At 29.2% G+C, this 230,686-nt stretch carries 237 protein-coding genes, 1 other RNA gene, 2 pseudogenes, 2 riboswitches and 1 other annotated feature (1 of these 243 only partly in view); of the genes and pseudogenes, 141 read left to right on the top strand and 99 right to left on the bottom strand.

Annotation, left to right across the window (positions count from 1 at the left end; translation table 11 throughout):
• The first annotated feature begins 147 nt into the window (after positions 1 to 147).
• The 15 genes from B2S02_RS02015 (at position 148) to B2S02_RS01945 (ending at position 10,608) form a co-directional block, all read left to right on the top strand.
• Complete coding sequence (locus B2S02_RS02015) at positions 148 to 621, top strand: GNAT family N-acetyltransferase (RefSeq protein ID WP_346920186.1); 474 nt, start codon at positions 148 to 150, stop codon at positions 619 to 621.
• Between the two features lie 446 nt (positions 622 to 1,067).
• Positions 1,068 to 1,622, top strand: coding sequence for a flavodoxin family protein (locus B2S02_RS02010; protein WP_346876766.1), 555 nt, complete (start codon positions 1,068 to 1,070; stop codon positions 1,620 to 1,622).
• 150 nt (positions 1,623 to 1,772) lie between these two features.
• A complete protein-coding gene (locus tag B2S02_RS02005) occupies positions 1,773 to 2,252 on the top strand; it encodes an NUDIX domain-containing protein (RefSeq protein ID WP_346876765.1) in 480 nt (159 codons plus the stop codon).
• Positions 2,253 to 2,420: 168 nt separating this feature from the next.
• Positions 2,421 to 3,323, top strand: coding sequence for a YafY family protein (locus B2S02_RS02000; RefSeq protein WP_346920185.1), 903 nt, complete (start codon positions 2,421 to 2,423; stop codon positions 3,321 to 3,323).
• An 80-nt stretch (positions 3,324 to 3,403) separates the two neighbouring features.
• Positions 3,404 to 3,664, top strand: a complete 261-nt coding sequence (locus tag B2S02_RS01995; RefSeq protein WP_346878870.1) for a zinc ribbon domain-containing protein — start codon at positions 3,404 to 3,406, stop codon at positions 3,662 to 3,664.
• A 14-nt stretch (positions 3,665 to 3,678) separates the two neighbouring features.
• The gene (locus tag B2S02_RS01990) at positions 3,679 to 4,125 is read left to right on the top strand and encodes a VOC family protein (protein WP_346876762.1); all 447 of its coding nucleotides are present in this window, start codon (positions 3,679 to 3,681) and stop codon (positions 4,123 to 4,125) included.
• Positions 4,126 to 4,207: 82 nt separating this feature from the next.
• On the top strand, positions 4,208 to 5,152 hold the full coding sequence (locus B2S02_RS01985) for an alpha/beta hydrolase (protein WP_346876761.1): 945 nt from the start codon (positions 4,208 to 4,210) through the stop codon (positions 5,150 to 5,152).
• A 162-nt stretch (positions 5,153 to 5,314) separates the two neighbouring features.
• Positions 5,315 to 5,680 carry a hypothetical protein gene (locus B2S02_RS01980; RefSeq protein ID WP_346876760.1) on the top strand — a complete coding sequence of 122 codons (366 nt, stop codon included), beginning with the start codon at positions 5,315 to 5,317 and terminating at the stop codon, positions 5,678 to 5,680.
• Between the two features lie 196 nt (positions 5,681 to 5,876).
• Complete coding sequence (locus tag B2S02_RS01975; RefSeq protein WP_346876759.1) at positions 5,877 to 6,842, top strand: phosphotransferase; 966 nt, start codon at positions 5,877 to 5,879, stop codon at positions 6,840 to 6,842.
• 225 nt (positions 6,843 to 7,067) lie between these two features.
• Positions 7,068 to 7,739 (top strand): manganese catalase family protein, encoded by a 672-nt coding sequence (locus B2S02_RS01970; RefSeq protein ID WP_346846838.1) that lies wholly within the window; start codon positions 7,068 to 7,070, stop codon positions 7,737 to 7,739.
• Positions 7,740 to 7,984: 245 nt separating this feature from the next.
• Positions 7,985 to 8,395 carry a VOC family protein gene (locus B2S02_RS01965; RefSeq protein WP_346878867.1) on the top strand — a complete coding sequence of 137 codons (411 nt, stop codon included), beginning with the start codon at positions 7,985 to 7,987 and terminating at the stop codon, positions 8,393 to 8,395.
• A 164-nt stretch (positions 8,396 to 8,559) separates the two neighbouring features.
• Positions 8,560 to 9,132: an NUDIX hydrolase gene (locus B2S02_RS01960; protein ID WP_346920184.1), complete on the top strand. Its 573-nt coding sequence runs from the start codon at positions 8,560 to 8,562 to the stop codon at positions 9,130 to 9,132.
• Positions 9,133 to 9,293: 161 nt separating this feature from the next.
• Positions 9,294 to 9,713 (top strand): DUF3788 domain-containing protein, encoded by a 420-nt coding sequence (locus tag B2S02_RS01955; protein ID WP_346878865.1) that lies wholly within the window; start codon positions 9,294 to 9,296, stop codon positions 9,711 to 9,713.
• A gap of 5 nt (positions 9,714 to 9,718) precedes the next feature.
• Positions 9,719 to 10,126, top strand: coding sequence for a DUF3795 domain-containing protein (locus B2S02_RS01950; protein ID WP_346920183.1), 408 nt, complete (start codon positions 9,719 to 9,721; stop codon positions 10,124 to 10,126).
• A 23-nt stretch (positions 10,127 to 10,149) separates the two neighbouring features.
• On the top strand, positions 10,150 to 10,608 hold the full coding sequence (locus B2S02_RS01945) for an NUDIX hydrolase (RefSeq protein WP_346878863.1): 459 nt from the start codon (positions 10,150 to 10,152) through the stop codon (positions 10,606 to 10,608).
• Positions 10,609 to 10,995: 387 nt separating this feature from the next.
• On the opposite strand, the gene B2S02_RS01940 is transcribed toward B2S02_RS01945, so the two are convergent.
• Positions 10,996 to 11,139, bottom strand: coding sequence for a hypothetical protein (locus B2S02_RS01940; protein ID WP_346876753.1), 144 nt, complete (start codon positions 11,137 to 11,139; stop codon positions 10,996 to 10,998).
• Between the two features lie 453 nt (positions 11,140 to 11,592).
• Here B2S02_RS01940 and B2S02_RS01935 point away from each other — a divergent pair, with 453 nt between their 5' ends.
• The 15 genes and pseudogenes from B2S02_RS01935 to B2S02_RS01860 all read left to right on the top strand — a co-directional run bounded on the left by B2S02_RS01935 (position 11,593) and on the right by B2S02_RS01860 (position 21,126).
• The gene (locus B2S02_RS01935) at positions 11,593 to 11,787 is read left to right on the top strand and encodes a VOC family protein (RefSeq protein WP_346878862.1); all 195 of its coding nucleotides are present in this window, start codon (positions 11,593 to 11,595) and stop codon (positions 11,785 to 11,787) included.
• Between the two features lie 177 nt (positions 11,788 to 11,964).
• Positions 11,965 to 12,129: a helix-turn-helix transcriptional regulator gene (locus tag B2S02_RS01930; protein WP_346876751.1), complete on the top strand. Its 165-nt coding sequence runs from the start codon at positions 11,965 to 11,967 to the stop codon at positions 12,127 to 12,129.
• Between the two features lie 19 nt (positions 12,130 to 12,148).
• Entirely contained in the window at positions 12,149 to 12,577 is a 429-nt protein-coding gene (locus B2S02_RS01925; RefSeq protein ID WP_346878861.1) for a hypothetical protein, read from the top strand.
• Between the two features lie 356 nt (positions 12,578 to 12,933).
• Positions 12,934 to 13,523: pseudogene (locus tag B2S02_RS01920) on the top strand (arylamine N-acetyltransferase family protein).
• Between the two features lie 398 nt (positions 13,524 to 13,921).
• Positions 13,922 to 14,452 (top strand): VanZ family protein, encoded by a 531-nt coding sequence (locus B2S02_RS01915; protein WP_346876749.1) that lies wholly within the window; start codon positions 13,922 to 13,924, stop codon positions 14,450 to 14,452.
• Between the two features lie 635 nt (positions 14,453 to 15,087).
• Positions 15,088 to 15,504 carry an OsmC family protein gene (locus B2S02_RS01905; RefSeq protein WP_346846849.1) on the top strand — a complete coding sequence of 139 codons (417 nt, stop codon included), beginning with the start codon at positions 15,088 to 15,090 and terminating at the stop codon, positions 15,502 to 15,504.
• Positions 15,495 to 15,677, top strand: coding sequence for a hypothetical protein (locus tag B2S02_RS01900; protein ID WP_346846850.1), 183 nt, complete (start codon positions 15,495 to 15,497; stop codon positions 15,675 to 15,677). The genes B2S02_RS01905 and B2S02_RS01900 overlap by 10 nt, the downstream gene beginning before the upstream one ends.
• A 44-nt stretch (positions 15,678 to 15,721) precedes the next feature.
• Complete coding sequence (locus B2S02_RS01895; RefSeq protein WP_346846851.1) at positions 15,722 to 16,204, top strand: GNAT family N-acetyltransferase; 483 nt, start codon at positions 15,722 to 15,724, stop codon at positions 16,202 to 16,204.
• 134 nt (positions 16,205 to 16,338) lie between these two features.
• Positions 16,339 to 16,800: a GNAT family N-acetyltransferase gene (locus B2S02_RS01890; RefSeq protein ID WP_346876748.1), complete on the top strand. Its 462-nt coding sequence runs from the start codon at positions 16,339 to 16,341 to the stop codon at positions 16,798 to 16,800.
• Positions 16,801 to 17,018: 218 nt separating this feature from the next.
• Positions 17,019 to 17,447, top strand: a complete 429-nt coding sequence (locus B2S02_RS01885) for an N-acetyltransferase (RefSeq protein WP_346846853.1) — start codon at positions 17,019 to 17,021, stop codon at positions 17,445 to 17,447.
• A 213-nt stretch (positions 17,448 to 17,660) separates the two neighbouring features.
• Positions 17,661 to 18,470, top strand: coding sequence for an alpha/beta fold hydrolase (locus B2S02_RS01880; protein WP_346876746.1), 810 nt, complete (start codon positions 17,661 to 17,663; stop codon positions 18,468 to 18,470).
• Positions 18,471 to 18,593: 123 nt separating this feature from the next.
• The gene (locus B2S02_RS01875; protein ID WP_346876745.1) at positions 18,594 to 19,040 is read left to right on the top strand and encodes an NUDIX domain-containing protein; all 447 of its coding nucleotides are present in this window, start codon (positions 18,594 to 18,596) and stop codon (positions 19,038 to 19,040) included.
• Positions 19,041 to 19,304: 264 nt separating this feature from the next.
• Positions 19,305 to 19,796 carry a hypothetical protein gene (locus B2S02_RS01870; RefSeq protein ID WP_346876744.1) on the top strand — a complete coding sequence of 164 codons (492 nt, stop codon included), beginning with the start codon at positions 19,305 to 19,307 and terminating at the stop codon, positions 19,794 to 19,796.
• A gap of 176 nt (positions 19,797 to 19,972) precedes the next feature.
• Positions 19,973 to 20,449, top strand: coding sequence for a DUF4829 domain-containing protein (locus B2S02_RS01865; protein WP_346876743.1), 477 nt, complete (start codon positions 19,973 to 19,975; stop codon positions 20,447 to 20,449).
• Positions 20,450 to 20,613: 164 nt separating this feature from the next.
• The gene (locus tag B2S02_RS01860) at positions 20,614 to 21,126 is read left to right on the top strand and encodes a GNAT family N-acetyltransferase (RefSeq protein WP_346876742.1); all 513 of its coding nucleotides are present in this window, start codon (positions 20,614 to 20,616) and stop codon (positions 21,124 to 21,126) included.
• A gap of 849 nt (positions 21,127 to 21,975) precedes the next feature.
• On the opposite strand, the gene B2S02_RS01855 is transcribed toward B2S02_RS01860, so the two are convergent.
• Positions 21,976 to 22,419, bottom strand: a complete 444-nt coding sequence (locus B2S02_RS01855) for a hypothetical protein (RefSeq protein ID WP_346876739.1) — start codon at positions 22,417 to 22,419, stop codon at positions 21,976 to 21,978.
• 435 nt (positions 22,420 to 22,854) lie between these two features.
• Between B2S02_RS01855 and B2S02_RS01850 the strand changes: the two genes are divergently transcribed.
• From B2S02_RS01850 to B2S02_RS01790, 13 genes and pseudogenes are all read left to right on the top strand, one after another.
• Positions 22,855 to 23,355, top strand: a complete 501-nt coding sequence (locus tag B2S02_RS01850) for a GNAT family N-acetyltransferase (RefSeq protein WP_346878860.1) — start codon at positions 22,855 to 22,857, stop codon at positions 23,353 to 23,355.
• 75 nt (positions 23,356 to 23,430) lie between these two features.
• Entirely contained in the window at positions 23,431 to 24,177 is a 747-nt protein-coding gene (locus tag B2S02_RS01845; protein WP_346920182.1) for a GNAT family N-acetyltransferase, read from the top strand.
• A 128-nt stretch (positions 24,178 to 24,305) separates the two neighbouring features.
• Complete coding sequence (locus tag B2S02_RS01840; RefSeq protein WP_346876736.1) at positions 24,306 to 25,160, top strand: hypothetical protein; 855 nt, start codon at positions 24,306 to 24,308, stop codon at positions 25,158 to 25,160.
• A 104-nt stretch (positions 25,161 to 25,264) separates the two neighbouring features.
• On the top strand, positions 25,265 to 26,185 hold the full coding sequence (locus B2S02_RS01835) for a phosphotransferase enzyme family protein (RefSeq protein ID WP_346876735.1): 921 nt from the start codon (positions 25,265 to 25,267) through the stop codon (positions 26,183 to 26,185).
• Positions 26,186 to 26,336: 151 nt separating this feature from the next.
• Positions 26,337 to 26,534, top strand: a complete 198-nt coding sequence (locus tag B2S02_RS01830; protein ID WP_346920181.1) for a hypothetical protein — start codon at positions 26,337 to 26,339, stop codon at positions 26,532 to 26,534.
• 15 nt (positions 26,535 to 26,549) lie between these two features.
• A pseudogene (locus tag B2S02_RS01825) lies at positions 26,550 to 27,179 on the top strand (class I SAM-dependent methyltransferase); the annotation flags it as partial.
• A 321-nt stretch (positions 27,180 to 27,500) separates the two neighbouring features.
• Positions 27,501 to 27,797, top strand: coding sequence for a pyridoxamine 5'-phosphate oxidase family protein (locus tag B2S02_RS01820; protein WP_346876733.1), 297 nt, complete (start codon positions 27,501 to 27,503; stop codon positions 27,795 to 27,797).
• A gap of 5 nt (positions 27,798 to 27,802) precedes the next feature.
• Complete coding sequence (locus B2S02_RS01815; protein WP_346920180.1) at positions 27,803 to 28,252, top strand: GNAT family N-acetyltransferase; 450 nt, start codon at positions 27,803 to 27,805, stop codon at positions 28,250 to 28,252.
• Between the two features lie 364 nt (positions 28,253 to 28,616).
• The gene (locus tag B2S02_RS01810) at positions 28,617 to 29,648 is read left to right on the top strand and encodes a serine hydrolase (protein WP_346920179.1); all 1,032 of its coding nucleotides are present in this window, start codon (positions 28,617 to 28,619) and stop codon (positions 29,646 to 29,648) included.
• 415 nt (positions 29,649 to 30,063) lie between these two features.
• Complete coding sequence (locus tag B2S02_RS01805; RefSeq protein ID WP_346876730.1) at positions 30,064 to 31,272, top strand: SDR family NAD(P)-dependent oxidoreductase; 1,209 nt, start codon at positions 30,064 to 30,066, stop codon at positions 31,270 to 31,272.
• A gap of 117 nt (positions 31,273 to 31,389) precedes the next feature.
• The gene (locus tag B2S02_RS01800) at positions 31,390 to 32,019 is read left to right on the top strand and encodes a hypothetical protein (protein ID WP_346876729.1); all 630 of its coding nucleotides are present in this window, start codon (positions 31,390 to 31,392) and stop codon (positions 32,017 to 32,019) included.
• Positions 32,020 to 32,061: 42 nt separating this feature from the next.
• Positions 32,062 to 32,613, top strand: coding sequence for an AAA family ATPase (locus B2S02_RS01795; protein WP_346878853.1), 552 nt, complete (start codon positions 32,062 to 32,064; stop codon positions 32,611 to 32,613).
• 352 nt (positions 32,614 to 32,965) lie between these two features.
• Entirely contained in the window at positions 32,966 to 33,496 is a 531-nt protein-coding gene (locus B2S02_RS01790) for a dihydrofolate reductase family protein (RefSeq protein ID WP_346920178.1), read from the top strand.
• Positions 33,497 to 33,645: 149 nt separating this feature from the next.
• Here B2S02_RS01790 and B2S02_RS01785 read toward each other — a convergent pair whose 3' ends face one another.
• Positions 33,646 to 33,993, bottom strand: a complete 348-nt coding sequence (locus B2S02_RS01785) for a four-helix bundle copper-binding protein (RefSeq protein WP_346846876.1) — start codon at positions 33,991 to 33,993, stop codon at positions 33,646 to 33,648.
• A 241-nt stretch (positions 33,994 to 34,234) separates the two neighbouring features.
• Here B2S02_RS01785 and B2S02_RS01780 point away from each other — a divergent pair, with 241 nt between their 5' ends.
• From B2S02_RS01780 to B2S02_RS01715, 14 genes are all read left to right on the top strand, one after another.
• Complete coding sequence (locus B2S02_RS01780; RefSeq protein ID WP_346846877.1) at positions 34,235 to 34,525, top strand: cytochrome b5 domain-containing protein; 291 nt, start codon at positions 34,235 to 34,237, stop codon at positions 34,523 to 34,525.
• Between the two features lie 249 nt (positions 34,526 to 34,774).
• Positions 34,775 to 35,344, top strand: a complete 570-nt coding sequence (locus B2S02_RS01775; protein ID WP_346846878.1) for a hypothetical protein — start codon at positions 34,775 to 34,777, stop codon at positions 35,342 to 35,344.
• A 98-nt stretch (positions 35,345 to 35,442) separates the two neighbouring features.
• Positions 35,443 to 36,201: a DUF5694 domain-containing protein gene (locus B2S02_RS01770; protein WP_346920177.1), complete on the top strand. Its 759-nt coding sequence runs from the start codon at positions 35,443 to 35,445 to the stop codon at positions 36,199 to 36,201.
• 114 nt (positions 36,202 to 36,315) lie between these two features.
• Positions 36,316 to 37,227 (top strand): metallophosphoesterase family protein, encoded by a 912-nt coding sequence (locus B2S02_RS01765; protein WP_346876725.1) that lies wholly within the window; start codon positions 36,316 to 36,318, stop codon positions 37,225 to 37,227.
• Positions 37,228 to 37,543: 316 nt separating this feature from the next.
• Entirely contained in the window at positions 37,544 to 37,912 is a 369-nt protein-coding gene (locus B2S02_RS01760) for a metalloregulator ArsR/SmtB family transcription factor (protein WP_346846881.1), read from the top strand.
• Positions 37,913 to 38,019: 107 nt separating this feature from the next.
• Positions 38,020 to 40,422, top strand: a complete 2,403-nt coding sequence (locus tag B2S02_RS01755; protein WP_346920277.1) for a heavy metal translocating P-type ATPase — start codon at positions 38,020 to 38,022, stop codon at positions 40,420 to 40,422.
• Positions 40,423 to 40,953: 531 nt separating this feature from the next.
• Positions 40,954 to 41,223, top strand: coding sequence for a CD3324 family protein (locus tag B2S02_RS01750; protein WP_346876724.1), 270 nt, complete (start codon positions 40,954 to 40,956; stop codon positions 41,221 to 41,223).
• Positions 41,224 to 41,400: 177 nt separating this feature from the next.
• Positions 41,401 to 41,814 (top strand): RidA family protein, encoded by a 414-nt coding sequence (locus B2S02_RS01745; protein WP_346846883.1) that lies wholly within the window; start codon positions 41,401 to 41,403, stop codon positions 41,812 to 41,814.
• Positions 41,815 to 42,194: 380 nt separating this feature from the next.
• Positions 42,195 to 42,647 (top strand): GNAT family N-acetyltransferase, encoded by a 453-nt coding sequence (locus B2S02_RS01740; RefSeq protein ID WP_346876723.1) that lies wholly within the window; start codon positions 42,195 to 42,197, stop codon positions 42,645 to 42,647.
• Between the two features lie 209 nt (positions 42,648 to 42,856).
• Positions 42,857 to 43,306, top strand: coding sequence for a GNAT family N-acetyltransferase (locus tag B2S02_RS01735; protein WP_346920176.1), 450 nt, complete (start codon positions 42,857 to 42,859; stop codon positions 43,304 to 43,306).
• Between the two features lie 131 nt (positions 43,307 to 43,437).
• Entirely contained in the window at positions 43,438 to 43,995 is a 558-nt protein-coding gene (locus B2S02_RS01730; RefSeq protein ID WP_346920175.1) for a hypothetical protein, read from the top strand.
• A 147-nt stretch (positions 43,996 to 44,142) separates the two neighbouring features.
• Positions 44,143 to 44,799: an HAD family phosphatase gene (locus B2S02_RS01725; protein ID WP_346846887.1), complete on the top strand. Its 657-nt coding sequence runs from the start codon at positions 44,143 to 44,145 to the stop codon at positions 44,797 to 44,799.
• A gap of 169 nt (positions 44,800 to 44,968) precedes the next feature.
• Positions 44,969 to 45,109, top strand: a complete 141-nt coding sequence (locus B2S02_RS01720; protein ID WP_346878849.1) for a hypothetical protein — start codon at positions 44,969 to 44,971, stop codon at positions 45,107 to 45,109.
• 74 nt (positions 45,110 to 45,183) lie between these two features.
• Entirely contained in the window at positions 45,184 to 45,828 is a 645-nt protein-coding gene (locus tag B2S02_RS01715) for a hypothetical protein (RefSeq protein WP_346878848.1), read from the top strand.
• 510 nt (positions 45,829 to 46,338) lie between these two features.
• Here the strand turns inward: B2S02_RS01715 and B2S02_RS01710 are convergent.
• Positions 46,339 to 46,710 carry a pyridoxamine 5'-phosphate oxidase family protein gene (locus B2S02_RS01710; protein ID WP_346920174.1) on the bottom strand — a complete coding sequence of 124 codons (372 nt, stop codon included), beginning with the start codon at positions 46,708 to 46,710 and terminating at the stop codon, positions 46,339 to 46,341.
• A 206-nt stretch (positions 46,711 to 46,916) separates the two neighbouring features.
• Here B2S02_RS01710 and B2S02_RS01705 point away from each other — a divergent pair, with 206 nt between their 5' ends.
• The 4 genes from B2S02_RS01705 to abc-f all read left to right on the top strand — a co-directional run bounded on the left by B2S02_RS01705 (position 46,917) and on the right by abc-f (position 51,393).
• On the top strand, positions 46,917 to 47,420 hold the full coding sequence (locus B2S02_RS01705) for an Rrf2 family transcriptional regulator (RefSeq protein ID WP_346876717.1): 504 nt from the start codon (positions 46,917 to 46,919) through the stop codon (positions 47,418 to 47,420).
• Positions 47,421 to 47,595: 175 nt separating this feature from the next.
• Positions 47,596 to 48,165 (top strand): HD domain-containing protein, encoded by a 570-nt coding sequence (locus B2S02_RS01700; protein ID WP_346920173.1) that lies wholly within the window; start codon positions 47,596 to 47,598, stop codon positions 48,163 to 48,165.
• Between the two features lie 142 nt (positions 48,166 to 48,307).
• On the top strand, positions 48,308 to 48,883 hold the full coding sequence (locus B2S02_RS01695) for a GNAT family N-acetyltransferase (RefSeq protein WP_346878846.1): 576 nt from the start codon (positions 48,308 to 48,310) through the stop codon (positions 48,881 to 48,883).
• Between the two features lie 533 nt (positions 48,884 to 49,416).
• Entirely contained in the window at positions 49,417 to 51,393 is a 1,977-nt protein-coding gene (gene abc-f, locus B2S02_RS01690; protein WP_346920172.1) for a ribosomal protection-like ABC-F family protein, read from the top strand.
• Between the two features lie 170 nt (positions 51,394 to 51,563).
• Here the strand turns inward: abc-f and ssrS are convergent.
• Positions 51,564 to 51,756: non-coding RNA, 6S RNA (ssrS, locus tag B2S02_RS01685), on the bottom strand.
• A gap of 310 nt (positions 51,757 to 52,066) precedes the next feature.
• Between ssrS and B2S02_RS01680 the strand changes: the two genes are divergently transcribed.
• The gene (locus B2S02_RS01680; protein ID WP_346846894.1) at positions 52,067 to 53,080 is read left to right on the top strand and encodes a type II CAAX endopeptidase family protein; all 1,014 of its coding nucleotides are present in this window, start codon (positions 52,067 to 52,069) and stop codon (positions 53,078 to 53,080) included.
• A 214-nt stretch (positions 53,081 to 53,294) separates the two neighbouring features.
• Positions 53,295 to 54,554: a cytochrome P450 gene (locus B2S02_RS01675; RefSeq protein ID WP_346848210.1), complete on the top strand. Its 1,260-nt coding sequence runs from the start codon at positions 53,295 to 53,297 to the stop codon at positions 54,552 to 54,554.
• Positions 54,555 to 54,702: 148 nt separating this feature from the next.
• Here B2S02_RS01675 and B2S02_RS01670 read toward each other — a convergent pair whose 3' ends face one another.
• Positions 54,703 to 55,260: a hypothetical protein gene (locus tag B2S02_RS01670; protein ID WP_346848209.1), complete on the bottom strand. Its 558-nt coding sequence runs from the start codon at positions 55,258 to 55,260 to the stop codon at positions 54,703 to 54,705.
• 285 nt (positions 55,261 to 55,545) lie between these two features.
• Between B2S02_RS01670 and brxC the strand changes: the two genes are divergently transcribed.
• Positions 55,546 to 59,076, top strand: coding sequence for a BREX system P-loop protein BrxC (gene brxC, locus B2S02_RS01665; RefSeq protein ID WP_346920171.1), 3,531 nt, complete (start codon positions 55,546 to 55,548; stop codon positions 59,074 to 59,076).
• 133 nt (positions 59,077 to 59,209) lie between these two features.
• On the opposite strand, the gene B2S02_RS01660 is transcribed toward brxC, so the two are convergent.
• The 4 genes from B2S02_RS01660 to B2S02_RS01645 form a co-directional block, all read right to left on the bottom strand.
• A complete protein-coding gene (locus B2S02_RS01660; protein ID WP_150845475.1) occupies positions 59,210 to 59,350 on the bottom strand; it encodes a FeoB-associated Cys-rich membrane protein in 141 nt (46 codons plus the stop codon).
• A gap of 13 nt (positions 59,351 to 59,363) precedes the next feature.
• Positions 59,364 to 61,388 (bottom strand): ferrous iron transport protein B, encoded by a 2,025-nt coding sequence (gene feoB / locus B2S02_RS01655; protein ID WP_346876243.1) that lies wholly within the window; start codon positions 61,386 to 61,388, stop codon positions 59,364 to 59,366.
• An 88-nt stretch (positions 61,389 to 61,476) separates the two neighbouring features.
• On the bottom strand, positions 61,477 to 61,698 hold the full coding sequence (locus B2S02_RS01650) for a FeoA family protein (RefSeq protein WP_035131429.1): 222 nt from the start codon (positions 61,696 to 61,698) through the stop codon (positions 61,477 to 61,479).
• Positions 61,699 to 61,719: 21 nt separating this feature from the next.
• A complete protein-coding gene (locus B2S02_RS01645) occupies positions 61,720 to 61,929 on the bottom strand; it encodes a FeoA family protein (RefSeq protein WP_035131427.1) in 210 nt (69 codons plus the stop codon).
• A 230-nt stretch (positions 61,930 to 62,159) separates the two neighbouring features.
• On the opposite strand from B2S02_RS01645, the gene B2S02_RS01640 reads away from it, so the two are divergent.
• The gene (locus B2S02_RS01640) at positions 62,160 to 62,522 is read left to right on the top strand and encodes a metal-dependent transcriptional regulator (RefSeq protein WP_035131426.1); all 363 of its coding nucleotides are present in this window, start codon (positions 62,160 to 62,162) and stop codon (positions 62,520 to 62,522) included.
• A 91-nt stretch (positions 62,523 to 62,613) separates the two neighbouring features.
• On the opposite strand, the gene B2S02_RS01635 is transcribed toward B2S02_RS01640, so the two are convergent.
• Together B2S02_RS01635 and msrA are read right to left on the bottom strand one after the other, a co-directional pair.
• Positions 62,614 to 63,960 carry a [Fe-Fe] hydrogenase large subunit C-terminal domain-containing protein gene (locus tag B2S02_RS01635; protein WP_346848206.1) on the bottom strand — a complete coding sequence of 449 codons (1,347 nt, stop codon included), beginning with the start codon at positions 63,958 to 63,960 and terminating at the stop codon, positions 62,614 to 62,616.
• A 26-nt stretch (positions 63,961 to 63,986) separates the two neighbouring features.
• Complete coding sequence (msrA, locus tag B2S02_RS01630; protein ID WP_346920170.1) at positions 63,987 to 64,553, bottom strand: peptide-methionine (S)-S-oxide reductase MsrA; 567 nt, start codon at positions 64,551 to 64,553, stop codon at positions 63,987 to 63,989.
• A gap of 197 nt (positions 64,554 to 64,750) precedes the next feature.
• Here msrA and B2S02_RS01625 point away from each other — a divergent pair, with 197 nt between their 5' ends.
• The 3 genes from B2S02_RS01625 to nagB all read left to right on the top strand — a co-directional run bounded on the left by B2S02_RS01625 (position 64,751) and on the right by nagB (position 68,515).
• Positions 64,751 to 66,829, top strand: coding sequence for a hypothetical protein (locus B2S02_RS01625; RefSeq protein WP_346876240.1), 2,079 nt, complete (start codon positions 64,751 to 64,753; stop codon positions 66,827 to 66,829).
• A 182-nt stretch (positions 66,830 to 67,011) separates the two neighbouring features.
• Complete coding sequence (locus B2S02_RS01620) at positions 67,012 to 67,416, top strand: type II secretion system protein (RefSeq protein ID WP_346920169.1); 405 nt, start codon at positions 67,012 to 67,014, stop codon at positions 67,414 to 67,416.
• Between the two features lie 355 nt (positions 67,417 to 67,771).
• A complete protein-coding gene (gene nagB, locus B2S02_RS01615) occupies positions 67,772 to 68,515 on the top strand; it encodes a glucosamine-6-phosphate deaminase (protein WP_346891610.1) in 744 nt (247 codons plus the stop codon).
• Positions 68,516 to 68,582: 67 nt separating this feature from the next.
• Here nagB and B2S02_RS01610 read toward each other — a convergent pair whose 3' ends face one another.
• Entirely contained in the window at positions 68,583 to 69,800 is a 1,218-nt protein-coding gene (locus B2S02_RS01610) for a 6-phosphofructokinase (protein WP_346920168.1), read from the bottom strand.
• Between the two features lie 257 nt (positions 69,801 to 70,057).
• Here B2S02_RS01610 and B2S02_RS01605 point away from each other — a divergent pair, with 257 nt between their 5' ends.
• From B2S02_RS01605 to ppaX, 5 genes are all read left to right on the top strand, one after another.
• Positions 70,058 to 71,050 (top strand): WG repeat-containing protein, encoded by a 993-nt coding sequence (locus tag B2S02_RS01605; RefSeq protein WP_346848200.1) that lies wholly within the window; start codon positions 70,058 to 70,060, stop codon positions 71,048 to 71,050.
• 96 nt (positions 71,051 to 71,146) lie between these two features.
• On the top strand, positions 71,147 to 72,088 hold the full coding sequence (locus B2S02_RS01600) for a dipeptidase (RefSeq protein ID WP_346876236.1): 942 nt from the start codon (positions 71,147 to 71,149) through the stop codon (positions 72,086 to 72,088).
• A gap of 133 nt (positions 72,089 to 72,221) precedes the next feature.
• Positions 72,222 to 74,489: a VIT and VWA domain-containing protein gene (locus B2S02_RS01595; RefSeq protein ID WP_346848198.1), complete on the top strand. Its 2,268-nt coding sequence runs from the start codon at positions 72,222 to 72,224 to the stop codon at positions 74,487 to 74,489.
• Between the two features lie 117 nt (positions 74,490 to 74,606).
• Positions 74,607 to 75,338 (top strand): hypothetical protein, encoded by a 732-nt coding sequence (locus B2S02_RS01590; protein WP_346876235.1) that lies wholly within the window; start codon positions 74,607 to 74,609, stop codon positions 75,336 to 75,338.
• Positions 75,339 to 75,344: 6 nt separating this feature from the next.
• Positions 75,345 to 75,974, top strand: a complete 630-nt coding sequence (gene ppaX, locus B2S02_RS01585; protein WP_346878837.1) for a pyrophosphatase PpaX — start codon at positions 75,345 to 75,347, stop codon at positions 75,972 to 75,974.
• A gap of 209 nt (positions 75,975 to 76,183) precedes the next feature.
• On the opposite strand, the gene B2S02_RS01580 is transcribed toward ppaX, so the two are convergent.
• Positions 76,184 to 77,440 carry a D-alanyl-D-alanine carboxypeptidase family protein gene (locus tag B2S02_RS01580; protein ID WP_346876233.1) on the bottom strand — a complete coding sequence of 419 codons (1,257 nt, stop codon included), beginning with the start codon at positions 77,438 to 77,440 and terminating at the stop codon, positions 76,184 to 76,186.
• A 174-nt stretch (positions 77,441 to 77,614) separates the two neighbouring features.
• Between B2S02_RS01580 and B2S02_RS01575 the strand changes: the two genes are divergently transcribed.
• The 3 genes from B2S02_RS01575 (at position 77,615) to B2S02_RS01565 (ending at position 79,293) form a co-directional block, all read left to right on the top strand.
• Positions 77,615 to 78,226: an NUDIX hydrolase gene (locus tag B2S02_RS01575; RefSeq protein ID WP_035131399.1), complete on the top strand. Its 612-nt coding sequence runs from the start codon at positions 77,615 to 77,617 to the stop codon at positions 78,224 to 78,226.
• Positions 78,227 to 78,287: 61 nt separating this feature from the next.
• Positions 78,288 to 78,887, top strand: a complete 600-nt coding sequence (locus B2S02_RS01570) for a hypothetical protein (RefSeq protein ID WP_346876232.1) — start codon at positions 78,288 to 78,290, stop codon at positions 78,885 to 78,887.
• Between the two features lie 193 nt (positions 78,888 to 79,080).
• Complete coding sequence (locus tag B2S02_RS01565) at positions 79,081 to 79,293, top strand: hypothetical protein (RefSeq protein ID WP_346876231.1); 213 nt, start codon at positions 79,081 to 79,083, stop codon at positions 79,291 to 79,293.
• A 141-nt stretch (positions 79,294 to 79,434) separates the two neighbouring features.
• On the opposite strand, the gene B2S02_RS01560 is transcribed toward B2S02_RS01565, so the two are convergent.
• Together B2S02_RS01560 and B2S02_RS01555 are read right to left on the bottom strand one after the other, a co-directional pair.
• Entirely contained in the window at positions 79,435 to 79,812 is a 378-nt protein-coding gene (locus B2S02_RS01560) for a hypothetical protein (RefSeq protein ID WP_346878836.1), read from the bottom strand.
• 35 nt (positions 79,813 to 79,847) lie between these two features.
• Positions 79,848 to 81,326: a nicotinate phosphoribosyltransferase gene (locus B2S02_RS01555; protein WP_346848191.1), complete on the bottom strand. Its 1,479-nt coding sequence runs from the start codon at positions 81,324 to 81,326 to the stop codon at positions 79,848 to 79,850.
• Positions 81,327 to 81,495: 169 nt separating this feature from the next.
• Here B2S02_RS01555 and B2S02_RS01550 point away from each other — a divergent pair, with 169 nt between their 5' ends.
• From B2S02_RS01550 to B2S02_RS01535, 4 genes are all read left to right on the top strand, one after another.
• A complete protein-coding gene (locus tag B2S02_RS01550; protein WP_346920167.1) occupies positions 81,496 to 83,511 on the top strand; it encodes an ATP-dependent helicase in 2,016 nt (671 codons plus the stop codon).
• Between the two features lie 418 nt (positions 83,512 to 83,929).
• Positions 83,930 to 85,114: a M20 family metallopeptidase gene (locus B2S02_RS01545; protein WP_346891626.1), complete on the top strand. Its 1,185-nt coding sequence runs from the start codon at positions 83,930 to 83,932 to the stop codon at positions 85,112 to 85,114.
• Between the two features lie 22 nt (positions 85,115 to 85,136).
• Positions 85,137 to 86,093, top strand: coding sequence for an RluA family pseudouridine synthase (locus tag B2S02_RS01540; protein WP_346876226.1), 957 nt, complete (start codon positions 85,137 to 85,139; stop codon positions 86,091 to 86,093).
• 12 nt (positions 86,094 to 86,105) lie between these two features.
• Positions 86,106 to 87,731 (top strand): polysaccharide biosynthesis protein, encoded by a 1,626-nt coding sequence (locus tag B2S02_RS01535; protein WP_346876225.1) that lies wholly within the window; start codon positions 86,106 to 86,108, stop codon positions 87,729 to 87,731.
• A gap of 69 nt (positions 87,732 to 87,800) precedes the next feature.
• Here B2S02_RS01535 and spoVB read toward each other — a convergent pair whose 3' ends face one another.
• Entirely contained in the window at positions 87,801 to 89,303 is a 1,503-nt protein-coding gene (gene spoVB, locus B2S02_RS01530) for a stage V sporulation protein B (protein WP_346878833.1), read from the bottom strand.
• A gap of 314 nt (positions 89,304 to 89,617) precedes the next feature.
• Here spoVB and B2S02_RS01525 point away from each other — a divergent pair, with 314 nt between their 5' ends.
• The 13 genes from B2S02_RS01525 (at position 89,618) to B2S02_RS01465 (ending at position 102,833) form a co-directional block, all read left to right on the top strand.
• Positions 89,618 to 90,802, top strand: a complete 1,185-nt coding sequence (locus B2S02_RS01525; protein WP_346876224.1) for a hypothetical protein — start codon at positions 89,618 to 89,620, stop codon at positions 90,800 to 90,802.
• Positions 90,803 to 90,936: 134 nt separating this feature from the next.
• Entirely contained in the window at positions 90,937 to 91,653 is a 717-nt protein-coding gene (locus B2S02_RS01520; RefSeq protein WP_346848172.1) for a zinc dependent phospholipase C family protein, read from the top strand.
• 173 nt (positions 91,654 to 91,826) lie between these two features.
• Positions 91,827 to 92,330, top strand: a complete 504-nt coding sequence (locus B2S02_RS01515; protein WP_150845503.1) for a hypothetical protein — start codon at positions 91,827 to 91,829, stop codon at positions 92,328 to 92,330.
• A gap of 5 nt (positions 92,331 to 92,335) precedes the next feature.
• Positions 92,336 to 94,054, top strand: coding sequence for a B12-binding domain-containing radical SAM protein (locus B2S02_RS01510; protein ID WP_346848171.1), 1,719 nt, complete (start codon positions 92,336 to 92,338; stop codon positions 94,052 to 94,054).
• A gap of 238 nt (positions 94,055 to 94,292) precedes the next feature.
• Positions 94,293 to 94,619, top strand: coding sequence for an ATPase (locus tag B2S02_RS01505; protein ID WP_346848170.1), 327 nt, complete (start codon positions 94,293 to 94,295; stop codon positions 94,617 to 94,619).
• Complete coding sequence (locus tag B2S02_RS01500) at positions 94,606 to 96,567, top strand: V-type ATP synthase subunit I (protein WP_346848169.1); 1,962 nt, start codon at positions 94,606 to 94,608, stop codon at positions 96,565 to 96,567. The genes B2S02_RS01505 and B2S02_RS01500 overlap by 14 nt, the downstream gene beginning before the upstream one ends.
• Positions 96,568 to 96,590: 23 nt before the next feature.
• Positions 96,591 to 97,064, top strand: a complete 474-nt coding sequence (locus B2S02_RS01495) for a V-type ATP synthase subunit K (protein WP_156964299.1) — start codon at positions 96,591 to 96,593, stop codon at positions 97,062 to 97,064.
• Positions 97,065 to 97,081: 17 nt separating this feature from the next.
• Positions 97,082 to 97,684, top strand: coding sequence for a V-type ATP synthase subunit E (locus B2S02_RS01490; RefSeq protein ID WP_346920166.1), 603 nt, complete (start codon positions 97,082 to 97,084; stop codon positions 97,682 to 97,684).
• Between the two features lie 15 nt (positions 97,685 to 97,699).
• The gene (locus B2S02_RS01485; RefSeq protein WP_346848167.1) at positions 97,700 to 98,701 is read left to right on the top strand and encodes a V-type ATP synthase subunit C; all 1,002 of its coding nucleotides are present in this window, start codon (positions 97,700 to 97,702) and stop codon (positions 98,699 to 98,701) included.
• The gene (locus B2S02_RS01480) at positions 98,694 to 99,002 is read left to right on the top strand and encodes a V-type ATP synthase subunit F (RefSeq protein WP_035131363.1); all 309 of its coding nucleotides are present in this window, start codon (positions 98,694 to 98,696) and stop codon (positions 99,000 to 99,002) included. The genes B2S02_RS01485 and B2S02_RS01480 overlap by 8 nt, the downstream gene beginning before the upstream one ends.
• Positions 99,003 to 99,019: 17 nt before the next feature.
• Positions 99,020 to 100,795, top strand: a complete 1,776-nt coding sequence (locus tag B2S02_RS01475) for a V-type ATP synthase subunit A (RefSeq protein WP_035131361.1) — start codon at positions 99,020 to 99,022, stop codon at positions 100,793 to 100,795.
• Positions 100,788 to 102,170 (top strand): V-type ATP synthase subunit B, encoded by a 1,383-nt coding sequence (locus tag B2S02_RS01470; RefSeq protein ID WP_035131359.1) that lies wholly within the window; start codon positions 100,788 to 100,790, stop codon positions 102,168 to 102,170. The genes B2S02_RS01475 and B2S02_RS01470 overlap by 8 nt, the downstream gene beginning before the upstream one ends.
• 3 nt (positions 102,171 to 102,173) lie before the next feature.
• Positions 102,174 to 102,833, top strand: coding sequence for a V-type ATP synthase subunit D (locus tag B2S02_RS01465; protein ID WP_035131357.1), 660 nt, complete (start codon positions 102,174 to 102,176; stop codon positions 102,831 to 102,833).
• Positions 102,834 to 102,883: 50 nt separating this feature from the next.
• Here B2S02_RS01465 and B2S02_RS01460 read toward each other — a convergent pair whose 3' ends face one another.
• Positions 102,884 to 103,327, bottom strand: coding sequence for a bis(5'-nucleosyl)-tetraphosphatase (locus B2S02_RS01460; RefSeq protein WP_346848166.1), 444 nt, complete (start codon positions 103,325 to 103,327; stop codon positions 102,884 to 102,886).
• A gap of 212 nt (positions 103,328 to 103,539) precedes the next feature.
• On the opposite strand from B2S02_RS01460, the gene B2S02_RS01455 reads away from it, so the two are divergent.
• The 11 genes from B2S02_RS01455 (at position 103,540) to pdaA (ending at position 112,785) form a co-directional block, all read left to right on the top strand.
• On the top strand, positions 103,540 to 104,832 hold the full coding sequence (locus B2S02_RS01455; protein WP_346878832.1) for a GNAT family N-acetyltransferase: 1,293 nt from the start codon (positions 103,540 to 103,542) through the stop codon (positions 104,830 to 104,832).
• A gap of 17 nt (positions 104,833 to 104,849) precedes the next feature.
• Positions 104,850 to 105,620: an aminoglycoside adenylyltransferase domain-containing protein gene (locus B2S02_RS01450; protein WP_346878831.1), complete on the top strand. Its 771-nt coding sequence runs from the start codon at positions 104,850 to 104,852 to the stop codon at positions 105,618 to 105,620.
• Positions 105,620 to 106,021, top strand: a complete 402-nt coding sequence (locus B2S02_RS01445) for a DUF4440 domain-containing protein (RefSeq protein WP_346878830.1) — start codon at positions 105,620 to 105,622, stop codon at positions 106,019 to 106,021. The genes B2S02_RS01450 and B2S02_RS01445 overlap by 1 nt, the downstream gene beginning before the upstream one ends.
• Before the next feature lie 21 nt (positions 106,022 to 106,042).
• Positions 106,043 to 106,630, top strand: coding sequence for a hypothetical protein (locus B2S02_RS01440; protein ID WP_346878829.1), 588 nt, complete (start codon positions 106,043 to 106,045; stop codon positions 106,628 to 106,630).
• A 44-nt stretch (positions 106,631 to 106,674) separates the two neighbouring features.
• Complete coding sequence (locus B2S02_RS01435) at positions 106,675 to 107,190, top strand: GNAT family N-acetyltransferase (RefSeq protein WP_414632883.1); 516 nt, start codon at positions 106,675 to 106,677, stop codon at positions 107,188 to 107,190.
• 91 nt (positions 107,191 to 107,281) lie between these two features.
• Positions 107,282 to 107,935: a response regulator transcription factor gene (locus B2S02_RS01430; RefSeq protein ID WP_346920165.1), complete on the top strand. Its 654-nt coding sequence runs from the start codon at positions 107,282 to 107,284 to the stop codon at positions 107,933 to 107,935.
• Positions 107,936 to 107,938: 3 nt separating this feature from the next.
• Entirely contained in the window at positions 107,939 to 109,411 is a 1,473-nt protein-coding gene (locus tag B2S02_RS01425; RefSeq protein ID WP_346878827.1) for a HAMP domain-containing sensor histidine kinase, read from the top strand.
• A complete protein-coding gene (locus tag B2S02_RS01420) occupies positions 109,398 to 110,111 on the top strand; it encodes a hypothetical protein (protein ID WP_346920164.1) in 714 nt (237 codons plus the stop codon). Before B2S02_RS01425 ends, B2S02_RS01420 begins: the two co-directional genes overlap by 14 nt.
• Before the next feature lie 126 nt (positions 110,112 to 110,237).
• On the top strand, positions 110,238 to 111,032 hold the full coding sequence (locus B2S02_RS01415) for a M15 family metallopeptidase (protein WP_346878825.1): 795 nt from the start codon (positions 110,238 to 110,240) through the stop codon (positions 111,030 to 111,032).
• A 21-nt stretch (positions 111,033 to 111,053) separates the two neighbouring features.
• On the top strand, positions 111,054 to 111,833 hold the full coding sequence (locus B2S02_RS01410; RefSeq protein ID WP_346878824.1) for an N-acetylmuramoyl-L-alanine amidase: 780 nt from the start codon (positions 111,054 to 111,056) through the stop codon (positions 111,831 to 111,833).
• 70 nt (positions 111,834 to 111,903) lie between these two features.
• On the top strand, positions 111,904 to 112,785 hold the full coding sequence (pdaA, locus tag B2S02_RS01405; protein ID WP_346876212.1) for a delta-lactam-biosynthetic de-N-acetylase: 882 nt from the start codon (positions 111,904 to 111,906) through the stop codon (positions 112,783 to 112,785).
• 150 nt (positions 112,786 to 112,935) lie between these two features.
• Here the strand turns inward: pdaA and B2S02_RS01400 are convergent, their stop codons facing one another.
• Together B2S02_RS01400 and B2S02_RS01395 are read right to left on the bottom strand one after the other, a co-directional pair.
• The gene (locus tag B2S02_RS01400) at positions 112,936 to 113,430 is read right to left on the bottom strand and encodes a metallophosphoesterase (protein ID WP_346878823.1); all 495 of its coding nucleotides are present in this window, start codon (positions 113,428 to 113,430) and stop codon (positions 112,936 to 112,938) included.
• Positions 113,431 to 113,670: 240 nt separating this feature from the next.
• Positions 113,671 to 113,877 carry a DUF378 domain-containing protein gene (locus tag B2S02_RS01395; RefSeq protein ID WP_150845516.1) on the bottom strand — a complete coding sequence of 69 codons (207 nt, stop codon included), beginning with the start codon at positions 113,875 to 113,877 and terminating at the stop codon, positions 113,671 to 113,673.
• A gap of 213 nt (positions 113,878 to 114,090) precedes the next feature.
• On the opposite strand from B2S02_RS01395, the gene purB reads away from it, so the two are divergent.
• Positions 114,091 to 115,521, top strand: a complete 1,431-nt coding sequence (purB, locus tag B2S02_RS01390) for an adenylosuccinate lyase (RefSeq protein ID WP_346920163.1) — start codon at positions 114,091 to 114,093, stop codon at positions 115,519 to 115,521.
• Positions 115,522 to 115,548: 27 nt separating this feature from the next.
• On the opposite strand, the gene B2S02_RS01385 is transcribed toward purB, so the two are convergent.
• The gene (locus B2S02_RS01385; RefSeq protein ID WP_346848157.1) at positions 115,549 to 116,235 is read right to left on the bottom strand and encodes a type II CAAX endopeptidase family protein; all 687 of its coding nucleotides are present in this window, start codon (positions 116,233 to 116,235) and stop codon (positions 115,549 to 115,551) included.
• 141 nt (positions 116,236 to 116,376) lie between these two features.
• Positions 116,377 to 116,478: riboswitch (TPP riboswitch) on the top strand.
• 94 nt (positions 116,479 to 116,572) lie between these two features.
• On the opposite strand from B2S02_RS01385, the gene thiW reads away from it, so the two are divergent.
• The 3 genes from thiW (at position 116,573) to B2S02_RS01370 (ending at position 119,049) form a co-directional block, all read left to right on the top strand.
• The gene (gene thiW, locus B2S02_RS01380) at positions 116,573 to 117,076 is read left to right on the top strand and encodes an energy coupling factor transporter S component ThiW (protein WP_346848156.1); all 504 of its coding nucleotides are present in this window, start codon (positions 116,573 to 116,575) and stop codon (positions 117,074 to 117,076) included.
• A gap of 49 nt (positions 117,077 to 117,125) precedes the next feature.
• Entirely contained in the window at positions 117,126 to 117,959 is an 834-nt protein-coding gene (gene thiM, locus B2S02_RS01375) for a hydroxyethylthiazole kinase (RefSeq protein WP_346848155.1), read from the top strand.
• Positions 117,960 to 118,050: 91 nt separating this feature from the next.
• Positions 118,051 to 119,049, top strand: a complete 999-nt coding sequence (locus tag B2S02_RS01370; RefSeq protein ID WP_346848154.1) for a tyrosine recombinase XerC — start codon at positions 118,051 to 118,053, stop codon at positions 119,047 to 119,049.
• A 49-nt stretch (positions 119,050 to 119,098) separates the two neighbouring features.
• Here B2S02_RS01370 and B2S02_RS01365 read toward each other — a convergent pair whose 3' ends face one another.
• Together B2S02_RS01365 and B2S02_RS01360 are read right to left on the bottom strand one after the other, a co-directional pair.
• Entirely contained in the window at positions 119,099 to 120,700 is a 1,602-nt protein-coding gene (locus B2S02_RS01365; RefSeq protein ID WP_346920162.1) for an ABC-F family ATP-binding cassette domain-containing protein, read from the bottom strand.
• 418 nt (positions 120,701 to 121,118) lie between these two features.
• Positions 121,119 to 121,538, bottom strand: coding sequence for a hypothetical protein (locus B2S02_RS01360; protein WP_346848152.1), 420 nt, complete (start codon positions 121,536 to 121,538; stop codon positions 121,119 to 121,121).
• 180 nt (positions 121,539 to 121,718) lie between these two features.
• Between B2S02_RS01360 and B2S02_RS01355 the strand changes: the two genes are divergently transcribed.
• The 3 genes from B2S02_RS01355 (at position 121,719) to B2S02_RS01345 (ending at position 123,304) form a co-directional block, all read left to right on the top strand.
• Positions 121,719 to 122,210, top strand: a complete 492-nt coding sequence (locus B2S02_RS01355) for a YajQ family cyclic di-GMP-binding protein (RefSeq protein WP_346920161.1) — start codon at positions 121,719 to 121,721, stop codon at positions 122,208 to 122,210.
• A 217-nt stretch (positions 122,211 to 122,427) separates the two neighbouring features.
• On the top strand, positions 122,428 to 122,676 hold the full coding sequence (locus B2S02_RS01350; protein ID WP_035135880.1) for an AbrB/MazE/SpoVT family DNA-binding domain-containing protein: 249 nt from the start codon (positions 122,428 to 122,430) through the stop codon (positions 122,674 to 122,676).
• Between the two features lie 184 nt (positions 122,677 to 122,860).
• The gene (locus B2S02_RS01345) at positions 122,861 to 123,304 is read left to right on the top strand and encodes a MarR family winged helix-turn-helix transcriptional regulator (RefSeq protein WP_035135877.1); all 444 of its coding nucleotides are present in this window, start codon (positions 122,861 to 122,863) and stop codon (positions 123,302 to 123,304) included.
• Positions 123,305 to 123,373: 69 nt separating this feature from the next.
• Here B2S02_RS01345 and B2S02_RS01340 read toward each other — a convergent pair whose 3' ends face one another.
• The 4 genes from B2S02_RS01340 to B2S02_RS01325 form a co-directional block, all read right to left on the bottom strand.
• Positions 123,374 to 124,237, bottom strand: a complete 864-nt coding sequence (locus B2S02_RS01340) for a hypothetical protein (RefSeq protein WP_346876204.1) — start codon at positions 124,235 to 124,237, stop codon at positions 123,374 to 123,376.
• 448 nt (positions 124,238 to 124,685) lie between these two features.
• Positions 124,686 to 125,372: a peptidylprolyl isomerase gene (locus B2S02_RS01335; RefSeq protein WP_346920160.1), complete on the bottom strand. Its 687-nt coding sequence runs from the start codon at positions 125,370 to 125,372 to the stop codon at positions 124,686 to 124,688.
• A 138-nt stretch (positions 125,373 to 125,510) separates the two neighbouring features.
• Positions 125,511 to 126,113, bottom strand: a complete 603-nt coding sequence (locus tag B2S02_RS01330; protein ID WP_346876202.1) for a protein kinase — start codon at positions 126,111 to 126,113, stop codon at positions 125,511 to 125,513.
• A 66-nt stretch (positions 126,114 to 126,179) separates the two neighbouring features.
• Entirely contained in the window at positions 126,180 to 127,436 is a 1,257-nt protein-coding gene (locus B2S02_RS01325) for a DEAD/DEAH box helicase (protein WP_346920159.1), read from the bottom strand.
• 114 nt (positions 127,437 to 127,550) lie between these two features.
• Between B2S02_RS01325 and lexA the strand changes: the two genes are divergently transcribed.
• The gene (gene lexA, locus B2S02_RS01320; protein WP_035132284.1) at positions 127,551 to 128,159 is read left to right on the top strand and encodes a transcriptional repressor LexA; all 609 of its coding nucleotides are present in this window, start codon (positions 127,551 to 127,553) and stop codon (positions 128,157 to 128,159) included.
• Positions 128,160 to 128,234: 75 nt separating this feature from the next.
• Here the strand turns inward: lexA and B2S02_RS01315 are convergent, their stop codons facing one another.
• From B2S02_RS01315 to B2S02_RS01280, 8 genes are all read right to left on the bottom strand, one after another.
• Positions 128,235 to 129,518, bottom strand: coding sequence for a methionine gamma-lyase family protein (locus B2S02_RS01315; protein ID WP_346876200.1), 1,284 nt, complete (start codon positions 129,516 to 129,518; stop codon positions 128,235 to 128,237).
• 120 nt (positions 129,519 to 129,638) lie between these two features.
• Positions 129,639 to 130,580, bottom strand: coding sequence for a tRNA (adenosine(37)-N6)-dimethylallyltransferase MiaA (miaA, locus tag B2S02_RS01310; RefSeq protein ID WP_346920158.1), 942 nt, complete (start codon positions 130,578 to 130,580; stop codon positions 129,639 to 129,641).
• A gap of 18 nt (positions 130,581 to 130,598) precedes the next feature.
• Entirely contained in the window at positions 130,599 to 132,452 is a 1,854-nt protein-coding gene (gene mutL, locus B2S02_RS01305; RefSeq protein WP_346920157.1) for a DNA mismatch repair endonuclease MutL, read from the bottom strand.
• A 29-nt stretch (positions 132,453 to 132,481) separates the two neighbouring features.
• A complete protein-coding gene (gene mutS, locus B2S02_RS01300) occupies positions 132,482 to 135,106 on the bottom strand; it encodes a DNA mismatch repair protein MutS (protein ID WP_346848143.1) in 2,625 nt (874 codons plus the stop codon).
• A gap of 47 nt (positions 135,107 to 135,153) precedes the next feature.
• On the bottom strand, positions 135,154 to 136,509 hold the full coding sequence (miaB, locus tag B2S02_RS01295; RefSeq protein WP_346848142.1) for a tRNA (N6-isopentenyl adenosine(37)-C2)-methylthiotransferase MiaB: 1,356 nt from the start codon (positions 136,507 to 136,509) through the stop codon (positions 135,154 to 135,156).
• A gap of 339 nt (positions 136,510 to 136,848) precedes the next feature.
• Positions 136,849 to 136,971 (bottom strand): hypothetical protein, encoded by a 123-nt coding sequence (locus B2S02_RS01290; RefSeq protein WP_346920156.1) that lies wholly within the window; start codon positions 136,969 to 136,971, stop codon positions 136,849 to 136,851.
• A gap of 269 nt (positions 136,972 to 137,240) precedes the next feature.
• A complete protein-coding gene (locus B2S02_RS01285; RefSeq protein WP_346920155.1) occupies positions 137,241 to 137,753 on the bottom strand; it encodes a hypothetical protein in 513 nt (170 codons plus the stop codon).
• A complete protein-coding gene (locus tag B2S02_RS01280) occupies positions 137,723 to 138,163 on the bottom strand; it encodes a hypothetical protein (protein ID WP_346920154.1) in 441 nt (146 codons plus the stop codon). The genes B2S02_RS01285 and B2S02_RS01280 overlap by 31 nt, the downstream gene beginning before the upstream one ends.
• Before the next feature lie 171 nt (positions 138,164 to 138,334).
• On the opposite strand from B2S02_RS01280, the gene B2S02_RS01275 reads away from it, so the two are divergent.
• Positions 138,335 to 138,634 (top strand): hypothetical protein, encoded by a 300-nt coding sequence (locus tag B2S02_RS01275; protein ID WP_346848139.1) that lies wholly within the window; start codon positions 138,335 to 138,337, stop codon positions 138,632 to 138,634.
• A gap of 736 nt (positions 138,635 to 139,370) precedes the next feature.
• Here B2S02_RS01275 and B2S02_RS01270 read toward each other — a convergent pair.
• From B2S02_RS01270 to B2S02_RS01240, 7 genes are all read right to left on the bottom strand, one after another.
• Positions 139,371 to 139,544: a hypothetical protein gene (locus B2S02_RS01270; RefSeq protein WP_346848138.1), complete on the bottom strand. Its 174-nt coding sequence runs from the start codon at positions 139,542 to 139,544 to the stop codon at positions 139,371 to 139,373.
• 72 nt (positions 139,545 to 139,616) lie between these two features.
• Entirely contained in the window at positions 139,617 to 139,988 is a 372-nt protein-coding gene (locus B2S02_RS01265; RefSeq protein WP_346848137.1) for a hypothetical protein, read from the bottom strand.
• An 11-nt stretch (positions 139,989 to 139,999) separates the two neighbouring features.
• Positions 140,000 to 140,149 carry a hypothetical protein gene (locus B2S02_RS01260; RefSeq protein ID WP_346920153.1) on the bottom strand — a complete coding sequence of 50 codons (150 nt, stop codon included), beginning with the start codon at positions 140,147 to 140,149 and terminating at the stop codon, positions 140,000 to 140,002.
• 39 nt (positions 140,150 to 140,188) lie between these two features.
• Positions 140,189 to 140,386 (bottom strand): hypothetical protein, encoded by a 198-nt coding sequence (locus B2S02_RS01255; RefSeq protein ID WP_346848135.1) that lies wholly within the window; start codon positions 140,384 to 140,386, stop codon positions 140,189 to 140,191.
• A gap of 9 nt (positions 140,387 to 140,395) precedes the next feature.
• Positions 140,396 to 140,599 (bottom strand): BhlA/UviB family holin-like peptide, encoded by a 204-nt coding sequence (locus B2S02_RS01250; protein WP_346920152.1) that lies wholly within the window; start codon positions 140,597 to 140,599, stop codon positions 140,396 to 140,398.
• 72 nt (positions 140,600 to 140,671) lie between these two features.
• Positions 140,672 to 141,211 (bottom strand): hypothetical protein, encoded by a 540-nt coding sequence (locus B2S02_RS01245; RefSeq protein ID WP_346920151.1) that lies wholly within the window; start codon positions 141,209 to 141,211, stop codon positions 140,672 to 140,674.
• Positions 141,212 to 141,403: 192 nt separating this feature from the next.
• Positions 141,404 to 141,880, bottom strand: coding sequence for a hypothetical protein (locus B2S02_RS01240; protein WP_346920150.1), 477 nt, complete (start codon positions 141,878 to 141,880; stop codon positions 141,404 to 141,406).
• Between the two features lie 76 nt (positions 141,881 to 141,956).
• Between B2S02_RS01240 and B2S02_RS01235 the strand changes: the two genes are divergently transcribed.
• The gene (locus B2S02_RS01235; protein ID WP_346848131.1) at positions 141,957 to 142,214 is read left to right on the top strand and encodes a hypothetical protein; all 258 of its coding nucleotides are present in this window, start codon (positions 141,957 to 141,959) and stop codon (positions 142,212 to 142,214) included.
• 104 nt (positions 142,215 to 142,318) lie between these two features.
• On the opposite strand, the gene B2S02_RS01230 is transcribed toward B2S02_RS01235, so the two are convergent.
• The 6 genes from B2S02_RS01230 to B2S02_RS01205 form a co-directional block, all read right to left on the bottom strand.
• The gene (locus B2S02_RS01230) at positions 142,319 to 142,441 is read right to left on the bottom strand and encodes a hypothetical protein (protein WP_346848130.1); all 123 of its coding nucleotides are present in this window, start codon (positions 142,439 to 142,441) and stop codon (positions 142,319 to 142,321) included.
• Between the two features lie 53 nt (positions 142,442 to 142,494).
• Entirely contained in the window at positions 142,495 to 142,896 is a 402-nt protein-coding gene (locus B2S02_RS01225; protein ID WP_346893166.1) for a hypothetical protein, read from the bottom strand.
• 72 nt (positions 142,897 to 142,968) lie between these two features.
• Positions 142,969 to 143,229: a hypothetical protein gene (locus tag B2S02_RS01220; protein ID WP_346920149.1), complete on the bottom strand. Its 261-nt coding sequence runs from the start codon at positions 143,227 to 143,229 to the stop codon at positions 142,969 to 142,971.
• A gap of 101 nt (positions 143,230 to 143,330) precedes the next feature.
• The gene (locus tag B2S02_RS01215) at positions 143,331 to 143,501 is read right to left on the bottom strand and encodes a hypothetical protein (protein ID WP_346920148.1); all 171 of its coding nucleotides are present in this window, start codon (positions 143,499 to 143,501) and stop codon (positions 143,331 to 143,333) included.
• A 717-nt stretch (positions 143,502 to 144,218) separates the two neighbouring features.
• Entirely contained in the window at positions 144,219 to 144,548 is a 330-nt protein-coding gene (locus B2S02_RS01210; protein WP_035132274.1) for a HesB-like protein, read from the bottom strand.
• A 195-nt stretch (positions 144,549 to 144,743) separates the two neighbouring features.
• Positions 144,744 to 145,310: an MEDS domain-containing protein gene (locus B2S02_RS01205; RefSeq protein ID WP_035132272.1), complete on the bottom strand. Its 567-nt coding sequence runs from the start codon at positions 145,308 to 145,310 to the stop codon at positions 144,744 to 144,746.
• A 307-nt stretch (positions 145,311 to 145,617) separates the two neighbouring features.
• Here B2S02_RS01205 and asnB point away from each other — a divergent pair, with 307 nt between their 5' ends.
• Positions 145,618 to 147,483: an asparagine synthase (glutamine-hydrolyzing) gene (gene asnB / locus B2S02_RS01200; protein WP_035132270.1), complete on the top strand. Its 1,866-nt coding sequence runs from the start codon at positions 145,618 to 145,620 to the stop codon at positions 147,481 to 147,483.
• Between the two features lie 57 nt (positions 147,484 to 147,540).
• On the opposite strand, the gene B2S02_RS01195 is transcribed toward asnB, so the two are convergent.
• The 12 genes from B2S02_RS01195 to glyA form a co-directional block, all read right to left on the bottom strand.
• Positions 147,541 to 148,014: a hypothetical protein gene (locus B2S02_RS01195; protein ID WP_346848128.1), complete on the bottom strand. Its 474-nt coding sequence runs from the start codon at positions 148,012 to 148,014 to the stop codon at positions 147,541 to 147,543.
• A 188-nt stretch (positions 148,015 to 148,202) separates the two neighbouring features.
• The gene (locus B2S02_RS01190; protein WP_035132267.1) at positions 148,203 to 149,144 is read right to left on the bottom strand and encodes an SPFH domain-containing protein; all 942 of its coding nucleotides are present in this window, start codon (positions 149,142 to 149,144) and stop codon (positions 148,203 to 148,205) included.
• Entirely contained in the window at positions 149,145 to 149,576 is a 432-nt protein-coding gene (locus B2S02_RS01185; RefSeq protein ID WP_346876195.1) for an NfeD family protein, read from the bottom strand. It abuts the gene before it with no gap.
• Between the two features lie 366 nt (positions 149,577 to 149,942).
• Positions 149,943 to 151,721 (bottom strand): aminopeptidase P family protein, encoded by a 1,779-nt coding sequence (locus B2S02_RS01180; RefSeq protein ID WP_346848127.1) that lies wholly within the window; start codon positions 151,719 to 151,721, stop codon positions 149,943 to 149,945.
• A 202-nt stretch (positions 151,722 to 151,923) separates the two neighbouring features.
• Positions 151,924 to 152,889 carry a porphobilinogen synthase gene (gene hemB / locus B2S02_RS01175; protein WP_346876193.1) on the bottom strand — a complete coding sequence of 322 codons (966 nt, stop codon included), beginning with the start codon at positions 152,887 to 152,889 and terminating at the stop codon, positions 151,924 to 151,926.
• A gap of 61 nt (positions 152,890 to 152,950) precedes the next feature.
• Positions 152,951 to 154,405 carry a uroporphyrinogen-III C-methyltransferase gene (gene cobA, locus B2S02_RS01170; protein WP_346920147.1) on the bottom strand — a complete coding sequence of 485 codons (1,455 nt, stop codon included), beginning with the start codon at positions 154,403 to 154,405 and terminating at the stop codon, positions 152,951 to 152,953.
• Between the two features lie 19 nt (positions 154,406 to 154,424).
• The gene (hemC, locus tag B2S02_RS01165) at positions 154,425 to 155,297 is read right to left on the bottom strand and encodes a hydroxymethylbilane synthase (protein ID WP_035132259.1); all 873 of its coding nucleotides are present in this window, start codon (positions 155,295 to 155,297) and stop codon (positions 154,425 to 154,427) included.
• Positions 155,298 to 155,329: 32 nt separating this feature from the next.
• Complete coding sequence (locus B2S02_RS01160; protein WP_346876191.1) at positions 155,330 to 155,968, bottom strand: NAD(P)-dependent oxidoreductase; 639 nt, start codon at positions 155,966 to 155,968, stop codon at positions 155,330 to 155,332.
• Positions 155,969 to 155,998: 30 nt separating this feature from the next.
• Complete coding sequence (locus B2S02_RS01155) at positions 155,999 to 157,123, bottom strand: pyridoxal phosphate-dependent aminotransferase (RefSeq protein ID WP_414632446.1); 1,125 nt, start codon at positions 157,121 to 157,123, stop codon at positions 155,999 to 156,001.
• 38 nt (positions 157,124 to 157,161) lie between these two features.
• Positions 157,162 to 158,127 (bottom strand): adenosylcobinamide-phosphate synthase CbiB, encoded by a 966-nt coding sequence (cbiB, locus tag B2S02_RS01150; RefSeq protein WP_414632278.1) that lies wholly within the window; start codon positions 158,125 to 158,127, stop codon positions 157,162 to 157,164.
• A gap of 14 nt (positions 158,128 to 158,141) precedes the next feature.
• The gene (locus B2S02_RS01145; RefSeq protein ID WP_346876190.1) at positions 158,142 to 159,638 is read right to left on the bottom strand and encodes a cobyric acid synthase; all 1,497 of its coding nucleotides are present in this window, start codon (positions 159,636 to 159,638) and stop codon (positions 158,142 to 158,144) included.
• Positions 159,639 to 159,898: 260 nt separating this feature from the next.
• A riboswitch (cobalamin riboswitch) is annotated at positions 159,899 to 160,071 on the bottom strand.
• Positions 160,072 to 160,206: 135 nt separating this feature from the next.
• The gene (gene glyA / locus B2S02_RS01140) at positions 160,207 to 161,439 is read right to left on the bottom strand and encodes a serine hydroxymethyltransferase (RefSeq protein WP_346848120.1); all 1,233 of its coding nucleotides are present in this window, start codon (positions 161,437 to 161,439) and stop codon (positions 160,207 to 160,209) included.
• A 379-nt stretch (positions 161,440 to 161,818) separates the two neighbouring features.
• Here glyA and B2S02_RS01135 point away from each other — a divergent pair, with 379 nt between their 5' ends.
• The gene (locus B2S02_RS01135; RefSeq protein WP_150845548.1) at positions 161,819 to 162,001 is read left to right on the top strand and encodes a hypothetical protein; all 183 of its coding nucleotides are present in this window, start codon (positions 161,819 to 161,821) and stop codon (positions 161,999 to 162,001) included.
• A 36-nt stretch (positions 162,002 to 162,037) separates the two neighbouring features.
• On the opposite strand, the gene yfcE is transcribed toward B2S02_RS01135, so the two are convergent.
• Positions 162,038 to 162,583, bottom strand: coding sequence for a phosphodiesterase (yfcE, locus tag B2S02_RS01130; RefSeq protein WP_346876189.1), 546 nt, complete (start codon positions 162,581 to 162,583; stop codon positions 162,038 to 162,040).
• Between the two features lie 150 nt (positions 162,584 to 162,733).
• Here yfcE and B2S02_RS01125 point away from each other — a divergent pair, with 150 nt between their 5' ends.
• From B2S02_RS01125 to B2S02_RS01115, 3 genes are read left to right on the top strand one after another with little or no spacing between them, the layout of a single operon-like run.
• Positions 162,734 to 162,985 carry an NAD(P)H-dependent oxidoreductase subunit E gene (locus B2S02_RS01125; protein ID WP_346848118.1) on the top strand — a complete coding sequence of 84 codons (252 nt, stop codon included), beginning with the start codon at positions 162,734 to 162,736 and terminating at the stop codon, positions 162,983 to 162,985.
• Positions 162,976 to 164,682, top strand: coding sequence for a [Fe-Fe] hydrogenase large subunit C-terminal domain-containing protein (locus B2S02_RS01120; RefSeq protein ID WP_346876188.1), 1,707 nt, complete (start codon positions 162,976 to 162,978; stop codon positions 164,680 to 164,682). The genes B2S02_RS01125 and B2S02_RS01120 overlap by 10 nt, the downstream gene beginning before the upstream one ends.
• 1 nt (position 164,683) lies before the next feature.
• Entirely contained in the window at positions 164,684 to 165,859 is a 1,176-nt protein-coding gene (locus B2S02_RS01115) for a SpoIIE family protein phosphatase (protein WP_346848116.1), read from the top strand.
• Positions 165,860 to 165,883: 24 nt separating this feature from the next.
• Here the strand turns inward: B2S02_RS01115 and B2S02_RS01110 are convergent, their stop codons facing one another.
• Entirely contained in the window at positions 165,884 to 166,531 is a 648-nt protein-coding gene (locus tag B2S02_RS01110; protein ID WP_346848115.1) for a TIGR01906 family membrane protein, read from the bottom strand.
• A 199-nt stretch (positions 166,532 to 166,730) separates the two neighbouring features.
• Between B2S02_RS01110 and hemA the strand changes: the two genes are divergently transcribed.
• The 4 genes from hemA to B2S02_RS01090 all read left to right on the top strand — a co-directional run bounded on the left by hemA (position 166,731) and on the right by B2S02_RS01090 (position 171,542).
• Positions 166,731 to 167,972 (top strand): glutamyl-tRNA reductase, encoded by a 1,242-nt coding sequence (hemA, locus tag B2S02_RS01105; protein WP_346848114.1) that lies wholly within the window; start codon positions 166,731 to 166,733, stop codon positions 167,970 to 167,972.
• Positions 167,973 to 167,985: 13 nt separating this feature from the next.
• Positions 167,986 to 169,260, top strand: coding sequence for a glutamate-1-semialdehyde 2,1-aminomutase (gene hemL / locus B2S02_RS01100; protein WP_346848113.1), 1,275 nt, complete (start codon positions 167,986 to 167,988; stop codon positions 169,258 to 169,260).
• Between the two features lie 268 nt (positions 169,261 to 169,528).
• Positions 169,529 to 170,974 (top strand): Na+/H+ antiporter NhaC, encoded by a 1,446-nt coding sequence (gene nhaC / locus B2S02_RS01095; protein WP_346848112.1) that lies wholly within the window; start codon positions 169,529 to 169,531, stop codon positions 170,972 to 170,974.
• Positions 170,975 to 171,098: 124 nt separating this feature from the next.
• Positions 171,099 to 171,542 (top strand): ferritin-like domain-containing protein, encoded by a 444-nt coding sequence (locus tag B2S02_RS01090; protein WP_346848111.1) that lies wholly within the window; start codon positions 171,099 to 171,101, stop codon positions 171,540 to 171,542.
• Positions 171,543 to 171,642: 100 nt separating this feature from the next.
• On the opposite strand, the gene B2S02_RS01085 is transcribed toward B2S02_RS01090, so the two are convergent.
• Positions 171,643 to 172,101, bottom strand: coding sequence for a hypothetical protein (locus tag B2S02_RS01085; protein WP_035132239.1), 459 nt, complete (start codon positions 172,099 to 172,101; stop codon positions 171,643 to 171,645).
• A gap of 271 nt (positions 172,102 to 172,372) precedes the next feature.
• Between B2S02_RS01085 and B2S02_RS01080 the strand changes: the two genes are divergently transcribed.
• Positions 172,373 to 173,614: a patatin-like phospholipase family protein gene (locus B2S02_RS01080; protein ID WP_346848110.1), complete on the top strand. Its 1,242-nt coding sequence runs from the start codon at positions 172,373 to 172,375 to the stop codon at positions 173,612 to 173,614.
• Positions 173,615 to 173,735: 121 nt separating this feature from the next.
• Positions 173,736 to 174,191 (top strand): CBS domain-containing protein, encoded by a 456-nt coding sequence (locus B2S02_RS01075; RefSeq protein WP_035135753.1) that lies wholly within the window; start codon positions 173,736 to 173,738, stop codon positions 174,189 to 174,191.
• Between the two features lie 101 nt (positions 174,192 to 174,292).
• On the opposite strand, the gene B2S02_RS01070 is transcribed toward B2S02_RS01075, so the two are convergent.
• The 3 genes from B2S02_RS01070 to B2S02_RS01060 all read right to left on the bottom strand — a co-directional run bounded on the left by B2S02_RS01070 (position 174,293) and on the right by B2S02_RS01060 (position 177,711).
• Entirely contained in the window at positions 174,293 to 176,539 is a 2,247-nt protein-coding gene (locus B2S02_RS01070; RefSeq protein ID WP_346892055.1) for a heavy metal translocating P-type ATPase, read from the bottom strand.
• A 24-nt stretch (positions 176,540 to 176,563) separates the two neighbouring features.
• Entirely contained in the window at positions 176,564 to 176,917 is a 354-nt protein-coding gene (locus B2S02_RS01065; protein ID WP_035135755.1) for an ArsR/SmtB family transcription factor, read from the bottom strand.
• 203 nt (positions 176,918 to 177,120) lie between these two features.
• Positions 177,121 to 177,711 carry a DUF1836 domain-containing protein gene (locus tag B2S02_RS01060; RefSeq protein WP_346876186.1) on the bottom strand — a complete coding sequence of 197 codons (591 nt, stop codon included), beginning with the start codon at positions 177,709 to 177,711 and terminating at the stop codon, positions 177,121 to 177,123.
• Positions 177,712 to 177,953: 242 nt separating this feature from the next.
• Here B2S02_RS01060 and trhA point away from each other — a divergent pair, with 242 nt between their 5' ends.
• Entirely contained in the window at positions 177,954 to 178,610 is a 657-nt protein-coding gene (gene trhA / locus B2S02_RS01055) for a PAQR family membrane homeostasis protein TrhA (protein ID WP_346848108.1), read from the top strand.
• 74 nt (positions 178,611 to 178,684) lie between these two features.
• On the opposite strand, the gene B2S02_RS01050 is transcribed toward trhA, so the two are convergent.
• The 3 genes from B2S02_RS01050 to B2S02_RS01040 form a co-directional block, all read right to left on the bottom strand.
• Positions 178,685 to 179,257 (bottom strand): FUSC family protein, encoded by a 573-nt coding sequence (locus tag B2S02_RS01050; RefSeq protein WP_346848107.1) that lies wholly within the window; start codon positions 179,255 to 179,257, stop codon positions 178,685 to 178,687.
• Positions 179,258 to 179,346: 89 nt separating this feature from the next.
• Complete coding sequence (gene ade / locus B2S02_RS01045; protein WP_346920146.1) at positions 179,347 to 181,044, bottom strand: adenine deaminase; 1,698 nt, start codon at positions 181,042 to 181,044, stop codon at positions 179,347 to 179,349.
• A gap of 202 nt (positions 181,045 to 181,246) precedes the next feature.
• Complete coding sequence (locus B2S02_RS01040; RefSeq protein ID WP_150845565.1) at positions 181,247 to 181,912, bottom strand: ribonuclease H-like domain-containing protein; 666 nt, start codon at positions 181,910 to 181,912, stop codon at positions 181,247 to 181,249.
• Positions 181,913 to 182,130: 218 nt separating this feature from the next.
• On the opposite strand from B2S02_RS01040, the gene B2S02_RS01035 reads away from it, so the two are divergent.
• Genes B2S02_RS01035 through B2S02_RS01025 form a run of 3 tightly spaced genes read left to right on the top strand, consistent with a single transcriptional unit; the run spans position 182,131 to position 184,309 of the window.
• A complete protein-coding gene (locus B2S02_RS01035; RefSeq protein ID WP_035133006.1) occupies positions 182,131 to 182,358 on the top strand; it encodes a FeoA family protein in 228 nt (75 codons plus the stop codon).
• A gap of 1 nt (position 182,359) precedes the next feature.
• Positions 182,360 to 184,138 carry a ferrous iron transport protein B gene (feoB, locus tag B2S02_RS01030; protein ID WP_346848105.1) on the top strand — a complete coding sequence of 593 codons (1,779 nt, stop codon included), beginning with the start codon at positions 182,360 to 182,362 and terminating at the stop codon, positions 184,136 to 184,138.
• Positions 184,139 to 184,153: 15 nt separating this feature from the next.
• The gene (locus B2S02_RS01025; protein ID WP_346848104.1) at positions 184,154 to 184,309 is read left to right on the top strand and encodes a FeoB-associated Cys-rich membrane protein; all 156 of its coding nucleotides are present in this window, start codon (positions 184,154 to 184,156) and stop codon (positions 184,307 to 184,309) included.
• 68 nt (positions 184,310 to 184,377) lie between these two features.
• On the opposite strand, the gene argS is transcribed toward B2S02_RS01025, so the two are convergent.
• The 5 genes from argS to B2S02_RS01000 form a co-directional block, all read right to left on the bottom strand.
• Positions 184,378 to 186,072, bottom strand: a complete 1,695-nt coding sequence (argS, locus tag B2S02_RS01020; protein ID WP_346848103.1) for an arginine--tRNA ligase — start codon at positions 186,070 to 186,072, stop codon at positions 184,378 to 184,380.
• An 80-nt stretch (positions 186,073 to 186,152) separates the two neighbouring features.
• Positions 186,153 to 186,411, bottom strand: a binding site (T-box leader).
• Between the two features lie 143 nt (positions 186,412 to 186,554).
• Complete coding sequence (locus tag B2S02_RS01015) at positions 186,555 to 188,135, bottom strand: ABC-F family ATP-binding cassette domain-containing protein (protein WP_346876246.1); 1,581 nt, start codon at positions 188,133 to 188,135, stop codon at positions 186,555 to 186,557.
• Between the two features lie 120 nt (positions 188,136 to 188,255).
• Positions 188,256 to 188,507, bottom strand: a complete 252-nt coding sequence (locus tag B2S02_RS01010; protein WP_035132998.1) for a DUF1653 domain-containing protein — start codon at positions 188,505 to 188,507, stop codon at positions 188,256 to 188,258.
• A 64-nt stretch (positions 188,508 to 188,571) separates the two neighbouring features.
• On the bottom strand, positions 188,572 to 188,934 hold the full coding sequence (locus tag B2S02_RS01005; protein WP_346848102.1) for a YccF domain-containing protein: 363 nt from the start codon (positions 188,932 to 188,934) through the stop codon (positions 188,572 to 188,574).
• Between the two features lie 133 nt (positions 188,935 to 189,067).
• Entirely contained in the window at positions 189,068 to 189,241 is a 174-nt protein-coding gene (locus tag B2S02_RS01000; RefSeq protein ID WP_346848101.1) for a hypothetical protein, read from the bottom strand.
• Between the two features lie 337 nt (positions 189,242 to 189,578).
• On the opposite strand from B2S02_RS01000, the gene B2S02_RS00995 reads away from it, so the two are divergent.
• Positions 189,579 to 190,628, top strand: coding sequence for a carbamoyl phosphate synthase small subunit (locus B2S02_RS00995; RefSeq protein ID WP_346876245.1), 1,050 nt, complete (start codon positions 189,579 to 189,581; stop codon positions 190,626 to 190,628).
• Positions 190,629 to 190,674: 46 nt separating this feature from the next.
• The gene (carB, locus tag B2S02_RS00990; RefSeq protein ID WP_346876185.1) at positions 190,675 to 193,881 is read left to right on the top strand and encodes a carbamoyl-phosphate synthase large subunit; all 3,207 of its coding nucleotides are present in this window, start codon (positions 190,675 to 190,677) and stop codon (positions 193,879 to 193,881) included.
• Between the two features lie 94 nt (positions 193,882 to 193,975).
• On the opposite strand, the gene B2S02_RS00985 is transcribed toward carB, so the two are convergent.
• From B2S02_RS00985 to B2S02_RS00960, 6 genes are all read right to left on the bottom strand, one after another.
• The gene (locus B2S02_RS00985) at positions 193,976 to 194,167 is read right to left on the bottom strand and encodes a hypothetical protein (protein ID WP_150844223.1); all 192 of its coding nucleotides are present in this window, start codon (positions 194,165 to 194,167) and stop codon (positions 193,976 to 193,978) included.
• 183 nt (positions 194,168 to 194,350) lie between these two features.
• Positions 194,351 to 195,385 (bottom strand): pyruvate kinase, encoded by a 1,035-nt coding sequence (locus tag B2S02_RS00980; RefSeq protein WP_346848099.1) that lies wholly within the window; start codon positions 195,383 to 195,385, stop codon positions 194,351 to 194,353.
• Positions 195,386 to 195,758: 373 nt separating this feature from the next.
• Positions 195,759 to 196,598 (bottom strand): DUF975 family protein, encoded by an 840-nt coding sequence (locus B2S02_RS00975; protein WP_346848098.1) that lies wholly within the window; start codon positions 196,596 to 196,598, stop codon positions 195,759 to 195,761.
• A 165-nt stretch (positions 196,599 to 196,763) separates the two neighbouring features.
• A complete protein-coding gene (locus B2S02_RS00970) occupies positions 196,764 to 197,561 on the bottom strand; it encodes an XdhC family protein (RefSeq protein WP_346892063.1) in 798 nt (265 codons plus the stop codon).
• 13 nt (positions 197,562 to 197,574) lie between these two features.
• Positions 197,575 to 198,594, bottom strand: a complete 1,020-nt coding sequence (locus B2S02_RS00965; protein WP_346920145.1) for a molybdopterin-binding protein — start codon at positions 198,592 to 198,594, stop codon at positions 197,575 to 197,577.
• Between the two features lie 105 nt (positions 198,595 to 198,699).
• Entirely contained in the window at positions 198,700 to 199,995 is a 1,296-nt protein-coding gene (locus B2S02_RS00960) for a uracil-xanthine permease family protein (RefSeq protein WP_346848095.1), read from the bottom strand.
• A gap of 389 nt (positions 199,996 to 200,384) precedes the next feature.
• Between B2S02_RS00960 and B2S02_RS00955 the strand changes: the two genes are divergently transcribed.
• Together B2S02_RS00955 and B2S02_RS00950 are read left to right on the top strand one after the other, a co-directional pair.
• A complete protein-coding gene (locus B2S02_RS00955) occupies positions 200,385 to 201,578 on the top strand; it encodes a PLP-dependent aminotransferase family protein (protein ID WP_346920144.1) in 1,194 nt (397 codons plus the stop codon).
• Positions 201,579 to 201,661: 83 nt separating this feature from the next.
• Positions 201,662 to 202,858, top strand: a complete 1,197-nt coding sequence (locus B2S02_RS00950) for a pyridoxal phosphate-dependent aminotransferase (protein ID WP_346848093.1) — start codon at positions 201,662 to 201,664, stop codon at positions 202,856 to 202,858.
• A gap of 105 nt (positions 202,859 to 202,963) precedes the next feature.
• On the opposite strand, the gene B2S02_RS00945 is transcribed toward B2S02_RS00950, so the two are convergent.
• The 9 genes from B2S02_RS00945 to B2S02_RS00905 all read right to left on the bottom strand — a co-directional run bounded on the left by B2S02_RS00945 (position 202,964) and on the right by B2S02_RS00905 (position 212,401).
• Positions 202,964 to 203,827, bottom strand: coding sequence for a GNAT family N-acetyltransferase (locus tag B2S02_RS00945; protein ID WP_346848092.1), 864 nt, complete (start codon positions 203,825 to 203,827; stop codon positions 202,964 to 202,966).
• A gap of 133 nt (positions 203,828 to 203,960) precedes the next feature.
• Positions 203,961 to 205,880 (bottom strand): bifunctional 4-hydroxy-3-methylbut-2-enyl diphosphate reductase/30S ribosomal protein S1, encoded by a 1,920-nt coding sequence (locus tag B2S02_RS00940; protein WP_150844231.1) that lies wholly within the window; start codon positions 205,878 to 205,880, stop codon positions 203,961 to 203,963.
• Positions 205,881 to 205,938: 58 nt separating this feature from the next.
• Positions 205,939 to 206,601 carry a (d)CMP kinase gene (cmk, locus tag B2S02_RS00935; protein ID WP_346848091.1) on the bottom strand — a complete coding sequence of 221 codons (663 nt, stop codon included), beginning with the start codon at positions 206,599 to 206,601 and terminating at the stop codon, positions 205,939 to 205,941.
• A 95-nt stretch (positions 206,602 to 206,696) separates the two neighbouring features.
• Complete coding sequence (locus tag B2S02_RS00930; RefSeq protein WP_346876179.1) at positions 206,697 to 207,914, bottom strand: NAD(P)/FAD-dependent oxidoreductase; 1,218 nt, start codon at positions 207,912 to 207,914, stop codon at positions 206,697 to 206,699.
• Positions 207,915 to 208,147: 233 nt separating this feature from the next.
• A complete protein-coding gene (gene gdhA / locus B2S02_RS00925; RefSeq protein WP_207656739.1) occupies positions 208,148 to 209,500 on the bottom strand; it encodes an NADP-specific glutamate dehydrogenase in 1,353 nt (450 codons plus the stop codon).
• A 244-nt stretch (positions 209,501 to 209,744) separates the two neighbouring features.
• Entirely contained in the window at positions 209,745 to 210,632 is an 888-nt protein-coding gene (locus tag B2S02_RS00920) for a MurR/RpiR family transcriptional regulator (protein ID WP_035132970.1), read from the bottom strand.
• A gap of 216 nt (positions 210,633 to 210,848) precedes the next feature.
• Positions 210,849 to 211,391, bottom strand: a complete 543-nt coding sequence (locus tag B2S02_RS00915; protein WP_346920143.1) for a class I SAM-dependent methyltransferase — start codon at positions 211,389 to 211,391, stop codon at positions 210,849 to 210,851.
• The gene (locus B2S02_RS00910) at positions 211,384 to 212,112 is read right to left on the bottom strand and encodes a pseudouridine synthase (protein ID WP_346848088.1); all 729 of its coding nucleotides are present in this window, start codon (positions 212,110 to 212,112) and stop codon (positions 211,384 to 211,386) included. Before B2S02_RS00910 ends, B2S02_RS00915 begins: the two co-directional genes overlap by 8 nt.
• Before the next feature lie 136 nt (positions 212,113 to 212,248).
• Positions 212,249 to 212,401: a hypothetical protein gene (locus tag B2S02_RS00905; protein ID WP_156964331.1), complete on the bottom strand. Its 153-nt coding sequence runs from the start codon at positions 212,399 to 212,401 to the stop codon at positions 212,249 to 212,251.
• A 187-nt stretch (positions 212,402 to 212,588) separates the two neighbouring features.
• Between B2S02_RS00905 and B2S02_RS00900 the strand changes: the two genes are divergently transcribed.
• Positions 212,589 to 213,692, top strand: coding sequence for an iron-containing alcohol dehydrogenase family protein (locus tag B2S02_RS00900; protein ID WP_346848087.1), 1,104 nt, complete (start codon positions 212,589 to 212,591; stop codon positions 213,690 to 213,692).
• A 108-nt stretch (positions 213,693 to 213,800) separates the two neighbouring features.
• On the opposite strand, the gene B2S02_RS00895 is transcribed toward B2S02_RS00900, so the two are convergent.
• Positions 213,801 to 214,361: an N-acetylmuramoyl-L-alanine amidase gene (locus B2S02_RS00895; protein ID WP_346848086.1), complete on the bottom strand. Its 561-nt coding sequence runs from the start codon at positions 214,359 to 214,361 to the stop codon at positions 213,801 to 213,803.
• A gap of 109 nt (positions 214,362 to 214,470) precedes the next feature.
• Positions 214,471 to 214,848 (bottom strand): PadR family transcriptional regulator, encoded by a 378-nt coding sequence (locus B2S02_RS00890; RefSeq protein WP_346848085.1) that lies wholly within the window; start codon positions 214,846 to 214,848, stop codon positions 214,471 to 214,473.
• Positions 214,849 to 215,054: 206 nt separating this feature from the next.
• On the opposite strand from B2S02_RS00890, the gene B2S02_RS00885 reads away from it, so the two are divergent.
• The 4 genes from B2S02_RS00885 (at position 215,055) to B2S02_RS00870 (ending at position 218,923) form a co-directional block, all read left to right on the top strand.
• Positions 215,055 to 215,888, top strand: a complete 834-nt coding sequence (locus tag B2S02_RS00885) for a PHP domain-containing protein (RefSeq protein ID WP_346848084.1) — start codon at positions 215,055 to 215,057, stop codon at positions 215,886 to 215,888.
• A 45-nt stretch (positions 215,889 to 215,933) separates the two neighbouring features.
• On the top strand, positions 215,934 to 216,251 hold the full coding sequence (locus B2S02_RS00880) for a DUF1540 domain-containing protein (protein WP_346848083.1): 318 nt from the start codon (positions 215,934 to 215,936) through the stop codon (positions 216,249 to 216,251).
• Positions 216,252 to 216,611: 360 nt separating this feature from the next.
• Positions 216,612 to 217,976 (top strand): YjiH family protein, encoded by a 1,365-nt coding sequence (locus tag B2S02_RS00875; RefSeq protein ID WP_414632884.1) that lies wholly within the window; start codon positions 216,612 to 216,614, stop codon positions 217,974 to 217,976.
• Between the two features lie 182 nt (positions 217,977 to 218,158).
• On the top strand, positions 218,159 to 218,923 hold the full coding sequence (locus tag B2S02_RS00870; protein WP_346920142.1) for an alpha/beta hydrolase family protein: 765 nt from the start codon (positions 218,159 to 218,161) through the stop codon (positions 218,921 to 218,923).
• 33 nt (positions 218,924 to 218,956) lie between these two features.
• Here the strand turns inward: B2S02_RS00870 and B2S02_RS00865 are convergent, their stop codons facing one another.
• A complete protein-coding gene (locus B2S02_RS00865) occupies positions 218,957 to 219,589 on the bottom strand; it encodes an isochorismatase family cysteine hydrolase (RefSeq protein WP_346848080.1) in 633 nt (210 codons plus the stop codon).
• 60 nt (positions 219,590 to 219,649) lie between these two features.
• Positions 219,650 to 219,823 (bottom strand): hypothetical protein, encoded by a 174-nt coding sequence (locus tag B2S02_RS00860; protein WP_346880256.1) that lies wholly within the window; start codon positions 219,821 to 219,823, stop codon positions 219,650 to 219,652.
• Between the two features lie 187 nt (positions 219,824 to 220,010).
• On the opposite strand from B2S02_RS00860, the gene B2S02_RS00855 reads away from it, so the two are divergent.
• Positions 220,011 to 220,730 carry a lysophospholipid acyltransferase family protein gene (locus tag B2S02_RS00855; protein ID WP_346848079.1) on the top strand — a complete coding sequence of 240 codons (720 nt, stop codon included), beginning with the start codon at positions 220,011 to 220,013 and terminating at the stop codon, positions 220,728 to 220,730.
• A gap of 127 nt (positions 220,731 to 220,857) precedes the next feature.
• Entirely contained in the window at positions 220,858 to 221,103 is a 246-nt protein-coding gene (locus B2S02_RS00850; protein ID WP_346848078.1) for a TIGR03905 family TSCPD domain-containing protein, read from the top strand.
• 148 nt (positions 221,104 to 221,251) lie between these two features.
• Here the strand turns inward: B2S02_RS00850 and B2S02_RS00845 are convergent, their stop codons facing one another.
• Both B2S02_RS00845 and B2S02_RS00840 read right to left on the bottom strand, forming a co-directional pair.
• The gene (locus tag B2S02_RS00845; RefSeq protein ID WP_346920141.1) at positions 221,252 to 222,685 is read right to left on the bottom strand and encodes a methyl-accepting chemotaxis protein; all 1,434 of its coding nucleotides are present in this window, start codon (positions 222,683 to 222,685) and stop codon (positions 221,252 to 221,254) included.
• A gap of 79 nt (positions 222,686 to 222,764) precedes the next feature.
• A complete protein-coding gene (locus B2S02_RS00840) occupies positions 222,765 to 223,553 on the bottom strand; it encodes an SDR family oxidoreductase (RefSeq protein ID WP_346920140.1) in 789 nt (262 codons plus the stop codon).
• A gap of 237 nt (positions 223,554 to 223,790) precedes the next feature.
• On the opposite strand from B2S02_RS00840, the gene B2S02_RS00835 reads away from it, so the two are divergent.
• Positions 223,791 to 224,426, top strand: coding sequence for a DNA-3-methyladenine glycosylase (locus B2S02_RS00835; protein WP_346848075.1), 636 nt, complete (start codon positions 223,791 to 223,793; stop codon positions 224,424 to 224,426).
• Positions 224,427 to 224,459: 33 nt separating this feature from the next.
• On the opposite strand, the gene gltX is transcribed toward B2S02_RS00835, so the two are convergent.
• From gltX to nudC, 4 genes are all read right to left on the bottom strand, one after another.
• Positions 224,460 to 226,115 (bottom strand): glutamate--tRNA ligase, encoded by a 1,656-nt coding sequence (gene gltX, locus B2S02_RS00830; RefSeq protein WP_346848074.1) that lies wholly within the window; start codon positions 226,113 to 226,115, stop codon positions 224,460 to 224,462.
• Between the two features lie 226 nt (positions 226,116 to 226,341).
• Positions 226,342 to 230,034 (bottom strand): BREX-1 system adenine-specific DNA-methyltransferase PglX, encoded by a 3,693-nt coding sequence (gene pglX / locus B2S02_RS00825; RefSeq protein ID WP_346920139.1) that lies wholly within the window; start codon positions 230,032 to 230,034, stop codon positions 226,342 to 226,344.
• A 277-nt stretch (positions 230,035 to 230,311) separates the two neighbouring features.
• On the bottom strand, positions 230,312 to 230,509 hold the full coding sequence (locus B2S02_RS00820; RefSeq protein WP_035132938.1) for a hypothetical protein: 198 nt from the start codon (positions 230,507 to 230,509) through the stop codon (positions 230,312 to 230,314).
• A 118-nt stretch (positions 230,510 to 230,627) separates the two neighbouring features.
• Positions 230,628 to 230,686, bottom strand: the final stretch of a protein-coding gene (nudC, locus tag B2S02_RS00815; protein ID WP_346876171.1) for an NAD(+) diphosphatase. The gene runs 748 nt beyond the window's last position; the window shows 59 of its 807 coding nt (coding positions 749–807); its start codon lies off the right edge, out of view; its stop codon occupies positions 230,628 to 230,630.

Here is a 230,686-nt window from a genome sequence, read left to right as displayed (position 1 = left end):
TTCGTATTTTTCTCATTTAACGACTAAGCATAAATAGAATAATCTATGTGAATACCGTATTACTCAACGAGGATATGCGATATTTTTTATGTAGCAATTCAAAGGAAAGTACGAACTGAAGATTATAAATATAAGGTGGTGCAAAACATGAAAGTAAGAAAAATGGTTAAAGAGGATATTGACCTCCTCATAAATATTCGTATGGATTACCTGTTTGCAGAAAAAGGTGTGTATTCTTCGGAAGAGGTGCAAGATATTAGAATGAAGTTAGAAGAATATTTTACTCAACACCTTAACAAGGGATTTATTGCTATCATTGCCGAGAATGAAAATGAAGTATTAGCAACTGCATTTATGTCAATCGTGGAAAGACCTCCGATAATAGCGTTTTCATCATATCTTGTAGGTACGGTATACAATGTTTTTACATACCCTCAATATAGAGGAAAAGGCATTGCAACTAAAGTTATGACAGAACTTTTATCGGAAGCAAAGCTATTAGGCGTTGCCGCAGTTGATTTAATGGCGACTGAAAAAGGGAAACCATTATATGAAAATCTCGGATTTCGAGTATCAAAATATACATCAATGAATAAGTATCCTCTAACACTCGCAAAATAATCATAATCAGAAGTTATATTAATACACAATATTCTTATATTGATTATAAGTCATGTGAGATATTAAAATGAAAAAAATATCCTTGCCTAGTTTTAAATATAAATAGGTGTATATTTACCTATTTATATAGGTAAAAATGGATATAGAGAACTATTTAAATATAAAAATATGAACCTATTTAACTATGGATATATTTAACTATGGATATATTTAACTATAAAACTAGTTGTTGTGTTCATGCGGGTTTCAGGGGTTATCTATTTTTGAAAGCGACATGAAATTGTTTATCAATAAGTTAGTAGATTGAATTTACAAATGAATAATTGCAGGAGAATCCCCACAGAAAAACACAGACACATTCTTATCTATACTAAAATATAAAAATAAATAAGTTTATAGCAGTCATTTAACTGACTATAAACTTATTATACGAGGAGTATTGATTAATGAAAACTCTTATTTTTAGTGGCACACCTAGAAAAAATGGTGATACTATGGCTTTGATAAACGAGTTTATTAAATATTTAGATGGTGAATATAAAATAGTAGATGCATATGATTGCCATATTCATCCTTGTATTGATTGTAGATACTGTTGGCAAAATGATGGCTGCTGTATAAACGATGAGATGCAAGAAGTTTATAAATATATTCAAGAATGTGACAACATATTAATTGCATCACCACTTTACTTTTCTCAATTAACAGGTCAGTTACTGGCTATTACAAGCAGGTTACAAACATATTTTTGTGCAAGACATTTTCAAAATATAAAACCTATTAATAAAGAAAAAAAAGGTGGAGTTATAATTGTTGGAGGTGGGGATGGACGTATTGAAGATGCCTACACTACAGCATGTACAATTTTACATCATATGAACTCTAGGGATATTGCACCAATTATTTATAGCCATAATACAAATAATATATCATCTAAAGATGATATGAAAGCAATGGAAAGTTCAAAGAATTTAGCATTGTTTTTTAATGATGATGAATAGATCTTCAGCATAATCTAAAATTAAGTAATTCGTATTTTTCTTATATTGCTTATAAGTCATGCGAGATATTAAAATGAAAAGATGAAGTTCTTTTTAAGTGTCAGACAAAGAGTATTTTAACAACCAGTTAGTTTTTTTATGGAGGTAAAAATGAGCATTAGAAGTGCAGCAAAAGCAATTATTATAGATAACAATAAAATTTTATTAAACAAGTGCTTTGATGAGAATAATGGGAATTATTATTCATTGCCAGGTGGAGGACAAGATATATATGAAACTTTACATGAGGCTGTTATAAGAGAATGTCTTGAAGAAACAGGATACAATGTTGTACCAATAAGATTTTCTGCTTTATATGAAGAAATATGTGATAGCCCTAAAATACGAGAGTTATATCCTGAATATATTCATAAAATGTACCATATTTTTATATGTAAATTAAAAAATGACAAAACTATTAATCCTACAGAAATAGATGATATGCAACTTAAAAGTGAATGGATTGATATAAATAATTTAAAGGAAATATATTTATTACCTAGTTTTTTAAATGATAATATTTTTGAAATGATAAGTAGTGAGAATCCTAAGTTTTTCGGTTCAGAACATATAGCTTATAATCACGGTTAAAATATTTTTGTTATGACAAAATATATAGAGAAGATACCTTATACAAAGCTTACCATATAATTCTATTGTGGTAAGTTTTATTCAATTTATGTACAATATAGATATCCTGCAGGAGAGGATTTAATGTTGATAATTGATTAGTTGTACACCATTTTGGGGGGAGATTGATTGAAGCGATTATTTGAAATAATGTATTTGCTATCAGAAAAAAAATGTATAAAAGCTAGTGAATTAGCAGAACATTTTGAAGTATCTGTACGAACTATTTATCGTGATGTGGAAACGTTAAGTATGGCTGGAATTCCTATATACGCTAAAAAAGGAAAGTATGGAGGAATTGCAATACTTGATAATTTTGTTTTTGAAAAAAGTATTGTATCTGAAGATGAACAGATTCAAATTTTAGCAGCCATTCAAAGTATACAAAAGGTAGAAAAAGGCACTATTAATGATTTATTAGTTAAATTATCTGGGCTATTTCAAATAAAAAATCCAAATTGGATTTCGATAGATTTTTCTGATTGGAGTAATCAACATCAAGAATTATTTCAAAGAGTAAAATTTGCAATAGTGAAAAAACGTGTTTTAAAATTTGATTATTATGGTAGAATTGGAGATATTTCAACTCGTAAAGTGGAGCCAATACAACTTTGGTTTAAAGGACATGCATGGTATTTAAGAGGGTACTGTCAAGAAAAACAGGCTATTAGAGTATTTAAATTGTCAAGAATGAAAAGAGTTGAATGTCTTGATGAGTCTTTTAAAAAGAAGGAGCTTAACATAGAGGATAAAGAAGAAATTGATAAATATATAGATTCTCCGCAAAATAAAATTTCGTTTTCTATGAAAATAGATAGATGTATGGCATATCAAGTATTTGATTATTTTGAAGAACATGAAATAAAATCTAATGAGGATGGAACTTTTACTGTATCATTGAATTATCCTAAAGATGAGTGGCTTTATGGGATGATTATGTCATTTGGGAATCATGCTAAAGTTATTTCTCCTGAATCATTAAAAAGTGAAGTTGCAAATAGATTTAAAGAAGCTTATGAAAATTATTTTTAAAGTTGACATACAGGTGTCAATTTTAAAATGGTATAATAAGACAGAATTAACAATTTAAATATTGATAGGAGAGATTAACTATGGAGAAAAAAATATGTCAAAGTTGTGGTATGTCTTTAGAAGATGAGAAGGAGCTTGGAAAAAATTCAGATAGTTCAAGTAATGAAGACTATTGCTGTTATTGTTTTTCTAATGGTAGATTTATAAAAGATGAAACTTTGGAAGAAATGATTGAAAGCTGTATTCCGTTTATAATAAGCGACGATTGTCCAGATGCAGAAACTGCACGAGCTAAAATGATGAAGTATATGCCAAATTTGAAACGTTGGAAAAAGAAGTAGAGGAGGATTTTTTTATGTTACATTTAGGTTCCATTTATCTTGTTGTAGCAGATATTAATAAATCTATAGATTTCTACAGTAAATTGCTTGATATAGAAGTAAGTTGTAGAAATCAAAATAGGTTTGCAGAATTTCACTTTGAAGGACACAACATATCTATGCTTAATCCACACTTCGATGAAGAAAATCCTGATAAGATAATAAGTATAGGCAAATATAATAAAGAATTTGATTTTACTGGTGTAACAAGTGCACCTAATAAAAATAAGTTTGTTTTAAATTTTTGGATTGAAGATTTGCAAAAGGAATACGATAGGATTATAAGTTTAAATATATCAACGAAGATTACTAATATAAAATATTTTTATTCCAGAACACCATATTATTATTTTCAATTAAAAGACCCTGATGATAACATTATTGAAATTACTGGTGGATATAATGGTGAGGTAGTAAAATAAAATTTGTACAACTATAAGTAATAATGTTGAAATACCAGTATGTTCAGAAATAGAGATTATTTTTATAGAGGAGGTGTAAGTTATGAAAAAACAAAACGATTATTCTTCAGAATATATCAAAATCAATGGAATAGAACAATACTTGTTACACCACACCATCAGTGCTGAACTTCCTGTACTTTTGTTTTTACATGGTGGTCCAGGAATGCCAGAGTCAACATTCGCATATGCTTTTCAAAAAGAATTATCAAGTTTTTTTAACATTGTTCATTGGGATCAAAGAGGTGCAGGAAAAACATTAACCAAATCGAAAAGAAATAGTAACTATCCTTCTTGTGAAGAATTAATAGATGATTTATTTGAAATAGTTAATTATTTGAAAAAGAAATATAACAAGGAGAAGATTGTTATTTTAGGTCATTCTTGGGGAAGTGTACTGGGAACATTATTTGTGCTGAAATATCCTCAAGAGGTATTATACTACATCGGTGCAGGACAAGTAATAGATATAGTGGAGAATGAAAAGATTGGTTACGAAAAAGTAAGGGAATTAATAATAAAAGTGGGCAATAAAAAGGATTTAGACAGCCTTGAAAAAATAGGGGTTTATCCTGAAAAAAATTACGAAAAACCTATGATAAAGAAATTACAAAGAATTAGAATATTGCAAGGAAAGTATAAGGTTGGAATGAATTTTATTCCTATAATAAAAACATTACTTAAAAGCCCAATTTTCAGGTTGTCAGATATTGTGAGTTTATTTAAAGGGATGAGTAGTAATAAAAAACTTTGGGATTTTTTATTTTCACATAGTTTATATGAAGAAAGTCGTGATTATGAAATACCTGTTTTTTATATTCTTGGGGACAGAGATTTTCAAGCCCCGCATACAATAGCAAGTCGTTATTTTGATTCAATTAATGCACCAAACAAAAAAATGTTTATTATAAAAGAAGCTGGTCACTTTATGATGCTTGATCAACCGAAACTATTTACTAATGCTTTAGCTGATATTTGCAGATTATGAGTAAATACTAAGATTATGAAGTATAAATAAGAGGTAGTTAAGCCGTATTTTAAATATATTAGCTAATATAATCAAATATAAATACATATTATGAAAATTACCAAATATGGTTTAACCTCGTGAATCAAAATAATTAATAGACGAAAAAAGGAGAGCACTAACATGGAAAATATATCAGATGAATGTAAATTGGAATCAATAAAATCCTTCCAGTCAACTATCAGTAAATCCGAAAAGGCCTTGGCTCAGATGACAGAAAAAGGTTCAAATACTACATTAATAAAAAAACGGCTTAAAGCTCTTCACATTGGGTTGGCAATGCTAGAGAAAGTTTGGAATCAAATACCCCACCATTACAATGAGAAAGAATTAGTTGAAGCTGGAAATATTCTTACTGGTTTACTCCCATCAATTGAAAGAGTTTATGCTAAGTCTAAGGTTGGAAGTCCTCAAAGAACGCTTTTAGAAAGAAGGATTAAATCATTGGAGTTTGCTATTCAAGCCATTGACCATTATTCAAATGAATAAATCATCTATTTCTATAGGTAGTTTAGGTTTTATAGATTCAATTCATGGAAGAAAAAGGCCTTATTAATGAATAATTACTGATAATATTTGTTGTATAGATTAAATAAAATTGTAACAAAAATCGTAAATAACTAGGTAAAATAAATATAAATGTCTATTGTAAGAAATTGTTCACCATACAAAAGGGGGGTATCCAATGAAAGGGGTATATACAGAAAAAATAAGAGACATAAACCATATATATATGTTGAAGAGTGTTCTTCATGCAATTAATGTAACACTTTCACAGCAAATTTATATTGAACGTTTTCACGATAACGGAGAAGGTGTTGACAGGACATATAATGTCTATAAAATAATATCAGATGATAAGACATATATTTTGAAAAAGACAGATAAATATGAGGTGGAAGTTTATGAAAAATTTCTTGAGAATAAAAATCTACCTGTGCCAAAACTTGAGGGGTGGGCTTATTTTAACAACGTGAGGTGGATATTAATTGAATATATTGCTGGAACGGATTTACGAATGTTTAATGAAGACATGGCCTATGGATGTGCTGATAGTCTTTCTCGTATTTTTAATATGTACTGGCAGGAAAATGACTTTAAAGATAATGAGTTGGACAACCGATTTGAAAGATATTGGACAAGAATAAATAAAAGGTCAAAATGTCTTATAAATGAGCAGAAACTATTTTCTGCATATGATGTTTTTTTAGATAGACAGTTAGTATGTCCACGCACCTTATGTAATGGGGATTTCTTGCAGTGTAATGCAATAGAAAGCAATGAAGGTATTGTTTTAATAGACTGGGCATTTGCAGGTATTATGCCTTATTCTTTGGATATTGCGCGTTTAATATCCCACGGATCAGAGAAGTTTTTTCCTTTTCCATTTTATATGACAGATGAATATAGAGAGATTTTCCTAAAAAGCATATATAATAAATTGTTATATAAACCTGATTACAAACAGTTTCTTTGGGATGTGACACTTTCACGGCTAAATGAATGTATTGAATTTATTGAAAGAGAATTAAATGATGAATCTCTTGAAAGAGATGAAGGTTTCACTTATTATTATAAAAATGCAGAGGCTTTAGCTGATATCATTTTAAATGGCAAAGACCAATTTGAGAAAGAAGAACGAAATCATTGAAATCATAGGAATTAGATGTTCAAGCCATTGACCATCCTTCCAATTAATAAATCATCTATTTCTATAGGTAGTTTAGGGTTCGAAAGTAGATACTTTCAATGATGAATAAAGATATAATCAAATATTATTATTTTTAATACCATATTATGGTAAAGGTGTAGAATATTACACTGAAACTTTGCTAATAATAAATTTAATAAAAATATATTATTAGGAGGAAGTAGAATGTTTGAACATAAAAAGCAATTGTTGCATGAAGTTAAAGTAGAGAGACCAAATCCTCAGTATGCAGTACTAATGCAAGAACAACTAGGAGGAGGAAATGGTGAGTTAAAAGCAGCTATGCAGTATATTTCTCAGAGCTTTAGAATAAAAGATCCTGAAATAAAGGACTTATTCTTAGATATAGGAGCTGAGGAACTTAGCCATATGGAAATGGTTGCACAGACTATAAATCTTTTGAATGGTCATGATGTTAATAATACTGAAGTATGTAATGGAGAAATTCAAACACATGTACAATGTGGTTTATCACCTGTACTTATTAACTCATCAGGTGCTCCATGGACAGCAGATTATGTAACTGTTACGGGAGACTTAGTTGCAGATTTACTATCTAATATAGCATCTGAACAAAGAGCAAAGGTTGTTTATGAATATCTCTATAGACAGATAGAGGATAAAGAAGTAAGAGCAACAATAGATTTTTTACTTAATAGAGAAGAAGCTCATAACGCATTGTTTAGAGAGGCTTTAAATAAAGTTCAAAAGAGTGGTTCAAATAAGGATTTTGGAGTTACTGAAGATTCTAAGTTATATTTTGATTTATCAACTCCAGGACCTTCCCATGAAGCTCCAAACCCAACACCACCTTCCTTTGAAAACCCTAGAAGATAGTAGCATTTTAAATACCGTATTATTCAGAAGTGAATTATGCGGTATTTTTTATTTTGTGACTTAAATAATATGAAAAATTGATCATACGCTACTTAGAGCATATCTTTATAGAAGTAATTTTTACAAATATAAAAATACATTATATAGTATTTATGCTACAATAAGTATATAAAACTGTAAATGTAAGTGAATAATTATAATTTATGGTAAACTAAAAGATTATTTGAATTAACGGAGGTATAACAATGAGATTTGGAGCAATTGGATTATATGTCAATAACATGGAAACCATGGTTAAATTTTATGAAAATGTAATGGGATTAAATTTAAATTGGGATGGCAGTGGATTTACAGCTATTGAAATGGAAGGACAAATTCATCATTTTATTTTATGCATAAGAGAAGGTTTTGAAAAATCTATACCTGAGGTATACCATTGGAATAAAGGCATAAATGGCAATATGGAGCTTTGTTTTGATGTTCCTAACTATTCTGATGTAGATATAGAATTTCAACGTATTATAAATGCAGGAGCAAAGCCAGTTTATAAACCTACTACTGAATCTTATGGTATGCGAATCTGTTATGTTGCAGATCCAGAAGGAAATCTTATTGAAATATGCTCAGGTAATGACGATACTTACCATGTAGAATAATCATAATTTGAAGTGATGTTAGTGTGTAATTTGTAGATATTGCGAAGTGAAAATTTAAAAATGTTCTTTGAAAATTGAATAGTACGGTGTTTACAATATATGCTATAATTAACTCGTAATTGTAATTAAGTGCGCATCTTTTGGTGAAAGTCAAATGTGGTGTAATGTTGAGGAGAGCATATATGGAATATTTTAATGTATATAACAAATATGGAGAAAAAACAGGTGCAATAATTGAGCGAAACGAAGCTCATAAGAATGGGATATGCCATAGGGTAATACACTTATGGATTCTAAATTCTCGAAATGAGCTATTAATTCAGCAACGTAGTGCGGACAAAGATGCAGGCGCTAATTTGTGGTATGTATCAGTCGGTGGGCATATTGAGAGCAGTGAAAGCATTGAAAGTACGTTAATACGTGAAACAAAGGAAGAATTAGGGCTGGATATTTCACCTTTCATGAATTCTGTAGAATATCTTTATACGTTCAAGGAAACTATGATAGAAAAAAATGGAGCTTTTTTTGATAATGAATTTTATGATGTTTTTGTATTAAAGGCAAATTTTGATATTGACGAGGTCACTGTGCAGGAAGAAGAAGTACAGGCGGTAAAATACATAAGTTATGATGAATTTAAAAATATAGTAATGAATCAGAATAAATCATTTTGGCAGCATAAGACCGGATATAAAATGTTGCTCATTGCATTAGATGAATTTTGCAATTCACATTAATTCACTATGTATGGTATAAGCATAATCTAAAGTAAACTTATTACACAATATTAATGAATTGTGAACCTATCAAGGTAATAAATATACATAATTATCTATAGGAGACAATGATGATTATATAAGTTTCAATTATTCAAATTTATAAAAAGGGGGATATACTTATGCTTGAAAAAGTACCAACAGAAGAGGAATTGAATCAATTAATGGAAGAAGATGTATTTAAAACTTGGTGTTCTATCAATAACTTCATTAAGGATAATTATGATATGGATATGCTATGGGATAATGGCGGGAAAACAGGTGTTTTTGAATTAAAATATCGTAAGAGTGGAAAAACATTTTGTGCGTTGTATCCAAGAGAAAAAGGTATGAAAGTTTTAATTATATTGGGAAAGAATGAACGAGAAAAGTTTGAAACTTCAAGGAAAGACTTCTCTGAATATATTAATAATTTCTATGATAATACTCGCCAGTATCATGATGGGAAATGGTTATATTTAGATGTAATAAATAACACATTAATTGCAGATATAGAAAGATTATTATTTATAAAGAAAAAACCAAATAGAAAGAGAGCGTAACTATCATGAATATAACAAGATGTGGATATTGTTGCGACTTATGCAAAGCATTTGAACCAAATATAAAAGAAAATGATCAGCGAAAAGAACTTTCAAAAGCATGGAAGGATTATTATGAACTTGATATTTTAGCAGAAGATATACATTGTGATGGATGTAGATGTGAAAAAGAAAATCGAAAACTTATTGATACCAATTGTCCTGTAAGAAAATGCGTTATAGAAGAAAATTTAAATCATTGTGGAGAATGTAACAAATATCCCTGTTCCACTTTTAATCAAAGGCAAGGACTTTCAGCAAATGAAGCAAAAGAAAAATTAGGAGAAAACTATGATACTTCTAAATATAATGAGTATTTACTTGCTTATGATAATAAATCAAGAATTGACGAGTATAAGAAAAATAAATTTTAATAAATAATTTGAAGAGGTGAAAAATGGGAAAACATTTTAAGTCATTTTCAGCAATATTTCCAATTATTTTACAAGCGAAGGATGATACTATACAAATTTTATTGCATCGTAGAAAAAATACTGGTTATCAAGACGGGAAGTGGGATATAGCAGCAAGTGGACATGTGGATGAAGGTGAAACGGCTAAAATGGCTGTTGTAAGAGAGTGTGCAGAAGAGTTAGGGATTGATGTGAAAATTAAAGATTTATCTTTTGTTCATCTATCTCATCGTGTTAGCAATACTGGAGGAAGAACTTATTATGATATTTATTTTGTCGTTAATAAGTATCATGGTATACCTAAAGTCATAGAACCAGATAAGTGCTCAGAATTGAGATGGTTTAAAATAGATGATCTTCCAAATGAAATTATTGATATTAGAAAAATAGCTCTTGATAATTATAAAAATGATATTCAATATAGTGAAGTAATTGAAATGTAAAGCTGTGAAAAATATAAATAGCTCACTAAAAATAAAATCGAATAATTTATGAAAATACCGTATTGTTCAGAAATGAGTTGCACGGTATTTTACGTCGTAATTCAAGTATATCAGACCTAGTGTGTAGGACAACCATACATCCTTATATAAATTGTTCTTTGAAAATTGGATAGTATGGTACTAATAATAATTATATAATATATATATTCCAGTTTAACAAATAGATTTAAATGAATAATTTTAGCATATGCGAAGTAGAGATTAAATTATGTTCTTTGAGGGAGAGAGCCAACATTTTCGACAAAACCCCCTCTAAGAGCAAAAGTGGGTAAATTAATTCTATAAATTGGAATTTAGCTAACTTCCTGTTATTATCATAACAGGAAGTTATTGTTTTCTTGCAAGTTGTAAATCTATTATATCGTATATAGTAATAATACCACTGTTGTCATTAATTGTTTCTTTTATTTCATCAAAGAATTTCATTCTTGTGGTTTCTTCAATAGCAATGTGGTCTGAATAAGTACCCAATAATGATGTATATTCGTCAGCTGTAAAAGTTCTTGTTCTATGATAGAGTCTATAACTTACATCTATAAATCCATATTTGTAAGCTATATTTGCTATATTTTTAGCATTTTCCTCACTATATTCATCTCCACCTAATGAATCAGGCTATACTTTGCATATATATTTTCAAATGCAATATGTATGTTATTGCGTTTCTTATCTTTGTATGGGTGATTAGCAAATCGTGCAAAAATACCACCGCTTTTTAGTATGTCAAATACTTTGGTATATCCTATATCTTCAGGAATCTAGTGAAAGGCTGATGCTGAAAAGATGAGGTCAAATGAATTAGCAGGACACTCAAAATCCTGAAATGCAAAATTTTTAACATTAAATTTATCATAATCTTTAAACTTATGTTTTGAAAATTCTATACCTGAGGTATTTCATTGGAGTAAAGGCATAAACGGTAATATGGAGATTTGTTTTGATGTTCCTAAGTATTCTGATGTAGACATGGAATTTGAACGTGTTATAAATGCAGGAGCAAAACCAATTTATAGGCCTACTACTGAATCTTATGGTATGCGAATCTGCTATGTTGCAGACCCCGAAGGAAACCTTATTGAAATATGTTCAGGTAATGACGATACCAACCATACAGAATAATCATAATTTGAGTTTAGTTAGTTCATTATCTTCTTAAATGACGTGACAAGTATACTTATCTGGAAATAGCTTTGAATAAGACCTGCAACTGGCAGTTGCGAAAGTTCAAGGTCTCTTTGGTAGAATGCAACTGAGCAAAATGCTAAACTAAAAGCAAGAAAACAGGAGGTGGTCTTTATGACATTTGGGGAAAAACTACAATTATTAAGAAAATCAAAATGTATGTCGCAAGAACAACTTGCTACACAAATTAATGTATCAAGACAAGCTATTTCAAAATGGGAGCTCGGTGAATCAAATCCCGATATGGAAAAAAATTGTACAAATAAGCAATATTTTTGATGTAACAACAGATTATCTTTTGAAAGATGAACAAGAGATCAGCATAAGCAAAATTACACTTCAAGGGAACAAAAATGATGTTACCGCACAAATTTTATTAATATCTTCTGTAGCATTTTTAGCAATCGGTTTATTTTGCGCATTTGGCGGTTGGTATGAAGAGCAATCTGCTGAAGCTATTTGGGGTGGAATGATTATACAAATTGTCGGTATTGTAGGTTACTTCATTGGAAAGATATATTCTCAATCAAAAATACCACTTGTAATAAACTTCGCTAATTTAGCCATTGGTTTATTTATGCCAATTTCTATTGCGATTTCGTTATTATGCAGACAGGTAATTTCTCCTTATCCTACAGATATTTATGCCATTGCTGTATTTATTGTTGTATATATCATTACTTTGATTTTTAGTTATATCATTCTAAAAAATCAACAAAGAAAATGAGCATAATGCTAAGCTAACAAATTCCAATATATTTAATAGATTAGATAATATTTCAAGTTTTTTTGAATTGTACATCACTATGTTGTGGGAAATTGACGAGGCTTTTTTAGAGAACTTTTTAAAGACGACCATAAAAAAAGTACAACTTTAACTATGCCTCGCAAAGCTCACAAGGGAGGTCTTAAAGGTAGTAAAAGCAGTAAAATTATTGTTGCATGAAATTTATAACACTTTATGTAAAGATAATTTCCTATTATAAGCATCATTCATGGCAAAGAAATTCAGGATTAAAGGAGATTTTGAACTAAAATTATAAATTACAAATTGTTCACTTAAAAAATATTCCATATGAAAACTTGGATATTTTAAATCAAGTTCCGCTGTCTCTTAATGCAGAAGACTTATTCAAAAAATGATATTAAACCATAGGGGCGGGTATTGCTTTGAGTTAAACGGATTATATAGTAATTTGTTAAAAAGCCTTGGATTTAATGTTACAAATTTAGCAGGGCGTTTTGCGAATGATGAGACTACTATTAAGATGCGAAGCCATCGTATACTTAAAGTTACAACGAATGATGGTATCTATATATGTGATGTGTGGGTGAGAAGTGAATATATATTTGAGCATGATGACTTTTATGGACATACTTTTTGGCAGAAGGAGCAAGGTAAGAGTTGGAAAAGAGTTTATGGTTTTACAGAAGAACCTCAACTGGACATTGATTATGTCATGCCTTCTTTCTTCTGTGAAAAACATCAACAATCGCTTTTTACTGGTTATAAAAAGATATCAATTTTTACTGATACATCTAATATTACACTTGTAGGCAACACTTTAAAATTTTATGAAAATGCAAAAGTAATAAAGAAAGTCAAGTTAAAAAATGAAGAAGAAATTGATGACACACTTGAAAAGTATTTTAGGGTAAAAATAGATTATTAGTAAAATTATAGAACTAATAGCAGCTGTAATTATGTTACTTTTTTCTTAAATGACGTAACATATATGTAATTAGAAAATTGAACAGTACGGTATTTGAAAATATGCTATAATGTGGATAAAAACAGATGGAAAATATGTTAAAGGTTAAATACAATTTATTCTATTGTTGCAATGAAAGATAATGAAATTGTTGTTAGGTATTTTCACTTTTAGTTATAAAATATAATAAGCCATATTTAGAGCATTTCTTTATAGAGGTGCTTTTGTATTTTGATATAGTTTGTTATAATGTGCTATAATAAGTAATTGTAAATGAATAATTATAAAAAATGCGAACTAGTAGTTATTTATATAATCTTATGGTTAAACATGAATTTGCAAAACATTGGAGGAACAATATGAAAGATAATAATAAAACAAACAAGTTAACTAATGTATTATTTATAATTTATTTGATTGCATTATTTTGGATTATAGTATTTAAATTTAATGTACGATTACCTTCTTTGAGAAATATGAGAAGTATAAACTTAATTCCTTTTAGTGAACCTTTAATCTTAAATGGTAAAATTGCTTTTAGTGAAATCATTATGAATGTAGTGATTTTTGTACCACTTGGTATATATGCAGGAATTTTATTTAAAAGATGGAGTATTGGAAAAAAACTTTTCTTGTTTTTCTTAATTAGTTTAATATGTGAAGTATTCCAATTTATTTTAAATGTTGGGGCTTCTGATATTACAGATATAATTAATAATACTTTAGGCGGAATAATTGGATTAATGATATATAAAGGAATTGAAAAAGCATTTAAAAATAGTGTTAAGGCACAAAAATTCATAAATATAATTGCAACAATAGGAACTATCTTAGTGATTTTATTGTTATTATTACTAATGACAAACAACCTATGGATATTTAGACATTAATACTTTACATACTGATCCTATGTATGTTTTAGAGGATTGTCAGGATTATTTAGGAATAAAATTATTTAATGGCTTTGATTAAAAATTGAAGCCATTTATTTTAGAGCATCTCTTTATAGAGGTGCTTTTTTTATGTAAATACATTTTATTGTAATCATGCTATAATAAGTATTATAATTATGATTGTAAATAAATAGTTGCAAAATAATTAGAAGTATAAAATTTATATTTTATTCAGGGGATTATAATATGCAATGCAAGATATGTGAACAACAAAAGAATATTACAAATGATCCATATTTTATTATGGAACTTGAAACTGGATATGTTATCTTAGGATGGTATCAGAGGTTCAACACCTTGAAGAAATGTCGATAGTTGCAGAAGCTGTTTCTAATGTGTTTAAGCCAGATAAAATGAATTATGAGCTTAATCACTGGATTTTATGAAAGATATGATGAATAAAATAGACTTATAATAAACAATGCTAGAAAAATAGCATATATTACCAAATGTATGAAAAGTGTATGCAATAAAGTAGTAAATATATTGTACTTTTCTTGTGAGTTAATACATAGTTGTAAAAAAATAAAATATTATCAAATAGTATAAATGTAATTTTAGGAGGTTTTATTGTGAGTAATAATTTGACAGTAACAGCAGATCTTATAAATGACAAGGTGAAATTTTCAGGGGTATCACGTTATAATAAGGAGATAATCATTGATTCCGTGGATGGCGATGGGTATACTCCACTTGAGCTATTTCTTATGAGTCTGGCAACCTGCAGTGGGATGACCTTAGCTTTATTGCTTAGGAAGATGAACAAAACTGTATCTGAATTAAAAGTAATCGCTTCAGGTGAAAGAAGAGAAATCTATCCTACATATTTTAAAAGTATACATTTAATATTTGAAATTGCATCAAAGGACGTACAGACTGATGAGATCGAAAGGACTATAAAACTGATGGAAGAGTCGTTATGCCCTGTTTGGAACATGGTAAAAAGTAATGTTGACATAAGCTATGATTATAAGATAATATGCCACTAAAAAAGGTAATTGAACATAATTTGGATTTGATAAAAACCGCAGACTATATAATAGATATGGGCCAAGATACAGGAGAAAATGATGGTCAAATAGTAACAGCGGGAACCCCTGAGGATATTATAATGTGTGATGAATCCTATACAGGAAAATATCTAAGAAAATATATGAAATAAGGTATAAATCGAGAGGAATGTATTATAATTGGAGGAATGTAAAATTGGAAAATTTATCACTAAAACCTCGCAAACTTGAAAATGTAAAAATATTTTGGAGACAATCCCAGGACGAAGAAGTAGAAGCTATGTTTCCATTTGAAAGGAATACATTAGACCAAGCAGTTAAGATGTATGAGGAATCATTAAAGCCTGGTGCAAGGAGTTTTGGGAAGGTTATTTATTTTGATGATAAATACATAGGTGATATCTGGTGTTATGGAATCGATGAAGCTGATGAGAAACAGGCATTTGTAAGTATAGTTATATTTGATAAGACATATTGGGGTAAAGGGATTGGTAAGAATGCGTTAACACAATTTTGCCACATTGTATTTGAAAAATATAATGTCAGCAAGTTATGTGCATTCACATATAAAAATAACACAAGATCTAAAGGTGTCTTAGAAAGTGTGGGATTTAGGATGCTTGAGGAGTTTGAAGAGGATGGTGTGCCTTCATACTATTATGAATTATTGAACCAATAAAAAAGGAAAGTGTAATATAAAGAAAGTAGATTATGAATTAGTAGAAGCTAATAATAAGAATTGTAAAAGTAAAGTATAAAAGATAGAAGAAGTTTATTTTATAAAATAAAATTATAATTTATAAGGAGTGAAAAATGAGCAATTATAGAATTATAAAATTACAGGAATACCCTGAATTGAAAAACTACGCGGCAAATTGGTTTCATGAAAAGTGGAATATTCCCCTTGAAGCATATATTGAAAGCATAGATGAATGTATGAAAAATAAAACTGCTGTTCCACAATGGTATATAGTAATAATAGGAGATAAAATTGTAGGTGGACTTGGTGTAATAGAAAATGATTTTCACAACAGAAAAGATTTAACTCCTAATGTATGTGCTGTTTATGTGGAAGATGATTATCGCTGTCAAGGAATTGCTGGTAAAATGCTGAACTATGTATGTGATGATATGAAAGAAAAAAATGTTGATACACTTTATCTTGTTACAGACCACACGTCTTTTTATGAGCGTCATGGTTGGGAGTTTCTGTGTATGGTCCAAGCCGAGGGTGAAAAAAATCTGACAAGAATGTATATCCATAGAACAATATAAATTAAAGTTTATTGATTAGATTATTGAAGAAATAAGAAAAATATAATAAGAAATACTAAATAATATGATATGATGTAATATAGTTAATAGTATTTATTTAACTTAATAGAGTTTTCTAATAGTATAAAATATATTATTAGAAAAGCAATAGAAAGGGTGAACTTCATGAGTGTATTCTACTCTTACTTTTAATATTTTTAAAAATGAAGGAGAATAGAATGATTAAAAAATTTGATATAAGTAAATTAGATGATGTAATGGCAATCTGGCTTGAAACTAACATTAACGCTCACAGTTTTATACCGGAAGAATACTGGATTAAAAATTATGATATGGTGAAACAAATGTTGCCATCTGCTGATATTTATGTTTATGAAGAAAATAATATTATAAAGGGTTTTATAGGAATTGTAGAACAAAATTATATAGCAGGAATTTTTGTGAAAAAAGAATATCAAAAAGAAGGTATAGGACAGAAACTGATAGATCATTGTAAATCTAGGTATCCATATCTCCTATTAGATGTCTTTACAAAAAACAAAAGAGCAATAAACTTCTATGATAAAAACGATTTTATAGTTGTAGATGAACGTATTCATGAGGATACAAAAGAAATGGAATATACTATGTCTTTTGGTGAAAAATAGTTTAATATATAATCGACAGAAATAAGCGTGTTGCAAAAAATTCTGCAACACGCTTTAACAGTAGGAGGATTATTTGTGAATAAGAAAAAAATCATTTGGGGAATAGTTATTTAATATAAAGAATTAGTAAAAGGCGATATTTATAGCATCTCTTTATAGGGGTGCTTTTATTAAAATTACTTTAAAATAGGAATTTATGAAAGGGGTACTAATATGGACGATAGAGTAAAAGCATTGAGTGGAGGAAGTACGAATAGAGATTTGGCAAGTCAGGATGTTAATTGGAAACAGAATCAATGTCATTGGAATGTTGAAGATAATAGAAATAAATATAAATGTGAGGTAAAAGGAACGCCAACTGTGATATTTGAATCAGGTTTAGGCGATGATAATGGAGTTTGGAAGTTAGTTCAGCAAGAAATTTCAAAAACTACAATAACATTTTCTTATGATAGAGCACAGCTGAGAAATAGTGCTATAGGTGATTTATCAAGAACAAGTTTAGAGCAAGTTCACGAGTTACATACCCTTTTAAATAAAGCAAAGGTTAAAGCACCCTATATTATAGTTGCACACTCAATAGGAGGCTATAATGCAAGATTATTTGCTGGTACATATCCTAAAGAATTAGCTGGTATTATATTTATTGACTGTTCACATGAAAATCAATTTGAAGATAGGGTAAACCGTTCTTCTGCTGAAGAAATAGAAATGGTGAGAAAACAATTGATTGGAGAAGAGCAAACTTTTGATAAATTATTAATAAGTGCTAAGCAAGTAAAAGAAATAAGAAAAAAGGATGCTTTAAGGAATATTCCAATAATTGTACTTACTGCTGACCATAAAGGTGAAGAGTCTGCTGCCATTTCGGAAGAAACCTGGTTAAACTATCAAAATGACATAGTAACATTATCGGATTATAGTAAACACATCATGGTTAAAGATTGTTGTCATTATATACAGAAGGATAAGCCTCAGATAGTAATTGATGCTATAAATGAAATAGTTGATAGGATGCTTTAAATACGTACATTTTATTGTAATTCTGCTTCAATAAGTATATGTAACCATGTTTGCAAATGAAAAATTATAGGATAGAACCAAGTAAATATTATTTATATTTGTAGATATAAAAGGAGTAAGAGAATGGAAAGAAAAATACGTAATTCTGCAAAGGCATTGATTATTAAAGATGGGAAAATGTTAGCATCAAAAATCAATGATAACGGTGATATTTTTTATATAATGCCTGGAGGTGGTCAAGAATCTGAAGAAACTTTGGAAGAGGCTGTTAGAAGAGAAGTTAAAGAAGAGTTTGGATTGATTGTTGAACCCAAAACCCTTGAATTTGTAATTGAAGGAGTAACAGGGGAGTCATTTCATAGAGTTGATTTAGTATTTTTGTGTGAGTACATCAAAGAAATACCTGATGCTCAAATTACTGGTGATTATAATCAAATTGGATTTGATTGGTTACCTATTGAAAATCTTATGAATGAGCCATTATATCCTTCAAAATTAAGAAAACAGATAATGAATTTATATAATGCTGAAGAAACTGTAGTATATCTTGGAAATGAGAGTATAGAATAAATATTTGCTAATCCATATTGGACCTACTGATGCTGGTAAGAGTACTACGTTAAAATGTTTAATTGGAATACTGCAACCGACATTAGGAAGTGTAGAAATTGAAGTGCCTAATTGTGAGATAGAAAGTGTTATTTATAGTAGTAACTTTTATAAATATAAACATACATTATATAGCATTTATGCTATAATAAGTATACAATATTGAAACTATAAAATATAAGTGAAACATCTTTAAACTACCTTATAAAATTAGGAGGATTATTTGTGAATAAGAAAAAAATCATTTGGGGAATAGTTATTTTTATTTTCTTTGCTATAATTGTATGGATTGACATACCATATATTTTTCCTACAAATAACTTAATATCAAAAAATAATTATGATTACACCTATAAACAAGTAAATGCATATGACTATACCTATAGACAAGAAGATGAAATAGATTCAGATTTACTAGATAATTCAACTTGGATAGATAATACTGAAGATGACAAAGTAAATAAGTTAGTCAGTATAATTGATGAGTTATCTTATAAAAAAGCTAGGAGGCCTAAGGATTGGTCTAAATTTAGTCTTAATTTTATGGCAAGCTATGATGAAGATGAATACACTACTTATACTAAAGATGTATTTTCTATTACATTTTATGATGATAACGTAATTGGTTTTCGAGAACAAGATCAGCATAAGGAAAAATATTATAAAATCCAAGATAAGGATTTTGATATTAAAAGGATTATGGAAGAGTTAAAATAATTATTTAATGTAAGAAATAGTAAAAGACAATATTTAAAGCATCTCTTTATAGGGGTGCTTTTTTATATACATACATTTTATTGTAATTATGCTACAATAAGTATATACAACTATGTTTTCAAATGGGAATGTATTATAATGGGAAAAAGAAAAAGTTAATTCATAGGAGGGGTATTATGAAGAGAAATATAAGTTTCAATGTTATGCTTATTATTATTACTTTGATCCTTCTTGTCGGTTGCTCAAGTGAGAGCAATAGGTCAATTGATACTAAAGGTGATTCTGCTCAAACTGTAGTAGAGAATTATTTTAAGTATGAAAATGAAAAAAATAAAGATAAGTTATTAACTACTTTAACAGAGCATTTCAACGCTCCAAATGTAGTTTGGGGCTTTGATAATTTGGACAGCACTAAGATAATAAGCATTGAAGAGGAAATGAACGAAAAAGTTAAAGAAGGTTATTTGCATAATGGACGAGGTAGTACAAATGGAACAACAGAAAATAACCTTAAAGTTTACAAAGTAAAGTATGAAGTAAAGTATAAAAATGATGGAGCGAGTCCCCAAAATAGTGGGATATATGATTGGTGGTATTTTGTTATAAGAAAAGATGAAAATTCACCATGGCTTATAGATGATATGGGCGTATAATTAATTCACACTCTTCTTAAATAATATACTGTCTGTAAGAAGTAATTGGGAAGTGTAATTTTCATATTATACAAAACACTATAGAAACCTTAATATGCAAATAATTTATAAAATAAAAAGTGCATAAAACTTTACACTAATTTATCTAATATGGGGGAGCATAAATGGAAAATATCAAAGTGGAATTAAAGACACCTAAATTTGAAGAGTTAGATTATAGAAGAAAACTTTTATCAGATAGAGAAACAATGATTTACAATATAGGGTATGAAGACACTGATGGAACAGGATGTATAGATTTTAAGGAAAATACTTGGAGAGACTGGTTTTTTAGATGGGTTAATAATACTCCAGAAAGATATTATGCATATATTATTAAGACTGATGAAAATTTACCTGTTGGTGAGGTTGCTCTACGATATGTAAGTGAAAAAAAGTCTTACTGTGTTAATATAATAATCGAAGCAAGACATAGGGGCAATGGATTTAGTGAACAAGCCTTAAGATTATTAGTTGATGTTGCATTCAATGAGTTAGGAGCAGATAAGGTATTCTATGATTTTCCAAAATCCAGAATATCCGCAGAAAAAGTGTTTAATAAAGTAGGCTTTAAAAGAGTTTCAGATGAAATTGTTGAATTAACTAAACAAGATTATTTAAGTAAGCAGACGGTATAATACAATTGGAATAAAAAAGGTGAAAGACTAGACTTGAAAATAGATAATAATTTAAAAGAAACAAAAAGATTAATAAATAATTAGATGGATTGAAAATTATAGGTGGTATATTTATGTTATTAGACCAAATTCTTTGTATTATATTGATACTAATAAGTATATTTATAATTATAAAACCTTTGAAAATTATGAACACAATTAGAGTTATGTTTATCCTACAAGAATTAGATAAGGAGGACCCTAAGGTTTTTTTCTATAGATTTTCTGGTATAGCAGGAGTATTAATTTTTGGACTATTACTGCTGCAGACATTTTCATATTAGGAGATTTTAATTTTAGTTTGAAACTATAGCATATTCTTCACTCTTGGGAATGAAAATTAAAAAATTTAATTGTAGGAATTGTACTTGCTATTGCTTTAATGATCTTCACCACACTCTATATACTCGGTTAATAAACAATAATTTTAATGGTGCCTTGGGTGGTAAAATAGTTGTGGAAAAGATGAAGAAATAATGGCTCATAGAAGAAAGGTTTATAATATTACAAGAGAGAGGCATCCTTAAAGGTTTAATAGGGAAATTAGAAATTGGGCATCCCCTAGTGAGGTAGCACTTAATACTAGTGAAGAGGTTAATGAAAGGCTTAAGAATACAGACACCCTATTTTAAAATACCTAGTATTTTACAATAGGGTGTCTTTTTTTAAATGCAACTGTAAAAATTTTAAACATGAATTTCATATGAAAATATAAAAAGGTTATCCATCTACGTCCTAGCCAACAAGAATTTTACTATGTTCATATTGCGCTTCCATAAATTTTGATTTGCATTAATCTTAAATAATCGATTAATTTAAAAGGGCTTTCACTCTCAAATTTTTAAACTCGATTTTTATAGCTTCATCTTCTGCCTGAGGGTTTAAGCTTTTTTGCCAGGCAATGTAATATGTCATTATTTTATCTTCATATTTAGCCCAATCATCTTCATCAATTTTTAAAAATACACTGCTACCTACTTTTGCTTGCTGTTCTTGCGTGGTTTCTTCTACGCTTTTAGTTTCAATAATTTCAATAATTTCTTCAGACAAGGCTATTCCCTTTGATGCACTATTCCATGCACCTTGTACACCAATAAAAACCCCACCTGCCACAAGCAGCAAAGAAACAAGTAAAAGCAATAAACCGGTTTTAAAATTTCTTTTTTTAAAGTAAAGACATCCAAATAATATCCAAATTGCTACAATAAATCCCACTGCACCTATAACGGCTAATATAGTTCCAAAATTATTCATATTTTACTCCTTAATCTATACGTCATCTTTGAATCCATTCAATATGAAGCTCTATATTTATACTCCATTTTTAAAATTTCATTTTAAAACAATTATTTTCCATTAAAAATTTTATTCTTGCTATTCTTTCATTAATCCTAATAACTCCAAATACAAAAACATCCCACAGGGTAATTTAGGGACACAACCCCTTTGCAAATATTTTGCCTAGTGGTTATTTTTATATTTTATCATAGCAAGATCATTGCTTCAACCATTTAATTCAGTTCACTATCCAATCTATTTAAATTTTAATCATCCCTAAAATCTGATTTGAAAAGTTTAAAATCCTATCTTTAAAGGTATTTTTTTCAGCTATCCCTGGGTAATATATATATAATATTGTAAATCATGTTATAATTAGTATAATTAAAACTATACTTAAGGAGGAAGAACATGGAAGACTTCAATATAAAATTTAGAGAAATGAGTGATGCTGAGTTTGATAGATTTGCTCAGTGGGATATTCTAGATTATTCCAAAGATTTAATAAAGGCGGGTCTATCTAGTGAAGAAAATGCACTGGAGGATGCAAAAGAAAGTTTTAATGAATTGCTCCCACAAGGAAAGGGCACAAAAGATAATTATATTTATGTGATTGTAAATAAGGACAATGAAAGTTTGGGATTTATCTGGTATCAAAAGTATAAGGAAGATATAGGGTTTATTTGCGATTTCTTAATACTTGAGAAGTACCGTAAACAAGGTTATGGAAAACAGACCTTGCTTATGCTTGAAAAAGAAGCAATAGAAAAGGGGTTTAATAAAATATTACTCAATGTTTTTAAATACAATAAACCCGCTTATTCACTATATAAAAGTTTAGAATATGAAGTTAGAGATGAAAAAAATCAGAATATATCTATGTTGAAAAATTTGAAAATTAGGAATTATTAATTCACTGCGTGTAGGTAAGGTGAAGTAAAGATTATTAAATAATACATGGATAGATAAAACTTAGGAGATGGATAAATGAATAAGATGCAAATTAAAAAAATTGTGAAAGAAAATCTTGGAGAACACTTAAATTGTGAACAAGAAGTCTTTGATCATAACGGATTAATTTTTCATAAACCAATTAAATTAAATGAATTTCAACAAAATCCATTTTTGGAAATTACGAGCATTGAAAAAACAATTATTGTATCAGCTTCAGATGAAATTATGGAAAATGTGAAGACTTTATTAGTTGGGAAATCAAGAGATGAGGTATTTGAATGCCCTTTAATATATGGTCAATCAATTTATTATATTCCTGATATGAAAGAAATGAAGTTATGTGATTTATTACCACAATACGAATATTTCTATTTAGAAGGAAATGAGATAAATAAATTAAGAGAAATTAAAGGATTTAATAATTCATTAGAGTTTGATGAATGTGGAAATGCATCTACTGCAATTGTATTTTTTGCTATGAAGGATGGAGAAATCATAGGACTTGCTGGTGCATCTAAGGAATACAATAATATGTGGGAAATGGGTATAGATGTAAAAGGTAATTATAGAACAGGTGGTTTGGCTACAGTACTTGTAAATCATTTAATGCATAAAATATTAAGCAAAAACATTTTACCCATATACTGTGCATCATCATCTAATATTGCCTCACAAGCAGTAGCTCATAGAGCTGGGTTGATACCTTACTGGATAAGCACATATAAGAATATACTTGATGGTAGTTCATCTTATAATGAATTAGTGAAACTATTATATTAATATTACAAGTGAAGTAACAAGCAATTTACACCTCAATTTTTTATGTGACATTTTAATAGGAAATTAGAGTTTAGATTAATAAATATATTTAAATAGGATTTCAAAATAATTAATAATGGGGGATAAAAATGATAAAAAACGTTTATACATCTGAGGAAGTAATTGATTTTATATGGGAATTAAGTCAGGACAATATACATGCAAGTTATCCAAGGATAAACTCAATAGAGGAGCTTAAAGGAGAACTTGAAAAGGCTCTAAATGAGAAGAATCGTAATATAATAGCCTATTATCAAAATGATGTACTATGGGGCGTATGCACTTATTTTTGGATACCTGATGAAAAATATGCACAAACACTACAGTTTTTAATAAGAGACGATTATCAACAAGTTGCAGAAGAAATGATTCATTACATAAGTAAGGAATTGTCTGGATATAAGCTATTTATAGGTGTACCATTTTCTAACGAAAATGCAAACCAATATTTTAAGAAAAAGAATATAGAATGTATCGAATCTAGTATTGTGGCAAACTTATATAATTTAAAAACTCATTGGAATCAAAGGCATGATAACGTAGATAAAATTACTAAAGATAATTTTGAAGAATATGCTATATTTCATGATAAACATGCTATTCCATTAGGTATTTATTACAATAGCACAAATTTAAAAAATGATATGGATTATTTTCAAGTACTTGTCTTTAGAAAAGACGAAGAGATTCATGGAAGCATTTTTACTAAGGGTAACAAAGACTTATCAGACGTTGTTGGTTTATTTATTGATAATGAATATAAAAATAAAGGTATTGAAAGTATTTTAATCAATGAAATGCTCATGGAATTATATAATGAATTTGGTTCCGTAAAAGAAATATTATATTTTGTTGATGAAGATAATAGTGACGAACTAAATTTTGTGTTGAATGCAGGTTTTGAAATTAAAGAAAGATATAGATGCTATAGATGTATACTTTAGTTTACTAAATTATTATTTAATAAAGATTAGCAATATTCATACAACATTAAGCAATTATAAAATAATTAACGTCCTTAAATACTGAATATTCAGGAGAAAAAATTATGATTGAAGAAGCAATAGAAAAATACAATTTTGTAAATCCCACATCAAGATTTGTGCGTCATAATGAAAATATGACATATTGTATTACTGATGATAATGGACAATTTGTTCTCAGGATACATAAACCATCAAAGGGTTTTTCAGTGGATTTTTTGCGTCTTGGAGTTGCACAGAATAAGTTTGTAGAAAGTGAAATGGAAGTACTTACTTATCTGGAAAACACTTCTCAATTAGGGACACAAAAAGTATTTAGAAACAAAAGTGGAGAACCTATTACCACTTTAAGGGATGGAAGTCTGGTTACTGCTTTGGAATGGGTAAAGGGTAAGACTTTAGAAAATGTGGAAATTACCAATGAATTAGCCTTGAGGCTAGGAAGGATGATTGGTAGTGTTCATAAATCTATGAGTAAGGTAAAGATAGAAAATAGATATATATATGGAGCAGAAATGATTGATAAATTATTGGAAGAGGCCAGGTATGCAATAGCAGCTAAGCATTATGATAAGGAGCATGGGGCAATTATTATAGATACTTTATTAAAAATTAAGATGAAGATGGATAAAGATAAAAATAGATTTTCTTTTATTCATGCTGATCTTGGAAAATCAAATCTCCTTTTATGTAATGAAGCAATAGTTCCAATTGATTTCTCATTATCAGGATATTGCCTTCCAGAAATGGATTTAGCATCAATATTCAGTCATATCAATAATGACAAGTTAAATAAAGAAATTTTGAAGGGTTATGAATCCTATTGCAGTATAAAGGTTGATAAAAAAGCTATTCAAACATGTTTAAGCTTACAGGTACTATTATTTATCATCTGTCAACATGAAAAAATTTATAATCAGCCATGGATTGAGAAATCAATGGAACGTTGGTGTAATGACATATTTTTACCATATCTTAAAGATTAATAATTATACAAAAGGGTTTGTGGTAAAAGGAGAAAATACTGAAGAATTTCTGCAAGAAAAGCTTGAATATATTGGGTTAACATATAGTATGAGTTCATTATATTTAGTATTAAAAAATAATTGATTAACTTATTTGGTAGGAGAGAAATTTATGGAAGACAAAAGTATAGAAATAAAAAAAGATATAACTAATATATTTAATAAGGTATCAGCAGTTTTTGATGGTAGTGGTCCAAGATACTTTACATACTTTGGAGAGAGATTGGTTGAATTTGCAGATGTAAAGGAAGGCGAAAGAGTTTTAGATGTTGCATCAGGAAAAGGAGCTTCACTTTTTTCAGCAGTATAGAAAGTTGGGAAGAGTGGAGTTGTTACAGGTATTGATATAGCTGAAGGAATGGTTAATGAAATTGATTTAGAAATGCAACGCCGAGGTGTAAAAAATGTACATGCAATGGTAATGGATGCTGAAAAATTAGAATTTGCAAATGAAACTTTTCAGCATATACTCTGTGGATTTGGAGTATTCTTCTTACCAAATTATAAAGTTGCCTTTCATGAATTCATGAGAGTTCTAAAAAGTGGTGGTCGATTCTCATTAACTACATTTCTTAGAAAAAAAGATGAAAAATTTATGTGGCTAAATGAATTATTTGATAAATATTTACCTGTATTTGAAGATGAATTAGATGAGTATCAATCAGAGGATATCCCTGAATTTGATACAGAAGAAGGTTTATATAAAATTTTGAATCAAGCTGGATTTAAAAATATACGAGTTATAAGTGAAGAAAAAGTTTTTATATACAAAGATGAACAAGAATGGTGGGATAAACTTTGGACTCATGGCGCTATAAGCACACTAGAAAAGATACCAAAAGATATGCTTGAAGACTTTAAATCAGAAGTTTTTGAAAAACTTAGAGAAATGAAAGAAGCAGGAGGCATACCACATACAAAGTCTGTTTTATATGCCTTTGGTGAAAAATTATAAATTCTTAAAAAAATTTAGATACCGTATTATTCAGTAATATGTAAAAGCATAAAATTAGTTATATATTAGTTACGTTATAATTTATGAAAAAAGCGACATAACTAATTGAATTTAGAGTGATAATAATGTTCTTTGAAAACTAAATAATACGGTATTAAAGATAAAACTTAACATAAGCATATTGGGAATTAGTGCAATAAAACAGTTAGTATGATACACTTTTTTTATGAGTTAAGTCATAGTGGTATTATATGATGAATTAATGATTTATAAATAGTAATTTGTAGGGAAGATTATTTATATTTTGTGAGGTGAAAAGTAATGAGGAGTCTTGAATATACAGAGATGAGGGCTAAAATAATTGATCGATTGAAAGAACAAAAAAATGTTGTATTAGCAACCTGTGAAAATAGAAAAGTTACTGCTAGAACTGTTTACTGCACATCAAATGAATTGAAAATATATTTTATGACTTCGAAAGCCTATGCGAAATATAAACAAATTATTAAAAATACTTTAGTGGCAATGTGTTTTAATAATGTACAAATACAAGGAAGAGCAGTCATATTAGGACATCCATCAAGTGATGAAAATAAAGAAATTTTAGAGAGATGGTGAGTGAATTGGATATTAAGTTAGCGAGTCCAGAAGAAATCAAAATAGTAACCAATATTTCAAAGAGAGCTTTCGATACAGACGTAATGGTAGGTGCCGATGAGGTAGGAGGGCCACCCAATTATGATTCTGAAAAATGGCATAAAAAAATGATGTTAAGTCATAATTTATACACTATAAAGCAGGAGGATTATCTCATTGGGGGAGCCGTTTTATTTCAGGATAAAAGAAATAAGGAGATTATGTATGTGGGAAGAATATTCATAGATCCAAAAGAGTATAAAAAAGGTTTCGGATTAGAATCAATGAAATATATTGAAAATATGTTTCCCAAGATTACAACATGGCGCTTAGAAACTCCGATTTGGAATACAAGAGCAAATTCATTTTATAAAAAGCTTGGATATTTGGAAATGTACAGAGATAAGGAATCTGTTTATTATCAAAAAGAGGTATGAGTATAATGAGAAGTTCATCAAATTCCAATTTGTAGGGTTGATATAACATATTTTTTATTCAGTTATGTCGTACCTTTCTTAAATGGACAAACTAATATACAATTAAATAATTTATTCACAATACCGTACTATTCAAAATGAATATGCGGTATTTTTTATTTCGCAATTCAAAGACCTTCAGTACTAATAAAATTAAAAATCCTTATTTGTAAACTGGATGATATATTATTAGGAAATATTTATATTAACATAAATTGTTTTTCATAGTATAAATTTAATGGTAAAATTTATATATGGATAGGTGAGGTTGAACTGTAAAATACTATAAATATAATTGTAAAATTTGAAGTGGAGTGTGAAAATATTGGATGCTCATATTATTAAATCACAAATATTAAACAAGAACCCTGATTTTTCTGGAGTTATATTCCTCTCGATTAGTGGAAAAAAAATTATACAAGAAGCTATTGGGGAAGCTAATATAAGTGAACATATTAAAAATCATATAAATACGAGATTTCCAACAGCATCTGGATGTAAGATTTTTACTGCTATTGCCATATTAAAATTAATTGAAATGGGAAAACTGTCATTAGATGATTCGGTTACAGATTGTTTGCCGAACTTTTTCCCATATATGGATAATTCGGTGATAATTCGCCATCTACTTACCCATACATCGGGATTTAGCGACTATTTTGATGAAGAAGAAAATGAATCTGATGTTTACTATGCTAAGGTATGGGAGAATATTCCGATGTATGTCATGAAATCACCAAGTGATTTTTTGAGATTGCTTAAAAATAAAAAAATGGAGTTTGAACCTGGTTCTCGCTTCAAATATAATAACGGTGGATTTGTAATACTTTCTATGATTATAGAAAAAGTTTCAGGAGTGGATTTTCCACTTTTTATCCAGAAATACATTTTTGACAAATGCGGAATGAGTAATAGCGGTTATTTTTCGATGGACAATCTTCCATGTGATACTGCAATTGGTTATACAGATAATGGAAAGGGAGGCTTAAAGTCTAATATTTATTCTGTGCCTATCATTGGCGGTGGAGATGGAGGGGCATATACTACTGCAAGTGATATGTATTTATTCTGGGATGCTTTGATAAATGGAAAACTGCTATCGGTTCAGAATGTACAATCTATGTGTACTCCACAAATAAAAGCTGGAGAAAATGGTAGTGCCTATGGATATGGTGTATGGTTAGATACATGTAATAACATGGTTATGAAAATTCATGTTATGGGTGGTGACCCTGGAGTCTCTTTCAGAAGCGCTTATTATCCACATAACAAAAGTGTGTGTACTGTTTTATGCAATCGTGATGCAGGTAGTTATATGGCATTTAAGGTGTTTGAAGATATAACGATAGGGGTTTAAATCCTATATGTAAACAAAGGTGAAAATTATTTATATTTTATGAGGGGAAGTTAATGTGTATTATATTTAGTGTGACTACGGTGAGTGATGTTGAATTTATACGTTCTTTATTTACAAATGAGGAGTATGAACCATACTTTGCTGAAAACAATACGTCTGAAAACGAATGAAAAGAATGATTCGAACTTTTATCACGTAAGGAAAACTATATAATCTTGGATATCTAAACGGGCAATAATGTCGGCTGGATTATGTATCAAATCCATGAGAATGAATGCTATTTGGATTTGATTGTATTAAAATATGGACTCATTGGTAAACATAATATGAAGTCGAGTTAAGTTTCTTTCTTATTATAAAGATAAGTATTTAAAACCAAAAATGAAATTGGCTAACAATTATAAAGAAGGAGATTATGATGCTTATAGAAAAAAATATATCCTTTAAAAATAAATTGGAAGGTAAAGTTATACTTTTAACTGGTGCAGGGAGTGGTATAGGTTTTGAAACTGCAAAAGCACTAGTTTATATGGGCGCGAAGGTTATTGTGGCTGAAATAGATAAACGAAAAATATTATGTGCACAAAGCACTTTAGATAGTATATTTGGTAAAAACTCTGTAGAATTTTATGAAATTGATTTATCCTATGAAAATCAGATATATGCTCTAGTTTCTCATGTGAAAGATAAATATGGTGGCATAGATGTTTTATTTAATAATGCGACCATAGCTACTATGGGAACAGTAGAAGAAGTTTCTATTGATGTATGGGATAAGAGTTATGCCGTTAATTTCAAAGCCCCATTACTATTAACACAATTAGTTTTGCCACTCATGAAACAAAAGCGTTCTGGGACAATTGTTTTTGTTTCATCTTCTGGTGCAGCACCCTTTATGGGCGCATATGAAGTCTTTAAAACAGCACAGGTGGAATTGTCTAATACACTATATGGAGAATTGGAAAGTACAAATATAAAAGTATATACTATCGGTCCAGGACTCATTAAAACAGAAACCGCAATGAAGGGAATAGAGCTTGTGTCATCTCATATGGGAATAACAACAGAAGAATTTTATGAAATGAATAAAGATCACATAATTGGAGTTGAGGAAGCTGGCACTGGATTTGCTATATCAGTTTTAATGGCTGATAGGTATAACGGTCAAGAAATTGGTGCTATACAGGTTTTGTCTGATTCTGGCTTACTACTAAAATTAGATAGTAGTGAAAACACTAAAAGTAATGATTATCAAAACATTATTCCAACTGTTCTGAATGTGGTAAAAGTTTATAAAGAACAATATTATGGTTGGATGAAAAGAAATGTTTTTGAACGTCAATGGGTATTGCGTGATTTTAAGAAAACAGTAGGATATTCTGCTGACCAGTTTCTTGAAATTATGCAACACATTCAATACGTAGTTAATAATGAAAAGATTCAAGAGATAAGCAGCTATTCATCTAATTTTCAAAAATTGATGGAATATTATAAGCGACAATATACACTACTACAAGGATATGAAAAAAATCCTGAAAAACTCAAGGAATATTCTATAACACTTTTGCATTATATTGAGGATTTAAAAACTATTTGTGATATTTTACTTAATAATGAAAGATGAATATAAATTTATAATCAGCCATGGATTGAGAAATCAATGAAATGTTGGTGTAATGATATATTTTTACCATATCTTAAAAATTAATAATATAACAAAGAAAGTTTTTAGGGGGTTAATATGAAAACAAATAAAGCAAAATTTCTTATAATATTACTATCTCTTATTTTAATAACATTTACAGGTTGTACAAATAAAGATATGACTAAGAAACCTGTAATTTATTTGTATCCAACTTCAGAGCAATCAGTTAGCGTTAAACTAGATTATAATGGAGAGCTTACTTGTACTTATCCAGAGTACAAAGATGGTTGGAATGTAATAGCAGAACCTGATGGTACATTAACTAATATTGGAGATAAGAGGAAGTATTCTTATTTATATTGGGAAGGGATTTCAAAAAATCAATGGGATATGTCAAAAGGGTTTGTAGTAAAAGGAGAAGATACTGAAGAATTTCTGCAAGAAAAGCTTGAATACATGGGGTTAACTCCAAGGGAATATAACGAATTTATAGTGTATTGGCTACCAATTATGCAAGAGAATAAATACAACCTGATTACTTTTGCAGGGGAAGATTATGAAAATATAGCAGAGCTTAATATAACTCCAAAGCCAGATTCGATATTAAGGGTAATGATGCTCTTTAAATCATTAGATAAACCTATAGAAATAGAAGAACAAGAAGTTAAATCTTTTGAAAGAAAGGGATTTACCGTTATTGAATGGGGTGGAACAGAAGTGAAATAGGATAAAAAAAGATTATTTATATTTGATAAAAGAGGTGATATTTTGAAATTAGTACTTATAATCGGAGACAGTGCTGTTGGAAAAATGACAGTAGGACAAGAACTAGCTAAAATTACGGATTTACGTTTATTCCATAATCATATGATGATTGAACCTGTACTGGAGATATTCGGATATTTTAATGGAAAAGCTATCTCTGGCATGAGAGAAGTTATTTTTGAAGAGTTTGCAAAATCTGAACACTATGGATTAATTTTCACATATATGTGGGCATTTAATCAGCAATCTGATTGGGATTATGTTGAATATGTTTGTGATATTTTCAGAAAACATAATGCAGATATATGTTATGTGGAGCTTGTTGCTCCTCAAGCAATCAGATTAGAAAGAAATGCTACTGAAAATCGTCTGAAAAATAAAATCTCAAAACGAGATATAGAACTGTCAAATCAAAGGCTTATAAATGATGATAACAAGTATCGGTGTGTAAGTAATGATGGTGAGATTCCTTATGATAACTATATAAAAATTGACAATACCAATCTTTCGGCGGAAATTGTTGCACAGATAATAAAAGAGCAATTTGAGCTGTAATATCTGATTAGAATAACTATAAACTTTAATTCGTATTCTTCTGATATTGCTTATAAGTCATGTGACATATTAAAATGAAAAAAATATATTCTTGCCTAGTTTTAAATATAAATATCGATATAGAAAACTATTTAAATATAAAAATATGAACCTATTTAACTATGTATATATTTAACTATTAAACTATTTGTTGTGTTCATGCGGGTTTCAGGGGTTATCTATTTTGGAAAGTGATATGAAATTGTTTATAAATAAGTTAGTAGGTTGATTTTTCAAATGAATAATTGTAGAATATTGTTCACTAATTGTGTTTTAAAATTAGATTAAATTTTATAAATATGGAGGTTTATAGATGTACAACAATAGAAAATTAGTTCTATATATTGCAACAAGTTTAGATGGTTACATAGCTACAGAAGATGATTCCTTGGAATGGTTGTTTAAAACTGAAGGCGAAGGAGATAATGGATATTCTGAATTCTACAATACAGTTGATACTATTCTAATTGGTAGAAGAACTTATGACTGGATTATTGAAAAAGAAAAAGGTAAATTTCCTTATAAGAATAAAAAGTGTTATGTATTTTCTAAATCAGAAAAAGGTAAGAATGAGAATGTAGAATTTATTAATCAAGATGTAGTGGAATTTACAAATAAAATCAAAAGACTGGATGGAGGAAACATATGGCTTGTTGGCGGTGGTGTTCTTCTAAATTCTTTTATTAAAGAAATGCTAGTTGACGAATTTATTATTACTATATCACCTACACTAATAGGTCATGGAATACCTTTATTTAAAAGAAATGATTTTGAGTTAGAACTAAAGTTAAAGGGGATAAGGAGATTCAATCAATTTGTTGAACTTCATTACAAGATGAAATAAAACAATTGATATCTAGTTCACAATTTTCTTAAATGATGTACTATTTGTAAGATGGAGTTGAGAAGTGTAATAGACTTTTACCCTAAAGGTAATTTAAAATAGTACAAAAGCCAGTAGTATAACACTATTGGCTTCTATATTATGGGTTATTACATACTAGCCATGTTTCTACATTCAGTAGCACATTTTTTACATTCTTGAGCACATTTTTGACAATGGTCATCTTTAAACATTTCACATTCTTGAGCACATTTATCACAAACAGTAGCACAAAGTTGACAGTGTTCTTTTGTAAATTGGCCATTCATAGACATCATTGCTGATGACATTTGGCACATACATGCACATTCAGTAAGAATGCTTATACATTTCTTTCTTGCTGCAACATCTGGCTCATTTAAACATGCTGTAAAGCACTCATGACATGCCTGTGCACATTTGTTACATTCATCAATACATGGTTGAAATTTGTCTGTTGAATTAGTTACTATTCCCATTATATAGTCCTCCTTAAAATAGTTTTATGATACAAAAATTATTATTCGTAATAAGCTAATTATTATTCAAATATTGTTTGTAGAAATGATTTCCATAAGTAAATATCTACGGTTATTTCATTAGATAAATAAGCAATAAAAGTATATAAGGGGATTAGTTTCAAGTTTATAACATTAATTAATTGAACAACTTTCTATTATAATCATATGATATATATATATAAATATTTTAGAGGTATATATGGCACTTTATTTTGATTTAAAAACTATTGAAGAACTTATAGGACATAATTACTCTAGACAACAGAAAGAATTTACATTAGATGAATTAGCACAGTTTGATGGAAGTAATGGGAAACCTGTTTATGTGGCAATTGAAGGTATAGTATATGATGTGAGTAAGGTAGCAGAGTGGGCAGGTGGAAAACACTTTGGTAATACTGCAGGTCAAGATTTAACCAGTGAATTTAAGGCTTGTCATGTAATGACTAAACTTGATAAATTACCTAAAGTTGGGATACTTAAAGAATAAATTATTTAATGGCTTTGATTAAAAATCAAGGTCATTTTTGCTTTAATATACAATTTATACTAATTATGTTATAATGAATGGAGTTCTTTGTTCCACTTTGAAGGAGATGGAGTATTAAAAATTAATAGTCATGGGATAAATTGGCTACCTTTATGCTATATGTAATGAATTGTAAGTTTTAGGAACTAAAATTTAGCAAATGACATTTTAAGAATTCAGGACTATTTATTTTTAAAGAGGTGATTTTAAATGAGAAAAAAATATTTAATTGTCATGATAATTACGTTTATTCTTTGTATTACTGGTTGTAGTAATTCAAGTTCAAAAATTGATAATTATCTCAACACTGGGAAAACAATCGATTCAAATTCGAAAGATATTATGCCAGAGCTAGAGGACTTGCCTAAATATGAGGATATCAAATATAGATATACACATAAGTCCCTATTGATTTTTGAATCTGACTCTGTTGCATTAATTGTAAAATATGATGATAATACCTTTGAGAGTGAAAAGAAAAAAATAGATGAGCAATATACTTTTTTAGATGAAAAAATTAAGTCTAGTTTTGATGAAAGTAAATATTATATTCCAGAATATGAGTTTTCTTTGAAAAGCTATGATTTTAGAGTTGTAGACGAAAATGATACTTCAAATACAGAATTTCCTAAATCCTTTGGAATGATTGGAGTATCTGAAGATAAAAAAAGTATAGCTTATTTATATTTTTATGATTCGGATTTAGACTACATAGGAGATGAAGATGAAAAAAATCCTATGGCTAACTTCATTAGGGAATATTTTAAATATAAATTTTAGAAACACATTTAAAGTATAGTAATTGTAAATATATAATTGCAAGGAATTTCACCTGGTGATTATCACATAACTCTATATTGAGGTATGAAGGAGGATATATGAACAAAGCAAAAATTATGATTTTAGGTACATTTCATTTTAAAACTGAAGAGAGTACTAGCATTATTAAAATTCAAGATGACAAGCGCCAGAATGAATTAAAAGAAATTATAAAGAAAATATCTAAATTTAATCCAAATAAATTATGTGTTGAACTAAGACCTAGTGAAGAGGGGCAATATAATAAACTCTTTCAAGAATTTTTATATAAGTCTAATTTGGATTTAAGTAAGCAATTAGCTGAAATCGGTATAAGAGGAGCAGATTATAGCATTAATGATACCGTAGATGAACGTATTAAATTTGCTTTTGATATAGCGAAATATAATAAATTAAATTATATATATGGTATTGATTATTATGATGGTTGGACTCAACCTCTTGTATTTAAGAAAGCTAAAGAAAATCATGCTTTATACAAAAATCTTAATGAGTCATTTATGAAATTTGCAAATAAGTACTATGGATTATTTACAGAAGAAACAACCATTGAAGATATATATAAATCTTTTAATAGTAAAGAGTTTAATGAGTTCCAACATGTAACCTCCTTCCTACCTTTTAATGATATTGAAATAGGAGATGATTCTATAGGGATTAACTTCGTTGCTTCATGGTATAAAAGAAATCTTCACATTTTTTCTAACTTAAAGCATATTTGTAATGATGACGATCGTGTATTAGTTTTATATGGGGCGGGTCATTTAAAGCTCTTAAGAGATTTTATAAATGATTCTCTCGATTTAGAGTATACATAAGTTTTACCATATTTAATATAAAACATAATTCCTTTATTTTAATGAATAAAATAAGGTTAAATTTCTTAATTTATATTTAGAAATTTTATATTAACTATGAGAAGAGGTATATTGATGGATAGCGTTAAATTTGCAGTATTTACTGATTTACATTATGATCATATCCATGATGGTTATGAAAGGCTTGAAAACTTCATTACCAATGTAAAAAATCTAGATATAGATTTTGTTATCCAACTTGGGGATTTTTGTGTGCCTAAAGAAGAAAATCGATTTTTACTTGATATCCTTGATAGTATAGGGAAGCCTTATTATCATACCATTGGTAATCATGATTCTGATTCATTCCCAAGAGAAGAAGTTATGAAGTTTTTAAAAATGGACAATAGTTATTATTCATTTAAAATGGACAAGATTAAGTTCATTGTATTAGATACATGTTTTATAAAAACTGATAATGGATATATACCATATTGTAAGAGAAACTATGATAAAACACAGGACATATATCCAATTCTTCCAGATTATGAATTTAATTGGCTGGAGGAGCAGTTCAATGATGATAGTGAGTATTATATTATTTTTTCACACCATAGTTTTGAAAATGAATTTGCTAAAAGAGGAGTATATAACAAGGGTGAAGTTAGAGATTTGATAAACAGAATAAATGATACAGGAAAAAAGGTACTTTTATGCGTAAATGGTCATGACCATGGAGATTCTCTTGAAAAAATAGGACAAACATATTACTTTGGTCTTAATGCTATGTCATATATATGGGTTGGGCCTGAATATGAGCATTTCCCTTACTCAAAGGAAATACATGAAGATTACCCCTTTTTAAAAGACTTAGTATTATATAATGAGGGGCTATATGCCATTGTTACCATTAACAACGATGGTGGCATACATATACAAGGCATCAATGGAAGCTACCAAAATGTCACCCCAAAAGACTTGGGCATTGGCGATAGGTGGAATGGTCGCTCTATACTACCAAGGGTATCTTCTTTAAAGGATATATAGTATTTTTATGATTTGCTAAACTACCGTATTATTCAGAATTGAATTTTACGGTAGTTTTTTATTTCTCAATTTAGATATATTATTAAATTTGCAGATAATGCAAATCAATTAGTAAATATGATCTTTATAAATTGAATAATGCTGTATTAGAAATCTTTCATATAACATAAATATACAGCCTCTTTTATTTTAATAAATATTTAAAAATATTTTTAAAATTATAATAAAAATATTTGACAAATATGAAGAAGATACATATACTGAATATATAAACATATGAACATGTGTGCATACATTCTAATGAGGTGATATATAAATGAATAACGAAAATGAAATAATTAGTACCTGTAATTGTAATACTATCCATGAAGATGTGATTAAGAGAGTAAAGGAAACTATTCCAGATGAAGAAGATTTATATGAATTAGCAGATTTATTTAAGGTTTTTGGAGATAGTACAAGAATAAAAATAATTTGTGCATTATTCCAAGCAGAAATGTGTGTTTGTGATATTGCGGCACTACTTGGAATGAATCAATCAGCAATATCCCATCAGTTGAGAGTTCTTAAACAAACTAGGTTGGTTAAGAATAGAAAAGAAGGTAAGGTTGTATACTATTCCTTAGATGATGATCATGTTAAGGGGATATTTGATCAAGGATTAGAACATTTATATGAGAAATAAAGAATTTAGGGGGCATGGGAATGAGTAATAAAGTTTTAAAACCTAACGTTAAAGAAGATAAATCATTACAAATAAAATCTCAATCAAATAATAAATCAAATACTATTATGGAATTGAGAACAACGACAAAGAAAAACCCTGGAAAAGTAAGAAAGCAATTCATTTTGGAAGGGTTAGACTGCGCACATTGTGCATCAAAAATAGAGACAAAACTAAATAGTATTGATGGAATTGCCAATGCATCAGTAAATTTTGTCACTAAAACTTTAACTATGGAGTTAGAAGAAATAAGTAAAGTTAATGAGTTAATTGCTTCATCTATAGAGTCAATAAACAAAATAGAATCACATGTAAAAGTTAAAGAAAAGTCTGTAGGAAAGTCAAACAAATTAGTGATAATTCTTGAGGGGTTATGCTGTGCAAATTGCGCATCAAAAATTGAAAAAGAATCTCAAAATATTACTAATGTTAGTAGTGCTGTAGTTGATTTTGTAGCTCAAAAACTTATTCTAGAAGTGGAAAACAATAGCGATAAAGATAATATTATTGAATCAGTTAAACAAATTGTTAAAAGGATTGAACCTGATGTAAAAGTATATGCTGAAGAAGGAAATCAGAACAGAAAGCAAAGATCCCATGATCATAATCATGAGCATGAGCATGAAAATAGCAAAAAGGAATTTGTAAGACTTGGAGTTGGCGCAGCAATTTTTGCCATTGCTACAGCTTTTAAATTTAATTTTTATGTTGAGTTATCATTGTTTTTAGTTAGTTATCTCCTTGTTGGTGGAGAAGTTGTGTTAAGAGCATTGAAAAATATTAGAGGAGGTCAAATTTTTGATGAAAACTTCCTTATGAGTATAGCTACTATAGGAGCTTTTGCTATTGGTGAGTTCCCAGAAGGTGTGGCAGTTATGCTATTCTATCAATTAGGTGAAATATTCCAAGGTATGGCTGTAAATCGCTCAAGAAAATCCATAGCAGAATTAATGGATATAAGGCCGGATTTTGCGAACTTAAAAATTGGTAGTGATATTAAAAAGGTATCACCAGAAGAGGTTAATATAGGTGATATTATAGTTGTAAGACCTGGGGAAAAGGTTCCTCTAGATGGTAAAGTAATTGAAGGAATTTCTATGGTAGATACTTCTGCACTTACTGGTGAATCAGTTCCTAGAGAGGTAGAAATAGGAGATAATGTACTAGGCGGAGTTATTAATAAAAATGGACTATTAACTATAGAAGTAGAAAAAGAATTTGGAGATTCTACTATTGCTAAGATACTTGATTTAGTTCAAAATGCAAGTAGTAAAAAAGCTCCCACAGAAAACTTTATAACAAAATTTGCAAGATATTATACACCTGCTGTGGTTTTCTCAGCATTAGCATTAGCTGTATTACCACCACTATTTATAAGTGGAGCTACCTTCTCAGAGTGGATATATAGAGCATTAGCCTTTTTAGTAGTATCTTGCCCATGTGCTTTAGTTGTATCTATTCCTCTTGGTTTCTTTGGTGGTATAGGTGGAGCTTCAAAAAATGGAATACTTGTTAAAGGTGGAAACTACCTTGAGGCATTAAATAATGTAGAAGTTGTAGTATTTGATAAAACTGGAACATTAACTAAGGGTGTATTTAAGGTGACAGAAATACAACCTCAAGGCAATGTATCAAGAGACGAACTTATCATTTATGCAGCCTTTGCTGAGAGCTTTTCTAATCATCCAATAGCAACTTCTATTGTTAAAGCATATAGTAAGGAAATAGATAATGAATCAATTGAAAATTATGAAGAGATTTCAGGACATGGTATAAAAGCTACTGTTTTAGGTAAAGAAGTTTTAGCAGGTAATTACAAGTTAATGAGTAAAGAAAATATATCCTATGCACAAGTTGAAACAATAGGTACTGTAGTGCATGTTGCTGTTAATAAAGAGTATGCAGGATATATAGTTATCTCAGATGAAGTGAAAGAAGATTCAGCTAAGGCAATTAAAGCTTTAAAAGAAATTGGTGTTAGAAAAACTGTTATGCTTACAGGAGATAATAAAGTTGTTGGAACTAAAGTTGCCAAGCAATTAGGGTTAGATGAAGTATATTCAGAGTTATTACCAGATCAAAAGGTTGAAAAAGTAGAAGCATTAGATAAAGAAAAATCCTCTAAAGGCAAGTTAATATTTGTTGGTGATGGAATAAATGATGCTCCAGTTTTAGCAAGAGCAGATATTGGGATAGCTATGGGTGGTGTCGGTTCAGATGCAGCAATAGAAGCTGCTGACGTTGTAATAATGACTGATGAACCTTCAAAGATTGCATCTGCAATAAAAATAGCTAAGAAAACAAGAGCAATAGTTATGCAAAATATTGTCTTTGCTTTAGGTATTAAAGCAATAATATTAGTACTTGTAGCTCTTGGATTAGGAACTATGTGGGAGGCTGTATTTGGTGATGTAGGTGTAACACTAATTGCAGTATTAAACTCTATGAGAGCAATGAAAACAGCGCAATAAATTAATTCTTAGATCTCAATATTCTTAAATAGCGTAACAAATATTTAATTAAATAACGTATGTAAAATACCGTATTATTCAATATGAATATGCGGTATTTTTGTTTTGTAATTCAAATATATTATGCAATTTGTAGAAAATGCGAACTAGACAATAAATTATGTTCTTTGAGAATTGAATAATACAGTGTTAAGAAGTAAGATATTTGATTTTTGTTACAAAAATAACCATATAAGGCAGCGTAAATATGATATAATAATATAATTACCATTAATTAAGTTAAATTAGTAAAAAATTGCGTATCGTCTTAATAAATAATATAATTGACTTAATATAAATAGGGAGTGTGATATCATGAATATTAACCTCATGGATAGAAAAATGCTTAAAATACTCTGTGCAAAGTCTGTAAGTATGAGTTTGGGCGACAATTTGCACAGAGATAGATTTTAGTCGCTTTTCATAAATAAATTCATACATATACAGGCTTTGTTTCCTTAATTAAATAATAAATTTAAGGAAGTGAGCTTTATGAAATATGTAAGAATTGATAGAATATTACCAGATGATTTAGTTAAAGAAATTCAAAAGTATATTCAAGGTGAATATATATATGTGCCTTCCCCTCCTGAAAAGAGAAAAAGATGGGGTGAAAAATCTAAAAGCCGAGATTATATAAAAGCTAGAAATGCAAAGATATTAAACCAATATATAGGTGGGCAATCAATTAGCAATCTTGCTGAAGAATTCTTCCTTTCACATAGTAGTATTAAGAAAATTGTATATAAAAAAGATAACTAGTAAAAAGCTACCACTCTTGTAATGGGTGGTAGCTTTTGTATAAAAGATGATATAGAAACGATTATTATCTTTCATAAAAAATATAGAAGCTTTAAAATGATATTGAACATAAAATTCATTTTAAAAATGAATTTTTAATTATTCTCGTATATATTAGAACAAAAGGAGAGAGTCAAAATGAATAAAAAAATATCATTAATTCATTCTACAAATTTAGCTCCAGTAGATTATGCTTATGCTGGACGTATACCTTCAGGAATGGACTTATTATTTTTGGCGGGTGCATGTCCCATTAATAGAGATGGAGAAGTACCTAATTTGAGTGATTATGAGCTTCAGGCAAAACTTTGTGTAGAGAATTTGAAGGAAGCACTGAAGGACTGTGGGGCCACTTTGGAAGACGTTGTATATACCAGAGTTCTTGTAGCATCTCAAAATCAGTCAGATTTGGTAACTGCATGGGAAAAAATAATAAAAGAGTTTGGTGATCATGATGTTCCAAGCACCTTATTTGGAGTTACAGTATTAGGATATACAAATCAATTGGTAGAAATTGAAGCAGTAGCAGCAGTAGAAAATAATTCAAAATGATTGAAGTGATAGAGGTGAACTAATTTACACCATTCTTATTTAACGTAACAACTGAAAAGACGAGCGATTCATTAAAACACTGTATTATTCAAATTTGAATTTTACAGTGTTTTTTACGTCGCATTTGAAATAAATAATATGATAACCAAGAGACATACCAACCGTGCGTTCTTATATAATTGTTCTTTTACAATATATTAATATATGTTGTAAAATATATTACAATATAGGATATAAAATCAAATATAAGTATCTATTGTACAAAAATATGAACTTATTTTATAGTGATTGGAGTTAAAAATGGAAATTTTGATGATTGGAACATTAATAATCTTATAATACATAAGGCTAAAATTGATTAAAATAAAGGAGGAATATAGATGTTTGAGTTCAAAGATTTTGATTACTTAACTGATGGCGAGATTGATTTAAAAATTGTTGAAAAAACTCCAGCTAATGAGGAAAAAGGTTATGTACCTGCATATAAATATAGAATTACGCTACATGATTCAGATGATAGTATAGGTGCTATTGATATACGAATTGGGTATAATGAAAATTTATATTATGGTGGTCATATTGGTTATAGAGTTGAAGAAAACTATAGGGGAAATAATTATGCTTCAAAGGCTTGTAAAATTATCAAAGATGTAGCCATTGCACATGGAATGAATAGACTTATAATAACTTGCAATCCAGAGAACTACCCATCTCGAAAAACTTGCGAAAAAGCAGGACTTAAACTTAAAGAGATAGTAGATTTGCCACCATATAATGAACTGTATCTAGAGGGAGAACGACAAGAGTGCATATATGAATGGATTTTAAAATAGTTATTTATTATGCTTTTATACAGAAACGGTAATTATATTTGATTCTTAAGCATCTCTTTAATGAGGTGCTTTTTATATATGAACAAACACTTTATTGTAATTATGTTACAATAAGTTTGTAGTCTTAAAACTACAAATTAACCGTTTTAAGACAATATGTAACAATTTGCAAAGGCGGAGGGGATATTTTGAATTATGTTTTTATTCCTATGAATAAAGAATATGCAAATGAGATTGCATATAATTGGAAATATAATGGAGTATATTCATTCTATGACATGATAGCTGACGAAGAAGATTTAAAAGAATTTCTAAATGAAGATAATTGGGAAGGACATTATTTCGCAGTTCTTAATGATGAATGTGAGTTAATTGCTTATTACTCATACTACTTTGAAGGTGGTATTCTGTGGATAGGGTTTGGTCTAAAGCCTGAATTAACTGGAAGAGGGATCGGGGCTGAATTTGTAGTTGCTGGTATTAACTTTGGGATAAAAGAATTTGAGTATAAGAAAGATTATATTATGTTGGCAGTTGCCTCATTTAATAAGCGAGCAATAAAAGTATATGAGAACATAGGCTTCCAGTTTGTAGAGAAATATATGCAAAAAACAAATGGTGGAGAGTTTGAGTTTATTAAGATGAAAAAAATAATATAAATAACGCGGAAGAAAAGATTTGAAGTTATATTGTAACCTATTGAGAACTAGTGACCTTTTAAATTCGTATATAATTTATATTTATTTATGGTATAAGTTTAAATATTAGATATATGAAAGGGGTCAAATCAATGAAAAAAATTATTATAGGAATTTTAGCTCTATGCATTATTGGAGCTATAGCCGTAGCTATATATGTATCACATACAAAGACAAATATTTCTATTTGTAAGGAGACTACTAACCCAATACAGAATGATAATAGTCAGTACACTGAAGAAGAAGTTAAACGGGCTAAATTGTATGTTGCAGTTATGAGTGCAGCCTTTCAAATAGAGAATGGAGGAAACGGCTTCATTGCTGTACAAAAAGACACATTAGACGGACTTATAGAAGAAAAGGCAAAGGAAGATGTACTTGAAGGACTTAAAAGTCTAACAGAAAATGTATATTGGTATGAAGATGTTAAAGATGATAAATCACTTTTTGAATTTGATGACAATGGCATGATGTCAAGAACTTTAAATGGAACAATGCTTTCAATTAAAGTAGAGCAATTTAAGAATAATAAAGCTGTGGTTGAATCTACTTCCTGGTTTGGCAACTTAGGAGCAGTTTTCCCAAAATATAAAGCGGTCTATAAAAATGGTCAATGGGAATTAGAAGTTATAAGTATGGCTATATCATAACAATATTAATGAATAATTTTAATAGATACTGAATTAAAGCATCTCTTAAAGGAGGTGCTTTTTAATATATAGTCATACATATTATTGTAATTATGTTATAATAAGTTTACAATTGTATAACTTATATTTTAGGATGGTGTATTTAGAGTGAAAAATTTGAAACTTGTTTGTTTTGACTTGGATGATACTCTCATTAGAGAAATTCATTCCGTTATGTTGCCATGCATTTTAAATGGGAAAGAAAAAGAGCACTCTCTCATTCAAGAACAGGAAGAAAAAGGACTGCTTGACTATATATCAGCAGATTACCTTAGATCAGAATTGCTTTTAGGTCTTGAAGAACGTAAAATCGCTCAATCTTTTTTAGAGATTGCAAAACCTTTAAAAAATATCAAGAGTGTAGTTGAAGCATTACATGAACAAAATATTAAATGTATTGTTATTACTGTCGGTCCAAAGCAAGTAGCCAAAGTTGTATGTGATATTTGGGGATTTGATTATTATTATGGTAGTGATTATGAAGTAGTTGAAGGAGTATTTACTGGAAAAATCCTTAATTATATTGGGGCGGAACAAAAAATTGAGTGTTTACAAGATTTTTGTAGTAACAATAGTATTAAACCCGAAGAATGCATTGCTGTAGGTGATGGTTCAACAGATATTCCAATTTTTCAATACTGTGGAGGCTCTATCGCAATAAACAGCTCACCGAAAGTTAAAGAGAGTGCGATGTATGTAGTTGATACAGACGATTTAACGGACATTCTTAAGAGAATAGAGCTGGCAGATAGCTTTTATCACTAACATAGTTCTAATATAACAAACTAAATATTGTAATTATGTTACAATAAGTTTGTATAACTATATTTATAAATGAAAATTGTAAATTAGTACGAACATTATTCAATTAAATAAGAGCGATATACATTGAATAAACCCTAATATATATTGAAAATTTTAAGGTGGTAAAAGAATGAGGATGTTTCAAACATGTTTTTTTATAATTGGAATCATATTCTGGTTAATAATAGGACTTATAATAGCACTAAATTCTAATTGGCTTTTAGGCATTAAAAAAATGCAACGAAAGAAAAACATAGATATAATTATTTAGAAAGTTTTTCTAAAAGAAAAAGATGGGATATAAGTAAGGTTAGTCCATGGAAAGTTATTTGGTTTATAATCGTTATGGGCATAACAATTTACTTTCTTAAACCGAACTTTCTTGATATTCCTCAATTAATAACTGGAAAACTAAATTATGTCACTGGGGAAGTAGTAGAAATAAAACATTATAGCAAAGACCCAACAGACTATGTTTATCTGTCTACAGGAGAAGAGGTTGAATTTTTCTTTTCATCTGGTGTAAGTAAATATGATTTTTATAAAATAGGATATCTAACCCATACCCATAAAGCAATTTATTGTGAGAAAATCGTTTTGGGCAGTAATAATGAAAAGGCAGGAAAAGTTATAGGGTTTCCTTTTAAAGATATCTTGTTGTTCCTTGCTATACTAGGTGCAATATTCTTTTTAGCTTTTATTTCACAATTTATTAAATTGAAAGTATTCATACCAACAAATATAATTGCCATTCCGACATTTGCTTATTATTTTACAAAATATGGAATACAAAATGGTATTTGGTTTTCGTTTAAAAATGAAGGCATATTTGGTTTAATTATAGGAATTATATTTTCATTAATGATATTTTTTATATATTTACTTGAAAAACGACAGTCCGATGATTTCTATAAAACTTATTTTTGTGCTCAATTATTTTCGATTTGTGAAATAGGATTACTTATATGTGTAGTGTTTAATTTGGACTAAAATAAACTAATACTAAAAGAATATTTTTAAACTATATATCAGATAACTATTTCACAGTATTGCTCGGTTTTCAAATGACAAGTTAAAATCTAATTACTTCATATTTTTCTTATCTTGTCTATAAGTCAATTGATATATTAAAATAAAAAAAATTATACTTTTACCTAATTTAGAACACATCTAGGTATATACATAACTATTTACATGTGAAAGTAAAGGAGAATATTTGACAAACAGAGGGTAGCATTTATTATGAAAAGGGTGTAAAACACTAATTTCTATTTGATAAAAAATGCCAATAGTTAGCTATTGCTCATTTGACAACCCAGGTAGTATTTAGTTTTGGTAAAGGTTCAATTTTAATTAGATAATATTTTGTATGAAGCATTTTTTTATTTTTGAATTAAGAAGTTAGAAAGAAGATGTAAAATTATATAAAAAATAAGGCCTAGAACTAATTCTAGGCCTTATTTTTCTTAGCATAGTTTCTCAGATTGAGTTTAATATTCTTTACAGTGTTTGTTTGCATGAGGTAACTGTAACTTCTAATGTTCTTGTAAGAAATGGGCATTTTTCTTTCATCTTCTTAAAGTTATCTCCATCTTTTAGGAATTTGGCGGTTCCTTCAAGTAAAAATCCAGTTCCCATATATTTGTATCCCATTACTTCTTTACTACCAAGAGTCAATTTAACTTTAGGGTTAGCATTAATATTTTCTTCTGTTTTAATCATAGCTGCTGCAGGAATTAAGATTTTATTTTCTTCTACAACAATTAAATAACTGTTCCATGTATTAACGACATGAGCTGTATTATTTGCACAAGTAACAATAGAAACTACTCCTTCATGATTTAGTACCTCAAAAAATTTATCTGTAAACATTTCACATTCCTTCTTTCTTATAGATTATGGATAAGAATTATCGTGGACAATAGTTATCCTTAATAAGAATATAATTTTTTTTCCCTTTTGTCAATGGAGATATTTTGTAAGAGAGTACATATTTAATGGAACATGATTATCTTGAAGAAGAATAAATAATAGGATATTATTAATAAAAGACTATATATATCAAAGGAGTATGAAAAATGAAATTTTCAGTAGGAGTAGAATATGCAATACATTGTTTATTATATATGGTAAATTTAGAAGAAGGTAAATCTGTGGGAATAAAGGATTTGGCGACATTTCAAGGTATCTCAGAAACTTACTTATCAAAAGTATATGCAAAATTAAGTAAGTCAGGAATTGTAAAATCTATACCAGGTGTAAAAGGTGGTTATGCGCTAGCTCGTAGTGCAGAAGAAATAACATTTTGGGATGTTGTTGAAGCAGTAGAAGGAACTGAATCATTTTTTCAATGTGCAGAAATTAGACAAAAAAATATATTATTAGATAAAGAGAATTTGCCAGATACACATACCAAATGTCCTTGTTTAATAAAAGTTGTAATGTTAGAAGCAGAAGATGAAATGAAAAAATATTTAAATAATAAGACATTGGCATGGCTATATGATGAGGTATATAATAAAAAGCTTCCTAAAGAGGTGGAAAAAGTAACAATTGAATGGTTTAGTAATAGAAGGAAATAAAATAAGGTGAACTACACCTTAATAAGGTTCCATATTTTAGATCTTTTCATTATATTTTAGGAAATCGATAATTTAAATTAACTCGATGTATTTACTTTTAGCCAAATAGGCGTGGTCTTATTTATATGTATTTGTTATAATATTCCACAAATAAAAATTCTAGGGGGACCTTCGTATGAATACAGCAACATTTCTAGAAATATTAACAGTAGCAGAAAAACTAAAATGCAATACTAGGCACTCATGGACATCGAGCGGACGCCATGAAAGTGTAGCAGAACATAGCTGGCGTACTGCATTAATGGCATTATTAATGCGTGATGAATTTCCAGAGATTGATATGAACAAGGTAATTCGTATGTGTTTGATTCATGATTTAGGTGAAGCCTTTACTGGTGATATTCCTACATTTGAGAAGAAAGAAGAAGATAGTGAAAAAGAGGATGAGATGTTTTTCCAATGGATCGCAACCTTCCATACTCCTTATCGTGAGGAATTCACAGAACTTTTAAAGGAAATGAATGAACTTGAGACTGATGAAGCAAAGCTTTATAAAGCCTTAGACAATTTAGAAGCAGTCATTCAACATAACGAGGCGGATATTAGTACTTGGATTCCACTAGAATATGACTTGCAATTTACTTATGGTGCGGATAAGGTGGAATTCTCTCCTTATTTAAGAGAGCTGAAGAAAGAAATTGACCAAAGAACGAAAGAAAAAATAGCTCATAAGAATGAAGCTTAGTTTTTTAGAATAAATAACAGTGACTTATAGGGTGAATTTTTATTCACCCTATAAAATTATCATTGAACTTTTTATATATTGAGTTATAATTAGGTAAAGTTGTAATTTACCTAAAAATATAATTTTAAAAGGAGTAGTTGTTGTGAGAAAGCTTTTGTTAATAGGTGAAAGAATTTATTTAGAAACACTTACAACCAAAGTTAGTGCAAAAACCCTTCAAGAAAACATAAATGATTTTGATCAGACAAGATATATGCATGAAGTTCCATACCCATATACTTTAGAAGATGCTGAAAGCTATATAAAGTACTTAAATTCTATAAAAGATGATTCTTGCATTGAACTGGGTATTTTCAATAGAAATACAGATGACTTTATAGGAGTTGTTTCCTTAAGTAATATTAATTATCAATATGAAAATGGAGAAATTGGATATTGGATAAGAAAAAAATTTTGGAATAAGGGTTATACCAAAGAAGCAGCACAAATGCTTATTAGGTATGCATTTCAGGAACTAAAGTTAGCTAGGATATATGCAACTTTACAAAAGGAGAATACAGGCTCTTTAGCTTTATTAACCAGTTTAGGATTTCAAGTAGAAGGATTAATGAGAAAAAGTGTTAAAAATAAGGGGAAACTAGTTGATAGATATATGTGTTCACTACTTAGAGAAGAATATGATGATACCCATGAAAATGCACAGAAAATCATAGTATAGGTCTTAAATTGGTGGATTTAAATAGCTATGTTGATACAGTTTTTAAATGTATTTACATAATATATTAAAAATGGTATAATAAAAAAAAACGCCAAGAGGAGGAAGTAAGTTATGAAACCAGCTATTTGCTAATATTAATTTTAATTTAATAATTAATATATTTTATAATGAGTTTTAATTTACCTAATTATATTTAGGTTTTGTTGTTGTGCTCTTTATGGAATAAGGCATTTAGAAGGTAACTTACTTTATTGAAATTAAATACTATAATTTATAATATTTCAATAAGCTTTAACTATTAGAGAAAAAGCTTTGAAGAGTTATATAATGGGATATATAACATAATAATATGTTTTTAACCTATATCTTATTTAAGTAAATTATAATAGTATTAGAGTATTTCTGACTGTAAGAAGAAACCATCTTCTTACAGTTTTTTATTTTTAAATAATAAAAAGTTATAATAATTAAGGTGTTTTTGTGCCTATCCATGAAATGCATAATTAGAATTATTGATGGAAGAAGGAATTTTTATGTTCGAATTAACATTAAATGGTGTAAAAAAATATATGGATGCAACTCTTGTTCTTAAAAATATATCCTTTCAGATTTTTTCAGGAGAAAAAGTTGGTATAGTAGGGGTTAATGGAAGTGGAAAGAGTACTGTTCTTAAGTTAATAGCAGGAGTGTTACCAATGAATTATTGTATTGGGTATCCGGGAGCTACAAGTCCAGGATATGATGAAGGTTTCATTTGTAAGCCTAGAGAAGCTACTTGTGCATACCTTGAGCAAATTCCTAAGTATGAAGATGGCATAAAGGTTATTGATGTTCTAAAATTAGCTTTTGAAGAAGTTTATAGCATAGAGAATAAAATGCGTGAATTAGAAGATAGAATGAAGTTTTTAGAAGATAATAATTTAGAAAAAGCTCTGAAGCAGTATAGCCAATTAGTTGAATTATATGAAGTTAAAGATGGATACAATACAGAAGAAAAATTAAGTAGGATTTGTACTGGGTTAAAATTAGATGAAAGCTTTTTAAATAAAGAATTTAATTTATTAAGTGGTGGCGAAAAAACTACGGTTGTCCTTGGCAAACTGCTCATAGATAACCCAGATATATTACTACTAGATGAGCCTACAAATCATCTGGATATGGAGTCAACTGAATGGCTTGAAGCTTATCTTAAAAGCTACAATGGTATTGTAATTATTGTATCTCATGATAGATACTTTTTAGATAATGTGGTAACAAAGATTATAGAAATAGAGGATATGGAAAGTAAGACTTATAAAGGAAATTATTCTGATTTTTCAAAGCAAAAAGAAGAGAATATCCTTGAACAATTTCACCAATATAAGGAGCAGCAAAAGGAGATTAAGAATCTACAGAACGCTATAAAGGAGTTAAGGGATTGGGCAGCTAGGGTAGATAATAATAAATTCTTTAAACGAGCTGCTAGTCTACAAAAAAAGCTTGATAAAATGAAAAGTAGTGATACTGAAAGTGATAAATTTTATCGAACCAGGGGTCAATATGTAAGAACTGAAAAACCAAAGTTTGAAAGAAAGAATATGAAGCTTAACTTTAAAGATGGTGAACGATCTGGTAATGAGACAATTAAGGCTAAAGGGCTTTCTAAATCTTTTGATGATAAGGTTATTTTAAGAGATGTAGATTTATTGATTCATTTCGGTGAAAGAGCAGCATTAATTGGCCCAAACGGTAGTGGTAAAACTACTTTCTTGAAAATGCTTTTAGATGAAGAAAAGCCAGATTCTGGTGTAGTGGAATTAGGTGCTAATGTAATGGCTGCATATTTACCACAGAAAATCACCTTTAAAAATGAGGAGTTTACTGTACTAGAGTGCTTTAGAGAAGATATTTCAATACTTGAAGGTCAAGCACGTGAATATCTATCAAAATTCATGTTTTATGGGAATAGTGTATTTAAAAAAATAAAGCATTTATCTGGGGGAGAGAGAATAAGACTAAAACTAGGTAAGCTATTATATGAAGACGTGAATTTATTGATATTGGATGAGCCTACTAATCATCTTGATATTGACTCCATAGAAAACTTCGAAGAAGCTCTAGAAGATTTTAAAGGAACTATATTTTTCATATCCCACGATAGATATTTTATTAATAAAATAAGTGAAAGAGTAATTGCCATTGAAGATAATGGTTTTAAAAGCTATCCTGGAAATTATGATTATTATAAAAATGTAAAAGAACAGCTTAAGCTACAGGAGATCAAAGAGCCAGTGATAAAACAGGAAAAAGTTAAGAAACCTAAAAAGGTTGATGAGGATAAACAGAAGGAAGTGGAAAAGGCTAAGGTTGAAAGAATCATTGAAGTCCTTGAAAATGAAATAAAGGATATTGATGTTGCCATGACTGATGAAAAGTTGGATTATGAAAATCTTAATAAGTTATACTGCAAAAAAGAAGAGTTAAGTAGTAAGCGTGATGAAGCTATGGAATTGTGGGTAAGTTTAAATTAATACCTATGGGTAACTGTAATTAGATTAGTGGAAAGTTGTAGAAATCGTTATCTAGGGACGTAACTTCTCTTTACTACCATTTTGAAGAAGATGGAAGTATTAGAGCTGATATTCATCGGATAAAACAAAAAGCCAATGCTTAAGACTATAAGCTTGGCTTAAATTTTAATATAAAATCCAAAATACCGGTACTCTAATTTTGAAGCCTATCTCACGATAGGTGGGTGTCCTCACAGATGTCTCAATCGCCCTCAATGCCGTGAAAAGGACTCACAAGAAGGTACATTTCCTCATTTAAATATTGAACTCCCTAAAATTAAATGTAGGTTCAAAATAAGAGCTTAACGCATATTCCAGAAATTTAACTTTTTATTTATTAGTCATTTCCTTGGTGTGAGATTATAATATCATATTTTAGTTTAATGTACAATATATTTTTTTATGGTAAATTAATCCTTTGATGTTTTACTTTAATTTAACGTAAATACCATGATTTGTATATATTTAGTAATTTTGATATAATGAAATTGTTGAATATTTATGTTTTTTATTTATTATATTTTAAGGTAGCAACTTAGTTATATGAGGTAAAAACTTAGTTATATAATGAAATTACATAAATATTCATATAACTTGTCTTAGTATAACAGTAATAAATATAAGGAGAGTATTTATGGACAATTTGGATAAGCAACACAGTGGCAAAGGTACTGTTATTATATTCTTTATAGTATGTTTTGGAATGACAGCATTAATGGGATTTTTAATGGCTTTTGCATATTCTAAAGGGGCTGTAGGTGCATTTCCCCTCGTACAAATGTATTACCCATCCATGGGAGTTATGTTTGCATTCTTATGTAACAAGGAAATAAGAACAAGGGCACCTAAAAAGTTTTTTGGAGTATTTTTGATTTTCTCAATGGTATCAGTAATTATACTTTCTATACAGACCTTTACTGGATATGGTGAGCCAGAGATTGTAGCTGGAATATTAGTCACAGCAGGAAGTTTTCTGGGACTTATTATGCTAGGTATTGAAGATAGCAAAACCAGGGAAGAGTTTGGACTTAGCATAAAAAAGAATGGTAAGAAATCATTATTCTATATTCTTATTTTTGTTGTACTTTACTTATTAGCAAATTTAATATCCTGTGCTATAAGTGGATCCCTTGATGATTTTTTTACATACCTTAAGTATCCGACTATTTTTAAATTACTTCTGCTTTTACCATTAAATTTTTTATTTACTTATTTTCTTTTCTTTGGAGAGGAATACGGATGGAGGTATTTCTTACAACCAGTACTTCAGGACAAGTTTGGTAAAAGATGGGGTGTACTTTTACTTGGAGTAATTTGGGGACTTTGGCATTTCCCAATAAATTTATTTTATTATAGTCCAGAGACCTCTTTTTATAGCATAGTTACTCAGCTTATAGTTTGTATATGTTACTCTGTTTTCTTTGGCTATGTATATCTTAAGACGGAAAATATTTGGGCTGTGTCCATGATACATTATTTAAACAATAATCTTGGTTTTCTACTCTTTGGTGCAGATGGTTCAAATACTGTTATTAGGTGGCAAGATGTTCTTTTGTCCTTTGTGATTTTTAGTATTATTTATTTGCCATTTTTAGCTACAAAAGAATATAGAAAGAAAACTCATATTTCAGAAGAAATAAATGAATAGGAATATATAAAGATACCCACCCAAACTACATAGGTGTATATCTTTATATTTATCTTTAATGTACACTAATAGTTATAGTAAAAAGCCAGTGCTTATGATTTTAAATTAAGCATTGGCTTTATAATTTTTAAATAAAAATCTATTGAATTTGAGTTTCACGAATATTTTTAGATAGTGTGGGAAATATAGGTGGATAGAAAGGGGTAGATAGTAGATGATAATAGATGAAGTTGATAAAAAAGATAAAGATATAGAGAGTTTTTTTAATTTATCTCGGGAAGGATATATGTTTATAAAGAATAGAATGGACCAGTTTAAGACTAATATTTTTGAGACTCGACTATTAGGGAAAAAAGTTATTTGCATTAGTGGGGGAGAAGGAGCAAAAATATTTTATGACCAAGAACGATTTAAAAAAAATAATGCATTACCCAAACGAATCCAAAAAACATTATTTGGTATGAATGCCATTCAAACAATGGATGGAGAAGAACATCTTCATAGAAAGAAACTTTTCATGGCCTTAATGACACCATTTCATGGGGAACAATTAGCAAAACTTGTATCAGAGGATTTGGAAGCTAGTATTGATAAGTGGAAAGTCAATGATGAAGTCATACTTTTTCAAGAATCTAAAGAGATTTTATGTAGAGTTGCATGCAAGTGGGCTGGAGTTCCGCTAATAGAATCTGATGTTAAAGAGAGAGCTGAGGATTTTAGTGCAATGGTTGATGCATTTGGAGCAGTTGGACCACGTCACTGGAAAGGCAGAATTGCAAGAAACAAATCTGAAGAGTGGATAGTTGGTATAATAAAAGATGTACGATCTTACAAGCTAAAGGTAGAAGAAGATTCAGCACTTTATTCAATGGCTTTTCATAAAGATCTTCATGGTAAAGAACTTAGTGACGAAATGGCAGCAATAGAACTTATAAACGTACTAAGACCCATTGTTGCTATTTCAACTTTTATTACATTTACAGCTTTAGCTCTATATAAACATCCAGAATATAAAGAAAAGCTATTAAAAGGTGGTAGTGATTATCTTGAAATGTTCATACAAGAAGTGCGCCGCTACTATCCATTTACACCTTTTCTTGGTGGGATAGTAAAAAAGGATTTCAATTGGAGTAATTATGAATTTAAAGAAGGAATGCTTGTATTACTTGATGTATATGGCACGAATCACGATTCTAGAATTTGGGATAAACCCTATGAGTTTTGCCCAGAGCGTTTTAAGGAATGGGAGGATAACTTATTTAATTTCATACCTCAAGGTGGAGGTAATCCCTTTAAGGGACATCGCTGCCCTGGGGAGAATATCACTATGGAAATAATGAAAGCATACCTTGATTTTCTTGTTAACAAAATTGAGTTTGAAACTCCTGATCAAGATTTAACTTATAGTTTAGTAAGAATGCCTACATTACCTAAAAGTGGATTTGTAATTAAGAATGTGCGAAGAAAATCATAGGATTTTAATAAATATTGAGCATGTACTAGCAATAATACTAAATTACATGCTCAACACTTTATAAAGAATAGTGAATGATTTTAAGACTAAATATATAAGTTGTTTACAGATATCAAGGTGTTAACAAATACTTTTTTATTAAGAAATTTTATGAGGTAATAAAGCTATCTTTACAACTACTAAAATATTGCATGGTTTTTACTAAGAAAACTATACCAAAAATAAATAACCCTAACACATATAAGATATTTATTACAGGTATAAATATTACTATAAAAGCTAATATACTTGCAATAGTTAATGCTTTATATTGATTCCACCTATCATCAGCTTCTTCAGCTAACATATGTTTATCATGATTGTTAAGCATTTCTTTCATACCCATGAATAAATTGTATATTACATATAAGGTTAATATTAAGGAAGCTAATCCTACTAGAATACCAAATGGTCCTAAAATTCCAAAGGTGATACCACCGTTATTGTTTTTAACTTCATATATTGAAAAAATAGAAAGTATTAGGGTAAAGATATTTAATGTTGAAGCCTTTGAAAAATGCTCGCTATGCTCTTTAAGCTGACTAAATGCCATAGCAAATAGTATAAATCCAATTACATCGGGGAGTATATCAAAACCACAAATTCTAAAGTTTAAAGATATAAACAAGAATCCCCAAAAAAAATTATTTAATCCCTTTTCTATCATTTTATGCACCCCTTATTATTTCTTATTAACTATAGCTGTACCCCTTTCTATTTCCATAAGCATATGGAAATATTCTCTTACTTATATTAAATCATATGCAATATAGTATGTAAATAATGTTTAAGATTACATTATTAACCATAGAATTCGTATATGATTTATATTAATGTCTACAGCTAGTTGTAATATGGTATAATATTAAAGCAAGTTTACATAAGGCTTAAGTGAAAAGCCTGTTTATAACCTAGGTCTAGGAATAAGTTAATAGTAACCAGGGGGAACAAAATGAACATAAAGTTAAAGGATTTATTTGAGAAAGAAATTAATAGAGATATAAAAGGTGTAATTAAGGTAGGTCAATGTGACCAGGAGAATATAAAGCAGGAACTTGAAGAATACGTGATTACGGATGAGCTACGTAGTAATTTTAATGAGTTTTTTGAGGCATACAGCAGAGACATATTAGATAGTACTGATAGGATTGGAGTATGGATTTCAGGATTTTTCGGTAGCGGTAAATCTCATTTTTTAAAGATTTTATCCTATGTTTTATCTAATGAAACCATAGGAAATAAAAGTACTTTAGACTATTTTTATAGTAAGGAACTACAGGATTCTACCCTAAGGAATATGGAGCTTATAAATAACCAATCTACAGATACTATCCTTTTTAATATAGATTCTAAGTCTGACCGGGCTTCAGAATCCCATAGGGATGCTATTGTTAATGTACTTAATAGGGTTTTCAATGAAATGCAGGGTTTTTGTGGATCTATGCCTTGGATTGCTGATATGGAAAGACAGATGACTGAAGATGGGGTATATGAAGATTTTAAAGAAGTGTTTCATCATATATCAGGAAAACCTTGGACTCAGGGTAGGGAAGATTTTTATTATGAAGAGGATGCCTTAATAGAGGCTTTATCAAAGGCTACTAAGATGAGTGAAGATGCTGCAAGAAACTGGTATAGTAAATGTGAAGAAAATTATTCCTTAACTATAGATAAGTTTTCTTCTAGGGTTAGGGAGTATTGTGATTTAAAGGGAAATAATCATCATGTGGTATTTTTAATAGATGAAATTGGCCAATATTTAGGAGAAGATACTCAGCTTATGCTAAATCTTCAGACAGTGGTGGAGGATTTAGGTAGCAAATGTGAAGGTAGATGCTGGGTTATTGTTACATCTCAAGAGGATTTAGATGTGTTTACTTTAGGTAAAGGCAATGACTTTTCTAAGATTCAAGGAAGGTTTAATACAAGATTGTCATTATCTTCTGCTAATGTGGATGAAGTAATTAAAAAACGTATTTTGAGAAAAAAAACTCAGGCAATGGAGATGCTACAAAGTCTATATGAGGAGAGAGAATCTTTTATTAGAAATCTTTTAACCTTCACCACAGATACTGTGGACATGAAATTATATAAGGACATGGATAATTTTGCACAGGTTTATCCCTTTGTACCTTATCAGTTTAACTTATTACAACATGTTTTTAATGGCATAAGAAGCCATGGAGTAGCTGGAAGAAGCTTGTCTAAAGGCGAGAGAAGTTTACTGGGAGCGTATAAGCAAGTGGCAGTTGAGTATATGGACAAAAACATAGGAACCTTAATTCCATTCTCAGCTTTTTATAATACTATAGAGACTTTTTTAGACCCTTCTATTAGAACAGTTATTGGTTATGCTGAAAATAATGAAAAGCTAAATAGCTATGATGTTAAAGTCCTTAAATTACTATTCCTTATAAAATATGCTAGGGGAATAAAGGGTAATATTGAGAACTTATCTACTCTTTTAATAGATAATATAGAAGCCTCAAAGAAAGAAGTTAAGGAGCAGGTGCAAGAGTCATTAAGTAAACTTATCAGAGAAACTCTGGTTGAAAAAAATGGTGATGAATTTGTATTTTTAACAATTCAGGAACAAGAGGTAAATAAAGAGATAAAAAATATGACAATTGATAGTGGAGAGATTGCTCAAAGGATAGGTGAGATAGTTTTTGAACATATATATGAAAATTCTAAGTTTGCCTATTCTAAAATTTATTCTTTTAGTTTTAATAAGTTAATAGATGAAAAGGTAAGAGGGTCTAAAAAAAATCCTGTAGGAATTAGGATTATAACTGCTAATTATAATTTAGTAGAAGGGGTTAGTAAAAATTATCTTAAGGAATTATCTGATAGAGAAAATAATGTGATAATTGATATATCAAACCAGGATAATTATATAGAGGAAATTGAAAATATACTTAAAATAGAGGGTTATATAAGGCTTAAAGGTACCCTAATATCAACTATTCACATGGAGGATATTAAGATAAAAAAAACTAAGGAAAGAGAACTCAGGTTAAAAAGGGCTAAATTCTTAATAGAGGAAGCTTTAAGGTGGTCAGATATATATGTAAGTGGCTCTCTTTTAAACATTAAGGTAAAAGGTTTAGTGAGTAGAATCAATGAGGGATTAAGAACCCTTGTAGATTCAAGGTTTAACAAAATAAACTACATTACAGAGTTTATATATAATAGTAGGGAACTATATAATATAGTGGAAGCTGATACTCGTCAAAGAAGTATAGAAGATAATGAGGCAAATAAATTAGCCTTGGAGGAAGTAAATAATTATATATTAACTAGTACCATGAGAAGTATTAAATTAACGGTGAAAAGCATATTAGCTAGATTTACAAGTCCACCCTATGGTTGGAAGGACCTAGATATTCAAGGGATACTCCTGAAGCTATTTAAAAAGCAATATATAAGTATTATATATGCTAATGAGGTAGTGTCTTCTAATAGCAATGATATAGTAGATTACCTAGTTAAGGGAGAGTATGAAGAAAAGGTTATAGTTATTAGTAGAGAAAAGGTACCTAGTAAATATATAGATGCAGCTAGGGAGTTAATTAAAGAACTCTTTGGAGGAGGCTCTATACCTAATGATGAAGAACTTCTAATGAAGTATTTCAAAGAATTAGGCAAAGAAGAACTTAAGAAAATTAAGGATATGAATTTTAATTATTCAATAAATAAAGATTATCCTGGAAAAGAAATAGTATTTCTAGGTGAAAAGTTATTTGAAGGTCTACTTAATATAGATGACATCCAAGAATTTTTTAAGTATGTCTATGATTTAGAAGAAGAATTCCTAGACTATATAGATTATGTTGATAATATAAAGGGATTTTTTTATAGAAAAGAAAACAATACAGTTGACTTAAATGTAAGAGGAGAGCAGAGAATAATCTTTGATGCGGCTACAGACATCCTTAATTCCTTTGAAGAAAATAAGGAATTTATATATGATTCTGAAATAGAAGGACTAGTAGAAGAACTATATGGTATTTTAAGGATGAAAGAGCCATATAACAGGATTCCTCAGCTACCAACACTTATAGAAAAGTATAATAATAGGGTGTTAGATCTATTAAATAAAGATATAACTCCAGCAATAGAATTTATTAAAGCTTGTAAGGATGAAATTATAGAAAACTTGAAGGGCTATGATTTCTATAATGAATTTGAAGCTAAAATTAATGAAGACTTTGAAAACCTTACTAAGAAAACTCTATGTTCAAAGAGTTTTCCAGTTATATTATCAATGTATAAACTTGGAGAGAAACTAAAGTTAAGGTGGTTAAATGAAATTACTTTAGAAACTGGAAGAGAAACCATTGCTAAAGTACTTAGTGTGATGGAATTGGTTAAGGATGAAAAGGCTATAAAAAATCATGAGGACATAGAATTATTATTAGAAAACTTAAGAAAGCGATTAAAAGAAGAGTTGAAGGAAGATACAACAATAAGATTAGTTTAAACCATAATTTAAATAAAAGATTATATTTTCAGAAATATTTTCAATAAAAAAACTGAAATCAAATCTTGATTTCAGTTTTTTTGATAGGACAATCACAAAATAGAGTTATCTATTTTGCGAAAGCCCCTTTATTTTATCTATGACACTTGCTAGCCTGGGAGCAGCCTGAGCAACCACAGCCACAACCGTCACCTTTAGAGTGTTTTTTTAATTGTTTTACTGATACTAATATCATAGCACCTATAACTACAGCACCTATTAAAAATGTTGCCATAGTAACACCTCCTTTATAAAAAGATTAAGCGTCCAACTTGATATATTATTAAGGAAACCACATAGGCTAAACCTGTTTGATATCCTATAGCGATAAATGTCCATTTCCAAGAACCCATTTCACGTTTAATAGCGCCTATAGCCGCAAAGCATGGAGCAGCTAGTAGGGTGAATGCCATGAAAGAGTAAGCACTAACTACATTAAATAGTTGTCCCATAGTTGAAACTAGGTTAGGGTCACTTTCTGTTAGTTCAGCACCAAGTCCGAATAGGACACCAAAGGTAGCAACTACATTTTCTTTAGCTAAGAATCCTGTTACAGTAGCAACGGCAGATTGCCAGTTACCAAAGCCTAGAGGTGCAAATATCGGAGCTATTACATTTCCAATGGAAGCTAATATACTATCTTGTGCGTCTACCATTTGTAAAGACCAGCTAAAGGATTGTAAAAACCAGATAAGACCTGAAGCTACAAAGATAATGGTACCAGCTTTTATGATAAAGGCTTTTCCTCTGTCCCACATGTGGATAAGAAGTCCTTTTAAGCTAGGTATTCTGTATTGTGGCAGTTCCATAACAAAAGGAGCTGGATCACCTTTGAATAGCTTAGTTTTCTTAAGGATTATTCCTGAAAGTATAACCATGGCTATACCTAAGAAGTACATTGATGGTGCTGCCCAAGGTTGACTAGGGAAGAAGGCACCAGCTAGTAGTGCAAATACTGGTAGTTTAGCACTACATGGAATAAATGGAGTAAGCATTATAGTCATTTTTCTATCTCTATCATTTTCAATGGTTCTACTTGCCATAACAGCAGGAACACTACAACCAGAACCTATTAACATAGGTATAAAAGATTTACCGGAAAGTCCAAACCTACGGAAGATCCTGTCCATGATAAAAGCTACACGAGCCATATATCCACAGTCTTCTAGTAAAGATATTAAGAAGAATAATACCATTATTTGTGGTACAAATCCGAGAACTGCACCAACACCACCGATAATACCATCTACAATTAGTCCATGTAACCAGTCAGCTACCTGCATATTCATTAACCAGTTAGAAACATTTCCTTGAATGAGCTCGGCAAAAAGGGTGTCATTTACCCAATCAGTGGCTATGGTTCCAATGGTAGTAACGGCAATATAATATATACCTAGCATTACTAGTGCAAAAATCGGAAGGGCAAGCCATCTGTTAGTAACAACTTTGTCTATTTTATCTGAAGTAGATAAATTAGAATTATTTTTCTTCTTAACACAGGAGGTAATTATTTTACCTATGTAGTCATAACGTTCAGTGGTAATAATACTTTCCGCATCGTCATCAAGAGATTCCTCATAGTTATTAATTAAATTATCTAATTTATCTTTTGTATTGTTATCTAGTTTTAAATATTCTAGAACTTTTTCATCTCTTTCAAAGAGTTTAATATAAAACCAACGTGGATTTTTTATTAAAGAATTTCCTTTTAATAGTTTTTCTATGTTACTTATAACTTCTTCTGTATCCTTACTAAAGGTATTTAATAAGGTAACATTTGGAGTACTTTTACCAATTTCTACAGCCTTATCAGATAATTCCTTTAGACCTTTTCCCTTAAGGGCAGAGGTTTCTAATACTTCACATCCAAGTGACTTAGAAAGCTTTGAAGTGTTTATTATGTCTCCATTTTTATTTACTACGTCCATCATATTTAAGGCTATAACTACAGGAATTCCAAGTTCTACGAGTTGAGTTGTTAAATAAAGATTTCTTTCAATATTTGATCCATCAACTATATTAATAATCACATCTGGTCTTTCATCAATCAAGAAATTACGAGTTACAACTTCTTCTAAGGTATAAGGTGATAATGAATAAATCCCTGGTAAATCAACGATAGTTACATCCTTGTGTCCTTTTAATTTTCCTTCTTTCTTTTCTACAGTTACTCCAGGCCAGTTTCCTACATATTGGGAACTCCCTGTAAGTTCATTGAAAATTGTGGTCTTACCACAGTTTGGGTTTCCAGCAAGAGCTATTTTTATACCCATTTTAATCCCCCCTAAATGTTAGCCAATGCTAACTTACTAATGAAAAATATACAGAGATTTAACTCTATGAAAATTTTAGAATCAAAAACTATTCAACTAATATTTTTTCAGCATCAGATTTTCTAATAGAAAGTTCATATCCTCGAATAGTTATCTCAATAGGATCTCCTAAGGGAGCTATCTTCCTAAGATGAATAGAAGAGCCTTTAGTAACTCCCATGTCCATAATCCTACGTTTCACAGCACCTTCTCCTTGAATTTTAAGTACTGTAACAGTCTGTCCTGGCTTTACATCCTTTAATGTATTCATAATTACCTCCTAAAATAATTCCTATATAATAATCCTATTTGCCATAGATTTATCTATAGCAATACGGCTATCTTTAACATTAATAATTATATTTCCACCTAACTCTGAAATAAGAGTTATACTTTCACCTACAATAAATCCTAGGCTTTTTAAAAATCTCACCGTTTCTTCTTTACCATTAATTTTCTTTATAAAAACTTTTTCTCCAGATTTGGCCATAGTAAGTGGCATATAAATCCCTCCTTTAAGTATGCACAAGCTAACTAATATTGAAAAACATAAGTTAGCTTTAACTAACCTATATTTTGAGTTTACTATAAATGATTTATGATGTCAACTGAAAATGAGAATAATTTTCATATATTGGGTTATTTTAAATAAGTAAAGAATAATTTTGGAAAGTTGAATGAAAATTTAACCTATGATAAAATAGGTTAAAAGAAACTATACAGGAGATTATTATGAAAATACATGAATCCGGAGAAAATTATTTAGAAACTATTTTATTGCTTCAGAGAAAAAAGGGCTCTGTACGTTCTATAGATATAGCAAATGAATTAGGTTATACAAAGGCTAGCATTAGCAGAGCCATGGGCATACTGAAAAAAGCTGAGTTTATAACCATGGAACAAGGAGGGGAGATAACTCTCACAGAAAAAGGCATGAAAAAAGCCAGTGAAATATATGAAAGACATACTCTCATCACTAAATATCTCATGGACACTTTAAAAGTATCTAAAGAAGTAGCTGATGGAGATGCCTGCCGCATAGAACACATTCTAAGTAATGAAGCCTTTGAAAAAATGAAGGAATTATATAAATAAAAAAATTGAGCATCCACTTATATTAAAGTGCATGCTCAATTTTTGTGAGAGATAAATTAATCTAGTAGGAAGTTTCATAGAGATAGTGTTTTTAAAAGTCTCTATGAAATATTTCAGTTTTATTTTCATCTTTGTAATCTTCTATGGTGAATATGCCAATGGCATCTAAGATTCCATTCATTACTGGGCTATCGTAGGCAACTTTATATTTAGAGTTATCTGCAAAGGTATCTACGGCAATTTTAGAATTATCTTTAGGGACAATAGCTTTTGGCCCACCAACGCATCCACCTACACATCCCATTCCTTCAATGAAGTTTCCTTTTATAATACCTTTTTGAAGATCTTGTAATATTTCCTTACATTCTTTTATTCCGTTACCTTGAATAGGAGTTACAAGTTTATATTTTTCAGGGAACATTCTTTCTATGCAATCTTCAATGGCAATTGAAACTCCACCGGTACGTGCATAAAGCCTTCCACCTCGTGATGCATATTCCATGGAGGTAGTGCCTTCAAGGGTTTCTGGAACTACATTAAAGGCTTCAAAAATCTCTTGTAATTCTGCAAAAGTAAGAACAAAATCAATGTCACCAATCAAGTCAGGAGATTTAACTTCTGCCTTTTTTGCTACACATGGTCCTATAAATACTACCTTTACATCTGGGTTTAATTTTTTTAACACCCTACCAGCTGCAATCATTGGAGATACAGTAGGAGATGTATGTGGCAATAAATCCTTATATACTTTTTTTATCATGCCAACCCACATAGGACAGCAGCAAGATGTAATCATAAAATCTGATTTAGTTTTAACATGAGCATCAAATTCAATGGTTTCTTTAAGGGTAAGCATATCTGCAAAGAATGCTACTTCCACCATATCAGTAAATCCAAGAGATTTAAAGGCAGTTCTAAGTTGTTCAATGGTGCTATCTCCAAATTGACCCATTATAGCAGGGGCTACAGCAGCTACTACAGGAGTATTTTCCTTTAAAAGTTTAGCAAGAGGCATAAATTCAACAGTATCTAGAATGCTTCCAGTTGGACATCCTTCCACACAGAACCCACAATCAGTACATTTATCATTATCTATATAAGTACACTTAGTTTTTTCATCATATAAAATAGCATCAAAGGGGCAGCTTTCTTGACATTTTGTCTTTCCATCACAATCTACTTTACACTCCATTTTACATAGTTTAATTTTATTAACAATTTTATGATCTGATTCATAATTATTTATGGCTTTTTTTAAATCTTCTATGTAATTATTACTAAAGGACAAATTCACTCCACAGAGAGAAGAAATTTCTCCCGCTAAGGCTTCTTTATCAACTATATTATCCTTTAATAATTCTTCAATAACATTCTCTAATTTATCATTATAGTAGGCATTGATAAGGATTTTAAATAATTCACTATGTTGTTTTTTCATAACAGCACATCCAATCTTAAAATATTTTAGTCTTCATATATTTTATAATAATCATCACCCCAATATTTTGCTATAAACTCATCTCTTCCAGATATACTTCTATCCTTTTTATATTCTGTAGGATGGGTTTTATAAAATTCTTGATGATATTCTTCTGCTTCATAGAAGGTTGATGCCGGAAGAATCCTAGTAACTATTTCTTCAAGGAATCTACCTGAATCATTTAGAACTTTTTTAGATTTTTCAGCAATTATTCTTTGATTCTCATCCATGTAGAAGATAGCAGCAATATAGGAAGAACCTCTATCTTGAAATTGACCTTCATCATCCGTTGGATCTATCTGTCTCCAAAAGGCATCTAAGAGCTTTTCATAGGAGATGATAGTAGAATCATATATAATTTTAATAGCTTCATAATGACCTGTACCTTGAGATTTTACATCTTTATAGGTAGGGCTTTTAAGTTCACCTCCAGTATACCCAGAAGTAACACTTATAATTCCATCTAATACATCAAAAGGGGATACCATGCACCAAAAGCAGCCACCAGCAAATATAGCAGTTTTGTAATTTTCACTATTAATATTCTGCATTTTCAATTGCCTCCTAAATTTTGTTTTTAATTATATATTACCATATTTTAAAGAAATATATAGTAATTATAGTCCATATGAAATATAAATAATATGACAATATATGAAAGTTAATCATTTATTAATTTAGATTTATATCCATATATGGTAAAATTGAATATGGATGCGTAGGGCTTATCTTATGTTTAGGAGGGAATATGGATTACAACAAATTTAACATAGAAGAAAAATATGATAATTATAATAATATAACCAAGGTAGAAGCTGAAAAGATACTGTTAAAATTAGATAGTGTGATAGATCATGATAAAGGATATGATTATTACATATTAAAGGGAAAGATGCTCCTTAAGCTGGATAGAATGAAGGATGCTTTTCATACCTTAGAAAAGGCTATGACCTTTAATAAAACTGATGAAGTTTATGACCTTTTATCCTTTGCATATTACGAGGAGGAAGATTATGAAAAAGCACTTTATTATATAAATTTATCCTTTGGAATAACAGTAGATGAGTTTATTTATAATCATAAAGGAAAAACTTTAGAAAGATTAGATAGGTTTGAAGAAGCTTTCGAAACCTATTATGAAGGACTTAATTATGCTCTCTCTAGTTATAGTAGTTATGGAGATGTAGAGATATTTGGTGAAAATTTAGCTAGACTAGGGGGAATTTTAAAAAATCAATATTTAGATAACATAAAGAAATTTATAAATATAAGAGATTATTATAATCTTTATGAAAACTATATGAAACTTCTTCAAGTTATTCTTAAGGAGGAAGAAAATGATCACTATCATAGTAGTTCTGAATATGTAAGTGTAAAATATCTAGAGTTAGTTGAAGAAGGAAAATATATTTTAATTGATAATGATTACTTTTTAGGGATGATTAATATATATAAAATTCTATATCAAATAGAAAGCAATTCAGAGTATGAGGATAGGGAGTACATTAATAAAACCTATATAGATAATAAGGTGAGGGACTTTATTGATGCTGTTATGGAAAGAACTTCACTTACTAAGGATGTAGATATAATTTTAACGGTTTTAAATGAAGTTATAGGCATTAAAAATAGAGATTACTATGATTACTTGTATCATAAAGGTTTTATTTTTATGAAACTAAAAAGATATGATGAGGCATTAGAGGTATTAGATGGCATAACTAGAGATAAGAAATCACCTTATAATATAAAAGTTCAAAGCTATGAGTGTATAATTAAAAAAATGTATGAAGCTGAAGATATATATAAGGGAAATTATGATGAGTATAAAAAAAGTATGTCAGATCTCCTTAGAGATGAAATTCATAGGATAAAGGAAGATGAATATTTAACTTTAGATGATAGATGTGACAGAATAATACACAACTGTAAGAGGGCTATTAATTTAGAACTAGATAATGATTTTTGGTATGATTATATAGAAGTGTTATCTTTGGAATTAGGTGAGGAATATGAAGTTATTGTAAAAAACCAATCAGTATACAAAGTGATACAAAATTATAATAAAGCCATAAATATATATGATAGGCTCATTGAGGTGAAAAGTGATGGTCCCCATGGGTATTATAGAAAAGGAAGGGCAATTGTATTAGTGTTGAGACTTTTAAATAGTTCTAAAACCTCCTTAAAGGATTTAGTTGGAGTTCATAATTTAGACTGTTTTTCTTATTCAGAGGTTATATATAATCTTAATAAGGCTATTAGTTTAAAAAGTGACAATGGTAAATACTTTAACCTTTTAGCAAGAACTCATTTTGAGATTGGGGAATATGAGAAGTCCATGGGATATATCGAACAAGCACTTACCCTAGCACCTAATGATTTATATATGAATTTAAATAAGGTGTGTATTTATATTAGAAGATATAAGTACACAGAAGCAGTGGATTATTTATTTAAGATGTCCTATAAAGATATGAATAGAGGTACCGTAAGAAAAACTTTTCTTTCAAGAAAGGAAATTCTTAGTTTCTTAATGGGTATATTTAATTTATATACAAGGCAAGATAAAATTTACTATATAATAGCCTATTATTTTTATGCTATAGTTGATTTTCAATATGATAAAGCCTTAACCTTTATTAATAATGCTATTGAGATGTCTGATGATGAAAGATACTACTTGCTTAAAGCTAAAATATACTTTAAAGATGGAAAGTTTAAAGAATCATTAAAGTGTGCAGAAGAAGCTATAGTTATTGACGATCATTATGATGAAGCTTTTCTTATAAGAGAAAAATGTAATGAAAAATTAACAGATAATTAGTATATAAATATTGTAAACATCTAGGATTGAAATAAAGCCTAGGTGTTTTTATTTATGAAGAAAATATATTTATAATTATAAAAATATAAAATATTGTATAAAAATGTATTTAATGGATAACATAGTTTATGTACATAAATTGTTACATAAATTCTTAAATGAAAAAAGAAAGGAGGAATAGTGTGAATAAGAAAATTAATAGATCTAAGAAAAAGGGATTTACCTTAATTGAGTTACTAGTAGTTTTAGGGATAATAGGTGTATTAGCCTTAGCAGTAGCACCAACAATGGTATCTAAGGTTAGTGAAGCTAAAGAAAAAACAGATGTTTCAAATGCTAATGCCATAGCTATGGCAGTTAAAACCGAGATAATAGAGGGAGATATAAAAGCTTCAGGACCTATTGATGAAAGTGATATAACGGAAATAGGTAGTAAATATTTTGATGGTAAATTTCCAACATCACAATCTTTAAAAACTAATTTTACTGTAGCTTTAACTAATAATGTAATTACTGTTACAGCTGGAAAAGGAACACAATTTTACCCTGAGTATATATTAGGAGCGGATGATAAAGATACAGAATAATAGATATATAACCTAGTAAATTAATCTTAAAATATATCTAGATAATACATAATTAATGATCTGAACCTTAATAAAAAGATATATTTTACAAACTTCTATAATATATAAAATATAAGAGAGTGGATTTTAAACATTTTTCCTATTAGCTATTCCTGAAAGTAGTTCATAGGAAGGTGATGCAATTATTTTCCGCTCTTTTTTATTGGCATAAGTTACGAAATTAAATCTTTATATTAAAATTTATTTATGCAATATATGTTATAATAGAATATATATTCTACTATATACTAAATTAAACTTAAAGAGAGCATACAACCAATTTGTAATTGAACTTAAGCACAGAGGAGGAATAAAAATGAATATTATTAAAGCAGAAGATTATGAAAGTATGAGTAGAAAAGCTGCCAATATAATTTCTGCTCAAGTTATACTTTACCCAAACTCTGTATTAGGACTTGCCACTGGTTCTACTCCGTTAGGAGTATACAAGCAGTTAATTGATATATATAATGATAGAGAATTGGATTTTTCAAAGGTACATAGTGTAAATTTAGATGAATACTATGGTTTGGCACCAGACCATAATCAAAGTTACCATTCTTATATGAAGGAAAATTTCTTTAAACATATTAATATGCCGTCAAATAATATTAATATACCTAATGGACTCGCTTCTAATATTGATTTAGAGTGTAGTAGATATGATAAATTAATTTCAGATTTTGGAGGCATTGATCTTCAACTTTTAGGTATAGGTCATAATGGACATATAGGGTTTAATGAACCGGGAGAAGTCTTTGAAAAGAACACTTATAAGGTTAAGTTAAATAAAAGGACTATTGATGCTAATTCAAGATTCTTTAATAGTATTGAAGAAGTGCCTAAGTATGCTATTACTATGGGAATAAAGGCTATTATGCAGTCAAAAGGAATTCTTTTAGTAGTAAATGGAATTAGTAAGGCGGACATTTTGTATGAAGCTCTTTTAGGAGCAATTACACCAAAAGTTCCTGCTTCAATATTACAATTACATCCTAATTTAACTGTTATCGCAGATAAAGATGCTCTTTCTACCATTGAAAAAAAGGCGAAAATTTAATTTATAAAAGGAGTGATTTTTTATTTAAAATCACTCCTTTTAATATAGGCAAATTAAATTGTTAATACTATTTTGTTATGAAAGCATATTTTGGAAGACCGTTTTCGTATTGAATTTTTGGTTCTCCAATGATTAGAGGTAGTGTATACTCATAAGCTTCTTTAGTTACATTGTTACCTTCTTCATTGATCCATTCCTTAGGGAAATATTTTATTGAGTTTGCTACCTTTGAAGTGTGCACTGCAAAGGTTTCTGATTTATATGGATCATTAGAAACTCTCTCAATACCTATCATATAACCGCTTTCACCTTCTGCAGAGTATTTTAATGCAGCAAATCCACAATTAAAGGCTTCATCAATATCAGTTTGAGAAGCAAAGTGCATTGCGCAACGTTGCATAGTTGAAAGTTCTATGGCTCTTACTTTTTTGCAAACTCCATTTTCAGTGATTACATTTTTGATATAACTACAAACACCACCTAATTGAGCGTGACCAAATTTATCTAGACCAGTACCACCCATTTCACCAAGGAAAGTACCATCTGCAGTTCTTATTCCTTCAGAAACTACTATAATTACAGAATTTTTTTCTTCTAATTTTTTAGCCACATCTTTTAAAAACTTAGCTTCATCAAAGGCAACTTCAGGAAGATAAATTAAATCTACCACTGGTTCTCCATTTAATGTAGCAATACAAGAACTAGCAGCTAGCCATCCTGTATCACGTCCCATTGCCTCTATAACAAATACATTTTTTGCAGTATAAACACTAGCATCTAGTTTGTTTTCTAGAGCTATAGTTGATATAAACTTAGCAGCACTTCCAAAACCAGGAGTATGATCCATTACTGGAAGGTCATTATCTATAGTTTTAGGAACTCCAAAGAATTTTACAGGAAGGTTATGCTCCTTTGCATAGTTACTTAGTTTATGAACTGTATCCATGGAATCATTTCCGCCAATGTAGAAGAAAGTATCAATTTCATGCTTCTTAAAAATCTCAAAAAGTTTTATGTATTCTTCTTTGTTATCTTCATAGGTTTTTAATTTGTATCTACAAGATCCAAGTCCTGAAGATGGTGTATAAATTAATCTGTCAATAACCTCACTGTCAATCTGAGAAAGATCTATTATATTTTCATTTAAAATTCCCTCAATACCGTTAATTCCTGCATATGCATTGTCAAAATAGTGTAGTTCTTCATTTGCTTTAAATACTCCCATAGCGCTGGCATTTATTACAGATGTAGGACCACCAGATTGAGCTACTATACAATTTTTCATATATTTAACACTCCTTTGTATTGTGTAGAGATACCTACACTTATTATTACATCTTTTTAATTATAATATAAATTATAATTACTAACAATTAGTATAATTAAATAGACATTGTATTAATAATATATAAGGTATGAGATAATAGTTTTTAAATAGTTAAATATATAGAATAGGTTATCTTTAATTAGGTTAACATAAGACTTTTTATTCGTATAAATGGTATAATATTCATATATTTAAAAAGCAAAGGAGAAAAGATTATGAAAATGTATCCCGTTGAATTAGATAATAAATATGGTTATATAGATGAAAATGGAAAAACTATAGTTCCTTTTATTTTTGATTTTGCCGATGAATTTGAGGATGAAATGGGCTTTATAGAGGTGGATGGATTATGTGGTTTTATCAATAGACAAGGAGATTACATAATAGCTCCTAAATATGATGATATAAATTATTTTAATGAAGGCATGGCTTTAGTTGAGTTAAACCATAGATATGGATATATAGACTTACAAGGCAATGAGGTAATAAAAGTAAAATATGAAGAAGGAAAAGGATTCACTGAAGGACTTGCAGCAGTGAAAATATTAGGAAAGTGGGGATATATCAATAGACATGGCAAAATGATTATATCACCTACCTTTGATGAAGCTAATGAGTTTGAAGAGAATGGCCTCGCTATAGTTAGAAAAGGTGAGAACTATGGATATATAAATGGGGAAGGTCAGTGTATTAGCGGATTTATATATGAATATGCTAACAATTTTAATGAGGGTTTAGCCAATGTGGGATTAGAAGGTAAAAATGTATATGTGGATGAAACCTTTAATATAAAGATTGAAGGAAATTTTGATTTTACTAGCGAATTTCTTAATGGACTTGCAGCTGTATCCCAAGATAATATATGGGGATATATTAATAATTCTGGTGACTTTGTTATTGAAAAAACATATAGCTGGGCAGATAATTTCAATACAGATTATGCAGCAGTTTCCATAGAAGATAAATATGGATTTATAGATAGAAGTGGGAACATAATAATACCTATAGAGTATGATAATGTTTTAGAGTACAGTGAAGGTTTATTTTCTGTTGAAATTAACGAGAAGTGGGGTTTTGTAGATTTAAAAGGTCATATAGTTATAGAACCTAAATTTCATGAAGTAGATAACTTTTATAATGGAATATGTAAGGTTATAATAGATGAAAAAGAAGGATATATAAATAAAGAAGGAGAATTTATAATATAGATAATAGGGATAGAATTTTAATATTTATGGTTATAAATAACTTGTAAATTCGTAATTTAATAGAAGATATAGTCTTAGAATTAAGGGGGATATAGTATGAGTATAATTGATTTGCATTGTGATACAATTTGTCATTTAATAGATAATAAGGATATGGAATTAAAGAGAAATCATCTAGCTATTGATTTAGAAAAGTTAACAAAAGGTAATTCCTTAGCACAATTTTTTGCCTTGTTTATTGATCTTAATGAGCATCCTAAGGCATTTAATAGAGCCATGGATATGCTTAATAAATTTTATGAAGAGTTAGAAAAAAATAATCATGAAATATCTGTAGCAAAAAATTATGAGGATTTTGAAGTGAATAAGGAGGAGGATAAAATATCAGCTTTCTTGACCATTGAAGAAGGTGAAGCTATAGAAGGCTCTCTTAAGAATTTAAGAAATTTTTATGACCTAGGAGTTAGACTTATGACATTAACCTGGAATTATGAAAATAGTATAGGTTATCCAAATTGCAGAGAAGAGTTTCGAAATAAAGGGTTAAAAACCTTTGGATTAGAAACCCTCGAAGAAATGAATAGGCTAGGCATGATTATTGACGTTTCACACCTATCCGATGGAGGGTTCTATGATGTGGCAAGATATAGTAAGAAACCTTTTGTAGCATCACATTCAAACAGTAGAGCTGTATGTAATCACAGCAGAAATTTAACTGATGATATGATTAGAACTCTCAGTGAAAAGGGGGGCATAACTGGCATCAACTTTGAAAAATCTTTCTTAATAGAAGGCGGAAGTAAAAGTGCTGTTACAGATATGGTTAAACATATAAATCATATCTGTAATGTTGGGGGTATAGATGTATTATCCCTTGGTAGTGATTTTGATGGAATAAATCCTAAAAATCTAGAAATTAGTAACATGGGAGAGATAGATAAACTCATAACTGCATTACAAAAAGAAGGATATCATGAAAGTCATATAGAAAAAATATTATATAGGAATGCTTTGAGAGTAATAAAAGAAGTTATGTAGTACAATATAATTTATAGAAACCTTTATATTAAATTATATGACTATGGCTAAGTACCTAGATAATAATTTATCCTTCAGAGGGAGGTAAAACTCCTTCTGAAGCAAATGTAGATAACATAAAAGGAGTGAGGTTATGGAATATGAAAAGTTACAGAACAATATTTCTAAGGGAGAAATATTGTTAAAAAAGGTAGATATAGACGGTAATATTTGTGGAGAGTTTGTTGAATTTACAATTAGCCATGTTTATGAAAATATTGGTGAAGATGATGTAAAAGGAATTTATACCTTCCCTATACCAGATACTGCTGTTATATCAGGTTTTGAAGCTAATATAGGTGGCAGTGTTATAAAAGGTAAAGTAGAAGATAAAAAAGAAATAGAGAAAATTTATGAAAATATTGGAGAAGATTCAGGAAGTAAACTTATATTAGAAGAACTAAATAACAACTATTTTAAAATGTCAATTGGAACAATCTTAAAAGGTGAAACTGTAGTTATAAAGATTTCTTATATTGAAGAGCTAGTATATGAACATTCTAAGCTTAAGTTAATTATTCCTAAGATTGTACTTCCGGAAAATCCATATAATGAAGAACAAAGTCAACAAGAAGACTATAAATTATCTTTAAATCTATTAGTAGAGACCTTTGAAAGTGCTAAATTTTCTTGTAATACCCATAAAATTCAGGTAGAAGAAGAAGAGGATGATGAGAGCAATTTATACAAAATAACCCTTCATGGTGAAGAGCAAATCCTGGATAGTGCTATGACAATTTATTTAGAAGAAAATTCCAGCGAAACAAGTGGAATTATATATGAGAATTATAGCGAAGACAATGGAATTGTTTATTTGAGGTTTCTACCTGAAATTGAAGAGGATGTAGAAGAGAAAAGTGGTAACTATATATTCCTTATAGACATATCAGAATCTATGGAAGGAGATAAGTTAAAGGAGGCTAAAACTGCTTTACACTTATGTCTTAGAAATTTATATAAAGGTGATACCTTTAACATAGTTGCTATGGGTGACACCCTAAAGCATTTTTCAGAGAGTAGAAGAGTTGAATTTAATGATGAAAATTTAAAGGAAGCATCTAAGTGGATAGATAAGTTAACTTGTGAAAATGATGCTAATATATTTGATGGAATAAAATATGCCTTTTTAAATGAAGATAAGGGAGAAGAAAATACTATAATTTTATTTACTGATGACGTAGTGGATGATGAGAAAGATATCCTTGATTATGTAGAAAAAACTTGCGTAGGAAGCAGAATTTTTCCTTTTGGAATAGATGCCTCTGTTAATACCTATTTCATCAATAAAATAGCAAGAATTACCTTTGGAAAAGCAGAATTTATTAATAGAAGTATTAGAATAGAAGATGTAATCTTAAATCAGTTCAATAGAATAAGAGGACTACAAATAACAGATATTGAAATTGATTGGGGTGGAATGAAGGTTGAGAAAACTTACCCTAGAACCATAGAATATATGTATGATGGAGAACCATTTTCAATATTTGCTAAGATGGATGGGAATCTAGAAGGTATTGTTACTCTTAATGGTATGGTTGGAGATAGAAGAATACAACGAAGAATAGTTCTAACTAAATTAGACTTAGAGGTTAATGCAAATTTAATTGAAAAGGTTTGGTATAAGAAAAGGATAGAATCTTTAGAGAATAGAATCGTCTATGAACGTGGAGAAGTTCATGAGGCTATGAAAAATAAGATTATAGAGTTATCTACTGACATTGGAATTATAAGTGATGAGACATCATTTATTTTAATAGAAGAAATTTATGAACCTGTACTGGGAGGAGTTATGAGAAAATTCTTACCAGTTAACATAGATTTCAATAAGGGTGATACAAATATAATCTCTCCAAAGTTTTATTATAGTCAAAGTCTAGATGAATTGCAGTTAGAAAATTTAATGGATGAGGGTATAGATAAATCAGAGTTCTTACGTGTGCTAGCAACACAGCAATTAGCAAGTGGTGCCTTTGGTAAATCTGTAGAAGATGATAAAATAGATAAGGTTATATATACTGCTAGAAGTATAGTAGCCTTTACTCACCACGGTGAAGGTATAGAAATGTATAAAAATCTATTAACTAAAGCTGTAGTATATCTTGTGGAAAATTATGAAGAATTTGTAGAGAATGAAGATGTACTAATCTCCACATATGTTGCTCTTAAATCTTTTGCAGATAAGGTAATAGTTAAAGATAATAAAAAGACAAGGCTTTTAAATGCAATAAATTCCTTAGAAAGTCATATTGAAGAATTAAATATTGATATAAGTAAGATTAATGAGGAAATTTTAAGTAGTATAGAAGGCGCAAAAGAAAAAGATCAATTAAGCAGACTTATATATAAATCAATAAAATATTAAGTTAGTTTGTGTTAAAATGCTCTAAATATTAGATAAGCGCTGAGCATGTAATATAATTATAATGCATGCTCAGCATTTTTATAGAAAAATCTATTTAAGGAAGGTAGTACATACTTAATGATTGACACTGAAGTTAACAAAAATGATAAAGTGAATATGAGAGATTTTATAAAGAAAGATTTTTGCAGAAGACATAAACTTAATGTGCTAAATTCTCTAGATATTTTGACATTAGAAAACATTTCTAACCTTATAGATATATACGATGGTTATGTATTAAAGGGGTATTTAGTAAATGCTATACCAAAGGGTATTAAAGTATCCTTATCCAATAGGATGACTTCAAGTGGCGGAAAGACTATCTTTTCAAAAAGAGGAAGAGAATGTACCTATGAGATTAGAATAAGTAATAGAGTCATGAAAGAATATATAGAAGATAATAGAAGTAAAGTTGTATGTGGAATAGAAGCTAAGGATGCACTAGAAGCTCTTATGCTTATTTTAGAGCATGAGCTTTGCCATGTCATAGAATTTAGTGATTATGGAAGCTCTAATTGTAAAGGTGAAAGATTTAAGAATCTAGCCTTTAATTTATTTGGACATACAAGTAGTTATCATGAAATATTAAAGAGTAAAGATGCCTTCAATAAAACCATAAATAACTCATTTGTTAAAGGACAAGTTATTCAATTTAAATACAAAGGTGTATTGTATGAAGGAATAATTAGAAATATTAATAAAAGAGCTACAGTGATGGTGAAGGATATAAAGGGTGAATATAGAGATAACCATGGATTTAGTTATTCAAAATGGTACGTACCACTAAAATTACTTATAAATAAGGAGTAGAAAGATATGATTAAAGCAATACTGTTTGACCTAGATGGTACAATAATAGATACCAATGAATTAATATTGACTTCCTTTAATTATGTATTAAATAATTATTTAGGATTAAATATAGGAAAGGAGGAAATTGTAGAATCCTTTGGTATACCACTTAAAGATGTATTGAGTGAATATGATAAGGATAGAGCTGATGAATTAGTTGATGAATACATAAGATACTGTCTTAATTGCCATGATAAATACATAAAATCTTATGATCACGTGGAAGATGGACTATTAAAGCTGAAAGATAAGGGATTAAAATTAGCAATAGTTACATCTAAGAAAAGGGGAACGGCTTTAAGAGGACTTAATTGTTTTGACTTAGAGAAATATTTTGATGTAATAATTACTCCAGAAGATAGTAGGAAACATAAACCAGATGGTGAACCAGTGTTAAAAGCTTGTGAAGTCTTAAAAGTTAATCCTAATGAAACTATAATGGTAGGAGATAGCCATAATGATATATTATGCGGAAAGAATGCAGGAGCAAAAACTTGTCTAGTAAATTATACTGCACTAAATATAGAAAAGATTAAAGTACATAATCCTGATTATATAATAGATAAAATTGAAGACATTATAAAGTTTATTTAGTATTTTAGGTGTTTACCGAAAAAAAATTATCATAAGTATTATTGTCATAATTGAGAATGATAAAATAAAAAAGTATAAAATTTAAATTTAACTTATTATGATAAATAAAATTATTTAGTAAATAGAAAACACCTACATATATAAAATTACAAATATTTACACAAAAAAAGATTCCCTATGATTAATATTAACATAGGGAATCTTTAAAGCTATCTATATATACGATTTCTTTTTTTTCTACGTTTTTTGTTTATTTTAGATATTATTAGTATTACTAAAGATGCTATTATTATTAATACTAATAGAGCTAATACATAATAAAGGATATTACTTTTTATTATATCCATATTGGATAGTCCAGAATATATATCATATTGTTTTTCATATCCCTTTATATTAACAGTAGCTTTACCAATAGATTTATCTTTACTTAAAGTCCAAATATTTATCTTACCTACTTCAGAATTAAATTCTGGTTCTAAGTCTGTTGGATATAATGAAATATCCTCATGAATAGTAACTGGAACTTTAATTGCTTTTTTAGGTCCTATAAGAGGTAAAATTTTATATTCCATAGTAACTTCTGAAATTTCAGTGTTCTTAGCTTTGAAGACTTCTTTTTCTGCATTGAAGCCATAATTGGCTAAGTTTGTAGTATCTTCAAAAACCTGAGTGTCTACTGGAAAATTATAATCTGAGCCTAATACCACCGTTGCTAAAGTATGTCCATTCCTTTGATATAAAGCTGCTAAGCATCTTCCAGACTTTTCTGTATAACCAGTTTTTCCACCAATGTTTCCATCTACACCTATAAGTTTATTTCTATTTTCAACTATTGATGATGGTCCATTAGTAGATTTTACTTCTGATTCCTTTTTAGACATAGTTTCTCTAATCCACTCATTACCGTAAGCTGCATTTAATAATAGGGATAAATCATATGCTGTAGTATAGTGATCATCAGTGTTATCATCAAGGCCATTAGGTGTTACAAAATTAGTATTGGTCATACCTAAAGCTTTAGCTTTTTCATTCATCATTGTAATGAACTTTTCCTTTGTTCCACCAACATTTTCAGCAACCATATAAGCAATATCATTACCTGAATAAAGAAGTAGTATGTCCATAGCATCTTTACCGGTAAATGTATCTCCAGGAGTTACTGGATGAACATTAAGTCCATAAGAATAAGGCTCTTCTTTTAAGGCTGCAGCTGGATAAGTAAGTAAATCGGTTTTACTTTTATTTTCAGCTAATAGTAAAGCAGTCATCAGCTTAGTAATACTGGCTGGTTGTTTCTTTTCATCGATATTTTTAGAATAGATTATTTCCTTTGTTTCTAAGTCCATAACAATAGCAGAAGTACCAACGATTTCAGGTTGAGTTTCTGCAATGGCTATAGTTGAGAAAGAAAAGGTAAATACTAAAGTAAAAAATACCCATAATGATAAAATTCTCTTTTTCACAAGTCATCTCTCCAATTTTATATTTTAGAATTAAATAAGTCCTATCTAGTATAACATTTACTGTAATTTTCAACAAGGACAAAGAAAAAATATGTTATTAATAATATGTTATATTTTTATTATCTAATATTGTGGTATGCTATATATAAGATATTTAGAAGGAGCAGTGAACTGATGACAAATATAAATATTGATAGAATAAATGATATTTTTAAAGATAGGGAGTCCACATCTATACAACCTATGAAAAAAGCAGCAGTGATGATTCTTTTACAGGTTATAGACGATGAGGTTTATATAATTTTTCAAGTTAGAGCTAAAAAATTAAATAGTCAGCCTGGTGATGTTTGTCTACCTGGTGGAAAGGTTGAAGAAGGAGAGTCTTTTAGAGATGCTGCAATAAGAGAAACCATGGAAGAGATGAATATTAAAAAAGAAGATTTTGAAGTTATTGGTGAAATGGATTATTTCTTATCACCATACCTCATGATAATGCGTCCCTATATCGCTAAACTTAATACAAATAATATTAAGTTTAATACAAGTGAAGTTGATCATATATTTAAGGTACCAATAAAATTTTTTATTGATACAGAACCATTACTATATAAAATGGATATTGGCCCAATAAATCAAGATGGATTTCCCTTTCATTTAATAAACGGAGGTAAGGATTATAAATTTTCAAAGGGGGTATTAGATGAATACTTTTATCAGTGGAATAATTATGTAATTTGGGGTTTTACAGCTCATATTATAAAATCTTTCATTGATATCATAAAATAGTAATTACATCCATATAAATAAGTAAAGAAAATATTTAACTGCCTTAGGAGGTGTAATATGTATGGTAAATAGAACTTCTGTAAGCATATTAATACAAGATATGATGAATAAACTTGAGGAAATTGGTATTCACAGTATTCTTGTCAGATCTAAGGAAGAAGCTAAAAATTTTATTATGTATCATATAGATATTGGAACTCAAGTAAGAATAGATGATTGTTTAGAGTTAAATGATTTAAACTTAGAAAAAGCTGTCATAGAAAAAGGTGGTACCATATTAAACAAAGAAGTAGGGGCTTTAGATTTCAAAGAGGGCAAAAAAAGATCCTCAACTATATCCCAACTAGATTTATATGGTTGTAGCCACTTATTGGACGAGTTTACTGAATTTTCTCATTATATCACTGACAATGAAGATTTGTTAAGTTGTATTTATGGAATAAAAAAAATAGCAGTCATTAATATAGGCTTAAATAATAAGATTCCTAATGAGCTACTTCCTATATATGAAAAAATAATGAATATTGATAGTGAAAAGATTATTAACCTTAAAAATCATATAGCAAAAAAAGAAGATAGTAACTTGAATATCCATAATACTCAAAGAAATGTAGGACATAAAAATATAAGTATTGACATAAGTGTAGTTTTCATAGGATAAATTTATATATATATTTTAGTAATTGTAGTACAACTCCATCTTTTTTTAAAATATTATAATTATATTTTAAATATATTCGAAAATTCTTAAATATAGAAAACCTCTCAATAAATCCACTAAAAATACTTTATTTTGTGAAAATTCTCATTTATAATTTAGGGTATTAAATGTGTATTTATTGGGGGTGGTATGCTTGGTTAAGTGTGATTTTTTATCAACTTATGATGAGTATGTAGAGTGTTCAAAGGACTGTGTCCTTTATAATTGGGCTGAAAATAATAATAAGTGCCCCTTTAAAGAGCTTAGTAGCAAGGGGAGCAAAATAAAAAATCTCTATGATTATGATTTGTACAAGGAGGATAAGTCGTTGCCTATATCTCTTTTATACAAAGACAGCTACTTATAATTAAATTATTTTTAATATGGATTTTTTATAACATAATATCTATATTAAGCTCCAACCAGATTAAACTAATCCAAGTGTGTTATTAGTATATTTCAATAAACATATAAATCTCCCAGCCTAGGCTAGGAGATTTTTTATTAACTATTTTGATTTCATACTACACCCTGAACATGATGTGCAATCCTTTGACTTTGATCCACATCCACCACATCCCTTAGATTTATTAGTAAGCGAAGGTGTTGCCTTTAGGTAGAGAGAATCTTTCTTCAGTACAATAATTATTTCATTAAAGTTACTAGATAAATCTTCACTATAAGCAATATTTAACCCCTGTATATCTTCAATAACATTGTAATTAATGGTATTATCTAAAATTATATCAACCTTAGAATTTTTACAACATCCACCATTTTCAGGTTCTTTTAATGCTATACAATCATATTCATCATGAAATTCCAGTAGTTTAATAATAAAATCAAAGGCATCATTAGAAATTTTTATTTTAAGTTTCTTATTCAATAGATATCATACCCTTCATAGATAGTATATTAATATTATTCTTCATATATTGAAGAGTATTCGTGTAATAATGATTCTTTTAAATTCCATAAGTTTTTAGATAAGTCTACATAGTATTGATGAGGATTTTGTAATCTTCTTATCTCTGACCATAGACTAGCTTTTTCCTTACCACAAAATTCTCTTATCTCCATTACAGAAGGACTTTCATAAGTACATTTACCCTTATCAAATATTTGAACCATGAGATTTTTTATATTATAATTTTTAATTCTTTTTTTCTTCCAAGTGTAGTTAGGGTCAAACAACTGCAAAGGCTTATTATTATCAAAATTCTCATCATTTAAAGCAATTAAATCTGCAATAGCTTTATTTGTTTTCTTATCATAAACTCTATAAAGAGATTTAAACCCTGGATTTGTGATTTTTTCTACATTTTCACTTATCTTAATTTTAGGGATAATGGTTCCATTTTTTTCTATAGCAACAAGCTTATAAACGCCACCAAATACAGGTTCACTTCTTGCAGTTATCAATCTTTCACCAACACCAAAACTATCTATTTTAGCACCATTTTCTAGAACAGCTTTAATTATAAATTCATCTAAAGAGTTAGAAATTGTGATTTTTACATCCTCATAGCCAGCTTCATCTAACATTTTTCTAGTTTCTATAGAAAGATATGCAATATCGCCACTATCAATTCTTACAGCCTTAGGTCTTTTACCCATAGGTTTTAAGATTTCATCAAAAACCTTTATAGCATTTGGAATACCTGATTTTAGAACATTATATGTATCTACTAAAAGTACAGTATTATCTGGATAAGTTTTAGCCCATGCTGCAAAAGCTTCATATTCACTATCAAAAAGCTGAATCCAAGAGTGTGCCATAGTTCCAGTTACAGGCACATTGAATAATTCATCTGCCATAGTACAAGCAGTAGCATTACATCCACCAATAATTGCAGCTCTAGCTCCATACAATGCACCATCATAGCCTTGAGCTCGTCTAGAACCAAACTCCATTACAGGTCTACCACTAGCAGCTTCACAAATTCTTGCAGCTTTAGTAGCAATTAGAGTTTGATGATTTATTGTTAGTAGTATCATAGTTTCTATAAACTGAGCTTCCATCACTGGACCCCTTACAGTTACAAGTGGTTCATTAGGGAATACTGGGGTACCTTCTGGAATAGCCCATACATCACAACTAAACTTAAAGTTAGCTAAATAATTTAAAAATTCTTTACTAAATAAATCTTTACTTCTTAGATATTCTATATCTTCATCAGTAAATTTAAGATTAGTTAAATATTCAATCAATTGTTGAACTCCTGCCATTATGCAGTAGCCACCACCATCAGGAATTTTCCTAAAAAACATGTCAAAATAAGCTATGGTATCATCTGCTTCAGTATTTAAATAACCATTAGCCATTGTAAGCTCATAAAAATCTACTAACATGGTAAGATTTCTTTGGCTTCTTAGGTCAAGTCTAGTAATTGTATCCATTTTTAGTTCTCCTCACTTATATAAACCATAAAATTTTATAAAATCTCCATAGGTTAACATTTACATCCTATATATCGTACCATAAGAAAACTTTCATTTCTATAGTATATGGACAAATAATATGGTAATATTATTTAATTGAAAGTATGTAAAAGGAAAGATTTATATTATGATAAGAAACAAAAACAACACTTTAAGTGAAGAACAGTTAACAGCCATTAACTGTACAAATGAAAATATAATAGTCAGTGCAGGTCCTGGAAGTGGGAAAACTGTAGTTATTGTAAATAGAGTTTATGAGCTAATAAATCATAAAAACATATCGCCTAAAAATATAGTTATAATAACCTTTACCAAGGCAGCAGCAACTAATATGAGAAATAGGTTCCTAGCCATAGATAAAAATAAGGTAAGTCCTTTCTTTGGAACCTTTCATGGACTTTGCTATAAAATACTAAAGTCCTATTATGGAGAAATTAATATAATAGAGCCCTTTGAAAGTTATAGAGTAGTAAAAAACTTTTTAACTGCCTATGTGGAGGATGTTAGTGAAGATAGAGTTAAGGAATATGTAAATGCCATATCCATCTATAAATGCAAGGGAGAATATAATAGAGATGGAAATAATCAAATCGATAAAGAACTTTTAAAAAACTGTGTAAATTTCTATGAATCCTATAAAAAGGAAAAATCCCTCCTTGACTTTGAAGATCTACAGTTAATGTGTAGAGATTTATTTATTAAGAATAGCTCCATATTAAATTCATATCAAAATCAATTTAAACATATATTAGTTGATGAATTTCAAGATAGTGATGATGTACAAGTGGACATATTAAAGCTTTTAAATAAGGGGAATAACTTATTTGTAGTAGGGGATGAGGATCAATGCATCTATAGTTTTAGAGGAGCTAATCCAACCTATATAGTAAACTTTAAAGATATATTTAAAGAAGGTAAAACCTTATATCTATCTACAAATTATAGGTCAAAGCAGAATATAGTAAGATTATCTATGAAGTCTATAAAAAATAATAAGATTAGAACTTCAAAGAATATCAGAGCCAGTAAAACTGATGATGGAATAATAAAGGCTCAAGGGGTTCGTGATGAAACAGCTCAAGGTACATATATAAGTGATTATATTCTTAAGGTAAGGGAAAGTGAAGATAATAACTTTAATAACTTTGCAGTGCTTTATAGAACTAATATAGAAAGTAGAAGTATAATTGATAGTTTTATTAGAAAAAAAATTCCCTTTACCTTACTAGATAGACAATATAATTTTTTCTCTCACTTCATATGCCAAGACATATTAGCTTATCTAAAGTTAAGCATATATCCTCTAAACATGGATAGCTTTACTAGAATAATAAATAAACCCTATAGGTATATAAGTAAAAATAGTATAGAAGAAGTTAAAAAGAGCAATAGCTTAGGCAGTATCTTTACTAAATTAAAAAACTTAGATAGTACTCCAGTGTTTCAATTAAAAATATTAGATAAACTCGAAAGGGATATTTCTAGCTTAAATAGAATTTCACTACCTTCTGCCGTAGAATTTATTATAGGAGACTTAATGTATCATAAACATCTGGTGGAATATGCACAGAAATATAAATTTTCCATAGAAGATTTAGAAAATGTGTTAAATGAGTTTAAAGAAAGCGTGAAGGGATTTAAAACTATTAAAGACTTCTTAGAACATGTAAATACTGTAGAAGAGGAAACAAAGAAAGCTAGCTCCAGAAATAAGGATAAAAATGAAGGCGTAATTCTTAGTACTATTCACGGTGTTAAGGGAATGGAATTTGATACGGTATTTATGATTAACACAGTAGATGGAGCTATTCCCTATAAAAATAATGATATAGAGGAAGAGAGAAGACTATTTTATGTAGGAGTTACTAGAGCTATTAACAACTTAATATTTCTTTTCCCCCAATTTATAAGAGGTGAAAAGAAAAATAAATCTCAATTTCTATGTGAGTGCCAGCTAGAAGAAGAGATACTAGAAAGAGTTAAATTTAAGGTTGGAACAACTATAACCCATAAATTCTATGGAACAGGAACTATAACAGCCTTAGAAGAAAGTAATATCTCTATTAAATTTTCTGATTTGGAGAGAAAATTTGACTTTGATGTCCTTGTAACCAATGGGCTTATAGAGGTTTTGGAGGAATAGTTCATCCTTTTCTAATGTATATAGACATAGTTTCAGTGAAATGGATAGATTATGGTAATACACCCCAAAGCCTCACTATGAGTACAACTAGTTAACTAGTTAAATAATTATATAGTTTAATATTAATATAGGTATATATTTAACTAGTTTCCTAGTGAAAATTATCCATAGTCATATATATAATGTTACATATATTCATAGTTATAGACTATAAGAAGGATTACAAATATTATGGAGAATCACCTAGGAGGTTTTACACAGCTGAAACATATTTGACTATAATATTGAAAGGAAAGCTTTTCTGTTATATAATGGTTTGAAGTACAATATAGTTAAGACTTCTCTTAAATAGACTTCAAGTCTATTATTTTTTTGTATATTTGTATATAATATATAATTATCAGTAAGGAGGTTTCAGATGAACTTTATCCATGAAGCTAAACAAATAAGTGAAGAATTAATTTATATAAGAAGAGAATTCCATGAAAATCCAGAGTTAGATTTTGATTTATATAAAACTTCTGATAGAATAAAAAATTTCTTGAGAAATGAGAATATAGAATTTTATTCTTGCGCAGGTACAGGTGTTGTAGCTACTATATATGGAGAAGCAGGTAGTAGTAATGGAAAAACTATAGCTATAAGATGTGATATGGATGCACTACCTCTCCATGAAAAAAATAGTCACTGCTATATTTCTAAGATGGATGGAAAAATGCATGCCTGTGGCCATGATGCTCATATGACAATGGTACTTGGAGCAGCTAGACTTTTAAATAACCATAGGAAAGAGTTAAAAGGAAACGTAAAGTTTATTTTTGAACCTGCAGAAGAAACTACTGGTGGAGCTAAGATTATGATAGAAGAAGGAGCATTAGAAGCTCCTCATGTGGATGCAATAATTGGATGTCATGTAGATGAAAGTCTTGAGGTGGGAACTATTGGACTTAAGCAAGGGGTAGCTTATGCTGCTTCTAATCCTTTTACCATTACTATTTGTGGTAAAAGTTCTCATGGTGCAAGTCCCCATAAAGGCATAGACCCTATAGTAATTGCAGCTCAGGTTATAAATGCTTTACAGTTATTAGTAAGTAGAGAGACTAGTCCAGTATCACCAGGGGTAATAACTATAGGAACTATAAATGGAGGTACAGCAGCCAATATTATACCAGATAAGGTTACTATAACTGGTATAATTAGAACTATGAACCTAGAGGATAGGGAATACATGAAAAAAAGATTAAAAGAATTGGTAACCATGCAGGTAGAAAGTTTAAGAGGTACCTGTGAAATTACTATTGATGAGAGTTATCCATGTTTATATAATGACGACGCTATGTATAATATATTTTATGATAATAGTGTAGATCTATTAGGGAAAGATAAGGTTAAAATATTACGAGAACCTACTATGGGTGTAGAAAGTTTTGCATACTTTTCCCTTAAGGTTCCAGCTATGTTTTATCAATTAGGATGTGGAAACCTTGAAAAAGGAATAATATATCCTCTGCATAGTAGTAAATTTGATATAGATGAGGAATGTCTACAAATAGGAGTAGCAGTTCATTGTAATATGGCTGTAAACTATCTTAACAAACTATAAGAAAGAAATATTGGAGGACAATATGAATAATATACAAATAGGTTCAAATGAAGCCGGTCAAAGATGCGATAAATTCCTTAGAAAGTTACTGAAGGATGTACCATTAAGTGCTATATATAAGGCATTTAGAAAAGGTGACATTAGAGTAAATGGTAAAAAAATAAAAGAACAATATGTTTTAGAAGAGGGAGACACCATAGAAATAAGATATATAAAGACTAGTGGTGAAAAAAAGAAGTTTGAAAGAATAGAAAATAATCTTAAAATTACCTATGAGGATGAAAATATACTTATGGTAGAAAAGTGGCCCAATTTATTAGTTCATAGTGACACAAAGAATGGAGAACCAACTTTAACAGACTATGCCTTATCCTATCTATATGACAAGGGTGATTATGAACCTGAAAAAGAAGTAACTTTTACTCCTGCTCCATGCAATAGATTAGATAGAAATACCTCTGGGGTAGTTATATTCGGAAAAAATTTCAAATATCTAAAGGCTCTTAATGAAGCTATAAGAGAAAGAAGTATTGAAAAATACTATATGGCTCTAGTACAAGGAAGAATAAAGGATGGAACTTATACAGGATATATCTTAAAAAATGAAGATGCAAATATTTCTAAGGTATATAGCACTGAAGTTCCAAACAGTAAAGAAATTGCTATGGAAGTTACAACTATTCAAAGTTGTGGTACTTTTTCCCTAATAGAAATTAATTTACTTACTGGAAGAAGTCATCAATTAAGAGCTCACTTATCAGAGCTAGGAAATCCTATAGTTGGAGATTCTAAATATGGAGATAAAAAGCTTAATAGCTTCTTTGTAAATAGATATGGTTTAGATTTTCAATTCCTATATGCATATAAAGTAATATTTAAATCAAACTCAGGGGAGCTTGAATATATGAAAAATAAAACTATAGCAGAATCTTTACCACCAGTATTAAAGAAGATAAAGAATGATGTGTTTAAGTTTTAATGGAGGGGTAATATGAATGACAGAACTGAGGGGGCTCAGCACTCTGTAGCTAAAGGCTTTATGGTACTCACCATATCTATGATGTCAGTAAAGGTGTTATCGGTAGTTTATACACCTTTACTTAGGCAGATTTTAGGATCAACAGGTTGGTCAGTATACTATTCTACATATACAATTTTTTCTTATATATACATTATAGCTAATGCAGGTATACCTGTAGCCATTGCAAAGTTAGTATCGGAACTTGAAGCAAAGGGAAACTACAAAGATGCAATAAAAACCTTTAGAGCATCTAGGACTTTACTTTTACTCTTGGGGCTTATCCTATCCGTATTCATGTTTATATGGGCAAAACCCTTAAGTATGGCTTTTAATAGTCCTGAATCAATATTAGCTACTAGATGGCTTGCACCGGCATTATTATTTACTTCAATAATGGGTGCATACAAAGGTTATTTTCAGGGTATTGGAAATATGACTACCACTGCAGTATCCCAAGTAGGCGAACAAATTCTAAATATAATATTTAGTTTATTATTTGCTTACTTACTCATGGGAAAAGGTGTATCCTATGGAGCTGCTGGAGGAACTATAGGTACAGTGGTTGGAGCTATTGGAGCATCTTTATACTTTATATTAGCATATAAAATGTATGGATCTAATCATTCCCCCAAAAAGAACAAAGCAGGGGTAAGTAGACTAAGTAATAAAACTATTATTAAATCCATATTAAAATATGCATTTCCAATAACTATAGCTTCTGCACTGCAGAACTCAGGAACTATAGTAGACTTAAAAATTGTAAAGTCTAGACTTTTATCTACAGGATTAAGTCAGAAAACTGTTGATATTCAATGGGGATATTTAGGTCTTTACAACACTCTTATGTCAATTCCTATGGCAATTATAGGAGCTTTAGCTATTGCTCTTGTTCCTGCCATATCTAGAATCCATGCCCTAGATAATAAAAAAGGTCTAAGATTTAATATTAAATCTTCCTATAGAGTTACTTTTATGATAGCTATACCTTGTGCTGTGGGATTAGGAGTTCTATCTATGCCTATTTTAAGAATACTAGGCTATGATAAAGAGGTATCACCCTTATTAATATGGGGAGCTTGGGTTTTAATCTTATATGCTATCACATTAGTTCAAACTTCTATTTTGCAGGGAATGGGTAAGGTAAACGTAGTAACTATATTTTCTGTAGTTGGAATTTTAGCTAAAGTTGTTGTGAATTATATATTAATAGCAATGCCTTCCTTTGGAATCCTTGGAGCTATTTGGGGTAATGCAGCCTGTTATTTAGTAATGCTTATATTATTCCAGTGGCAAATAAATGACTCTATTGATGGAAGGATACACTTGATTCCTTGTTATATAAAACCTTTAATAGCTGGATTAGCTATGGGGATAGTAACATTTTTCTCATATAAGATATTTAATGGAGTTCTAGGATTAATTTTCGGTGGTTACATATTAAACTTATTTGCATCATTAATAAGTATAGCATTATCTGCTGGAGCCTACGGATTAGTGCTAGTAACTATAGGTGGTGTTAAAAAGTCTGATTTAAATTCACTGCCAAATAAAATTACAAAACTTATACCTAGAAGAATATATAAAAAGTTAAAGTAAATATTATTAATTTATTTTAAAATAGAACCTAGAACTTAGTATCTAAAAAACTAAGTCCTAGGTTCTATTTTATGAGCTTTTTCGTATTAAAATACTTGATACAAAGAATAATGAAAAAGCAACTACAATGATAGTTATAATTTTAGGAATGATAAAGGTATTAGGAATTATAGAACTTATGATGGTTGTTACTAAGTATACTAAAACTGTTAGTAACACTAGGATTAATATTTCCCAAATAGGAAAAGATAGCTCTATCACTTGTCCAATATAATACAGATTTATTAAAAGGCCTATAATAGAGGTTACAATTAAGGAAATTCCATATCCATAGATATTTATGCTAGGAATACCTATAAGTATAAATATTAGAACTAACTCAATCAAAGCTGTAGCAATGGAGCTTAAAAGGATAACTTTTTGTTTCCCTATACCATTTAAAATACTATAGGTACAGTAGTGACAATACATAAATGGAGCTGCAAGGGAAGCTATCTTTATAAAGCTACCTAAGTCACTTCTATCAAAGAATACTTCACCTAATAAATTAGGACATACATAGCAAATAATTACTGTAGAAACCCCTAACATAAAACAAATTTTAATTACTTCATTTACTCTAGAATTTATATTAGAAAAATCCTTTTGACTTATCTTTTTAGATATATCTGGAATTATTACTGTAGACAAAGATACAACTATAACTAATGGGAAGTACACGATAGCAAGAGCCATACCATTAAATTTACCTATTATCTCAAGGGCACCTATGTGATCAAAACCCGCAGCGACTAACCTTATGGGTACTAAAAGTGTAGATACACTTTGAAGCGCTGTAGTTAAAAAACCATTTATAGCTAAAGGGACAGCAATAATTAGTATGTTAAATAACAATTGAAAGCTGTTATCTGGTCTTACACTATTGGTATAAGGAATCTTTTTAATACTTCTTTTATAGAAAATATATAGAAATACGAAACTTATTATTTCACCAATAGTAAATGAAAGATAGGTTGCCGCTACTGTATTTTCGATGGTTTTAAGAGATAAATAGTAGATTACTCCTACTAATATCACCATTCTAACAGCTTTTTCTAATATATCTATAACTGAAGGGGTTATTACTTGACTTACTCCATAGAAATAACCTTTATATACGCAGGATATAGCAATAAAAACAATAGCAGGAGAAGCTATCCATAAGGAACGTATGGCTCTAGGGTCTTTAATAATATAATTACAGATTATCGGACTAAGTATAAACATAATACCTGCTATAAAAATTGACCAAAGTACTATAAAAACTAGGGAAGCATTAACAGTTTTATGTAAATCTTCAAATCTACTAGTACCCAGGTAAGCAGAAGTTTCTCGTGAAATTGCAGCAATTATTCCTCCACATACTAAACAACAAAATAAATCATATATAGGCATTATCAAACCATAAAGTCCAACTCCCTCTGGTCCTAACTGTCTTGATAGTATAATAGAAAACATAAATCTCAATACACCCATGGCTAAATTAGAAAGAGTTAACACAAAGGTATCTCTATAAAAAGTATCTTTACTCATCTTTATTACCTCCAATTAGGCATCTGAAAATAAATAACAAATCAAAGATGAGAAGTATATTTTGAGTTAGACAAGGAAACAGGTTCCGCAGATAGTAGCACTATCTAAGGGTTCTGTTGACGCAGTATAACACAAAATAAACGAGCATTCTGACTTATTTATTTTTTGAAGATGCCTTAATATAATAATACTTATGAAGGTAGATTAAAGATTATTCTCTAACCATATATTTTTATCTTATATTTCATTTAATGTAATTTAATTAAGAATATTTAAATATATATTAGTGTAAATAATATTTAAATGGAGGAACTATGAAAAAAATAATTGGATGGATTCTGCTTATAATATTAGCTATTAGTTCTTTATTAATAGTAAAAGATAAAAATAATATATATAATATAGGGGTTAAAGACTCAGAAGTTGAGATGAAAATTAGATATAAGGGATTAAAGAATGCCATAGATTTTACTAGTAATGATAAAGGATTATATGTTGCCTTTGAAAATAAAATAATGGCTATTCCATCAACTGGAGAGCCCTATACTTTAATTGAAGACAAAAACTATAACATTACCACCCTTGAATGTAATGGAGATAAACTATACTTCCTTACTAATAATGAAATACTCAGCTTGGATATAAACAATGGGAAGTTAGAACAATGCTTATCAAACATACCTAATAAAGGAGATTATAGCAATGTTTTAATAAGAGGATATAAGGACTATTTATTTATTTCAATTGGAGCTGCAACTAATTCAGCTGTAGTTGGAAGTGATAACCAATGGATAGATAAAAATCCAACTGGTTATGATATATCACCTTTTAATATAGTATTAAATAAAAATGAAAAAGGAGCCTTTGTACCACAGGGAGCTTCTAATGAAGACAACGAGGTTATAAAGGGTGAGTCCATAGGCAATTCATCTCTGCTAATTTATAATATTAACACCAAAGCTATTGAAACCTATGCATGGGGAATAAGAAATATTGAGGGACTAGATATAACTCTTGATGGTAGAATCTTTGCTACCATAGGAGGCTATGAAAACAGAGGATTAAGACCAGTAGAAAATGACAGTGATTATATCTATGAACTAAAAAAAGGTTATTGGTATGGATTCCCAGATTTTTCTGGAGGGGATCCTCTAGATTCACCAAGATTTCAAGGTGAATCTAATATAAAAAATCCTCCATTGTTAAAAAAACATCCTATGTCACCACCAGCACCTGCTTATCAACATAATGATTTAAATAGTTTAAAATGGATTGCAATAGATGATACAGGGAAAATTAATGGACAAAATACCTTGCAACTATATTTTTATGATTGTAATAAAAATAATATAATGTGTAGCGCTGTAAATGGTGTTCCAAATAAATTAATAACTTTAAAGGAAAATTGCACGGTATCTAATATGAAGGTTTTAAAAGATGAGCTATATATATTAGATGGTAACCATGGATTTATATTTACCTTAGCTATTAGAAAATAGGCTACTATATATAATTTCCATATAAATACTACGTTAAATTTAATAGATAATAAAATAATATGGTTAAATTGGAGTATAATAATATATATCTCAATGATTATTTTATTATTCTTAAAGAATCGTAGGTGTATTACATGAAGAAAATGGAAAGAACTTATAATAGAACTATGACAGCCTTTATAAAAGTTGCAAATCCTATAAAAAAGAGAATAAAAAAGACTGAATGTATAGTCCATAAATTTATAAATAAAGAAGCTCTACGTTTATTAAAGCAGGAGGGCTATATTGATGAGTATCATTTTTTTGTTAAACATTTGTTAGATTTGAATAAAGGTGTAAAATGGGCTGATGCAGATTTGAAAAGTACTAATCATTTCTATCATCATGAGAAGGGAATCGGTCTATATGGATTTTCAAATGCTAAAGTAGAATGTGTAAAGTATTATAAGGCATCTGTGTTTTACGGTGCAAATTCTGATATGAATAAAGCTCTATTTTTATTAGGTGCTGCTTGTCATTTAGTACAAGACTCCACAGTGCCAGCTCATGCTATGAAAAACTTGAAAAAACATAAACCTCTGGAAAGTTTCATAATAGATAAAGTTATTAATGGATATAAAATTCCTTTAAAAGATCCTATAATCACTTATGGAAGTCCTGAAAAATATGTTATTGAAAACACAAAGTTTGCTGTTAAAACCGCTAAGTCCTTTGAAAGTATAAGAATCAAAGAAAATCGGTTTAATGAAATTGCAGATGTGATATTACTTAGAGCTTGCACAACAACAGCAGGATTACTCATCGATTTTTATAACACCTTAAAGATTATAGAATCTAAAAGTGAAGATTAGAGCTATATATAATGTAAGAACTACCACGAAAATATATTGGTAGTTCTTTTTTTTGGGTACTATAACTGTAATTTTCAACATAATCTTATTTTTTCTTATGCAATAGTAAAAATAAAGGAATTTACAAAATTAAAAAGAATATTATCAATAATATAAAAATATGGAGGTGTGAAATGGAGAGCTTATTTGTAAGTTTAGAAAAAGAGGTTTTTAGAGGTAACGTATTGGATATTACTTATGGAAACCAGGGTATAATATATAAGGCTAATAAATATTATGATAATTTTATAGATGTTAATTATTTGGAGAATGCACCTTCTAAATCCTGTGATAATGAAGGGTATTATGATAGCTGTATAGTATTTTTTACCTTAAATAAAATTAAAACCCATAGACAAAAGCTAAAGCTTTTTGATAATATATATAGATTAATGAAAAATAATGGATATGTTTATATTTGGGATGTGGAAAAGGAGCCATTAAAGACATTACAAAAAAATATAAGGGTATCATTACCTGATAAAAGTATGAAGAATTTTCAAATAAACTTACTTAACCTATTTACTGATAATACTTCATCAAAAATTATAGACGGACTAAAGAATTATTTTGATATTGTAGAAGCAGTATCTTCCAATGGTACCTTTAGGATTGTGGGCAGAAAGAAAGGATGTTAATAAAAATGAAAGTAGTTTTAGTTGCAGTAAATTCAAAGTATATACACAGCAATTTAGCAGTAAGATATTTAAAAGCATATACAAAGGATTTAGATTATAATTGTCACACTATGGAGTTTTCTATAAATGATAGAGAAGAAAGAATAGTTGAAGAAATACTATATGAAAAACCAAATATAATAGGATTTTCCTGTTATATTTGGAATATTGAGTTTGTTAAAAAGGTATCAACTTTAATAAAGCTTATAGACAGTAATATTGAAATTATATATGGAGGCCCAGAAACTTCTTATAATCCTATTGAGTTTTTAACAGAAAATGTAGGTGAATATTTAATTGAAGGAGAAGGTGAAGAAACCTATAGAGAATTAATTAATTTTAAAATAAATATTGAAGTTAATGGAGATAATAATAATTGTGAAAATATTAAGGGATTATACTACAAAAGTAAGGAAGGCATTATATATGGAGGTAATAGACCATTAATGGATATGAACAATATAGTATTTCCTTATGAGACTGATGACGACTTAAAAAATAAAATTGTATATTATGAAGCTTCTAGAGGATGTCCTTTTAATTGTAAGTACTGTTTATCTTCAACTACCCATGGAGTAAGATTCTTAAACATAGATAGAGTGTTAAAAGAACTACAATATTTTATAGATAAAAAAGTTAAATTAGTTAAATTTGTTGATAGAACCTTTAATTGTAATAAAGCTTTTGCAAATGCTATATGGAGTTATCTAATTGAAAATGGAGAGAATACCTGTTTCCACTTTGAAGTATCTGCAGATCTATTTAGTAGTGAATCAATAGATATACTTAGTAAAGCACCTAGTGGCATGTTTCAATTTGAGGTAGGTGTTCAAACCACCAATAATGAAATATTAAGAAATATTAATAGAACTATAGAATTTTCAACTATTAAAGAAAAAGTATTAGAGCTAAATAAACTAAAGAATATTAAGCAACATCTAGATTTAATTGCAGGGTTACCTGGTGAAGATTTTAACTCCTTCAGAAAATCCTTTAATGAAGTATATGAGATTAGTCCAGAGGAGTTACAATTAGGATTTTTAAAGCTTTTAAAAGGTTCTCAAATGAGGGAAGAAAGTGAAAAATGGGGGATGGTTTATTCACCTTATCCACCTTATGAAATTCTAAAAACAAAAAATATAAGTTATGATGAATTAATTATACTAAAGAAAATTGAGCATATGGTCGATAAGTATTTAAATAGTGGTAAGTTTTATACTATATTAAATTTCTTTAAAAAAAGTAATAAATTCAAAGATATATTCGAATTCTACTATGAACTATCTAAATTTTATGATGTCAAGGGATACTTTAGACGCAGCATAGCATCTGTAGATTATTACTCTCTCTTTGTTGAATTTAATGACTTTATCAAAGCTGGTGAGAAAGAATTATTATTAGACATAATAAGATATGAGTATTTCTCATATAATAACACAAAGTGGATACCTGACTTTCTAAGAATAGAAATGAGTAAAGCTGAAGAGAGAAATATAAAAGAATACATTATGAATAAAAATTCTATAGATAATATAAATAAAATAAGTGTATTTAAATTCAATCATAATATACAAAGTTTTATTGAATGTGGAGAAATAAAGAAAACCCTAAATTATGTTGCCTTTATAAATAATCACGTTAAGGAAAGAATATTTATACAGGAAAGTGAATTAAAAGTTCAATAAAATGTCAAGTAAAATCTTTGTTATTTTAAAAAGTACAATATATTAATTTTTTGTATTGATATATTGTACTTTTTAAGAAAACTGATATAATAGATTTTAATATATCTTTTAAAGAGTTGAGCTAATCCATGTTATAAGTTATCCAATACCACTTAATTATTATGTTTACATAAGTACAGAAAGCAGACTTAATATAAGTGGTTATATATATAATTAATACTTAAAAGGTGGTGATATTTTGGCGCTAGAAGCAATTAGTAAAATTCAACAAGCCGAATCTACTGCAAAGAATATATTAGATAAAGCAGTAGAAAATAGCAAACAAATAATTAGTGATGCTCAAGTTAAAGGCAATGAAGAGTACCATGCTATCATTGAAGATGCTACAGAAAAAGCAAAAAAAATGAAAGAAGATGCTCTTAATAAAGGAAATGAGGAGTCACAACCAACCTTAGCTAAAGGGGATGAAGAAGTTAAAAATATAATTAATACTTCTAAGGAAAAGATTGATTTAGCTATTAATTTAGTAATTGAGAGGATAGTGAAGTTCAATGGCAATAGTTAAAATGAATAAATTTATGCTCTTAGCCTTTGAAAATCAAAAAAAATCTTTGCTTGAGAAACTGCAATCCTTCCAAAATGTACAATTCCTAGATTTAAGTAAAAATGAAAGTAGTGAATTGAATCAATTAAAAAGTGATAGTGCAAGCAGTGAAATTTCTGAAGTAGAAGGTGAATTATCAAAAGTAAAATTTATCATTGAGCTTTTGAGCACATTTAGTGAAAAGCCTAAACTACTAAAAGACCTAAAGGAAGGAAAAAAGAGCTATAGCTATGATGTGTTAGAGCAGATTACAAGTACCTCTCATTGGCATGAGGTATATAGTGACCTAAAACAAAAAGATAATAAAATAAACATGAATCATAATTATATAACTAAATTAAAGGCCAATATAGAAGAGCTAAAACCATGGGAATCTTTAGACACCTCAGTAGAAAGCATAAATGTACTAAAAAAATCTAAGGCTATACTAGGTGAAATTCCACAAGGGAATGTAGATTCTTTAAGGCTTAAGTTAGAGGAAACAACTAAAAACTACTACTTTGAAGTTATTAGCAGCATAGGTAGAAACAGCTACATAATGGTGATAGCTCACAATGATGACTTAGCTGATATAGAACAACTGCTCAAATCTTCAAGTTTCAGTAAGATTGATATTCAATGTGATGGGGTACCTAAAGAAGTTATAAAAGAGTACAAAAAAACCATTGAATCAATAAATACAGAAAATAATTTTATTCAAGAAGGTATGAAAGAACATGTTAATAAACTAGAAGAATATAAAGTAGTTTACGAATACTACAGTTCTTTATTATTAAGATTAAAATCTACCGAAAATTTCCTGAAGAGTAAAAACATTGTGGCTATAGAAGGATACTATCCTTCCGAATTGCATAATGACTTTCAAAGCACATTGAAAAGTATTTTAGGTGATGATTATTATTTAGAATCAGAATCCGCAGAAGGTGACGATGTACCTGTTAAATTAAAAAACAATAAAGTCTTTGAATCCTTTGAAAATATTACTTCTATGTACAGTGTACCTAAGTATAAGGAGATTGATCCAACACCACTGTTAGCACCTTTTTACATATTCTTCTTTGGAATGATGCTATCAGATGCTGGATATGGCCTTGTGATGTTTGTAGGTACTTTAATTGCACTTACTACTTTTAATTTAGATGAGGACACGAGAAAATCTATAAAGATGTTTTTCTTATTAAGTATTTCTACTATATTCTGGGGCATCATGTATGGTAGTTATTTTGGGGATTTTATCAAGATAGCTCCTCTATGGATGAAACCGGATAGTAATGTAGGATTACTAATGATTGTCTCTGTAGTAATGGGACTAATTCAAATTTATGTAGGTCTTGGAATTAAAGCATACATGCAAATAAGAGATAAAGATTACTTTGGAGCCTTTGCAGACGTTGGATTATGGTATATTACCTTAACTGGTGCTATTATTTGGGCATTAAGTGCTTTTGTAGATTTAGCTTCTCTTGGAGTTCCAGCTGTAATAATTGCTATAGCAAAATATGGTACTATTGCTGGAATGGTAGGAATTGTACTTACTAACGGACGCCAAGAAAGTTCTATAGGTGGTAAGTTAGGCCAAGGATTCTATGCTCTATATGGAATAACATCCTATGTAGGTGATTTGGTTTCTTATACTAGACTTGCAGCTTTAGGACTTGCAACAGGATTTATCGCTTATGCATTTAATATTATGGTAAGTATGGTATCAACTTCATGGGCTACAATTATATTTGGTATAGCAATATTCGTAGTGGGCCATGTATTTAACTTATTTATCAACGCATTAGGTGCCTATGTTCACACCTGTAGATTACAATACCTTGAATATTTCGGAAAATTTTATGAAGGTGGAGGTACATCCTTTGAGCCTTTAAAATATAATTCTAAATATTTTAAAATATCAAAATAGATAAATTAGGAGGAAAAAATATTATGATGGATTTTTTAATGGGAAACGGTGGAATAATTATAGCAGCTATAGGAGTTGCTCTTGCAGCAGCATTACCAGGGATAGGATCAGCAAAGGGTGTTGGTATAGTTGGTGAAGCAGCAAGTGGACTTTTAGCAGAAGAACCAGAGAAGTTTGGTAAAGCCTTAATTCTTGAATTACTTCCAGGTACTCAAGGATTATATGGATTTGTTATAGCACTTTTAGTATCTTTACAATTATCACCAGATATGTCTTTTGGTCAAGGGTTTTATCTATTTGCAGCTTGTCTTCCAATAGCTATAGCAGGATGGAAATCAGCTATATCTCAAGCGAAAACAGCAGCTTCAGCAGTTCAAATTTTAGCTAAGAGACCAGAGCACAACACAAAAGGTATTATATTAACTGTTATGGTTGAAACTTATGCACTTTTAGGATTTGTAATGTCTCTTCTACTAGTAATGAGTGGTAACTTTTAATTAAGGAAGTGAATAATATGTCTAATTTGGATAATCTTACTTCTAAAATTATAAAGGATGCAGAAGTAAAAAAAATTGAAATTTTAAATGAAGCTACCGTTAAAGCTGATGAAATAATTAAAAAGAAAACAGAAGATGCCAATAAAAAAGCTTCTTCTATTTTACAAAAAGCTGAAATGGAAAGTAAAACTATAAAAGAAAGAATTATCTCAAAAACTGATTTAGAAATAAGAAATAAAAAATTATTAGCAAAACAACAAGTTATTGAGAAAGTGTTTGAAGCAGCTAAGGAAAAACTAAAAGCTATGAATGCAGAAGAATTCACTAAATTTATAAAGAACTCTATTATGGCTTTAGACATCCATGGAGATGAAGAAATAATTATAAACCCAGTAGATAGAGATAAGCTTCCTGAAAAGTTCTTAGCCGAGGTAAATAAGGCCTTAATATCTAAGGGCAAATTAGGAAATTTAAAATTCAACGTTAAAACTCATGAAATTGATGGTGGGTTTATCCTTAGTAAAAATGGAATTGAGATAAATAATTCCTTTGATGAACTTGTGAACTCACTTAAATATGAATTAGAGTATAAAGTTGGGAAAATATTGTTTACAGAATAGTGAGGAGGTATTTAAATGGACAGAATGGATTTTACCCATGCTGTAGCTCGATTAAGGGTAATGGAAAAAAGACTCCTTGATAAAAATAAAATTGAAAGATTATTGGATAGTGATGGACCACAGGAAGTTTTAAAGATATTACAAGAAACTACTTATGGTGAACTTATTAATAATATAGATTCAGTTTATGATTATGAAAAAATCCTTAAGGAAGAGCTAGTGAATCTTTACAGCACTTTATATAAAATATCTCCTGTAAAAGAAATTATAGATATTATGAGTTTAAGATATGATTATCATAATATTAAAGTTTTATTAAAGGCAAAAGCCTTGGGCAAGGATTTATCTAATATTTTAATACCAATAGGAACAATTCCTTTAGATACTCTTAAAAACTGTATTTTATCTGATGAGCTAAAATCCTTAGATAAGCAAATTCAAAAAGTTATCATTAAGGTAGAAAAAGAGTTTGAAGTTAATTCAGATCCTCAAGTAATAGACACTCTTTTAGATAAATACATGTTTGAAGGTATGATAGAAAAAGCAAGGAATATAGATGTTCAGTATATAACTAGATATGTAAATGAGTCTATAGATATTACTAATATAAAGACTATGCTTAGAGTTAAAAAGCAAAATAAAGATGGTAGATTCCTTGAAGGTGTATTAATACCTGGTGGAACTATAAAGCATAACTTTTTTATAGAAGGAATAAATGAATCCCTAGAAATCTTTACTAGTAAAATATCTAGAACCCCTTACTCAAAGGTACTACATACCATCTTAGAAGAATACATGGCTACAGGTAGCATTTCATCCTTAGATGTACTCTATGATAATTATATTATGGATCATGCAAAGGAAGCTAAGAGAGTTAACTTCGGACCAGAGCCTATCATTGCATATATAATTGCTAAAGAAACTGAAATTAAAATAATTAGAATTATTATGGTAGGAAAGATTAATAAGGTTGCTACTGAAGTTATCAGAGAAAGGTTGCGTGAACTATATGTATAAGATAGGTGTAGTTGGAGATAAAGATTCAATACTAGCATTTAAGGCCTTAGGAATTGATGTTTATCCAGCAGTTGAAGCTGAAGAAGCAAGAAAAATTGTAGATAAAATGGCTTTTGAAAATTATGCTGTAATATTTTTAACTGAGCAATTAGCTCAGCATTTAGAAGAAACTATTGAAAGGTATAATAAGAAGCTTATACCTGCAATTATACTTATACCAAGCAATCAAGGCACACTAAATATTGGTAAACAAAAAATCAGCGATTATGTAGAAAAAGCTGTTGGAGTAAATATCTTATAGAAAGGTAGGTAAAAAACTTGAAGAATGGTACTATTGTTAAAGTTTCAGGTCCATTAGTAGTTGCTAAGGACATGGATAATGCTAATATATTTGACGTTGTAAAAGTTGGTGAAAAGGGACTTATTGGTGAAATCATTGAAATGAGAGGCGATAAAGCTTCCATTCAGGTTTATGAGGAAACCTCTGGTATAGGACCTGGAGACCCAGTAATTACAACAGGAGAGCCACTAAGTATAGAACTTGGACCAGGATTAATCGAAGCTATGTTTGATGGTATTCAAAGACCTCTTAATGCTTTGCAAGAAGCTGCAAATTCTCATTTCCTTAAAAAAGGTGTTGCAGTTAAATCTCTAGACAGAACAAGAGTTTGGGAATTTAATGCTACAGCAAAGGTTGGAGATGAGGTAGAAGCTGGAGATATTATTGGAACAGTTCAAGAAACTGCCGTAGTTCTTCACAAGATAATGGTTCCTTATGGAGTAAAAGGAAAGATTAAAGAAATAAAATCAGGTAACTTTACTATAGTTGAAACTGTTTGTATCGTAGAAACCGAAAAGGGTGATAAAGAGTTAACCCTAATGCAAAAATGGCCAGCTAGAAAAGGAAGACCTTATGCTAGCAAGCTAAAACCTATTGAGCCAATGATTACAGGACAAAGAGTTATAGATACATTTTTCCCAGTAGCTAAAGGTGGAGCTGCAGCGGTACCAGGACCTTTCGGAGCTGGTAAAACAGTAGTTCAACACCAGATAGCTAAATGGGGAGATACTGAAATTGTTGTTTATGTTGGATGTGGTGAACGTGGTAATGAAATGACAGACGTTCTTAATGAATTCCCAGAACTTAAAGACCCAAAAACTGGTGAAAGCTTAATGAAGAGAACAGTACTTATTGCTAATACTTCAAATATGCCAGTTGCAGCCCGTGAAGCTTGTATCTATACTGGTATAACTATAGCAGAATACTTTAGAGATATGGGATACTCAGTTTCTATAATGGCAGACTCTACTTCAAGATGGGCTGAGGCTCTAAGAGAAATGTCCGGTAGACTTGAAGAGATGCCTGGTGATGAAGGATATCCAGCTTACCTAGGATCAAGACTTGCAGATTATTATGAAAGAGCTGGTAAGGTTGTATGTTTAGGAAAAGATGGTAGACAAGGAGCAGTTACTGCTATTGGAGCCGTATCTCCTCCAGGTGGAGACTTATCTGAACCAGTTACTCAATCTACTTTAAGAATAGTTAAGGTTTTCTGGGGACTAGATGCTCAATTAGCTTATAAGCGTCACTTCCCTTCAATAAACTGGTTAAGTTCATACTCATTATACTTAGATAGTATAGGTCAATGGATGGATGATGAAGTAGCATCAGATTGGTCTCAATTAAGAATTGAAGCTATGACACTACTACAAGAAGAAGCTAGCCTTGATGAAATTGTTAGATTAGTAGGTATAGATGCACTATCTGAAAAAGATAGATTAAAATTAGAAGTTGCAAAGTCTCTTAGAGAAGACTATTTACAACAAAATGCTTTCCATGAAATAGACACTTATGCTTCACTTGGCAAACAACATAAAATGCTAAAATTAATTCTATTATTTAGAAAAGAAGCTGAACGTGCTTTAGAAGCTGGAGTTTATCTAAACAATATATTAAATTTACCTATGAGAGATAAAATTGCAAGAAGTAAATATATTGCCGAAGATAATATTGACACTATCAATAACATCGCTGAGGAATTAGTAGTAGAAATTAATAGATTAATTAGCGAAGGAGGGGTTCTAGATGCTTAAAGAATACAGAACTGTTACAGAAGTTGTAGGACCTTTGATGGTTGTTGAAGGTGTTGAAGGCGTTAAATATGACGAATTAGTTGAAATAGAATTACAAACTGGAGAAAAGAGAAGAGGTAAAGTTCTAGAAGTTAATGGTTCTAAAGCAATGGTTCAACTTTTCGAAGGTTCATCTGGAATAAACTTAAAAGGTACTAAAGCTAAATTTCTAGGAAGACCTCTAGAACTTGGTGTATCTGAGGATATGTTAGGAAGAATATTTGATGGTATGGGAAATCCAAACGATGATGGTCCTAGTATTATAGCTGAAAAAAGAGTAGATATAAACGGTGAGCCAATTAACCCAGTATCAAGAGATTATCCATCTGAATTTATTCAAACTGGAATTTCTGCTATAGATGGGCTTAATACATTAGTTAGAGGTCAAAAACTACCTGTATTTTCAGGTTCAGGACTTCCACATGCACAATTGGCTGCTCAAATAGCACGTCAAGCTCAAGTTCTTAACTCAGATTCTAAGTTTGCCGTTGTATTTGGAGCTATAGGTATAACTTTTGAAGAAGCCCAATTCTTCGTAGATGAGTTTAAAAAGACTGGTGCTATAGATAAATCAGTACTATTCATGAACTTAGCTTCAGACCCAGCTATCGAGAGAATAGCTACCCCAAGAATGGCTCTTACTACAGCTGAGTATTTAGCTTATGAAAAAGGAATGCACGTACTTGTTATATTGACTGATATAACAAACTATGCAGAAGCTTTAAGAGAAGTATCAGCTGCTAGAAAGGAAGTTCCAGGTAGACGTGGATATCCAGGATATCTTTATACGGACCTATCTACTCTTTATGAAAGAGCTGGAAGATTAAAAGGTATAGAAGGATCTATCACTCAAATTCCGATTCTTACAATGCCAGAGGATGATAAGACTCACCCAATTCCAGACTTAACTGGATATATAACAGAAGGACAAATTATTCTATCTAGAGAATTATATCAAAAGGGTATAATGCCTCCAATAGATGTATTACCTTCACTATCAAGACTTAAAGATAAAGGAATAGGTAAGGGTAAAACTAGAGAAGACCATGCAGATACTATGAACCAATTATTTTCAGCATATGCACAAGGTAAGCAAGCAAAAGAATTATCAGCAATTCTAGGTGAATCTGCTCTTTCAGATGCAGATAAAAAATATGCTAAGTTTGCTGAGGCTTTTGAAAATGAATATGTTTCTCAAGGATTTAATACAAATAGAAGCATAGAAGAAACTTTATCTCTTGGATGGAAGCTTCTAACCATACTTCCTACTACAGAGCTTAAGAGAATTAGAGATGAATACCTTGAAAAGTATATGCCTAAGGGAGATGAGGCATAGCATATGGCAAGATTAAATGTCAATCCTACTAGAATGGAGCTATCCAAATTAAAGAAAAGACTAGCTACAGCAACTAGAGGGCATAAACTTCTTAAAGATAAACAAGATGAATTAATGAGAAGGTTCATAGATCTAATAAAATACAACAATAAGTTACGTGGTGAAGTTGAAGATAAGCTTCAAGGTGCCTTTAAGGATTTCCTAATGGCATCAGCAGCTATATCACCTGAATTCTTGGAAGAAGCTATTTCTTATCCTAAGGAAAGCATATCTTTAGAGCTAGCAGAAAAAAACATAATGAGTGTAAATGTACCTGTTATGAACTTTGTACGTAAGCTAGAAGGAGATTCAGGTAGTATATATCCTTATGGATTTTACAGTACTTCCTCAGAACTTGATAATTCAATTGAACAGCTTTATTTAATTCTTCCTAAGCTTCTAGAACTTGCAGAAGTAGAAAAGTCTTGTCAGCTTATGGCCGATGAGATTGAGAAGACAAGAAGAAGGGTAAACGCTCTAGAATATATGACAATTCCTCAGCTTCAAGAAACAATTAAGTATATTAAAATGAAGCTGGATGAAAATGAAAGAGGTGCTTTAAGCCGTCTAATGAAGGTAAAAGATATGATGGAAAAAGCACAAGCTGCAGCTGAGCAGATGTAAAAGAGGTAACCTCCGGGTTACCTCTTATTTTAATTTCTGTTTACTTAAATTCACTTACATAAAAATTTGTTAGTATCACTAAGGATTCTTCGCCCACTTTCATAGGTTAATAAGCTCTTAGCTTCCTCATAATTACACCATCTATAGTCCTCAATTTCTTCTACTTGAATTTTAATTAAACTATTATCAGCTTCTCCTAAAAACAATACCACTTCTTTTTCAATAAAATTATCAATATTATATTTATCTGTAGCTCGAAATCCATCTATTAAGTTAACTTTCAGTCCACATTCCTCAAAAACTTCTCTTAAAGCTGTTTCTTCTTCTGTTTCTGAATATTCCATATGACCTTTAGGGAATCCCCAATAACTATCAAGGCCAATACTATTTAAAAGCAAATATTTAATTCCTTTATTTGAGGTTTTATATACTACTGCTCCACATGATTTTTCATAGCTCATATTCTCATCAATATTATTAATTAAAATATCCATTATTTTATCTCCTTAGTCAAATAATATACCTAAAGGCTTTTCAAAAATCACAACCTCTATGAAAATAATTAATTTGAAAATATATAAATATTATACACTAACTTCAATATTATTATTATAAATTTATGAATTATATTTATATAAATGGTATAATATAACTACTACTTTAAAATATATTCAATAAAAAAATATGATTAAAAAGGAAATATGTTATGAATATTGTTAAATGCCAAAAACAAGATCTGTTAAGTATTTTTGATATAATTTCTAAGTGTAAAACTCATATGGAAAGCCATAATATCTATCAATGGAATGAATTTTATCCCAGCTTAGATATTATAGAAACTGATATTATTAGTGGTAATTGCTATTTGTTAAAAGACAATGGACTATCTATAGCATATTTCGCTTTAGATGAAGAGCAACCATCAGAGTACAATAACATAAATTGGATTACTCAAGGTGAAAAAGTATTGGTTATTCATAGGTTAGCTATACTTCCTGAATATCAAGGTATGGGAATTGCAAAGAAAATGTTAAAATTCATTGAAGAGTTTGCTGATGAAAACGTATATACATCTATCAGATTAGATGCTTATAGCGAAAATAGAAAAGCACTTAAATTATATGAGAATCATGGATATAAAAGAGTAGGTAAATTATATTTTCCTAATAGAGAAGGTCACTTTTATTGCTATGAGAAGAAGGTAAAAAACACGCCCATTCCAGAGATTTTAATTCCTATGTTAAATGAATATGATAAATCCCTAAGAGAAAACTTTCCTAATAAGATATTTGGTATATATATTTATAATTCAGTAGCACTAGGTTGTTTTAGTGAGAAAACAAGCGATATAGATTTTATAACAATATTAAATGAGGAATTTGAAAATGAAGATATTGGTACCGTAGAAAAAGTCCATAGGAAAATAAGTGAAGCTTTTGAATATGGTAATAGGATGGAAGGCATGTATATAACTAAGGATAAAGTAGGTAAGCTTAATTCAGAAATAAGTCCTTATATATACTTTTGTGATAATATTCTTCATTACTATGGCTATTACGATATTAATTATATTACTTGGTGGACATTAAAGTATTTTGGCATACCTATAAATTGCTCTGATGTTAACAGTTTATCTATAGAAGTAGATTGGTGTAGTATCATAGAGAATATGAACTACAATTTAAATAATTATTGGAAGGATAAATTAAGTGAAAATTATATATTTCTCCAGGATGAATGGATTGAATTCGCAGTTGCAACCCTATGTAGAATACTATATACCTTAGAAAATAAAGCTATAACTTCTAAAGACAAAGCTTTAGAATATGCAATAACTACTATACCTAAGGAGTATAGTTTAATTATAAAAGAATGTTTAAGACTTAGGAAGAGAAATTCTGATTCATCCTTTTACAGATCAACATTTGAAAGAGAACACTCAGTTAAAGACTTCATCAAATTTATCATAGAGATCTGTAATGAAAAGTATGAGTTATAGGAAAGGAATTGTATAAAATGCAAAATATAAAAACCATATTAGATAGTATAGTAGAAAGCTATAAGACCATATTAAAGGATAACCTGATAGGAATCTATATTCATGGTTCTTTAGCTATGGATTGTTTTAACCCTGATATAAGTGATATAGATTTTTTAGTAGTAGTAAAAGAAAACCTAAATGCCAATGATAAAAGAAAACTTGTAGATATTTTATTAGGACTATCTAAAGATGGACCAGGAAAAGGTTTGGAAATGAGTGTGCTTTTAGAAAAGGATGTTAAGAACTTTAAGCATCCAACTCCATATATACTTCACTATTCTAATGCATATAAAGCAACTTATGAAGCTAATCATAGCTATTTATGTGAAGATGGAGAAGATCCTGATTTAGCTGCTCATATTACAATAACAAGAGCTAGAGGGATTTGTATATATGGTAGTCCCATAGAAGATATCTTTTCGCCTGTACCAAGAAAAGACTATTTAAAATCAATTTATTTTGACATATCAAATTCTAGAGAAGAAATTATAGAGTTGCCTATGTATACTATTCTTAATCTTTGTAGAGTTTTATATTATCTTAAAGAAGACGTTATTTGTTCAAAAAAAGAGGGTGGACAATGGGCATGCTCTAATCTTCCGAAGGAGTATATAAAGACTGTGGAAAAAGCTTTAAACTGCTATGAAAAAGGAGAAGAAGCTAATTTTAATGAGAAAGGTCTAGTGAACTTTGCAGATTTTATTATGAACAATATAGATAACTATTTTAATAGTGAGGTGAAATAATGAATTATATCAAAGAACATATATTAGAATTAGAGAATAATTTACTAAAATCAGAAGTAAGAAAATCAGCACAAAAGATAAATGATATATTAACAGATGATTTTATCGAATTTTGTGGCTCAGGAAGAGAATATTATTATGAAAAAGGAGATGTATATCAAGATCAAGCTGATGATACTACATTACAGTGGGAAATTTTAGATTTTAATATAAAAGAATTATCAAAGGATTGTATATTAGCCATGTATAAAGTAATAAAGCATAATGAAACTGATGAAAATAAAAAATATTCTCTTCGTAGTTCCATATGGAAATATTGTGATGGAAAATGGAAAATGTTTTTTCATCAAGGAACTTTATCATGTAAATCTGAAATTGAAAATAGATTATTACACAATTAAAATAGTGAGTGAGGTGAAATAATGAATTATTTAAATCGTGCTATAGAATTACATAAAGAAGCTGAAGATATAATTTATAAAGAAGGTATTGACTCTATTCTAAAGAAATATGGACAAGTTAATTATACTGGTAGTTATAGATTTAATTTAATGGCCTGGGAAGATATTGATATGAACATGGTAATGAATGGAGAAGAATTTTCTTTAGATAATTTCTTTAAAATGGGGAATGAACTTGCAAAGATAAAGAACATTAAACTGATGAAATTTCAAGACTTTGTTAATTACCCTAAGAAAGGACTTCCAAAGGGATTTTATTGGGGAATCCAATATGAAAGTAAGATCACCGATAAAACTTGGAAAATGGATTTGTGGATTGTAGATAAAGAAAGTTTTGAATTTAATAAAAACTATATCTCTAAAGTAATTAAAAATTTAAATGAAGAAAACAAGAGCTTAATCTTAAATGTAAAAAACTCCATTATAAATGAAGAAGGAAGAACTCCATTTACAAGTGGATATTACATTTATGAGGCAATATTATTCAAAGGATTAAAAGATAAAGAACGTATATTTAATTATTTAAAAGAGAAGGGCATTAAAATATAGATTAAAGCTTTAATAAATATATAATATGACAAGGAGTGAGATAGTTGTTTAAATTAGTTAAACCCTCATTATCTATGGAGAAAGAATATATAGACTATGTTACTGAATGGGAAGCTACTGAAGAGAAGATTGTTCCAAATGCAGCTAAACGAGATAGCATGAGTTTCAAAGAGTTAGTAAATAAGTGGGAAGAATATGAATCAGAAAGGATGTATGAGAAAGGACTTGTTCCTTCTTCTATGTATTTTCTGATAGATAATCATAATAAAATTTATGGTGCTATAGATATTAGGCATGAGCTAAATGATTACTTATTACAGTATGGAGGACATATTGGATATGGAATAAGACCTTCTCAGCGGAGAAAAGGTTATGCTTCTCAAATGTTAACTCTAGCACTACCCATAGCTAAAGAATTAGGAATAAATAAGGCATTAATTACTTGTGACAAAAGTAATGTAGGTTCAGCTAAAACCATTATGAATAATGGTGGAATTCTAGAAAATGAAGTTATAAATGGAGATGAAATAACTCAAAGGTATTGGATAACTCTTAGTTAATATAAAAAATGACGAATGATGCAATAATGATACAATTATGATATAAAATAAAGAAATAAGGGTATTTTATATTCCATAAGGAGATGAATGTATGATTAAAATATTAACAGTTGAAGATGAAAAACCAATTTCTAATTTAATAAGGATAAATCTTTTAGATGCTGGCTATGATTGCGAATGTGCCTTTGATGGAGAACAAGCTATTGAAATGATTGAAAAAAATAATTATGATTTAATTCTTTTAGATATTATGCTACCTAAGGTAGATGGATATGAACTATTTGAATATATAAAACCCCTAGAAATTCCAGTTATATTTTTAACAGCAAAATCTGATGTAAAAGATACGGTAAAAGGCTTAAAGCTTGGAGCCGAAGATTACCTTACAAAACCCTTTGAAATAATGGAATTACTTGCAAGAGTGGAGAGAGTACTTCGACGCTTTAATAAGCTTCAAGATCATCTTTATCTATTTGATATAGAGATAGATACTTTATCTAGAATAGTAAAAAAGAAGGGTGAAATTATAAATTTAACTGCTAAAGAGTATGATTTATTATTGCTTTTCATACAGAACAAAAATATTGCTCTATTTAGAAAGCAGATATACATGAGAGTTTGGGGCGACGATTATATGGGAAATACTCGAACTGTAGATTTGCATGTACAAAGAATGAGAAAAAAATTAGATTTAGAGGATAAAATCGTGGCAGTATACAAAATAGGATATAGACTGGAGGTATAATCTTTGAAGATATTTTGGAAAATTTTTTTTGCAACTATCATAATATCTATTAGCTGTTTTAGTATTGGAAGCTATATTTTAATTAACAGCAATTTTAAGTCTTCACTAAAAAGAGAAATTGATACAACTTATATAGAAAATGATATTTTAAATTTTACTTTATCCCAAGAACTTGATGACATCAGTGAATCGTTTATTGAATTTTCAAATAGTAATAGTGATGAGGCAAATTACACTAAATCCCAATGGATAGCTCAAATTGCCCCTACAGTGAATATTGGTACTGTTCAAGGCAAGATGAATTTTCGAATAAGCAATGATAACGGTAAAGTTATTTATGAAAACTTGGAAGACAAGTTTGGTAATGAAATTATAAAAAAGCTTGATAAAAATACAAAAGCTCATGAAATCGTACATATAAATAATAAATACTACATACATGCTATAGTTCCAATGCAAACTTTGGAAGAAACCTTCTATGTACAAAATTTTACTGATATCTCTCACGTATTTGATAGTCTAAACAACCAATACAAAACCTTTATATATATAGTTATTATAATGATAGCTATAAGCGGAATGGTATCATTTTTTGTTTCATGGCTAATTTTAAAACCTATATATAGGTTATCAAAGGCAACTCAAGAAATTGCAATGGGGAATTTTGAACAAAGAGTATATACAAAATCTAAGGATGAAACCGGAGACCTTGCAGATAATTTTAATTTGATGGCAGAGAACTTAGATACAACAGTCAAAGAACTTAAAGATTTAAATGTTAGGCAGGAGTCATTTATAGGAAGCTTTGCCCATGAAACAAAAACTCCTTTAACATCTATGATTGGATATGCAGATATGCTTCGCTCAAAAAAATTGTCACAAGAAGAAATAATGCTTTCAGCTAATTATATCTTTGAGGAGGGTAAAAGAATTGAAGCTTTATCTATGAAGCTTTTAGATTTAATTATTTTAAAGAAGAGAGAATTTAAAATGTACTATATATCAACAGGTGAGTTTTTTGAAGAGATAAATGGAATTATGCATCCTTCCTTTAGAAAACATAATATAGAATTTTCACTTAATGTAGATAAAGAAAAAATATATATAGAGCCCGATTTCCTAAAGACGGTATTTATAAATCTAATAGACAATTCTGTTAAGGCTATTAATGCTGGACAGCATAATGAATGTGGTAGAATATCTTTATTAGGAAGAAGACAAGGTGAAGATTATATAGTTACTATAGAAGACAACGGTAAGGGCATGGAAGAAAGTGAACTATCAAGAATTACAGAGGCCTTTTATATGGTAGATAAATCAAGGGCAAGGAGTCAAGCTGGAGCTGGTCTTGGACTTGCAATATGCGTAGAAATTATAAAACTTCATAATGGGGAAATTCTATTTCATAGTAAGCTAAATGAAGGAACTAAAGTTATAGTAAAGTTAAGGGGTGAAATACAATATGAGAAAAGATAAAATTAAATACGAAAATATTATAATTGGTATAATATTTTTCAGCATTATAGCAGCCTTTGCTTCTTTGCCTCTAATTTTATCTTACGTTCAACAGAACTACCTTGTAGGCAAAGTTGAGACTTCTGCTATAAATAGTGATAATAATATCAACAGTTCTGAAACATCTATTATTGATAAATTATCTATGGTATGTGGCTATGGAAATATGAATAAAGATATTATTCTAATTGATAAAAAACAACTATTTGAACCCAAAGTGAACAATATAAGAATACCAGATTCAATAGTTAATGAAATTAAGAAGCTACAAGATAAAGAGATTTTTCCAAAGGTTAATTTAGATAATAACTTAAGGATTACAAATTTTTCTCTTAAAACATATATAGATTCAAAGAATTTAGAAACCAAAGTTAAAATCTGGGATATTAGCTTAAGTACTGATGAGTGTGACCTTAACATAATAATTGATGTAGAAACCAATATAATTTATGGATTTAGTATTTCGTCTTTTATGAATAATGGAGATATTAAATTAGTAACTAATCCTAATGAATTTGCTAATTATTTAGGTATCAAATGGTCGAGGATGGAAGACTATGGATATTCTAATGATACAACTTATTCAATAGTAGAAAAACAAATATTTTATAGATATAGTGTATCAGATAGCTATATCGGATTTAATATAATAAATTATTAAAAAAACTATAATCATGATAAATATCATGATTATAGTTTTTTTACAAAGTATGCAACTTTGATGGAAAAATGATATAGTTTTTAAACATTCCTTTTATATTATAGATTCATAGAAGGAGTGATTTACATGAATAAAACATCTAAAGATAAAAGAGTATCAAGAAAGAGAAAGAGAAAAAGAAATTTAATTTTAATATATTGCATAGTTTTTTTCACATTTTCTACATTGGTTTTCAAAATTTCAAAAAATGCTGTTACTAAAGTACGGGAATCCGCTAGTATGTTAGCACTCGGAAATAAAACTCAATCCAATTTATCTAATCAAGAAAATTTAAAAGAAAAAAACAATCTATCTTCACAAGATAAAAAAAGTTGGAACTTAATTTTAGCAAATCCCTCAACAGCTTTACCAGAAGACTTTAGTGTAGATTTGGCACAACTTAGCAATGGCCACCAGATTGATAGTCGTGCATATAATGACTTACAAAATATGATGGATGATGCACGTAAGGAAGGCTTAGCTCCTATGATTTGCTCTTCTTATAGAACTATGGATTTTCAACAACAGATATTTAATCAAGAGGTTAGTAAATATATGGGACAAAATTATTCTCAAGAAGAAGCTAAAAAGAAGGCTGCTCAATGGGTAGCAATACCAGGAACAAGTGAACACCAAACTGGACTTGCATTAGATATTGTTTCATCTAGTTATCAGTTACTAAATAAGGAACAGGAAAATACACCGGAGCAAAAGTGGTTAATAGAAAACTCTTATAAATATGGATTTATATTAAGATATCCCTCTGATAAAACTAATATTACTGGAATAGAGTATGAACCTTGGCATTATAGATATGTAGGAAAAGAAACAGCAAAAGAAATTACTGAAAGAGGAATTTGTCTAGAGGAATATTTAAAATAAAGATTGATTAGAGGTGTATTTATGGGAGAAAAAAATGTGAAAAGTGAATATACATATAAAGTTAATAGTAGTAAATATAAAAAGAATAGAAAGAAACGTAATTTTAAAGTCATAGGTATTATCCTAATAGTTTTTGTTGTCATTGGAATTAAACAGTTAAACATCTTCAAAAGTGATGCTATCACATTAGTCGGAAGTAAAGACACTAAAACACAAGAAGTCCTAAAGTATCCTGATAGACCTATAGTTTGTATTGATGCTGGTCATGGAGGCTATGACGTTGGAACTATGACAGACTCTAGTATATATGAAAAAGATATTACAATAAAGGTAGCCCTTGAAATCGGTAAAATATTAGAGGAAAATCAGATAAATGTTGTTTACACAAGAACCAGTGATGAAGTTCCATGGCCCAGTAATGAAAGTGATGATCTTCTTAAACGTATAGATATATCAAATTCAAAAAATGCCGATGTATTTGTATCTATACATTGTAATTCCTTTGAAGATTCAAGTGTTAAAGGTGTAGAAAGCTGGTGTAGATTTCCAAGTAGTGAAGGGGAATCCTTAGCAAAGAATATTCAAAATAAATTAGCAAGTGTTAACTATACTACAGATAGAAGAATAAAATATGAGTCTGACAGTGAAATTAAGGTAATTAGACTAAATAATGCTGTTTCCACATTAGTTGAGCTAGGATACTTAACTAATGACTCTGATACTGAATTTCTCTTGTCAACACAGGGACAAGCTAAGTGTGCAAAAGCCATCGCTGATGGAATTCTAGAGTATATTTCTTAAACTTTTATATTATATAAGTCTCTGTTTTGTTATGTGTTTATAAATTTATAAAGAAATGGTAGGTGATGAAATGAATAAGAAGGTAAACATAATAATTTTAATAGCTCTATTAATTATAGTATTTATTGGAATACTTGAGTATGAAATAAGTGAAAATGCATCAATAAAAAGTGATTATACAACTGAGGAAGAAATTAATCAAGAAACTACTACTGCTAATGAGAAAAAGGATTCTTTAAATAAAATAATTAATACCTCATCTTTAGATAATGAAAAAACAGCTTGGTGGTTTAATCCAAATAAAGATCATACAACACCTGGAATAAATGACAATTTAAATTATGACTTACATGAATATGATGCTCATTATGTTATGGATACAGATAGAAAAGTATTGCATTTAACTTTTGATGTAGGTTACGAAAATGGATATACTTCTCAAATATTAGATATTCTTAAAGTTAATGATGTAAAGGCAACGTTTTTTGCTACACTTCCTTATTTAAATGAGAATCCTAAAATCATTAAAAGGATGGTAGATGAAGGCCATAGGGTAGGAAATCATACAAGTAGTCATTTATCCATGCCCTCCTTAGCTGATGATGAAAAAAAATTTATCGAAGAAATTAAGGATGTTGAAAATAAATTTAAAGACATTACTGGTAAGGATATTCCACCATATTTTAGACCACCTATGGGGGAATATTCCCAAAAGTCTTTAGCTATGACTAAAAATTTAGGATATAAGTCTATATTTTGGAGTTTTGCTTACGCTGATTGGGACCCTAATAATCAACCTAACCCAATAGAAGCAAAGAAAATAATTCTAAATGGACTCCATAATGGAGCAATATTACTTATTCATGCAGTATCTAAAACTAATACTGAAATACTGGATTCAGTTATAAAAGACGTCAAAAATCAAGGGTACGAGTTTGAATTATTATATTAATTTAACTCTTGATAATTAGTGAGATTTTCTTTATTTAATAAGTGAATAATCCATTAAAGAAAAACAGATAGAAAATATATTGTAAAAACACTATATTTTCTATCTGTTTTTCTGTTTATGGTATTTTAAAATAATCTCTTACTTATTATATTATAATTCTACAGCCTTTAATTCAGCAGTAACTATAACTCCCTCATCATCAATTTCTATAACGCCTATATATTTTCCCTTAGCCCATGGAGAAGGCTTAGGGATACTGCCAGGATTCATAAATATAGTATTTCTATATTCTTCTTTAAGAGGTATATGGGTATGACCAAAGAGTACCACATCTGCACCAATGCTCTCTGCTTTTATAGCTATACTATTCATGGTACTTTTAACATTATATAAATCTCCATGGGTAAAGAAAATTTTTAGTCCATTAATAGTAATAGTATCTTCTTTAGGATATGTATTAGAAAAATCACAGTTTCCAGCCACTGCATATATTTCACCTTTAAAAGTTTTTTCTAAGAGTTTTACGTCTTCTATGCAATCTCCTAGATGAATAACTATATCAGATTTTAAATTATTTATATATTTTGAAGCTACTTTTAAAGCTCTTTCATTATGATGAGTATCACCAATAAAAGCAATTTTCATGTTATCCCTCCAATAAGTATATATTTCCGTAAAATATTATACCATTATTCTTTGGTATAGAGGATAAATGAGTCTATTTTATTCTAATATTCCAATGACACATCCTCTAAGATCTCCATGAACAGTACAACTATTTAACTATTTCTATTTTTTCATAATTTAATAGTTTCCTACATAAAAATAGAAATAGTTCCATATATAAATATTTACATATAGAACTATTTCTTAATATTAAAGATACTATTTTTTATTGAGACAATATAAAAATCTAATCATATTTATGCCTGCTAGTCCTACTAATATATATATTGCTCTAACTAGCATATCTGAAAAACTAAAGATGAAATGAACAAGATCAAAATTGAAGAGTCCAAATATTCCCCAATTAATTGCGCCTATAATAACAAGTACAAATGATATTTTGTCTAATAAACTAATTTTGCACATAAAAACTTCCCCCCATTTTTATTATATTATGATATGTTTAAATCTATTAATATATTTTTATGTTTAATATATATGATATATTTGGATAAAATAGAACAATGAGAATAACCTATTGTTATAAATAACACGAATTTTAAATAGACTTATGCTTATATAATATGCTATAATAGTGAATGATATTAGATAAAAAAACATTTTTGTACGGAGGTTACTATGAGAGATACATATAATTCACCATTAAATTCTAGATATGCATCTAAGGAAATGAGCTATATTTTTTCTGAGGAAATGAAATTTAAAACTTGGAGAAAACTTTGGGTTGCATTAGCTGAGGGAGAACAAGAATTAGGATTAAATATTACTGATGAACAAATAAAAGAGCTTAGAGACAATATTAAAAACATTGACTATGAATTAGCTGCTGCTAGAGAAAAAGAAGTTAGACATGATGTAATGAGTCATGTGTATGCTTATGGGGTTGTAGCTCCATCAGCTAAAGGAATAATACATCTAGGCGCTACTAGCTGTTATGTAGGTGACAATACGGACCTACTTATTATGAGAGATGCTCTTATATTAATTAGAAAAAAAGTAATAAATGTGTTAGATCAACTAAGCAAGTTTGCTTTAGAATATAAAGATGTTCCAACTCTTGGATTTACACATCTTCAACCGGCTCAGCTTACAACTGTAGGAAAGAGAGCTACTCTTTGGATGCAAGAGTTATTAATGGATTTAGAAAACCTTGATTTTGCAATTGATAAAATGAAATTTAGAGGAGTTAAGGGAACAACGGGAACTCAAGCTAGCTTTATGTCTTTATTTAATAATGATGAAGAAAAAGTTAAAGAACTTGATAAAATTGTATGTAAAAAAATGGGCTTTGAAAAAGCATATCCTGTTACTGGCCAAACTTACTCTAGAAAATTAGATTCTATAATATTAAATACATTATCTGAAGTAGCACAAAGTGCATACAAATTTAGTAATGATATGAGACTTCTTCAAAACATGAAGGAAATGGAAGAACCTTTTGAAAAGCATCAGATAGGATCTTCAGCTATGGCATATAAGAGAAATCCTATGAGAAGTGAAAGAATTAGTGCACTTTCAAGATATATAATTGTAAACTCTCTTAACCCGGCAATTACTGCTGCAACTCAATGGTTTGAAAGAACACTAGATGATTCTGCTAATAAACGTATATCCGTTGCAGAAGCTTTCTTAGCTCTTGATGGAGTGCTTAACCTGTATATAAACATAACTTCTAATATGGTGGTATATGAAAAGGTAATAGCTGCTCATGTTAATAGCGAGTTACCATTTATGGCTACAGAAAATATTATGATGGAAGCTGTTAAGCGTGGAGGGGATAGACAAGAACTTCATGAAAAAATAAGAGTTCATTCTTTAGCTGCTGCAAGACAAGTAAAAGAGTTTGGAGAAAAGAATGATTTAATAGAAAGAATATTAGCTGATGAATCCTTTGGATTATCAAAAGAAGAGATTCTATCTATAATAGATCCAAGTAAGTTTACTGGAAGATCTAGTGGGCAGGTAGTTGATTTTATAGAGGAATATATAAACCCTATATTAGAAGCTCATAAAAATGAATTAGGTGAAGAAGTAGAAATAAACGTATAATAAAATAAGCTGGAATGCTAATGCATTTCAGCTTATTTTTATGATGCCAAAGAGGATAAATCCCACAGTGTTTATAGCTAAATTGGCAGACATATGAACTATCCAAGAGACATAAATATTATTAAACCTTTCATTAAGGTAATTAAAAAGAAGTCCAGCTATAAATAGTGAAACTATAAGCAAAATGAACAGTGGGGGAGTAAACCAATTATTCATAATAGCCACATGATAAATTGCAAAGGCTAAAGCACTAAAAATATAAGCAGCTTTTCTTGAACTTACCTGTTTTAAAGATAAGAAGGAAAAACCACGGAAGAAAAACTCTTCCAAAAGGGAATTAACTGATGTAATATATAGTGCTACAAATAAAAAGTTTTCTTTAGTTACTCCTAAATTATTCTCTAAATTAGTAGTGACCATAGAAAAATCAAAAAATGGACCTAGAATAAAATAAGCTCCTAGTATAAATCCATATACAACTATACCAAATATAAGTGCAAAAAATATGCTTTTTTTATTTCCTTTAAAAAGTGCTTTAAAGGAAATAGCTCTCTGTTTTATACATACAATTAAGGGCAATAGTAAAAAGATACATATTTTTATTAAAGACTTTGTAAAATAATTAGGTGCAATTAAAATTTCCACTAAGGCCATAATAATACAACCTAATATTACTACTAAAATAATAGATAGAGTGACTTGTTTATTTTCCATAGATCATCCTCCTTGAAAATTTTACGTATATAGCTTTAAATAATGACTCAAGGCTTTAAAATAATTATAACATATTATTTTTCTAAAATAGCAAGGATATCCTTAATTGACTATAGTAATTCATTATGATAATATTTAGTTAACTTAATATTCGGGAGCTTGTGTACAGGCTGAGAGGGAGTGTAAACTTCGACCGTACCTGATTTGGATAATGCCAACGTAGGAAGTAGATTTATATAATTATAGGTATACCACTTAGTTGGTATGCCTTTTATTTTTGTTCATATAGGGGAGGGTAAGTAATTTAAAAATATTGATTTTGAGGGGATGATATGTAATGTTAAAAACCAAAAAACTAACTTTAGCTGGAATTTTCATTGCCATGGGAGTTATTTTATCTACAGTTATAGTTATACCAGTAGGAATTGCAAAATGTGCTCCAGTTCAGCATTTGATAAATGTTTTATCAGCTGTTATTTTAGGTCCTTTTTATGGAGTAGCTATAGCTTTCCTTACTTCCACAATTAGAGTGCTTATTGGTACAGGTACCTTCCTAGCTTTTCCTGGAAGTATGTGTGGAGCTCTTTTAGCTGGAATCCTATATAAATATAATAAAAAAATAACTATGGCATCCATAGGAGAAATCTTCGGTACAGGTGTAATAGGAGCTTTAATAGCCTATCCGGTAGCAAAGTTCATCCTATCAAAGGAAGCGGCTCTATGGGGCTTTGTGGTGCCATTTAGCATAAGCTCTATTGGTGGCACACTAATTGCTATACTATTTTTAATAGCTCTTAAAAAAACAGGAGTATTATATAAAGTTTCTAATAAAGGTAATTAGAGCTTAACATCTTAGTATTTTAAAATAGATCTTAGGGAGAGGATATAAAATGATTAAAGATATTTTAGATTCAGTAAGAAAAACCAACCCTCTTGTGCACAATATAACTAATTATGTGGCAGCTAATGATTGTGCTAATATAACCTTAGCTTGTGGTGGTTCTCCTATTATGTCAGATGATCCAGAGGAAGTAGAGGAGATAACCACCTTATGTAATGCTTTAGTAATGAATTTAGGTACTTTAAATCCAAGAAAGTTAGAAGCCATGATTAAGGCAGGGAGGAGAGCTAATAAATTAAAGCATCCTGTAATATTGGATCCTGTAGGTATTGGTGCATCATCCTTTAGACAACAGGCTGTAAGGGAACTTTTAAACACTGTAGATTTTCAAGTTATAAAAGGTAATATATCTGAAATAAAAACTATAGGAAAGAAAAAAACTATATGTAAGGGTGTAGATGCCAGTGAAATTGAGTCTATAACGGAAGATAATATAGAAGGTGCGATTACTCTAGCTACGGAGCTTTCTAAGGATCTAGGGGCAATTATAGCCATTACAGGGACTATAGATATAGTTGCAGATAAAGATTTAGTATATATTATTAGAAATGGGCATCCATCTATGAGAAATGTCACCGGAACAGGATGTATGCTTTCATCAATTATAGGAGTTTTAGTTGGTGCTAATCCTCATAAAATCTTTGATGCAACGGTAACTGCTTTCTGTATTATGGGAGTATGTGGTGAACTTGCTTATAATAAAATAGTAGAAAAGTTTCAGGGAAGCGGATCTTTAAAAATACATTTGATTGATTCTGTAAGTAATATAGATTATAAAATTTTAGAAGAGAAAATAAAAATAGAAAAGCTTTTAAAAAATTAAAGGGTTTTTACCTCTCTTCATAGAATAATTAATGTCGTGAAATGTAAGTTTCGCGACATTATACTATAAAAATTAAAGGGGAATGGATTATATGGATTCTAAATTAAATTATATGCAAGATAATTCTCTACCAAAAATACTTAAGGATTATTTAAGTTACCTTTCTTCTGTTAAAGGTGTTTCTAGCAATACTTTAGTTGCCTACGCTTATGATCTAACTTTATTCTTTAAATTTCTTAAAGTACACAATAATGAAGTAACTTTATCACAGGATGTAATTTTTGAAAATATTCCTATTGATAACATCTCTTCTAATTATCTTAAAAATTTAGAATTGGTTGATTTTTACACCTATCTATCCTTTTTAGAGAATATGAGAGAAAATGGAACCTATGCAAAGGCAAGAAAAGTTGCCTCTCTAAAGTCCTTTTTTCACTATTTATGTTCTAAAGCTAAAATTATACCTACAGATCCTACTTTAGACTTAGAAAGTCCTAAAATAGGAAAGCGCTCCCCCATTTACTTAACTTTAGATGAAAGTAGAGACTTATTAGCTGTAGCTAATAATAGAGATAAAAATTCACCTAGGGATTTATGTATAATTACCCTATTTTTAAACTGTGGTGTGAGACTATCAGAGCTTTGCAGCATCAATATTGCCAATATTAAAGGTGATACCCTTACTGTCATTGGTAAAGGAAATAAAGAAAGGACTATTTATCTTAATAAAGCATCAATTAAAGCTATAAATAAGTATCTTGTTGTAAGAAATGATATTGCAGATAAAGTTCATAGTGAGGATAGAGAGGCTCTATTCATAAGTGGAAAGTATAGAAGAATTAATAAGCGCACTGTAGAAAGAATAATAAAAAAATATGTAGGTGCAGCAGGTCTTGATACTGATAAATACACACCTCATAAATTAAGGCATACCTCTGCAACATTACTTCATAAACATGGTGGTGTAGATGTTAAAACTCTCCAAGAGATATTAGGTCATGAAAATGTAAGTACTACTCAAATATATGTTCATGTTGATGATGAAACCCTAAGAGAGGCTATTAACACTCACCCCTTAGGGGATGAATAATAAAGAAGGATAGCAGCTATGAAATCTATGGCTGCTATCCTTGTTTTTATTATTTTTTATATTTCATATCTCTCAATTCAGATATACGCCTGCTCGTATTCAAAAATTCTTTTTCATAATTTAACTTAGCATCCTTTTCTAATGAAGGATCATCTAGTAAACCACTTAGCTGAGAAAGTCGACACTGAAGCATTAATATTTCATCTTTATTAACCTTTGATTTACTATTACTAGTCTTATTACAAGTGAAAAACTCAATTATCTCAGTATGATTTCCAGTAAAATTAATAATTTTGTTATTTTCTATTTTTAGAATTCTATTACATACTGTAGAAATTAAATGTCTATCATGGGAAACTACCAAAGCTGTTCCAGAATAACTTTTTAAAAGCAAACTTACACTTTCTTTAGATAAGATATCCATATAATTAGTTGGCTCATCAAGAATTATTAAATCAGGATTTTCAATGATTATTTTAGTAAATATTACTCTGCATTTTTCGCCCATACTTAAGTTTTTAATTAATGTATTTACTCTATCCCCTTTTATAAATACACTTCCTAAATATAACCGAATTATATTTTCAGTTTCATTGGTGGTTAATAAATAGTCTAATATAGTTATTTCTTCATTTACTACTTCTAGATATTGAGATAAACTGCTAATTTTCATATTTGGGTTTAAATAAACATCGCCAATGTAATTCTTATCTTCACCTAGAAGAATATTTAGTAATGTAGTCTTCCCACTACCATTATTACCAATGATTCCGACTTTATCTCCACCATTTATAGTAAAGTTTCCATCTTTAAATAATAATTTCTTATCGAAGGATTTACTAAGATTTTCAACTCTTATGGCTGTTTTAAAACTATTATTATTATTAAGTGTAAGTTTAATTGAAGAATTATCCTTTATTCTTTCAACTCCATTTTCTTTTAACTTTTCTAACTTTTTTTCTTTTGATCTCATTATAGAAACATGCTTTTTACTTAATGCTCTTAAGTGGTCATTAGTACCCGCCATTTTGTGTGCTTTGTTAAACCATTGTTTTCTTTGACTGATATTTTCTTTCAAAGCCCTTATTTCCTGTTGTTGTTTGTTATATAAATTTTCATTGGTTATCTTTTCCATTAATAGCTGTTTTTCATAGGAAGAATAATTACCTTCATAGGTTTTTATTCCGTTATTACTTAAAACGAAGGTCTTATTTGTAACTTCATCCAAGAAAAACCTATCATGACTTATTATAATCATAGGTTTGTTTATAGAATTTATAAGCCTTTCTAACCATTGAACACCACTTAAATCTAAATGATTTGTAGGCTCATCTAGTATAAACAAATCATAGTTACTATGAAATATATTAAGAATTTCTTTTTTAGTAGCTTCACCACCACTTAAAAAAGTATTATTATTATATAAGTTTTCATCTATAATTCCGATAAGAATATTTGAAGGAATATAATTGATACTTCCTTCATCGTAGGAAATCTCCTTAGTTATTATTTGTTTTAAGGTGCTTTTACCTACGCCATTTTCTCCTACCAGACCTATCTTAAAATTATCTCCTATTTCAAAACTTATATTATTTAAAATTGTGCGATTTTGAAAGGATTTAGAAATATTTTTTATAATTATCTTACCCATTTATAACACTCCTTTTAATAAAGTCTATCAAAAGGCAATGGTGGTACTTCAATTTTAAGAAACAAAAAAGGTTTTAATCACAATAAGCAATTAAAACCAAACTTACAACTCTATTATTAATTCATATAATATAAACTGGTTAAGGGTAAATAGAAACTATTAAAATAAATTAATTATAGTAAACTATAGTTACATACCTTCACCTATCAAAACATTATTATATGATTAGAATTAAAAGAATAGATTACCACTGCCTAATTAATTGCACAACAAAAAACATAAAACTACATTTAAATTGTAATAAGTATTTATTTTGTTATGCTTATAAAATTAATTAAGAATAGTAATGCTCATTCTTTTGTACCTCCATAGTAAAATATTATAAAACTATTATATCATATATAATAGTTTTGTGTAGCTATCTTTTATTATTTAATACATATAAACCTGGATATTCTTCATGTAGCAGTCCATCTGTACCCGTTTCTTCCATAAGTTCATCCATGCCTTCTACATCAGATATATAATCCCAATTAGATTCATCATCGAGAGCATCTATATATGGTATTTCATCTTCTTCTAATGGTACTACATCTTCTTGAAAGCTATCCTCTTCTTCAATTGTATCAAAATCACTAAAGTCTTCCAAATCGATTTTGATTTCTTCTTCTTTATTCTTTTCAAATACCTCATCTATTTTTACAGCCTTAACATCATATCCTTCAATCTCTAGACATTTACCACAGTTATCACAGATCTTATCTCTATTGTATTCACATACATTGCACTCTCCACAATCATTACATACTTTCTTTTCATCAAAAATACAGTATTTCATTATCATCACTTCCTGTTTTATCTTTATTAAATCATTAGACTATTTTAACAAAACTATTGAAAAACATCAACTAAAAATAAATCTAAATTTTTTAAAATTTATATAGACATTTTTAAATATATAAATTATTATATATTTATATGTTTTTTACATATAGATTATTTTAAGGAGGTTCTAAGTATGGCAAGTTCATATTCCTTTGATGTGGTTTCTGAAATTAATATGCAAGAAGTTGATAATGCTATTAATCAAGCCCTAAAGGAAATTAAACAAAGATATGACTTTAAAGGTACTAAGACAGAAATAACTTTACTAAAAGATGAAGTTAAGCTCATATCTGATGATGAGTTTAAGTTAGAGACTGTAATCGACATACTCAAGGGGAAATTTATTAAAAGAGGTGTCTCTTCCAAAGCTCTTGAAGTTGGTAAAATTGATTCAGGTTCTCTAGGTACAGCTAAAGTTACTTGTAAATTAATAAAAGGTATCTCTACTGAGAAAGCTAAAGCTATGGTGGCAGATATTAAAGCTAGTAAAATAAAAGTTCAGCCTCAAATAATGGATGATCAGTTAAGGATATCTGGAAAGAATAAGGATGATTTACAAGAAACAATGCAGCTATTAAAATCTAAAGACTATGGTATAGATGTACAATTCACTAACTATAGGTAAGGTTTATATTTGTAAAATATGACAAATGCAAAAAATCTCTGTTAAAATTTAAAAGAATAAGTTATAATAGATATATATTAACTATTAATGTATAATTTAATGGGAATTGGATAATTTAATAATGTATACAAATTACAATAATTATATATAATAGTTATATATAATCCCACTTATACTTATGAAAAAATAAATAACAAACATTTAGGAGGAAAATATTATGAAATCAACAGGTATAGTAAGAAAAGTAGACGAATTAGGAAGAATAGTAATTCCGATAGAGTTAAGAAGAACTTTAGACATCGAGATAAAAGATGCTTTAGAAATTTATGTAGATAGAGATCAAATCATATTAAAAAAATATGAGCCAGCATGTTTATTCTGTGGTAATGCTAGAGACGTTAAAAACTACAAAGGTAAAAATATTTGTGAAGAATGTCTTGATAGTATTGCTAAAATGCAAGAATAATAAATTCTTACATAATTAATTTAAAATACAAAAACAGCATTTTGATTTCAATTCAAGATGCTGTTTTTTATTGAATTTTATCATTGAATTGTAATTAATTGACTATATTCGAAAAAAAGTGTATAATAATACAGAAGTATAATAAACTTTAATGTTTTTTATAATATAATTTAGGAGTGATTTTTTGAAAATTTATGAAGATCCACAAATAGAAAAGATAGAGAAACTATTAAGAAGAGTATGCTTTTATATAAAGAAAAAAGGAAGAACTATATTAGAAGATTATGATATTACTCCTGCACAATTTGAAGCTTTACAAATTATAGTAAATCATAAAGAAGTAACCATTAGTGAACTTAGCAATAAACTATATCAAGCCCCTAGCACCATCACTGATTTAGTTGATAGAATGGAAAGTAAGGATCTTGTTAAGAGAGTTAGAGATTCAAAAGATAGACGAATAGTTAGAATAGAAGGTTTAGAAAAGGGACATAACATATTAGAAGCAGTAATTATGGAAAGATGTAAATTTCTCGATTATTCCTTAGAAAACGTTTCTAAAGAAGACAAGGATAGTTTTACTGAATATTTAGATATACTAGAACATGCTTATACAGAAGGTAAATAACAAAAATGCTGAAGTATTTCTAATTTTAAAATTAGAAATACTTCAGCATTTTTTATACTATTTTTTATATTATTTATTATTGTTTATATCGTCTCTTATTTTTAGTAGTAATTGTTCTTTATCGTCCATCAATTTAGAAATTTTATCATCATAATGAGATTTCATAGACCAAATTTCTTTTCTGTACTCTTCCTCTTTTTGCAACACTTCTTTTTGCATAGAAATCCTTATTTCATCATCTTTTAATCTTAATTCTCTGCTAAACTCCTCTGAAATCTGGTTAATCTTATTTTCATAAGAACTCTTCATATCCTGAATTTCATCTTCTAATGCAATACTATGATTTAATTCCTCATTTAATTTATTAGTAAGGCTTTCCTTTTCTCTCTCTAGGTTTTTTAAATTCTCTTCCATGTTTCGGTTTATTGCTCTTAAACTTTCTGCTTCATTTTTATAGGCATTTAACTCATTTACCTTATCCTTTAACATGAGGTTTAACTCTTTATATCCCTTGATATCTTCTCTCTCTTTTTCTAAAAGTTCTTTATATTCCTTTAACGAATCCTTCAGTTCTTTATTATGAGACTTTAAATCTTCTAGTTCTTTTTTTAAACTTTCTATATTCCCCTTTAATTTTTCACTTCTATTAGTCTCTTCCTCTAAAGTTCCTTTAAAACTATTAATAACTTCGGAGTTCTTAACCTTGCTCTTTTCTATCATATTTATGTATATATCTAAAATTCTTTTTGTTATGCTCTGTAACTCTTCTACATCGCTTTTAATAAAGTCTGTACTCGTTGAAGCTTTGTTTAATTCGTAGTTCCTTATTATAAGATCCATGAATTCTTTATTATTTATCCCCTCTACCTCAGCTAAACTTTGAAATTTTTCTTTTAGTTCCTCGCTTATCCTTACACTTAAAATTGAATCCATTAATTACACATCCTTAAAATTTATAAAATTACATCTTGATTTAAGTATACATTATTTTATCCTTGTAAACAAGCATTTTATCCATGTTTACAATACGTATACATTATGTAAACATGTTTTTACCGCAAATTAATATAGTAACCATTCAATATANNTATATTGAATGGTTACTATATTGAAATAATTAAGTAGTAATAAAAGAGGAAGTAGATGAAAAAAGTGTATACGTAGGAAAATTAAACACTTCAAAAAGAGGTAGCAGTGTATTTATCCAATGAGAACAACGAGCAGCTACGTTTTCTCCTAAAAGACAACCACTTCTTAGTATTAAAAATACTGATACTAAGAAGTCTGTTAGTAAGCTTCAGTTCGAAAAGCTCTCTGAAGCAAAGAACTCAGTTTATAAAAAAAATAAACCTAGCCATAACACAGCTAGGTTTATTTAAAATTATTTTGTATATTTTACAGGTTCATTATAAGTAACTCCAAAGGTATCTACTGAAATGGATTTAATTTTTATATCCTTCTTAGGTCTATCATTACTGCCAGTTTCTACTTTAGCTATAGAGTCTACAACATCCATACCTTCTATAACCTTACCAAAGGCTGCATAGTCTCCATCTAAACTAGGTGTATCACCATGCATTATAAAAAATTGAGATCCAGCAGAATTCTTATCATTTGATCTAGCCATAGATATAACACCCTTAGTATGTAAAAGAGTATTTTCAAACTGGTTATTTGTAAATTCACCATATATGGAGTAGTCAGGTCCACCCATTCCAGTTCCTTCAGGATCTCCACCTTGAATCATAAAGCCTGAAATTACTCTATGAAATATTAGACCATCATAAAATTTACTATTAGCAAGACTTATAAAGTTTCTAACGGTATTTGGTGCTATTTCGGGATAAAGCTCCATCTTTATAATTTTTCCATCTTCCATTTCTATGGTAGCCACTGGATTTTTATCCCCTTCCTTCTTCTCCGTTTCCTTTGAAAGATATATTTCTTTATTATCATTACTTCCAGTATTAGTTTCATCTTTACTAGTCTTATTAGAGGTACTGCATCCTATTAATGCAAGGGAAAGTATTGCTGTAATAATCAAAGTTCCTAATGTACTTTTTTTCATTTGAAACGTCTCCTTTCATATGTTTATATGTTTTTACTAGATAAGTTTACCATTGTATCTTTTAAAATAAAACCTATAATTAGTTAATTTTTGATTAAAATTATCCAATTAAACACAAAAGCTCTAAGACTGTCATTCTTAGAGCTTTTTATCTTTCTCAGCTAATTTTTTTAGATATTCTTTAAATTGACTTCTCCAAGATTCGTATAGATTCCTATCTATTCTTTGTAGATAATAGAAAAATTCACCTATACTATCTCTCTTTAGTATACCTCTCATCAGATGCCGTGGAAAAGGCATCTCCCTATCAAAGTTATCCTTTGGATCTATAACTTTGATAGAAAAGTCCTCTTGTACATAGAGATCCTTGCAACGTATATCTAACTTTTTATAACCAAGTTCTTTAAAATCATTTATTAAATCTACTAGGCTTCTTACTAGTTTCTGATTTAGAGGGTTATGATTTAGATACTTATCAAGTCTTATCCCATCTACAAACTCTCTTACAATAAAAAAATCTCCATAGTCAAAAACCTTAGGAAAGGATGGATGATGCATAGATGATTTAAGAATTATATACTCTGTTTCGCAAACTTTTTTATCATTAAATATTTTTATAATTCTCTCATTATCAATTCTATATACCACTCCATTATTGCCCTTTCCTAGAAATTTAGAACTCCTTATAATGTTCTCCACTTCATCACTTAAGTAAATTGCATTTGTAAAATGTCTAGACATAATTCCTCCCTAGATAGAACTCTATTAGATTATATGCATAAGATATACTTTATATTATCCTTATACCTATCTTTTATCTCTTTTGTCCTTTTTAGCAGTATTCTTCCTAGGTTTTGATGATTTCTCAGATGGTTTTGACCTTTTATCTGAAGGTGCATTACTCTTCTTATAGTTTTTAACCACAACAGCTACATCTTCAATATTTCCGTGAGATATAGTCTTCTCAGTAAGATTAAAATTCAGTTTTTTACTATAAGCTTTTAATTGCGCTATCTCCTTAGGTGAAATAATAGATATAACATTACCACTTTTATCTCCACGAGCTGTTCTACCACTTCTATGCACATAAGTATTTATATCTTCTGGTAAGTCTACATTGAATATATGAGTAACGTCCTCTATATCCAATCCCCTTGCAGATAAGTCTGAAGATACCAAAAGGTTTATACGCTCCGATTTAAAGTCTAACATGGTTTTTTGTCTTTGATTTTTAACAAAACTACCATGTATTCCATCCACCTTTAGTCCATGGTATTTTAGCTTAGTAGTTAATATTTCTATTTCATCACTTTTATTAATAAAGGCAATAGCTTTTCTAGGATTTATACTTGCCATTAATTTTCTAAGAATAAGTATCTTATCCCTCCTATCACAAACTATATATAAATTGTTTATGTTAGGGTTTATAGTTGAATCATCATTACACTTTATGATTTTAGGGGATTTCATTAAGCTTTCCCCTATACTTAAAGCTTCCTCTGTTAAAGTGGCAGAAGTCATTACTAATTGTCTATCTCTAAGTGTAGTTTTTATAACATCCTTAACTATATTTAAATTATTTTTGTCTAAAAGTTTATCACACTCATCAATTACTATAGTTTTAACTGTATGAGCACTTATTTTTTTCATTTTTATTAGCTCTAGTATTCTTCCTGGAGAACCTATTACAAATTGAGGTTTTTCCTTTAGTTTTTCAACCTGTCTTTTTATATTTACATCCCCCATGATAACCGTAGACTTTATATTCAAAGAAGATTTATCTCCCAAAGTACTTAAAACTTCATTTACTTGAAGGGCTAATTCATGGGTAGGAACTAAGACTATAAATTGATTTTCTCTTTTTTCATAATCAATTCTCTCAATTAGTGGTAGCAAATAAGCCAAGGTTTTACCACTGCCTGTTTCACTTTGCATTATCACATCCATATTTTCTGATATTTTAGGAATTGATAATTCTTGTATTAGAGTTGGCTTTATTATTTTTAATTCCTCCAATACCTTTATTATTTCCGCATTTATATTTAATTCTAAAAAATTTTCCATTTTTTCATCTCCAGTTTTTATTTAAATTTACTACAATAATTTTCCTATATGAGAACAAAGGTTTGATATTCTTTATTTCTTATGGTATAATTATCTAGATTGAGAGGTGTTTTCATGATTGAAATTAAAAGTGGTAAACAATCTGAAATTTATGAGTTTATTAAAAATCAAGTTAATACTAAAGGGTATCCCCCTTCAGTAAGAGAAATTTGTGAAGCTGTAAATTTAAGTTCAACATCTACGGTTCATGGTCATCTTACTAGACTTGAGAAAAAAGGCTTAATAAGACGTGACCCAACTAAACCAAGGGCAATAGAATTACTGCAAGAACCTCATAATAAAAAAGAAATGATTAATATTCCTATTATAGGTAAAGTTACAGCTGGAATTCCTATACTTGCCCAAGAAAGTATAGAAGATTATCTAACTATCCCCCTTGACTTTGTAAACAGTACAAATGAATTATTTATACTTAAAGTTCAAGGTGACAGTATGATAGAAGCTGGAATCCATGATAAAGACTTAGCTATAATAGAAAAAACTTCTATTGCATCTAACGGAGATATTGTAGTTGCTCTAATAGAAAATGAAGCCACTATAAAAACTTTTTTTAAAGAAGATGGGCATATTAGACTACAACCAGAAAACTCCACCATGGAGCCAATAATTGTTGACGATTGCAAAATCTTAGGTAAACTATCAGGAATCTATAGAAAATATTAAGAAGCTATAATAGCTTCTTAATATTTTTTATATAATAAAATAAATTTATTATATATCTATTAATTTAACTCCTAATTAAGATAATATTCTAGATATAGCCATTAAAACTCCAACTTTTCCATGATCAAAGGTCAATCCACCTTGAAGATATGCTATATATGGCTCTCTTATTGGAGCATCAGCAGAAAGTTCAATGGAAGAACCTTGTATAAATGCACCCGCAGCCATAATTACTTCATCTTCATAACCAGGCATAGCCCAAGGTTCACATTCTACAAAGGAATCTATTGGAGAACCAGCTTGAATACCCTTGCAAAACTGAATTAATTTATCTTTATCATTAAATTTAACAGCTTGTATGATATCACTTCTCTTAGTATCATATTTTGGGAGTACCTCAAAGCCTAAAAGCTCCATTACCCTTGAACAGAATATAGCTGTCTTTACAGCTTCCATAGCCACGTGAGGAGCTAAAAATAATCCTTGATATAAACTTCTCATTACACCAAAGGTAGAACCACACTCTCCGCCTATACCTGGAATGGTCAATCTATATGCTGCTTGAGTTACATAGGCTTTTTTACCTGCTATGTAACCACCTGTTGGAGCAATTCCTCCACCAATATTTTTTATTAAAGAACCAGCTATAAGATCAGCTCCTACATCTGTTGGCTCTATAGTATCTATAAATTCGCCATAACAGTTATCAACAAAGCAAATTACTTCTGGTTTGATTTCTTTAATTGACTTTATTATTTCACCGATTTCCTCTACTAACAGTGCATTTCTCCACCCATATCCTGTAGATCTTTGAATATGTACAAGTTTTATGCTATTGTCTTCTTTTAAAGTCTTTTGAACCTCTTCAATATTAACTTTACCTGCACTTGTCAACTCTAATTGCTTATAGTTTACCCCATATTCCTTTAAAGAGCCTATATTTACATCCTTAGTTATTCCTATAATGTTATGTAAGGTATCATAAGGTGAACCACATATACTCAGCATTGTATCTCCTGGTCGTAGGTTGCCAAATAAAGCACATCCAATAGCATGAGTTCCATTTACAAAGTGTGGCCTAACTAGGGCTGCTTGTGTATTAAATACTCTAGCGAAAACCTTATCTAAAGTATCTCTACCAACATCACCATAACCATATCCACTAGAATTAGTAAAATGCATATCACTAACTCTTTCAGCTTGCAAGGCACTAAGAACTTTTAATTGATTATATTCTCGAATATCATCCATCATAGAAAATTGCTCTTGAATATCCTTTAAAGCTTCTTCTGATACTTTAAAAACTTCTTCATTTATTTTAAAGTTATTTATTAAAAACTCTTTAGTTTTTTCTATCATAAAAAATCGCTCCTTAAACATAAAATAACATTCTAATACTAACATAGCTATAAATATTAAGCAAATAATTCCTTAATATTTATAGCTATCTATATATCTTATACAATATTTAAAATTAACTTAGTCTTTATATTTTTTCTCTTTATAATCACTAATAATAAATTTTGCTACATCCTCATCATTAGAAAAATCATCCTTGTCTATCCACTTAACCCTTGGATCTTTTCTAAACCAAGTAAGCTGACGTTTTGCATAATTTCTACTAAATTGCTTTATATTTTCTATAGCCTTCTCTTTAGAAACTTCACCATGAAGATGTTGTAATAGCTCTTTATAACCTATTCCCTTCATAGATTGCATATCTGTGGTATATCCTTCTTTTTCTAACCTTATTACTTCTTCTAGAAGACCAGCGTCTAACATTAAGTCAACACGATGATTAATTCTTTCATAAAGCTTATCTCTATTCATATTTAATACATAATAATAAACTTTGTAAGGTATATCAAAAATCTCATCATTTTTAGCTGCTTCAGATATAGGAATTCCTGTTACCTTATAAACCTCTAAAGCTCTAATTACCCTTTTAAGATCATTGGGATATAACTTGTTATAACTCACTTCATCAACGGCTTTTAACAGCTCATGAACATATTCTACTCCATTTTCTAAGGCTAACTGTTCTAGTTCTTTGCGATAAGCTTCATCTTTATTAGTCTCAGCAAAACTATAATTATAAATAAGAGAATTAATATAAAGCCCAGTGCCACCTACCAGCATGGGAAGCTTATTTTCGCTGCTTATTTCTTCAATGGTTTCCTTTGCCAAAGAACTAAATTCTGCCACACTGAAGTTTTCACTAGGATCTAAAAAATCAATGAGATGATGCTTCACACCATTCATCTCTTCTTTGGATATCTTAGCAGATCCAATATCCATCTTCTTATATATCTGCATAGAATCAGCAGATATTATTTCCCCATTAAGTTCTTTGGCAATATGAATTGAAGTCTTTGTTTTGCCAATACCAGTAGGTCCTGCTAATATAAATAAATCTTTCATTGCTTTAATCCCTTCATACTAAATTCTTTTAAAACTTTTTTCTACTTCCTTTAATGAATATTTAATTATAGTAGGTCTACCATGTGGACATGTAAATGGTTCATCTATATACCTTAACTCTTCAAGGAGGGATAAAATCTCTACATCTGATAATTTATCATTAGCTTTTACAGCTGCCTTACAAGCAAGAGTAGCTATTTTATCATATTTTATATCTATGGTTAAACCACTGCCCATGGACTTTATATTTTCTATCATATCATGAAACAAATTGTTTATATGGGGTTTCCCCAAAAACACTGGAACCTCTCTAACTAACACGTCATTTTCGCCAAAACTTTCAACCATAAATCCTGCATTTAAGAAAATTTCTTCATTATCTTTATAAATTGCATACTCATCAAAGGTTAATGGAATGATTGTAGGTACAGCTAAAATCTGACTTACCACATTGAAATTACCTATATTTTTTCTATACTTTTCAAATAATATCTTCTCATGAGCAGCATGCTGATCGATTAAATACAATTCATCTAAATATTCACCAATTATATAACTATTAAAACACTGTCCAATAAGTTTAATTGGTGGAATTTTAGGAATCCTTGATATTTCCTTATTAAAATATATATTATCTCCTTTAGGTTCAACTTGATTTTCAATAGGAATTTCTCTTATATAAAAAGGTTTGTCATTATAATTTGCTTCTTTATTAAATCCAAAATCCTTATTATAACCTAAATTATTATCCTCACTAGTATAGTGATTATCATTTAAATATCCAATTTGACTAGGTTCTGAAGAAGTATAGCTTTTATGTAGTTTATCCTCTTGAACTATAGCTAAATCCTCAATTTCTTCTGGTATAATAAAACTCTTCTTTAAGTTTTCTTTTAATGCACTATGAACTCCATCAAATATAGTTTTAAATAAAACTCTTTCCTCTAAAAACTTAACTTCATTTTTAGTTGGATGTACATTGGGATCTATAAATTCTGGAAATATATCAATGTGTATAACGAAGAAGGGAAATTTATTTACCATAATAAAGGATTTAAATGCATTCTCTACCGCAGCAGTTATTAAAGAACTTTTTATAAGTCTCTTATTTACAAAAATGCTTTGTCTATTTCTACTACCTCTACTAATACTCTCTTTTCCAATATATCCATATACAGATAAAATATCGCTATGGTTTTCTATTGGTATTACATTTTCATATACTTCTTTTCCATATAAAATTCTAAGGGTTTTATCTAGTTCATCTTCACTAAAGGTTCTAAGGGTTTGTTTTCCATCATTAATTAAGGTTATAGAAGTCTTATAATTTCCTAGAGCTAGCTTTAATACCAAGTCATTTATTATAGATTTTTCTCTTTGAGGTGATTTTAGAAACTTTTGTCTCCCTGGAGTATTGAAGAATAAATCTTTAACTTCAATTTCCGTTCCTAAATTACAACCTACATCTTTCTCATAGATTACTTTTCCACCTTCAATATAGATCTCTCTACCATAATCAAAAGCTTCCATCCTTGATTTTAGTCTTACCTTTGAAACAGCAGCTATACTAGCAAGAGCTTCTCCACGAAATCCAAAGGATTGAATATCGTAAATATCCTCTACGGAACTTATCTTACTTGTACCATGAGGCAAAAAAGCTATTTTTATATCTTCAGGATGAATACCACGTCCATCATCTGTGATTCTTATAAGCCTATTGCCACTATCTTCTATTTCAATAGTTATGTTTTTACTGTCAGCATCAAGGCTGTTTTCCACTAATTCCTTAACAACAGAACTAGCTCTTTCAACAACCTCTCCTGCTGCAATTTTATTGGCAGTGTTTTCAGATAATAAATTGATTCTTCTCATAATACACCCACCTTAAATAATTATTTTATCTATATATTCTTAGCTTTTTTTATAATATCGTATAATTTATTAAATCCATCCATAGGTGTAAGATTAAGTACATCTATAGATTTAATTTCGTCAATTAAGTTTTGCATAGCTACATCTTCAAAAGCTATTTGCTGAGTTAAACAAATTTCTTTTTCTATTTTTTCTAATTTCTCTGTAGATGGAATTACAGTTTTCGCTTCTTCTTTGATTATATCTTTTGAAGTGCCATCTTCTAAAGTTTCTAAAATTTCTCTTGCTCTAGAAATTACTGCTGAAGGTAATCCAGCAAGTTTAGCAACCTCTATACCATAAGATTCATCTGCTCCACCCTTTATAATTTTACGTAAGAATATAATATTATTATCTACTTTTTTTGCTGAAATAGAGTAATTTTTCACTCCTGGAATTTCTCCTTCTAGCTTAGTTAATTCATGATAATGTGTGGCAAATAGGGTTTTGCATTTAATATTTGAATTTTTACATATATACTCTATAACTGCCCATGCAATACTAAGTCCATCGTAGGTACTAGTACCTCTACCAACTTCATCAAGAAGAACCAAACTCTTATTGGTAGCATTATTAAGAATATTTGATACTTCCCACATTTCTACCATGAAGGTACTCTTACCACCAGCTAAGTCATCAGAAGCTCCTATTCTAGTAAATATTTTATCACAAATAGAAACATTTGCTTCTTTGGCAGGAACAAAACTTCCCATTTGAGCTAATAATGTAATTAAAGCTACCTGTCTCATATATGTAGACTTACCAGCCATATTAGGACCAGTAATTAACATAAGTCTATTGTCTTCAAGGTCTAAGGTAGTATCATTAGATATAAAGCTATTTGCCTTTGTAATAACTTCTACAACTGGGTGTCTGCCCTCTTGAATTTCTATGATTCCCTCAGTATTAATTACAGGTTTCACATAATTATGTTCTCTAGCAACCATAGCCAAAGCCCATATACAGTCAATTTCAGATATAAGCTTAGCTGTATTTTTCATTCTCTCTATATTTTCTTCTAATTTCTCTCTAATCTCTGTAAATATAGAATATTCAAGAGCAATTAATTTCTCTTCTGCTCCTAAGATTTTATCTTCCATCTCCTTAAGCTCAGGAGTTATATATCTTTCAGCATTAGACAAAGTTTGTTTTCTAATATATCTTCCTTCTGGCACTGAGGAAAGATTAGATTTTGTAACTTCTATATAATATCCAAAAACCTTATTATAAGAAATCTTAAGGGATTTTATACCTGTAGCTATTCTCTCTTCATTTTCTAAATTTGCAAGCCAAAGCTTTCCATTAGTTTTACTTTCTCTTAATTCATCTACTAATGAATTATAACCAGTTTTAATAATATTACCTTCCTTAACAGACAAAGAAGGTTCATCCATAATAGAGCTTTCGAGAAAAGTCCAAATATCTCTTAGCTCATCTAAGTTAGAATAAACATCCTTCATTAAAGGACTTGTAAGATTAGAAATAAGTTCTTTAATCCTTGGAACTTTAGCAATGGAATGCTTTAATGATATAAGTTCCTTTGCATTTATTGCAGTAGAGCTTATTTTACCAACCAATCTCTCAATATCATAAATGCTATTTAAAGCTTCCTTTAAATCTTCCATTAAGATTATATCCTTAGTAAACTCTTCAATGGCATCTTGTCTATTTAAAATATCTTCCTTAATAATTAGAGGCTCTTCTAACCACTTTCTAATTCTTCTTCCACCCATAGATGTATTTGTTTTATCTATAACCCATAAAAGAGTTCCTGTTTTTCCTTTATCTCTGATATTCTCCACCAGTTCAAGGTTTCTTCTTGAGTTAACATCTATGGTCATATAGGTGCAGATATCATATATCTCTATATGGTTTATATGAGTCAAGGAAACCTTTTGAGTTTCTTTTATATATCTAATTAATCCATTACAAGTTTTAGTTACTATTTCTGATAATTTATCTATTTCTATGTTCAAGAATTGTTCTTTAAGATCTTCTTCTTCCATATTAAAATTATCATCTTGGAAGTGGGATATATAAAAGGATGTTCTACTTATAATTTCATCCATAATCTCTTGGTTAAAGTTTTCTGTAATAATTATCTCTCGAGGATTAAATTTACACAGCTCATCTATAAGTACATTAATATTATATTTAAATTCAGTAGTATAGAAATCCCCTGTAGACACATCACAAAAGGCCAATGCAATGTAATTTTCCTTCACATATAAACTAGCTGTATAGCTATTTTTACTCTCATCTAAATAGGAAGCTTCTGTGTAAGTTCCTGGGGTATAAATTTTTACTACATCCCGCTTTACAATTCCCTTAGCCACTGCTGGATCTTCTACCTGCTCACAAATAGCTACCTTAAACCCTTTTGATATTAAGGCTCCAATATAATTCTTAGCTGCATGAAAAGGAATCCCACACATAGGAGCTCTTTCTTCAAGACCGCAATCTCTTCCCGTTAGTGTTAACTCTAACTCCTTCGATGCAACCTTAGCATCATCAAAGAACATTTCATAGAAATCGCCTAGTCTGAAAAATAAGATACATTCTTTATATTTATCTTTAATTTGAAAATATTGTTGCATCATTGGAGTTAATGCCATATATATCTCTCCTTCATAATTATTTTAAAAAAGCGACAAAGTCGCTTTTATACTTCTTCTCCTATTAATGAAAAAGAATTTGCTTTAGTGATTCTAACATTAACTAACTTACCTATATTTTCTTTATTACCAGTAAAATTAACTAGTTTACTTGTTCTTGTCCTTCCGGTTAATTTTGTATCATCACTTTTACTTTCACCTTCTACAAGAACTTCAACAATTTTTCCATCATAAAGCTTATTTTTCTTAGCAGAAATTTCATTAACGACTTCAACTAATCTATTAAATCTCTCTTTTTTAACTTTTTCATCTACTTGGTCAAACATTAAGTCTGCAGGAGTACCACCCCTTCTAGAATATAAGAAGGTAAAGGCAGAATCATACTCAACTTCTTTAACTAGACTTAAAGTATCTTCAAAATCCTCTTCAGTTTCTCCTGGGAATCCTACAATTATATCCGTAGTTAATGCTACATTAGGAATTCTTTCTTTAATTTTTCTAATTGATTCTAAATACTGCTCTCTAGTATAGTGTCTATTCATCTTTTTTAATATTCTTGATGATCCAGATTGTACTGGAAGATGAATAGATTCACATAACTTATCTCCAGCTGCAATTACATCAATTACTTCATCACTTAAGTCCTTTGGATGAGAAGTCATAAATTTCACTCTCTCAATACCATCTACTTTATTTATTCTTCTTAAAAGTTCCGCAAAGTTAATATTTTCGTCTAATCCCTTACCATAGGAGTTAACATTTTGTCCAAGAAGGGTGATTTCTTTATATCCCTCTTTAACCATATTCTCTATCTCTTTTATTATTTCAGCAGAGTTTCTACTTCTTTCACGTCCTCTTACATGGGGAACTATACAATAAGTACAGAAGTTGTTACAACCATACATTATTGTAACAAAGCCTTTTATAGTACTTGCTCTATCAATAGGAGCTCCTTCTATTATATCTGCTTCTTTATCCCAAATTTCTACTATAGGTCTTTCGCCACCTAAAGCTCTTCCAAGATATTCTGTAAACTTATAAGCATTATGAGTTCCTATAATTATGTCTACAAAAGGAAACTTACCTATTATTTTGTCTGCCATTCCCTCTTGTTGCATCATGCAACCTGTAACAGCAATAACCTTATTAGGGTTCTCTTTTTTTAGTTTTTTTAAAGCCCCTAAGTTTCCATCTACCTTTTGCTCAGCATTTTCCCTAACACAACATGTATTAAAGATTATTATATCCGCTTCTTCTTTAGAGTCAGTTCTTACATATCCTAATGGTTTTAATCCACCAGATAATTTTTCGGAGTCCTCTTCATTCATTTGACAACCCCATGTACAAATCCAGAAGGTTTTAGGTTCGTTTAATTTATTTATATTTTTTACATTATTACTCATTGTTGATGTTCCTCCAATATCCAATATATTTATTAAATTTCTATAGTATTATAGCATATACAATACACGAAAAGAAAGGCTAAGGATTACCCTTGGCCTTTTTCTCTTCTTTTAAAATAAGTTCTGATAATAAATTGTAAAACTCTTTTTCATTATCCGTCATCTCTTAATCCCCCAATACAGATATGTAGATCTTACACTTATTTTTATGTCAAAGTTTTGTTCTATCTACCCAAATTATATAGTGTATGTAGACTTATATTCAATATAAAAATACATCAAAAAAGTAAGTAAATTAGACATTAAATGGCTATTCTCACTTACTTTTTCATTGTGATATTATGTTGTATCAAAAATACTATAAATTTTGTGAAATGCTACATCATATTTATACAATTGCATTTTTATATCAGAAGTCTTAGAAAAAGTTACATCTATTCTTTCATATCCTTTCTTAACCATAACACCACCCCTACAATATACTATTCTACATATACCATAAATTTCCTTCAAGTAAAAAAGACTAGTTTCCCCAGTCCATTATTAATTGGTAAATCCCAATCTTGATAAATCGTTATTAAATTTTGTAGCTTTATACTTTTATCCCGATATATGTTAAGCTCCAAGTATGTGCAATAAATTAGTTGGTTCAAACATTAGCTTCACTTGTGTTTGATATTCAAGATTATATAAAAACACTCTTTTACATAAAATATTATCAAAAAATTTTTTTAAAACACCATACCTGGTTCCTTGCTTATGTTAGCTAATGTAGATAAAGGAACAGTGTAAACACCATGATTATAAGAACATGAATCCATGTATCTTATATAACAAGAACCATCGGATTTAAACATATATCCGATAATCGTAATATAGTGATAAATATCTTTATTTCCATTTGAATTATATCTATTACGATAATTTGTTGTTAAAAATCCAAGGGATGGATTTTGTTTCACATCTATAATTACTGGAAAGTTGTTGCCGATATCACATACTATACCTCCCAGTAACTTTTTTGTCCATTCAGATCCATAATTTCTCCCAAATGCTAAACTATATCTATTTCCTGGCATATAATCATTTAATGTTGCTGTCCACCTTACACTTAAACCTGTGTGTGAAGTAGTTGCAAGAGCTGTTGCCATGTTGCCTTGATTGAATCGAGTATTCTTCCCTGTAGTATGATAAGAATGGCAGTCTATAGCATTCAAAGCTGCTGCAGGTCCCACCAGCCCCATCTTTGAACTTCTGGAGACATTGAACCATCATATCTTAATATTTTTGAGTTACCGGCTCCAATTGACCTAGCCATAATTCTATTATCATTCAAACTGTTAGAACTAAGCTCATCACTAGCATTTTTAGAAACAACATCGTTCATATCAATTCCAAGATTCTCAAGCTTATCTTGGACATATTCCTCTGCATTTTGAAACTTTTTGTTAGTTTTTTCAAAATCATCAGCTACATCGTTCATATCTACTATTCCATTTTCTAAATTCTCACCTTCAGTAGGTATAATTAAATTATCTGTAGATACGACCTCATCTGCTTTTGAAGATGTTGTTACTTCGTCTCCAAAAGCAATTAGAGAATTCGATAAAAGTACTAAAAGTACCAATAAAAATGATATGACTTTTTTCTTCATTATGTATCCCCCCCCCTTTTTTTAATTCCTCATACAGTTTAACAATAAATAACTGTATTGTAAATAAGCAAACAATTTATTTGCACATATTGGTAATACATGCTATAAATATATGTATTACAGTATGTAAATATATGTATTACAGTATGTAAATACGAAAGGATTTTGATTATGAAAAAGCCAAAAGTAAAATTTGTTTGTTTGTTTATTATTATATTTTTGTTTTTGCCAACATTTATATTCATAAAAACGGATGAACTAAGAAATGCAAGGGCTTATGTTTTTTTTAAGGCACATTTTAATTTTGCAATAAAGGGAACTGTGACTGAGCAAAAATATTCGCCTAACCCTAATAATGTAGCAATTTATTTCTCATATGGAGATAAAAATATTGGACCAATTTCCCTGTATAAATCAAAATTAGGACTATGGTTTATACAGGGAAATGGAACAGTGCCTGATCCTTATTAATTTATTTTAGAATATAAATTATAAAAAATCGAGTAGGAGGCGGTGACTAACCGCCGTGCTCTCACACCACCGTGCGTACCATTCGGTACACGGTGGTTCAGCAATTAATTAAGTGAATCTTGTTCATGCATTGAGCGTATGCTCCACTAAGTACTTCTAACATTTGTTTTCGAGTTCTACTCTATCTTCAATTAGATAGTCTGTACAACGGTTGTCTGCTTTCAAACATGAATTGCCATTCTCACGACTCTCAACTAATTATTGTCAAGTCCTTCCCTAACCTCAACTTTCGAAAGGTTCATTCAGTACTATGACTTGAACTGACTTCTGAACGTTCAGCTATACCTCTCGGTATAGCTTACTAAGTAAAAAAGTTCATTTTCATGCATAGCTTACCATTCAGACCTCCCCAGTTAAGAGTATAATCCTTCACTCCATATATCTGCCACATTTACACGTTACACTTTCGAGTAGTATAGGGCTTCAGTTTGTTTAGCAATCTTACCCAGTGCAACATGCCTTATATGTGATTTCTGTCCGTCAGACCAGAGATTTACCTACATCTTCCTTCATATTCTACCTCACGGTGGACACCCTTGGTGTTCAGCTGTATGCTTGCTACTACTAAGCTGCATTAGGGACTTTCACCCGTTAGATTATCCCCATGCAGGGCAAACTAAAAAAATAATGGTAGCGAGTTTTACCTCACTACCCCTTCTATTAGCCTAATATATCTTCAAATAGAACAGAGAAATATTGAAATTCCCCATAATACTATTATTGAAATTATACACCAAGATGTATTTTCACTTGTATGTCCATCTATTCGTATCTTTTTTAATATAGATACAAAATTGTTGAAAAAAACTATTATACAAACAGCACCAATTGCTAATAGTAAACCTATCATATCTAATCCCCCTTATAAAATCTTATACTGATATTATGGATTAGATTATAAGTAAATTCAATATATTATCTCCTATAGATACTTATTAGCTGCATTTTTCATTGTTGAAAATCTATTAGTATCATTAGCATTTCCACCTATCTGAATTACTTGCTCTGCCTTTAATCCACTAGCTTTAAAATCATTAACTCGCATTAATGGGCAAGATAATTTTTGAGCCACCATTACTGCAGCAAATAGATCTGCATCTCCTAAATAAGTTACTATTTTTTTCATATCATATTCCTCCTTATTAATTGGCTTTTGTGGCTTAGATATATTTAAACTCACTCTACTATCAATTCCATTGGCAATAGCTCTTGCTAATTCATCAGTTTTCTTATTAAATAATTCGGCATCTTGACTACTATCACAGAATAAACTTTCTACTATTATAGATTCCATACTACTGGCATTTAAATCATGTTAACCTGTACTGTATGGCCTTGTGCTTCTAGTAAAGCTTTAATCTTACCATAAAGAATCCTACAACTATCTACTTCGTCGATTTTTCCTCTAGCACCTCTACAATTAATAGAGTGTCCATATCTTAATCCTATTTTCATAAAACATTCCTCCTTAAATATAAAAGAGTAAGGTTTCCCTTACTCTAAATCGATCTTATTTTCTTTAATGGTCTGTCTTGCACTAGACTGTCCAAAATAAAAAGCAATTACCATGCTAAATATGGTTAGAAACTCTGAAGAACTTATAAAACCTCTTAGGCTTAATATCGCAAATATTATAGTTAATAGTAATGCTATAAGCTTTTTAATCTGTAATAAACCTTTTAGTAATTCCATAGTTAAAACCTACCTTTCTAACTTTTCCTCTATCTTATTTACACTTTTTTTAACATCATCTAAAATATTAAATCTTTGTGTTAAATCTGATATTATCTCCTGGTACTTCCCTTCTCTCCTAGAGTTTTCTTTAAGCACATAAAAAAGGAGGTATGCAAAAAACACTGCAAACACTCCTTGACTAGTAACCATTTTAACTATTTCATTCTCCATTCTACACCTTCCTTTTGCATAATAAAATACCGCATATTCATTTCTGAATAGTACGGTATATATAAATATAGTTTATTCCAGAGAAAAGTCACCTTTTCCTTCTTCCTTTAACCACTTCTTAGCTTGTTTTCTTATATCAAAATATAATCCAGTAGATTGAGCATCGTCGTATATAGCTTTTTTAGCATACTCTCTTGGGAATATTTCCATCATAGATTCTAAATCTTTCGAACCTACCTCAGCTTCTTTATACTCAATAACACTATATTTGCCATTATAATTTTTAAAAGCCATAAATGCTGGTTCTGACCAACTCCCTTGTAGCTTAAATTTTTTATCAACGAATGAGTATACTTCTTGTAATGAATACATATAAACATTAATTAGATCATCATTATCTTCAACTCCATAGATTTTATGTGCTTCAAATGCCTTATAACTAGACTCCTCATAACCAGATTTATTATGTTCTATAATATAATCTGATATTGCCTTATCTAGTTTTTCATCTACATTAACTGATTGTTTGGAAGTGAGATATCCCATATAAATAATAAATAATAATACTATCACTATAACTAATCGAATATACTTTTTAAGAAATTGCTTCACTCTTAATTCCCCCCCCTAGATTATCTTATAACAATATAACTTATGTTAAATTATACCACATAATACATTCCAAAATAATCAATTTTTATCGCAATACTATTACTTTAATGTAGTTTAATATTTTATTCATATTACACCTTCCTTTTTACATAATAAAAGAGACTAGATTTCTCTAATCGCTTAACCAACAACTTAATAATATTGTTCTTCGTATCCTATTCTGTAGCCTATCACTCTAAAATAAACTTTTCCATTATATCCTCTTACTGTAAATCTAGTTCTATCCTTAGAAACTATAATTACCCCTGGATTACTACAGAATACTGCATAAGTAGATATAGTCTTAAGAAATGTACTATCTAAAAGTACTGTAGTTCCTTCCTCTTGTATATCTACATCGAACAACACAACTTCTAGTAATACCTTTGGACTATCTATTGGAGACATTCCAAGTGTAGCACCATCTACAACTATAGTTCCTCCAGCTTTCGTTACATTTGTGTTAAATACATGTCTAGGTGTTCCGGCAACCATAAAACTAATAGTACCATCCGGAGATATTCTTATTCCTGTATCAACCGACTTTGATATATAAAATCTAAACGTACCAGCACTAGCATTTATTTTACATTGGTCTGCAAAGTAAATGGTTGGCGGTTTGCAATCCAAGTAATTAGGATAAAATCTAAACCTAGCAATACCATTTAGATATATGTCTGTTACATCTGCAGCTATACGAATATAAGTGTTTTCATTCCACTTAAGTCTTACTGCTGAGCCTACTCCTAATTCGTTATTTGCAGTTGCATCTATACTGCACTATCCAAACATTTTTATAATAGGATTGTTAGTTGCAGATTTTAAACGTTCTAAGGATATTGTACTTGTTTTGATGTTTCCTCCGTCAATAGTCGTTTGCCCAGCTGTGCTTAGGTTAGTCATTGTAACATATCCAGTAAGATTTATTTTACTGGCACTTATTTTTATGGATTCAGCAGTTTGATTAATACTAGAAATAATAGCATTAGTTGAAACCTTTGCTCCTAAGTCGTTTATATAGGAAGTTGAACTTCGAACTGTAGATACAATTGCAGTATCAGTAATTTTCTACTCTGCGGTATTCATTCTTGTGCTAAAAGAAGTTACTTTGCCATCTATAGTTGTAGTAATCTGTTCTACAGTTCCAACTCTGCTGGTGATTCCTGTTAAGCTAGTTTCTATTGTAGACACTTTACTATTAGTAATGATTATTTGGTCTTGAAAATTCTCTTCAAATGATACACTTATAGTGTTAATTCAGTCTGACTAACCTTTAATGTTATCTGATTTTGTAACTGTGTAATACTGCTACTTTGTGTACTAACTGTAGAATTAAGTCCACTAATCTGTATAGTATGATTACTAATAGTTGCTACTGTACCATCTAATGTCCTTTTAACATCATTAACTCTTGTATCCACACCAGTTATTTGACCTGTCAAAGCATCTATAGTACTAGTGTGGCTACTAATTACACTATTGATAGAGTCTACTGTGGAGTTATAAGAATCTTTAAGTTGTATGGTCTGCCCATCTTTAACTATTGTCGTATTGCTTATTAAAGTAGATATTTGACCTTGTTGAATGTTTAAGGATATAGTATTACTTTCTGTAACTTCCTTCATTGTAGACAATGCACTTGCCAAGCTTGTAGAGTAAGTTAAATCTACAGTTGGATTAATTAGACTACCCTCAGTTAAGAAATGTCCGTCCTTGAATTACTTCATGTATTGAGTAACATCTATAGGTTCTTCTACTGGTGTTACTAACTGGTGATAAACTGTGATTGGATTAGCCTGTAACTCGTCTTTCCATGTTGCTATTGTATAGGTGCCAATTAAAAAGTTAAAACCTATTTGACCGTCACTACTACTGGATGTACAAACAGTATTAAGTGGGGCTAAAGGCCAACTTACACGACTATTACTATATTTATCGCATATAAGGTATTGATCCTTTAAACCATGTAATCTAACCATAATAAAAGCACCTACTCTTTATTTAAGTAAGTGCTGCTTATTACTTCTTTTAGTTTAAATTGCTACCATAATGTGTACTTTATTTTTATTCTCACATTATTTTACCATTTTCCATCATAGCTAATTGGCTTAGATTTTTCATCTGAAGTTTTAGCCCTTCCTTGAAGTTCTGGTACTGGATGAACTTCATTTTTAGGAAAGTGATTATGTTTATTACTTTCTGTACCATGTGAATCTTTTGGATCTGGTCTTCTCATTCCTGCTTTTGCCATAATATTTCCCTCCTACTTATTTGTCACCATTAGTTTAAACAATATGAAAAGTTTTATACTCAAATATGTTTTCTATAGATGGAAATAAGTATATTAAAATAAAAGTACAATGCTAAATAAAATTAACATTGCACTTTTATTTTAATATAAGATTTTACTTATTCATTAGCCGCAGCTACTACAACTTGAGCATCCGCCACCTTCAGCTTGCTTTTCAGGCTCTATAGAAAATCCACCTCTACCATTCTCTTCGCCTGAAAGAATAGTAAGAGCTCCAAATTGCTCAGTAACAGACTTATCTACTAAGAATGTAAGTCCGTCTACTACTTCTGTGTTATCAGTATCCTTTTTTTCATCTAAAACTAGATTAAATGATGGGCCGCCTCATCCCATACCTGCAAAATGAATTCTTACTGTATCTGCTGTAACTTCATTATCTTTTAAAAATTGTAAGAATTCAACGGTAGCTTTATCACTTATTTTAACTGTTGACATAATCTTTACCTCTTTTCCTTTTCAGTTTTATAGATACATTACTATTGTGTCAATGAATCTACATATTTATTACACTAATAAATATTACTATGAATGTCAATTGTATTTATCATTGGATTTATTAATAGATTTTATTTGAAATAAATATACATACTAAAAAAAGTGCAATATTAAACAAGTTTAACACTGCACTTTCAGTAATATAATTATTATTTATTAAATTTAACCGCAACTTGTGCAACCAGCACAACCGCCACCTTCTGGTTTTTTTTCTGGTTCTATTGAGAACCCACCTCTACCATTTTCGTCTGCAGAAAGAATTGTTAATTCACCAAATTGCTCAGTAACTCCCTTATCTACTAAAAATGTAAGTCCTTCTACTACTTCTATGTTATCAGTATCTTTTTTCTCATCTAAAACTAGATTAAATACAGCACCACCACAACCCATACCTGCAAAATGAATTCTTACTGTATCTGTGGTAACTTCATTATCCTTTAAAAATTGTAAGAATTCAGTAGTAGCTTTATCACTTATATTAACTATTGACATATTTTTCTTCCTCTTTTCTATATATACTAACTATTATCCCGATATAATTAAATCTTTATGACATTAAATATAAATAATTTCAATGTCATTTATATTTATATAATATCATAGCCGTTATGTGTGTCAATAGACTTGTTTATCACTCTTTTCTATAGAACTTTATTACCTATAAGAGAATGTAATAGCCAAATTTTTCTATACTATATTACTCTCTACTTGAAAGGATTCTATTGGTAAAATTTCATTTCCAAACATCCTATAATCATGGTATTTATAGGAGCCTCTCATAATGTCTTCAGTAATAGTTTTTCCTCTATTTACATAATCTAAAAAGTCATAGGATGTCAATATATCTATACGTTCCTCTTCGCATATATTAGATAAAGCTTTAATAAATTCTTGAAATATTGTATTGCATGTATTATTTAATATCTTAGCACCATCTATTATAAAGCAACCTCCCCAAAATCCTGAATTTGAGGCTTTGGCTTTAAGATCTCTAAAAAACTTTGAAATCATCGTAGAGTTTATATTTTCATTATAGGATGACATTAATATACTACTCATCTTAATATTTTCTATCATTAATCTTTCATTTGAATCTAAATTATTAGTAAGTAATTTATATATATCTTCATCTACATAAAGATAAACATAGTTATTATTTTCTATTTGCTGTTTTATGTATTTATATAGATTAATCACCAAATGATCCTCTCCATAATAATAAAAACAGATATTTTTACCGCAACAATTACTCATAATCTCTCTCCCCTTAATTAATACCATATTGATTCTATTATTATTATTCTATTACAATGTTTAATTACCTTTTTTTTCCATAAAATAATTATCTGATTATTTTTACATTTTATTACAACCATTTTAAAGTTCTTATCCTGGTTGAAAAGTTATCCAACTTATATAACTTTTCATGTAGAAATATGGTATACTATGTGATAGAAATAATAGTTAGGTACTACTAATTATATAATAATGAATATATTGATTAAGATAGATATATATTGTAAAATATTTTTATGTGTATAAACACTAAGGAGGATTATCGATGTGCGGATTTGTAACGTTTTTTAGCAATTCTAAAATACTAGAAGAAAAGAAAGAAACTCTTCGTGATATGAGAGAAGTTATTAAACATAGAGGCCCAACTCAAGATGGAGAGTATATGGACGAAAATGTTTATTTAGGTTTTAAAAGACTAAGTATTCTTGATTTGGCAAACGGAATTCAACCCTACTCTTATAAGGATGAATTAGAAATAGTTTTTAATGGAGAAATATATAATTATATATCTTTAAGAGATGAATTAATAAAAGAAGGCTATAGTTTTACTACTAACTCAGAGGTAGAAGTAATAGCTACATTATATACTCATTTAGGAGATAAGTTTGTTGAGAAACTTAGAGGAATGTTCTCATTTATTATTTGGGATAGAAAGAAAAAAGTATTCTTAGGTGGAAGAGATCCATTTGGAATAAAGCCATTTTATTATACAGAAAATGAAACTGGACTTTATGTAGCTTCTGAGCTTAAGAGTTTTCATGCTAATCCAGATAGCGACTGTGTTGATATTGATAATGGAGCACTTCATGACTATCTTACATTCCAATTTGTACCTGAACCTAAAACTCTACTAAAGGATATAAAGGTTTTAAAACCAGGTCATATTATAAAGAAAGAATTAGGTAAAGCTCATGAAATAAGTTGCTATTATTCGATCAAGTTTAACCCTACTCCAGGACCTAAAGATGAAAAGATGGAAGAAATTCGTAAGGCCATAGAAGATTCCGTTGAACTGCATATGCAATCTGAGGTTCCTGTTGCATCTTTCTTATCAGGTGGGATTGATTCTACTGTAGTAACTGCTTTAGCAAAAAAACACATGCCGGACTTAAAGACCTTTACCATAGGTTTTGACCGAAATGGATATAGTGAAATTGATTTAGCTAGAGAATCAGCTGATAAACTAGGGCTAGAAAACATAAGTAAAATAGTTTCTTATGAAGAATTTGCCAATGAATTACCTAAAATAATTTGGCATATGGATGAACCCGTAGCAGACCCTGCAGCTATACCACTTTATTTTATAGCAAAAGAAGCAGCTAAGCATGTTACAGTTATTTTATCTGGAGAAGGCGCTGACGAGGTATTTGGTGGATATACTATTTACCATGAACCTAATTCGTTAAAAATGTTTGATTATGTACCTGGCTTCTTAAAGAAAGCCTTAAAATCTGGTGCATCCCTTATACCAGAAGGAACAAGAGGAAAAAGCTTTATTGATAGAGGCTGTACTCCTATGAGAGAGCGTTATGTTGGTAATGCAAAAATCTTCTTAGATGATGAAAAAGAAGGAATACTTAATAAGTATGAGTCAAAATATACAATTAAGCGATCTATGAATGATATCTATGATAGAGCTGCTCAGTATGACCCTATTACTCAAATGCAGTTTGTAGATTTTAATACATGGCTTACTGGAGATATCCTTGTTAAAGCTGATAGAATGACTATGGCTCATTCTTTAGAGCTTAGGGTACCTTTCCTAGATAAAGAAGTGTTTAAAGTTGCTTCAAAGCTCACTGCAGATGAAAAAATCAATGGTCATGTAACAAAATACTTATTAAGAGAGTCTTTTAAATCAGAATTACCATTCTTAACTGCTCTAGATAGAAAAAAACTGGGATACCCAGTTCCAATAAGATTATGGCTTAAGGATGAACTTTATCAATGGGCTATGGACATAATAAAAAATAGTAATGCTGATGAATTTGTAAATAAAGCTGCTGCTATTAAATTAGTAGAAGATCATAGAAAGGGTCCATTTGACTTAAGTAGAAAGATTTGGACAATACTTATATTCTTAATTTGGCATAAAGTATATATAGAAAGAGAAACTCCTTTTCTAGATTAAGATTAAAGACGTAGAACTCTAATAAGAATTCTACGTCTTTTTATTTGTATTATAAAACTATTTAACTACACTTATGTTGTTCTCTTTTAACCAATCAATTAAATGATTAATTAAAAATTCATCTCTAAAGGTATAAAATTCATCTAATTTGTCTTTATTAATTAAAACTCTATTAAAAGTTAATAGAGGATTTGACCAATCAACCTTACTATAAATTTCATTTTTGTCATTAGGATTTAAAGTATCTAAGTAGCTTTTCATGGAATTCACTAATATACTTTCATCTATTAGTGGAATATAAAGATAATTATCACTATAGTTCATAGTAACATCTTCTGCTTCCGTAGCTAATTCCTTTTCCCAACTTTCAAGTTTATCAAATTTGGATTCATCCTTTAATGCTTCTATAATACTTTGAGGAATGTAAGAAAATTCACCATCATTTAAGTTTAAATAACATTCCCCTTCACCTCTTGTTTCTGATAAGCTAAGCTCTAACATTAAGTCTAAATCAATGTTTAAATTATTCATAAAATTTTCACCTACCTTTTAAATTATATATTTATATAAACTTTCTCATTTCACTGTATTAAGAGTATATGCTAATATAGAATTTTTTACAATATTTATTTAATAAATTCAACATTTTAATATAGATATTGTAATTATTTATGTATAAAATAAAGCATTAGGTTGTGTCCTAATGCTTTGTTTTATTACTATTTATTATTTTTTAGCATTTCACCAATAGCTGCTATACTTCCAAGGGAAGATAGTGTTTCATTTGGTAATATAAGCTTGTTAGCAGGATTATTAGCCATTTCTTTAAGAGCTTCAACTTGTTTTAAAGCTATAACAGTTTCATTAGTTCCTGATTGAATTATAGCTTCATTTACTCTTCTTATCGCTTCTGCTTCTGCTTCTGAAATTTTTTCAATAGCTTTTGCTTTACCTTCTGCCTCTAGTAATTGAGATTCTTTTAATCCTTCTGCTCTTCTAATATTTGCTTCTTTTTCCGCTTCAGCAGCAAGTATTTTACTTCTCTTTTCGCCTTCAGCTTTTTCAATTTCTGATTGTCTTGATCCTTCTGCTTGAAGAATCATGGCCCTCTTATCTCTTTCAGCTCTCATTTGTTTTTCCATAGCCTGCTGAATTTCTGATGGAGGTACAATATTTTTAATTTCTACAGACAATAACTTAATTCCATAAGCATCAGTAACATTATCAACGATTTGTAATAATTTTGAGTTTATAAGGTCCCTTCCTGCTAATACTTCATCTAGAGTCATATCACCTAAAATATTTCTCATATTAGTTATAGTGGAATACATTATACCTTGAACATAGTTTTCTATGTTATAAACTGCATCCTTTGCACTTAAAACTTGATAAAATATAACGTTATCTACAGAAATATTAACATTATCTTTAGTTATTACGTTTTGTGGTGGTATATCAAGTATTTGTTGTTTAACAGATACCTTCTTTCTAATAAAGTCCACAAAAGGTATTGTTAAGTGCCAGCCAGGTTCTAATACCTTATAAAATTGACCAAACCTCTCCATAACATAGTTAGAACCAGTGTTAACTACTTTAACTGATGAAATTATGATGACTAGAACTACAAATAGTATGACTAAAACACCAATTACTAATTCCATTTAAATCACTCCTTTTTTAATTATCAATTTATTATTTTCAATTTTTAACACCTTAAAAGTATCACCAATATTTATATCTTCACCTATATTTCTAGCTGTCCAATAAACTTCGTTAACTTTTATTCTACATTCCCTATTACTTTCTAATTTAACTTCAGATACAAACTCTCTATCTTCATACTTGCCAACCAATGGTTTTTCAGTTGGTAGATTTACGTTAATATATTTTTTAGACACCTTTAATCCAAATATAATTGCAATAGTTCCTAGTATTAAAGCAATCCATATTTGTGTAGTAAAGTCTACAAAATATCCTGCAATAAAAGCAGGAATAAATCCTAACCCTAACCATGAAAAGGTAAAACTACTTGTAGTTATATCTACAATTATTACAAAAATAAGTAATCCAAACCAAATCCAGTTTAAATCCATTAAATATCACCTCTCAAATTTAAATAATATTAACAAGCATATATAAATTATTATATGCTTGTGTATTAAGTATAATTATATCACATTATAGTAAAATATTATATTTTTTTATATTATTTAATCAGGTATTTTTTCCACCTATATAGCGTATATATTATAAGTGTACATATAAACACCAGTAAGTTTGGAGGTATTGCCATGAACCGTGATTCTAATATGTTCAGTTATTTGTTTATAGGTATGTTACTAATTATAATATCCGGAATATTTAAAATGCTATAATATTAAAATGCTATAATAAAAATCATCCCTATTATGTAGAGATGATTTTTGTTTTGTTATGAAACAATAATTTGTAATATAAGGTTAAACTTCTCTAGTTTCTTTCTTCAAAAATTCTTTTTCTTCTGTATTTAGATAAGGTGATAACAATTTATATACTTCTTTATGATAATTATTTAAGAATAATTTTTCCTTTTCTGTAAGCATATCTATTTTTATACCATCTAAATCTATAGGACAATAGGTAGCTACATCAAACTTCATAAATTGTCCCCCATATTCTGTTTCATTGTCTTTAGTAACAAATAGTAAATTCTCTATTCTAATACCATGCTTACCTTCTTTATATACACCAGGTTCATTTGTAACATTCATTCCTTCTTCAAATACTACTGTATTAGGAACTTGTGAGAAGTTTTGTGGTCCTTCATGAACATTAAGGAAAAATCCAACTCCATGACCAGTTCCACATTTATAGTCAATTCCTGCTTCCCAAAGTGGTGTTCTTGCAATAACATCTAAATTAGATCCAGTAGCTCCATATAAGAACTTAGCCATAGTTAAAGCTAAATTACTCTTAACTACAAGAGTAAAGTCTCTTCTTTCTTCTTCGGTCAATTCACCTAGAACTATGGTTCTTGTTATATCTGTAGTTCCATCATAATATTGCCCACCTGAATCCACTAAGAATAATCCTTCTGGCTTTAAAATATAATTACTTTCTGGCGTAGCAGAATAATGCATCATGGCAGCATGCTCTTTATATGCAGCTATGGTTGAAAAACTTGGTTCAACAAAATACTCTTGTTCACTTCTTAATTTAATTAGAGTATCTGTGGCTGACATCTCAGATATTTCTTCTTTATCTACATTTTCTTTTAAGTACTTTATGAACTTAACCATAGCAACTCCATCTTTTATAGTACAGTTTCTAAAGTTACTTCTTTCAACTTCATTCTTTATTGCTTTTAAATCTGTAGTTATATTTCTTTTTTCGATTTTAGAAATAGATTCATTTAATGAGGTAAGAATTTTCACATTAGTTTTATTTGGATCAAATAATATAGATGTATCTTTAAGTTCTTTTAAGTTATTGAATATCTCATTATACTTTAATATATCAACAGAAGAAGCCTTTAGATTGGTTATAACTTCATCAGTTAATTTATTATTATCTATGAAAAACTTAACATAATCCATGCTAATTAATAAATAAGATATTGTTACAGGACTGCTTTCTACATCATTTCCCCTAATATTTAATGTCCAAGCGATATCATCTAAGGAACTTAATACGTAATATTCAGCCCCTATTTCCTTCATCTTTTCACGAATAATAGCAAGTTTTTCTGATGCTGATTTACCTGCAAATTTAACATCATGAAGAAACACCTTTGTATTAGGCATAGCTGGCCTATCACTCCAAATTGGAGATATTAAATCCTTTTCTGGATTTATTTTTATTTTTCTGCTTTTAAATGTTTCTGTCATAGTTTTATATATTCCAATAGGCATTACAGAACCATCAAAACCAACTATATCTCCTGGATTAAGCTCTTTTTTTAGAAATTCTGTGAAGGTAGGAACCTTAGGTTGTCCCATTTTAAAAAGCTCTATTCCCGTACCAGATAGTTGCTTTTCAGCTTGAATATAATAACGACCATCTGCCCATAGTATTGCTCTATTAAGAGTTACCACTACAGTTCCTGCTGAACCTGTAAAGCCAGAAATCCATGCTCTAGCTTTGAAGTATTCAGCTACATATTCACTTTGATGAGAATCAAAACTAGGAATAATGTAAGCTGATAATTGATTTTCCTTCATAGCCCTTCTTAGGCTTTCAATTTTTTCTTTAACATTCATCCATATTCACCCCTATTTTCTACTAATAAACATCTAAACCTATTATACTGCTAAAATTTTATACAATCAATGATATAATTTATAAATATGAATTTCGTTTTAAAATTATTCATTATACCAAATATCTAAATTCTGATTTCTAATTATTATGGTATAAAAAAACTCATTGCTTTATTACAATGAGTTTTTATGTTAAATCTATTTATTCTTTAATCCATTTACTTGCTTCTAATGCATAGTAAGTGATAATTAATTTAGCACCAGCTCTTTTTATTGAAATTAACATTTCAAGAGCAGCTCTTTTTTCATCAATTAATCCATTTTCTCCTGCATTTTTTATCATAGCATATTCTCCACTGACATTGTAGGCAGCTATAGGCATATTAAAAGTCATACTGGCCTCTTTTATTATGTCTAAATATAATATAGCTGGTTTAACCATTACTATATCAGCACCTTCTTCAATATCAGCTGCGATTTCTCTCATAGCTTCCTTACCATTAGCAGGATCCATTTGATAGCTGCTTCTATCTCCAAATTGAGGAGCTGAATTTGCAGCTGCTCTAAAAGGACCATACATAGCAGAACTATATTTTGCACTATAACTCATTATAGATATATGCTTAAATCCGTTTTCATCTAAGATATCTCTTATGGCTTTAACTCTACCATCCATCATATCTGAAGGTGCAATCATGTCAGCTCCAGCTTTAGCATGAGAAAGTGCAATCTTAGCTAAGTACTTTAAGCTTTCATCATTATCTACTCTCTCATTTTTAATAACTCCACAATGACCGTGAGAAGTGTATTGACACATGCATACATCGGTAATAACAAATAATTCCTTAGAGATTTCTTTGACTTTTCTTATTGCTCTTTGAACTATACCCTCTTCACAGAAAGCTGAAGAAGCAATTTCATCCTTCTCATCCGGAAGTCCAAATAAGATTATACCTTTTACTCCTGCAGCAATAACTTCATCTATAACTTCTGGTAATCTATCTAAAGACCAGTGGTAATTCCCTACCAGAGATGGAATCTCTTCTTTAATATTTTCTCCTTCAACCACAAAAATTGGGTATATAAAATCATTACTATTTAAAATAGTTTCACGTACCATATCTCTTATTGCACTAGTTTCTCTTAATCTTCTATATCTTTTGAACATAATAAACATGGCCTATTAATGCAAGGCCATGATACACCTACCTTTCAGTCTTTAAAAAAATTTATTTTATTAAGGTATATATAATACCTTGAGTTCCAATTTTATCACATTGTGTATAGGATAATTGATGAATATTTAAAGCCTTTGAAGTAATAGGCCCTATTGATATAATTGATTTTTCTTTTATCTTATCTATTCCAACTAAAGTAATCATATTTTCTACGGTGCTAGGACTAGTAAATACAACTGTATCACAATTATCAAAAGAAACTATATTAGGATTTTCACCAATAACTGTGTCATATACTGGTATATCATCTACCTCAGCTCCAATATTTCGAAGTTCATTTACAATATAGTTTCTCCCCTTTTTTGAGCGTGGAATTAATATTTTATCTCCTGATGAAACCTTTAGTTCTATAGCTTTAAATAAACCTTCACCTGTAAATTCCTCTGCTGTTAAAGTTGGAATTATTCCCTTAGCTTTTAAAGCTTTAGTAGTAGCATCTCCTATAGAAACAAACTCACCTTTAATTTTTCTTATATCTATACTGTTATGGTATAATGCATTAAATAGCATTTCAACTCCATTAATACTAGTTAATAATATATACTTATAGTCTTCTAATTTATTTTCAATAGCTTTAATACTTTCAGGATTAGGTTCTATTGCAATAGAATTTATTTCTGTAACTGAAGCTCCTAATTTAGATAATTCATCGCCAATTTCCCTGCTTTGAGCTTTACTCCTAGTTATGCAAATATTTCTTCCGAATAGAGGTAACTTCTCAAACCAATTCAACTTATCATTGAATTTGACTACTTCTCCCACTACAATGATAGATGGATTTGATATGCCCTTTTCCTTTGCTATTTCAGTTATATCTTTTAAAGTTCCTACTGCTTTCTTTTGATTAGAGGTAGTTCCACTCATTACAAGAGCTACTGGAGTTTCTTCTCCTAATCCAGCAGTAATAAGACCGTTGCAAATGCCTCCTAATTGTTCATAACCCATCATAAAAATTAAAGTACCCTTTAATTTAGCTATAGTTTCAAAATCTAAGTTTAAACCAGCTGCACTTTTAGCAGTAAAGACATGAAAACTTTGGGCAATTTTCCTATGGGTTACAGGTATGCCACCATAATTGAGTGCTGCAATAGGTGAAGTTATACCTGGCACTACTTCAAAATCAATATTTTCATCTATTAGAGCTAAAGCTTCTTCACCACCACGACCAAATATGTATGGATCTCCACCTTTAATTCTTCCAACAATATGTCCTTCTTTTGCTAATTTAACTAAGGTATCATTAATCTCTTCCTGAGTTTTATAGTGACATCCTGGCTCTTTTCCACAATAATAAAGTTTTGCATCTCTATTTACATATTTTAATATTTCAGAACCAGATAATCTGTCATAAAGTATAGCTGTACATTCTCTTAAAACCTTTATAGCTCTTAATGTTATTAAGTCTGGTGATCCTGGACCACCTCCAATTAAATAAACCTTTCCCATAAATCCTCCTATTAAATATCTACTTATTTAAGATAACTTGTGATAATTTTTTTCCTAAGTTTAAATATTCTTCTTTATTTCCTATTATAGTGTCTTTTACTAAATTACCATTGACTTCATATATACCCATAATAGTCATTACATCATCTTCTATAGAAGCATATGCACCAATAGTAGAATGACAATCACCCTTTAACTCTCTCATAAAACTTCTTTCAGCTTCTACGCAAATTCTAACTTCCTCATTATCTAGAGCCCTTAATTCATCTGCATACTCACAACTCTCATGAATTTCTATACCTAAAGCTCCTTGTGCAATAGCAGGAATTATTTCATTTGTTTCAAAATAATTGGTAATAATTCCTTCTAATCCCAATCTCTTTAATCCAGCAGCTGCTAATACTATTCCGTCTAAGTTTTCATTTTCAATCTTATCAATTCTTGTTTGAACATTACCTCTTACAGGAACTATTTCAATGTCTGGTCTTAAAAGGAGAATTTGCTCACTTCTTCTTTTACTACTAGTACCAACTCTAGCCCCCTTAGGTAAATTAAAAAATGAAACACCATTCATAGAAACAAAGGCATCCCTTACATCTTCCCTTATTGGCGTAGCAGCAATAGAGAAACCATCTGGTAGCTCATATGGCACATCCTTCATACTATGGACTCCTCCATGTGCTTTTCCATCAATCATTAATTTTTCTAACTCTTTTATAAAGACTCCCTTTCCACCTATTTTATCTAACGTTACATCAAGTCTTTTATCTCCTAAAGTATCTGTAAGAACCTTTTCACATTTTATATTATGTAGCTCTTCAACCAAATCCATTACATAATCAGTTTGAACTTGAGCAAGCTTACTTTTTCGTGTAGCTAATTTTAAATTCAATTCTACTCCTCCATTCATTGTATAATTTAAATCTATACCCATTCATTTATTAAATCCGAATAAAATAATTGCAAAATCTCAATATGGTATCCATTGTTAAAGAAGAAAAGAAAATCTTCAGAACATATAAAATTTAGAATTTCACTTTTATTATTTAAAGTTGTTACATTATTTCTAATATGAGTTATAAATTCTATATAATTGTCAAAGTTCTGAAGATACTCCTTTGCCTTATTGCATAAAAATACCGATGCTTTAGGATTTTTTCCTTTAATTCGAAGCCCCAAAGCAATATTTTCACTTCTTCCTGTAGCACAAAGAATAGCTTTAGAATTCTCCGGAAGGGTAGTATCAATAAAAATTTTATTTTTACTGTTACATATATTCCTAATATTTTCGTTGAATTTAGAATCATTTGTACAAATTACAATTAAATGATAATCCTCCAATAACTCATTAGTAAAAGTTTTATCTAGAAGTTTCAAATTATCATAAGCACCATCTAACAACTTAAATTCATCTGTAAACTGTTCTGAGATGCAATGAACCACAAACCTACTATTTAAAAGAGTTTTAGCTTTTATTAAAGCACTTTTTCCTCCTCCTAATATTAAAACTTTAGTATTCATACCATTCAATGAAATAAATACGGAATCATTAAAACTATCCATGAGAATCCTATCCTTTATTTTAATATTTATTTAGCTACTAATTTCACTTAAAGCTTTTATAATAGTTTCATTCATATCTCTAGTTTTTATAGCTAACCTTACAAAACTATCATTAAGACCAGTATAGTTATTACAATTTCTAATTAAAATACCCTTTTCCATAAGCTGTTTTAAAAGTTCTGAGCTTGTAATTCCTTTTATCTTACAAAGAAAATAATTAGCCTTGCTTTCATACACCTTTTGTATAATCTTTATATCATTCAAAGATTTTTTCATAAATGCTCTTTCGGATATCAACCAATTTTTACTTTCATCTATAAACTTTTCATCAAATAATGCATACTTAGCAGCAACTTCTGCAAAACAATTCACTGTCCAAGGATTTTGATTACAAATAATGAAATCTAGTAATTTATTATTTCTACTTATGGCATAGCCCAAACGAACTCCTGCCATGGAGAAAAATTTTGTTATAGCTCTAACAATTACAATACAACTATAATTATGTATATAATTAATTATACTCTTATTATTATCTAATACAAACTCTATAAACGCTTCATCAATAATCACTAATTTATTATGGGCTTCACAATAATCTAATATGTTTTTAAATTTACAATGATCAATAATACAACCATTTGGATTATTAGGATTAGCCATTATTAACCCCTCAGTATTTTGTATCTGTGTAAAAATATCTTCATAATCATATTCCATAAACTCATTTAAAAAAGAATAATTGATATCCAATTTATGTTTTTTACTAAAATCTTCGTATTCTACAAAGGAAGGAACAACTATGGTTATAGAATTCAAGTAGCTTATAACTAAATCTAAAATTTCAGCTGCTCCATTTCCTACTATAATATTTTCAATACCTATGCTATTAAAATACTCTTTACCATAGGCATTTCCATTAAAATACTCATTACTTTTAAATAAATAATTTAATAGGTTATTTTTTAATTCTCTATATTTTATATCTGGATACAGAGGTACCTTTTCTAAAGCTTCTCCTATATTTCCCTTAAAATCCTTAGATATGGATATAGGATTTACATTTGAGCTAAAGTCTAAAAGTTTTCTTCCAATTAAAGTACCTTCAGTATATATATCTCCTCCATGTTTCAAAATATATATACCACCTTTCATCTTAATATGTGCAAGTATATAAAAACACTCACCTTTAACTAAAGTATAATTATAGATGTTAAACTTAATATTATTAGTAAAATTTCACTACTATACATTAGTATTATAGATTTCTTAATGTGTTGATGACTTAAAGCTTCTGTAGCATCTCCAATAGTTGGTTTTTCTACTATTTCTCCAAAGTAGGTATTAGCACCACCTAATTGAATAGATAAGGCTCCAGCAGTAGCTCCCTCAGGATAGGCACAATTAGGACTTTTATGATTCTTTCTGTCTCTAATCATAATCTTAAAGGATTCAATTATCCTTCCCTTAACTACCCATGCTGTAAGACACATTAATACTCCAGTTAGTCTAGCAGGAATAAAATTAAATATATCATCAACATTTGCTGGAAAAAAACCTATATTCTTATATTTTTCATTTAAGTACCCTACCATAGAATCCATAGTGTTAATTCCTTTATACATCATAGCAAGTGGTGCCCCTCCTATGATGGCATAAATTATAGGTGCAATTATACCATCAGAAGTATTTTCAGCTATAGTTTCTACATCACCTCGAATTATTTCATCCTTACTTAAAGAAGTTGTATCTCGACCTACAATATATGAAAGCTTAACTCTAGCTTCTTTTATATCATCCTGAACAAGAGCATTATAGACCTGAATTCCGGCTGTATGAAGACTCTTAGCAGCAAGCGTTGTCCATATTATTAAAGTATTAACTACTATAAAAACAATATTATTTATTATAGATAGCTTAAGTAATAAATATGGAATAGTGTATGTAATTATACAAACCATAAACACCATAAATAAAGAAGCCCACTTCAATTTAATATTATTAGGGAAATGTTTTCTTAGCCACTTTTCTATAGCTCCAATAAGTTTTCCTATATATATAATCGGATGTGGTAGCCAATTAGGATCACCTAAAATAAAGTCTAAAATAACTGCTAAAGATACACAAAGTATATTTAAGGATATATGAAAATTAATCATGATAACTTCTCCCACTATCTATTTAAGCCCATTATTTTATATATTTTATTCATATCTATAGAGGCTCTTACAAGGTCAGCTAGTTTATCTAATTCCTTTTCTCTTAAGTGCTCATAAGCCATAGAAACCTTCTCTTCAATTCCCTTGTCTCTTCTTAATTCATTAATAATGTGTTGTCTAAACTCAACCCCATCAAAAATACCATGAATATACGTTCCCATAACATTTCTTTTATTATTTACTACCCCATCTAAATGATTAGCTTCTTCATTATTGCTCTTATTTATGTTAATAAGGCTTTTACCTTCATCTAAAATCGTAGTTTTTCCCATGTGTATTTCATATCCATAAATACTTAAAGGTGTATCATTGTTTATTAAATCCTTTGCTATGATACCATTAACTCTAGTAGTAATCTTTTTCTCTTCAAAAACTGTTTTTATAGGTAAAATATCTAATCCTTCCATAGACTCTAGTGTAGTTTCAACTCCATAAGGATCCTCTAATATCTTCCCTAGCATTTGATATCCTCCACAAATACCTATGATTTTCCCATTAACTTCATATTCTCTAATTTTGTTATATAAGCCTGATTTTTTTAAATATTCTAAATCCCCTAAGGTATTTTTAGTTCCAGGAATTATAACTAAATCAGGAGTTTTAAATTCAGTTACAGTTTCAACATATCTTACAGAAACATCTGGTTCTATAGATAACGCATCAAAATCAGTAAAGTTTGATATATGCGGTAACCTTATAATGGCTATATCAATTTTATCTGTGATATTTTTATTAAGGTCAACAGCTCCATCTTCATCCTCTAAGTCTAATTTAAAATATGGAACAACCCCTAAGCAATCCCTATGAGTTAACTCCTCTAAACTATCTACTCCAGGTTTAAGTAAGGATATATCTCCTCTAAACTTATTTATAATAGTTCCTTTAACTCTGTCCTTTTCACTATCACTAAGGAGCATAATAGTACCTAATAAAGAAGCAAATACGCCGCCCTTATCGATATCACCTACAAGTAAAACAGGTGCATCTATTAGTTCAGCCATCCCCATGTTAACAATATCGTTGTCTCTTAAGTTTATTTCTGCTGGACTTCCTGCCCCTTCCATAACAATAATATCAAATTGATTTTCTAATTTTTCAAAAGCAGACTTTAAATCATCCTTAAATTTAACTTTTAAATTGTGGTATTCCTTTGCATTGGAGTAACCATATACTTCTCCATTAAAAATTATTTGACAATTTTTATCTGTAGTAGGTTTTAGTAGAATAGGATTCATATATACCTCAGGTTCAAGCCCTGCAGCATAAGCTTGCAAAACTTGAGCACGCCCCATCTCTTTTCCATCCAAAGTTATATATGAATTAAGAGACATATTTTGTGACTTATATGGACATACCAAATATCCATCTTGTTTAAATATTCTACATAATGCAGTAACTAGTATACTTTTTCCTACAGAAGAAGCTGTACCTTGAATCATTATTTTAGCCATTTATAATACCTTCTTTCTATTAAGTAGAGAACCCAAATCTTTGATTTGGGGTGAATCACTTACTCAGCGAACGCAGTGAGTCGAGTTTCAATTTAAATAAAATAAAAAAGCAAGGAAGAAAAGCTCCCTTGCCAAATAATTAAAATTTCCATCTTAGTAAAATAAAAAATATAAGTTTAAATCTAAGTAAGATAAACTTACCAAAATCTTTAATTTTACTTATACATATTAACTTAGTCACTAAAATAGCTCATTTCCCTCCGAAAGCTCATATTTAGGCAGGTCTCCTGGCTTATGAATCATTCTAACCTCACCTTCCCCTATTAAGAGTGGTATTTGAGGGTCGTCATCATTTACAGTAGCGGGGGCTGCTATGGATTTTAACCATATTCCCTTTTCACTTTTAAAAAGCACCTAAAATACTATTTAATTTTCACCCATAATTATAAGAGGTTTAAACACATAAGTCAATATAATGTGAATTTTACTTTGCATTCATTCTTATATTCTATAAAAAATGTAAAGACCTAGCAGTGAAAATGCTAGGTCCTTAGTTATTACAAATACTTTACTTATATAATGGAATTTTATTGCAAAGAGCTTTAACTCTTTCCTTAGCAGGTGATAAATCAGCATCTCTGTTATCAATTGCCCAATTCATTATATCAGCAATTTCAATCATTTCTTCTTTTCCAAAACCTCTAGTAGTAGTAGCAGGAGTACCTATTCTAATACCACTAGTTACAAATGGGCTTTGGGATTCAAAAGGTATTGTATTTTTATTTACAGTGATTCCAACTTCGTCTAATAGATGCTCCGCTGCTTTTCCTGTAATATCTTTATTTCTTAAATCCACAAGAATTAAATGATTATCGGTACCATCAGACACTAATTTAAATCCTTTTTCTTTTAATGCACTTGCAAGAGATTTAGCATTTTCTAAAACTTTTTGCTGATACTCTTTAAAAGATGGGTCTAGAGCTTCTTTAAAGCAGATAGCTTTAGCTGCAATAGTATGCATTAATGGACCACCCTGTATTCCAGGGAATATAGTTTTATCTACTAGTTTTGCATACTTTTCTTTACAAAGTATTGCCCCACCCCTTGGTCCTCTTAAAGTTTTATGAGTTGTTGTTGTAATAAAGTCTGCATATGGAGCTGGACTAGGATGTACACCTGCGGCAATAAGTCCAGCTATATGAGCCATATCTACCATCATATATGCACCTATCTCATCACATATTGATCTTATTTTATCAAATTCTATTATTCTTGGGTAAGCACTAGCCCCCGCAACTATCATTTTAGGCCTTTCCTCTAAAGCTACAGTTCTTAATGCATCATAATCTATAAATCCATCTTCACCTACTCCATAAGATATAAATTTATATAACTTTCCAGAAAAATTAACTGGACTTCCATGGGTTAAGTGTCCACCATCAGATAAATTCATTCCTAATACTTTATCTCCTGGTTCTAATACACTCATATAAACTGCCATGTTAGCTTGAGAACCTGAATGAGGTTGAACATTGGCATGGTCTGCTCCAAATAGTTTACACATTCTATCTCTAGCAATATTTTCAGCAACATCTACGCATTCGCAACCACCATAATATCTTTTTCCTGGATATCCTTCTGCATATTTATTTGTAAGAGTGGACCCCATAGCCTCTCTCACGGCCTCACTTGTAAAGTTTTCTGAAGCGATAAGTTCGATTTTACTTTCCTGTCTAGCAGTCTCAAGACAAATTGCTTCATAAATTTCCGTATCAATGTTTTTAACATGTTCTAAGTTCATACATACTCCTCCTGCAATTAAAATTAGTTGTTTTTGGTGGAACCATGTGAATAGCTTTTTAACAAGTTTTTTTCTTTTGCGTTAGTAAAGCTTTAGTACTTAGTTTTGCAGCACAGATAGCAACAATATAACCACCAGAACCTTTACATATTATTATAACATTTATTTTCATGTTAACATACTCAATTTTTTAATTATTCTTGAAATTTTTTAATTATATGACTTTATGTGTACAAAAACACCCTTAAATAGTTTCTATATATTTAATTTTTTAAAATACTATTTAACATAATTTAATAATTCCTTTAGCTATATTATTGAATAAATCATCTACGTTGTTATATAATCTATTTAATTAATAACTACAAGGAGGAATGATATGGAAATTCATATATTTCTAAAAGGCAAGAAAGAAGCTGAAATTTTTAAGGGAGATAGAATTGATATCCTTGATTTTGAAATGGGTGGAGTTAAGTATAAGCAAGTGAGATACTTTAGAAACGGATTTAGTAAAAGTGAATTAATTGAATCTAATATAATTGATAAAATAATTAAAAAGTAGAGGAAATACCCTCTACTTTTTAATATAGAACATTATTTAGTTCAATACTATTTCTTGAATTATAGTTCCCTCTAATGTTTTTATATAGAATACATCTCCATCTACAACTCCATAGCTATGAGGATTATTTTCCTTTGGATAAGAAATAGAACCTGGATTAATTATAGAAATGCCATCTTTTTTATTAATACCTAATATATGTGTATGACCATGTAGCATTATATCTTCTGTAGATATATTAGGCATATTATTCTCATTATATTTGTGTCCATGAGTTAAAAAAAATCTTTTGTTATTATATAAAACTACAGAATAATCTCCCATGCATGGAAAATCCAATAACATTTGATCAACTTCCGAATCACAGTTTCCACGTACTGCAATTATCTTATATCTATATTCATTTAGTATCTTTGCTACCTCTTTAGGATCATACTCTTCCGGTAATGGATTTCTTGGCCCGTGATAAAGTATATCTCCAAGAATTAATAAATAATCACCCTGTTCTCTATTAAATACTTCTATAGCTTTTTTTGTGTATTTTGAAGAACCATGAATATCAGAAATAACTACTAATCTCATTTTATATCCTCCCATAATAAATTTTATACTTATTATTTACATTACTTTTATAACATTGTCAAATGTATAACAACATGTGATTGACGGTATTTTACCAAAGTTCTATAATTTATTATATAACATATATACAGATTAAGGAGGGGTTTTATTTTGATTGTTAAAGTTTGTGTTGGAAGTGCTTGTTATGTAAGAGGTTCTCACAATGTTATAAACCGAATTAAGAGCTTAATAGAATTAAATAATTTAACAGATAAAATAGAATTAAAAGCTTCATTTTGTCTTGGTCATTGTACTGATTCGGTATGTGTTACTGTCGATGATAACATTTATACTGTAAATGAAGATGAAGTAGATAAATTCTTTGAAGAATATATAGTTAAGAAGGTGAATCTATGCAAGTAATGAATTTTTCCTCCGCTAACTGTAAAAATTGCTACAAATGTGTACGTACTTGTACAGTTAAAGCTATAGAAGTCTTAAATGATCAAGCTAAAATCCAAGAAGATAGATGTATTTTTTGTGGTCATTGTTTAGTCGTATGTCCTCAAAACGCTCGTCATGTGCTTTCAGATATTGATGATGTCAAAGCAGCATTAAATAGCAATAAAACAGTTGTTGCTCAATTAGCACCTGCTTTTAGAGGAGTATTCTCTCATCCTTCTAAATTGATAACTGCTCTAAGAAGATTAGGTTTTTCTTATATTGAAGAGGTTTCCATAGGTGCAGAACTAGTAACTCAAGAATATGAATGTAGGATTGATTGTAGTTCAAGTAGTGAATTTATCACAAGTTGCTGTCCTTCCATAGTAATGTTAATAGAAAAATATTATCCTGAATTAATTCCATTAGTTTTACCAGTATCCTCTCCTATGGTCGCCCATGGAAAAAGCATAAAAAATAGATATGAGGAATCTTATACTGTTTTTATAGGTCCATGTGTATCTAAAAAATATGAAGCTTTATCTGAATCTAATTTAGGATTTGTTGATTCTGTGTTAACCTTTGACGAAATCATCGACTATATAAAAGAAAATGGTATTGAATATTCTGAACTAGAAGATGGAGAAGTAGATTTTAGCGGTACTACAAGAGGTGATCGCTATCCTGTAGTTGGTGGAATATTAAATGCCATAAGACCTACTATTGATAAAAAAGATTTAAATGTAATTAGGGTTCATGGTCTGGAAAATTGTAAAGTTATTTTAGAGGAACTTAAAAATAACACTTTAAAGAATGTGTGTATAGAATTAAGTGCCTGTAATGAAAGTTGTCTTGGCGGTCCAGGCACATTATCTGATAATGAATCTGTATACACTAGACTACAAAGAATTCAAGATTACTTAAAAACAAAAAATAATAATTCAAAAGTTATTAATATAAATAAGGATAATCTTAATCTTACAAGAAACTTTGAAAATAAAAAAATCCATATGCTAACACCTAAAGACGATGAAATTAAAGTTCTTCTTAAACAAATGGGAAAATACACTAAAGAAGATGAATTAAACTGTGGCGCTTGTGGATACAACACTTGTGTTGAAAAGGCAATTGCTGTTTACAATGGAATGTCTGAGGTTGAGATGTGTGTACCTTATATGAGATCATTAGCAGAAAATATGAATAGTGAAATATTTAAAAATTCACCTAATGCTTTAATTATAATTGATGATAACTTATTGATTAAGGACATTAATCCCTCTGGAAGAAGAATGTTTTTAAATTGTGAAAAAGAAAGTATAATAGGAGTTCCTATAACAGAAATTATACACGACTTAGACTTTAAAAAAGTAGCCGACACAAAAAAGAATATTTTAGGTAAAAAAGTATTCTACAGTAAGTTAGATTTTCATGGGTATAAAAGTGTAATTTATATTAAAAATCACTCATCTTTATTGATAACATTTACAGACATAACTGAGGAAGAAAATAGGAAATTAGAATTGACTGAATTGAAGCGTAAATCTATTGATGTTACCCAAACAATTATAAACAAGCAAATGATGGTTGCTCAAGAAATTGCTAGCTTACTTGGTGAAACTACTGCAGAAACTAAAGTTGCTATCCTAGAGTTAAAAAAAGTATTAGAAGAGGAAGACTAATATGAGAAAATATTACTTAGATGTAGCTAATATGAGTATGAATAAACACGGTGAAGAACTTTGTGGTGACAACGTTGAAATTGCTAATACAGAAGATGGAATTATCGTAGTGATGTCAGATGGTCTTGGCAGTGGTGTTAAAGCTAATATACTAGGAACTTTAACATCTAAGATTGCAGTTACTATGTTAAAAGAAGGGGCTACTATAGATGAGACTATAGATACTATAATTAATACATTGCCTGAATGTCAAGTTAGAAAGTTAGCCTACTCCACTTTTACAATTGTGAAAATTAAAAACAGTGGCGAGGTATATATGGTAGAGTACGATAATCCACCTGTTTTTCTTTTTAGAAATAATCGTAGTTGTGACATCAAGAAGAATCGACGTATAGTGAATGGTAAAGTTATTTTTGAAAGTAGATTTTATATGAATGAATCTGATGCTCTAGTTATTATAAGTGACGGAGTTGTACATGCTGGTGTAGGTGGACTCTTAAATTTAGGTTGGGAATGGCCTCATATAAATAGATATCTAACTAATGTACTCCATAAAGAGGTGATTGCTCAAAACATATGTAGACAACTATTAGAGGTTTGTAAAGACTTATATGATAATAAACCTGGGGATGATACAACAGTAGTAACTATTAAGATAAGAAAGGAACAAAACATCTCTCTCTTTACAGGGCCACCTAAAAATAAGGATGACGATGATATTCTTATAAATCTTGTGAAAAATGCTACAGGTAAAAAAATTGTATGTGGTGGCACTACTGCTAATATAATATCTAATACATTACACACCCCGATAGAGATAGACTTAAAGCATTATACTTCGGAAGTCCCGCCTATGGGATTTATGAAAGGGATAGACTTGGTTACAGAAGGTATACTAACTTTAAATAAAGTAAAAGAATTATTAAAAAATTATCTAAATTCCATTAAAAAGAATGCTATACCCTGTGCTATAAATGGCTCTGATGGAGCCTCTAGAATTACTAATATGTTAATTAATGAAGGTACATCCATAGATATATATATAGGGCAAGCAGTTAATCCAGCTCATCAAAATCCATCTTTTCCAGATGAATTTAATTTAAAAATTAAAATTGTTAAAGACATAGCCAGATTACTAACTGCATTAGGTAAAAAAGTCAATGTAAATTATCTTTAATTTCAAAAAGATATTAGATTTTTTCTAATATCTTTTTAAATTCTTTTTATTATAATTGTAATACACCACATATAGTACTATTCCAATGACTATGCAAAGAATTCCAATAGTACCAGTACATAATGCAAAAAACTCTTCAGGTAATATGTTTATAATAGGATCTGTGTTGGGATCAAAAATCCATTTATCATTATTAAAAAAAATTTTATGGAATATTGTAAAGAAAAAATTAAAGTTAATACTTACAACTATTGAGAATATAACTGGAGTAATAATTGATATAATGGAAATATATTTTATATAAATATAGCTCTTATAACTGCTAGTATACAGTACAGACAATATTGCTAACGTAATTATTAAACTTAATATAGTAATCTTAGCTAGTTTAAATAATTCCTTTACTTCTTTAAAATGAAAAGCACCAGCCTCTGATGATTCTAAAGATGGTAGTTCAAATTTGTCGTTGTTATTATATAACAAATAGTCTATTACATAAGAATAATTTTTTTTCATCTCCGCAATAGATAAGCTTGTTCTCTCTTCCATATTAAATTTATTAATACTGTAAGTATAAATAGGTTTAATGCTTGTTACTATTAAAGTAGAAATAAGAATAATTAAAACAAAACCTGTAATAGAAATAAGGACATTTAGAATAAACTTTTTCATAGTATTACCTCACCTTTTATTTGTTAGAAATTAGTAATCTATACAATACAATTTTATTATCCTATTTTATCATTGTCAAAAAAATTTTCATATAGTATAATTTTCATGTTACAATATATGAGTTATAATGTGCCCACTTGTAGTGGGTTTTAAATTTGATTAAATAAAATTTAGTAGTTTCATAGATTTGGGGGTAAAGATGATTCATTTAATTGGAATAAAGAAAGAACTTGACTTAATTTTAAGAGCTAAACTAGCAATATCCCAAGATAATATAGATGGAATATTACTAAAAATGAAAGAAACTCTATGCGAAGAAGTTGTTATAATTAATACCTGTAATAGAACAGAAATATACTTAAAATCTTCCCTATCTCAAAATATCATAATACAAGAAGTATTCAATACACTTAATTGGGATGAAGAGTTTATTAAATATATATTTTACTCTAATGATAGCAAGGCTATAACTCACTTACTGGAAGTTAGTTGTGGGTTTCATTCAAAAATTTTAGGTGAAGATCAAATCTTAGGTCAAGTAAAGGATGCCTACTTAAAAAGTAAAGAGTTAAAAGTTATAAAAGCTTCTTTTGATAAGCTATTTACAATGGCTATTAGTTGTGGTAAAGAGTTTAAAACCGAAAGTAAACTATATAAGACACCTGTGTCCTATTCATCTATTGCTGCTAAAAAAGCTATAGACCAAGGTTGTAAAAATATATTAATATTAGGTTTTGGTAAAATGGCTCAATTAACTTTAAATTATCTTATAGGAAAACAAGATATCTTAGATAAAATATATATTGTAGTAAGAAATACAGATAAGGTTATTAATCATAGTACTATAATAAAAAATATAAAATTAATGGAAAATAAAAAGATTGAAATTATACCCATTGATAATATGGTAGATACTTATAAATATATAGATGCTTTAATATGCTGTACTTCTTCCCCTACTCCAATTGTACTAAAGAAAGATCTCCCTTCACAACCAATTTTAATTTTTGATCTTTCCTTACCAATTAATGTTGAAGATTCTTGTAGTGAATTAAAAAATATATGTTTATTTAATTTAGATAATCTTCAAAATGTAGATAAAGAAAATAAGATTCAGCGAAGAAATATTATGAATTCAAATAAATATATAATAAAGAAATACTATGGTGAATATAATAATTTTTTAAAGTTAATGTCCTTAAGTGGTATAATTAAAGATGTAAAAGAAGAAGGTAAATTACTTGTGGAAAATAATCTTAAAACTTTTAAAAATAAAAAGTACACTAAAGATAATGACAAGCTTGTAGCTACCCTTTTAAAAAGTAGTGCTAACACATATATAAATCGTGCCATTGAAGTTTTAAAAGAAGAAACTTTAAAAGGAAATAATAAGGACGCCTATGAGTTAATTGAACGTATTTTTCTAAATAAATTTAATTAGGAGGAAGAGCTTAATGAACAATAAAACTATATTTGAAGAAAGCAAAAAGTATATTCCCGGAGGAGTTAATAGTCCAGTAAGAGCACTTAAGGATATGGGTATCACCCCTCCTATTATAAAATCTGGTATGGGTTCTAAAATATATGACGAAGAAAATAAAGAATACATAGATTTTGTTGGAGCTTGGGGACCTATGATTTTAGGGCATTGTAACTCCAGAGTTGTTGATGCTATAAAAAATACTTCAGAAACTGCTATAGCCTTTGGTGCACCAACAAAATTAGAATTAGACTTAGCAAAACTTTTATGTGAAACTGCCTCAATTGATATGATTAGAATGGTTAACTCTGGCACTGAAGCTACTATGAGTGCAATTAAATTAGCCAGAGGCTATACTAAGAGAAATAAAATTGTTAAATTTGCTGGTTGTTATCACGGCCATTATGATGGATTTTTAGTAAGTGCAGGTTCTGGTGTTATGACTTGTGGAATACCTGGCAGCGCTGGTATACCTAAAGAACACATAGAGCATACAATTGTTGCTAATTATAACGATATAGATAATTTAAAAGAAATATTTACTGCTTATAGTAATGATATAGCCTGTGTTATTATTGAACCTATTGCTGGAAACATGGGAGTTGTTAAACCTTCTATGGAGTTCATGGAGAACTTAGATAAACTTTGTAAAGATAATGGTACTTTATTAATATTTGATGAAGTAATGTGTGGTTTCAGAATTGCATATAAAGGCGCAAGAGAGCTATTCCCAAATGTTAAACCTGATCTTATTACCTATGGTAAAATTATTGGAGGTGGCTTACCTTGTGGGGCTTATGGCGGAAGACGTGAAATCATGGAACTACTTGCTCCATTAGGCCCTGTGTATCAGGCAGGAACCATGTCAGGTAATCCTCTTGTTATGGCTGCTGGAATAGCAACAGTTAAAGAATTACATGAAAAACAAGATATATATACCCATATAGAAACCATAGGAACAAGATTAGAAAATGGTATTAAAGAAATTTCAAAAGAAAAAAATATAAATGTAGTAATTAATAGAGTTTGTGGTATGATGACTGTATTTTTTACAGACTTAAATGAAATTAATAATTACGAAGATGCTAAAAGTTGTAATACAAACATATTTAGAAAATATTTTATGCATATGTTAGACAAAGGAATTAATTTACCACCGTCACAATTTGAAGCAATGTTCCTATCAATTTCTCATAGCGAAGATGATATAAATAAATTTCTTACAGCCTATAAATCATTTAATATATAAGTGTATAATTATAACATTTATAATAACTTGGGGTACAAAGTTTTTTTGTACTCTTTTTTTATTACAATAAAATGAATATAATAATTTATCAAGTTTCATAAACTAATTATAATAGCTGTTTATATCAATTATTTTTCATAAAAATGCATAATATTAAATACAGCTTTTTAATTCATAAATTTTCTGAATAGTATTGCAATTATAATTATACTGATATATAATTTATTTAATTACTTAAATTGGAATTTAATATAGGAGTGTGTTGTTAATGAAAGAAAAAAAACAAAAATCTAGTAAGATAGCTTCCCCCCCTAGAAAGCCAAAAGTTTGGCAAGCTCTTATACCTATTTTAGTTCTCATTATTTCTCTATCTATTGCAATTATATTCTATGAATCAAGTCCACATATTCCTTTAATAATTGCAGCTGCAGCTGCAACTATTACAGCTTTATGTATTGGATTTAAATGGGAAGATCTCGAAAAAGGATTTATCGATACTATTCAAATGTCAATGCAAGCAATTATAATACTTATGATAATTGGAGTTTTAATTGGTGCTTGGATATTAAGTGGTACTGTACCAACAATGATTTATTACGGACTTAAAATTTTATCTCCTGGTATATTCTTAGTTGCTACATGTATAATCTGCGCTATAGTTTCATTAGCTACTGGAAGTTCGTGGACAACTGCTGGTACTGTAGGTATTGCACTTATAGGCGTAGGTATTGGTTTAGGAATCCCTACTCCAATGATAGCTGGTGCTATAATATCTGGTGCATATTTTGGAGATAAAATGTCACCGCTTTCTGATACAACTAACTTAGCTCCTGCTATGGCTGGTTCTACTTTATTTGATCACATTAAGCATATGTTTTATACTACAACGCCAAGTTTAATAATATCTCTTATACTATTCGCTATACTTGGGATGAAATATGCAGGCCAAGAATTGGATGTATCAAAGTTGAATATAATATTTGATGGACTAAAAGCCTCCGGTGTAATTAACCCAATTCTATTGCTACCTCCAATAATAGTAATAATACTTGTTATAAAAAAAATGCCTGCAATTCCAGGACTACTAATAGGTGTTGCTACGGGAGTTCTTTTAGCTATTTTAGTACAAGGTTCTAATTATGGTGATATAGTTAACATTTTAAATGATGGATATGTAAGTGAAACTGGAGTTGAAATTGTAGATGAACTATTAACTCGAGGTGGCCTTCAAGGTATGATGTATACCGTTTCTTTAATTATATGTGCGATGACCTTTGGTGGTATAATGGAGAAAGCTGGATTCTTAAATGTACTTGCTGAAAAATTACTTAGACTTGCCGTTAATACAGGTTCTCTTGTACTAATTACTATAATTTCTTGCATTGTTGTTAATATACTTGCTGGAGATCAATATTTATCTATAGTTATTCCAGGTAGAATGTATAAAGATGAGTATGCTAAACGTGGCTTAGCACCTAAGAATTTATCTAGAGCTCTAGAAGATTCTGGAACATTAACATCACCATTTATTCCATGGAACACCTGTGGAGCATTTATGTCTACTACTCTTGGTGTTTCTTGTTTCTTATATGCACCATTCTGCTTCTTGAACTATATAAATCCTATAATATCAATAGTTTATGGATACACAGGATTCTCAATGGAAAAACTAGAAGACCCAGAAAAACTAGACAAACCAGTTATCAAATCCTAGTATGCTTTGAAAAGATCATATATTAAATGGCCTTTTTATCCTTTTATAATATTTTCTAATATGAATAATGTCAATACCACTTAGGCAATAATATAATGAATATTATTGCAAGGAGTTGATTTTCTTGGATAAAAAATATATAGTTAATAGTTTAAATGAATTATTACAGGGCATATATATTGATATAAACCTTTTTGAAGATTATATAAAGCACTCTAAAAATGAAGATGTTATTTCTCAAATATCTAAAGTTCGAAATGACTACCAAAAACATGCATATAGAATATGTAATATAATAACTGATTTAGGTGGTAATCCTATAGAAATTGATAATTGTGTTGATATAAATTCATATATTAATATTGATGCTACAGTTATTGACAAAGAGCTTTTAAAAAAAACTTGTGAAGCTGCAAATAATGTATTAAATTTAGGTTGTAAATTAATATCAGATCCTAATTTTATTAATCGTGAAAGCTATACTACTATAAATTTAATGAATAAAGATTATCAAAAACATATTAATCATATTGAAAGATATGAATTATATAGTGGTAGTTTTCAATAAAAATTGTAAAATAATTTCAATACATTATAATTCCTAAAAACATTAAAATGCCCTATTAGTATTAATTCAATAAAATACTAATAGGGCATTTTAATATATATTATCTTTTTTTATTAATCTTTTTACCAATGATGTATCCTATTAAAAGTCCAGTTCCTAATGCAAGAGCAGACTTTACTTTTTCAAATTTAATTTCAGCATCTGAAATAGGTTTCACATTGTTAATTATAACTGTATCCTGTTCTATAATATCTTCATTTGGATATATAAAAGCTCCTACTAAGCACAAATGATTAAATCTTTCTTCTGAAAAGTTATTCGATAAATCTTGAAGAGTTTTCAAAAAATATTCTTTAGTCCACTTATTATCCTCTTCTAGTTTTGCTCCATCATGAATTTCAAATAATCCCTTAATGTTTTCTTTAGCATAATTTAATGCATTTATAATTTTTTCTGAATTTTCTGGTTCAACTCTTATGTATTCAATTAATGCTTTTCTTACTTCCTCAATACTATTGGATTTAACTGCTTCTTCTATTAAATTTAAACTTATTTCCATAACTAATCTCCTTCTCATCTTGGTTATTATTGAAATCTTCCGACATTTTTAAATTATATCATTTAAAATAGTTTACTATACTATAATTCTATTGTTAGTATATACTAATTATATAGTTTTTTACATAAAAGTTCAACGTATAAATAGTAATTATTAGTATATATAATATAATCATTATAATAATTATCAAATTTAACTCATTTAGTATAATATAATATTAAGTAGAATTATATTTAAGTTAATTTTACTTACCGAAGGGGTGTTATAACGCTTGAATAGTTATGGATTAGTATTAGGTGGTGGTGGTTCTAGGGGTGCTTATGAAGTTGGAGTGTGGAAAGCTTTAATAGAATTAAATATAGATATATCTTCGGTAGTTGGAACTTCTATTGGAGCTATTAATAGCGCTTTTATATGTAGCAATAATTATAATGACTTAGAAGAGTTATGGCTATCAATAGATTTTTCAACTTGCTTCAATATTGATGATAATTTTTCTATAGATGAAAATCTATCATTTAAAAATCTTCCTAAATTCATGAAAAATATTATATCTAATAGAGGGTTAGATCATACACCTTTAAAAAGATTACTACAACGCTATTTAAATGAAGATATAATAAGGAATTCACCTATAGATTTTGGTATTGTTACCCTTACTATGTATCCCCTAAAACCTATAGAAATATTTAAGACTGATATTCCTTACGGAAAAATTATTGACTATATAATGGCAAGTTGCTCTCTGCCTGGCCTAAAGCATATGGTTATTGATGGTGTCAGTTTTGTTGATGGAGGTATGTATAATAATATTCCAACCAGCATGCTTTTAAATAGCCCTTGTTCTGCTATAATCCAAGTGGATATAGATGGACCTGGATTCAGTCAAAAAATTAATAATATAAATGATATACCTATAATAGAAATAAAATGTAGTGAAAATCTTGGTCCAATTATTAGTTTTGATAGTGAAAGAATTAAAAGAAATATAAGTATAGGATATTTAGATACATTAAAAACCTTTAAGCAATTAACAGGACAAAACTATTATTTTTTCAAAGATGAGTTCCCTAAGGGATTATTAGTAAATATTAATGCCATTGAGTTTAAACTTATAACTGATTCCTTAAATTTTAATAATTCCCTATACAATCATTTAAAACTATTAAGAACTATAAAAAAAATTGATAACTTTTCAGGCATAATAACAAAAAGCCGTGTTAATATTATCATGGCTATGGAAATCACTGCAGAAATTTTAGAAATTGAAAGAAATATTGTATATAGATATGATGAACTTTTAAATAAAATTTTACAAAAAGTAAATGTATATAAAAAAAATATAAATTGTAAGGAACTTTCACTAAAAGATTATTTAATTTTTAAAAATTGCAATCTTCTAGATACATCTAAATCCACAATAGCCTTTAGAAACACTTTAGCAATTACATTTCCTAAAGAGTTTATTGCTCATATGTTTTTGTGTTTAATTAATTATAGAATCAATTTATAGCATTACATGTTCTTAAATTATTAAAAACTTTACTCTCTTTTAGTCTAAAAACTATGTTATAATTAAAGTATAGCTTTTTAGTATACTTATTGAATATTGATTTATTGGAGGATGATAAAATATGAACATTGCCTTTTTTCTAACTCCTAAAAGCGAAGTAATTTTTGAAAAGGTTAGTTCTACTATGCGAAGAGCAATGGAGAGAATGGAATATCATAGATATACTTCTATACCTTTAGTGGATGATAAAGGAAAATATGTAGGTACTTTAACAGAAGGTGATCTTCTTTGGAAATTAAAAAATTCTTCCGAATTAAGCTTAAAGGATACAGAAAATGTTTTAATAAAGGATATACCAAGACATTTTAAAGATAAACCCGTATCAATTAATTCTGATATTGAAAGTTTAATACTTGTTGCTAAATCACAAAATTTCGTTCCAGTAGTTGATGACTCAAATATATTCATTGGAATTATAAAAAGAGGAGATATAATATCATATTGTTATAAGAAATTATTTGAGGTAGATAATAGTGATGAGTTTAGCGAATTTAAAACTATGTCAAAAATAAGTTAATAATTATCACTTAAGTTTAAAAACCCTTTAATGCTAAAAACATTAAAGGGTTTTAATATATTTTAATTCTGTATTTTAGTATTTTTAAGTTAAACTTTTATTTATTCTTCCATCTTCATAGCTCTCATAGCATTTAATACAGCTATTATTGTAACTCCTACATCTGCAAATACCGCCATCCACATATTGGTAATCCCTAGAGCTGTTAATACTAAGACTATAGCTTTTATCAATAAGGAAAATGCAATATTTTGAACTACAATTTTTTGTGTCTTCCTAGCTATTTTTATAGATGTAGATATTTTTTCAGGATCGTCAGTCATAATAACAACATCAGAAGCTTCTATAGCTGCATCTGAGCCTATTCCCCCCATTGCTATCCCTATATCTGCTCTAGCTAATACGGGAGCATCATTTATTCCATCTCCAACAAATATTAATCTTCCCTTCTTAGAAAGGCCATTATATATTTTTTCTACTTCACTTACTTTTTCATGTGGCATTAATTCGGCCCTAACCTCATCAATAGAAATAACCTTTGCAACATATTCAGCAATTGTTTTATTATCTCCAGTAAGCATAACAGTTTTCTTAATCCCTAGTTCTTTTAACTTTGCAATAGCCATAGGTGAAGTATTTTTTATTCTATCAGAAATCACTAAACTTCCTACAAAATTATTATTTACTGCAACATATATAATAGTACCCACTTCATTTGATTTTACATACCTAATTTCAAGTTCTTCCATCAGTTTATAATTTCCTGCATATATATATCTATCACCAAAGTATATTTTTACACCTTTACCTGGAATCTCTTCATAACTCTTTATTCTACTTTTATCAATAATAGCCTTCGTACTAATTTTTTTATAGGATTCTACAATAGATTTTGCAATAGGATGATTAGAATATATTTCAGCATATGCCGCATATTCCATTAACATGTCCTCAGTAATGAATCCATAAGGAGTAATTTTTGTAACTTCAAAGCTTCCTTCTGTTAATGTACCTGTTTTATCAAAAATTACCACTTCTGCTTTGCTCAATGCTTCAAGATAGTTTCCTCCTTTGACAAGCACCCCACTTCTAGATGCTCCTCCAATCCCACCAAAGAAGCTTAAAGGTATTGATATCACAAGGGCACAAGGACAAGATACAACTAAAAATGATAGTCCTCTATATAACCAGGTATATAAATCTTCACCCATAGCTAACGGTGGTAAGAAAGCTAGTAGAATAGCTAATATAACCACAATAGGAGTATAGTATCTAGCAAACTTTGTTATAAACTTTTCTGTTGGTGCTTTTTTATTTGAAGCATTTTCTACTAATTCAAGAATCTTTGATACTGTAGATTCACTAAATTCCTTAGTTATTTTAACTTCAATAAGAGAAGTTTTATTTATTGATCCAGCTAAAACTTCAGCTCTTTCCTTAACTACTCTTGGAACAGATTCTCCTGTTAAAGCAGAAGTATCTATTTGAGAATCTCCCCTTACTACAACTCCATCTAAAGGAATTTTTTCACCTGGCTTAACAACTATTATATCACCAATACCTACCTCTTCTGGAGAGACAGAAGATATATCCCCGTTACTTAATTTTAAATTTGCATGGTCTGGACGAATATCCATTAACTCTGATATAGAATTTCTAGATTTATTAACTGCCAATTCTTGAAAAAACTCTCCTACTTGATAAAATAGCATTACTCCAATAGCTTCTGGATATTCACCAATTAAAAATGCACCAATTGTAGCTATACTCATTAAGAAGTTCTCATCAAAAACTTGACCTTTTATTATATTTTTGCCGGCAATAAGCAGAATATCTCCACCAATTACTAGATAAGAAGCTATAAATAAACATAAACTTATCCTATTCTTAGTTAATACTCCAGCAACTGCCAAAGAAATTCCTATAATAAATTTTATTATTTGTTTCTTTTTAAACCCTTCTCCATGATCATGGCTATGATTATGAACATGATCATCACTATGAGAATCCTTGTAGGTAACCTTTTCTTCCTTAACTTTATTATCATTTGAATTAGAATTAATACTTTTTATATTTCCCTGAACCTTAACATTTTTTTTATTTATAATATTTTTTTCAATTTCTTTAACTCTAACTCCATGTTCAATTCTAGTAGATATGCTTTCCACATCATCAAATATTATTTCTCTATTAGTGTTCTCATCAACCTCTAAAATAGCTTTTGATGTCACAGAGTTGACTACAGCACTTTGTACGTAAGATAATTGATTTAGTTCACGTTCGATTTTCAAAGCACAATTTGCGCAATGCAATCCTTGAATTTCATAAAGCCTTTTTGTTTGTCCCATTATTTTACTCCCCCTATAACTAGTTTATTCATTAACGTGGCTAAGTCCTTTATAGAAAATATCTTTAACATGATCATCATCTAAAGAATAATATACAACTTTTCCATCTTTTCTTGATTTTACAATCCTAGCTAGCTTTAGTACTCTTAATTGATGAGATATTGCAGATTGTGTCATATTAGTTAAAGCTGCTATGTCGCAAACACAAGCTTCTGTATTTAACAAAATATTTAATATTTTAACCCTAGTAGGATCTGCCATGGACTTAAATAAATTTGACAGTTCCTCTACTGTAGTATCATTTAAAGTTTTATCTTTTAATTTCTCAGTAATTTCATCATGTATGCAAACTTGCATACAAACCTCTTCTTTATACATATATTACATACCCCTTTCATGTGAACACTTGTTCATACGTTTATATTATGCTCATTTCTTTTTTTTGTCAATACTTTTCAAACAATATATTTAATTAAATATTTCATATAATTTATAATATAAGCATTAATTATAAATTTACACCTAAAAATAAAATGACTGTCTATTAAGGCAGTCATTTTATTTATTCATTGATTTTAAATTTATTCATTAAAATAAGTATCTATCATCTTTTCTGCAATTCTTTTATTTAAGGACGCTGAATTTAAAAGTGTTAATATAATCAATAATATTTTTTTATAATCCTCATAATTTTTAGTAGCTTCTTTTTCACATAAATTAGTTGTATCATTGACAATTGAAGTTAAGAATTCTTTTTCTTTATCAATTTGATTTTTCTTTAATGAAAGATATTCATTATATATATTACTTAAATCAAAATTTGATTTTTCTTCTGATAATATTTTTACCATAGGGGTAAATAATTTTTTTATATCAGCTATAGACAAAGTTTGCTTTAAATCATAAATTAAAATCATTAAAAGAATATGATCTTTAGAATATTTTTTATTTTTATTTTGAAAAAGCAATTTGTCTTTAGAGTAGTTATTTATCATAGTTTTGGTTAAAATCTTGTCCGTAGGGTTTCTTTTTATATGCTCTAAGTTATTTTCAAATAATTGAATTACTTGATCCATATATAAATCAATATCTGGTATTTTATTAATATTAATCCTATCATCTAAGTTCATATTAATTAAAAGCTCTTCTAAATTTTCTATATTAAAGTTCACATAATCACCTCTTATGTATATTTTCTTTTATTATAATATTATTATTAATAGTAGTAAATAATATTAGATATAAATATACATATTAAAATTATTTTATAGAAACTTAAACTTAATTAATAATTATAATTAACACATTTTTAATAATTATTATATATATTTATATAATCAATGTGATATAATATACATATAATAATACATAGTATTGATAACTATATGTTACAATAAATCTTAGGAGGTATATTATGACTAATTCAAAATTTAGAGAGCCCTTTAGTGGATTTTCCCATATGGTGGGAGCTATAATTTCTTTACTTGGTTTATGTTTCTTATTATTTGCTCAACTTCATAGTAACAATTACAACATATACACTTTAATATCAACTGTTATATTTGGAATAAGTTTAATTCTACTGTATACAGCTAGCAGTGTATATCACCTTACCGTAGCTAAAGATTCCATGATTAATATCCTTAGAAAGATTGATCATGCTATGATATTTGTATTAATTGCTGGAACTTATACACCTATATGCTTAGTTCTATTAGAGACACCAATTAGGTACTATATGCTTGCTATAATATGGACTGTAGCTATAATTGGAATTCTTTTTAAATTGTATTGGATTAATTGTCCTTCCTGGTTATCTTCCTCTATTTATATTGCTATGGGATGGATGGCTATATTCATTTTTAATCCACTTTCAAAAGTTGTATCTAGTAGAGGTCTTTCAATACTAGTGATAGGCGGAGTATTATACACCATCGGTGGAATTATATATTGCTTAGAAAGAAAAGGTAAACACAGAACTTTTGGTGCTCATGAAATATTTCATATTTTTGTTCTACTTGGAAGTTTTACTCATTATTACTTCATTTATAGGTATGTATTTAATCTATAACATTTAATTAATAAAATTTTCGAAAATAAAAACTACTGATTAATTGATAAATTAATCAGTAGTTTTTACTATTTTTACTCTTTTATATCTATTTTTTCAGGAACTTTCATAATAAAATTTTCTATATCTTCATCATCCTCATGCTCCGATTTACCCTTAGCAAATTTAGAATCTGAGGGTGGAGATATAATGTAATTAATTATTATCGATATTACAATTCCAACAATAGTATCAACGGTTCTTTGAAAAGCGTATAGAACTATATTTTCACTAGTCATAGTAATCATAATTACACAAAATACAACACAAGCCATAGATATAGAGTCTTGCCATTTTAATATATTAAGTAATGTAATCAAAAGCACCATTCCTAAAAAGAGCAGAAATATGTTACCTGGATCTATTAGAACAGTTATAATGCCTATTATTCCTCCCATTATAGTACCAAGCACCCTTGCAATTCCAGCATTAATTCCCTTCTTCACTGTGGTTTCCATAGAAATCAAGGCACCTGTAACCACAAAAAATGGTGATTGAAGATGAAACAATTCAGCTACAATTACACTTATTACTGCGGCTAGAGCAGTTTTTATATTTCTCATACCGATATATTTCTTAAATTTATATATAGAGTTTAAGTTCTTCAAGATTACAATCTCCTTAATTAATGTTGTTCATTTTTTAATTATATAAAAAGTATTATTAATATTATATAACTTGTAATATTGTGTTGTAATTAATTAAAAGAAAGTTCAATAAATTTAAATAAATCATAGGAAAATAATCCTTTACTTGTAAGCTTCACCTTTGGAATAACAGGTAGACTCATAAAAGATAAGGTTATAAACGCATCCATATCAGGTTTTAATCCATAGTTCTTTACTAATCTATTTAAATTTTTCAACTTATTATATACATAATCTATAGGTGAATTAGTCATCAATCCTCCTATTTCTAAGGGTAGACTATCAATTAGTACACCTTCACTGACTATAGTAATTCCTCCACCTATGTCAATTAGCTTATTTACCGCCTTACACATATCCTTATCATTATCTCCTATAACTATAATATTATGAGAATCATGTGCTATACTTTGAGCTATAGCACAGTTTTTAATACCTAATCCCGATAAATATCCTAAGGAATAATGATTTGTATTTTTATGTCTTTCGAAAACTCCTATTTTTAAAACATCTTCATATTCACTCATATCTAAATATCCATCTATAGTTTTACTAGATTTCACTAACAACTTAGTTTCAAGAGATCCTGGAGTTACACCAATTACATTTACTTTGTTTCCATTAGATAGTATTCTAAAGTCCTCCTCTTTCAGCTTTTCTATTTTCATAGTGTTTTCACTTTTAACAATGTAAGATAATTTATTATAGTCATCTATTTCTCGACCTGACTTAATTACTTTATAAATATCTACCTCATTTAAATCATTTAAAATAACCAGATCAGCCTTATATCCTGGTGCTATAGCTCCTTTATCTTTTATGCCATAACATGTGTACCCATTATAACTCCCCATTATATATGCTTTTATAGGATCAATACCACTTTGTATACTGAGTTTAATAGCATTATTTATAGATCCCTCTTCCACCAAATCCTCTAGATGTCTATCATCAGTACAAAATAAAAACCTTCGAAAATTCTTATTATTAACTGCAGAAATCAAATCCTTTAAATTTTTAGCAGCAGAACCTTCCCTTATAAGAATATACATACCTAATTTTACTTTTTCTAAAGCTTCTTCTTTTGAAGAACATTCGTGGTCAGTTCTTACACCTGATAAAATGTATTGATTAAGATGTTTATAAGAAATTTGAGGTGCATGCCCATCTATAATTTTATCTCTAAATACATTCAACTTATTCATCATGGACGGTGCTTGCTCTATTACAGAAGGTATATCCATTACCTCACCAAGCCCTATTACTTCTGGTTTATCAATAAACTTAGATAAATCTTCTGCACTTAAAATAGCACCGTTCTCTTCGAAGTATACTGCTGGTACACAGGAAGGCATCATAAAATATATATCCAAAGGGCTTCTTTGTGCACTATCTAGCATGAAAGATATTCCATCAATTCCAAGTACATTGGCAATTTCGTGCGGATCAGCTACTACTGTAGTAACCCCATTGGCTAAAGCTACATTTCCATAAGATTCTGGAGTTGTCATGGAAGATTCCACATGAATGTGTCCATCCATAAACCCTGGACATATAACTTTAGAACTACAATCAATTTCCTTAAGCCCTTCATAAGAACCTATTCCTATAATTGTGTCATCAATAATTCCTATATCTCCCTCTTCTATTTCTTCAGTAAATACATTAATAAATTTACTATTTTTAAGTACTAAATCACACTTATCATTCCCTATAGTAGCGCCTTTTCCTTTTATTAATATTTCCATAATACCCCCTAAATTTTTAGAATTATATGTATTTTGTATGTTATTATGAATTTATGTGGTATCATGTTTAATATATTAATTCATTCTATACAATTTAACTATTATTTCCCACATTCTAAATTTGTGAATACCAAATACAATATATATAAAATTATCTCATAGAAAAATACAAATTTATATTCTTCTATGAGATAGTTTTTAATTACTCTGGTCTAATATACTTATTCCATTGAGTATATATATGAAATAAACTAACTACATCCTGCATATTATACAAAAGAATTTTCTCTTTCTTTTCCATAGGCATTCTTGAAAAATACATATCATCTTTCATTATCTTACCAAAGGTTTTAGCTAATGTTGAGCCACTTATGACTTCACTTTCCCTAACAATGTCACATTCACTCTCTAGTGCTTTAAGTCCTATTGACTTCTGTTTAACTTGTTCATATTTTTTTTGCAAATCTATACTTTTAAAATATTCTTCTACAGTATAATTTAACTTATATTTTTTAAACAGATAATCAATTACTAGATAATCATTATTACCTGAAAAAGTAACAACATATTCTTTTTTTAATGTATTTCTCATATTTTCAAAATACTCTTTAGCCAAGGCAAGAATTTTCTCAAGTTCATGCTTATTTTCAATCATATACTGAGTAATTACCAACTTATTATTTTCTTCGTCATAATATCCTGCTCCAAAGACCCCTATGCATATAGGTTTCTTATAAACATAATGTTCTAAGTCAAAGAAAACTGATTTTTTATAAAGTTCATTATCTCCGCTAATATTTAGACTTTGTTTAAATTTATCTTTTTCAATGTCTATAGTACTTTCTTTAACTATCACCTTACCACTCATTTCTTTAATAGGTATTGTACTTCAAATAAACCTATATATAATTATATGTACTATAAAAATATATAATTATATTATACCATAAATAAATCCCTTTTATCTATATTATACATCCGTTTTATGCATTTTATTAATACATATTTTAAGTTGACATTGGTTATCATTTAGAATATAATATTACCATAGATATTGATAATTATTTTCATAAAGGAGTGATATTCATGAATGTTTTTAATTTAAAACCTGGTGATAAAGGTTTAATTAAAGAACTTGCATGTGATGATAGATTAGCTAAAAGATTATTAGCTTTAGGGTTTGTTGAAGGAACAGAGGTTTTAGTTAAGAAAACCGCTCCTTTAGGGGATCCAATTATTATAAACTTAAGAGGGACAGACCTTGCAATCAGAAAAAAAGATGCTGAATTAATTTTTATTAAGGAGGCAGTGTAATATGAAAACCATTGCCCTTATTGGTAATCCTAATGTAGGAAAAACAACTTTATTTAATGCACTAACAGGTTCTAACCAATATGTAGGTAACTGGGCAGGTGTAACTGTAGATAAAAAAGAAGGATATTTGTCAAAGGAAATAAAAATTGTTGACCTACCAGGTATATATGCAATGGATACCTTTTCTAATGAAGAAAAAGTGTCTAAAAACTTTTTGTATACTGATGAAGTAGATTTAATTGTAAATATAATAGACGGTTCTAATCTTGAGAGAAACCTTTACTTAACCTCTCAATTAACCGAATTTAATAAGCCTATTTTATTAGTGGTAAATATGATAGATGTAGCAGAAAGTAATGGAATTCACATTAATTATTCCGATTTATCTAAAGAATTAGGTGTTAATATTATGGCTATATCTGCTTCAAAAGGTGAAGGTGTAAAAGAGGTTAAAGACTTTCTTATTAATAACTCTTCCTTTAACTCTATAGATAAAACTATTAATTCTAAACATGAGTTTAATAAAATGAACGAAAAAGAAACCTATGGATATATAGAAAACATTCTTAACAGATGTGTAGAAGGAAAAAAAACAAACATTAATACTATTACTGAAAAATTAGATTCTATTGTGCTTAATAAGTTTTTGGCTTACCCTATATTTTTAGGAATTATGTTTATTATATTTAAATTTACCTTTGATTGGGTTGGTGGGCCACTGCAAGAATTAGCTGATAAACTAGTCAATGAAGACTTTGTATCTTTAATAGAAATACCTCTAGCTAATACATACCCTTGGTTTAAATCATTAATAATTGATGGTATCATTGGTGGTGTTGGTTCAGTAATTGTGTTTCTTCCAATTATATTAACTCTATTTGTAGGGATTAGCTTCCTTGAAGATAGCGGTTATATGGCTAGAACAGCATTTATTATGGACAAGTTAATGAGAAAATTAGGACTTTCAGGAAAGGCTTTTATACCTTTAATAATGGGCTTTGGATGTTCAGTACCTGGAATAATGTCTGCAAGAACTTTAGAAAGTGAAAAAGATAGAAAGTTAACAGCTCTGATTATTCCTTTTATGTCTTGTAATGCCAGATTACCTGTATATGCCCTATTTGCTGGTGCACTCTTTGCAGGTTATGAATCATTAGTCATTTTCGGATTATATTTCTTAGGACTTATAGTAGCCTTTATAATGGCGTTTATATTTAAAAATACTTTATTTAAAAAAGACGAAGAACCCTTTATAATAGAATTACCTGAATACAAACTTCCTGAGTTTAAAAGTTTAATACTTCATACTTGGGAAAAAGGTAAAGGATTTTTAAAAAAGGCTGGAACTTTGATATTCTCTATATCTGTTCTAGTATGGTTCTTATCAAACTTTAATATGAGTGGAATGTCTGAAATTAACGAAAGTTTCCTTGCATCTATAGGTAACTTCATATCCCCGATTTTTGTTCCATTAGGCTTTGGTACATGGGAAAACTCTGTGGCACTTTTAACTGGACTTATGGCTAAAGAAGTAGTTATAGGAACTCTAGGGGTACTTTATACAGGTGATTTAGCTAATAGCATAGCTACGACATTTACAATAGCTAGTGGTCTTTCTTTCTTAGTATTTACTTTGTTATACACACCATGTGTTTCTGTTGTAGCTACCTTTAAAAAAGAATTCAGCGGAAAACTTGCTGTATTCTCAGTTGTATATCAATTTATTGTGGCATGGATTTTTTCATTTGGAATATATCATATAGCTTCACTGATATTTTAAAGAGGTGATAATACTATGGAAATACTTATAACTATAATTATTGCTATATTAGCGATCTTTATTCTATTTAAAAATTTAAAGAAAAAATCTAAAGGATGTAATTGTGGTAGTTGTACCTCTAAGTGTCCTAATTACGTTAATACAATAAAAAAATATGAGGATGATAAATAACATAATAAGTAAAGAAAATCCCTTGGATGATAAATCATCCAAGGGATTTTCTTTATATTAATCTTTTATTACATTTCATCTACTGTTTCAAGACCTATAAGATGTAATCCACTTTCTATTACTTGAAGAGTAGCTTTAACTAAAGCTAATCTGGTATTCTTTGTTACTTCGTCCTCTGAATTAGATATATTTATAGAATTATAGAATTTATTAAAAGCTTTAGCTACATCTATAGTAAATCTTGTAACTATACTTGGTTGTAGTTTATCCAAAGCCTGCTTAATAGAATTATTAAACCCAGATAAAGTTTTAACTAGTTCAAACTCTTCCTCTGAAATAAGCTTACCATAATCAACTTCTCCAGTACCTTCTCCTAATTTTCTTAAAATACTCTTTCCTCTAGCATAAGTGTATTGAACATATGGTCCAGTTTCTCCTTCAAAGCTAAGCATTTCATCCCAATCAAAGATTATGTCTCTCTCTCTTGAGTTTTTAAGATAAGCAAAGACAACTGCTCCAATTCCTACCTTCTTAGCTACTTCTTTTTTATTTTCTAATGTAGGATTTTTCTCATTTATTATTTCTTCTGTTTTAACTACAGCTTCGTTTAACAAATCCTCAAGGAATACTACATCGCCTTTTCTTGTAGAAAGCTTCTTATCTGGGAAACGAACTAAGCCAAATGGTACATGTATACAATCATCAGCCCAATCATAGCCCATCTTTTTAACTGTGCTAAATACTTGTTTAAAGTGAAGGGATTGATCCTTTGCAACTACATATATATTCTTATAAAAATCATAGGTTTTCTTTCTATAGAACATAGCTGCTAAATCACGAGTGGCATATATTGTAGCTCCATCTGCCTTCTTTATTATACAAGGTGGAATATTAAGCTCCTCTAACATAACAACCTTAGCACCATTACTTTCCGTTAATAACCCTTTAGATTCTATTTCATCAATGACAGCATCCATTTTATCTTGATAGAAGCTTTCACCAGCAAAAGAATCGAATTTCACATTTAACATATTAAATAATTTATCAAATTCCTTTAAGCTTAAGTCTTTAAATTTAGTCCACAGCTTAACTTCTTCTTCATTACCATCCTCTAGAAGTTTAAAATGCTTTCTTCCTTCATCATCAAGAGCAGGATTTTTTTCTGCTTCATCATGAAATTTTACATAAACCCTTAACATTTCTTTAATCGGTTCTTCCTCTAAAGCTTTCTCATCACCCCAATGATTATATGCATATATAAGTTTACCAAATTGTGTTCCCCAGTCTCCTAAGTGGTTTATCCCTATAGCGTTATATCCCTGAGAATTAAATATTTTATAAAGAGAATTACCAATCATAGTAGTATATAAATGTCCTACGTGAAATGGCTTTGCAATATTAGCTGAACAATATTCAACAATTACATTTTTGCCTACTCCTTCTTTTGTACTTCCATAATTCTCTTTCTCATTTAATACTTTTTCAATAATTTCTTTCATAAAATCATTTTTAGCTACAAAAAAGTTTATATAAGGACCAAAAGCTTCTATTTTTTCAAATCCATCTAAATTACCAAGTAATCCTTTTAGATCTTGAGCTATCATATTTGGTGCTTTCTTCATAGATTTTGCTAACTGAAAACACGGGAATGCAAAGTCCCCCATTTCTGGTTTTGGTGGGTTTTCAACAAGTCTTTCTATTGTTTCCTTTTCCATATCTATATGCTTACATAAATTTTCTGCTATTATATTTTTATACTCCATAATAAATCCTCCTTTTTATTTCTAACTCTTTTATTTATTAAAATTTCAAAATGCATATAAAAAACCGTCTCTTTCCATTGGAAAGAGACGGTTATATACCCGTGGTACCACTCTAATTGACTTTTTTAAAAAGTCCACTCATAATTTTAACGCTTTTCACGACTAACCCTACTAAGTAATCCTTTGGGGCAGCTTCTCCAAGGTTCTCTTCCTAATTTATTATAAATAAATTTCCCTACAATTACTTGTTAAGATTCTTTTATTCTTGTGAAGCTCACACCAACCTTCACTCGCTTTAAGAATTAATAAAGAAAGTACTGTCCTTTTCATAGAATTTCCATATTAAATTTTATATTATTTGTATTATAAATAAATAATGGTAAATTGTCAACTAAATAAATTAATATTTATACAAGTTAAATGTTAATTTATTCATTTAATGCCTATCTACTACAAAAGTAATTTTTATATCAACCTAAGCTCTATTTTAATTCTAAATACTCATCATAAGTCATATTCTTATCAATTACACCACCAGGAATAATTTCTATTATTCTATTTGCAACAGTATTAATAAACTGATGGTCATGGGATGTAAATAATATAGTTCCAGCAAAGTTAATTAATCCATTATTAACTGCTGTTATGGATTCAAGATCTAGGTGGTTTGTAGGCTCATCTAAGATTAATACGTTAGCTCCACTTAACATCATCTTTGATAGCATACAACGAACTTTTTCCCCTCCAGATAGCACAGATGCTTGCTTTAATGCTTCTTCTCCTGAGAATAACATTCTTCCAAGGAATCCTCTTATAAAACTTTCCGCCTTTTCTTCTGAAAATTGTCTTAACCAATCCACAAGATTTAGATCGCAACTCTCAAAGAACTCAGAGTTATCAGATGGGAAATACGATTGAGATGTAGTTATCCCCCATTTATAGCTTCCACTATCTGGTTCCATTTCACCCATCAATATTTTAAATAAAGTGGTTTTAGCAATACCATCTCCTAAAAATGCTACCTTATCATTCTTATATATCATAAAACTTACATTATCTAAAACTTTAACACCATCAATAGTCTTACATAGATTCTCAACAACTAACAAATCATTACCAGCTTCTCTATCCGCTTTAAATCCTACAAATGGATATCTTCTTGAAGATGGCTTAATATCATCAAGAGTTAATTTATCTAATTGCTTCTTTCTACTAGTTGCTTGCTTAGCTTTTGATGCATTAGAACTAAAACGAGCTATAAAGTTTTGAAGCTCTTTAATTTTTTCTTCTTTCTTTTTATTCTGATCCTTAGACATTTGTAATGCTAATTGACTTGATTCATACCAGAAATCATAGTTACCAACATACATTTGAATTTTTCCAAAGTCTACATCAGCCATATTAGTACATACTTTATTTAGGAAGTGTCTATCGTGGGATACCACAATAACAGTTCCCTCAAAATCCATTAAGAAATTTTCAAGCCAAGCTATAGATTTAATATCTAAGTGGTTGGTAGGCTCGTCAAGTAAAAGAATATCTGGATGACCAAATAAGGCTTGTGCAAGTAAGACTTTAACCTTCTCTGAACCATTTAAATCCTTCATTAACTTGTAATGTAAATCTTCTGTTATCCCGAGTCCTTGAAGTAATGTAGCTGCTTCACTTTCAGCTTCCCAACCATTAAGATCTGCAAACTCACCTTCAAGCTCAGAGGCTCTTATACCATCTTCATCACTAAAATCTTCTTTAGCATAAAGAGCATCCTTTTCATTCATAATTTCAATTAATCTAGGATGACCCATAATTACAGTTCTTAGTACTTCTTCTTCATCATAAGCAAAGTGATCTTGCTTTAAAACTGCTAATCTTTGTCCTGGTGTTATATTAACTTCGCCTGTATTAGGTTCTATATCTCCGGATAATATTTTAAGAAATGTAGACTTCCCTGCACCATTTGCTCCTATTAATCCATAACAATTACCTTCTGTGAACTTAATATTAACATCCTCAAAAAGTTTACGTCCTCCGTATCTTAAACTAACTCCTGTAGTACTAATCATAACGTTACCTCCAATTATCATTAAAAAAGTCTTACCCATTGGGTAAAACCTCTTGAACTTTTCTTTAAAACATACGATTACTATTATAACATAGATTTATATTTTATACTATTCTTTACTTCAAATATTTTTACTTTCTACTATTATCTCTTGAAATCTATACCTTTGTCCTGTTGGATTAACCTTATTTTTAGGTACTTCTTCTATAAACATCTTATATGGTCTTACAAACAATCCACACTCCCCATATAATGCTCTATATAGCACCATCTTTTCTTGCGTTTCTGAATTTATTACAAAATCCTCAAGTAAATATAAATCCCCTTTGAAGTGTCTAAAAATCTTCCCCTTTAATTCTGATATATCTCTCATAACTCCTCCTATATAATTACTTTAATACTACAATAATCATAAATATAACCTATTAAATCAATTCTTATATTACATCTTTTCCAAATGGTGCTAAAGATAATTTTGCCATTTTTAATGATTGAGCAGCAAAAGGTATCCCTATTATAGTTATAGACAGTAAAAATGCACTTATTATATTGGTTATTGCAAGGAGCAAACCTCCAAATATTACCCATAATATATTCAGAAAAAATCCCATACTACTATCATTTGTTGTAATAACTTCTTTTCCGAAAGGTGCAAATTGTAGTTTAGCTAACTTAAAACACTGAATACCAACTGGTATTCCCACAATAGTTATACACCATAAAAGACCTGTTAAAAACCATTGCAACCCTGCAACTAATCCTCCAAATACAAACCAAATAATATTTCCTAAACAACTCATAATATACTCCTTAAATACTTCTAATAATTAATATAATATATAATTAATTTATATTTGCAATGGAATTTAATAAAAATTAACAAAAATAAGCTTAGATAAAATTAAATTTACCTAAGCTTATTTATAAATATTTTTATTTATCTAAATTTTCATTTACTTTCTCTAAATAATTTGTTTCACTAACAATTTTATTTTCAAAATTTTCTACGGCCCCTTTAGTATAATTACCAATAGCCTTTGAATTTAATCCTTGGAGATTATTATCATTTTTCAAACCATTATTTTTAAAATTATTGTTTTCACTCATTTGTTATCACCTCCTGAATTTATTGTTAGTAATTTTATTAGATTTATTCAACAAATATTTGCTATATACTTCATTAAAAATTATATTTTATAATAATATATTTATTTTATTATTGACATTTGAAAAATTTTTTTATAAAATCAAAAAGATAAATCTACTTTTAAGTTGGTCCAGAGAGGCCAAGAAGGGAGACAGGAATAATGGCTAGAATTATAATTATTTTAAAGAGAAACCCATAGGATAATAAATAGAGCATCTAATAATTTGCTTTGTTTGTTGTCCTTTTTGTTGTACATTAATTATTTTGATTGGAGGGTTTTTCTTGAAAACAAAAAATATTGAAGCAAAACTTATATTAGAAAACGGAATGGAATTCAAAGGTAAAGCCTTTGGATACATTGATGATACCGTTGGAGAAGTAGTATTTAATACATCTATGACTGGGTATCAGGAAACTCTTACTGATCCATCTTATTATGGTCAAATTGTAACTATGACCTATCCCTTAATTGGAAATTATGGAATTAATTTAGAGGATTTAGAATCTTCTTCTCCAAAAGTTAAGGGGTTTATTGTAAGAGAAAAATCTAATAATCCTTCAAACTTCAGATGTGAGATGGAGTTAGATGGATATCTTATAGAAAACAAGATTTTTGGACTAGAAGGTATCGATACAAGGGCCCTTACGAAAATTCTTAGAGACCATGGATCAATGAAGGGTTATATAACAACTAAAAACTTATCCTTAGAAGATATAAAGGATAAGTTGGAAAAATTCCAAAATGATGATGCTGTGTATAAAGTATCTACTGATGAAATATATGAAATACAAGGCAGTGGACCACATGTTGCCGTTATGGATTTTGGAGTTAAATCAAATATCTTGAGAAGTTTCAAAGAAAGAAATTGTAGACTAACTGTGTTTCCAGCTACCTCAAAGGCTGAAGAAATTCTTTCTACAAACCCAGATTTAATATTTCTATCTAATGGTCCTGGAGACCCTATGAAATTAGATAATATAGTTAAAGAAGTAGTAAAATTAGCAACTTCAAAACCTACTTGCGGAATTTGCCTTGGACATCAACTTTTAGCTTGGGCCTTTGGTGGAGAAACTAGTAAACTAAAGTTTGGTCATAGAGGATCTAATCACCCAGTGAAAGATATTATATCAAGTAAGGTATACATAACTAGTCAAAATCATGGCTACTATGTTTCTAAGTTACCTGTTGATATGGACATCACTCATGTCAGTGTAAATGACGGCACCTTAGAAGGTATGATGCATAAAAAATTGCCAATAGCAAGTGTACAATATCATCCAGAAGCATCACCAGGACCTAAAGAAAATAACGTTATATTTGATAGTTTTTTAAGCTTAATAAAATAAATTACATTAAGAAAGACAGTGAGCTTTCATGTAGGAGGAATAATCAATGAGTAAGAGAAATGACATAAAAAAAGTATTAATAATAGGATCTGGTCCAATAGTAATAGGACAATCTGCTGAGTTCGACTATTCTGGAACTCAAGCTTGTAGAGCACTTATGGAAGAAGGGATAGAAACCATACTAATAAACTCTAACCCTGCAACCATAATGACTGACAAGGAAGTGGCAGATAAAATATATATAGAGCCATTAACTACTGAGTTTATTGAGAAAATTATAGTAAAAGAAAAACCAGACAGCATTTTATCAGGGATGGGTGGACAAACAGGTTTAAACCTAACTATAGAACTCGCTGAAAAAGGTATATTAGATAAATATGGAGTTAAAATCATAGGAACTTCGGTAGAGTCTATAAAAAAAGGTGAAGACAGAGATTTATTTAAGGCATTAATGGAAAGAATCAACGAACCTGTTATTGAGTCAGATATAGTAAATGATGTAGATTCTGGAGTTAACTTTGCTAAAAAGATTGGTTACCCTGTAATTGTAAGACCTGCCTACACCCTTGGTGGTACTGGCGGTGGTATTGCAGATACTGAAGAAGAGCTAATTACCATATTAGAAAATGGTCTTTATCTTAGCCCTGTAAATCAAGTTCTTTTAGAAAAAAGTATTAAAGGATGGAAAGAAGTTGAATATGAAGTTATGCGTGACTCTAAAGGAAATTGCATAACCGTGTGTAATATGGAAAACATAGACCCTGTTGGTGTTCATACAGGAGATTCCATAGTTGTAGCTCCTTCTCAAACCCTTTCTGATAAAGAATATCAAATGCTTAGAACTTCAGCCTTGAGAATCATAGATGAAGTAGGAATTATTGGAGGATGTAATGTCCAGTTTGCTTTAAATCCTAATAGTTTTGAGTATGCTGTAATTGAGATAAACCCTAGAGTTTCTCGTTCTTCTGCCCTTGCATCAAAAGCTACAGGATATCCCATAGCAAAGGTAGCTGCAAAAATTGGCCTTGGATATACCCTAGATGAAATTGTAAACTCCGTTACTGGTAAAACAATGGCCTCCTTTGAGCCAGCTCTTGATTATGTAGTTGTGAAAATACCAAAATGGCCTTTTGATAAATTTAAAAATGCCAATAAATCCTTAGGAACTAAAATGATGGCAACAGGAGAAATCATGGCTATTGGATCAAATTTTGAGGCTGCCTTCCTAAAAGGAATTCGCTCCTTAGAAATAGGAAAATATGTGTTAGATCATAAGCCATCTCAGGAAAAAACTTTGTCTCAGTTAAAGAGTAGCGTAATGGTGCCAGATGATGAAAGAGTCTTTGATCTAGCTGAAATGCTTAGAAGAAAATATCTAGTTGAGAAATTATCAGAGGTTACAGGAATAGATACCTTCTTTATAAATAAAATAAAATGGATAGTAGAACAAGAAGAATTCTTAAAAACTGCTAAGTTAGAAGATTTAAATAAAGAATATTTAAATCTATTAAAGAAAAAGGGTTTTTCAGACAAAGGTATTGCAGACTTAATGGATATTAGCCCTATAGAGTTGTATACTCTTAGAAAGCTGTATAACATTATGCCAACCTATAAGATGGTAGATACTTGCGCTGGAGAGTTTGATGCCATATCACCATACTACTATTCAACCTATGAAGAATTTGACGAAGTAGTTGTATCTGATAAAAGAAAAGTAATGGTTATAGGTTCAGGTCCTATTAGAATCGGACAAGGGATTGAGTTTGATTACTGCTCTGTTCATGCTGTTGGAGCTCTTAAGAAAAAAGGCATCGAAACTATAATTGTAAATAATAACCCAGAAACTGTATCAACAGACTTTGATATATCAGATAAACTTTACTTTGAACCTCTAACTGAAGAAGATGTACTCAACATAATCAACAAGGAAAAACCTGAAGGTGTAATTCTTCAATTTGGTGGTCAAACTGCTATAAAACTATCTAAGTTTCTAAGAGAAAATGGAATTAAGATTTTAGGTACTGATGCTGATGGTATAGATAGGGCCGAAGATAGAGAAAGATTTGATGCTATGCTTGAAGATCTTGATATTAATAGACCTAAAGGAATTGCAGTATGGAACCTTGATGAAGGAATTGTTGGTGCTGAGAACCTTGGATATCCTGTACTTGTTAGACCTTCTTATGTGTTAGGTGGTCAAGGTATGGAAATCACCTATAGAGAAAAGGAGCTTAAAAAGTATTTGGAGAATTCGTTTAAAAGAGATCATAAAAATCCTGTTTTGATTGATAGATACTTAGTTGGTAGAGAGATTGAAGTGGATGCTATCTGTGATGGTAAAAGTATTTTAATTCCAGGAATTATGGAACACCTTGAAAAAGCCGGAGTCCACTCTGGAGATTCTATAAGCATATATCCTTCTCAAAATATATCTGACAAATCTAAGAATACTATCTTTGAATATACAAAGAAGATTGCTTTAGAGCTTAAAGTTCTTGGCATGATAAATATTCAGTTCATTGAGTTTGAAGGAGAAATTTTTATCATAGAGGTTAACCCTAGAGCTTCTCGTACTGTTCCATATATAAGCAAGGTTACTAATGTACCTATAGTTGAATTAGCTACTCGCGCCATGCTTGGAGAATCTCTAGAAGATATGGGATATAAGGAACAAATATGTGCTGAACCTGACTTTGTAACTGTAAAAGTACCTATATTCTCTACTGAAAAGCTTCCAAAGGTTGAAGTAAGTCTTGGACCTGAAATGAGATCCACTGGAGAAGTTCTTGGTGTAGGACATACCTTTGATGAAGCTATGATGAAGGGTTTCTTGGCTGCCAAAAGACCAATTTTAAAGTCTGGAGACAAATTACTTGCAACCATAAATAATAGTGACAAAGATGAATTCTTAATACTAGCTAAAGAAATGAACTTACTTGGCTGTAAGATAGTAGCCACAGAAGGAACTGCAAAAATGCTTCAAATTGAAGGTATAGATGCAAAAATAGTTAATAAAATTGGTGAAGGAAAACCTGATATAGTAGATTCTATCAGAAATAAATCTATAAATATGATAGTTAATACACCAACTAGAGGAAATGACTCTCAGCGCGATGGCTTTAAACTTAGAAGAACAGCTGTAGAATCAGGAGTTTCATTAATGACTTCTCTCGACACCTTAAGAGCCATGGTAACAGTAATGAAACGAGGATTGAAAGTTAAAGATTTAGATATATTTAACTTAGGAAAATAGTTTATATACATTTTCATTAATATATGTTTAAAAGCAATAGACAAAATTAAGTCTATTGCTTTTGCTCTACATTTTAAATAATTATAAGGACTTATTAATTATACATGAATAAATCAATAAATCCACCACAATCAAGTGTTTGATTAGAATCAGTTGTTGTCAATTCTCTAAAAGGACATTCTTCACATTCATTATGAGTACATTGAATTTTTGATAATTCTTCTGTTAATCTAGTAATTTCATTATATATTTCTTGTATCTTTTCCTTCTGTAAATCTTTATTCATAATAATCCCCCCTATATGCTTAGGTTAGTGTAGAGTTTTTACACTATCTATATTTAATTATATCATTGAACCCGATGTAAATATATAGAATTTATTCCTAAAATATAACTAAACTAGACTAAATAGTTAATTAATTCTAAAATGAAGATGGATATAAATTTTATATCCATCTTCATTTTTTTCTTAACTAAGATAACTATATTTATCTATAAATTCTTTAGTAAATCTTATAACATGGAGAGGATTTTTACCTATCCCAACTTCTCCAGCTAGCATAATTCCATCAACCTTATTTTTTATAAAATTATATAAATCATCTAATTCAGGAATTTTAGGTTTTCGGGCACTTCTCATAGAATCTAACACATAGGTTGCGATTATAAGCTCCTTTTTTTCAGATTTCATCTTTCCTATTATTTCATCCTGTACAAAAGGAATTTCCATTATGTCCAATTCCGAGAATAAATCTCCCCTACCTAGCATAATTCCATCAACAGATTTTAAAATAGAATCAAAATTAAGAATTCCTTCTTTACACTCTATTTTTGCCCAAATTTTAGGCATAATAATTTGAGGATTATATTTCTTTACTTTTTTTATATATTCCTTTAATTCTAGAATATCAGATTCTCTCGTAACATAGGAAAGACATATTATATCCACACCACTTAATAGGCCAAATTCAATATCCTTCTTATCCTTTATGGTTAACGTCATACCCAACCTATCCATTCCCGGAGCATTTAACCCCTTCTCACCTCTAACCATGCCACCTAAAACGACTTCTGCCTTTATTGCCTCTTTATCCTTAAGCTTTCCTACAACATTAAATTCCATTGTTCCATCCTTCATAAGAATTTTTTTGCATTTAGAAAGCCATGTAAATTGTCCTTGAAAAGAAATTGGAATTAATGTATTCTTTCCACTATGTCTAAGATTTTCTTTAAAAAATTCTTCACTACAAAAATATACGGTTTCTCCAAAGTTAACCCTTAATTGGCCATTAAACAAATTAGATACTCTAATTTTATTGCCTTGTAAATCTTGAATAATAGAAATATCAGGATAATTCTCCTTCATATACTTAATTTGTTTTTTAGCTGTATCATTTTCTATATGAGAAAAATTCAATCTCATTGAATTCATTCCTGCATTTACAAACTTATCTAAATCATTTAAGGTCTTAACATTAGGACCTATTGAACATACTATCTTCATTTCATCACCTAATCATTTATTTATATTTATATTTATATTTATCCAATACATAGCTAATTAATATATTTTATCTTTAATGTAATCTATTATAAATCTATCATCTTTATTCATAACAAACAATAGCATTTATATACAATCTTAAATCTTGAAGTAATATTTTTTTAATTTAGGCTTTAGTTTATTAATTTCCAATTAGACTTAATAATAAAAATCCAAAGAATTCCTTTGGATTTAAGTTGATATACATCTTCTTTAATTATGATATAAACATTTATATATAAACCTAGTTAAAATTTAATTTACGCTAAATACTAAGTTATTATATAAGTAATCTCATTCATAGACAACTTATATAGATATATAACACATATTGTTAATTTAATGGATTAATTTCATTATATATAGGTTTATTATTGTATCCAGATATTTCATTAAAGAAATTCAAAAATGTTGTATTCATATATGGGGTTAACCATAGAAAGCTAATTCCTATAATTAACGGTAATATAGTAATGAGTATTTCATTAAATGAAAAAACTGCAATTATAGCTACAACTACACCTGGTACAATACATAAAATCACCCAACCTAAAAAGCTAAGGTATAGTACAAATAAACTCCATACATTCCCTTTCATTAATTTAAAACTTTCTTTTATACACTGAATTACACCCTTACTATTATCTTCACATACTAAAATCACTGCTGGGAACAAATATAAACCCAAAATAATTATTGGTATACATAAAACTAACGTAACCAGAACAATCATTGTTGTCATGCCTTCAAAAGATGGAATAGAATTACCTGATAAAGAACCCATAAATATCTGGTTACTATAATGAATTGCTATAAACCCTACAACTATACCAATAATAATTATTATTGGTATGTACATTAATACTATTAAAAGCTGTATACCCATACCTTTTCCCCAAGTCTTACCTGAGATAAGTATATCAGAAAATTTAACTTTCTTATCCCTAGAAATTTTAAGATAAAATGAATTACTCATAATTGCTATACTTAAGCTTACTATTATGCTTATAACTGTTATCAGAAGTGATGGTCCTATAGTATCTTTAAAAGTCTCAGAACCAAGACTTATACTTCCTTGAATTACAAAGATTATTAGTGTTATTAAGACCGGTATCTTCCACTGCCCCCTTAATTGATCTTTAGATTTACTTTTTAAAGCTTTTCGATTTACCATTCTTTTCCCCCTTAGAACTCCCTTTTATTTATATATTAATAAAATACAATATTATCTATCATACTTTACTTTTTAGAAAGAAAATTAACCCTTATATAATTAAAATATTATGAACATATTGATTATATTACAATAATTCAAGATAAATTTTTATCTCTCTATATATTATTGTAATTTTTTATGGGCTAGTTTTCCATTATTTACAACTAATGAAATTTCTGCCATTATAGATAATGCTATATCTTCTGGTCTTTCACCACCTAATTCTATACCAATAGGTGCATATACTTTATTCAACAAATCTTTGTTAAATCCTTCATCTAATAATTTATATATAGTTTTTTTTATCTTAACTTTACTTCCTATCATACCAATATAATTTGCTTCAGTATCTATAATAGTTTTTAAAGCTTCATAGTCATGGAAATGTCCCCTAGTTATAATTACTATACTGCATTGATTATTTATAGGATATTTTTTTAAATTTTCTTTAATATCTCCTAGTAAAAGCTCATCAGCTAATTTAAATCTTTCCCAATTACAATATTCTTCCCTATCCTCAAAAACTACAATATCATATCCTAATACATTAGCTATAAAATGTAGTGGCAATGCAATATGTCCCCCACCAACTATAAGAAGTTTACGCTTAGGCATTAATACTTTTATATATACTTCAATGTTTCCTCCACAAACCATATTAAGCTCTTTATTAGCTTCATTCAAACTATATTCGTATCTACCACTTCTTTGTGTTTCTATAGCCTCTATACTAGATTTTATAATTTCATCTTCAACTGCACCTCCACCTATAGTACCAATTACAGTACCATCTCTTAGAACTCCCATTATGGTACCTTCTCCCCTAGGTGAAGATCCACAAGCCTTAGTAATTATAGAAAGAGCTACAAAATTCCCATTCTTCACTTGCTCATTCACTTCTTCAAGTAAAGTAATACTCATATAAAATACCTCCCTATTTCCCAAATGGACAAATTGGATAATGACATATATTACATTTTAAGCAAAGCCCTCCGTGAGATAACTCACTTATTTCTCTTTTACTAATTTTATCCTTTGCCATTATCCTAGGAAGTAAAACATCAAATACAGTTATTTTAGAGAACATTCCACAAGCTGGAATCCCCACATAAGTTATATCATCACTATATGCTAACATAAACATAGCTCCTGGTATTACTGGAGATCCATAGGTAATTATCTCTGAAGCTACTTTTTCAATAGCTACAGGTGTTAAATCATCTGCATCTACTGACATTCCCCCACTGCATATTATTAAACTGCATCCTCTAGACTTAAATATCTCTATAGCATTAGTTGTTTTTTCTAAGTCATCTGGAACAAATATGACATCTTCAACAATAGCTTTGTAATTACTAACCTTTTCCTTAAGTATTGGAGCAAATTTATCAGTAATGATGCCTTCATAAACTTCCGTACCAGTAATAATGATTCCTACCTTCTGAACTTTAAAAGGTATTATGTCTATAATCCCTGATACATTTCTTAATATATCCTTAACTTGATTGATATATCTTTTTTCTACAACTAACGGTGTTACTTTTGTAGCAGAAACAATTGTATCCTTTTCTACAACAGTATTATTGTGTAATGTACTTACTACAATGTCTTTAATATAATTAATTTCATATAACAAACTAGTGTTAATTTTCAAAAGCCCATCCCGAGCAGCTAAAATATTTACTTTTCCCTCACTAGGTGATTTAATGTAGGTATTTTCTCCTCCAATTGCTTGTCCTAACTCTAAAGCTGCTTGGTCTTCATGAAGCATTTCTGAATTCATTTCAATAATATAAACGTGATTTTTCCCTATAAACTTCAACTCTTCTATATCTTTTACTTCTATTATATGTCCTTTTTTAAAAGCAGCACCCTTGAATTCCCCCGGTACGATCTTAGTTAAATCGTGGGCCACCACCATCCCAATAGCATCTTCAACTTTAACTTTTTTCATTGTCACACCCCCATGTTATATTTTATTATATTATATCATCAGATGTAAAAAAATACCACCTAATACATAATCTTTGTATTAAGTGGTATTTCAATGAATGCATAGTTAAGCTACATATTCATTTCTATTTTCTTCTTTTTCACTTTTAAAATTTAAAATCATATTTAATATAACCCCTACAAGAGCTGCTAAGCTTACGCCTGTTATTTTAACAGATGCACCAACTGGAATTCCAATTGATATACCAGTGTATTTTTCTAAATTAGTAGTACCAAGACCAATTATTATTATAGTAGCTATTACTACAATGTTTTTCCAATCAAAAGTTACATCTCCATTTTTAATAGTTTTAAATCCTATTAATGAAATCATTCCAAATAACATGATACTAATACCACCCATAACAGCACTAGGTATAGATAATAGTAATCCTCCTAATTTAGCTACAAAACCTAGGACTATAGCAAATATTGCTGTAATTCTTATTATTGATGGATCATAGTTCTTTGTTAATGCTAAAACTCCAGTATTCTCTCCATAAGTTGTATTGGCTGGCCCTCCAATAAATGCAGAAAACATAGTTGCAAGTCCATCTCCTAATAAAGTTCTATTAAGACCGGGATCTTCAATGAAGTTTTTACCAACTACTTGCCCATTTGTAGTAATATCACCAACATGCTCCATTAGTACTGCTAACACCACTGGTGCAATTACGAGTATAGATGCCATATCAAATTTAGGCAGTGTGAAGCTAGGTACCGCTATATATGCTGATTTAGATATTATGCTAGTATCTACTATATTAAAAATTAATGAAAGTATATACCCTGATGATACTGCAATAAGTATAGCTAACTGTTTTGAAAAACCTTTCCCAAATAAGTTAATGGATAATGCTATAGCTAAAGTTATCCCTGCTATAATAAAATTTTCACTAGCCATTCCTATAGCTGTAGGTACAAGGTTTAATCCTATAGTTATTATCATAGGTCCTACCACTTGGGCTGGAAGGAGTCTTTTTATAGTGGTTACACCAATTTTCTTAACAAGAAATGAAATTATTACATAAATAAAACCTGCAACTAACAATCCGCCTTGTGCATATGCTAAATCTCCGCCATTTAATTCTCCCGCAGCTATTATTACCGGTATAAATGCGAAGGAAGAACCAAGGAATACTGGAACTTTTCCTTTCGTACAAAGGTGAAATATCAAAGTACCACATCCTGCGGCAACAAGAGCAACTGAAGGGTCAAGTCCTGTAAGTACAGGTACTAGAACCGTTGCACCAAACATAGCAATTAAATGCTGCATAGCAAGTACCATTCTTTTAGTCTCTTCCTTAATAGATCTCTTTGCCAATGTTTCTTCTGCTTCTTTTTTTAATGTTATTTCTGACATATAAAGCCTCCTTAATATTTTTAATATTAGGAGAAATTTCTTTCTCCCCTTTCAGTATCTCAGTACTGATTAAAAGGTATATAAATAAAAAAACTTCTTACTTTCGCAAGAAGTTATATACATAAATATAGTGTGTCCTGTAATTATATCTACCTTCTTGCCAGCCTCTCTGGACTGATTTAAAGAAATATTTAATTATTTAATTTATTCTTTAAGTCATTATACTACTTCTTCACTCAAATAACAAGTATTTTTAAGATTTATTTTATTACTCTTTCCACTATATTAAAATATCTTGAAAAAACATGCAAATAAGTTATAATAAAATCATGGTACATAAGATGAATAGTATAATTAATTTTAAAACATAATTATGGGGGGGTGTATATATGAATATACGTTATGCGAATAGGACTTCAAATTTAAAAGCGTCTGAAATAAGAGAACTTTTGAAATTGACTGAAAAGCCAGAAATCATTTCTTTTGCAGGTGGATTACCAGCACCTGAATTATTTCCTTTAGATAAACTAAACGAAGTAGCATCAAAGGTTATAAAAGAAAAAGGCCAAATAGCTCTACAATATGCTTCTACTGATGGTTACATGCCTTTGAGAGAAATAATTGTAAAAGAAAGAATAGCGCCTACAGGAGTAAAATGCGATACTTCAAATGTTATGCTAACTAATGGTTCTCAGCAAGGTTTAGAGTTTTCTGCAAAGCTTTTCATAAATGAAGGAGACACTATTGCATGTGAAAGTCCAAGCTATCTTGGCGCTTTAAATGCATTTATGGCTTATGGTCCTAAATTCTTAGAAATACCAATGGATGAAAATGGTATGATTGTAGAGGAATTAGAAAAAGCATTAGAAAACGAAGACCACAATATAAAAATGATTTATACTATTCCAGATTTTCAAAATCCAAGTGGAATTACAATGAATATCGAAAGAAGAAAACGCTTATCTGAACTAGCTGCTAAGTATGAAATACCTTTAATTGAAGATAGTCCCTATGGAGATTTAAGATTTGAGGGAGAAAGTCTTCCTTCAATTAAATCCTTTGATAAAGCTGGTTATGTAATTAATCTAGGTACTTTCTCTAAAACTTTCTGTCCTGGACTAAGACTTGGATGGATATTAGCAGAAGAAGAAATAATTAAAAAGTATATTTTAATTAAGCAAGGCGCAGACTTACAATGTAATACTTTTGCTCAAGTTATCGCAGGAGAATACATGAAAATTTACAGTTTAGATGATCATATAAAGAGCATAATTGAAGTTTATAGAGTTAGACGTGACTTAATGATAGATAGCATGAAAAAATATTTCCCTGAAGACGTTAAATACACTTATCCTTCAGGAGGGTTGTTTACTTGGGTTGAATTAAGAAAAGATTTAGATTCTGCTTCTATTATGGAAGATGCTCTAAAAGAGAATGTAGCCTATGTACCTGGTGCTTCTTTCTTCCCTAATGGTGGAAAGAAAAATTTCTTTAGATTAAATTACTCTAATATGCCAGAAGATAAAATCGTAGAAGGAATAAAAAGATTAGGTAAAGTTCTTCATAAATATTATACAAAATAGAAACAATATGTAATGTATACTAGTACAATAATGAAAATAAATAAACTTAAATATTTATTCATATTATTTTAGGAGGAGTTAAAATGGAATTTTCAAAAAGAATACTGGCTATGGGATATTCACCGATTAGAAAACTAGCACCATATGGAGCTGAAGCTGCACGTAAAGGAGTAAAAATATATCATTTAAATATTGGTCAACCTGATATTGAAACTCCAAAGGAATTCATGGAAGGAATTAATAACTATAAAGATGATGTACTTAAATATGCTCAATCTCAAGGAATAGATGAAGCAATTAATAGTTTTATTAAATACTATAAAGAATGGGATATAGATTTTGAATCTAATGAAATTCTTATTACTAATGGAGGTTCTGAAGCTATTTCTTTAGCATTAACAGCAATTTGTGATGTAGACGATGAAGTAATTATACCAGAGCCTTTCTATACCAATTATGCAGGATTTGCACAAGGTGCTGGCGTAAAAGTGGTACCTTTTATAACTAAAGCAGAAGAAGGATTCCATCTACCAGCAAAGGATGTTATAATATCTAAAATAACTCCTAAAACTAGAGCAATCATGGTTTCTAACCCTGGAAATCCAACTGGAGTTGTTTACACTGAAAATGAAATAAGAATGCTTGCTGATATATGTAAAGAGAATAACCTATTCCTTATTGCAGATGAAGTATATAGAGAATTTGTTTATGATGGATTAAAATACACTTCTGCTCTTTATATGGAAGATATTAAAGATAGAGTAATTTTAATAGATAGTATATCTAAGCGCTATAGTGCATGTGGTGCAAGAATTGGTTTAGTAGCTTCTAAGAATAAAGAACTTATAAGTCAAATTATGAAAATGTGTCAAGTTAGACTATGTGTTCCAACTATAGAACAACTAGCAGCAGCAAATTTAATCAATACTCCTAAAGAATACTTTATTAACGTTAAAAAAGAATATGAATCAAGAAGAAACATTCTGTTTGAAAAGCTTTCAAAAATGCCAGGTGTTATATGCAAAAAACCTACTGGAGCATTTTATATTGTAGCAAAGCTTCCAATAAAAAGTGGTGAGGATTTTGCAAAATGGTTACTTACAGACTATAACTATAATAATAAAACTGTTATGGTTGCACCTGCAGAAGGTTTCTATGCAACAGAGGGTCTTGGTATGGATGAAATAAGATTATCTTACTGTTTAAATACTGAAGCTCTAGCTGATGCAATGGACATATTAGAAAGAGCTTTAGCTGAATATGTAAAAATTGAAAAATAGTAATCAAAAAAAGAAATTAAGTTTCATGACTTAATTTCTTTTTTATTATATTTGTTCTTAATAATTATAAAGTATAGTTCTATATTTACTATATTAATTATTATATTAAAATGAATCTATATTATCTTTCTTATACTCATGGTAAGTATCAATTGTTTTAAACCTTTCACCTATATATAAATTTACAGCTTCTATATTTTTTTTATCACATTTAAGATATATTTTACTATTTCCAAGATCATGAGCTATATTTACTATATATTTTAGTAGCTTCTTTCCATAACCTTTGCCTCTATATTCCGGTAAAATTCCAAAGTTAGCTATATAAATTTTTGAATCTTTTTTTATTAATTGTCCATACCCTACATGAACTCCTTTATGTTTAATAAAAATACATCCTTCTGGAATATAATAATTTTGATATTTTTCATATATAATATCCTCTTTATTTATAGACTGTCTATTAGCTGAATCAAAAACTTTATTCTGAATTAAACACCTATATTTTTCATCTTTACCTTCTTTAAAGGTTTCAAAAGAAATATTTTCATCATTATTCTGTTCTTCATAGGAATTTATATCTCTTTCCATTTCAATAATAGCTCTTTCTACACTAAATCCTAGTTTAATCAATAAAGTTGTATTCAAGTTATTATTTTCACTGATTATAATTGAATTACAACTATTGAAAAACTTAAAAACTTCTTTATAATACTCAAAAGTACTATATTCTGGAATAAACTTTATACAGTGTATTTTATATACTTGATATTGAAGTTTACTATACCATAAAAACCCTATATATTTTTGTTGAGATTTTATATACTTGATGTTTTTTCCCAAAAGGAGTTTTTTAAATATATTCTTATTTGTACAAATCTCTATGAGTTCTTCTTTATACTCATTAGTAATATCAAACTCATTTATAAAATTTAAATTTGAATTATTTAATGTTTCTAATTTATACATAAATCCATCTACCTCATACTTTTGAATCTATATATATATTATAATCCAAATTTAAATAATATAACCATTTTTAGTATATTTATTTTAATTTAAAATAGAAGATACACCAGTATAGTGTATCTTCTAAAAATTTTTATGCCTCTAAATCTTTAATGCTAAGTCCAATTTTCTTTCCTTCAGCATCTACTTGAGTTATAACAGCTTTTACGATCTCTCCAATTTTTAAAACATCTTCAATTTTTTCAACTCTCTCATTAGAAATTTGAGATATGTGGACTAATCCATCTATACCTTCTTCTAATTCAACAAATGCTCCAAATGGTGCAAATCTTACTACTTTTCCAGCAACAACATTTCCTGTTGGATATTTTTCATTAATATTATTCCATGGATTTTCACTTAACATTTTAACACTTAAAGCTAATTTGTTATTTTCTCTATCAACTTCTAAAACACCAACTTTAATAATCTGACCAACTTTAAATAATTTTGATGGGTTATTAACTTTATTCCAAGACATTTCTGAACTGTGTAATAAACCATCTATACCATTAATTTCTACAAAAGCTCCAAAAGCAGTTAATCTTTTAACTTCACCTTCAACTACCATTCCCTTTTCTAAAGAAGCCCATGTAGTAGCCTTTTTAACTTCATTCTCCTTCTCTAAAAGTTCTCTTCTTGAACCAACTATTTTAACTCTATTTCTTTCTCTAGAATACTCTATAAGTTTTATATCAAAATTTTGTCCTATATACTTAGACAAATCACTAACTCTACTTAATTCTATATGAGATGCTGGTATAAATACTCTTTCTCCTTCAAATAAAGCTACAAGTCCACCTTTTACTTCTTGTTTAACTTGAACATTTATTATCTCTCCATTATCAAAAGCAGCCTTTAACACTTGTTGTTGTTCAGCTCTTAAAACCTCAGTTCTTGATAATACAACTAATCCATCAGAATTTTTTCTGTTTATTACTTTTGCTTTAATAACATCTCCTACTTTAATTTGTTGATTTAAAGGAGTTTCATTGTCTCTAGAGTATTCCTCTGCTGTTACTATAGCCTCAGTTTTTGTACCTATAGTTAAATATGCTTCTTTTTCATTTACTTTAAATACTTCACCTTCTAAAATACTTCCTACAGATATGTTGCTAGTATCCTTAAAATATTTATCATAAAGGTCCATATCCTCTTGACTTATATCGTTTTGTTTTTTCATTTTACTAATAGCCTCCTCAATTACGTACTCTGGAGTTGACGCCCCAGCAGTAATTCCAATTTTATTTATATTTTCATTCCCTATCATATTTAAAAGTGAAGAATCTACTTTTTCTACATGATAAGTATTTTCACAATTTTTTTTGCAAATTTCATAAAGCTTTGTAGTATTTGAACTATTATATCCGCCTAAAACTATCATTAAATCAACCTCTTTAGAAAGTTTATTCGCTGATTCCTGTCTTTCTTCTGTGGCATTACATATAGTGTTAAAAGCTACTATTTCTTTAGCTAATGATATTATCCTGTTCAAAACCTTTTCCCAATTACTTTGCTTTTCTGTAGTTTGGGAAACTACACATACCTTGCTCTTAATTGCATCTATGTTTTCTCCATCCTTAGATATAATAGCTGTATCATTACACCACCCATTAATCCCTATGACCTCTGGATGCTTATCATCACCAACAATAATTATATTATATCCTTTGTTATAATACTCCTCAACTTTTTGTTGTATATTTCTCACATATGGACAAGTCCCATTTTCTATTATAACATTATTCTTTCTTAAATGGTCAAATACATTTTTGCCAACACCATGAGATCTTATTACTACAACATCATTTTTTTTAAGATTATATGCTTCTTCTAGAGTTATAGAATGAATACCTTTTTCCTCTAAGCTTTTCACAACATCATTATTATGGATTAATGGCCCTAATGTGTATATATCCTTATTATATTTTTCTCTCAATCTTATAGTCTCTTCAACTGCTCTTTTTACTCCAAAACAAAAACCTGCTTTATTTGCAAGAGTTACTTCAGACATATTATCCTCACCTCTAATACCATTTACTATAAAACAAATTATTTTATATTACACATGACTATTTATCTACATTTATATATGATATGTACTTAGATATGGCATCTACTACTTCATTTATACCCATAGTAGAAGTATCAATCTCTATTGCATCTTCAGCTTTTCTTAAAGGATCTACTTCTCTATTTGAATCAATGTAATCTCTTTTTTTTATATCTTCTAATATATTATTATAATCTACTTTTACATTCTTGGCTATAAGCTCATCATACCTACGTTTAGCTCTTTCTTCTGCCCTAGCTGTCAAGAATATTTTTAAGGATGCATTTTTAAGTACTACTGTGCCTATATCCCTACCATCCATGATTACATTGTAATTTTTAGCTATTTCTTGCTGCATTTCAACTAGCTTTTGTCTAACCTCTAGTATAGATGCATATCTCGACACATTATTAGTAACTTCAATACTCCTTAACTCATCAGTCACATCTATATCATTAACAAATAGGTTATCATTATCAAAATACATCTTCAAAGTATCTATAAGTTCACATAAATCACCTACTTGATTAGGTTCAACACCCTTTCTCATTGCAAATAAAGTAACTGCTCTGTACATAGATCCAGTATTTATGTACATTAAGTTATATTTTTCTCCTATTAATTTAGCTATAGTACTTTTTCCTGCTCCAGCAGGACCATCAATAGCTATTGATATTTTCATAGTTTCACTCCTCAGTTATATAGTTACTATCAATCTATAATTTAAATAGATGTTTTTAAACTATAAATTTCTCAATAATAACTTTACTTGTATATTTATATCTTACTTCCTGCTATAAAACCTGTAGAAATAGCAATCTGTACATTATAGCCTCCCGTATAAGCATCTACATCTATTACTTCTCCAGCAAAACTTAGGTTAGAAACCACCTTGGATTTCATTGTAGACGGATCAATTTCTTTTGTATCAATGCCTCCAGATGTAACTATTGCTTCTTCTATAGACCTTAATCCTCTTACATCCATTGTAAGATTTGAAATAAGATTTAGAAAAAACTTACGTTGTTCTTTTGTAATACTATTTACCTTTTGATTTTCTGGTATTTTACTTAAATTAATCATAATAGGAATTAATTTTTGTGGAAATAAATCATTTAATGCATTCTTAAAGTCCTTATTATTATACTTTAAAAAATCCTTTTGTATTCTTAAATCTAACTCTTTTTCGCTAAGTGCAGGCTTAAGATTTAATACAATCTTATACTTTTCACCTGGTTTTATTAAACTGCTTGCACTAAGACATAATGGACCAGAAATTCCAAAGTGAGTAAATAACATTTCACCTTGATCTTTAAAAATAATTTTATTGTTCTTATCTAATAGTGTAAGTTGTACATTTCTTAGTGATAAACCTTGAAGGTCTTTTACCCAAGCTTCATTAATTTCAATTGGTACTAAGGACGGTTTTATAGACACTACATTATGACCCAAACTTTTGCAAAATCTAAACCCATCACCATTAGATCCAGTTTGAGGATATGAAGCCCCGCCAGTAGCTAAGATTACATTATCACATTCTATATAATCATCATTATCAAGGATTACTGAAGTAATCTTATTATTTTCAACTTTTAATTCTTTTACAGCAATTCCAAGTTTAATTTCAATATTTTTCTCCATTAAAGTTTTTTCAAAGGCTTTTATAATATCTGAAGATTTATCTGAATTAGGAAAAACTCTATCCCCTCTCTCTACTTTAAGTTCAACTCCTCTTTCATTAAAAAACTTAATAGTATCCTCATTGGTAAATGTATAAAGAGCACTATATAGAAAATGAGGATTAGTTGGAATATAATCAAAAAACTCACTAATATCCTTATTATTAGTTACATTACATCTACCTTTCCCAGTAATAAACAGTTTTTTGCCAAGTTTATTATTCTTTTCTATTAATATAACCTTATTGTTTTTACTTGCTGCTATTGCAGCCATCATTCCAGCTGGACCTCCACCTACAACTACTACTTGTGCCAAAAAATCACCATCTCTTCTGTTTTATTTTAAATATATTCCTATATTATAATTTAATATAAAATTCCTAATTATTCAATGAATTTATTTTGTTAACTAAAATTTTATTCTACGTTTATTAGTAGAGTTTAATTATAATAAATTACATTTAAAACTAAAATCCTTGTCATATCACATGAAAAAGGAGAGAATTTAAAAATTCCCTCCTTTAATATTAAAACTATTTTAATTTAATATTAAATATCTCCTTGAGCATGCATTGCTTCAGCAACTTTCATAAATCCAGCAATGTTAGCACCAGCAACTAAGTTGTATCCAAATCCACATTGTTCAGCTGCATCCATAGCATTTTTATGAATTGTTACCATTATTTGATGAAGTTTTTGATCCACCTCTTCAGCTGTCCAAGATATTCTCATACTGTTTTGTGCCATTTCTAATGCAGAAGTGGCAACTCCACCAGCATTAGCAGCTTTAGCAGGTCCAACTATTAATCCATTAGCTAAGAAGTATTCAACTGCTTCGTTTGTACATGGCATATTTGCAGCTTCACATACAAATTTAATGCCATTAGCAACGATTTGTTTTGCATGTTCTATATGAATATCGTTTTGAGTTGCGCAAGGCATTATGATGTCAACTTTAACACCCCAAGGTTTTTGTCCTGGGAAGAATTCGCATCCAAATTTATCAGCATAATCTTGAACTTTATCTCTACCTGAATTTCTCATTTCAACTAAGTAATTAATTTTCTCTGGAGTAGTTATTCCATCTTTATCATAGATATAACCATCTGGTCCAGATAAAGTAACAACTTTACCACCTAAATCAGCAACTTTTTGGCATGCTCCCCAAGCAACGTTACCGAAACCTGAAACTGCAACTGTTTTTCCTTTGAAGTCAGTTCCTTCATGTTTAAGCATTTCTTCACAGAAATAAGTAACTCCAAATCCTGTTGCTTCTGGTCTTACTAAGCTTCCACCATAAGTTAAACCTTTTCCAGTTAAAACTCCATTTTCGAAAGCTCCTCTAATTCTTCTATATTGACCATATAAGTATCCGATTTCTCTTCCACCTACACCGATATCTCCAGCTGGAACGTCCACATCTGGTCCGATGTGTCTTTGTAATTCAGTCATAAACGCTTGACAGAATCTCATGATTTCAGCATCAGACTTGCCTCTTGGATCAAAGTCTGAACCACCTTTACCTCCACCTATTGGAAGTCCCGTTAATGCATTTTTAAGAATTTGTTCAAATCCTAGGAACTTGATAATTCCTAAGTAAACAGATGGATGGAATCTTAATCCACCTTTGTAAGGTCCTATAGCTCCATTAAATTGTACTCTAAATCCTCTATTTACTTGAGTTTTACCATTGTCATCTTTCCAAGATACTTTAAACATTATTTGTCTTTCAGGCTCACAGAATCTTTCTAATAAGTTAGACTCTACATATTCTGGGTGCTTATCAAGTACAGGCCCTATAGAGTTTAAAACCTCTTCAACAGCTTGTATAAATTCTGGTTCAGCGCTGTTTCTTTTTTTCACGTTTTCTAATACTTGCTCAATATAAGCTTTAGTATCCATAGTATCAATACCTCCTAAAATTTAAACAAAATTATTTATATAATTTACTTTTTGTATGATAACACACTGAAGTAAATCTTTACATGTAATATATATTCTATGTATTTGCTTTTTTTCCTTCTTTTTTAAAAACATTTTAACAGATTTATTGCAAATACTAAAAACGATTACATGCCTTTATTTACATAATAGAATACTTTTGTATATAAATCAACATAATTTTATAAAAATTTAGACATAAAAATTAAAACTTGTTAATATCTTTATTTGTTTTGTAGGAATAAATTTGATATTCTTGCCATACTTGCTCAAGTTCTGTGAAGGTTTTAGATATTTTGTCCTTTTCCTTTAATCCTACAGCTATAATAAGAGCATTAATAACACTTAGTGGTGCCACTAAAGAATCAACAAAGGAAGCCATATTACTTTCAGCTATTAGTACATAATCAGCTTTAGTTGCTAACGGAGATAAAACGCTATCTGTAATTGCAACAACATCAGCTCCCCTTGACTTTGCATAATTAAGGGTTTCAACAGTTCTCATAGCATAACGTGGGAAACCTATACCAATGACACAGTCTCCTTCACCTAATGTTAGCATCTGTTCAAAAATATCACTCATCCCGTAAGATACGATTTTTACATTGTCTAATATTAAATTTAAATAAAATCCTAAAAAGTCTGCCAATGCAGCGGAACTTCTTAATCCTACAATATAAATTTTCTTAGAGTTTAAAATACTATTAACTGTACTTTCGAAAGCCTCATAATTTATTTTTTCCATTGTTGCTCTAATATTTTCTATATCTGATTTTAATACTCCTTTTAAAGCGTTATTAGGAATAATAAAATCATTAGATAATTCTATTCTTTGAGCTGTGGTAAGTTTGTTTTTTATAAGTTCTTGTAGCGCCTTCTGGAGTTCAGGATATCCTTCATAACCTAATTGGTTAGCAAATCTAACTACTGTTGATTCACTTACACCAACGCTTGCTCCTAGCTTCGCAGCAGTCATAAATGCTGCTTTATCATAATGCTTTAAAATATATTCAGCTATGAGCTTCTGCCCTTTACTTAACCTTGAAAACTTAGTTTGTATCATTCTCATTAAATCAGTATTATTATTCTCCATCACTTAACTCCTTTTAAAAGATTATAAAGTATATAATTCATTTTACTGAAAAATGAATTATATACTTCATATTAACACAGTATGGATTATCCTTCAACATAAAACTTCTATGATTATTAATTTTATGAATTTTTTCCTATATAAGAGATAATTATAAACTTATAACATAGTTTAAGTTTCTGTATTAAGTATTGTAAAATCACTGTTTTAGAGCAATCACTTCTTTTCAATGACTAATAAATATGGAGCCTTTTCACTCCTATTTATAACTTTATGAATCATTACTCCATACTTATTTTTTGGTAGAGAACTTGCATATTTTAGTATCTGTTCACTTTCACGAAGACCTTCATTATGACCAATGTATACTGATACAATGGCAAAACCTCCATTTTTTAATATTTTTAAAGTTTCTTTAATACTTTTTAGTGTAGATTCAGCCTCCGTAGTTATTGATTTGTCACCACCGGGTAGAAAACCTAAATTATATATGGCTACATCTATTTCTTCAGTTATATGTTTTTCTATATTTTCATGAGAATCACAAATGAGTTTTACATTATCTTTGTTCTTTTTCTTATATTCTTCTATTGCTACTGATTGAATATCAAATGCATAAACTTTTTTAAAGCTCTCACTTAGAAAATCACAATCTCCACCATTCCCAAGAGTCTCATCTACCGCTATATTTTTATCCACCACAAAATTTTCAATTATATAGTGAGATAGATCTGTTATATTTCCTAAGTATTTAAACATTTTTATCTCCTCCATTCTTTAGGTATTGTATTTCTATTTCACTTAGGTATCTCCATTGACCTTCTTTTAACCCTGTATCTAATTTTATTTCACCAATTGAAACTCTCTTCAAACTTACAACTGGATGTCCAATTGCTTCACACATTCTTCTCACTTGCCTATTTTTCCCCTCATGGATAGTTATAGCAACTTCACAACTATTTTTATATTTTTTTAACACTTCACATCTTCCTGGTGCAGTAATATAATCCCCAATATCAATTCCTTTTTCAAATTTATGTATTTCATCATCATTGATTATTCCTTTTACTATAGCTATATAAGTTTTATTAATAGAAACTCTTGGGTGCATTACATTGTTATAAACTTCACCATCATTAGTTAGAAGAATTAATCCAGAAGTATCATAATCCAACCTTCCAATAGGATATATCCTTTCATCCACTTTTACAATATCCAATAAAGTTTTTCTACCTCTATCATCCTTTACAGATGATATATATCCTGTAGGCTTATTAAGTGCTATATATATCTTTTTTTCTTCTGGTTTTATTACTTTGTCATCTACTCTAACTTCATTAACTCTAGAGTCAATTTTTGTTCCTAATTCCTTTACTATAATCCCATCAACTTTAACTCTGTTAGATAATATTATTTCTTCACATTTTCTTCTAGAAGCAACACCACATCTAGCCATATATTTTTGTAATCTCTCTTCCATCTTAAACTTCCCTTCATAACTCTAATAAAAAGAATTATAATTTTTATTAACAAAAAAATCAATCCAACTAAACAATAAACCGATAACTCTACATATTAATATTTTGTAGTGTTACCGGTTTAAGTATAACCTAGACTTATTTAAATTGATTTAAGTGAGAATTAGGTTGCTGTTCCATATATCCTGTTTTAGAATTTCTACTGTCATTTGATTTGTCATTCATAGAAGTTAGTTCACCATTCACCTTATTGGAAGACTTCTTAGGTTTGTTTTGCTTATTCTTAGCCATAAAGCTCACCTCCCTATTAACTATTATTTTCAAAATTAATTTAAATATTCAATAATAATAGATCTTACAGATAAAAATTTATAATAAAGTTATCCTTCTAATGAATTGAGAAAACTTGTAATAGATGCTATATTAAAATATAAGATAAAATTTTAATATTACAATAACTTTAAGGAGGAATAAAATTTTGAGTAATCCAATATTTTTTATGCCAACAAAGATTATATGTGAAGAAAACGCAATAGCAAATCACGGTAGTATAATGAATTCTTTAGGAAGTACTGCTTTAATAGTAACTGGTAAACATTCTTCTAAAACTAATGGTTCTTTAAACCATGTGGTAAATTCCTTAAAAGAAAACAATATAGATTATCATATATTTGATGATGTAGAAGAAAATCCATCTACAGAAACAATTATTAAAATAAAATTATTCGCCCAAGATAAAGGTATCGATTTTATTATTGGAATAGGTGGAGGTTCACCTATAGATGCATCTAAAGCTGCCGGAGTTCTTCTTTTTAATTCACAAGCCACTATTGAAGATTTATTTACAAATTCCGCTCTTAATTCTCTTCCAATCGTTGCAGTTCCTACCACTGCTGGAACTGGAACCGAAACTACACCTTACTCTATATTAACAGATCATAACATTAAAAATAAAAGAGGTATTTGCCCTAAAATTTTTCCTGTAGTATCTTTTTTAGATGCTACTTACTTGATGGATACACCTAAAAATGTAACAATAAATACTTCTATAGATGCACTTTCACATTTAATAGAAGGGTATTTATCTACTAATTCTAACTGCTTTAGCAATGCTCTTGCAGAAAGTGGTTTAAAGATATTTAGTGAATGTATTTCATATATATCTTCAGAAAATATTCCCTTTAAAATACGTGAAAATTTATTAATAGCATCCTCTATTGCTGGTATGGTAATTTCACAAAGCGGCACATCTATTCCTCATGGAATGGGATATTCATTAACTTATTATCATAATGTACCTCATGGTAAGGCTAATGGAATTCTTTTAAAAGAATATCTTAAAATATACGCAAATAATTCTAAGGATAAAGTGGATAAAATCATATATTTATTGAACTTCTCAAATGTAGATGAGTTTGGAAACTTTATAGATGAATTATTTTCAAAGGATTTGAAAATAACCCTTGATGAATTAAAAAATTATACTTCTTACATGAACTCCAATAAAGCAAAACTTAAAAATCATCCCTATCCATTAACCTATGAGGATATACTTAGTATTTATATAAAAAGTATAAAATAATATTAGACCCATTAGAATTAATCTACTAATGGGTCTAATATTTTCTTCATTTATAATTGCTCGTTTAATATATATATTTTTGAAACTATCAAAATAAATATTGTTAAATTAATCCATGTCAGTACACTCAATATCTAGTTGAGAAAGAATACCTTTCGCTATAGCTTTTCCAAATTTCTTTTGATTTTCAATAGTACTAATTATCTTATTATCTTCTTCATTATCTATAAAAGCACACTTGATAATAATTGCATCCATAATAGTGTCTCTTATTAAAGGAAAATAATCTCTTCCACTTTTATTCATTCGATTATAAATTTTAACTTGATTCTGACCAATATTCATAATTTCATTACAAATTTTTTTTGTAAGCTCCAACCCTTTACCATTATATATAGAATAAATTATTTCACCTCTATCTCCTCCACCTACATTACAATGGATAGAAATAAAATAATCTGACATATTATTATTTGCCATAGTAGTTCTTTGAGAAAGTCCTAGATATTTATCAGCATCTCTTGTCATTTGAACTTTTATCCCATGTCTAAGTAGCTCTTTCTCACATTCTATAGCTATAGTTAGTGTAATGTCTTTTTCTATTAGATCACCATAAACGCCTCCTGGATCGCTTCCACCATGTCCAGGGTCTAAGGTTATCTTATACATAATTAAAATCCTCCCATTAATTAATCTCTTCATATATAATATTCTTTAATATTACATATGTGATTAATAATAGGAATGAGCCATCTTTGAATAATGCTATAAAACTTGTCTATTGTTTCTTATAAATTTGATTTAAAACATTATTATAAATAGAAATATTATATTCTATGGCATGAAAATAATCTACCTTTATTTTTTTATAGTGTTCTATACCTTCATCGGTAATTTTATATAAACGTTTATTTTTTCTATCAAAATCTTCCCATTTAGCTGTAAGATATAAATTTTCCTCCAAATCTCTAAGAAGTGGATACACCAACCCATTAGAAACTTTAGTAAAGTTTTTATTTATATAATTCACTATTTCCAATCCATATTCCTCATTATTTTCATATATTAAATAATGTAGGATATATAATTTTACAAGCTTTGTAGTATTTATTCTATTATCTAATGTTGCAATTCTTTTTCTTGTTTCACCTTTCATTTTTATCTCCTTTAAATTTATTAAGTATTTTTCATTGTGACTTTATTATATAACTTTATTTCAATTATGACAATTATTTTTATGATGTAATAGAGTAATATCTATAGAATTTTCTTTCAACTTATATAGTATAAATAATACTACACTTAAGATATAATAAATCTATATTATTATATCTATTTACTATACAAAGGAAGGAGATATTTATGAATATTATAGCAGAGTTTCACTGTCATACAACTGCATCTGATGGGAGGTTCTCCCCTTCTCAAGTAGTTGAAATGGCTAAAAATAAAAATGTTGAACTTTTATCTATAACAGATCACGATACCACTGAAGGTATTAGCGAAGCTTTAAATAAAGCTAATGAAATTTCCCTTAATTTTATTCCTGGAATAGAGTTAAGCTGTAATCACAATGGAGAAAGCATACATATCTTAGGATATTTTAAAGGAAATGATTATAAAGATGAAACCTTAATTAAATTTCTTAATAATTTAAAGAGAAACAGGGAAACTAGAGCCTCATCTATAGTTAAAAATCTAGATAAATACTTTAACATTAAAATAAATGTAGATGATGTTTTAAAAATTGGTAATGGTGTTATAGCTAGACCCCACATAGCACAAGCCATAGTAAATGCTGGATACCCCTTTGATTTTCAACATATTTTTGACAAATTTATAGGAAATGATAGCCCTGCCTATGTTCCTAATAAACATATATCCATACCAGAAGGAATTGAACTTCTTAAAAAGTATAATTGCATTGTAATTCTAGCACATCCTAAACTTATTAAAAAAACACCTATTAAAAATATATTAAATTATGATTTTCATGGTATTGAGGCACTGTATTATCAAAACTTTAAAAGAGAAACCGATGAATTTATATCCTTAGCTAAATCAAGGGATATGATAATAACTTGTGGTTCTGATTTTCATGGAATTTCTAAGGATGATACTAAACACGGTAGCATTGGAGATATGTTTCTTAGTGAGGAAGATTTTAAGAAGTTTATGATTTTGTATAAAAAATAGAATAATTAGGTATACTAAAGTAAAATTATTTTCGGAGGAGATAAAATGGTTTTACTTCAATGTTCAGTTCACAACTGTATACATAATAATTCCAACTACTGTAATTTAAATCAGATAACCATTGGGGGTTCCAATACCTATCAACCTGATGGTACAAATTGTGAAAACTTTATAAACAAATCAAGTGCATTAACAAACTCTATAAGTATAAATACTCCTTATTCTAATGTAAATTGTAATGCAGAACAATGTATTTATAATAAAAAACTCAAATGCACTGCGAACTCTATTGATATTTCTGGTTATACCTCATCTACTAGTGAAGAAACCTTATGTGCTACCTTTCAATATAACCCTAACTAAGTATTTACCTTTAGATAAGTGTAAGTAGTAATAATAAGTATAATTATTACTTACACTTATTATTTTTATGCAGTTAACTCATTAATAATTATTAATTCCTATAACTAAAAATAAATTAGTAAATAACTTTTCATATAACTCTCTTATGTAAGTTCAGTTTAAAAATAATATATTATCAATCAAATGTCATAGTACAAATATCTATATATTTTTACATTTCCTTGAAAAACATTATATTTTTTTAAAGTTAAATACAATATTTATGTATAATTATGTTGCATTATAGGGAAAATTTATGTATAATTATACATAAATTCGTTACAGAAAGGATGCATATAAATGGAAAGCAAAAGCAATAAAGTGTCTATTTCAGCAAATAATAAAGATTATTCATATATATTAGCTGTAATTAAATTTCTTATATTCTCTTCTTTAGGTATCTTCTTATTTATGATCCCAATTACCAAAGGAGAAGAAGTAGTTATACCTGTTGCAACCTTATCAACCTATGTTCAAGAAGCTCTTGGCCAATCACTTCCATACATAATAACAACAATAATAGTTGTAACCGCATTTTTTACAATAGTAACTAAAGCATTAAAGCCTAAATTTATTGTTAAAAATAATTTTTTAAATTCTCTTTTCAATGTAAATAATATTTGGTTTATTATCAGAGTCTTAGGTGGAATATTCATAATATGTACAATGTTTCAAATAGGTCCTAAAGCAATTTGGTCAGAAAATACAGGAGGAATGATTTTATCTGATTTACTTCCTATACTCTTTTCAGTATTTTTATTTGCTGGATTATTTCTACCTCTTCTTCTTAATTTCGGACTTTTAGAATTTGTAGGCTCCCTCCTAGTAAAAATAATGAGACCAATTTTTAATCTTCCTGGTTCAGCTGCAATAGATTGTATTGCTTCTTGGCTTGGAGATGGTACTATTGGTGTTCTTTTAACAAGTAAACAATATGTTGATGGGTATTATACTGAAAGAGAGGCCTGTGTAATTGGTACAACCTTCTCTTTAGTTTCAATAACCTTTAGCATAGTTGTAATTGATACCGTTGGGCTTAGTCATATGTTTTTACCCTTCTATCTATCAGTTACCTTTGCTGGTTTAGTAGCTGCAATATTAGTACCTAAATTACCTCCACTATCAATGAAAAAGGATATATACTATAATAATACAAATAAATCTATGGAAGACCTTCTTCCTGAAGGGTATACGCCTTTTAAATTCGGGTTAGAAAAAGCTATAGATAAAGCTAAATCTTCATCCTTAAAAAAAGATGTATTTACTAAAGGAACATTAAATGTTGTAGATATGTGGTTTGGAGTAATCCCTGTAGTTATGGCTGTAGGAACTATAGCACTAATGTTAGCAGAATATACACCATTATTTCAAATTCTTGGTTTACCCTTTATACCAATTTTAAAACTTCTTCAAATTCCAGAAGCTGCAACAGCTTCTAGCACATTAGTAGCTGGATTCGCAGACATGCTATTACCATCTATAATGTCAGGTGGAATTCAAAGTGATATGACAAGATTTATTATAGCTGCAACATCTATAACCCAGCTTATATATCTTTCCGAAGTTGGAGCTTTATTGCTAGGTTCTAAAATACCTGTTAATATAAAAGAATTGTTCATAATATTTATAGAAAGAACTTTAATAACTCTTCCTATAATTTCAATTATTGCTCACTTCATATTCTAAAATAATTTCTAATATTTAGTTATATTTATTTTAAAGAAAAGCAGATCATATTTTATCAATTCAATATGGTCTGTTTTCTTTAATTTTTAATATTAGCCTATTCAATAGTAATGGTAATTATCTTTTAAAATTATAATAATTTATGTATAATATAATTGGGGAATCTTAAAGGAGGTAAGACAATGTGGATTAATAATTTAATCAATTTTAAAAAAGTATATATTGAAAATATATCTACTCTAATAATATATCCTAAAAATTTTACTGAAAAACTTCCTGTAATATTCTTTTATCATGGCTGGAGTTCTAATAAGGATGTTCATAAAAACCTAGGGAGTTTCTTAGCTTGCAATGGATATATGGTGGTTATACCTGATTCAATAAATCATGGTGAGCGTGGAACCATAGATTATTGGCAAGGTGAAAGTGGATTAACTAAGTTTTGGCCAACGGTGTTATCCTCTGTAAAGGAATTCAGTTTTATTCTTGATTATATTAAATCTAACTACAATATAGATGAACATAAAATTGGAGTATCTGGTCATTCCATGGGAGGAATGATTACTTCTGGTATCATTGCTCATAATAAATGCATTAAGGCTGGAGTAATTATGAATAGCTCTGGGGCTTGGGTCGAAGCGACTTTAGAAATAATTGGGGATCAGTATAAAGATAATAAGGATTATATAGATAAAAGCTTAAATGAACTATCTTCATATAGCCCTATAAATAATATTAATAATTTTAATAATACTCCTCTTCTTTTACTTCACGGGGATAAGGATGCTTTAGTGCCAATTAAAAGTGAGATTGCTTTCTTTAATGCAATAAAAGATCACTACCAAAATAAAGATTTAGTAGATATGAAAACCTACGACAGACTAAACCATTATATAACAGAGGCTATAGTTTCTGAAGCTCTTCAATGGTTTGATACTTATTTGTAAGTAAAAATGAGTGGAATTGTCCACTCATTTTTATTATTCTATATACTTAACTATATTTATACCATTTATTTTCATCTTGTATAGACTTATTAAATTCATCAAATCTCCATTATGTATTCCTAAATCATAAGTTTCTACTAAGTTCATAGGAACTATTATACTTTTTTCTTCATTAAATTCATTGAAATAGGTTTTTAAGGATATGGCTAAGGTTTCTACACATATATCTGTGCAAACACCTGTAACTATAAAGTTATTGATGCTAGAATTTTCTTTAAGCCATTGTTGAAATTCTTTAGCATGAAATCCATTAGTGCTATTCTTCTTTATAATTCTATTATTCTTTGTATAGACCTTTAGTTCTTCTATTAACTGTGATTCTACTGTATTAGCTATACAGTGAGGTGGATATGCATTAAACTCACTAGAGTTTTCTTCATGACAATCTATAAAGAATATTTTTTTATAACCTGTAGTTTTATCATTTAGCTTCACTAAAGGGCTTATTATATTCTTCACCCTAGAAGACGCCAAAGGTCCTACATCATAAAAACCCCTAACCATATCAACAACTATTATTGCTGTATTTTCCTCTTTCAAATCCTTTAAATTAATAGATTCTAAATCTATTAATTCTTTTTCCATCTCCTTTAATATCTCATACATTTAATTCACTTCCTATAAGCTTTAAATTTAAATTTTATAGACACTAAGTTACACTATTTTTTACCTTTTACCTTTTACCTTCATAATAGTTCTAGTTACCTTGTATCCAATTCCAATAGCAGCAATAACTACACCAGCAACTAATGCTGAAGATAATTTTTCATTATGTTTTTCTAATTGCTCTAATTCAAGATTTTTAAATTTATTTTTTATGTCTATATCTTTTAAAGTCATAGATATCACCCTTTCTATATTATCTTATATTGGATTATACCACTTTCTTCATATAAATTGTTTAAACTTTTACTAAATAATAAACTAAAACTTTACAATTACCTTAATATGAGGTTTTTTATTCTTTATTAAATTAACACTCTGTACTATAATTACTAATATACGTTATTATAATGGAGGATTTATTATGTTTAAAACAATTATTTGGTTTGGTCATTTTGCCATTAGTCTTTTGACCAAAATTGGACCAATGTATAAAGTTAATTCTTTAGAGAAACACGGAAAAACTGAAGAAATGGAAGCTTATATACATAAAGTAACCTCAAAGTGGGCTATGTCGCAGCTTAAATATAGCGGAGCAACAGTATCTGTTTATGGTGAAGATAATATTCCATCTAATATTCCCGTAGTGTTTATTAGTAATCATCAAGGAAATTTTGATATTCCACTATTAATGAGTTATATTAATAAACCAAAAGGTTTTATTGCTAAAGTTGAAACTTTAAAAATACCTATAGTTAGAACCTGGATGCAATATATTCACTGTGTATTTATGGATAGAAGTAATCTTAGAAAATCTGCTACTGCTATAATTGAAGGGGTAAAAATAATTAAAGCTGGTCATTCACTAGTTATATTCCCAGAAGGTACTAGAAGTAAGGGTGGTCCTCTAGGTGAATTTAAAGCTGGTAGCTTTAAACTAGCAACTAAATCTAATGCACCTATTGTACCTATAACTATAAATGGTTCCTATAAACTTATGGAAGCTAATAACAATAGAATTAAGGCTGCTAATGTAGAGTTATTTATTCATCCTCCTATTGAAACTAAAAATTTATCTAAAGAAGAACAAGAAAAGCTTCCTACTGTGGTTAAAGAAATAATAGCTAGTAAACTTCATAATTAGTTAAACATTTTTAATTATTGCAAAATCATCTATTCAATTTTAAAATAATCATTTGCTAATATTGAAATATTAACCTTATTACAGTATTATCAAATAGTATGTAAGTTTGAATAGGAGGAAATAATAAATGAAATATGTTACTTTAGGAGTTTGCTCAAAAGAAATTAACTTTGACGTAGTTGAAAATAAAATAAAAAATGTAAGCTTTATAGGCGGTTGCGACGGTAATCTACTAGGTATTTCTAGTTTAGTAGAAGGCATGGATATCAATGAAGTTATATCAAGACTAAAAGGAATCCAGTGCGGTTCAAAAGATACCTCCTGTCCAGATCAATTATCAAGAGCTTTAGAAGTTTATAAAACTAAGAATTAAAATGAAGCTATCTNNAGATAGCTTCATTTTAATTCTTTTCTAATACTAAATCTCCCATTACAATACCTACCACTTGTCCACTATTATTCTTTATAGGTACTGAAAGAGCTATACAATATCCATCAGTATCAGAAGATATATAGGGCTCTTACTTATATACTAATCCTTTAATGGATTCTTTAAAGTATGGTCTATGAGAATAATTACAATATAACTCTTCCCTGCTTCCCTCAAGGGTTATCCCTTTAGTATCTCCATTTATATCCATAACTGATAGTAGATAAAAGAACGGATATTTTTTCACAAATTCTTTTAATGTTTTATTACACTTAGTTTCTTCTAAACATATTATTGTGCCTTCTTTTGCAACACTATTCAAAATATTTTTAGCATTATTTATATATTTTTCAGTATCTTCATCTAAAATATAATTTTGTGCAAAGGATGATATTATAAGCTTCATATCTTTATTCATATTTACAACTTCTTTGATATTATCAGAAACACGCTTTACTACCTTAAGTTGAGCCTTAGAACTTTCTGCTGTATTTTGTACATGAATGGTAGTTTTAGAAACAAAATTAGAAATACTATTTATAGATAGCTCTATATTCCTTAAATTTACATTTTGCTCCTCAATAGCTTTATTTATTTCTTGTATAGAGTTTAATGTATTCATACTAGAACTAGATATAGATTGAAAATTTTTACTATTTTTCTTAGCGTATGAAATAGATTCTTTTATAACTGATAAATCTTCTTCCATTATAGATCCAAATTCATATATATCTTTTTGAACATTATCTGTTATCTTTTGAATTTCATCTGCTTGTACAGATGACATTTCTGCCAACTTTCTTATTTCCTCAGCCACTACAGAAAAACCCCTTCCAGCTTCTCCTGCTCTTGCAGCTTCTATGGATGCATTTAAAGACAATAAATTTGTAGTACCACTTATTTCTTTTACAGTATCAGATATATCTTGAATTTTTTGTGCACCAATTTCTAAGGCTTTTATCCTAAGAGAGAGTTCCTTTTCCAAACATAGTGATTTTTCCATCTTATTAATAAGTTTATCAAACTCACTCTTGCTTTCACTTACAGATTCCATCATTGACATAGCTGTTTTTTCCACGCTATGAGAATTTCTAACCATAGTCCCATGATTTAAAACAATACTTTCTATATCACTTCTAACAGATACAACTTTATCAACCTGATTATTCATATCATCCGATATGGTGGTTATAGATTCTACATTTTCAACCACATGTAACTCCATATTTTTCATACCTTTACTTAAGACATCACAGTTTATAAGTATCCTATCACTAATTTCTGTAGATTTTCCTATAAGCCTTCTAACCTTTATCATAAAGTCATTGGAATAAACTATTAGTTCTTTTATTATTTTAATTTTGTTTACCTTTAGTTTCTTTGTTAAATCACCTTGAGCAATTTTCTCCATTTCATTAGTTAGCCTTCTTATCGAACTTCTAATTCTTATATTAAATATAGAAACTATGATTAAAGTCACAATAAGAATTCCGATTATACCCCAAAATACATCTTGTGTTTTCAAATTTTTACCCCCCTATATGAAATTAAAGCCATATAATATATAATTATACATTATTATTAATACATTTCCTACAAAAATATTACTTATTAAGTAAAATAGCCGAATTTTGGATAAATCCAACGGTTTTTCCCAATAGTTTTCTAGGTAAAACCTTAGATATTCCTATAGCAATTTTATTTTTAATCCCAGGTATAATTATGCTTCTTCCTTTCATAAATTCTTTATACACTATTTCAGCAACTAACTTAGGCGACATAGCTCCTCTTAATTCTCTTTTGCCAGCTCTTTGATGAAAATCTGTTTTTGTAGTTCCTGGACAAAGTCCACTTACCTGAATATTATACTTTTTAAGTTCGATTGATAAAGCTTCAGTTAAAGATAATACATAAGCTTTTGATGCATAATATACTGCAGTATAAGGTCCTGGTTGATAAGCACCAGTAGATGCCACATTTAGGATTTTTCCACCCCCATTTTTAATCATTTCATTAGAAATTAAATATGTAAGCTCCGTTAAAGCAACCATATTAGTTTGTATTACTAAACGATGACTTTCCATATTAATTTCATGAAATAGACCACAATAACCTACACCAGCATTATTTATTAGTACATCTATCCTTATATCTAAATTTATAATTTCATTAAAAACCTCATTTCCACTATGAGATTTAGATAAATCTTTCTCAATTATAATTACTTCTATTCCATAAATCTTTGATAGCTCCTCTTTAATCCTTTTTAAAACTTCAATTCTTCTGGCAACTAAAATTAAGTTATAGCCATTTCGAGCAAATATTTTACTAAACTCATATCCAATTCCAGACGAAGCTCCAGTAATTAGCACTGTTTCTATTTTAATTTTCATATATAATTCCTCCCTGAAAATTCAAACTATACTATCATAAAATAGTTAATATTTATTTTTTCATATATATAATACAGATTTAAATTATTAATTCAAATTTTAATTCAATCAAATGAAAATTACTAGATATTTTATCTTTATATAGATATATTATAAATAATCTAAGCGATTTTAACCTAAACTATATAGTATAAAAGATTAAATATTACATTTGTAAAATAAATATGGAGGATATTTATGAAATTTGAAAACCTTTCCCTTGATTTTTTTCGTAGGGATGCAAGAAAAGTTGCTGAGGACCTCTTAGGTAAAATAGTAGTAAGGAATTATATGGGATATAAGCTTACTGGTAGAATTGTAGAAACTGAGGCTTATGTGGGAAAAATTGATAAAGCTTCTCATGCCTATAACTATAAGAAAACCACTAGAACGGAACCTTTATTTAAAAGTGCTGGTATAGCCTACGTATATAAAATATATGGAATGTATAACTGTATGAATATAGTAACCGGTTGTGAAGGCGATCCTCAAGGAGTCTTAATTCGTGCCATTGAACCAATAGAAGGTATTGAAGTTATGAGTGAAAACCGATTTAATAAGCCTTTTACTAAGCTTAAGCCTCGAGAAATATTAAATCTCACTTCTGGTCCTGGAAAACTATGTATAGCCCTTAATATAGACAAATCTTTAAATACCCATTCTATATTAAGTGAGGAATTATCCTTATATGCTGACGATTTTAAAGATTTCAAAATTGTATATTCTAAAAGGATTGGCATTGATTACGCTGAAGAGGCAAAAGATTTTCTTTGGAGGTACTATATTGAAGGTAATAAGTATGTTTCAGTTATAGATAAAAAATCATCTCTATAAAATTACAGAGATGATTTTTATCTATATTTCTAATTATAGTTTCAAAAATTTAGCAAATCTATTTCTAACTGTTTCTTCCCCCATTATTTGCATAATAGTATAAAGGTCTGGTGTATTATTTCTATAAGTTAATGCCGTTCTTACACATCCAGCTACATCTGAAACCATACCTTTGTAATTTTCAGGATTTTTCTTAAAGGCTTTTCTATCTGTAGCGTACCCTAATTCTACAGCTACTACTTTTAACTCTTCAAACCAAGTATCCTTATCAGTATTAAAATTATATGCCTTAGCATAAGCTTCTATTACCCTTTTAGCTTCTGGTAAATCTATATTCTTAGGAAATTCTATTTCTTCTACAGTACTCTTAAATAATACATCAAAAAAGAAGAATATTTTTTCCTTAACATCATTCCATTTAGCAAAATCCTTTCTAGGTTTTGGTCCTTCTTTATCAATATTGAATATTTCTTTACACATTAATTCATTGTTAGTTACTATGTCATACATTTCCTTATCATAATTCTTAGCCCAATTTATATAGTAGTCATATACCACATCAGCCTTTAACTTGCAAATTACATTTTTACTTACGTCACTTAATTTTACAATATCAAATAAAGCACCACTTTTACTCATCTTATCTAGATATACTCTAAATTCATGATAATCAGATGATGGATTTTCTTCTCTCCACTGTTCAAAAGTAGAATTTATTATATTAAGTAAATATTCTATAACAGATATCATAGGATATCCTTCTTCATCATAATAACTTACTGCACTTTCGGGATCTTTTCTCTTAGATAACTTTCTTTTAGAATCTCCATCTAACTTCATTATTGTAGGAGTATGTGCATATTCAGGTCTATCAAATCCAAGAATATCAAAGAGTTGAATATGAATTGGAAGAGATGATAACCATTCTTCTCCCCTAATTACAGTAGTAGTTCCCATTAGCGCATCATCAATAGCATGAGCAAAATGATAGGTTGGAAGTCCATCAGATTTAATTATAACTATATCTTGATTGCTTTCTGGGAAAGAAATATCACCTTTAACTAGATCGTGAAACTCAACTCTGTTTTCTGGATTACCTGGAGATTTTAATCTTATAATATATTTTTCACCTTCACCTATTCTTTTTAAAGCTTCTTCTGGAGATAAATTTCTACAGATTGCATATTCTCCATAATATCCTGGAGTTAATTTTTCACTAATTTGTTTTTCTCTCAGTTGTTCTAGATCTTCTGATGTACAAAAACATGGATAAGCAAGCCCCTTTTTAATTAGATCTCTAGCAAAAGTTTTATATATCTCTTCTCTTTCGCTTTGTCTATAAGGACCATACTCACCTTTAGATGTATTATCCCCTGTCATACCTTCTGTAAAATCTAACCCAAACTTATGCATGGTATTTATAGTATCTTCTATAGCACCAGCCACTTCTCTTTTTTGATCTGTATCTTCGATTCTTAAATAAAAAACTCCTTCACTTTGAGTAGCTATTCTTTCATCTATTAATGCAGAAAATACTCCTCCTATATGTTGAAACCCTGTTGGACTTGGAGCATATCTAGTAACCTTGGCACCTTCTTTAAGGTTTCTCTTGGGATACTTTGAAATATAATACTCAGGCTCCTTATCAATGTTAGGGAAAATTGTATTTGCTAATATTTCATAATTCATTTTACTCACCTTACCTTATATATTTATTAATTACCTCACACTTTAGCTTAATCCATTTTATATAATACAACTTAATAATATAATTTAGCATTTTATATAATATGAGATATGTAGTAATCTTATTTAAAGTTTACCTTATATAAAACTCTATTAAATATTAATCCATTTTAAATATTACCATAAAATAAAGTATAATTGTACCCCAATATGTTTTAATATAAACTCCTTAGATTTTATATAAAAGATTTATCTTAGTTTCTTTTCCATTTGTTTTCATAATTTTGATACCTTGGAATTTATCATAATTTTCTTTAATTCCTTCATCTAAGTTAATGGATTTTTTTTCATTAGCCATATACGCAACTATTTCATCATATTCAATGAGTTCTTCTATTTTCCTTTTTAACTTTTCACTTTTTTTCCTAGCTATTGCTCTTTCCTTAGCACTATATTCCTGTGAGTCTTTTATTAGCTCCAATGTACTCAATTCACCTTCATATTTCCGTTGCATAAGATGAATATATTCTGTCCTCAATAAAGCTACAGTTAAGTCGTCATATCTATGAGCATATACCAATGCTTTAAATCCATCATTCTTACCTGAATCAAATAACCAATATATGGGTTTCTTTCCATAAGCTTTTATATGATCCTTATAGAATTCCTTAAAGAAGTATCTTCTAATGTTTTGCCTTGAAGTTTCACTATCTTTTTTGCCTAAAATATTGGCTATAAAATTAAGATTCTCTTCCAATACTTCATTTCCATAAACTGCTTTTAAAAATTCAATGAACTTGGTCATTAAATCTTCTGAAAAATATTTTTCTTCTGTTATAGGCATTATATTATCAACCTTAGGCATAAAACTTGAATTAACCCATCTATTATCATTTACTTTTCCAGTGGAATCTATTTCTACTTTCTTAACTCTATAATTTTTAAAATCCCATTTATCTTGGAAGTTTCCACCTCCATACACTAACCCATCAACATCTATTGAATATCTACCCATAATACATCCCACTGCAAAAGATATTAAAGATTTCACTTCTCTTTCTACCTCAATTCTCCTTAATGTTATATCTTTATATGATACATCCGGGGATAATTCTTCATTTAAACCATAAACATCTATGAAAATTTTATTTAACTTCTCTTCATTATTTTTAAGTTTCTCAATAATTTTCATATTTTCTTTTTCCCAAAATTTAAATCTAGATTCTATGGTTACATCCTTAACTTTTTTTTCTCTTAAGCCTCTCATCAATGGATGAGTTCTAAAGTTCCATGATGTCTCAAAGTCATTCCATTCCGCTTCACTAATGGCTATGTTTTCTTGTACAATTTCATCAATGGTAGATTTTATTTCTTCTTTAAATATATCTTCATGTATTGGAACATTCTTCAAATCTCCTACTTGTATATTATAGGTTGGATTCATTATATCTAAAAACATATTAGCAACTTTGCTGCATAACAATGCTAGTACTACCTTTTCTAGGTCTTTATCATCAAAGAATATAGAAGATCCAGCAACGTCAAATATGAACCCCTGAGGAGAATACCTTACTCCCATATTTTCAGAAATAAAAGTGTATGTAAGACCACTTTTAAAATAAAACTCCTCATTTTTTATAGTTCTACTATATGATTTATATAACTTTGCTGCATAATCTTTTACTTCACTGCCATCATTTTCCCAATTAATCACATATCTATTATTACCAAACCACTTTCTGTATTCTCCACCTTTGTTATATGGAAACCATTTTTTCTTACTTAACAAAGCTTCATCTCTATCAGCAGCTGAAAAATTAATTTCATTTATATCAACTTCATACCAATCTCTTAAAAACCGTTTATTATCTGATGTAGCCATTCCTTGTCTAGGCTTTGCAATATTTTCAAACTTGTGTAAATTAGAAAATAAATTTAATACATTATCATTTACCCAATAAGCAAAAGGTTTTGTTGGGATTGTCATTAGTTTTTTTAGCCATATACTGTAAATCCCCTCTCTCTCCATTCCACTACAAACTGACTTAATCTTTATTTTCTTTTCCAAAGCTGTTAACTCTTTAGTAAGGTCTACAATTCTCGTTTTATATTTAGGAATTTCACTATTTTGATTTATAAAAGCAACATTCTGTACTATGGTACCCACATTATCTTCAAATACTCTAGATCCTAAGTGAATCATGCTAATAAAAGTACTGTCTTCTAAAATCTTATTTCTAAGTTCTAAAAAGCTACTTAAAAACATCCATGAATGCTGATTTACCATGGCATATATTCCATCTTCTTTAAGATAGTTCTTACACACTTCCATATACACAGAAAATAAATCATGCTTTGATAAAGGATAATGGTTGGTCAAATATTTAGCTAGGGTATCATTAGCTCCCCTTAGTCCCATATAAGGTGGGTTAGTAATACAAACCTCATATTTAATACTCATTATTTCTCCCTGATTAATGAGCTTTGGTAATTTATTTAACAGTATCTGTCTATAATCACTAAATACTAAATTATTTTCTTCATTTATCTCTCCTAACCGTTCTTTTAACCTCTGAAAATTCACCTTCTCAACTCTTAATATTGATCCAAACTCTTTACCATCCTTAAAGGTATTTACTAAATAAGATAAATCACCTCTTAGCTCTTCATCTTCCTTTGCGAAATATTCTATAATTTCATAAGTAATACCATTACTTTCTTCTATAGCTGCTATATTAAGCTTCAAAGGATTTTTTTCAACTTCTCTGAAAAATCTTCTATTATACGCTCTAGCCTTCATAATAAGACAGAACATACCAATTTGACTAGCTCTTAAATCTATATCTAATCCAAATATATTATTTTCTAAAATTTTTCTTGAAATCTCTCGCTCTGGATAAGCTGCAGATTTGTAAATTTTATAAAGCACATCAAAGGCATATAACAATATGTGCCCCGAACCCATACATGGGTCAAGAACCTTTATATCCTCAGGATGTAAATTTTTTCTCCCCAATTTAATATTATGTAAAATGTCATCTATTTCGAAATCCTGAATGCCTTCCTCTAAATAATATTTTAATTCATTCTTTAAATTTTCATCCTCATGTCCTTGAATCCATATGGTTCCTAATGAATTTTCTACTAAGTATTTCACTATCCACTTAGGAGTAAATAACTGAGTAGCTGCTGGAATATTTTCTTTAGTTATTTTTACATTTTTCTTTAGATCATCAAAAACCTTATCCTTCTTTTCAGATATATAATACTGATACATCCACCCTATAATTTCTACTTCCTCTTTCCAGTCTTCTTCATCTATGTCATTGCACATTTTCCTTAGTATGGAACCTTCTTCTAACAAATTACCAGGAAATAACAATTCTGTATAATCTTCTATTTTTTCAAATAAACCAGGAATAATATTCCCTAATTCATTACATTGTCTTATTAAAATATATTTATATAGATTTTCTCTATCAGAATTTTTACTACTATCTAACAATTTATAGACTAAATCTGAATCTAGTCTCAACTCTCTTATAACTTCACCAACCCTAAATAAAATATCTGGTTCCATTTTACCTGGTATCTCTGAAGATATAATTCTTATTCCAATGGGCAAATAATCATGTACTTCCATATACCTTAAAGCTATAAACCTGTTAAACCAAGTATATGCCACTTCTTCCACAACTTCATCTAAAGATTTTGATTCTATTTCCTTTATTAGTGATTTTCTATGCTTAGGTGAAATATTAAATATTTCTTCTCCACCCACTACTTTAAATCCACTTTGAACCACTTCTATATCTCTAATTCTATTATCTTCAATACCTATTTTATACGCTCTATCTTTTATTTTTTCAATAAGATTACTTCTTGCCCAAGTGGCAAAAGCCTTAACTTTATTCTTATTCATCCTTTAATTGCTCCTTATTTGCTATGTAAAATTTCAATAGCTTTATTATAACATAGTAAGATTTTTTTATTGAAATTTTTATATAATTCCTTAGCACATTATTTTCTTTTCAAATTCTAAGATTTTATAATTAAACCCTAAAGAGCTATCTCAAAATAATTCTCTAGAATCTCTAAAATATTGAGTTTATACTTTAATACCATTAGCAGATAATACTCAACATAATTAAGATTTAGATTACTTTGAAATAGCCCTTTTATAAATAAAATATTTAATTTTAATAACCGTTTTTTTTTGCTACGATACCACTTTCATTGGTACCTGGCTCTTCAATAGTAGTATTAAAGCTACTTTGAGCGTATTGACCTTGAGATTTATTCCCATTACGAAGATAGTTCTCCTTTTTGTATTTCCTTTTATCTTCTTCACGTTGTTTAATCTCATATTGTTGTTCTCTTAATAAATCATGATCCATCTTTATCCCTCCTTTAACACATATATTCATTGTTTATTATGTGTTAAAGTTTTTATAGTATACTGTTAAACACAATATACTTTTCCTATGAATTCTATTATTAATTTAATTTTAAAATCTAGATCTCAGTATAATTATCCTTAAACCAATCTATTAGTTTTCTTGCAATACTAATGC

The organism is Clostridium sp. UBA7339 (genome assembly GCF_002470865.1).
Taxonomy (GTDB): Bacteria; Bacillota; Clostridia; order Clostridiales; family Clostridiaceae; genus Clostridium_J; species Clostridium_J sulfidigenes.
Note: the sequence above shows the minus strand (reverse complement) of the source record. Positions and strands in the feature narration are given on the sequence as shown.

What these genes read in the sequence shown, in the direction of transcription:
- B2S02_RS02015 (WP_346920186.1), top strand. Translation starts at nt 148, where the DNA reads ATGAAAGTAAGAAAAATGGTTAAAGAGGATATTGACCTCCTCATAAAT.
- B2S02_RS02010 (WP_346876766.1), top strand. Translation starts at nt 1,068, where the DNA reads ATGAAAACTCTTATTTTTAGTGGCACACCTAGAAAAAATGGTGATACT.
- B2S02_RS02005 (WP_346876765.1), top strand. Translation starts at nt 1,773, where the DNA reads ATGAGCATTAGAAGTGCAGCAAAAGCAATTATTATAGATAACAATAAA.
- B2S02_RS01995 (WP_346878870.1), top strand. Translation starts at nt 3,404, where the DNA reads ATGGAGAAAAAAATATGTCAAAGTTGTGGTATGTCTTTAGAAGATGAG.
- B2S02_RS01990 (WP_346876762.1), top strand. Translation starts at nt 3,679, where the DNA reads ATGTTACATTTAGGTTCCATTTATCTTGTTGTAGCAGATATTAATAAA.
- B2S02_RS01985 (WP_346876761.1), top strand. Translation starts at nt 4,208, where the DNA reads ATGAAAAAACAAAACGATTATTCTTCAGAATATATCAAAATCAATGGA.
- B2S02_RS01980 (WP_346876760.1), top strand. Translation starts at nt 5,315, where the DNA reads ATGGAAAATATATCAGATGAATGTAAATTGGAATCAATAAAATCCTTC.
- B2S02_RS01975 (WP_346876759.1), top strand. Translation starts at nt 5,877, where the DNA reads ATGAAAGGGGTATATACAGAAAAAATAAGAGACATAAACCATATATAT.
- B2S02_RS01970 (WP_346846838.1), top strand. Translation starts at nt 7,068, where the DNA reads ATGTTTGAACATAAAAAGCAATTGTTGCATGAAGTTAAAGTAGAGAGA.
- B2S02_RS01965 (WP_346878867.1), top strand. Translation starts at nt 7,985, where the DNA reads ATGAGATTTGGAGCAATTGGATTATATGTCAATAACATGGAAACCATG.
- B2S02_RS01960 (WP_346920184.1), top strand. Translation starts at nt 8,560, where the DNA reads ATGTTGAGGAGAGCATATATGGAATATTTTAATGTATATAACAAATAT.
- B2S02_RS01955 (WP_346878865.1), top strand. Translation starts at nt 9,294, where the DNA reads ATGCTTGAAAAAGTACCAACAGAAGAGGAATTGAATCAATTAATGGAA.
- B2S02_RS01950 (WP_346920183.1), top strand. Translation starts at nt 9,719, where the DNA reads ATGAATATAACAAGATGTGGATATTGTTGCGACTTATGCAAAGCATTT.
- B2S02_RS01945 (WP_346878863.1), top strand. Translation starts at nt 10,150, where the DNA reads ATGGGAAAACATTTTAAGTCATTTTCAGCAATATTTCCAATTATTTTA.
- B2S02_RS01935 (WP_346878862.1), top strand. Translation starts at nt 11,593, where the DNA reads ATGGAGATTTGTTTTGATGTTCCTAAGTATTCTGATGTAGACATGGAA.
- B2S02_RS01930 (WP_346876751.1), top strand. Translation starts at nt 11,965, where the DNA reads ATGACATTTGGGGAAAAACTACAATTATTAAGAAAATCAAAATGTATG.
- B2S02_RS01915 (WP_346876749.1), top strand. Translation starts at nt 13,922, where the DNA reads ATGAAAGATAATAATAAAACAAACAAGTTAACTAATGTATTATTTATA.
- B2S02_RS01900 (WP_346846850.1), top strand. Translation starts at nt 15,495, where the DNA reads ATGCCACTAAAAAAGGTAATTGAACATAATTTGGATTTGATAAAAACC.
- B2S02_RS01890 (WP_346876748.1), top strand. Translation starts at nt 16,339, where the DNA reads ATGAGCAATTATAGAATTATAAAATTACAGGAATACCCTGAATTGAAA.
- B2S02_RS01885 (WP_346846853.1), top strand. Translation starts at nt 17,019, where the DNA reads ATGATTAAAAAATTTGATATAAGTAAATTAGATGATGTAATGGCAATC.
- B2S02_RS01880 (WP_346876746.1), top strand. Translation starts at nt 17,661, where the DNA reads ATGGACGATAGAGTAAAAGCATTGAGTGGAGGAAGTACGAATAGAGAT.
- B2S02_RS01875 (WP_346876745.1), top strand. Translation starts at nt 18,594, where the DNA reads ATGGAAAGAAAAATACGTAATTCTGCAAAGGCATTGATTATTAAAGAT.
- B2S02_RS01865 (WP_346876743.1), top strand. Translation starts at nt 19,973, where the DNA reads ATGAAGAGAAATATAAGTTTCAATGTTATGCTTATTATTATTACTTTG.
- B2S02_RS01860 (WP_346876742.1), top strand. Translation starts at nt 20,614, where the DNA reads ATGGAAAATATCAAAGTGGAATTAAAGACACCTAAATTTGAAGAGTTA.
- B2S02_RS01855 (WP_346876739.1), bottom strand. Translation starts at nt 22,419, where the DNA reads ATGAATAATTTTGGAACTATATTAGCCGTTATAGGTGCAGTGGGATTT.
- B2S02_RS01850 (WP_346878860.1), top strand. Translation starts at nt 22,855, where the DNA reads ATGGAAGACTTCAATATAAAATTTAGAGAAATGAGTGATGCTGAGTTT.
- B2S02_RS01845 (WP_346920182.1), top strand. Translation starts at nt 23,431, where the DNA reads ATGAATAAGATGCAAATTAAAAAAATTGTGAAAGAAAATCTTGGAGAA.
- B2S02_RS01840 (WP_346876736.1), top strand. Translation starts at nt 24,306, where the DNA reads ATGATAAAAAACGTTTATACATCTGAGGAAGTAATTGATTTTATATGG.
- B2S02_RS01835 (WP_346876735.1), top strand. Translation starts at nt 25,265, where the DNA reads ATGATTGAAGAAGCAATAGAAAAATACAATTTTGTAAATCCCACATCA.
- B2S02_RS01830 (WP_346920181.1), top strand. Translation starts at nt 26,337, where the DNA reads ATGGAAGACAAAAGTATAGAAATAAAAAAAGATATAACTAATATATTT.
- B2S02_RS01820 (WP_346876733.1), top strand. Translation starts at nt 27,501, where the DNA reads ATGAGGAGTCTTGAATATACAGAGATGAGGGCTAAAATAATTGATCGA.
- B2S02_RS01805 (WP_346876730.1), top strand. Translation starts at nt 30,064, where the DNA reads ATGATGCTTATAGAAAAAAATATATCCTTTAAAAATAAATTGGAAGGT.
- B2S02_RS01800 (WP_346876729.1), top strand. Translation starts at nt 31,390, where the DNA reads ATGAAAACAAATAAAGCAAAATTTCTTATAATATTACTATCTCTTATT.
- B2S02_RS01790 (WP_346920178.1), top strand. Translation starts at nt 32,966, where the DNA reads ATGTACAACAATAGAAAATTAGTTCTATATATTGCAACAAGTTTAGAT.
- B2S02_RS01785 (WP_346846876.1), bottom strand. Translation starts at nt 33,993, where the DNA reads ATGGGAATAGTAACTAATTCAACAGACAAATTTCAACCATGTATTGAT.
- B2S02_RS01780 (WP_346846877.1), top strand. Translation starts at nt 34,235, where the DNA reads ATGGCACTTTATTTTGATTTAAAAACTATTGAAGAACTTATAGGACAT.
- B2S02_RS01775 (WP_346846878.1), top strand. Translation starts at nt 34,775, where the DNA reads ATGAGAAAAAAATATTTAATTGTCATGATAATTACGTTTATTCTTTGT.
- B2S02_RS01770 (WP_346920177.1), top strand. Translation starts at nt 35,443, where the DNA reads ATGAACAAAGCAAAAATTATGATTTTAGGTACATTTCATTTTAAAACT.
- B2S02_RS01765 (WP_346876725.1), top strand. Translation starts at nt 36,316, where the DNA reads ATGGATAGCGTTAAATTTGCAGTATTTACTGATTTACATTATGATCAT.
- B2S02_RS01760 (WP_346846881.1), top strand. Translation starts at nt 37,544, where the DNA reads ATGAATAACGAAAATGAAATAATTAGTACCTGTAATTGTAATACTATC.
- B2S02_RS01755 (WP_346920277.1), top strand. Translation starts at nt 38,020, where the DNA reads ATGGAATTGAGAACAACGACAAAGAAAAACCCTGGAAAAGTAAGAAAG.
- B2S02_RS01750 (WP_346876724.1), top strand. Translation starts at nt 40,954, where the DNA reads ATGAAATATGTAAGAATTGATAGAATATTACCAGATGATTTAGTTAAA.
- B2S02_RS01745 (WP_346846883.1), top strand. Translation starts at nt 41,401, where the DNA reads ATGAATAAAAAAATATCATTAATTCATTCTACAAATTTAGCTCCAGTA.
- B2S02_RS01740 (WP_346876723.1), top strand. Translation starts at nt 42,195, where the DNA reads ATGTTTGAGTTCAAAGATTTTGATTACTTAACTGATGGCGAGATTGAT.
- B2S02_RS01735 (WP_346920176.1), top strand. Translation starts at nt 42,857, where the DNA reads ATGAATAAAGAATATGCAAATGAGATTGCATATAATTGGAAATATAAT.
- B2S02_RS01730 (WP_346920175.1), top strand. Translation starts at nt 43,438, where the DNA reads ATGAAAAAAATTATTATAGGAATTTTAGCTCTATGCATTATTGGAGCT.
- B2S02_RS01720 (WP_346878849.1), top strand. Translation starts at nt 44,969, where the DNA reads ATGAGGATGTTTCAAACATGTTTTTTTATAATTGGAATCATATTCTGG.
- B2S02_RS01715 (WP_346878848.1), top strand. Translation starts at nt 45,184, where the DNA reads ATGGGCATAACAATTTACTTTCTTAAACCGAACTTTCTTGATATTCCT.
- B2S02_RS01710 (WP_346920174.1), bottom strand. Translation starts at nt 46,710, where the DNA reads ATGTTTACAGATAAATTTTTTGAGGTACTAAATCATGAAGGAGTAGTT.
- B2S02_RS01705 (WP_346876717.1), top strand. Translation starts at nt 46,917, where the DNA reads ATGAAATTTTCAGTAGGAGTAGAATATGCAATACATTGTTTATTATAT.
- B2S02_RS01700 (WP_346920173.1), top strand. Translation starts at nt 47,596, where the DNA reads ATGAATACAGCAACATTTCTAGAAATATTAACAGTAGCAGAAAAACTA.
- abc-f (WP_346920172.1), top strand. Translation starts at nt 49,417, where the DNA reads ATGTTCGAATTAACATTAAATGGTGTAAAAAAATATATGGATGCAACT.
- B2S02_RS01680 (WP_346846894.1), top strand. Translation starts at nt 52,067, where the DNA reads ATGGACAATTTGGATAAGCAACACAGTGGCAAAGGTACTGTTATTATA.
- B2S02_RS01675 (WP_346848210.1), top strand. Translation starts at nt 53,295, where the DNA reads ATGATAATAGATGAAGTTGATAAAAAAGATAAAGATATAGAGAGTTTT.
- B2S02_RS01670 (WP_346848209.1), bottom strand. Translation starts at nt 55,260, where the DNA reads ATGATAGAAAAGGGATTAAATAATTTTTTTTGGGGATTCTTGTTTATA.
- brxC (WP_346920171.1), top strand. Translation starts at nt 55,546, where the DNA reads ATGAACATAAAGTTAAAGGATTTATTTGAGAAAGAAATTAATAGAGAT.
- B2S02_RS01660 (WP_150845475.1), bottom strand. Translation starts at nt 59,350, where the DNA reads ATGGCAACATTTTTAATAGGTGCTGTAGTTATAGGTGCTATGATATTA.
- feoB (WP_346876243.1), bottom strand. Translation starts at nt 61,388, where the DNA reads ATGGGTATAAAAATAGCTCTTGCTGGAAACCCAAACTGTGGTAAGACC.
- B2S02_RS01650 (WP_035131429.1), bottom strand. Translation starts at nt 61,698, where the DNA reads ATGAATACATTAAAGGATGTAAAGCCAGGACAGACTGTTACAGTACTT.
- B2S02_RS01645 (WP_035131427.1), bottom strand. Translation starts at nt 61,929, where the DNA reads ATGCCACTTACTATGGCCAAATCTGGAGAAAAAGTTTTTATAAAGAAA.
- B2S02_RS01640 (WP_035131426.1), top strand. Translation starts at nt 62,160, where the DNA reads ATGAAAATACATGAATCCGGAGAAAATTATTTAGAAACTATTTTATTG.
- B2S02_RS01635 (WP_346848206.1), bottom strand. Translation starts at nt 63,960, where the DNA reads ATGAAAAAACAACATAGTGAATTATTTAAAATCCTTATCAATGCCTAC.
- msrA (WP_346920170.1), bottom strand. Translation starts at nt 64,553, where the DNA reads ATGCAGAATATTAATAGTGAAAATTACAAAACTGCTATATTTGCTGGT.
- B2S02_RS01625 (WP_346876240.1), top strand. Translation starts at nt 64,751, where the DNA reads ATGGATTACAACAAATTTAACATAGAAGAAAAATATGATAATTATAAT.
- nagB (WP_346891610.1), top strand. Translation starts at nt 67,772, where the DNA reads ATGAATATTATTAAAGCAGAAGATTATGAAAGTATGAGTAGAAAAGCT.
- B2S02_RS01610 (WP_346920168.1), bottom strand. Translation starts at nt 69,800, where the DNA reads ATGAAAAATTGTATAGTAGCTCAATCTGGTGGTCCTACATCTGTAATA.
- B2S02_RS01605 (WP_346848200.1), top strand. Translation starts at nt 70,058, where the DNA reads ATGAAAATGTATCCCGTTGAATTAGATAATAAATATGGTTATATAGAT.
- B2S02_RS01600 (WP_346876236.1), top strand. Translation starts at nt 71,147, where the DNA reads ATGAGTATAATTGATTTGCATTGTGATACAATTTGTCATTTAATAGAT.
- B2S02_RS01595 (WP_346848198.1), top strand. Translation starts at nt 72,222, where the DNA reads ATGGAATATGAAAAGTTACAGAACAATATTTCTAAGGGAGAAATATTG.
- B2S02_RS01590 (WP_346876235.1), top strand. Translation starts at nt 74,607, where the DNA reads ATGATTGACACTGAAGTTAACAAAAATGATAAAGTGAATATGAGAGAT.
- ppaX (WP_346878837.1), top strand. Translation starts at nt 75,345, where the DNA reads ATGATTAAAGCAATACTGTTTGACCTAGATGGTACAATAATAGATACC.
- B2S02_RS01575 (WP_035131399.1), top strand. Translation starts at nt 77,615, where the DNA reads ATGACAAATATAAATATTGATAGAATAAATGATATTTTTAAAGATAGG.
- B2S02_RS01570 (WP_346876232.1), top strand. Translation starts at nt 78,288, where the DNA reads ATGGTAAATAGAACTTCTGTAAGCATATTAATACAAGATATGATGAAT.
- B2S02_RS01555 (WP_346848191.1), bottom strand. Translation starts at nt 81,326, where the DNA reads ATGGATACAATTACTAGACTTGACCTAAGAAGCCAAAGAAATCTTACC.
- B2S02_RS01550 (WP_346920167.1), top strand. Translation starts at nt 81,496, where the DNA reads ATGATAAGAAACAAAAACAACACTTTAAGTGAAGAACAGTTAACAGCC.
- B2S02_RS01545 (WP_346891626.1), top strand. Translation starts at nt 83,930, where the DNA reads ATGAACTTTATCCATGAAGCTAAACAAATAAGTGAAGAATTAATTTAT.
- B2S02_RS01540 (WP_346876226.1), top strand. Translation starts at nt 85,137, where the DNA reads ATGAATAATATACAAATAGGTTCAAATGAAGCCGGTCAAAGATGCGAT.
- B2S02_RS01535 (WP_346876225.1), top strand. Translation starts at nt 86,106, where the DNA reads ATGAATGACAGAACTGAGGGGGCTCAGCACTCTGTAGCTAAAGGCTTT.
- spoVB (WP_346878833.1), bottom strand. Translation starts at nt 89,303, where the DNA reads ATGAGTAAAGATACTTTTTATAGAGATACCTTTGTGTTAACTCTTTCT.
- B2S02_RS01525 (WP_346876224.1), top strand. Translation starts at nt 89,618, where the DNA reads ATGAAAAAAATAATTGGATGGATTCTGCTTATAATATTAGCTATTAGT.
- B2S02_RS01520 (WP_346848172.1), top strand. Translation starts at nt 90,937, where the DNA reads ATGAAGAAAATGGAAAGAACTTATAATAGAACTATGACAGCCTTTATA.
- B2S02_RS01515 (WP_150845503.1), top strand. Translation starts at nt 91,827, where the DNA reads ATGGAGAGCTTATTTGTAAGTTTAGAAAAAGAGGTTTTTAGAGGTAAC.
- B2S02_RS01510 (WP_346848171.1), top strand. Translation starts at nt 92,336, where the DNA reads ATGAAAGTAGTTTTAGTTGCAGTAAATTCAAAGTATATACACAGCAAT.
- B2S02_RS01500 (WP_346848169.1), top strand. Translation starts at nt 94,606, where the DNA reads ATGGCAATAGTTAAAATGAATAAATTTATGCTCTTAGCCTTTGAAAAT.
- B2S02_RS01495 (WP_156964299.1), top strand. Translation starts at nt 96,591, where the DNA reads ATGATGGATTTTTTAATGGGAAACGGTGGAATAATTATAGCAGCTATA.
- B2S02_RS01490 (WP_346920166.1), top strand. Translation starts at nt 97,082, where the DNA reads ATGTCTAATTTGGATAATCTTACTTCTAAAATTATAAAGGATGCAGAA.
- B2S02_RS01485 (WP_346848167.1), top strand. Translation starts at nt 97,700, where the DNA reads ATGGACAGAATGGATTTTACCCATGCTGTAGCTCGATTAAGGGTAATG.
- B2S02_RS01480 (WP_035131363.1), top strand. Translation starts at nt 98,694, where the DNA reads ATGTATAAGATAGGTGTAGTTGGAGATAAAGATTCAATACTAGCATTT.
- B2S02_RS01470 (WP_035131359.1), top strand. Translation starts at nt 100,788, where the DNA reads ATGCTTAAAGAATACAGAACTGTTACAGAAGTTGTAGGACCTTTGATG.
- B2S02_RS01465 (WP_035131357.1), top strand. Translation starts at nt 102,174, where the DNA reads ATGGCAAGATTAAATGTCAATCCTACTAGAATGGAGCTATCCAAATTA.
- B2S02_RS01460 (WP_346848166.1), bottom strand. Translation starts at nt 103,327, where the DNA reads ATGGATATTTTAATTAATAATATTGATGAGAATATGAGCTATGAAAAA.
- B2S02_RS01455 (WP_346878832.1), top strand. Translation starts at nt 103,540, where the DNA reads ATGAATATTGTTAAATGCCAAAAACAAGATCTGTTAAGTATTTTTGAT.
- B2S02_RS01450 (WP_346878831.1), top strand. Translation starts at nt 104,850, where the DNA reads ATGCAAAATATAAAAACCATATTAGATAGTATAGTAGAAAGCTATAAG.
- B2S02_RS01445 (WP_346878830.1), top strand. Translation starts at nt 105,620, where the DNA reads ATGAATTATATCAAAGAACATATATTAGAATTAGAGAATAATTTACTA.
- B2S02_RS01440 (WP_346878829.1), top strand. Translation starts at nt 106,043, where the DNA reads ATGAATTATTTAAATCGTGCTATAGAATTACATAAAGAAGCTGAAGAT.
- B2S02_RS01430 (WP_346920165.1), top strand. Translation starts at nt 107,282, where the DNA reads ATGATTAAAATATTAACAGTTGAAGATGAAAAACCAATTTCTAATTTA.
- B2S02_RS01420 (WP_346920164.1), top strand. Translation starts at nt 109,398, where the DNA reads ATGAGAAAAGATAAAATTAAATACGAAAATATTATAATTGGTATAATA.
- B2S02_RS01415 (WP_346878825.1), top strand. Translation starts at nt 110,238, where the DNA reads ATGAATAAAACATCTAAAGATAAAAGAGTATCAAGAAAGAGAAAGAGA.
- B2S02_RS01410 (WP_346878824.1), top strand. Translation starts at nt 111,054, where the DNA reads ATGGGAGAAAAAAATGTGAAAAGTGAATATACATATAAAGTTAATAGT.
- pdaA (WP_346876212.1), top strand. Translation starts at nt 111,904, where the DNA reads ATGAATAAGAAGGTAAACATAATAATTTTAATAGCTCTATTAATTATA.
- B2S02_RS01400 (WP_346878823.1), bottom strand. Translation starts at nt 113,430, where the DNA reads ATGAAAATTGCTTTTATTGGTGATACTCATCATAATGAAAGAGCTTTA.
- B2S02_RS01395 (WP_150845516.1), bottom strand. Translation starts at nt 113,877, where the DNA reads ATGTGCAAAATTAGTTTATTAGACAAAATATCATTTGTACTTGTTATT.
- purB (WP_346920163.1), top strand. Translation starts at nt 114,091, where the DNA reads ATGAGAGATACATATAATTCACCATTAAATTCTAGATATGCATCTAAG.
- B2S02_RS01385 (WP_346848157.1), bottom strand. Translation starts at nt 116,235, where the DNA reads ATGGAAAATAAACAAGTCACTCTATCTATTATTTTAGTAGTAATATTA.
- thiW (WP_346848156.1), top strand. Translation starts at nt 116,573, where the DNA reads ATGTTAAAAACCAAAAAACTAACTTTAGCTGGAATTTTCATTGCCATG.
- thiM (WP_346848155.1), top strand. Translation starts at nt 117,126, where the DNA reads ATGATTAAAGATATTTTAGATTCAGTAAGAAAAACCAACCCTCTTGTG.
- B2S02_RS01370 (WP_346848154.1), top strand. Translation starts at nt 118,051, where the DNA reads ATGGATTCTAAATTAAATTATATGCAAGATAATTCTCTACCAAAAATA.
- B2S02_RS01365 (WP_346920162.1), bottom strand. Translation starts at nt 120,700, where the DNA reads ATGGGTAAGATAATTATAAAAAATATTTCTAAATCCTTTCAAAATCGC.
- B2S02_RS01360 (WP_346848152.1), bottom strand. Translation starts at nt 121,538, where the DNA reads ATGAAATACTGTATTTTTGATGAAAAGAAAGTATGTAATGATTGTGGA.
- B2S02_RS01355 (WP_346920161.1), top strand. Translation starts at nt 121,719, where the DNA reads ATGGCAAGTTCATATTCCTTTGATGTGGTTTCTGAAATTAATATGCAA.
- B2S02_RS01350 (WP_035135880.1), top strand. Translation starts at nt 122,428, where the DNA reads ATGAAATCAACAGGTATAGTAAGAAAAGTAGACGAATTAGGAAGAATA.
- B2S02_RS01340 (WP_346876204.1), bottom strand. Translation starts at nt 124,237, where the DNA reads ATGGATTCAATTTTAAGTGTAAGGATAAGCGAGGAACTAAAAGAAAAA.
- B2S02_RS01335 (WP_346920160.1), bottom strand. Translation starts at nt 125,372, where the DNA reads ATGAAAAAAAGTACATTAGGAACTTTGATTATTACAGCAATACTTTCC.
- B2S02_RS01330 (WP_346876202.1), bottom strand. Translation starts at nt 126,113, where the DNA reads ATGTCTAGACATTTTACAAATGCAATTTACTTAAGTGATGAAGTGGAG.
- B2S02_RS01325 (WP_346920159.1), bottom strand. Translation starts at nt 127,436, where the DNA reads ATGGAAAATTTTTTAGAATTAAATATAAATGCGGAAATAATAAAGGTA.
- lexA (WP_035132284.1), top strand. Translation starts at nt 127,551, where the DNA reads ATGATTGAAATTAAAAGTGGTAAACAATCTGAAATTTATGAGTTTATT.
- B2S02_RS01315 (WP_346876200.1), bottom strand. Translation starts at nt 129,518, where the DNA reads ATGATAGAAAAAACTAAAGAGTTTTTAATAAATAACTTTAAAATAAAT.
- miaA (WP_346920158.1), bottom strand. Translation starts at nt 130,580, where the DNA reads ATGAAAGATTTATTTATATTAGCAGGACCTACTGGTATTGGCAAAACA.
- mutL (WP_346920157.1), bottom strand. Translation starts at nt 132,452, where the DNA reads ATGAGAAGAATCAATTTATTATCTGAAAACACTGCCAATAAAATTGCA.
- mutS (WP_346848143.1), bottom strand. Translation starts at nt 135,106, where the DNA reads ATGGCATTAACTCCAATGATGCAACAATATTTTCAAATTAAAGATAAA.
- miaB (WP_346848142.1), bottom strand. Translation starts at nt 136,509, where the DNA reads ATGAGTAATAATGTAAAAAATATAAATAAATTAAACGAACCTAAAACC.
- B2S02_RS01290 (WP_346920156.1), bottom strand. Translation starts at nt 136,971, where the DNA reads ATGGTTAAGAAAGGATATGAAAGAATAGATGTAACTTTTTCTAAGACT.
- B2S02_RS01285 (WP_346920155.1), bottom strand. Translation starts at nt 137,753, where the DNA reads ATGGGGCTGGTGGGACCTGCAGCAGCTTTGAATGCTATAGACTGCCAT.
- B2S02_RS01280 (WP_346920154.1), bottom strand. Translation starts at nt 138,163, where the DNA reads ATGAAGAAAAAAGTCATATCATTTTTATTGGTACTTTTAGTACTTTTA.
- B2S02_RS01275 (WP_346848139.1), top strand. Translation starts at nt 138,335, where the DNA reads ATGAAAAAGCCAAAAGTAAAATTTGTTTGTTTGTTTATTATTATATTT.
- B2S02_RS01270 (WP_346848138.1), bottom strand. Translation starts at nt 139,544, where the DNA reads ATGATAGGTTTACTATTAGCAATTGGTGCTGTTTGTATAATAGTTTTT.
- B2S02_RS01265 (WP_346848137.1), bottom strand. Translation starts at nt 139,988, where the DNA reads ATGGAATCTATAATAGTAGAAAGTTTATTCTGTGATAGTAGTCAAGAT.
- B2S02_RS01260 (WP_346920153.1), bottom strand. Translation starts at nt 140,149, where the DNA reads ATGAAAATAGGATTAAGATATGGACACTCTATTAATTGTAGAGGTGCT.
- B2S02_RS01255 (WP_346848135.1), bottom strand. Translation starts at nt 140,386, where the DNA reads ATGGAATTACTAAAAGGTTTATTACAGATTAAAAAGCTTATAGCATTA.
- B2S02_RS01250 (WP_346920152.1), bottom strand. Translation starts at nt 140,599, where the DNA reads ATGGAGAATGAAATAGTTAAAATGGTTACTAGTCAAGGAGTGTTTGCA.
- B2S02_RS01220 (WP_346920149.1), bottom strand. Translation starts at nt 143,229, where the DNA reads ATGGTTAGATTACATGGTTTAAAGGATCAATACCTTATATGCGATAAA.
- B2S02_RS01215 (WP_346920148.1), bottom strand. Translation starts at nt 143,501, where the DNA reads ATGGCAAAAGCAGGAATGAGAAGACCAGATCCAAAAGATTCACATGGT.
- B2S02_RS01210 (WP_035132274.1), bottom strand. Translation starts at nt 144,548, where the DNA reads ATGTCAATAGTTAATATAAGTGATAAAGCTACTACTGAATTCTTACAA.
- B2S02_RS01205 (WP_035132272.1), bottom strand. Translation starts at nt 145,310, where the DNA reads ATGAGTAATTGTTGCGGTAAAAATATCTGTTTTTATTATTATGGAGAG.
- asnB (WP_035132270.1), top strand. Translation starts at nt 145,618, where the DNA reads ATGTGCGGATTTGTAACGTTTTTTAGCAATTCTAAAATACTAGAAGAA.
- B2S02_RS01195 (WP_346848128.1), bottom strand. Translation starts at nt 148,014, where the DNA reads ATGAATAATTTAAACATTGATTTAGACTTAATGTTAGAGCTTAGCTTA.
- B2S02_RS01190 (WP_035132267.1), bottom strand. Translation starts at nt 149,144, where the DNA reads ATGGAATTAGTAATTGGTGTTTTAGTCATACTATTTGTAGTTCTAGTC.
- B2S02_RS01185 (WP_346876195.1), bottom strand. Translation starts at nt 149,576, where the DNA reads ATGGATTTAAACTGGATTTGGTTTGGATTACTTATTTTTGTAATAATT.
- B2S02_RS01180 (WP_346848127.1), bottom strand. Translation starts at nt 151,721, where the DNA reads ATGAATGTTAAAGAAAAAATTGAAAGCCTAAGAAGGGCTATGAAGGAA.
- hemB (WP_346876193.1), bottom strand. Translation starts at nt 152,889, where the DNA reads ATGTTCAAAAGATATAGAAGATTAAGAGAAACTAGTGCAATAAGAGAT.
- cobA (WP_346920147.1), bottom strand. Translation starts at nt 154,405, where the DNA reads ATGGGAAAGGTTTATTTAATTGGAGGTGGTCCAGGATCACCAGACTTA.
- B2S02_RS01160 (WP_346876191.1), bottom strand. Translation starts at nt 155,968, where the DNA reads ATGGATAGTTTTAATGATTCCGTATTTATTTCATTGAATGGTATGAAT.
- B2S02_RS01155 (WP_414632446.1), bottom strand. Translation starts at nt 157,123, where the DNA reads ATGAAAGGTGGTATATATATTTTGAAACATGGAGGAGATATATATACT.
- cbiB (WP_414632278.1), bottom strand. Translation starts at nt 158,127, where the DNA reads ATGATTAATTTTCATATATCCTTAAATATACTTTGTGTATCTTTAGCA.
- B2S02_RS01145 (WP_346876190.1), bottom strand. Translation starts at nt 159,638, where the DNA reads ATGGCTAAAATAATGATTCAAGGTACAGCTTCTTCTGTAGGAAAAAGT.
- glyA (WP_346848120.1), bottom strand. Translation starts at nt 161,439, where the DNA reads ATGAACTTAGAACATGTTAAAAACATTGATACGGAAATTTATGAAGCA.
- B2S02_RS01135 (WP_150845548.1), top strand. Translation starts at nt 161,819, where the DNA reads ATGGAAATTCATATATTTCTAAAAGGCAAGAAAGAAGCTGAAATTTTT.
- yfcE (WP_346876189.1), bottom strand. Translation starts at nt 162,583, where the DNA reads ATGAGATTAGTAGTTATTTCTGATATTCATGGTTCTTCAAAATACACA.
- B2S02_RS01120 (WP_346876188.1), top strand. Translation starts at nt 162,976, where the DNA reads ATGCAAGTAATGAATTTTTCCTCCGCTAACTGTAAAAATTGCTACAAA.
- B2S02_RS01115 (WP_346848116.1), top strand. Translation starts at nt 164,684, where the DNA reads ATGAGAAAATATTACTTAGATGTAGCTAATATGAGTATGAATAAACAC.
- B2S02_RS01110 (WP_346848115.1), bottom strand. Translation starts at nt 166,531, where the DNA reads ATGAAAAAGTTTATTCTAAATGTCCTTATTTCTATTACAGGTTTTGTT.
- hemA (WP_346848114.1), top strand. Translation starts at nt 166,731, where the DNA reads ATGATTCATTTAATTGGAATAAAGAAAGAACTTGACTTAATTTTAAGA.
- hemL (WP_346848113.1), top strand. Translation starts at nt 167,986, where the DNA reads ATGAACAATAAAACTATATTTGAAGAAAGCAAAAAGTATATTCCCGGA.
- nhaC (WP_346848112.1), top strand. Translation starts at nt 169,529, where the DNA reads ATGAAAGAAAAAAAACAAAAATCTAGTAAGATAGCTTCCCCCCCTAGA.
- B2S02_RS01085 (WP_035132239.1), bottom strand. Translation starts at nt 172,101, where the DNA reads ATGGAAATAAGTTTAAATTTAATAGAAGAAGCAGTTAAATCCAATAGT.
- B2S02_RS01075 (WP_035135753.1), top strand. Translation starts at nt 173,736, where the DNA reads ATGAACATTGCCTTTTTTCTAACTCCTAAAAGCGAAGTAATTTTTGAA.
- B2S02_RS01070 (WP_346892055.1), bottom strand. Translation starts at nt 176,539, where the DNA reads ATGGGACAAACAAAAAGGCTTTATGAAATTCAAGGATTGCATTGCGCA.
- B2S02_RS01065 (WP_035135755.1), bottom strand. Translation starts at nt 176,917, where the DNA reads ATGTATAAAGAAGAGGTTTGTATGCAAGTTTGCATACATGATGAAATT.
- trhA (WP_346848108.1), top strand. Translation starts at nt 177,954, where the DNA reads ATGACTAATTCAAAATTTAGAGAGCCCTTTAGTGGATTTTCCCATATG.
- ade (WP_346920146.1), bottom strand. Translation starts at nt 181,044, where the DNA reads ATGGAAATATTAATAAAAGGAAAAGGCGCTACTATAGGGAATGATAAG.
- B2S02_RS01040 (WP_150845565.1), bottom strand. Translation starts at nt 181,912, where the DNA reads ATGAGTGGTAAGGTGATAGTTAAAGAAAGTACTATAGACATTGAAAAA.
- B2S02_RS01035 (WP_035133006.1), top strand. Translation starts at nt 182,131, where the DNA reads ATGAATGTTTTTAATTTAAAACCTGGTGATAAAGGTTTAATTAAAGAA.
- feoB (WP_346848105.1), top strand. Translation starts at nt 182,360, where the DNA reads ATGAAAACCATTGCCCTTATTGGTAATCCTAATGTAGGAAAAACAACT.
- B2S02_RS01025 (WP_346848104.1), top strand. Translation starts at nt 184,154, where the DNA reads ATGGAAATACTTATAACTATAATTATTGCTATATTAGCGATCTTTATT.
- argS (WP_346848103.1), bottom strand. Translation starts at nt 186,072, where the DNA reads ATGGAGTATAAAAATATAATAGCAGAAAATTTATGTAAGCATATAGAT.
- B2S02_RS01015 (WP_346876246.1), bottom strand. Translation starts at nt 188,135, where the DNA reads ATGATTAGTACTACAGGAGTTAGTTTAAGATACGGAGGACGTAAACTT.
- B2S02_RS01010 (WP_035132998.1), bottom strand. Translation starts at nt 188,507, where the DNA reads ATGAGAGATATATCAGAATTAAAGGGGAAGATTTTTAGACACTTCAAA.
- B2S02_RS01005 (WP_346848102.1), bottom strand. Translation starts at nt 188,934, where the DNA reads ATGAGTTGTTTAGGAAATATTATTTGGTTTGTATTTGGAGGATTAGTT.
- B2S02_RS01000 (WP_346848101.1), bottom strand. Translation starts at nt 189,241, where the DNA reads ATGAGTGAAAACAATAATTTTAAAAATAATGGTTTGAAAAATGATAAT.
- carB (WP_346876185.1), top strand. Translation starts at nt 190,675, where the DNA reads ATGAGTAAGAGAAATGACATAAAAAAAGTATTAATAATAGGATCTGGT.
- B2S02_RS00985 (WP_150844223.1), bottom strand. Translation starts at nt 194,167, where the DNA reads ATGAATAAAGATTTACAGAAGGAAAAGATACAAGAAATATATAATGAA.
- B2S02_RS00980 (WP_346848099.1), bottom strand. Translation starts at nt 195,385, where the DNA reads ATGAAGATAGTATGTTCAATAGGTCCTAATGTTAAGACCTTAAATGAT.
- B2S02_RS00975 (WP_346848098.1), bottom strand. Translation starts at nt 196,598, where the DNA reads ATGGTAAATCGAAAAGCTTTAAAAAGTAAATCTAAAGATCAATTAAGG.
- B2S02_RS00970 (WP_346892063.1), bottom strand. Translation starts at nt 197,561, where the DNA reads ATGAGTATTACTTTACTTGAAGAAGTGAATGAGCAAGTGAAGAATGGG.
- B2S02_RS00965 (WP_346920145.1), bottom strand. Translation starts at nt 198,594, where the DNA reads ATGAAAAAAGTTAAAGTTGAAGATGCTATTGGGATGGTGGTGGCCCAC.
- B2S02_RS00960 (WP_346848095.1), bottom strand. Translation starts at nt 199,995, where the DNA reads ATGTCAGAAATAACATTAAAAAAAGAAGCAGAAGAAACATTGGCAAAG.
- B2S02_RS00955 (WP_346920144.1), top strand. Translation starts at nt 200,385, where the DNA reads ATGAATATACGTTATGCGAATAGGACTTCAAATTTAAAAGCGTCTGAA.
- B2S02_RS00950 (WP_346848093.1), top strand. Translation starts at nt 201,662, where the DNA reads ATGGAATTTTCAAAAAGAATACTGGCTATGGGATATTCACCGATTAGA.
- B2S02_RS00945 (WP_346848092.1), bottom strand. Translation starts at nt 203,827, where the DNA reads ATGTATAAATTAGAAACATTAAATAATTCAAATTTAAATTTTATAAAT.
- B2S02_RS00940 (WP_150844231.1), bottom strand. Translation starts at nt 205,880, where the DNA reads ATGTCTGAAGTAACTCTTGCAAATAAAGCAGGTTTTTGTTTTGGAGTA.
- cmk (WP_346848091.1), bottom strand. Translation starts at nt 206,601, where the DNA reads ATGAAAATATCAATAGCTATTGATGGTCCTGCTGGAGCAGGAAAAAGT.
- gdhA (WP_207656739.1), bottom strand. Translation starts at nt 209,500, where the DNA reads ATGGATACTAAAGCTTATATTGAGCAAGTATTAGAAAACGTGAAAAAA.
- B2S02_RS00920 (WP_035132970.1), bottom strand. Translation starts at nt 210,632, where the DNA reads ATGGAGAATAATAATACTGATTTAATGAGAATGATACAAACTAAGTTT.
- B2S02_RS00915 (WP_346920143.1), bottom strand. Translation starts at nt 211,391, where the DNA reads ATGTTTAAATACTTAGGAAATATAACAGATCTATCTCACTATATAATT.
- B2S02_RS00910 (WP_346848088.1), bottom strand. Translation starts at nt 212,112, where the DNA reads ATGGAAGAGAGATTACAAAAATATATGGCTAGATGTGGTGTTGCTTCT.
- B2S02_RS00905 (WP_156964331.1), bottom strand. Translation starts at nt 212,401, where the DNA reads ATGGCTAAGAATAAGCAAAACAAACCTAAGAAGTCTTCCAATAAGGTG.
- B2S02_RS00895 (WP_346848086.1), bottom strand. Translation starts at nt 214,361, where the DNA reads ATGTATAAGATAACCTTAGACCCTGGACATGGTGGAAGCGATCCAGGA.
- B2S02_RS00890 (WP_346848085.1), bottom strand. Translation starts at nt 214,848, where the DNA reads ATGAAAGGTGAAACAAGAAAAAGAATTGCAACATTAGATAATAGAATA.
- B2S02_RS00885 (WP_346848084.1), top strand. Translation starts at nt 215,055, where the DNA reads ATGAATATTATAGCAGAGTTTCACTGTCATACAACTGCATCTGATGGG.
- B2S02_RS00880 (WP_346848083.1), top strand. Translation starts at nt 215,934, where the DNA reads ATGGTTTTACTTCAATGTTCAGTTCACAACTGTATACATAATAATTCC.
- B2S02_RS00870 (WP_346920142.1), top strand. Translation starts at nt 218,159, where the DNA reads ATGTGGATTAATAATTTAATCAATTTTAAAAAAGTATATATTGAAAAT.
- B2S02_RS00865 (WP_346848080.1), bottom strand. Translation starts at nt 219,589, where the DNA reads ATGTATGAGATATTAAAGGAGATGGAAAAAGAATTAATAGATTTAGAA.
- B2S02_RS00860 (WP_346880256.1), bottom strand. Translation starts at nt 219,823, where the DNA reads ATGACTTTAAAAGATATAGACATAAAAAATAAATTTAAAAATCTTGAA.
- B2S02_RS00855 (WP_346848079.1), top strand. Translation starts at nt 220,011, where the DNA reads ATGTTTAAAACAATTATTTGGTTTGGTCATTTTGCCATTAGTCTTTTG.
- B2S02_RS00850 (WP_346848078.1), top strand. Translation starts at nt 220,858, where the DNA reads ATGAAATATGTTACTTTAGGAGTTTGCTCAAAAGAAATTAACTTTGAC.
- B2S02_RS00840 (WP_346920140.1), bottom strand. Translation starts at nt 223,553, where the DNA reads ATGAAAATTAAAATAGAAACAGTGCTAATTACTGGAGCTTCGTCTGGA.
- B2S02_RS00835 (WP_346848075.1), top strand. Translation starts at nt 223,791, where the DNA reads ATGAAATTTGAAAACCTTTCCCTTGATTTTTTTCGTAGGGATGCAAGA.
- gltX (WP_346848074.1), bottom strand. Translation starts at nt 226,115, where the DNA reads ATGAATTATGAAATATTAGCAAATACAATTTTCCCTAACATTGATAAG.
- pglX (WP_346920139.1), bottom strand. Translation starts at nt 230,034, where the DNA reads ATGAATAAGAATAAAGTTAAGGCTTTTGCCACTTGGGCAAGAAGTAAT.
- B2S02_RS00820 (WP_035132938.1), bottom strand. Translation starts at nt 230,509, where the DNA reads ATGGATCATGATTTATTAAGAGAACAACAATATGAGATTAAACAACGT.